At 41.9% G+C, this 230,686-nt stretch carries 181 protein-coding genes, 2 pseudogenes and 1 other annotated feature (1 of these 184 only partly in view); of the genes and pseudogenes, 91 read left to right on the top strand and 92 right to left on the bottom strand.

Annotated elements, in window-relative coordinates; all coding sequences use genetic code 11:
• Nucleotide 1 precedes the first annotated feature (1 nt).
• From hinT to OCV27_RS09575, 7 genes are all read left to right on the top strand, one after another.
• On the top strand, nucleotides 2-352 hold the full coding sequence (hinT, locus tag OCV27_RS09605; protein WP_125321145.1) for a purine nucleoside phosphoramidase: 351 nt from the start codon (nucleotides 2-4) through the stop codon (nucleotides 350-352).
• Nucleotides 353-456: 104 nt separating this feature from the next.
• Complete coding sequence (locus OCV27_RS09600; protein ID WP_125321147.1) at nucleotides 457-1,854, top strand: COG3014 family protein; 1,398 nt, start codon at nucleotides 457-459, stop codon at nucleotides 1,852-1,854.
• Nucleotides 1,851-2,240, top strand: coding sequence for a YcfL family putative periplasmic lipoprotein (locus OCV27_RS09595; protein WP_125321149.1), 390 nt, complete (start codon nucleotides 1,851-1,853; stop codon nucleotides 2,238-2,240). Before OCV27_RS09600 ends, OCV27_RS09595 begins: the two co-directional genes overlap by 4 nt.
• Nucleotides 2,241-2,309: 69 nt before the next feature.
• On the top strand, nucleotides 2,310-2,900 hold the full coding sequence (gene lpoB, locus OCV27_RS09590; RefSeq protein ID WP_125321151.1) for a penicillin-binding protein activator LpoB: 591 nt from the start codon (nucleotides 2,310-2,312) through the stop codon (nucleotides 2,898-2,900).
• 17 nt (nucleotides 2,901-2,917) lie between these two features.
• On the top strand, nucleotides 2,918-3,781 hold the full coding sequence (locus OCV27_RS09585) for a phosphotransferase (RefSeq protein ID WP_125321152.1): 864 nt from the start codon (nucleotides 2,918-2,920) through the stop codon (nucleotides 3,779-3,781).
• Between the two features lie 87 nt (nucleotides 3,782-3,868).
• The gene (ycfP, locus tag OCV27_RS09580) at nucleotides 3,869-4,417 is read left to right on the top strand and encodes an alpha/beta hydrolase YcfP (RefSeq protein ID WP_125321154.1); all 549 of its coding nucleotides are present in this window, start codon (nucleotides 3,869-3,871) and stop codon (nucleotides 4,415-4,417) included.
• A gap of 146 nt (nucleotides 4,418-4,563) precedes the next feature.
• A complete protein-coding gene (locus OCV27_RS09575; protein ID WP_125321155.1) occupies nucleotides 4,564-5,316 on the top strand; it encodes a hypothetical protein in 753 nt (250 codons plus the stop codon).
• Nucleotides 5,317-5,431: 115 nt separating this feature from the next.
• On the opposite strand, the gene OCV27_RS09570 is transcribed toward OCV27_RS09575, so the two are convergent.
• The 5 genes from OCV27_RS09570 to OCV27_RS09550 form a co-directional block, all read right to left on the bottom strand.
• On the bottom strand, nucleotides 5,432-5,614 hold the full coding sequence (locus tag OCV27_RS09570) for a YqaE/Pmp3 family membrane protein (RefSeq protein ID WP_125321157.1): 183 nt from the start codon (nucleotides 5,612-5,614) through the stop codon (nucleotides 5,432-5,434).
• Between the two features lie 222 nt (nucleotides 5,615-5,836).
• Nucleotides 5,837-7,327, bottom strand: coding sequence for a BCCT family transporter (locus OCV27_RS09565; RefSeq protein ID WP_245986729.1), 1,491 nt, complete (start codon nucleotides 7,325-7,327; stop codon nucleotides 5,837-5,839).
• A gap of 259 nt (nucleotides 7,328-7,586) precedes the next feature.
• On the bottom strand, nucleotides 7,587-8,711 hold the full coding sequence (locus tag OCV27_RS09560; protein WP_125321158.1) for an HDOD domain-containing protein: 1,125 nt from the start codon (nucleotides 8,709-8,711) through the stop codon (nucleotides 7,587-7,589).
• Complete coding sequence (locus OCV27_RS09555; protein ID WP_125321159.1) at nucleotides 8,689-10,737, bottom strand: MHYT domain-containing protein; 2,049 nt, start codon at nucleotides 10,735-10,737, stop codon at nucleotides 8,689-8,691. The genes OCV27_RS09560 and OCV27_RS09555 overlap by 23 nt, the downstream gene beginning before the upstream one ends.
• A 71-nt stretch (nucleotides 10,738-10,808) precedes the next feature.
• Nucleotides 10,809-11,969: an HD domain-containing phosphohydrolase gene (locus tag OCV27_RS09550; protein ID WP_125321161.1), complete on the bottom strand. Its 1,161-nt coding sequence runs from the start codon at nucleotides 11,967-11,969 to the stop codon at nucleotides 10,809-10,811.
• 461 nt (nucleotides 11,970-12,430) lie between these two features.
• On the opposite strand from OCV27_RS09550, the gene OCV27_RS09545 reads away from it, so the two are divergent.
• Nucleotides 12,431-13,720, top strand: coding sequence for an NAD(P)/FAD-dependent oxidoreductase (locus tag OCV27_RS09545; RefSeq protein ID WP_125321163.1), 1,290 nt, complete (start codon nucleotides 12,431-12,433; stop codon nucleotides 13,718-13,720).
• 115 nt (nucleotides 13,721-13,835) lie between these two features.
• Nucleotides 13,836-13,961 (top strand): annotated as a pseudogene (locus tag OCV27_RS09540) (IS3 family transposase); the annotation flags it as partial.
• Between the two features lie 257 nt (nucleotides 13,962-14,218).
• On the opposite strand, the gene OCV27_RS09535 reads toward OCV27_RS09540, so the two are convergent.
• A complete protein-coding gene (locus OCV27_RS09535; protein ID WP_125321165.1) occupies nucleotides 14,219-15,415 on the bottom strand; it encodes an endonuclease/exonuclease/phosphatase family protein in 1,197 nt (398 codons plus the stop codon).
• A gap of 357 nt (nucleotides 15,416-15,772) precedes the next feature.
• A complete protein-coding gene (locus OCV27_RS09530) occupies nucleotides 15,773-16,393 on the bottom strand; it encodes a dioxygenase family protein (protein WP_125321167.1) in 621 nt (206 codons plus the stop codon).
• 500 nt (nucleotides 16,394-16,893) lie between these two features.
• On the opposite strand from OCV27_RS09530, the gene OCV27_RS09525 reads away from it, so the two are divergent.
• A protein-coding gene (locus OCV27_RS09525) for an IS3 family transposase (protein ID WP_337969050.1) occupies nucleotides 16,894-18,041 on the top strand; the annotation gives its coding sequence in 2 pieces (ribosomal slippage) (nucleotides 16,894-17,170 and nucleotides 17,170-18,041; 1,149 coding nt in all).
• A gap of 221 nt (nucleotides 18,042-18,262) precedes the next feature.
• Here OCV27_RS09525 and OCV27_RS09520 read toward each other — a convergent pair.
• Genes OCV27_RS09520 through OCV27_RS09505 form a run of 4 tightly spaced genes read right to left on the bottom strand, consistent with a single transcriptional unit; the run spans nucleotide 18,263 to nucleotide 23,729 of the window.
• Nucleotides 18,263-18,808 carry a GNAT family N-acetyltransferase gene (locus OCV27_RS09520; protein ID WP_125320205.1) on the bottom strand — a complete coding sequence of 182 codons (546 nt, stop codon included), beginning with the start codon at nucleotides 18,806-18,808 and terminating at the stop codon, nucleotides 18,263-18,265.
• A gap of 59 nt (nucleotides 18,809-18,867) precedes the next feature.
• The gene (locus OCV27_RS09515) at nucleotides 18,868-19,638 is read right to left on the bottom strand and encodes a peptidoglycan binding protein CsiV (protein WP_125320204.1); all 771 of its coding nucleotides are present in this window, start codon (nucleotides 19,636-19,638) and stop codon (nucleotides 18,868-18,870) included.
• Between the two features lie 52 nt (nucleotides 19,639-19,690).
• Nucleotides 19,691-23,152 carry a transcription-repair coupling factor gene (gene mfd / locus OCV27_RS09510; RefSeq protein ID WP_125320203.1) on the bottom strand — a complete coding sequence of 1,154 codons (3,462 nt, stop codon included), beginning with the start codon at nucleotides 23,150-23,152 and terminating at the stop codon, nucleotides 19,691-19,693.
• 7 nt (nucleotides 23,153-23,159) lie between these two features.
• On the bottom strand, nucleotides 23,160-23,729 hold the full coding sequence (locus OCV27_RS09505; protein ID WP_125320202.1) for a PilZ domain-containing protein: 570 nt from the start codon (nucleotides 23,727-23,729) through the stop codon (nucleotides 23,160-23,162).
• Nucleotides 23,730-23,894: 165 nt separating this feature from the next.
• On the opposite strand from OCV27_RS09505, the gene lolC reads away from it, so the two are divergent.
• The 3 genes from lolC to lolE are packed head-to-tail and all read left to right on the top strand — an operon-like array spanning nucleotide 23,895 to nucleotide 27,028.
• Nucleotides 23,895-25,103: a lipoprotein-releasing ABC transporter permease subunit LolC gene (lolC, locus tag OCV27_RS09500; protein ID WP_125320201.1), complete on the top strand. Its 1,209-nt coding sequence runs from the start codon at nucleotides 23,895-23,897 to the stop codon at nucleotides 25,101-25,103.
• Complete coding sequence (gene lolD / locus OCV27_RS09495) at nucleotides 25,096-25,782, top strand: lipoprotein-releasing ABC transporter ATP-binding protein LolD (protein WP_125320200.1); 687 nt, start codon at nucleotides 25,096-25,098, stop codon at nucleotides 25,780-25,782. The genes lolC and lolD overlap by 8 nt, the downstream gene beginning before the upstream one ends.
• A 1-nt stretch (nucleotide 25,783) precedes the next feature.
• Nucleotides 25,784-27,028 carry a lipoprotein-releasing ABC transporter permease subunit LolE gene (lolE, locus tag OCV27_RS09490; RefSeq protein ID WP_125320199.1) on the top strand — a complete coding sequence of 415 codons (1,245 nt, stop codon included), beginning with the start codon at nucleotides 25,784-25,786 and terminating at the stop codon, nucleotides 27,026-27,028.
• Between the two features lie 75 nt (nucleotides 27,029-27,103).
• Here lolE and OCV27_RS09485 read toward each other — a convergent pair whose 3' ends face one another.
• Complete coding sequence (locus OCV27_RS09485; protein WP_125320198.1) at nucleotides 27,104-27,649, bottom strand: DUF2062 domain-containing protein; 546 nt, start codon at nucleotides 27,647-27,649, stop codon at nucleotides 27,104-27,106.
• Nucleotides 27,650-27,795: 146 nt separating this feature from the next.
• Here OCV27_RS09485 and OCV27_RS09480 point away from each other — a divergent pair, with 146 nt between their 5' ends.
• The 5 genes from OCV27_RS09480 to kdsB are packed head-to-tail and all read left to right on the top strand — an operon-like array spanning nucleotide 27,796 to nucleotide 33,597.
• Nucleotides 27,796-29,895 (top strand): DNA internalization-related competence protein ComEC/Rec2, encoded by a 2,100-nt coding sequence (locus OCV27_RS09480; protein WP_245986677.1) that lies wholly within the window; start codon nucleotides 27,796-27,798, stop codon nucleotides 29,893-29,895.
• Nucleotides 29,896-29,925: 30 nt separating this feature from the next.
• Nucleotides 29,926-31,674, top strand: coding sequence for a lipid A ABC transporter ATP-binding protein/permease MsbA (gene msbA, locus OCV27_RS09475; RefSeq protein ID WP_125320196.1), 1,749 nt, complete (start codon nucleotides 29,926-29,928; stop codon nucleotides 31,672-31,674).
• Between the two features lie 3 nt (nucleotides 31,675-31,677).
• Nucleotides 31,678-32,685, top strand: coding sequence for a tetraacyldisaccharide 4'-kinase (gene lpxK, locus OCV27_RS09470; RefSeq protein ID WP_125320195.1), 1,008 nt, complete (start codon nucleotides 31,678-31,680; stop codon nucleotides 32,683-32,685).
• Nucleotides 32,666-32,845 carry a Trm112 family protein gene (locus OCV27_RS09465; RefSeq protein ID WP_125320194.1) on the top strand — a complete coding sequence of 60 codons (180 nt, stop codon included), beginning with the start codon at nucleotides 32,666-32,668 and terminating at the stop codon, nucleotides 32,843-32,845. The genes lpxK and OCV27_RS09465 overlap by 20 nt, the downstream gene beginning before the upstream one ends.
• Complete coding sequence (gene kdsB, locus OCV27_RS09460; protein ID WP_125320193.1) at nucleotides 32,845-33,597, top strand: 3-deoxy-manno-octulosonate cytidylyltransferase; 753 nt, start codon at nucleotides 32,845-32,847, stop codon at nucleotides 33,595-33,597. The genes OCV27_RS09465 and kdsB overlap by 1 nt, the downstream gene beginning before the upstream one ends.
• Nucleotides 33,598-33,792: 195 nt before the next feature.
• Here the strand turns inward: kdsB and OCV27_RS09455 are convergent, their stop codons facing one another.
• From OCV27_RS09455 to pflA, 5 genes are all read right to left on the bottom strand, one after another.
• Complete coding sequence (locus OCV27_RS09455; protein WP_125320192.1) at nucleotides 33,793-35,331, bottom strand: SpoVR family protein; 1,539 nt, start codon at nucleotides 35,329-35,331, stop codon at nucleotides 33,793-33,795.
• 10 nt (nucleotides 35,332-35,341) lie between these two features.
• Nucleotides 35,342-36,610, bottom strand: a complete 1,269-nt coding sequence (locus tag OCV27_RS09450) for a YeaH/YhbH family protein (protein WP_125320191.1) — start codon at nucleotides 36,608-36,610, stop codon at nucleotides 35,342-35,344.
• Between the two features lie 134 nt (nucleotides 36,611-36,744).
• A complete protein-coding gene (locus OCV27_RS09445) occupies nucleotides 36,745-38,679 on the bottom strand; it encodes a PrkA family serine protein kinase (RefSeq protein WP_125320190.1) in 1,935 nt (644 codons plus the stop codon).
• Nucleotides 38,680-38,989: 310 nt separating this feature from the next.
• Nucleotides 38,990-39,487 carry a YfbU family protein gene (locus OCV27_RS09440; RefSeq protein WP_125320208.1) on the bottom strand — a complete coding sequence of 166 codons (498 nt, stop codon included), beginning with the start codon at nucleotides 39,485-39,487 and terminating at the stop codon, nucleotides 38,990-38,992.
• Nucleotides 39,488-39,726: 239 nt separating this feature from the next.
• Nucleotides 39,727-40,467, bottom strand: a complete 741-nt coding sequence (gene pflA, locus OCV27_RS09435) for a pyruvate formate lyase 1-activating protein (protein WP_125320189.1) — start codon at nucleotides 40,465-40,467, stop codon at nucleotides 39,727-39,729.
• A gap of 227 nt (nucleotides 40,468-40,694) precedes the next feature.
• On the opposite strand from pflA, the gene OCV27_RS09430 reads away from it, so the two are divergent.
• The gene (locus OCV27_RS09430; RefSeq protein ID WP_125320188.1) at nucleotides 40,695-42,575 is read left to right on the top strand and encodes a methyl-accepting chemotaxis protein; all 1,881 of its coding nucleotides are present in this window, start codon (nucleotides 40,695-40,697) and stop codon (nucleotides 42,573-42,575) included.
• Here the strand turns inward: OCV27_RS09430 and OCV27_RS09425 are convergent.
• From OCV27_RS09425 to OCV27_RS09415, 3 genes are all read right to left on the bottom strand, one after another.
• Complete coding sequence (locus tag OCV27_RS09425; RefSeq protein ID WP_245986676.1) at nucleotides 42,572-43,579, bottom strand: lipid A deacylase LpxR family protein; 1,008 nt, start codon at nucleotides 43,577-43,579, stop codon at nucleotides 42,572-42,574. The genes OCV27_RS09430 and OCV27_RS09425 overlap by 4 nt on opposite strands.
• A gap of 180 nt (nucleotides 43,580-43,759) precedes the next feature.
• A complete protein-coding gene (pflB, locus tag OCV27_RS09420; RefSeq protein WP_125320187.1) occupies nucleotides 43,760-46,036 on the bottom strand; it encodes a formate C-acetyltransferase in 2,277 nt (758 codons plus the stop codon).
• Nucleotides 46,037-46,325: 289 nt separating this feature from the next.
• Nucleotides 46,326-47,873, bottom strand: coding sequence for a DUF3360 family protein (locus OCV27_RS09415; protein WP_125320186.1), 1,548 nt, complete (start codon nucleotides 47,871-47,873; stop codon nucleotides 46,326-46,328).
• Nucleotides 47,874-48,479: 606 nt separating this feature from the next.
• Between OCV27_RS09415 and OCV27_RS09410 the strand changes: the two genes are divergently transcribed.
• The 4 genes from OCV27_RS09410 (at nucleotide 48,480) to OCV27_RS09395 (ending at nucleotide 51,649) form a co-directional block, all read left to right on the top strand.
• Nucleotides 48,480-49,250: an ABC transporter ATP-binding protein gene (locus OCV27_RS09410; RefSeq protein ID WP_125320206.1), complete on the top strand. Its 771-nt coding sequence runs from the start codon at nucleotides 48,480-48,482 to the stop codon at nucleotides 49,248-49,250.
• 63 nt (nucleotides 49,251-49,313) lie between these two features.
• The gene (locus OCV27_RS09405) at nucleotides 49,314-50,084 is read left to right on the top strand and encodes an ABC transporter substrate-binding protein (protein WP_125320185.1); all 771 of its coding nucleotides are present in this window, start codon (nucleotides 49,314-49,316) and stop codon (nucleotides 50,082-50,084) included.
• Between the two features lie 143 nt (nucleotides 50,085-50,227).
• Nucleotides 50,228-50,968 (top strand): ABC transporter permease, encoded by a 741-nt coding sequence (locus tag OCV27_RS09400; RefSeq protein WP_125320184.1) that lies wholly within the window; start codon nucleotides 50,228-50,230, stop codon nucleotides 50,966-50,968.
• Between the two features lie 3 nt (nucleotides 50,969-50,971).
• A complete protein-coding gene (locus tag OCV27_RS09395) occupies nucleotides 50,972-51,649 on the top strand; it encodes an ABC transporter permease (protein ID WP_125320183.1) in 678 nt (225 codons plus the stop codon).
• Between the two features lie 44 nt (nucleotides 51,650-51,693).
• Here the strand turns inward: OCV27_RS09395 and OCV27_RS09390 are convergent, their stop codons facing one another.
• The 8 genes from OCV27_RS09390 to OCV27_RS09355 form a co-directional block, all read right to left on the bottom strand.
• Nucleotides 51,694-53,376, bottom strand: a complete 1,683-nt coding sequence (locus tag OCV27_RS09390; protein WP_125320182.1) for an aspartate:alanine antiporter — start codon at nucleotides 53,374-53,376, stop codon at nucleotides 51,694-51,696.
• A gap of 180 nt (nucleotides 53,377-53,556) precedes the next feature.
• Nucleotides 53,557-53,823 (bottom strand): GrxA family glutaredoxin, encoded by a 267-nt coding sequence (locus tag OCV27_RS09385; protein WP_125320181.1) that lies wholly within the window; start codon nucleotides 53,821-53,823, stop codon nucleotides 53,557-53,559.
• A 146-nt stretch (nucleotides 53,824-53,969) separates the two neighbouring features.
• A complete protein-coding gene (locus OCV27_RS09380; protein WP_125320180.1) occupies nucleotides 53,970-54,305 on the bottom strand; it encodes a hypothetical protein in 336 nt (111 codons plus the stop codon).
• Between the two features lie 144 nt (nucleotides 54,306-54,449).
• On the bottom strand, nucleotides 54,450-55,304 hold the full coding sequence (locus OCV27_RS09375; RefSeq protein WP_125320179.1) for a MurR/RpiR family transcriptional regulator: 855 nt from the start codon (nucleotides 55,302-55,304) through the stop codon (nucleotides 54,450-54,452).
• A gap of 274 nt (nucleotides 55,305-55,578) precedes the next feature.
• A complete protein-coding gene (gene panP / locus OCV27_RS09370) occupies nucleotides 55,579-57,225 on the bottom strand; it encodes a pyridoxal-dependent aspartate 1-decarboxylase PanP (RefSeq protein WP_125320178.1) in 1,647 nt (548 codons plus the stop codon).
• Nucleotides 57,226-57,365: 140 nt separating this feature from the next.
• The gene (locus tag OCV27_RS09365; RefSeq protein WP_125320177.1) at nucleotides 57,366-57,881 is read right to left on the bottom strand and encodes a hypothetical protein; all 516 of its coding nucleotides are present in this window, start codon (nucleotides 57,879-57,881) and stop codon (nucleotides 57,366-57,368) included.
• Between the two features lie 101 nt (nucleotides 57,882-57,982).
• Nucleotides 57,983-58,897: a LysO family transporter gene (locus OCV27_RS09360; protein ID WP_125320176.1), complete on the bottom strand. Its 915-nt coding sequence runs from the start codon at nucleotides 58,895-58,897 to the stop codon at nucleotides 57,983-57,985.
• A 28-nt stretch (nucleotides 58,898-58,925) separates the two neighbouring features.
• Nucleotides 58,926-59,846 carry an HDOD domain-containing protein gene (locus OCV27_RS09355; RefSeq protein ID WP_125320175.1) on the bottom strand — a complete coding sequence of 307 codons (921 nt, stop codon included), beginning with the start codon at nucleotides 59,844-59,846 and terminating at the stop codon, nucleotides 58,926-58,928.
• 345 nt (nucleotides 59,847-60,191) lie between these two features.
• On the opposite strand from OCV27_RS09355, the gene OCV27_RS09350 reads away from it, so the two are divergent.
• The gene (locus OCV27_RS09350; protein ID WP_125320174.1) at nucleotides 60,192-60,779 is read left to right on the top strand and encodes a TfoX/Sxy family DNA transformation protein; all 588 of its coding nucleotides are present in this window, start codon (nucleotides 60,192-60,194) and stop codon (nucleotides 60,777-60,779) included.
• Nucleotides 60,780-60,850: 71 nt separating this feature from the next.
• On the opposite strand, the gene OCV27_RS09345 is transcribed toward OCV27_RS09350, so the two are convergent.
• On the bottom strand, nucleotides 60,851-61,405 hold the full coding sequence (locus OCV27_RS09345; RefSeq protein ID WP_125320173.1) for a hypothetical protein: 555 nt from the start codon (nucleotides 61,403-61,405) through the stop codon (nucleotides 60,851-60,853).
• A 446-nt stretch (nucleotides 61,406-61,851) separates the two neighbouring features.
• Here OCV27_RS09345 and OCV27_RS09340 point away from each other — a divergent pair, with 446 nt between their 5' ends.
• Entirely contained in the window at nucleotides 61,852-63,120 is a 1,269-nt protein-coding gene (locus OCV27_RS09340; RefSeq protein ID WP_125320172.1) for a DUF945 family protein, read from the top strand.
• Nucleotides 63,121-63,244: 124 nt separating this feature from the next.
• Nucleotides 63,245-64,327, top strand: coding sequence for a 3-phosphoserine/phosphohydroxythreonine transaminase (serC, locus tag OCV27_RS09335; protein ID WP_125320171.1), 1,083 nt, complete (start codon nucleotides 63,245-63,247; stop codon nucleotides 64,325-64,327).
• 71 nt (nucleotides 64,328-64,398) lie between these two features.
• On the opposite strand, the gene OCV27_RS09330 is transcribed toward serC, so the two are convergent.
• Nucleotides 64,399-66,660: a YgiQ family radical SAM protein gene (locus tag OCV27_RS09330; RefSeq protein ID WP_125320170.1), complete on the bottom strand. Its 2,262-nt coding sequence runs from the start codon at nucleotides 66,658-66,660 to the stop codon at nucleotides 64,399-64,401.
• 193 nt (nucleotides 66,661-66,853) lie between these two features.
• Between OCV27_RS09330 and OCV27_RS09325 the strand changes: the two genes are divergently transcribed.
• The 3 genes from OCV27_RS09325 to OCV27_RS09315 all read left to right on the top strand — a co-directional run bounded on the left by OCV27_RS09325 (nucleotide 66,854) and on the right by OCV27_RS09315 (nucleotide 70,412).
• Nucleotides 66,854-69,316 carry an EAL domain-containing protein gene (locus tag OCV27_RS09325; protein WP_125320169.1) on the top strand — a complete coding sequence of 821 codons (2,463 nt, stop codon included), beginning with the start codon at nucleotides 66,854-66,856 and terminating at the stop codon, nucleotides 69,314-69,316.
• 144 nt (nucleotides 69,317-69,460) lie between these two features.
• Entirely contained in the window at nucleotides 69,461-70,141 is a 681-nt protein-coding gene (locus OCV27_RS09320) for a hypothetical protein (RefSeq protein ID WP_125320168.1), read from the top strand.
• Nucleotides 70,142-70,211: 70 nt separating this feature from the next.
• Entirely contained in the window at nucleotides 70,212-70,412 is a 201-nt protein-coding gene (locus OCV27_RS09315; RefSeq protein WP_125320167.1) for a DUF4250 domain-containing protein, read from the top strand.
• Nucleotides 70,413-70,440: 28 nt separating this feature from the next.
• Here OCV27_RS09315 and metR read toward each other — a convergent pair whose 3' ends face one another.
• Nucleotides 70,441-71,352 carry an HTH-type transcriptional regulator MetR gene (metR, locus tag OCV27_RS09310; RefSeq protein ID WP_125320166.1) on the bottom strand — a complete coding sequence of 304 codons (912 nt, stop codon included), beginning with the start codon at nucleotides 71,350-71,352 and terminating at the stop codon, nucleotides 70,441-70,443.
• Nucleotides 71,353-71,678: 326 nt separating this feature from the next.
• Here metR and metE point away from each other — a divergent pair, with 326 nt between their 5' ends.
• From metE to OCV27_RS09270, 8 genes are all read left to right on the top strand, one after another.
• The gene (gene metE, locus OCV27_RS09305; RefSeq protein ID WP_125320165.1) at nucleotides 71,679-73,961 is read left to right on the top strand and encodes a 5-methyltetrahydropteroyltriglutamate--homocysteine S-methyltransferase; all 2,283 of its coding nucleotides are present in this window, start codon (nucleotides 71,679-71,681) and stop codon (nucleotides 73,959-73,961) included.
• Nucleotides 73,962-74,130: 169 nt separating this feature from the next.
• Complete coding sequence (gene ohrR / locus OCV27_RS09300; protein WP_125320164.1) at nucleotides 74,131-74,589, top strand: transcriptional regulator OhrR; 459 nt, start codon at nucleotides 74,131-74,133, stop codon at nucleotides 74,587-74,589.
• Nucleotides 74,590-74,810: 221 nt separating this feature from the next.
• The gene (locus OCV27_RS09295; RefSeq protein WP_125320163.1) at nucleotides 74,811-75,602 is read left to right on the top strand and encodes a general transcription factor IIH subunit 2 family protein; all 792 of its coding nucleotides are present in this window, start codon (nucleotides 74,811-74,813) and stop codon (nucleotides 75,600-75,602) included.
• A gap of 314 nt (nucleotides 75,603-75,916) precedes the next feature.
• Entirely contained in the window at nucleotides 75,917-76,240 is a 324-nt protein-coding gene (locus tag OCV27_RS09290; RefSeq protein WP_337969049.1) for a hypothetical protein, read from the top strand.
• Between the two features lie 121 nt (nucleotides 76,241-76,361).
• Nucleotides 76,362-77,720, top strand: coding sequence for a hypothetical protein (locus OCV27_RS09285; RefSeq protein WP_125323202.1), 1,359 nt, complete (start codon nucleotides 76,362-76,364; stop codon nucleotides 77,718-77,720).
• A 262-nt stretch (nucleotides 77,721-77,982) separates the two neighbouring features.
• Nucleotides 77,983-79,305 (top strand): hypothetical protein, encoded by a 1,323-nt coding sequence (locus OCV27_RS09280; protein WP_125323201.1) that lies wholly within the window; start codon nucleotides 77,983-77,985, stop codon nucleotides 79,303-79,305.
• Nucleotides 79,306-79,534: 229 nt separating this feature from the next.
• Nucleotides 79,535-80,590: a lipase family protein gene (locus tag OCV27_RS09275; RefSeq protein ID WP_125323200.1), complete on the top strand. Its 1,056-nt coding sequence runs from the start codon at nucleotides 79,535-79,537 to the stop codon at nucleotides 80,588-80,590.
• A 114-nt stretch (nucleotides 80,591-80,704) separates the two neighbouring features.
• Entirely contained in the window at nucleotides 80,705-81,646 is a 942-nt protein-coding gene (locus tag OCV27_RS09270) for a LysR family transcriptional regulator (protein ID WP_125323199.1), read from the top strand.
• Nucleotides 81,647-81,699: 53 nt separating this feature from the next.
• Here the strand turns inward: OCV27_RS09270 and OCV27_RS09265 are convergent, their stop codons facing one another.
• The gene (locus OCV27_RS09265) at nucleotides 81,700-82,299 is read right to left on the bottom strand and encodes a thiol:disulfide interchange protein DsbA/DsbL (RefSeq protein WP_125323198.1); all 600 of its coding nucleotides are present in this window, start codon (nucleotides 82,297-82,299) and stop codon (nucleotides 81,700-81,702) included.
• 925 nt (nucleotides 82,300-83,224) lie between these two features.
• On the opposite strand from OCV27_RS09265, the gene OCV27_RS09260 reads away from it, so the two are divergent.
• Nucleotides 83,225-83,533, top strand: coding sequence for a hypothetical protein (locus tag OCV27_RS09260; RefSeq protein WP_125323197.1), 309 nt, complete (start codon nucleotides 83,225-83,227; stop codon nucleotides 83,531-83,533).
• Nucleotides 83,534-83,641: 108 nt separating this feature from the next.
• Here the strand turns inward: OCV27_RS09260 and OCV27_RS09255 are convergent, their stop codons facing one another.
• Nucleotides 83,642-84,682: a hypothetical protein gene (locus tag OCV27_RS09255; protein ID WP_125323196.1), complete on the bottom strand. Its 1,041-nt coding sequence runs from the start codon at nucleotides 84,680-84,682 to the stop codon at nucleotides 83,642-83,644.
• A gap of 618 nt (nucleotides 84,683-85,300) precedes the next feature.
• On the opposite strand from OCV27_RS09255, the gene OCV27_RS09250 reads away from it, so the two are divergent.
• Nucleotides 85,301-87,553: a glycosyl hydrolase family 18 protein gene (locus tag OCV27_RS09250; RefSeq protein WP_337969048.1), complete on the top strand. Its 2,253-nt coding sequence runs from the start codon at nucleotides 85,301-85,303 to the stop codon at nucleotides 87,551-87,553.
• 505 nt (nucleotides 87,554-88,058) lie between these two features.
• Here the strand turns inward: OCV27_RS09250 and OCV27_RS09245 are convergent.
• From OCV27_RS09245 to OCV27_RS09225, 5 genes are all read right to left on the bottom strand, one after another.
• On the bottom strand, nucleotides 88,059-89,315 hold the full coding sequence (locus OCV27_RS09245) for a Y-family DNA polymerase (protein WP_125322701.1): 1,257 nt from the start codon (nucleotides 89,313-89,315) through the stop codon (nucleotides 88,059-88,061).
• 10 nt (nucleotides 89,316-89,325) lie between these two features.
• The gene (locus tag OCV27_RS09240) at nucleotides 89,326-89,727 is read right to left on the bottom strand and encodes a LexA family protein (RefSeq protein WP_125322700.1); all 402 of its coding nucleotides are present in this window, start codon (nucleotides 89,725-89,727) and stop codon (nucleotides 89,326-89,328) included.
• A 210-nt stretch (nucleotides 89,728-89,937) separates the two neighbouring features.
• On the bottom strand, nucleotides 89,938-92,745 hold the full coding sequence (locus tag OCV27_RS09235; protein ID WP_125322699.1) for an Hsp70 family protein: 2,808 nt from the start codon (nucleotides 92,743-92,745) through the stop codon (nucleotides 89,938-89,940).
• A gap of 51 nt (nucleotides 92,746-92,796) precedes the next feature.
• Nucleotides 92,797-94,722: an Hsp70 family protein gene (locus OCV27_RS09230; protein ID WP_125322698.1), complete on the bottom strand. Its 1,926-nt coding sequence runs from the start codon at nucleotides 94,720-94,722 to the stop codon at nucleotides 92,797-92,799.
• Nucleotides 94,722-95,354 carry a DUF2760 domain-containing protein gene (locus OCV27_RS09225; RefSeq protein ID WP_125322697.1) on the bottom strand — a complete coding sequence of 211 codons (633 nt, stop codon included), beginning with the start codon at nucleotides 95,352-95,354 and terminating at the stop codon, nucleotides 94,722-94,724. The genes OCV27_RS09230 and OCV27_RS09225 overlap by 1 nt, the downstream gene beginning before the upstream one ends.
• A 310-nt stretch (nucleotides 95,355-95,664) precedes the next feature.
• Here OCV27_RS09225 and OCV27_RS09220 point away from each other — a divergent pair, with 310 nt between their 5' ends.
• Nucleotides 95,665-96,195 (top strand): 3'-5' exonuclease, encoded by a 531-nt coding sequence (locus OCV27_RS09220; RefSeq protein WP_125322696.1) that lies wholly within the window; start codon nucleotides 95,665-95,667, stop codon nucleotides 96,193-96,195.
• Nucleotides 96,196-96,240: 45 nt separating this feature from the next.
• Here the strand turns inward: OCV27_RS09220 and OCV27_RS09215 are convergent, their stop codons facing one another.
• From OCV27_RS09215 to OCV27_RS09205, 3 genes are all read right to left on the bottom strand, one after another.
• Nucleotides 96,241-97,788, bottom strand: a complete 1,548-nt coding sequence (locus tag OCV27_RS09215; protein WP_125322695.1) for a methyl-accepting chemotaxis protein — start codon at nucleotides 97,786-97,788, stop codon at nucleotides 96,241-96,243.
• A 15-nt stretch (nucleotides 97,789-97,803) separates the two neighbouring features.
• Entirely contained in the window at nucleotides 97,804-98,367 is a 564-nt protein-coding gene (locus OCV27_RS09210; RefSeq protein WP_125322694.1) for a hypothetical protein, read from the bottom strand.
• Between the two features lie 375 nt (nucleotides 98,368-98,742).
• Complete coding sequence (locus OCV27_RS09205) at nucleotides 98,743-100,350, bottom strand: BCCT family transporter (protein ID WP_125322693.1); 1,608 nt, start codon at nucleotides 100,348-100,350, stop codon at nucleotides 98,743-98,745.
• A gap of 451 nt (nucleotides 100,351-100,801) precedes the next feature.
• On the opposite strand from OCV27_RS09205, the gene OCV27_RS09200 reads away from it, so the two are divergent.
• The 3 genes and pseudogenes from OCV27_RS09200 (at nucleotide 100,802) to OCV27_RS09190 (ending at nucleotide 102,236) form a co-directional block, all read left to right on the top strand.
• Nucleotides 100,802-101,203: a VF530 family protein gene (locus OCV27_RS09200; protein ID WP_125322692.1), complete on the top strand. Its 402-nt coding sequence runs from the start codon at nucleotides 100,802-100,804 to the stop codon at nucleotides 101,201-101,203.
• A gap of 105 nt (nucleotides 101,204-101,308) precedes the next feature.
• A pseudogene (locus tag OCV27_RS09195) lies at nucleotides 101,309-101,839 on the top strand (GNAT family N-acetyltransferase).
• Nucleotides 101,840-101,864: 25 nt separating this feature from the next.
• Nucleotides 101,865-102,236: a nuclear transport factor 2 family protein gene (locus OCV27_RS09190; RefSeq protein ID WP_125322691.1), complete on the top strand. Its 372-nt coding sequence runs from the start codon at nucleotides 101,865-101,867 to the stop codon at nucleotides 102,234-102,236.
• 142 nt (nucleotides 102,237-102,378) lie between these two features.
• On the opposite strand, the gene OCV27_RS09185 is transcribed toward OCV27_RS09190, so the two are convergent.
• The gene (locus tag OCV27_RS09185; protein WP_125322690.1) at nucleotides 102,379-103,260 is read right to left on the bottom strand and encodes a DMT family transporter; all 882 of its coding nucleotides are present in this window, start codon (nucleotides 103,258-103,260) and stop codon (nucleotides 102,379-102,381) included.
• A 441-nt stretch (nucleotides 103,261-103,701) separates the two neighbouring features.
• Between OCV27_RS09185 and OCV27_RS09180 the strand changes: the two genes are divergently transcribed.
• The gene (locus OCV27_RS09180) at nucleotides 103,702-104,652 is read left to right on the top strand and encodes an OmpA family protein (RefSeq protein WP_125322689.1); all 951 of its coding nucleotides are present in this window, start codon (nucleotides 103,702-103,704) and stop codon (nucleotides 104,650-104,652) included.
• A gap of 388 nt (nucleotides 104,653-105,040) precedes the next feature.
• Here OCV27_RS09180 and OCV27_RS09175 read toward each other — a convergent pair whose 3' ends face one another.
• From OCV27_RS09175 to OCV27_RS09165, 3 genes are all read right to left on the bottom strand, one after another.
• Nucleotides 105,041-105,379, bottom strand: a complete 339-nt coding sequence (locus tag OCV27_RS09175) for a HopJ type III effector protein (RefSeq protein WP_125322688.1) — start codon at nucleotides 105,377-105,379, stop codon at nucleotides 105,041-105,043.
• Between the two features lie 129 nt (nucleotides 105,380-105,508).
• Nucleotides 105,509-105,781, bottom strand: coding sequence for a hypothetical protein (locus OCV27_RS09170; protein WP_337969047.1), 273 nt, complete (start codon nucleotides 105,779-105,781; stop codon nucleotides 105,509-105,511).
• Nucleotides 105,782-105,942: 161 nt separating this feature from the next.
• A complete protein-coding gene (locus tag OCV27_RS09165; protein ID WP_125321949.1) occupies nucleotides 105,943-107,052 on the bottom strand; it encodes an FAD-dependent monooxygenase in 1,110 nt (369 codons plus the stop codon).
• 249 nt (nucleotides 107,053-107,301) lie between these two features.
• Here OCV27_RS09165 and OCV27_RS09160 point away from each other — a divergent pair, with 249 nt between their 5' ends.
• Nucleotides 107,302-108,213, top strand: a complete 912-nt coding sequence (locus OCV27_RS09160; RefSeq protein ID WP_125321951.1) for an N-acetylmuramoyl-L-alanine amidase — start codon at nucleotides 107,302-107,304, stop codon at nucleotides 108,211-108,213.
• Nucleotides 108,214-108,255: 42 nt separating this feature from the next.
• Here OCV27_RS09160 and OCV27_RS09155 read toward each other — a convergent pair whose 3' ends face one another.
• Genes OCV27_RS09155 through OCV27_RS09145 form a run of 3 tightly spaced genes read right to left on the bottom strand, consistent with a single transcriptional unit; the run spans nucleotide 108,256 to nucleotide 111,065 of the window.
• Nucleotides 108,256-108,711 carry a tellurite resistance TerB family protein gene (locus tag OCV27_RS09155; RefSeq protein ID WP_125321952.1) on the bottom strand — a complete coding sequence of 152 codons (456 nt, stop codon included), beginning with the start codon at nucleotides 108,709-108,711 and terminating at the stop codon, nucleotides 108,256-108,258.
• Nucleotides 108,712-108,753: 42 nt separating this feature from the next.
• Nucleotides 108,754-110,697, bottom strand: coding sequence for an alkaline phosphatase D family protein (locus OCV27_RS09150; RefSeq protein ID WP_125321954.1), 1,944 nt, complete (start codon nucleotides 110,695-110,697; stop codon nucleotides 108,754-108,756).
• Nucleotides 110,697-111,065 carry a VC1380 family protein gene (locus OCV27_RS09145; protein ID WP_125321956.1) on the bottom strand — a complete coding sequence of 123 codons (369 nt, stop codon included), beginning with the start codon at nucleotides 111,063-111,065 and terminating at the stop codon, nucleotides 110,697-110,699. Before OCV27_RS09145 ends, OCV27_RS09150 begins: the two co-directional genes overlap by 1 nt.
• Before the next feature lie 162 nt (nucleotides 111,066-111,227).
• On the opposite strand from OCV27_RS09145, the gene OCV27_RS09140 reads away from it, so the two are divergent.
• From OCV27_RS09140 to OCV27_RS09130, 3 genes are all read left to right on the top strand, one after another.
• Nucleotides 111,228-112,505 (top strand): MipA/OmpV family protein, encoded by a 1,278-nt coding sequence (locus OCV27_RS09140; RefSeq protein WP_125321994.1) that lies wholly within the window; start codon nucleotides 111,228-111,230, stop codon nucleotides 112,503-112,505.
• A 143-nt stretch (nucleotides 112,506-112,648) separates the two neighbouring features.
• Nucleotides 112,649-116,578 (top strand): ATP-dependent RNA helicase HrpA, encoded by a 3,930-nt coding sequence (hrpA, locus tag OCV27_RS09135; protein ID WP_125321958.1) that lies wholly within the window; start codon nucleotides 112,649-112,651, stop codon nucleotides 116,576-116,578.
• Nucleotides 116,579-116,709: 131 nt separating this feature from the next.
• Entirely contained in the window at nucleotides 116,710-117,210 is a 501-nt protein-coding gene (locus tag OCV27_RS09130; RefSeq protein ID WP_125321960.1) for an outer membrane beta-barrel protein, read from the top strand.
• 87 nt (nucleotides 117,211-117,297) lie between these two features.
• Here the strand turns inward: OCV27_RS09130 and trpA are convergent, their stop codons facing one another.
• From trpA to trpL2, 7 genes are all read right to left on the bottom strand, one after another.
• Nucleotides 117,298-118,104, bottom strand: coding sequence for a tryptophan synthase subunit alpha (trpA, locus tag OCV27_RS09125; RefSeq protein ID WP_125321962.1), 807 nt, complete (start codon nucleotides 118,102-118,104; stop codon nucleotides 117,298-117,300).
• Nucleotides 118,104-119,294, bottom strand: coding sequence for a tryptophan synthase subunit beta (gene trpB, locus OCV27_RS09120; RefSeq protein WP_125321964.1), 1,191 nt, complete (start codon nucleotides 119,292-119,294; stop codon nucleotides 118,104-118,106). The genes trpA and trpB overlap by 1 nt, the downstream gene beginning before the upstream one ends.
• A gap of 89 nt (nucleotides 119,295-119,383) precedes the next feature.
• Nucleotides 119,384-120,811, bottom strand: a complete 1,428-nt coding sequence (gene trpCF / locus OCV27_RS09115) for a bifunctional indole-3-glycerol-phosphate synthase TrpC/phosphoribosylanthranilate isomerase TrpF (RefSeq protein WP_125321966.1) — start codon at nucleotides 120,809-120,811, stop codon at nucleotides 119,384-119,386.
• 25 nt (nucleotides 120,812-120,836) lie between these two features.
• Nucleotides 120,837-121,835: an anthranilate phosphoribosyltransferase gene (trpD, locus tag OCV27_RS09110; RefSeq protein WP_125321968.1), complete on the bottom strand. Its 999-nt coding sequence runs from the start codon at nucleotides 121,833-121,835 to the stop codon at nucleotides 120,837-120,839.
• A gap of 10 nt (nucleotides 121,836-121,845) precedes the next feature.
• Nucleotides 121,846-122,451, bottom strand: a complete 606-nt coding sequence (locus OCV27_RS09105) for an aminodeoxychorismate/anthranilate synthase component II (RefSeq protein WP_125321970.1) — start codon at nucleotides 122,449-122,451, stop codon at nucleotides 121,846-121,848.
• Between the two features lie 3 nt (nucleotides 122,452-122,454).
• The gene (locus OCV27_RS09100; protein ID WP_125321972.1) at nucleotides 122,455-124,020 is read right to left on the bottom strand and encodes an anthranilate synthase component 1; all 1,566 of its coding nucleotides are present in this window, start codon (nucleotides 124,018-124,020) and stop codon (nucleotides 122,455-122,457) included.
• A gap of 129 nt (nucleotides 124,021-124,149) precedes the next feature.
• Nucleotides 124,150-124,252: a sequence feature (Trp leader region), on the bottom strand.
• Complete coding sequence (trpL2, locus tag OCV27_RS09095; protein ID WP_125321974.1) at nucleotides 124,199-124,324, bottom strand: tryptophan operon leader peptide; 126 nt, start codon at nucleotides 124,322-124,324, stop codon at nucleotides 124,199-124,201. It overlaps the preceding feature by 54 nt.
• Before the next feature lie 82 nt (nucleotides 124,325-124,406).
• On the opposite strand from trpL2, the gene rnm reads away from it, so the two are divergent.
• The 3 genes from rnm (at nucleotide 124,407) to rluB (ending at nucleotide 127,239) form a co-directional block, all read left to right on the top strand.
• On the top strand, nucleotides 124,407-125,258 hold the full coding sequence (rnm, locus tag OCV27_RS09090) for an RNase RNM (RefSeq protein ID WP_125321976.1): 852 nt from the start codon (nucleotides 124,407-124,409) through the stop codon (nucleotides 125,256-125,258).
• A 114-nt stretch (nucleotides 125,259-125,372) separates the two neighbouring features.
• Nucleotides 125,373-125,993 (top strand): L-threonylcarbamoyladenylate synthase, encoded by a 621-nt coding sequence (locus OCV27_RS09085; RefSeq protein ID WP_125321978.1) that lies wholly within the window; start codon nucleotides 125,373-125,375, stop codon nucleotides 125,991-125,993.
• Between the two features lie 304 nt (nucleotides 125,994-126,297).
• The gene (gene rluB, locus OCV27_RS09080; protein WP_125321980.1) at nucleotides 126,298-127,239 is read left to right on the top strand and encodes a 23S rRNA pseudouridine(2605) synthase RluB; all 942 of its coding nucleotides are present in this window, start codon (nucleotides 126,298-126,300) and stop codon (nucleotides 127,237-127,239) included.
• A gap of 76 nt (nucleotides 127,240-127,315) precedes the next feature.
• On the opposite strand, the gene cydC is transcribed toward rluB, so the two are convergent.
• The 3 genes from cydC to trxB all read right to left on the bottom strand — a co-directional run bounded on the left by cydC (nucleotide 127,316) and on the right by trxB (nucleotide 131,891).
• Nucleotides 127,316-129,037 carry a heme ABC transporter ATP-binding protein/permease CydC gene (cydC, locus tag OCV27_RS09075; protein ID WP_125321982.1) on the bottom strand — a complete coding sequence of 574 codons (1,722 nt, stop codon included), beginning with the start codon at nucleotides 129,035-129,037 and terminating at the stop codon, nucleotides 127,316-127,318.
• A complete protein-coding gene (gene cydD / locus OCV27_RS09070; protein WP_125321984.1) occupies nucleotides 129,030-130,817 on the bottom strand; it encodes a heme ABC transporter permease/ATP-binding protein CydD in 1,788 nt (595 codons plus the stop codon). The genes cydC and cydD overlap by 8 nt, the downstream gene beginning before the upstream one ends.
• Before the next feature lie 111 nt (nucleotides 130,818-130,928).
• Nucleotides 130,929-131,891 (bottom strand): thioredoxin-disulfide reductase, encoded by a 963-nt coding sequence (gene trxB, locus OCV27_RS09065; RefSeq protein ID WP_125321986.1) that lies wholly within the window; start codon nucleotides 131,889-131,891, stop codon nucleotides 130,929-130,931.
• A gap of 359 nt (nucleotides 131,892-132,250) precedes the next feature.
• Here trxB and OCV27_RS09060 point away from each other — a divergent pair, with 359 nt between their 5' ends.
• Complete coding sequence (locus tag OCV27_RS09060) at nucleotides 132,251-133,084, top strand: TauD/TfdA family dioxygenase (RefSeq protein WP_125321988.1); 834 nt, start codon at nucleotides 132,251-132,253, stop codon at nucleotides 133,082-133,084.
• Between the two features lie 27 nt (nucleotides 133,085-133,111).
• Here the strand turns inward: OCV27_RS09060 and OCV27_RS09055 are convergent, their stop codons facing one another.
• On the bottom strand, nucleotides 133,112-134,134 hold the full coding sequence (locus OCV27_RS09055; RefSeq protein WP_125321991.1) for a hypothetical protein: 1,023 nt from the start codon (nucleotides 134,132-134,134) through the stop codon (nucleotides 133,112-133,114).
• Between the two features lie 63 nt (nucleotides 134,135-134,197).
• On the bottom strand, nucleotides 134,198-134,935 hold the full coding sequence (locus OCV27_RS09050; protein WP_125321992.1) for an SGNH/GDSL hydrolase family protein: 738 nt from the start codon (nucleotides 134,933-134,935) through the stop codon (nucleotides 134,198-134,200).
• A gap of 218 nt (nucleotides 134,936-135,153) precedes the next feature.
• Between OCV27_RS09050 and OCV27_RS09045 the strand changes: the two genes are divergently transcribed.
• On the top strand, nucleotides 135,154-137,907 hold the full coding sequence (locus OCV27_RS09045) for a M16 family metallopeptidase (RefSeq protein ID WP_125319795.1): 2,754 nt from the start codon (nucleotides 135,154-135,156) through the stop codon (nucleotides 137,905-137,907).
• Nucleotides 137,908-137,989: 82 nt separating this feature from the next.
• On the opposite strand, the gene OCV27_RS09040 is transcribed toward OCV27_RS09045, so the two are convergent.
• The 4 genes from OCV27_RS09040 to OCV27_RS09025 all read right to left on the bottom strand — a co-directional run bounded on the left by OCV27_RS09040 (nucleotide 137,990) and on the right by OCV27_RS09025 (nucleotide 141,692).
• A complete protein-coding gene (locus OCV27_RS09040) occupies nucleotides 137,990-138,814 on the bottom strand; it encodes a DUF2797 domain-containing protein (protein WP_125319794.1) in 825 nt (274 codons plus the stop codon).
• An 86-nt stretch (nucleotides 138,815-138,900) separates the two neighbouring features.
• A complete protein-coding gene (locus OCV27_RS09035) occupies nucleotides 138,901-139,632 on the bottom strand; it encodes a SanA/YdcF family protein (RefSeq protein ID WP_245986651.1) in 732 nt (243 codons plus the stop codon).
• Entirely contained in the window at nucleotides 139,632-139,961 is a 330-nt protein-coding gene (locus tag OCV27_RS09030; protein ID WP_125319793.1) for a DUF3392 domain-containing protein, read from the bottom strand. Before OCV27_RS09030 ends, OCV27_RS09035 begins: the two co-directional genes overlap by 1 nt.
• Before the next feature lie 42 nt (nucleotides 139,962-140,003).
• A complete protein-coding gene (locus OCV27_RS09025) occupies nucleotides 140,004-141,692 on the bottom strand; it encodes an NAD-dependent malic enzyme (protein WP_125319792.1) in 1,689 nt (562 codons plus the stop codon).
• A gap of 144 nt (nucleotides 141,693-141,836) precedes the next feature.
• Here OCV27_RS09025 and OCV27_RS09020 point away from each other — a divergent pair, with 144 nt between their 5' ends.
• Nucleotides 141,837-144,182 carry a DEAD/DEAH box helicase gene (locus OCV27_RS09020; protein ID WP_125319791.1) on the top strand — a complete coding sequence of 782 codons (2,346 nt, stop codon included), beginning with the start codon at nucleotides 141,837-141,839 and terminating at the stop codon, nucleotides 144,180-144,182.
• A 156-nt stretch (nucleotides 144,183-144,338) separates the two neighbouring features.
• Complete coding sequence (locus OCV27_RS09015) at nucleotides 144,339-144,971, top strand: outer membrane beta-barrel protein (RefSeq protein WP_125319790.1); 633 nt, start codon at nucleotides 144,339-144,341, stop codon at nucleotides 144,969-144,971.
• 72 nt (nucleotides 144,972-145,043) lie between these two features.
• Here the strand turns inward: OCV27_RS09015 and OCV27_RS09010 are convergent, their stop codons facing one another.
• Both OCV27_RS09010 and OCV27_RS09005 read right to left on the bottom strand, forming a co-directional pair.
• Entirely contained in the window at nucleotides 145,044-146,234 is a 1,191-nt protein-coding gene (locus OCV27_RS09010; RefSeq protein ID WP_125319789.1) for an amino acid aminotransferase, read from the bottom strand.
• A gap of 195 nt (nucleotides 146,235-146,429) precedes the next feature.
• Nucleotides 146,430-147,923, bottom strand: a complete 1,494-nt coding sequence (locus tag OCV27_RS09005; protein WP_125319788.1) for an HD-GYP domain-containing protein — start codon at nucleotides 147,921-147,923, stop codon at nucleotides 146,430-146,432.
• A gap of 707 nt (nucleotides 147,924-148,630) precedes the next feature.
• On the opposite strand from OCV27_RS09005, the gene OCV27_RS09000 reads away from it, so the two are divergent.
• Nucleotides 148,631-148,909 (top strand): hypothetical protein, encoded by a 279-nt coding sequence (locus OCV27_RS09000; RefSeq protein WP_125319787.1) that lies wholly within the window; start codon nucleotides 148,631-148,633, stop codon nucleotides 148,907-148,909.
• A gap of 89 nt (nucleotides 148,910-148,998) precedes the next feature.
• Here the strand turns inward: OCV27_RS09000 and asnS are convergent, their stop codons facing one another.
• Nucleotides 148,999-150,399 carry an asparagine--tRNA ligase gene (gene asnS, locus OCV27_RS08995; protein WP_125319786.1) on the bottom strand — a complete coding sequence of 467 codons (1,401 nt, stop codon included), beginning with the start codon at nucleotides 150,397-150,399 and terminating at the stop codon, nucleotides 148,999-149,001.
• 305 nt (nucleotides 150,400-150,704) lie between these two features.
• On the opposite strand from asnS, the gene queD reads away from it, so the two are divergent.
• The 3 genes from queD (at nucleotide 150,705) to OCV27_RS08980 (ending at nucleotide 153,319) form a co-directional block, all read left to right on the top strand.
• Complete coding sequence (queD, locus tag OCV27_RS08990; protein ID WP_125319785.1) at nucleotides 150,705-151,067, top strand: 6-carboxytetrahydropterin synthase QueD; 363 nt, start codon at nucleotides 150,705-150,707, stop codon at nucleotides 151,065-151,067.
• Nucleotides 151,068-151,157: 90 nt separating this feature from the next.
• Nucleotides 151,158-151,796, top strand: a complete 639-nt coding sequence (locus tag OCV27_RS08985; protein WP_125319784.1) for a hypothetical protein — start codon at nucleotides 151,158-151,160, stop codon at nucleotides 151,794-151,796.
• A gap of 368 nt (nucleotides 151,797-152,164) precedes the next feature.
• On the top strand, nucleotides 152,165-153,319 hold the full coding sequence (locus OCV27_RS08980) for an amino acid permease (RefSeq protein WP_125319783.1): 1,155 nt from the start codon (nucleotides 152,165-152,167) through the stop codon (nucleotides 153,317-153,319).
• A gap of 239 nt (nucleotides 153,320-153,558) precedes the next feature.
• Here OCV27_RS08980 and OCV27_RS08975 read toward each other — a convergent pair whose 3' ends face one another.
• From OCV27_RS08975 to OCV27_RS08965, 3 genes are all read right to left on the bottom strand, one after another.
• Nucleotides 153,559-154,920, bottom strand: a complete 1,362-nt coding sequence (locus OCV27_RS08975; RefSeq protein ID WP_125319782.1) for an L-serine ammonia-lyase — start codon at nucleotides 154,918-154,920, stop codon at nucleotides 153,559-153,561.
• A gap of 92 nt (nucleotides 154,921-155,012) precedes the next feature.
• A complete protein-coding gene (locus OCV27_RS08970; protein ID WP_125319781.1) occupies nucleotides 155,013-156,266 on the bottom strand; it encodes an aromatic amino acid transport family protein in 1,254 nt (417 codons plus the stop codon).
• A 273-nt stretch (nucleotides 156,267-156,539) separates the two neighbouring features.
• Nucleotides 156,540-157,145, bottom strand: a complete 606-nt coding sequence (locus OCV27_RS08965) for a CoA pyrophosphatase (RefSeq protein WP_125319780.1) — start codon at nucleotides 157,143-157,145, stop codon at nucleotides 156,540-156,542.
• A gap of 84 nt (nucleotides 157,146-157,229) precedes the next feature.
• Between OCV27_RS08965 and OCV27_RS08960 the strand changes: the two genes are divergently transcribed.
• Together OCV27_RS08960 and OCV27_RS08955 are read left to right on the top strand one after the other, a co-directional pair.
• On the top strand, nucleotides 157,230-157,784 hold the full coding sequence (locus tag OCV27_RS08960) for a heme NO-binding domain-containing protein (protein ID WP_125319779.1): 555 nt from the start codon (nucleotides 157,230-157,232) through the stop codon (nucleotides 157,782-157,784).
• Nucleotides 157,777-159,471: an ATP-binding protein gene (locus OCV27_RS08955; RefSeq protein ID WP_125319778.1), complete on the top strand. Its 1,695-nt coding sequence runs from the start codon at nucleotides 157,777-157,779 to the stop codon at nucleotides 159,469-159,471. The genes OCV27_RS08960 and OCV27_RS08955 overlap by 8 nt, the downstream gene beginning before the upstream one ends.
• Nucleotides 159,472-159,485: 14 nt before the next feature.
• Here the strand turns inward: OCV27_RS08955 and pabB are convergent, their stop codons facing one another.
• The gene (gene pabB / locus OCV27_RS08950) at nucleotides 159,486-160,856 is read right to left on the bottom strand and encodes an aminodeoxychorismate synthase component I (protein ID WP_125319777.1); all 1,371 of its coding nucleotides are present in this window, start codon (nucleotides 160,854-160,856) and stop codon (nucleotides 159,486-159,488) included.
• A 204-nt stretch (nucleotides 160,857-161,060) separates the two neighbouring features.
• Between pabB and OCV27_RS08945 the strand changes: the two genes are divergently transcribed.
• The 8 genes from OCV27_RS08945 to OCV27_RS08910 all read left to right on the top strand — a co-directional run bounded on the left by OCV27_RS08945 (nucleotide 161,061) and on the right by OCV27_RS08910 (nucleotide 168,724).
• The gene (locus tag OCV27_RS08945; protein ID WP_125319776.1) at nucleotides 161,061-162,578 is read left to right on the top strand and encodes a fumarate hydratase; all 1,518 of its coding nucleotides are present in this window, start codon (nucleotides 161,061-161,063) and stop codon (nucleotides 162,576-162,578) included.
• Between the two features lie 109 nt (nucleotides 162,579-162,687).
• Nucleotides 162,688-162,873 carry a hypothetical protein gene (locus OCV27_RS08940; RefSeq protein WP_125319775.1) on the top strand — a complete coding sequence of 62 codons (186 nt, stop codon included), beginning with the start codon at nucleotides 162,688-162,690 and terminating at the stop codon, nucleotides 162,871-162,873.
• 133 nt (nucleotides 162,874-163,006) lie between these two features.
• On the top strand, nucleotides 163,007-164,383 hold the full coding sequence (locus tag OCV27_RS08935) for a YcjX family GTP-binding protein (protein WP_125319774.1): 1,377 nt from the start codon (nucleotides 163,007-163,009) through the stop codon (nucleotides 164,381-164,383).
• The gene (locus OCV27_RS08930) at nucleotides 164,380-165,429 is read left to right on the top strand and encodes a YcjF family protein (protein ID WP_125319773.1); all 1,050 of its coding nucleotides are present in this window, start codon (nucleotides 164,380-164,382) and stop codon (nucleotides 165,427-165,429) included. The genes OCV27_RS08935 and OCV27_RS08930 overlap by 4 nt, the downstream gene beginning before the upstream one ends.
• Before the next feature lie 102 nt (nucleotides 165,430-165,531).
• Entirely contained in the window at nucleotides 165,532-167,076 is a 1,545-nt protein-coding gene (tyrR, locus tag OCV27_RS08925) for a transcriptional regulator TyrR (RefSeq protein WP_125319772.1), read from the top strand.
• Nucleotides 167,076-167,651 (top strand): ribosomal protein S5-alanine N-acetyltransferase, encoded by a 576-nt coding sequence (gene rimJ, locus OCV27_RS08920; protein WP_125319771.1) that lies wholly within the window; start codon nucleotides 167,076-167,078, stop codon nucleotides 167,649-167,651. Before tyrR ends, rimJ begins: the two co-directional genes overlap by 1 nt.
• Complete coding sequence (locus tag OCV27_RS08915; protein WP_125319770.1) at nucleotides 167,651-168,238, top strand: HD domain-containing protein; 588 nt, start codon at nucleotides 167,651-167,653, stop codon at nucleotides 168,236-168,238. Before rimJ ends, OCV27_RS08915 begins: the two co-directional genes overlap by 1 nt.
• Before the next feature lie 12 nt (nucleotides 168,239-168,250).
• Complete coding sequence (locus tag OCV27_RS08910; RefSeq protein ID WP_125319769.1) at nucleotides 168,251-168,724, top strand: DUF2947 domain-containing protein; 474 nt, start codon at nucleotides 168,251-168,253, stop codon at nucleotides 168,722-168,724.
• A 68-nt stretch (nucleotides 168,725-168,792) separates the two neighbouring features.
• Here the strand turns inward: OCV27_RS08910 and OCV27_RS08905 are convergent, their stop codons facing one another.
• Nucleotides 168,793-170,958, bottom strand: a complete 2,166-nt coding sequence (locus tag OCV27_RS08905; RefSeq protein WP_125319768.1) for a S9 family peptidase — start codon at nucleotides 170,956-170,958, stop codon at nucleotides 168,793-168,795.
• Nucleotides 170,959-171,210: 252 nt separating this feature from the next.
• Between OCV27_RS08905 and OCV27_RS08900 the strand changes: the two genes are divergently transcribed.
• A complete protein-coding gene (locus tag OCV27_RS08900) occupies nucleotides 171,211-171,729 on the top strand; it encodes a hypothetical protein (protein ID WP_125319767.1) in 519 nt (172 codons plus the stop codon).
• A gap of 81 nt (nucleotides 171,730-171,810) precedes the next feature.
• Here the strand turns inward: OCV27_RS08900 and OCV27_RS08895 are convergent, their stop codons facing one another.
• From OCV27_RS08895 to OCV27_RS08860, 8 genes are all read right to left on the bottom strand, one after another.
• A complete protein-coding gene (locus tag OCV27_RS08895; RefSeq protein WP_125319766.1) occupies nucleotides 171,811-173,646 on the bottom strand; it encodes a hypothetical protein in 1,836 nt (611 codons plus the stop codon).
• Nucleotides 173,647-173,670: 24 nt separating this feature from the next.
• Nucleotides 173,671-174,594, bottom strand: coding sequence for a DUF7916 family protein (locus OCV27_RS08890; RefSeq protein WP_185759727.1), 924 nt, complete (start codon nucleotides 174,592-174,594; stop codon nucleotides 173,671-173,673).
• Between the two features lie 280 nt (nucleotides 174,595-174,874).
• Nucleotides 174,875-175,129, bottom strand: a complete 255-nt coding sequence (locus OCV27_RS08885) for a Rho-binding antiterminator (protein ID WP_125319764.1) — start codon at nucleotides 175,127-175,129, stop codon at nucleotides 174,875-174,877.
• Nucleotides 175,130-175,131: 2 nt separating this feature from the next.
• Complete coding sequence (locus tag OCV27_RS08880; protein WP_125319763.1) at nucleotides 175,132-175,446, bottom strand: cupin domain-containing protein; 315 nt, start codon at nucleotides 175,444-175,446, stop codon at nucleotides 175,132-175,134.
• Between the two features lie 4 nt (nucleotides 175,447-175,450).
• Complete coding sequence (locus OCV27_RS08875) at nucleotides 175,451-175,747, bottom strand: Dabb family protein (RefSeq protein ID WP_125319762.1); 297 nt, start codon at nucleotides 175,745-175,747, stop codon at nucleotides 175,451-175,453.
• A 235-nt stretch (nucleotides 175,748-175,982) separates the two neighbouring features.
• Nucleotides 175,983-176,657 (bottom strand): tail fiber domain-containing protein, encoded by a 675-nt coding sequence (locus tag OCV27_RS08870; protein WP_125319761.1) that lies wholly within the window; start codon nucleotides 176,655-176,657, stop codon nucleotides 175,983-175,985.
• A gap of 188 nt (nucleotides 176,658-176,845) precedes the next feature.
• Nucleotides 176,846-177,796: a hypothetical protein gene (locus tag OCV27_RS08865; RefSeq protein WP_125319760.1), complete on the bottom strand. Its 951-nt coding sequence runs from the start codon at nucleotides 177,794-177,796 to the stop codon at nucleotides 176,846-176,848.
• Nucleotides 177,797-178,061: 265 nt separating this feature from the next.
• Nucleotides 178,062-179,003, bottom strand: a complete 942-nt coding sequence (locus OCV27_RS08860) for a hypothetical protein (protein ID WP_125319759.1) — start codon at nucleotides 179,001-179,003, stop codon at nucleotides 178,062-178,064.
• Between the two features lie 451 nt (nucleotides 179,004-179,454).
• Here OCV27_RS08860 and OCV27_RS08855 point away from each other — a divergent pair, with 451 nt between their 5' ends.
• Entirely contained in the window at nucleotides 179,455-179,661 is a 207-nt protein-coding gene (locus OCV27_RS08855) for a MarR family transcriptional regulator (protein ID WP_338156069.1), read from the top strand.
• Nucleotides 179,662-179,690: 29 nt separating this feature from the next.
• Here the strand turns inward: OCV27_RS08855 and OCV27_RS08850 are convergent, their stop codons facing one another.
• Entirely contained in the window at nucleotides 179,691-180,368 is a 678-nt protein-coding gene (locus tag OCV27_RS08850) for a deoxycytidylate deaminase (RefSeq protein WP_221740604.1), read from the bottom strand.
• A 474-nt stretch (nucleotides 180,369-180,842) separates the two neighbouring features.
• Here OCV27_RS08850 and OCV27_RS08845 point away from each other — a divergent pair, with 474 nt between their 5' ends.
• The 5 genes from OCV27_RS08845 (at nucleotide 180,843) to OCV27_RS08825 (ending at nucleotide 187,822) form a co-directional block, all read left to right on the top strand.
• The gene (locus OCV27_RS08845) at nucleotides 180,843-181,436 is read left to right on the top strand and encodes a tyrosine-type recombinase/integrase (RefSeq protein ID WP_125319757.1); all 594 of its coding nucleotides are present in this window, start codon (nucleotides 180,843-180,845) and stop codon (nucleotides 181,434-181,436) included.
• 596 nt (nucleotides 181,437-182,032) lie between these two features.
• The gene (locus OCV27_RS08840) at nucleotides 182,033-184,345 is read left to right on the top strand and encodes a methyl-accepting chemotaxis protein (RefSeq protein ID WP_125319756.1); all 2,313 of its coding nucleotides are present in this window, start codon (nucleotides 182,033-182,035) and stop codon (nucleotides 184,343-184,345) included.
• A gap of 44 nt (nucleotides 184,346-184,389) precedes the next feature.
• Complete coding sequence (locus OCV27_RS08835; protein WP_245986649.1) at nucleotides 184,390-186,744, top strand: ATP-binding protein; 2,355 nt, start codon at nucleotides 184,390-184,392, stop codon at nucleotides 186,742-186,744.
• A 303-nt stretch (nucleotides 186,745-187,047) separates the two neighbouring features.
• Nucleotides 187,048-187,386: a hypothetical protein gene (locus tag OCV27_RS08830; protein WP_125319755.1), complete on the top strand. Its 339-nt coding sequence runs from the start codon at nucleotides 187,048-187,050 to the stop codon at nucleotides 187,384-187,386.
• Nucleotides 187,367-187,822 carry a hypothetical protein gene (locus OCV27_RS08825; protein ID WP_125319754.1) on the top strand — a complete coding sequence of 152 codons (456 nt, stop codon included), beginning with the start codon at nucleotides 187,367-187,369 and terminating at the stop codon, nucleotides 187,820-187,822. The genes OCV27_RS08830 and OCV27_RS08825 overlap by 20 nt, the downstream gene beginning before the upstream one ends.
• A gap of 542 nt (nucleotides 187,823-188,364) precedes the next feature.
• On the opposite strand, the gene rplY is transcribed toward OCV27_RS08825, so the two are convergent.
• The gene (gene rplY / locus OCV27_RS08820) at nucleotides 188,365-188,643 is read right to left on the bottom strand and encodes a 50S ribosomal protein L25 (RefSeq protein ID WP_125319753.1); all 279 of its coding nucleotides are present in this window, start codon (nucleotides 188,641-188,643) and stop codon (nucleotides 188,365-188,367) included.
• A 383-nt stretch (nucleotides 188,644-189,026) separates the two neighbouring features.
• Between rplY and OCV27_RS08815 the strand changes: the two genes are divergently transcribed.
• On the top strand, nucleotides 189,027-189,917 hold the full coding sequence (locus OCV27_RS08815) for a hypothetical protein (protein ID WP_125319752.1): 891 nt from the start codon (nucleotides 189,027-189,029) through the stop codon (nucleotides 189,915-189,917).
• A gap of 88 nt (nucleotides 189,918-190,005) precedes the next feature.
• Here OCV27_RS08815 and OCV27_RS08810 read toward each other — a convergent pair whose 3' ends face one another.
• Entirely contained in the window at nucleotides 190,006-190,842 is an 837-nt protein-coding gene (locus tag OCV27_RS08810) for an alpha/beta fold hydrolase (protein ID WP_125319751.1), read from the bottom strand.
• Between the two features lie 70 nt (nucleotides 190,843-190,912).
• On the opposite strand from OCV27_RS08810, the gene OCV27_RS08805 reads away from it, so the two are divergent.
• Nucleotides 190,913-191,104, top strand: coding sequence for a hypothetical protein (locus tag OCV27_RS08805; RefSeq protein ID WP_125319750.1), 192 nt, complete (start codon nucleotides 190,913-190,915; stop codon nucleotides 191,102-191,104).
• A 105-nt stretch (nucleotides 191,105-191,209) separates the two neighbouring features.
• Here OCV27_RS08805 and OCV27_RS08800 read toward each other — a convergent pair whose 3' ends face one another.
• Both OCV27_RS08800 and OCV27_RS08795 read right to left on the bottom strand, forming a co-directional pair.
• Nucleotides 191,210-191,656, bottom strand: coding sequence for a DUF417 family protein (locus OCV27_RS08800; RefSeq protein ID WP_125319749.1), 447 nt, complete (start codon nucleotides 191,654-191,656; stop codon nucleotides 191,210-191,212).
• A gap of 140 nt (nucleotides 191,657-191,796) precedes the next feature.
• Complete coding sequence (locus OCV27_RS08795; RefSeq protein WP_125319748.1) at nucleotides 191,797-193,335, bottom strand: hypothetical protein; 1,539 nt, start codon at nucleotides 193,333-193,335, stop codon at nucleotides 191,797-191,799.
• A 412-nt stretch (nucleotides 193,336-193,747) separates the two neighbouring features.
• Between OCV27_RS08795 and OCV27_RS08790 the strand changes: the two genes are divergently transcribed.
• The 4 genes from OCV27_RS08790 (at nucleotide 193,748) to OCV27_RS08775 (ending at nucleotide 196,147) form a co-directional block, all read left to right on the top strand.
• Nucleotides 193,748-194,404 carry a winged helix-turn-helix domain-containing protein gene (locus tag OCV27_RS08790; protein WP_125319747.1) on the top strand — a complete coding sequence of 219 codons (657 nt, stop codon included), beginning with the start codon at nucleotides 193,748-193,750 and terminating at the stop codon, nucleotides 194,402-194,404.
• Nucleotides 194,397-194,846, top strand: coding sequence for a hypothetical protein (locus OCV27_RS08785; RefSeq protein ID WP_125319746.1), 450 nt, complete (start codon nucleotides 194,397-194,399; stop codon nucleotides 194,844-194,846). The genes OCV27_RS08790 and OCV27_RS08785 overlap by 8 nt, the downstream gene beginning before the upstream one ends.
• 166 nt (nucleotides 194,847-195,012) lie before the next feature.
• On the top strand, nucleotides 195,013-195,702 hold the full coding sequence (locus tag OCV27_RS08780) for a winged helix-turn-helix domain-containing protein (protein WP_125319745.1): 690 nt from the start codon (nucleotides 195,013-195,015) through the stop codon (nucleotides 195,700-195,702).
• Entirely contained in the window at nucleotides 195,695-196,147 is a 453-nt protein-coding gene (locus tag OCV27_RS08775) for a hypothetical protein (RefSeq protein ID WP_125319744.1), read from the top strand. The genes OCV27_RS08780 and OCV27_RS08775 overlap by 8 nt, the downstream gene beginning before the upstream one ends.
• Nucleotides 196,148-196,149: 2 nt before the next feature.
• Here OCV27_RS08775 and OCV27_RS08770 read toward each other — a convergent pair whose 3' ends face one another.
• The 4 genes from OCV27_RS08770 to radD form a co-directional block, all read right to left on the bottom strand.
• Nucleotides 196,150-197,493, bottom strand: a complete 1,344-nt coding sequence (locus tag OCV27_RS08770; RefSeq protein WP_125319743.1) for an ATP-binding protein — start codon at nucleotides 197,491-197,493, stop codon at nucleotides 196,150-196,152.
• Nucleotides 197,483-198,142 carry a response regulator transcription factor gene (locus tag OCV27_RS08765; RefSeq protein WP_125319742.1) on the bottom strand — a complete coding sequence of 220 codons (660 nt, stop codon included), beginning with the start codon at nucleotides 198,140-198,142 and terminating at the stop codon, nucleotides 197,483-197,485. Before OCV27_RS08765 ends, OCV27_RS08770 begins: the two co-directional genes overlap by 11 nt.
• A gap of 11 nt (nucleotides 198,143-198,153) precedes the next feature.
• The gene (locus OCV27_RS08760) at nucleotides 198,154-198,507 is read right to left on the bottom strand and encodes a PepSY domain-containing protein (RefSeq protein ID WP_420919484.1); all 354 of its coding nucleotides are present in this window, start codon (nucleotides 198,505-198,507) and stop codon (nucleotides 198,154-198,156) included.
• A 146-nt stretch (nucleotides 198,508-198,653) separates the two neighbouring features.
• Nucleotides 198,654-200,390: a DNA repair helicase RadD gene (gene radD, locus OCV27_RS08755; protein WP_125319740.1), complete on the bottom strand. Its 1,737-nt coding sequence runs from the start codon at nucleotides 200,388-200,390 to the stop codon at nucleotides 198,654-198,656.
• 73 nt (nucleotides 200,391-200,463) lie between these two features.
• On the opposite strand from radD, the gene rsuA reads away from it, so the two are divergent.
• From rsuA to OCV27_RS08735, 4 genes are all read left to right on the top strand, one after another.
• On the top strand, nucleotides 200,464-201,165 hold the full coding sequence (gene rsuA / locus OCV27_RS08750) for a 16S rRNA pseudouridine(516) synthase RsuA (RefSeq protein ID WP_125319739.1): 702 nt from the start codon (nucleotides 200,464-200,466) through the stop codon (nucleotides 201,163-201,165).
• Nucleotides 201,166-201,323: 158 nt separating this feature from the next.
• Nucleotides 201,324-202,529: a Bcr/CflA family multidrug efflux MFS transporter gene (locus OCV27_RS08745; RefSeq protein WP_125319738.1), complete on the top strand. Its 1,206-nt coding sequence runs from the start codon at nucleotides 201,324-201,326 to the stop codon at nucleotides 202,527-202,529.
• Nucleotides 202,529-203,188, top strand: a complete 660-nt coding sequence (locus OCV27_RS08740) for a DUF2913 family protein (RefSeq protein ID WP_125319737.1) — start codon at nucleotides 202,529-202,531, stop codon at nucleotides 203,186-203,188. Before OCV27_RS08745 ends, OCV27_RS08740 begins: the two co-directional genes overlap by 1 nt.
• 117 nt (nucleotides 203,189-203,305) lie before the next feature.
• Complete coding sequence (locus OCV27_RS08735; RefSeq protein ID WP_337969046.1) at nucleotides 203,306-204,373, top strand: SGNH/GDSL hydrolase family protein; 1,068 nt, start codon at nucleotides 203,306-203,308, stop codon at nucleotides 204,371-204,373.
• Here the strand turns inward: OCV27_RS08735 and OCV27_RS08730 are convergent.
• Entirely contained in the window at nucleotides 204,354-205,790 is a 1,437-nt protein-coding gene (locus OCV27_RS08730) for a DUF2867 domain-containing protein (protein ID WP_125323133.1), read from the bottom strand. The genes OCV27_RS08735 and OCV27_RS08730 overlap by 20 nt on opposite strands.
• A 314-nt stretch (nucleotides 205,791-206,104) precedes the next feature.
• Between OCV27_RS08730 and OCV27_RS08725 the strand changes: the two genes are divergently transcribed.
• The 4 genes from OCV27_RS08725 to nhaA all read left to right on the top strand — a co-directional run bounded on the left by OCV27_RS08725 (nucleotide 206,105) and on the right by nhaA (nucleotide 211,737).
• On the top strand, nucleotides 206,105-206,776 hold the full coding sequence (locus OCV27_RS08725; protein WP_125323132.1) for an ABC transporter ATP-binding protein: 672 nt from the start codon (nucleotides 206,105-206,107) through the stop codon (nucleotides 206,774-206,776).
• Complete coding sequence (locus tag OCV27_RS08720) at nucleotides 206,757-209,210, top strand: ABC transporter permease (protein ID WP_125323131.1); 2,454 nt, start codon at nucleotides 206,757-206,759, stop codon at nucleotides 209,208-209,210. Before OCV27_RS08725 ends, OCV27_RS08720 begins: the two co-directional genes overlap by 20 nt.
• A gap of 1 nt (nucleotide 209,211) precedes the next feature.
• Nucleotides 209,212-210,324 carry a lipocalin-like domain-containing protein gene (locus tag OCV27_RS08715; RefSeq protein ID WP_125323130.1) on the top strand — a complete coding sequence of 371 codons (1,113 nt, stop codon included), beginning with the start codon at nucleotides 209,212-209,214 and terminating at the stop codon, nucleotides 210,322-210,324.
• A 240-nt stretch (nucleotides 210,325-210,564) separates the two neighbouring features.
• Nucleotides 210,565-211,737: a Na+/H+ antiporter NhaA gene (nhaA, locus tag OCV27_RS08710; protein WP_125323129.1), complete on the top strand. Its 1,173-nt coding sequence runs from the start codon at nucleotides 210,565-210,567 to the stop codon at nucleotides 211,735-211,737.
• Between the two features lie 68 nt (nucleotides 211,738-211,805).
• On the opposite strand, the gene OCV27_RS08705 is transcribed toward nhaA, so the two are convergent.
• Together OCV27_RS08705 and OCV27_RS08700 are read right to left on the bottom strand one after the other, a co-directional pair.
• Entirely contained in the window at nucleotides 211,806-212,423 is a 618-nt protein-coding gene (locus tag OCV27_RS08705) for an OmpA family protein (RefSeq protein ID WP_125323128.1), read from the bottom strand.
• A gap of 2 nt (nucleotides 212,424-212,425) precedes the next feature.
• Complete coding sequence (locus tag OCV27_RS08700; RefSeq protein WP_125323127.1) at nucleotides 212,426-213,736, bottom strand: TolC family outer membrane protein; 1,311 nt, start codon at nucleotides 213,734-213,736, stop codon at nucleotides 212,426-212,428.
• A 259-nt stretch (nucleotides 213,737-213,995) separates the two neighbouring features.
• On the opposite strand from OCV27_RS08700, the gene OCV27_RS08695 reads away from it, so the two are divergent.
• Nucleotides 213,996-230,686, top strand: the 5' portion of a protein-coding gene (locus OCV27_RS08695; protein ID WP_337969045.1) for a cadherin domain-containing protein. It continues 4,915 nt past the right edge of the window; 16,691 of the gene's 21,606 nt are visible here — the first part of the coding sequence; the start codon lies at nucleotides 213,996-213,998; its stop codon lies beyond the right edge, outside the window.

Below are 230,686 nucleotides of genomic sequence, written 5' to 3'. Positions count from 1 at the left end.
CATGGCTGAAGAAACCATATTCAGTAAAATAATTCGTCAAGAGATTCCCGCCGATGTGGTTTACCAAGATGATCTCGTTACGGCTTTTCGTGATATCAACCCGCGTGCACCAAGCCATATATTGATTATTCCAAATAAATTGATTCCAACAGTCAATGACATTGAGGATCAGGACGAGCTTGCCATGGGCAGAATGTTCACCGTTGCACGTAAGATAGCCAAGCAAGAAGGTATTGCTGAAGATGGTTATCGTTTGATAGTAAACTGTAACTCTCATGGGAAACAGGAAGTCTACCATATTCATATGCACTTGGTTGGCGGCCGTCCTCTAGGTTCAATGCTCGCCAGCTAACTCTGAGGTTAATATAAAAATAGTGGTGGTCATGCAAACTTTTTATGATTACTACTGTCAAACGCGTCGATCATAAAATTCTAATAACTCATTCGGAGCACGAAGTGCAAAAACACGTTCGACTCGCATTGGTGGTATTTAGCTCAACGATTCTTTCAGCCTGCGCTAATTTTTCAGCAGGCAATTTATTTAGCCATTACAGTGCACAAAATAGTGATTTATATCAGGCGGTAAAAGAAGGGCAGTATCAAGAAGCAGAACAAGCCTTACCTGAACAGGTGGCTGGCGATATTCTTGATAATATGGAAAAGGGTCGTGTTTATCTACTTAATCAGCAGTATGGTGAAAGTAAATCTGCCTTTGAAGCCAGTGATCAAGCAGTACGAGTTCAGCAAGATAAGGCAACAATATCTATTTCAGATACTGCGACAAGCATTGGTTCTTTGGCTGTCAATGATAATCTAGATATCTATAAACCCGCCGATTATGAACTTGGTTTTCTACATTTGTACCTTGGTTTAAATTACCTTAAAAACAATGATCTTGAAGGCGCGATTATAGAAATGCGACGTGCTAACCAGGTGCAAGAGCGAGCAAGAAAAGACAGAGAAAAAGAGCTCGAATCTGCACAGCAAGATATGCAATCTAAAGGGTTAACTCCAAATATTGGTAGTGTGTTATCTAACTACCCTGATGCTGGTAAGACGCTTCAAGCTGTACAAAATGGTTATCTACTCTATCTCTCAGCGCTGCTTTATGAAGCGGATAAATCGCTAAATGATGCCTATGTTGATTATCGGCGTGCTTTAGCTGTTATGCCAGAGAACACCGCGGTGATTGATGGCACGAAACGTGTCGCTAAACGTCTAGGTATGAATGAAGACTTGGTGCAGTTAGAGAAGCGATATGGCAAGAGCAATTTCCTTGATGACGATAAAGCTAGAGTCATTGTGATTGAAGAGCAAGGTGTTGTTGATGCGCTACAAGGGTGGAAGCAAACATTACCACTCTTTGATAGTAATGGTAATGTTGCGTTATATACCATTGCTTTACCTCATTATGGACAACACAATAATCAACTTTTCCCTGCGACTCAGTTTAACCAAATCAAGCTTAACAGTGATCTGATGACAGATGTGAATACTATGGCTCAGTTTGATCTGTCTGAGAGAATGCCAGCAATTATTATTCGCCAAGCACTGCGTGTTTGGGCTAAAGATGAGTTACGTAAGAATGCCACTAATGAAGACCAACTCGGCAACGCATTGGTCAATATCTGGAATACGCTAACCGAACAGCCAGATACCAGAAGCTGGATAACCCTTCCAGGCCAAATTCGCAGTAGTAGCGTGACTGTAGAACCAGGGCAACAGACGGTGTTGGTTGGCGCTCACCAAAAATATCAGTTTGAGGTTGAAGCAGGTCATACTGCTTTAGTTTGGGTCTCTCGTCAGGGAGGTAGTGCCATAATTTGGCATAAACAGTTAGGAAATATTAGATGAAAAATTGGCTTATTGTAGTAATTGCCGGATTAATCATGGTGGGTTGCTCGAGTAACACCGCAGGTTTACGTATTGATGGAGCATCGCAAACTGTGTTGTTTGGTGATAACGTATTGGCTGGTCGCCTGCATATAGATGATATCTCTACTGCTGATGTTGATGGTCGTGCCCGGGGCGTAGTACGAGTAATCAGCCAATACAAAGGTGATCAGCATATACAGTATCGATTCTATTGGTATGATGATAGTGGTCTAGAGGTTAACTCTAAGCTTGGGCCTTGGCGACAAACTGTCGTTCGAGGTATGGAAACCATCTCTATCTCTGAAGTTTCAGTGAATCCGAATGGAACACAGTTTCGTATTCAGATTCGTGAAAGTGACAACTAAGGGTTAAAATCTCGGTATTTTTCCCTACAACGACTAACACAAGATTATAGAAAAATTGAGGAACCAAGAATGAAAAAAAGCGTTATCGCGTTACTTGGCTTGGCAGTATTATTAGGTGGCTGTTCAAATAAAGTTAGCTATGGCGATGCACAAGCCGTTGAAACCACAACAATTGATTTCGGTTCAACCGATTTACAAAAGATTGCTGGAGAAATGGTTGATAGCATGATGATGTCTGGCTCTGTTGCGGCAATTACAAATAGTTCTCGCCCGATTGTCTTTGTTGAAAGAATTAAAAATAAGACCAGTGAACATATAGATACTGAATCAATCACAGATACTATTAGCACTAAGATGCTTAACTCAGGTAAATTCCGTTTTGTTGACATGGATCGGGTTGAAGCCGTTCGTGAACAACTTAACTTCCAGAACAATGATGAGCTGGTGAATCAAAGTACTGCTATTCAGTTCGGTCAGATGGTAGGTGCACAGTATATGCTGTATGGAAACCTATCCAGTATTGCCAAAACCGGCGGCAGTGATAAAGATGTATACTATAAGATGACGATGCGTCTAATGGACTTGAAAACGGGTTTGATTGAGTGGGCAGATGAAACAGAAATCCGTAAACAAGAGTCTAAGAGTTTCTTAGGTCTTTAACCTTATAGGAGTGATCGATGGCAATAATGGCTTGGCATGATGCATGTCAGCTTGATACTTCACTGAGATCATTAGATCACTTCTTTTCGCTTGCCCCGGAATATGCCCAGACATTAACCGGAGGCCTAACCAATCGCTGCTGGAAAGTGAAAGCTCAAAGTGGCGACTGTTTTGTTTGGCGTCCTAGTACACATATTACCAAGTCGCTGTCTATTTCTCGGTTTCACGAACAGCAAATTTTATCTCTCATACAAGATACTAATCTTGCCCCTAAACCTGTATACCTTCATGAGCATGGGTTGTTGGTTGAGTGGATTGAAGGCGAGCCGTTAACCCATGAGTTGCCTTTTGATTCGTTATTAAGGACACTTGCCAAGATCCACAGCTTAGATATCACTAAAGTTCCGATTGCTCCTTTTAACTATACTGCTAGGGTTGATCATTATTGGATGCTACTGCGTGAAAATCTGCAGCTAGATATTTATCGGGATTTGTATCAGCAATGGCGTAATGTTCCAAGCCTAGGTAATGTAGATACTTCACTATGCCATTTCGATTTGGCTGGTTACAATATGGTCAAACACGCTGAAGGTAATAAAGTTATTGACTGGGAATACGCTTGTATCTCTGATCCAAGGCTAGATCTTGCTATCACCATCTGTGTGACTGGAGAAAAGCCGCTCGAGTCGGTTTATCGTTACTGCCAACTTCGAGATATTGAAGATGTGAATGAATGGATTGAAGGTGTAATGGCTTGGAAGCCAAGAGCTGATGTGATGGCTATGCTTTGGTACTTATTAGCTTATCAGTTAAAAGGGCATGATAGATATTTAGTTGAAGCGCAGACCCTTGGTAATTTATTGACCTCTCAACCTACGTAAATCAACCTGTGAATACAATTTAGATTTACCTCTCCCTATACCCTTACTTTTTGTATTGAATTGGTGGGGTAAACGGAGAATATTAAAATGATTATATATTTACATGGGTTCGACTCCACCAGCCCAGGCAATCACGAGAAAGTCCTGCAACTACAATTTATTGATCAAGATGTTCGTTTTATTAACTACAGTACATTGCATCCCAAGCATGATATGCAGCATCTTCTCAAGGAAGTACACAAGGCGATTGAGCAATCCGGTGATCCTAACCCTATTATTTGTGGTGTCGGTTTAGGTGGGTACTGGTCTGAACGTATAGGTTTTTTATGTAGGATTAAACAAGTGATATTGAACCCTAACCTTCATCCTGAACTCACTATGCAAGGGCGTATCGATAGACCAGAGGAATATGAAGATATTGTCACCAAGTGTATTCCAGAGTTTCGTACCAAGAATAAGAATCATTGTTTAGTCGTTTTGTCGAAAAATGATGAAATCCACGATAATCTCAAAACCTCGGCGGAGTTAGAAAATTACTACGATATTATTTGGGATGAAGACCAATCTCATAAGTTTAAGAAAATCTCTCAGCATCTAAAGGCGATGCAAGCATTTAGAGTAAATGATAATAAATAGTTATACAGTGGATAAATTTATAGCTGGAAATGAAAATTTCATAAGAATGGTAGCTAAAACTATCAGGTGTTGACCGGATGTTAATCCGTAAGTTATTACTTTATAAATCCTCTAAGGCTTTATTAAAACATACCTTGGAGGTAGCCATGATAGAAAGAGTAGATTCCTTCGATTCACTTTCTGTAAACGATATTCCATCTGATATTACTCGTCCCCAAAACTTTACTAAGCACCCGGACTATACAAGTGGTACCGCAGATTGGCTGCACCTTTCGGCAGACTTTCAATCTAGTGCTAGTAAAGGGCTTGGTGTTGCGTTTGAGTTTATCTCACAATCATCGAACCCTAACAAAGTAACAGGTATGTTTAGCAATTTGCTATCATTTGTCAAAGATCAACAGATGGCTTTAAATCGAAATTGCACGTATTGCAGTAAAGCGGTGGATAGAAATTTAGATGCTTTAGCTCGAGAAGATTTTAATCACTACTATGTTGCTACTGAAACTGCTCAAGGTTCAATTAGTACAGACGTAGAAAATATACAGTCAAAAGTTTTATCTAGAGAACAGCCTTTAACGTGGGTACTAAGTGAGTTAGTTCCCAAGGGGGAAAGAGCAATTATTACTGTACCTGTCAAAGATAAAGGTTATTCGCACGCAATGAATTTTATCCATAACTCAAATGGTTGTGTTGTTATTGATGGACAATTTAATAAAGTCTATAACTTTAATCATGCACATGAACGCGAAAAATTTGACTCAAAGTATGGGGCAGGGGAAGGCTCTAAACCTGCAATAACTAGCGTCTGGAATACGGGCTCTTCTCCTGAATCTCGAGATGAACCTTTTGAAGTTATTGATAAAAAAGATGTTGAATATCAAGGGTGGCAATTAGTTTAAGATTGGAATTTTAATAATAAATGACACAAAATTAAGTATTTATCCATATGCGTCATTTATTATTTTTATGTATTATATTTTACATAGTTATCTAAGTGTGGGGATGTATATTATATTATCTACGCTTTCTATGTCTGCCTACTTCCATGGTTGAATAAAACGCATGGATGATGCCGGGCACAAAAAAGAACAACGTTAAAATAAAGCTAATAAAAAAATCTTTTCCTAATCCTCTATTGCAAACAACAGCAATGGGAGGTAAAAATAAGCATAAAATAATTAGTACAAATTTGTTCATAAAATAGTCCTAAAACTAGTCTAATTTCAATTGGTTGGAATATATATGCTCTTACTTATTAATGGTTCTGTCAATGGACATAATAATGATCGTTTATGCTGATTTAGCTAAGTATATGTTTAAATATTAGTAACTTACCATAACTGGTAAAATGTAATTGAAGAACACTATTGTACTAAAAACCTTTTTTGGTTGTCACGTATAGAACATTACCTTAAACCTCTAGCATTGCTTATTTCTTAGCATATCTTTCAGTAGAGCTAGGACTTGTAGGGCTATCACTAAAGTAAAAGGTATAGCCCCCGCGATAGCGACTTGTTTATTCAGCTCTACATCATTGCCATAGAGAAGTGCTGTTGAGAGTGACACCAGAATGGCGGCCCATAATATTTTTGTTTTATTGTTATCATTGTTGGTCAACATTGTACAAACCAATAAAGCTGAGTCAGCACTGGTGATGATGAAGGTAATTAATAAGATTAAAGCAGTAATTCCGAACATTTTGCTTACAGGAAATTGTTCAAAGAACGTAAACAATCCTTTGGTATAATCATTATTAACTGAGGCAACCACATTAGCACTGAAGGGGCTGTCTAGACTCGCGCCTCCAAAAGTACTAAACCAAATAATGGAAGCAAATGTTGGCACAAGTACTACACAGATTAGAAATTGTCTAATCGTTCTTCCTTTGCTGATCCTTGCGATAAAAGGTCCTACAAAGGGAGCCCATGCAATCCACCATACTAAGTAAGTGACAGTCCAGCCTAAACTCCAATCACGTGATTGTGGATCAATAGCAAAGGATACTTGTGGTAGTAATTCGATATATCTTATCGATGATGAGGCAATTCTTTCCAGTGTTTGCACTGGGTCGACCAGAACAAATACCGCGCCTACCATAGCGAGCATAATGATGGTGTTGAAAAGACTTAACCGCTTGATTCCTTTCTTCAAACCTAACAAGGATGAGGTAGTAAACAGGAATGCAATCATAATCAGCAAACTATAGCGAAACAAGAAGGAGTCTATAACAATTGAAAACGTTTGTTCCAAGCCTGTTTGAATAAGAGCAATAGCATTAGCAAAGGTGCCTGCAACACCAAACATTATTGCGATCACCGCCATCCAATCAAGGATAGAAAAAATGCCACGTTTAGGCTGTGAAGTAAACATTGACGATATATGCAGTGTGCGTTTCCGGTTGTAGCTAAACCACGCGATTGCAAGAGCGGCAATCGCGTATATCGACCAGGCATGCAGACCCCAGTGGAAGTATGTTAGGGCCAATGCCGTATCGGTATCATCTCCTAGGTTTTTAGCAAAGCTAGGTAGGTTAGATGCATGAAAAGAAGGTTCTGCAATTCCCCAAAAAATAAGGCCAGATCCCATTCCAGCAGTAAATAGCATTGCTAGCCAGCTTGATGTACTGAACTCTGGTTTACTCATATCACCGCCGAGGCGTATTTTTCCCAGAGGGCTTAAACTAATGCTAAAGGTGAGGAGCACCATTACACTAGAAAATAGCACGAAACTAAGACCAAATTGATCAATGGTATATTGAGTTAAACGGGCGATATAACTGATACTTATCTGGGGAAAGGCGACAACAAGAAACATAAGAGCTGTGATCGCAAGCGTGGTTGATATAGAACTATTAAGTCTAAAACCTTGCGTCAATCGTGACTTAATGATGGATATGCTATAAGAACTCACTTCTTACTCCGAAAGTTATTACTATGTATTGACCAAGAAAAAATCGACACTAAATTACAGTAAATAGACCTTAAAAGTCTAATCTTTTGGCCTTTAAATCAGGGCTGGCGAAAGTTTTCAAGGTATGTTCAATGTCTATTTAGATCAGCATGCCTAAACTCTTGGAGTTTACATAGATATTGAGTTGCGTTATATCTCATTGAAGGTACATTTATAATGGCTTATGTTGCAAAACAAATGGTTGATATTTAAACGATATTTATAATGGTTCTTTTTGCCACGTATTAAATTGATTTTCCAAACTACAGTGAGTTATCAATTGGCTATTGACTGGCTGATTATTAATGATACAACGAGCAATATAGACTGCGCTGGCGGCACCAAATGGTTTATTCAAAAGCGCCTCAGGTGAGTTTTGCATCACAACAGCATCAATGAGTTTTTTTGAAAACCCCCAGAACTTCAGGAGATATACAGCAAGCTGCTCTGAATCGGTTTTGAATATGTGAGTTTCAATATGAGATTTATCCTGCCCTTTTTTTTTGGGGTCGAGTAAAGAGTGCATTAAATCTGGGGTGATTTTGAGTCGGACGTATTCTCCAATTCTGTGAAAAAGGCCAACTAGATAAGTAAGATCTTTTTCTTCATCATGGACCATTTTTGAAGCGAGCAAAGCAATTTTATGACTATTAGTTTGCAGCTGATATAAAGGGGTTCTGGGAGCATTATTTGATATAGAAAAAATCTCAACCATATCCATAATACTTGATATAGCTTGTGTACCTAACCTTGAAACAGCTTCGTTAATACAAACAATATCTTCGTTGTTTCTGAATATGACATTATTTGAAATTTGTAAAACTTTCGCACTAATGGCTGGATCTTGACAAATTACTTCAGCCACTTGGCTTATTGATGAATTTGGAGACTCTATCACTCGTTTAGTTCGGTAAAAACATTCAGGGTCAGTAGGAAGTGAATTAATACCGCTGATTGCATGTTGAATTATCTTGTCTGGAAAGACATTTAAAAGATCAGAGATGTGGTAGATTTCTTTTTTTAATATCTTGGGATTACATGGCTTTGTGAATGCAAGATGTGAAAAGAAACCTCCCTTAATTGTTAGATCGCTGTCTGAATATCCTGACAAGGAAGCACGAATAACATTGGGATAAAGCATGCTCACCTTTTCAAGTAGCTGTGCACCATTCATTTTGGGCATCAGTATATCCGAGATGATAATATCTATGTTTACCTGTTCAAGGATTGATAATGCATCTTCCCCGCTCACCGCGAGAAATATCGACCATTTATCACCGAATAAAGCGCGTTTGAGAGCACGAAGGATCATTTCTTCATCATCAACTAACAGGATGTTCATCATGATGTTCCATTCTTATTTGTGCTCGTGAGACTGAAAGAGGTAACTTGATAGTGAACGTTGTTCCTTGTCCTACTTGTGTTTCAGTATGAATAACCCCTTTATGGTGCTCAACTATGCATGAATATGCCAGATTCAATCCTTGGCCTGTGCCCTTGCCAACATCTTTAGTGGTAAAAAATGGATCAAATATGTTATCAATAATATTGTCGGGTATACCAATACCGTTGTCTTCAATTTTGATTATGACATAATGTGTTTCAGGAAAAACGGATATTTTTATTGATCCTAGCTGGCTGTCTTGCCCCTTAAACTTTTCTTCAATAGCGTGCGCTGCATTGATAATAAAATTGAGAATAACTTGATTGAATTCGTCTCTTCTACATGGAATTTTAGGAGTAGATGGAGAAAAGTCAGTTTCAACATTGGCAACATACCGCCACTCACTTCTTGCAATCGTAATCGTTGATTCAATGGCTTCTAATATATCTACCTGTTGTACTTCACCATGCCCCGAATGAGTGAAGGATTTCATTGCGTGAACAATTTTACTAATCCTATTTAGCCCTTCTAAAGACTGATCGATAGCTAGTGGTATTTCCTCGGCAATAAAATCAAAGTCATGCTTTTCAAGAAGTTTATTTAAGTTTATCGCCTCTTGTTTTGGTTGCGATCTCGGATGTGTCTGATCAACTTGCTTTAATTCAGTGACTATATTCAAAAAAGTGCCAAAAGAACTTTTTAAAAAATTCGTATTATCTGAAACGTATTGTGTTGGAGTATTAATTTCATGTGCAATTCCAGCAGCAAGTTGACCCATAGACTCAAGTTTTTGTGATTGACGAATGACTTTCTCTTGTTCCAACCTACTGGTGATGTCTCTGACAATACAGCTAAAGTACTTAGAATCTTCATTAACTCCAGCTAATACTGACAAACTAACCTCAATCGGAAAAAGCTGATTGTTTTTCTTTTTACCTTTAAAAATTAAGCCACTGCGAAGTTCATGCTCTAGAGCTGATGTTTCTTCGACTGATTGTTTATCGAAAGAAGGCATTAAAATTTCAACAGGCACTCCTTTAATTTCTTCTCCTTCATAGCCAAACATCTGAATGCCCATCTTATTAATACTTTCGACCTTATTTTCTCCATCTATAATAATAAGGCCATCAGCTAGGCTGTTTATTATTTGCCTTTCTCTTTTGATGCTAGCTTGGACAGAAGACTCTGCTGATTGCAGGCGGATATCAATCATTGAAGTAAAAGCAGTTGCAACAAAAATGATAACAATGAATATGGTCACGGCAAATGCAATAAAATGTGTATCGGCCATACTGTGTATTGAGGGTTCGATAAACGGCTTTTCAACATAAAACTTAACTGCCAGCATTGCAGTATAATGCATCCCCGCAATTGCAACTCCCATAACCGCTGAAGCTAGTGTTCGATTTAAAAAGCCTCTATATAGTGGTTTTTTATCATTGTCGCGTTGAGTTTTGATGAGTAATATTGCTACAAACGCACAAGCAAAAGCGACGATCAGTGAAGTAAGAAACAGCGGCAAGTTATACACCATAGTTGCATCCGACTGCATCGCTTCCATTCCAAGAAAATGCATACTACCAATTCCTAGCGCTAAACTAAGTGCACTTAGCTGCATGTCTATTAAAGAGAACTTACGATTTTGAAGAATATGAAATGCAACTAAAGCACCAACAATAGGAGGCAGTAACGAGCTTATAGTAATAGGGATACTGTAGGTCATTGGCATAGGAATCATATAAGCTAGCATACCAGTAAAATGCATTGCCCAAACTCCTAGACCGTATATAGCCGCCCCAAAAAATTTCCAGAGAGTCGCAATTTTAGGGGAGTCGGAATACCATATGCGCTTCAATATTATCAAGCTTGCATATGCCGCCAAGCTTGATACAAAAATAGATAGCAAGACCAAATATAAGTTAAAATCAGCCTGAACTTCGGTATATAAAGTTGGGTCAATCGCTTTAAAACGCCACAAGTTGGTCATTATTCCAATATTCCTTAATGTTGGGTTTCTGGTCAATAATCATAGGCATTAAAAACCATCTAAATTCGGTGTTAAGTATTTCCTGTTTGTTCTATCTGCTCCGTGTTCAACATTGCGACCTGAACTGTTCCTGATATGGCTTTATTTTCTATACAATGGTGAATGATTTTCATCAGTGTATGAGTGACTCGCTGGCCTTTTTTAGCCACAAGCTGCCCTCGTCCAGTTGTTATTTCCTCTTCAACTATCATATTAGGATTAAGGTTGCATATATCTACAGACAATATTTTATTCGTTTTATCTAATGACGTTTTAAAAGCACTTAATAAGTCAGGGTCGTAAAAGTCAACCTGTTCATAAAGTGCAATAAGAGCTTCTGAATTTGTAAAGCCGTTTCTTTCAAGGGAACAAAAATCACAGACTATCTTTAGCATTCTTGCTCCGAGAGGGATATCTTTACCTTTAACTTCATCACTTGGTATCCCTTCTCCATTGAAGCATTTTTCTTGATAAAGTAATGTTCTAGCAATCGCTTCCATCCTTGGTATTTGTTTTAAAAGATCATATGCCAGTGATGGGTGTTGATCGAATAGTCTTTTATCTTCTTCCGAGATAAGTTTTCCATCCTTTATATTCTTTAAAGTGGTTTCAGGAAAGACAATGTACCCTAGTTGAGATAGCTTTATGATAGGCTCAAAGCTCCAATGTTTTTTGAGCTTGATTGCTTTAGCAAGATTGACCATATGCAAGTGAACTCTATGTGTATTGTCGGTTAAATCTGGTACGGCAATAGACATAACCTCACTCAATACATTAATCACACCTTTGAGAGTTTTATTCAACAATATACGTTCAGCGATTAGCAGATCGTATTGGCGAAGTCCTGCATCAATGTAGACGAGTAAGTCTTCCGAGGTGCAAGGTTTATTAATAAACTTAAATACATCAGCAAAGTTAACAGCGTCTACGGCTGTTTTTTGATCCGAGTTACCAGTGAACATCATTCTGACTGTTTCTGGTGACGTATCTTTTACCGCTTTCAAAAGCTCTAAACCACTCATTTCCGGCATTTGCATGTCAGAAACGACTACTGCATATTGCTTAGTAGAAATAAGCTGCAGCGCCTCTTTGCCACTTTTTGCCAAATCAATATCTATATGATGGCGAAGAGTACGCTTAAACGAGTTTAAGATGTTTATTTCATCATCTACCAAAAGCACAGTTTTATTCATCTCAATAAGATACCTAATGCATATTGACTTAGTGTAAGACACGTTATTGTGATTGTTCAAGGTATATAAATGCGTATTGAGCTGACGTTCATCCCCATAAGCAAAGGTATCCGTTATGCTTTCGTTTGTTTATCTAACAACTTTCGGCACCTTAAGACAATCTTTAGTTGCGCGGCATATCCTGCTCTATATAATGATATTTATCATAAGATTTTTGATAAATATCAAAAAATACAGAGCGAGTCAGAAACTTGCCCAAGTAACATCTGAGTGTCGATAAATAGGCGATAAACAGCGGCATTCTTGAAATAACGTGCCTTACTTAATGAACAAAACCTCTAAAGGCCCTTATTGCCATTAGACTCAGCGTAGGTTGAGCAGGCTGGCCAGAAATTATGCAAATTTTATCGAGGCGAGAGATCGACTCGACACCTATTTTATTTTTCTAGAGGATAGTTGCTGTGACTCGAATTATCGTAGTGGGCGGCGGTGCAGGCGGTTTAGAGCTTGTTACCAAACTTGGTCGGACGTTAGGCCGTAAAGGGCGTGCAAACGTGACATTGGTAGATCGTAAAGCCAGTCATTTATGGAAGCCTTTGTTGCATGAGGTGGCTACAGGTTCACTTGATGAAGGTGTCGATGCGCTAAGTTATCGAGCGCATGCCAAGAATCATCATTTTGACTTTCAAATGGGTAGCCTTAAAGATATTGATCGAACTCGTAAGATAATCACTTTAGGCGAGCTCAGAGATGAGCACGGTGAGCTTTTAATGCCTGGTCGAGAGTTAGAGTACGACATTCTTATAATGGCGTTAGGGTCTACCTCCAATGACTTTAATACACCTGGTGTGCGAGAGCATTGCATTTTCCTTGATAGTACCGATCAAGCTTCAAAATTTAGAACTGAAATGAACAACGAATTCCTTAAGCTACATGCTAAGCATGGTCATGGTACGGTGGATATTGCGATTGTTGGGGCTGGGGCCACGGGAGTTGAGTTGTCGGCTGAGCTTCACAACGCGGTTAAAGAGCTTCGCACATACGGCTTTGGTGATCTGGATTCTTCTAAGTTAAACGTTAGCTTGATTGAAGCTGGTGAGCGTATCTTACCCGCTTTACCAACTAGAATATCTTCGGCAGCGCATAATGAATTGACGAAGCTTGGAGTAAGTGTTCGTACGAAGACTATGGTTACGGAAGCCTATTCAGGTGGGCTTGTTACTAAAGATGGTGAAAAAATCCCTGCGCAGATCATGGTATGGGCTGCTGGGATTAAAGCGCCAGATTTTGTCAAAAATATTGCAGGCCTTGAAACAAACCGTATTAACCAGCTGGTCGTGAAAGATACTCTGCAAACGACTCATGATGATGATATTTTTGTTATTGGCGATCTAGCTCAGTGCACGCAAGCTGATGGTTCATTCGTACCACCTAGAGCCCAAGCTGCTCATCAGATGTCTAGCCGAGCTTTTTCAAACATTGTCGCAAAACTGAACGGAAGAGAATTAAAGCCTTATATATATAAAGATAAAGGTTCTTTGGTGTCTCTTAGCAAATTCTCTACCGTTGGGAGTTTAATGGGCAATTTGACCAAAGGCTCAATGATGATAGAAGGGCGTATAGCACGAGTGGTGTATATTTCTCTATATCGCTTGCACCAAATGGCGCTACATGGAGTATTCAAAACCGCTTTAATCATACTTATGGGCAGAATTAACCGAGTTCTACGCCCAAATTTAAAGCTTCACTAATAATCGGCTGCTGATACGCGAACATACTAGTATTGCAGTTAAAGACTTAATAGCGGTATACCTTTGGTATGCCGCTGTAGAATGGCTATAGAAATTTACAGAGACGTATCAATCAGTAACGGATTACCTGGTTGGCTATTATAACCAGCATCGTCTACACCAATACAATGGTGGATTAACACCAAATGAGTCAGAACGACAGCTCTGGTTCCCTTATAAAAATGTTGCTAGTTTTACTTGATCACTACGGCTGAGGCATCAGGAGCAATCTCTCAATATATTGTAGGTTATTACAATCGGTATCGGCCTCATCAGCACAACAATGGTCAATGCCCGATCATGAAAGAAAAGCAGTGCAGGGAAACTTATAACGAGGTGGCCAAAAAGTATGGACCACTACAATCGCTCATTGATGAAGAGCGCTACACCGAATGAGCGTTGCCTCGTATAAATCACCCACAAATTGCTGCAAAAATCATCTCGAAAGGTCAACAGACCCTAATTGATGTATTCAATGATCCAAGCGCCTTGGTTCACTGGTGTACCGGGACGCCACGTAAACACTCTGCGTCGATCTCTATCGAAAGGTTGGAAATCAGCAGCGTACAAGTATTCATTTTGATGGGTGTTTAAAATACGTACCTCACCATAGGCTATGTTTTCAATTTTCCATTGACCTTGAACGGGTGCATGACCTGGTCGCCATGTGAATACACGTCTTCTGTCTTGATCATAAGGTGCGAAGTCAGCGGCATAGAGGTATTCCTGTTGATGAATGTTAAATAGGCGGACCGTTCCATTCCCGATATCTTCTAACCGCCATTCTCCAGTTGTGACAGGTGTGCCCAGAATCCAGGTAAATACACGGCGACGATCGTCATCAAAAGGTGAAAAATCGGCTGCGTATAGATATTCCCCTTGCTGCTTATTGAAAATACGAACTTTAGGTCCTATTGCATTGGGAATATTTATGGTTGTATCTAATGTTGCCCATACTGCTTTGTGATCAGAAATAGGCTCTCCTGAATCATAGTTACCTTGATCTAAAACCTGAATCGAAGAACAGACGTAATCAACCCATTCATTCTTACACTCTAAAGATGGAAGTTCCTGTTCGGCATGATGGCGATACACATTAAAATCACCTGCAAGAATCACGTTTCTTGCACTCGATAAGTCCGAAGTATTGAGCCTGCTTTTCACCCAAGTAGCAAACTTGCGCATTCCGGTTCGCTCCCATTGGCTGCCATTCTTATGAAAATTAAACGTATTGTGATAGTGGAACAAATTTAAAGTGTTGCCGTCCCCGATATTAAGGACGACATGCTGAGCATTGCGTTCCCATTTATCCACTGCTGGATCCGTTTGGATCAGTTCACTGTAGGTCGACTTAAAAGGGACTTGAGACAAAACCATGATGCTGGCTGTTTTAACGTTAAAGGATGATGCCGTTGTTGAATTGGTTGTTGTATATACATAAGGGTAATCAGAGTATTGGTCACGAGTCTTCTGAATGTCATTGACCTCTTGTAGAACAACTACCTCCTCTCCACTTAAGAATTTTTTGAAGTCTGGAATTTTCTCTGTTCTCCCGTTCATATTGAATGACGCCACACGTAAATCAGCGTATGTTGAAGCGCTAAAAAAGAACAGTAATGTAAATAATAAATACCAAAAATTATTTGTATTTTTCATAGAAAATCTAAGCTCCACAATTAAAATAAATTGAATAGGCTTTCCAAGATGGATATATTCCAGTTTTATTCTATTTACATCAAAGAGGACTGGGAAAGCTAATATAACTTGGATTGCCCAATTCGATACTAGAGGTTAGAAGTAACTGAAAGAATAGATTTTTACTTAAAATAGATTATTGTTGATATAATTATTAATAGTAGATATTGGTTCAGGTAATTTCTGAGGAAATGAATTTAAATGGATGGTTGATTATTTTATTTCTATGATTTACGTGCCGGATAGGGTTAATTGTAATAAAAATTATTATACCCAAGTATCTCGAGACCACTTGGGTATAGAACCGTATTTCACCTATCACACTACGACATCAACGCAAGTTTCAACACTGTCGTTGTTTTGGTTAAATACCATAGAAACGCTATCGGCTTCTTGTTTCGACATACGGCGATAAAGACCATCAGACTTATTGCGATCATCACCAGAAATATAGAATTGTGTTGTCAGTAACTCGCGTTTCTGATCGAATACTTTTACATGAATATGGGGTGTTCTTCCTGGGTATACCGTGGGTTTTATGGTTCGGAAATGGTAGTTCCCGTCGGCATCGGTAATGTCGTGCCCAAATCCTTGAAATCCTGTATCGTACTTTACATCTCTATCATCACCGTTATGTAAGTACTTGCCATTCACATCACATTGCCATATTTCGATTCTGTGCCCCGCCAGTGGCTGCCCATCTTTCGACAGTATTTTTCCACTCAGATGAATGATCTCACCGCCAGCTTCTTTTATTGCGTTCGACACTTTGACCAAGTCGTTATCGATGTCTGGGAATCGCATGGATGATGGAGGGTAAAACGGTCCCTCTGTGGCACTGGGGGTAAACATTGCAGATACAGCACTTCGTGAATACATAGGCAGCGCAGCTAATGCTACGAGCCCTTTAACTATGCATCTTCGGCTTACAGATTTCATGATAGGGCATTTTCCTTACTTCAATACCAAAACTTATTTGGGTAGTTATAAAACGAATGGGTATACAACAAGAAGTGTAGTTGAGATCAAACACAAGACATCACGTGCACCATTACAGAAATCTGACATTGAAGATGAGAAAATAGTTCAGTAAAAAAGATTGAAGAAACGAATATTATGTAATTCTGCTATTCTAAATAACGAATATCCAATTTAATTATTGAAATTTTTCTAAATAAATAAAAACGAGTCGATAACTTGAAAAGTTTGACGAAATGATATGTTTCGCAAGGAGATTTATTAAAAAATAGAGATTCAAGATATTGCCTCCTGTCATTGAGTTGCATATTTAGGATTTGTCGCATTATTTGTCTTGTTGCACTGAAATACTATTTCAAAGTTGAATAATTAATAAGCACTCTAGTGCCTATGCAAGTTGATCTGCTTTAATCCAACAGGACACTTTAATAAAGGAATATAATCCTACTATTGAGGTGACTATGACAAAACGAAAAAACAGAAGTTATACCGATGAATTTCGGCGAGAAGCGGTGGCGTTGATCACTGAACAAGGCTACAGCGTTTCAAGGGCGGCTGTATCTTTGGGTGTCACAGACAAGCTTCTTTACAACTGGAAAGCGAAATTTGAAGCTGAGAAATCCGGTTCAACGCTCTCTTCTGATGAACGAGCAGAGTTAATGCGGCTACGCAAGGAAAACAAAGAGTTAAGGATGGAAAAGGACATCCTAAAAAAGGCCAGCGCCCTGTTGCTAAAGGAAACCAAGTAGCCTTTGAGACTATTAAACAACTGACTTCTGATTATCCTGTTACTCGTTTATGTAACAGCCTGAATGTGAGTCGCTCAGCCTATTATGTGTGGTTGAAAAGGCCACCTCAGCGAATAACACAAGAGCAGTTACATCTATATCGTAGAGCAAAGGTGATATTCAAAGAAAGTCGACGTAGCTTGGGTTATCGAGAGCTGCGAAAACGGTTATGCAATGAGGGCTTTAAAGTCAGTGACTATGGCACACAAAAGCTGATGAACCAACTGGGCCTTGTCGTCACACAACGTATGGCGTACAAAGTGACCACAAAACGCAAGCATAGTGATACGGTCGCCGATAATTTGCTTAACCAAAACTTTAATCCAGTGGCACCAAACCAAGTCTGGGCTGGCGATGTGACGTATTTAAAGACGGGCGAAGGTTGGATGTATCTAGCCATTATTATGGACTTATATTCACGGCGCATTGTGGGGTGGCACCTTGATAAACGCATGACCACGAACTTGGTGAGTAAAGCGATGATGAAAGCCTATAACCTACGCCAACCACGTAAAGGCTTGGTGTTTCACTCAGACAGAGGGTCGCAATATACCAGTAAACGATATCGTAATTTACTGGCTAACTATGGAATAAGAGCCAGCATGGGTGATGTTGGAGCGTGTTGGGATAATGCGGTAGTTGAACGGTTCTTTGGTAGTCTGAAGCATGACTGGTTACTAAAAGTACCGCAACCAACGCGAGAGAACATGAAAAATGATGTATCAGCTTATATGCGATATTACAATTTAGATCGGCTACATACGTCTAACGGCGATATGTCACCGATCGATTATGAAAAGTCCTTTAGAAAAGTGTCCTGAAAAAGTTGCGCAGAACAGTATGGTAGAACGAGGGAATGTGGACATTAGACTCACCTAACCGGAGAAGAGCCATTTGGCTTATGCGAAGAATTCAATTTTGGACATCAGCTCTAACTCAGAAATATGTCCATTTTCTATTTACATACCTATAAAAACTGGACGCCTCTAGAGTTGTTCTGGGCTTTAAGTACTTGAAGGGCATCAAATGGAGTAGAAAGAGTTTAAGACTCTGGTGGTAGGATGGAGTAAACCAAACCTTGTTTGGGCTCACCATTGTAAATATATCGGTTAGGTGAACTGACTTCAAATACTGCTCCACATGACTTGGCGAGCGCTTGACTTGGAATATTATCGGGGTCGCACACTACTTCGATACGAGTTACTTTCAAAATCGCAAAACAAAATTCAATCAATGCATTGACCGCTTCTTTTGCATAGCCTTGTTGTTGATAGTTATCGCCTAGCCAATAGCCAATACTAGCCATGTTGAAGGTATGGTATAGCTCATTTATCGCTACCATGCCGATTAAAGTATGCTCTTTACGTGTATAAAGACCGAACCCATATGCCTCAGATTTAATCCAGTTTAGGCGCGTTGCAAGAATAAACTTTTCTGCATCATCAAGAGAAAAGTCTTGATGACACCAGTCTATCCAACGATGTAAACCTGGAGACGTGATAACGCATTGAGCAAGCTGTTCGCCGTGTTCTTGAGGTATCAATTTTAAAACCAATCTAGGGGTAATAATCTGATAGTCTGGCTTCATAATGTACCTCAGTTTGACAAACAGCTCTTATAAGGAGCGACTTTAATTTTCAGTAATTATTATGGTACACGCCTTACTTGAATGATGATCCCGAGTAATGGGTGATCCAAAAAGTGGGTTTCAGTGCTGCGCATACGTCTTTTTTGGTCCATACGATAGCTCTTAAGAAATTGCTCTGTATGTACCTTTGGTGTTATGTCTTCCATTAGCCCAGCTTGTACTGTCTCTGTTTGCTCGGAATCACTGAGTTGAGTGAATATTAGAGGGGTATCTTCAAGCTTAACCTCATGAGTGCTAGGCGCTCTCATATCGAGTTGAACATCGGCATATAAATAATGTTCAACATAGATCTGTAATTTGCCATCTAATTCGTATAGCGGTCTGGAGATGCTTTCTTCGGTGACACCATCAATAATTTCTGTTCCTAAATTGGTTCCTTTAGGGCTACCATCAGAATTAAATTGCCCTGAGAAATTTCGCCCTGCTTTGATGCGAAAAGTTGGGGCAACGTAACGATTACCGTCACCTTGGCGCCAAGCCATATGTGAAAGAATTTTAAAACCAGCATGGCTTTTTAACTTCTGTACTTGTGGGTTTAGCTTGTAAGAAGAGCTAGGCAGCAAAGTGACACCTTTTCGGTTGCGATAATTAGTGTCATTGAGATAGCCAACTTTGTCCATCGATAGTTCAGGCAGGGAATCGGGCCAAGACTCAGCAGTCTGCTCTGGATTCAATGCGCGTTTAAAAATGATCACTTCTATATCGAATTGACGCTGGGCCCATGAAGGCATAGCAACAACGAGAAGTAGTAGTGGGATCAGTTTTTTCATTGCAACTCCGTAATAAGGTGAATTCACCTTGAATTAGTTAAGCCTGAGAATATCAGGCTTGTGGTAGAAGGTTATGGCGGAATTCTCCCAACATATCACCAACAAATTGAATCCTCTTGCGTCTATCCACTAATGGTACCGTAAACTTAAACTTAGTTGGGCCTTCCATAGCGAATTTTTGCGGTTGTGATTGCAGTAGTTTAACTAAATAGGTCGGGTTAATGTCAGCATCTGGATAGAACTCAATGAATCCACCTTTGTCATGAGCTTCTATTTTTTTCACTTTTAGGTTACCTGCTTCGAGCTTTACTTCAGAGACTGCGAGTAAATTCTTTGTTGCATCTGGCAGAAGACCAAAGCGGTCGATAAGTTCAATTTTTAAGTCTTCCAGCTCTACTTGGTCTGACACACTAGCAATTTGCTTGTACATGGATAGACGGGTATTGACGTCTGGTATGTAATCGTCAGGTAGCAGAGCCGGTAGGCGCATTTCGACTTCTGTTTGTTCACGAAGTAGCTCATCGAGAGAAGGTTCTTTACCCTCTTTGAGAGCTTCTACAGCCTGCTCGAGCATTTCCATATAAAGAGTAAAACCAACGGATTGAATTTGCCCACTTTGCTCATCACCAAGTAGTTCCCCAGCACCACGAATCTCTAGATCATGTGTTGCTAAAGTAAATCCAGCGCCTAAATCTTCGAGTGATGCTATAGCGTCTAAGCGTTTTATCGCATCTTTGGATATGGCTTTAGGTGGTGGAGTAAGTAGGTAGGCATATGCCTGGTGGTGAGAGCGCCCCACACGGCCACGTAGCTGATGTAACTGCGCAAGGCCTAGATTATCGGCTCTGTTCATTAGGATAGTATTGGCAGTAGGGACGTCAATACCGGTTTCAATAATGGTTGTACACACTAAAAGATTAAAACGCTGGTGATAGAAATCGTTCATGATCCTTTCAAGTTCACGCTCACGCATTTGTCCATGTGCAACGGTAACACGTGCCTCGGGAATCAATTTTTCCAGATCAGCGGCTACTTTTTCAATGGTGTCTACTTGATTGTGTAAAAAATAAACTTGTCCACCACGCATTATCTCACGCAGGGCTGCTTCTCTTATCACAGCGGTATCATACTGGCGAACGAAGGTCTTGATTGCTAAACGTCTAGCAGGAGGAGTGGCAATAATAGACAAATCACGCATTCCACTCATGGCCATATTTAAGGTACGAGGGATAGGTGTTGCCGTGAGAGTTAAAATGTCCACGTCTGCCCGCATCGCCTTCATTTTTTCTTTTTGACGAACACCGAAGCGGTGCTCTTCGTCAACAATAAGTAGCCCAAGATCGTTAAATTTGATGTCATCAGATAGGAGTTTATGAGTACCAACGACCAAATCTACTTTACCATTTTCAATATCTTTTAGTATTTGCTTTTGTTCTTTAGCTGTTTTAAATCGTGATAAGACTTCGACGCGAATTGGCAGGTTTGCAAAACGATCTCTGAAGTTCTCAAAGTGTTGCTGAGCAAGGAGTGTTGTTGGAACTAATACAGCCACTTGCTTTCCATTATCTGTTGAGACAAATGCAGCCCGCATGGCGACTTCTGTTTTACCAAAACCTACATCGCCACAGACTAGGCGGTCCATAGCCTTAGCTTGGCACATGTCAGACATGACCGCGTTGATTGCTGTGGATTGATCGTCAGTTTCTTCAAATGGGAAACCAGCTTTAAATGTTGCATATTGGTCGCGGTCTAAGGCGAATTTATAACCAGGTTTGAGTTCTCGTTTTGCGTATACATCCAGCAACTCGGCCGCGACATCACGTACTTTTTCCGCCGCTCTACGACGGGCTTTGATCCAGGCTTCGCCTCCTAACTTGTGCAGCGGTGCTGATTCTTCGGCGCCTCCTGAGTAACGACTGATTAAATTCAGTGATGCTACAGGCACGTAGAGCTTGGCTTCATTTTGATACTCTAAAGTAACATATTCGGTTTTTAGACCGCCCGCTTCGAGCGTTTGTAAACCAATATAGCGTCCGATGCCGTGGTCTATGTGGACAACAGGTTGACCTGATTTAAGCTCTGCAAGGTTACGAATTACCGCATCACTATTGGTTGTTTTGCGATCTTTACGGCGTCGTTGAATTACTCTATCGCCAAGCAGGTCACTTTCACATATGAATGCTAGTTGTTGGTCACCGTATAAAAAACCATGCTCAGCAGCGCCAAGCACTAAAGCGAATTTACTGTCTGCTTTAATTGCTGAAGAAAAGCTATCTAGCTCAACGGGTCGCAGCTTGATACGTTGCAACAGCTCCAATAGAGCTTCTCTTCGGCCTTCAGATTCGACTGAAAATACAATTTTTCCGGAAAATTTTTCACTGAATTGACGCAGTGCTGCCATTGGCTCTTTATTCTGATGTTGAGCTGAGAGATCAGGTAAAGGATGAATGGTTGGATTGACTCTGCCTTGTTTTTCAACGATCGCATCTGTTGATAAATGGATTTGAGGCAATGCTTTGAAGTGACTAAACAGCTCATCTTTTTTTAGCCAAAGTTCTTCAGGTGGCAATAGAGGTCGCAGTGGATCAATTTTTCGCTGCTCATAGCGAGATTCAGCATCTGAGAGAAAATGGTCAATGGCGTCTTCAAGGTTGCCGACAGTAATTAATTGGCTATCATCTGCTATATAGTCAAACAGTGTTTCTGAATGTTCAAAGAATAAAGGGTGCCAGTACTCGATTCCTGCGGGCCATATTCCCTTTGATACTTGAACATATATAGATTCTGGCTCTCTTCTTGTCTCAAATCTTTGGCGCCAGCGGATGCGAAAATCTTCAATTGCTCCTTCCGAAGTTGGGAATTCGTGCGCAGGAAGCAAACAAATTTCTTTAACATCTTCTATTGAACGTTGATTCTCTGGGTCAAAAGTTCGTATTGTGTCTATCTCATCATCGAAAAAGTCAATTCGAAACGGATCACTAGAGCCCATTGGGTAAAGGTCAATAATCGATCCTCTACTAGCATATTCACCCGGGCCAAAGACTTGTTCTACATGACGATAACCAGATTTTTCGAGTTGAATACGGAGTTTTTCAAGAGAATACAGGTCACCAATTTTCACCATCAGGCTATGTTGCAATAGGAAGTCTCTAGGGGACTGCCTTTGCAATAATGTGCTGACTGGAATTATGGTAATTCCATGCTTTTGAGTAGGTAGCTTGTATAAACGAGCAATACGATCGGAAATGATTTCTTGATGAGGGGAAAAACTGTCGTAAGGCAGCGTTTCCCAATCAGGAAATAGAGACACTTCTTGATCTGTAAATTGCTCTACTTCCTGTAAAAGCTTTAGAGCAGTTTGTGGGTCGGCGACGGCTAATAAAGTATGGCTGTCATGCTGGTTAGCGAGTTCAGCAACCGCAAGTGCTAGGCTGGCACCCTGCAAATTACCGACCTGTTTTTTATCTCCGGCTCCAGTTGAACTGGCCAGATTGAAGAGTAATGTAATAGGCATAATAAGATTATTTTTTGTCGCGATCCTTGGAGCGCTGACGGAGTAATTTTTGTTGTTGATAAAGTGCCGCTTTAATTAAGAGATCTTCATCCTGATCGCGTAGTAAATCATATTTTATAGTGATTAGGAAATCATCGCCATCTTGTTCACAGGTTTCTACATGTCCATAGCAGTAGACAGCTGTAGCAGGATGCTCAATAAACATTTTCACAAGAACTTTAGTTGCTATTTCAAGTGCACTTTCCGCGCTATAACAGAATTTACTCGCACCAAAAGAGTGAGTTTGATGGCGATACTGAGCTTCGTCTTGCTGTGAGAGCATAAAAGTCAATAATAAGTTGAGCTTAGAATTTTGTGCATCGAGTAGATCAATTACATGTTTGAAATCATTATTTTTCAGCTCAATTCGAGCTTGGTCATTTAGAATATCTAGATGACTGAATTCACTTGCGACCAGAAAAGGAGCTGGAATTTCTTTTTCGAACTGATCATAGCTTGGTAGAATCTGGCTTGTAGGCAAAGGCTCAACGTTAACGGACATGTTGTGATGAACGGTAAAATATTCTTGATCAGACATAGGCAAATTCCTTGAAACTATGTGTTGATTATCGCCATAAGCAGCAACTAATCAAGGTATGTCATTGTTTAGCACTTAAATTGACGTCATTTTGTCTATTAAAGGCTACAATCGGAGGTGATAAATCGTTACAGTAGCGTTTATCAAACGTTTTTGGTTATAACTATGTTCCATCCTGTATCTGCCTTCATTGGCTTTCGTTATTTACGAGGTCGCTCTGGTGATAGGTTCAGCCGTTTTGTTTCATATATGTCGACAGCTGGTATTACAATCGGTGTGATGTCCTTAGTCACGGTTCTTTCAGTGATGAACGGTTTTGAAGCACAGCTTAAAGGGCGAATTCTCGGTGTTTTACCTCAGGCTATAGTGTCTAAATCTGATGGACAAACTCCTTATACTTCGCCACCACCTGAATTTGCTAGCCAGTTGTCTACTGCAGCGAACCCTGAGCCTATCGTTCAGAGTGAAGCTGTCATTCAGAGTGCTGACAATCTATCGGCTGGTTTATTAATTGGTATTAAACCAACTGATCATGACCCGATAGAATCATTTTTAGTCTCTGGCAGACTTTCTTCTCTGCAGCCAAAGCAATATCAAGTATTTATCGGCCTTAATTTGGCCAGAGCAATGAAGGTATCACTTGGTGATAAAGTACGCCTTATGGTGACTAGTGCGAGCCAGTTTACACCGCTTGGGCGTATTCCCAGTCAGAGAATTTTTACTGTGGCAGGTATCTACAACACAGGTTCTGATGTTGATGCTCAATTGATGCTGACTCATATTGATGATGCCGCACGTTTGCTGAAATTACCAAGCGATAGGATAACTGGGTGGCGGCTATTTTTTGATGATCCTTTTGTTGTTAGTCAATTAGGGAAACAGCCATTACCAGAAGGATGGCGTTGGCAAGATTGGCGTGATCAACGCGGAGAATTGTTTCAGGCAGTTCGTATGGAAAAAAACATGATGGGTCTTATGCTTGGCCTCATCGTGGGGGTCGCTGCATTTAATATTATTTCTGCTCTGATTATGGTGGTTATGGAAAAACAGTCAGAAGTCGCCATTTTGAAAACTCAGGGGATGACAGATAGACAGTTACTTGCTGTTTTTATGGTCCAAGGCGCAAGCAGTGGAGTCATTGGTTCTTTGTTTGGTGGAACACTCGGTGTGTTGCTGGCAAGTAATCTTAATACTTTGCTTGACAGTGCAGGTGTTGCTTTGTTTTCTGTTGGTGGGCAGCTGCCAGTTTTAATTAACCCTGTCCAAATTGGTACTGTGATTGTTATGGCTATTCTACTTAGTTTGTTGGCAACACTTTTCCCTTCCTATCGTGCATCTTCTGTTAAACCTGCTGAGGCTTTGAGATATGAATAATCTCCTTCAATGTCATAATATTTGTAAAACATATCGTGAAGGTTCACATGATACTCAAGTACTCAAAGGAGTGAGTTTCGAGCTCCAAAGAGGTGAGCTGGTTTCTATTATGGGTTCTTCAGGATCTGGCAAGAGCACCTTACTCCATATTCTCGGTGCACTTGATGATGCAACACAAGGAGAGGTTAATATTCTTGGTCAAGAGATTGCGAAGTTAAGCTCGAATAAACAGGCTAAACTTCGCAATCAGCATCTTGGTTTTGTCTATCAATTTCACCACCTTTTGGCCGATTTCAGCGCATTAGAAAATGTGGCAATGCCACTGTTGATTGGCGGAGAAAAACCGGCCCAAGCAAAACAGTCTGCCAGAGCATTATTGGATAAAGTAGGGCTAACTCATCGGATTGAACATCGACCTTCTGAGCTTTCAGGAGGAGAACGCCAACGTGTTGCAATTGCACGAGCATTAGTGAATAACCCTTCTTTAGTTCTTGCCGATGAGCCAACAGGTAATTTGGATTACCAGACTGCCTTATCTATTTACGATTTAATGAGAGAGCTCAATCAACAATCCGGTACTGCTTTCTTAGTGGTTACCCATGATGGCGAACTGGCTACAAAAATGGACAAGAAGTTACATATGCAAGATGGCTTATTACTTGGTATTGAGGAGGCATAACTTGTTTTCTTCATTATCCTTGTTTATTGGCGGGCGTTTTAGCCGTGCTAAGCAACGCAACAAAATGGTGTCATTTATTTCCCTGTCTTCAACTATAGGAATTGCTGTCGGTGTTGCTGTGATCATTATTGGTCTGTCGGCAATGAATGGTTTTGAAAGAGAGTTGAAAGATCGCGTTCTATCTGTTGTTGCTCATGGAGAGTTCGAAGGTGTGCGTGGCCCAATATCGGAATGGGAATCGGTGATGAAGCAAGCCGAGAAGCATCCAAAAATCGAAGCAACGGCTCCTTATGTGGCCATTACAGCTTTAGCTGAAAAGGGTCAAAAAGTGAAAGCTCTAGAAGTTCGCGGAGTTGAGCCAAATATGGAAGAAAAAGTGTCTAATATCAACGACTATATTGATGGGCAGACATGGAAAGAGTTTGTTGCTGGTGAGCAACAAGTGATCCTTGGACAGGGGGTGGCAAAATTTTTAGCTGTGTCAGAAGGAGATTATATTACTTTGATGATCCCAACCTCTGGCTCAACAACTCAAGTACAAGCGCCAAAGCGAGTTCGAGTAAAAGTAACCGGACTGCTTAAGCTAAATGGCCAGATTGATCATACCCTTGCTTTAGTTCCGCTGAAAGATGCCCAAAAGTATGCGCAACTAGATAATGCTGTAACAGGTGTTTCGTTAAAAGTATCTGATGTGTTAAATGCAACACAAATTGTACGCGAGGCAGGGAACACTTTAAACGTTTATGTCTACCTGAGAAGTTGGCAGCAAGAATATGGTTTCCTGTATCGTGACATACAACTGGTGAGGACCATTATGTATTTAGTTATGGTTCTTGTGATAGGTGTTGCGAGTTTTAATATCGTCTCTACTTTGATGATGGCAGTGAAAGATCGTGCAGGTGAAATAGCCATCTTGAGAACAATGGGTGCTACTGATGGTCTGATTAAACGTATTTTTATCTGGCAAGGTGTTTTTTCTGGGGTACTAGGTAGTTTAATTGGCAGTATAATTGGTGTATTAGTGGCAGCTAATTTAACTTATTTGATAAATGTTCTGGAAAAAGCGATTGACCACCAATTTCTTTCTGGGGATATATATTTTGTTGATTTTCTTCCATCGCAAATTATTTGGACGGACATATTTCTCGTGTCTGGGACAGCGCTGATTTTGAGCCTACTCGCTACTTGGTATCCAGCTTCTCGTGCATCTAAACTTAATCCTGCTTCGGTATTGAGCTCAAAATAGAATATAGGACCTTTACGGTCCTATCATCTTCACACAACATATCAGTTGCAAAAACCCTACAACTCCATCGCAAGGTTAGGGTTTGCGCTTTCCTTTTTTAAGCAATCTACCTAATCTAATTTTTCGTTGTTGCCAACTTCTTACAACAGAATAACGCCAAAGTGCTTTAATACCAAAATATCCAGCCATGGCTGAAAAAATACCACAAATCATACAACCAAGTATAAATGGAGGACCAATGGTGCTCATTTGTTGCATGATAAAGTCCCAAGACAGTTCAAAATGAAAAGCTTGGGGAGGAGTATGCATGATCCAAGCACCAATTTTGTATGCGAAGTAAAACATTACAGGCATGGTAATAGGGTTGCTTACCCAGACAAGAGCCACAGACAGGGGTAAATTTACACCACATAAAATGGCTAAGCCAGCGGACATAATCATTTGACTTGGCAGGGGTACAAAAGCCATGAATAGCCCAACAGCAAATGCGCCAGATGCAGAACGGCGATTCAGGCACCAGAGATTAGGGTTATAGAGCACATTACCAAAGATTTTTAGTGCTTTCTGGCGCTTTATTACCTCGTGGTCGGGCATAAAACGTTTTATGAGTTTTCTTGGCATAGGGAAATATGACTCTCTCTTTAAATTACTGGACACTCATTTCGTTTTGCTTCCTTATTTCCAGCATCTCGTCATGGTGGTATATACCATCATGGAAATGGCTGTTTCCCTGTATCTTGATTCTGATATTCAGTATAAGGTTAAAATTGCTAAGATGGGGCTTAGGATCCGTGGTTGCATGCCTGATATTAGTAATACACAGCAACTTTTTACGCCATCAGCAAGGAATACTTTTCCAAGCTGGGCAGAATATTACCATAAATGCGGAGGTTGACAGCTTTTTTAAGCAAGTAAGTCATGGTTTTCAGGGTGAAGTGACAGTGACTTCCATTAATGGAAAACAAATTCTGGCACTATTTAGGCCACGTATCTGGTTAGTGTCTCCGACGCTTCTGACTCCTAATGATGAAATTAGAGCTCAAATAAAGGTAAAGCCGATCGTAGGGCTACTTAATGATGTGGGTTTTGATGCTGAAAAGTATGCGCTGCAAAAACGTATTGTCGGCCGAGCTCATTTGTTAGCCAATCGCAGTTATTGGGTTCGGGATGTGGCATCTTTGCGTTATGAATGGTTTAAAAAAATTGCGAGCTCGGTGGATGAATTACCCAGTAAAGGAATTATATTTGCCTTAACATTTGGCATGCGAGATGAGTTATTAAGAGAGGTAAAACAGAGGCTTAAGTCGAGTGGTTTGAGTCATATTATCGCTATATCAGGGCTGCATATTGGCATCGTTTTTTCTATTGGCTGGTTTATAGGTAAGGCTTTTTTTCGAGTTTTTCATAGTTGGGGTACTGCTCCGATACTGATTGCTGTTTTGCTGAGTGGTTGTTACGCTTGGTTAGCGGGATTTTCTATTCCAACTCAAAGAGCAATGTGGGCATGTTGTCTAATGTCCATATTACTGACTTCACTAAAAAGAATACCATCAAGTTATCAATGGTTAATAATTCTCTCTTGGTTGCTATTGATAGACCCTTTTTCCTCGGTATCAGCCAGTTTATGGCTAACAATGTGGGCAGTAGCCATTATTTTGCTATTTATGTCCCTGCAACCCTCCTATCGCTCATATTGGAAGAAGGCATTAGTACTTCAATTCTCATTGGTCGTTGGGATGATGCCCGCCATTGCAATGCTCTTCTATGGTGTGAGTTTAAGTAGCTTTCTATACAATATCCTATTCGTCTCATGGTTTAGTCTGGTTGTGGTGCCTTCGGCTTTACTGGCACTTTTGCTTGATCTTGGATTTGATATAACCTTTTTATGGATCTGGGTCGATTGGACAATACAACCTGTATTTTACGCAATTACTTTTGCAGAAAAAAGTTGGCTCTCATTAGCGAATCAGCAAGTAATGTGGTTATGCTCTTTGATAGCATTATGTGCTATAGCCCCCTTTTTTAGTTGGAGGGGAAAGGGTCTATTACTCACATGTTTATTGACGGTTTTAATTGATTGGAGATCTAGGCCTATTTGGCAAGCTTTTGTGCTTGATGTAGGTCATGGACTGGCGGTAGTCATTAAGCAAGGGCAAAGTGCCATCATCTATGACACAGGTATGGCTTGGCAGGAGAGTAGTATTGCAGAGCGGATTATAACCCCCTTTCTCCATTATCATGGTATTAAGGAAGTGGATATTTTAATTTTATCACATGCAGATAATGATCATGCTGGTGGAATGGAGACGATTATAGAAAGTTGGAACCCAAAAAATATAGTAAGCAGCCAGAAATCGATAAACGGGCGAAAGTGTATAGCTGGCAAGAAAATGGTTTGGGGGGTGCTTGACATAGAGTTTATATGGCCAAATCAGTCAGTATTTAGAGCCTATAACCCTCATTCGTGTGTAGTAAAAGTTATTCATCAAGATACAAGTAATACACTCCTTTTACCTGGAGATATTGACGCTGTAGTCGAATGGATGTTGGTTAGACATCCTAAGTTATTAAGTAGTGATATTTTAGTTGTACCTCACCATGGTAGTCGGACTTCTTCAATTAATCAGTTTATAAAAGTGGTTGGTCCAGATCTGGCAATTGCGTCAACGGCTAAAACAGGAAAATGGTCACTTCCAGACCAAAAAGTTGTTAAACGTTATGCTGAAGCTAACGTGGACTGGCTAGATACAGGGACGTCTGGTCAAATAAGTATCAGCTTTTATCGCTCGCACTGGAGTGTAGGTGTATTAAGGGAAGGGAAAGGGCAGTCTTGGTATAGGCAGATGCTACGTAAGGGAGTAGAATAAGCGTCATATTGTAAAAAAATAAGCTCTTCTATGTCTCTTAATCAAGATGAAACGACCTGGCAAACTTTTAAACGCCTGTGGACATACATTCGCCTATATAAAGCGGGGCTCTCTGTAGCTATTGTTGCTTTAGTTATTAATGCGGTAGCTGATACCTACATGGTGTCATTATTGAAGCCACTTCTTGATGAAGGTTTCGGTGATGCAGAGTCCAACTTTCTGCGTATTCTGCCTTTTATTATATTTGGAATGATGCTTCTGAGGGGAGTGAGTGGTTTTGTTTCTTCATATTGTTTGAGTTGGGTATCGGGCAATGTGGTGATGCTAATGCGCCGTGGGATTTTTAGACAATTCATGCACATGCCAGTCGCTTACTTTGATAAAGAATCTACCGGAGGTTTATTATCTCGCATTACGTATGATTCTGAGCAGGTTGCTGGTGCAACGAGTCGCGCCTTAGTAAGTATTGTCCGTGAGGGTGCAAGCATCATTGGCTTTCTGGTATTGATGTTTTGGTATAGCTGGCAGCTTTCTCTTGTACTATTTATTGTGGCTCCTATTGTTGCTTGGGGGATCGGTGTCGTGTCAAAGCGCTTTCGTAAAATCTCTAAGAATATGCAAGACACAATGGGGCACGTTACTGCATCAGCAGAGCAAATGCTTAAGGGGCACAAAGTTGTATTGAGCTACGGTGGTCAAGAAGTAGAACGCAAACGTTTTGATGCAGTGAGTAACCAGATGCGCCAGCAGTCAATGAAGCTTGTTGCTGCTCAGTCTATTGCCAATCCAGTTATTCAGACAATTGCATCTATTGCTTTAGTTGTCGTGCTTTTCCTAGCAAGCGTAGATTCCATTAAGGAGCAACTCACGCCGGGTACTTTTACTGTAGTATTTTCTGCCATGTTTGCTTTGATGAGACCACTTAAAGCATTGACTAACGTGACCTCCGAGTTTCAACGTGGTATGGCTGCTAGTCAGACTTTGTTTGAATTAATGGATCTAGACACAGAGAGAGATGAGGGTTCATATAATACCGCTAAAGCCAATGGAGAAGTTAGCGTTAAGGATGTTACTTTTACCTACCAAGGGAAAGATGCTCCCGCTCTGCGAAGTGTCAGCTTTGATATACCTCTTGGTAAAACGGTAGCACTTGTTGGCCGCTCTGGATCGGGCAAGAGTACTATTGCGAACCTGTTCACACGTTTTTATGATGTCGACTCCGGTAGCATTGAACTTGATGGCCATGATGTTCGTGATTACAAATTGACAAATCTGCGCAGTCACTTTGCTTTAGTATCGCAAAACGTATATTTATTCAACGATACTATAGCTAATAATATTGCCTATGCAGCAACTGAAGAATATAGCCGTGAGCAGATAGAAAAAGCAGCTCGCCTAGCATATGCAATGGATTTTATTGAAAGCATGGAGCAAGGTTTAGATACGGTGATTGGCGAAAATGGTGCTAGCCTATCTGGAGGTCAGCGTCAGCGTATTGCCATTGCTCGTGCCTTATTACGCGATGCTCCTGTATTGATTTTGGACGAGGCTACATCTGCCTTGGATACAGAATCGGAAAAGGCTATTCAATCAGCGTTGGATGAATTGCAAAAAAACAAAACGGTACTGGTCATCGCTCATCGACTATCGACAATTGAAAATGCAGATGAAATCTTAGTTGTAGATGAAGGCGAAATCATAGAACGTGGTCATCATTTGAGCCTATTGGAAAAAGATGGTGCTTATGCTCAGTTGCACAGAATTCAGTTTGGTGCTTAAACCATGATTGAAAAAGTCTGGTTTGAGAAATCTGTTCTTTTTTATATATTGTGGCCACTTTTGTGGCCGTTAAGTCACCTGTTTGGGATATTGAGCCGCCGGCGTCGTAAGGCTTTTTTGTCTGGGAAACGGCCAAGCTACCGTCCACCCGTCCCCGTTATTGTCGTGGGCAACATTACAGTTGGTGGAAATGGTAAAACTCCTGTTGTTATTTGGCTGATTGAGCAATTACAGGCACAAGGTTATAAACCCGGTGTTGTATCGCGTGGTTACGGAGCGAAGGCGCATAATTATCCGTTGATCGTTGAAGAGCAAACTTCAGCTAAGCATTGTGGTGATGAACCAAAGCTTATTTTCAAGCGAACTGGTGCTCCAGTCGTTGTATCGCCAAAGCGCAGCGATGCGGTAAAGGCGCTACTTCCTTTGGGTGTCGATATTGTTATTGCTGATGATGGTCTCCAGCATTATGCTTTAGAGAGAGATATAGAGCTGGTTGTAGTTGATGGCCAGCGCCGCTTTGGCAATGAGCATCTCATGCCTCTAGGGCCTCTGCGAGAGTCTACTTCCCGATTATCAGAGGTTAACTTTATTGTGACCAATGGTGGTGAATCCCAATCTGGCGAAATGGCGATGAATCTAACACCAAGTCTAGCGGTTAATTTAAAAAATAACCTAAAGGCACCTGTTAGCCAATTGGAATCACTTGTTGCGATTGCGGGGATAGGTCACCCACCTCGCTTTTTTGATACGCTTGAAAGCTTAGGTGCCCAGCCTGTATTAACCAAAGGATTTTCCGATCATCAAGACTTCGAACCTTCAGAATTACTCGCTTTAGCTGCTCAAGGGCAACACATTATTATGACGGAAAAAGATGCGGTAAAGTGCGGTCATTATGCTGAAGAAAATTGGTGGTATCTCCCCGTAACGGCTACATTCAGCCACCAAGATGAAACGCGTATTTTAAGTAAGATTAAAGAGGTTAAGGAACAGTATGGATCATCGCCTGCTTGAGATAGTTGCATGTCCAGTTTGTAAAGGAAAACTGACATTCGATAAAGATAAACAAGAATTGATTTGTAAGTTAGATCGCTTGGCTTACCCAATTAAAGAAGGTATCCCCGTATTATTAGAGCCTGAAGCGCGCAGTATGAGTATGGAAGAGGGAAGGTAATGGCTTTTACGGTTATCATTCCAGCTCGATATGAGTCAACACGTTTACCAGGCAAACCACTCGCCGACATCGCCGGAAAGCCCATGATACAGTGGGTTTACGAGCAATCGATTCAAGCTGGTGCTGATGAGGTTATCGTTGCGACCGATGATAAACGAGTAGAAAGTGCGGTTAAAGCTTTTGGGGGCAAAGCGTGTATGACCTCTTCTAAACATCAGTCAGGGACAGAGCGTTTAGCGGAAGTTGTTCAAACCATGGGAATCTCTGATGATCAAGTGATTGTGAATGTTCAGGGGGATGAGCCGTTAATCCCGCCAGTCACTATCGCTCAGGTCGCGAATAACCTCATGAATAATCAAGCGCCAATGGCTACTCTTGCGGCCGAAATCTCCCATCAAGATGAAGTTTTTAACACAAATGCAGTTAAAGTGGTCACGGATAGCAACGGCTATGCGTTATATTTTAGTCGTGCAACAATTCCTTGGGATCGTGATAACTTTGCAGGTAGTGAACAGCTTGTTGTGCAGCCTTTAATGAGACACATCGGTATTTATGCTTACCGAGCAGGGTTTATTAAAACTTATGTCAATTGGATGCCCACTGCCTTAGAGAAAATTGAAAGCTTGGAGCAGCTTCGAGTGCTCTGGTATGGTGAAAAAATTCACGTAGAGGTAGCTAAAAAAATACCTCCTGTAGGTGTTGATTCACAAGAAGATCTTGACGCCGTTAGACGTATTGTCAGCAGTATGTAGCTTCAAGAATACAGGCTATATTGCATTAGTAAGGCCTGTAATAAATAATTGATATTACTGCTCTCACATTCAGTATTTGACGGTGAATTAAAGCAAAATAAGGCTGGTGTCTATTGACTATGGATGTTAGTTAAAACCGAAAAATGGAGGTCACCATAAGTGAGCTCCATTTCAGATTAGATTTTGCTTCCAAGTTTAAATTTGACCGTCATAATCATTTCTCTTGGGGCAGGTCGTGAGGATCTCCCGTCGTCCTGATTCCTTAACTTCTTCGAGAATGATATCAAATCCCCAGAGACGGTATAAATGTTTCAAGACTTCTTCATAGCTGTCATCGAGAGGGATCCTGTCATGAGGTACATATTGAAGTGTGAGTGACCGGTCACCCCGCACATCAACGTTAAATACTTGTATATTAGGTTCTAGGCTACTTAGGTTGTACTGGGCAGCTAGCTTTTCCCTTATATCTCGATAGCCTAGATGATCGTGTATAGCAGAGACTTCAATGTGATTTTTTCGGTCGTCATCGGTGATAGCAAAAAGTTTAAATTCACGCATGAGCTTAGGTGACAAATACTGGCTAATAAAGCTTTCATCCTTGAAGTTTTTCATGGCGAAATGTACTGCTTCAAGCCAATCGGTATCGACAAGCTCTGGAAACCACTCTCTATCTTCATCCGTAGGTTCTTCACATATTCTGCGTATATCGCGAAACATAGCAAAGCCGAGAGCATATGGGTTAATGCCGTTAAAGTAGGGACTATTATAAGCCGGTTGTGCGACGACACTGGTATGGCTGTGAAGAAACTCTAGAATGAAGCGGTCGGTCACTAGGCCATCATCGTACAAATGATTGAGAATAGTGTAATGCCAGAATGTTGCCCAGCCTTCATTCATAACTTGAGTTTGTTTTTGTGGGTAAAAATATTGACTAATTTTACGCACAATACGAACAGTTTCACGTTGCCAAGATTCTAGAAGTGGAGCATGTTTTTCAATGAAATAGAGGATGTTTTCCTGTGGTTCAGAAGGAAAACGGACCTTGAGTTCCTCTTGTGCGACCTTACCTTTTGGTACTGTACGCCAGAGGTCATTAACTTGAGATTGAAGATAAGCCTCGCGTTCTTCCTGCCGCATTGTTTCTTCTGCAATAGAGATTTTTTCTGGTCGTTTATAGCGGTCGACTCCGAAATTCATCAAGGCATGACAAGAATCAAGCAATTCTTCAACTTCTTTTACGCCATATTTTTGCTCGCATTCAATGATATAGTTTTTGGCAAACAGAAGGTAATCAATAATAGAGCTTGCGTCTGTCCATGTTTGAAATAAATAGTTGCCTTTAAAGAAAGAGTTATGCCCATAACAAGCATGAGCCATGACCAAAGCTTGCATAGTGACGGTATTTTCTTCCATCAGATAAGCGATACAAGGGTCTGAATTAATGACTATCTCATAGGCTAACCCCATTTGCCCATGCTTGTAGCCCTGTTCTGTTTGGATGAATTTCTTTCCGAATGACCAATGATTATAATTGATTGGCATGCCGATACTAGAGTAGGCATCCATCATTTGTTCAGACGTGATAACCTCTATTTGATTAGGATAGGTATCTAACCGGTAGTGATCTGCTACGCGCTTGATTTCTACATGATAGCGTTCGAGTAAATCAAAGGTCCAATCTGGCCCATCTGGCAGAGTTTTTTTCTTGGTCACTTTTTTAGTTTTTGTTGCCATGTTAGCCTCCCTAAGCCGTTTCTTTTCTGAATAGCTCTCGGAATACAGGGAAAATATCCTCAACACTGCGAATATTTTTCATCGCGAAGTTGTCGAAAGCATCTTCCAATTTCTCATATTCATGCCACAGGGTTTGATGGGAACGACGAGTAATTTCTATATACGAATAATACTGGCAATTAGGCAGTAAATTTTTTGTAAGTAGCTCACGACAGCGTGGTGAGTCATCAGCCCAGTTGTCTCCATCCGATGCTTGAGCTGAATAAATGTTCCATTCTGCTATCGGATAGCGCTCCGCAACAATCTCTTTCATTAATTTCAATGCACTAGAAACAATGGTCCCCCCAGTTTCCTGTGAATAGAAAAACTCATGCTCATCGACTTCTTTCGCTTGGGTATGATGTCGAATAAACACGACTTCTACATTTTCATAAGTCCTTGTTAAAAAAAGATATAGCAAAACATAAAAACGTTTAGCAATATCTTTTGTTGCTTGGTCCATTGAGCCTGATACATCCATTAAGCAAAACATTACCGCTTGGCTAGAAGGTATGGGTCTGCGTTCGTAGTTTTTAAACCTTAGGTCAAAGGTATCGATAAAGGGGATGGAATCAATACGTTTGCGAAGCGCTTTAATTTCCTTTTTAAGCCGCTTTTCTTCAAGTAGTTGAGCAGGTTCACTCATTTTAACCTTATCCAGCTCTTCTTCGAGCTCTCGGATCATGCGTTTTTTACCCGCTGTCATAGCGGTTCTGCGTGCGAGAGATTGTTGCAATGATTTGACGATTGCGATGTTGGCTGGAACTCCTGCTGTTTGATAGCCAGATCTGTGAGTTTTCCACTCTGTGATCTTGTTGATTTGATTTTTTTCTAAGTTTGGCAGCTCAAGATCTTCAAATAAAATATCTAAGTATTCATCTTTTGAAATCTGAAATACAAACTCATCTTGACCTTCTCCATCTGGGCTAGCGTCACCTTCTCCAGAACCGCCTTGGCCTCCACCTTTAGGTCGCTCTATTTTATCCCCTGTAATGAATTGATCGTTACCTGGATGCACGCGTTCCTTAACCCCACCTTTCCCTTGATGAAAAATAGGTTCTTTAATATCCTTGTGAGGAATTGCAACGTCTTCGCCAGTTTCTGTATTAGTAATTGAACGGCGATTGACTGCGTCTGCAACGGATTCTTTGATTTTTTCTTTATGACGACGTAAAAATCGCTGGCGGTTTACCGCGCTTTTATTTTTGCCGTTCAGTCGTCGGTCAATAAATTGCGCCATGAGTCATCCCTCGTTTCATACATGCTTTACCCAAAACATGTTGTCGCTTCCAATACACAGCCAGATGTTTAAGTCTGGCTGCTACGCCATTGGTATATTCCTCTGTTAAGCTAAAAGGAATATTTTCTTAGCTATTATGATGATTTACGTACCCGTAAATACCATTCCGATAGTAAACGTACTTGTTTCTCGGTATAGCCTTTCTCCATCATACGAGCGACGAAATCGTCGTGTTTTTTCTGATCTTCAGAAGACGTCTTCGCATTAAAGGAGATAACAGGTAGTAACTCCTCTGTATTTGAGAACATCTTTTTCTCAATGACTGTGCGAAGTTTTTCGTAGCTCGTCCAAACAGGGTTCTGCCCACTGTTACCTGCACGTGCCCGAAGAACAAAATTGACAATCTCGTTACGAAAATCTTTGGGGTTGCTAATTCCAGCTGTCTTCTCGATCTTTTCTAGCTCGTTGTTAAGCGCTGAACGGTCGAATAGCTGACCGGTTTCCGGATCTCTGTACTCTTGGTCTTGAATCCAGAAATCAGCATAGGTCACGTATCTATCGAAGATGTTTTGCCCGTACTCTGAATAAGATTCTAGGTAGGCTGTTTGAATTTCTTTACCAATAAATTCAACGTAACGCGGTACTAAATAGCCTTTGAGAAACTCTAAATATTTTTCAGCCGTTTCTTGTGGGAACTGTTCACGTTCAATTTGCTGTTCAATAACGTAGAAGAGATGAACAGGGTTTGCAGCTACCTCAGTCTGGTCAAAGTTAAATACACGAGAAAGTATTTTAAATGCAAAACGTGTCGACAGGCCTGACATGCCCTCATCTACACCAGCAAAGTCTCTGTATTCTTGATAACTTTTCGCTTTTGGATCGGTATCTTTTAATGTCTCACCGTCATACACTCGCATTTTTGAAAAAACCGATGAGTTTTCGGGGTCTTTGAGCCTAGACAAGATACTGAATTGTGATAACAACTCTAGCGTGCTAGGGGAGCAAGGTGCTTTGGATAGTTCCGAGTGATCAAGCAGTTTTTGGTATATCTTGATTTCTTCTGATACTCGCAAACAATATGGGACTTTAACAATGTAAACGCGATCGAGGAAGGCTTCGTTGTTTTTGTTGTTACGAAATGTTTGCCACTCCGACTCGTTCGAGTGCGCTAGAATCATCCCATCAAATGGTAGAGCTGATAGCCCTTCCGTTCCATTATAATTACCTTCTTGAGTTGCAGTAAGGAGAGGGTGAAGCACTTTAATCGGTGCTTTAAACATCTCAACAAATTCCATAACCCCTTGGTTAGCACGGCATAGTGCACCTGAATAGCTGTAAGCGTCAGGGTCATCTTGTGAAAAATGTTCTAACTGACGAATATCAACTTTACCTACCAATGAAGAGATGTCTTGATTGTTTTCATCTCCAGGCTCGGTTTTAGCAATCGCAACTTGATCTAAAATAGATGGGCGTACTTTTACGACTTTGAATTTAGTGATATCACCACCAAACTCATGTAAACGTTTTACTGCCCAAGGAGACATGATAGAGCGAATGTAGCGCTTTTCTATGTCATATTCTCGCTTTAGAAGATCTCCGTCCTCTGCAACATCGAATAAGCAGAAAGGGTGATCATTAACTGGGCTTCTTTCACCATTCGCTGAGAGAACATAGATAGGAACTTGTTGCATTAATGCTTTGAGCTTTTCTGCTAACGAAGATTTACCGCCACCCACAGGGCCAAGCAAATAAATGATCTGTTTTCTTTCTTCAAGTCCCTGTGAGGCATGCTTTAGGTAGGATACAATTTGTTCTATCGCTTCCTCCATACCGTAAAAATCTTTAAACGTTTCATACTGAGATATCACCCGATTAGAAAAAATTCGGCTTAGGCAAGGATCTTGCGCAGTATCAATTAATTTTGGTTCTCCAATAGCCATCAGAAGACGCTCTGCGGCATTCGCATAAGCACTTTTATCATCTTTACAAAGCGCCAAGAATTCTTGTAAAGACAATTCTTCATCCTTGGCCGCCTCGTAGCGTGCTTGGTAATGGTCGAAAATACTCATAATGACTTCCCCTCTGAACCTGCCTTTATAGACAATCAACCCGCATAGAAAAAAACAAATCCCTTCATAGTAAAGGTTAGTCGATTTTTAGAATTTTACTTAAAAAATATGTATTTATTTGCAAATTGTGATGTTTGACCACTTGTCTCTGGATAGGTAGTTAATACCGATAAAAAGGTAGTATGTTGATCATGAATGGGTTAATAAATATATTAAATCTTGAAGGGTTACGTTGGGTCGAGGTAACTGGTTACTTAATAGCTTGATGATTAGAAAAATGGAGAGCTGCCGATAATCAGCTCTCGTCTGTTTATGCGTTGAGTATCTGCTTGATTTCGTTATTGCATAAATGGTATTGACGTGGACAATTATGCCAAACTTTCAACATGCGGCGATATTTGTTCAACATTGGTATTTGTGCATTGAACCGGTGAGTTTGGTCAAAACTAGGATATGCACCTTCAGAATCCGCTAAAAAACGCACATAATGGACATATTTTGATTCGGTATTGATGTCAAAACCAAGAAATGTGAGTTGTCTTGGCTCTATATTACTGTTGATAGTCGGAGCCAGCATTTTATGGGATTCTTGAACAGCGTGAAACATTTCCATTATATTGATGATTTCCTTGCACTCTGTATCAGTTAGATAACCAAAGTTTTTGTCAAGTTCATGCATCTGAAGTTCGTAGCCACGTTCGACTATGTTCTGAAGCCTAATGTATTTCTCTTTGTTCTCTGGGTTCAATTGTGACATTAAGAAGTATTGGTTTGATAGAATCAAACGCTGAGCATTTGTCATTTCCATAACATATCCACCAAAAATCATGTATTTCATTTAATGTTCAGTTTATCTATTCCCCTGAGAGATAAACATGATCTCAACACATGTTTATTATGGAAAAAGTAAAGAAACTGTAGTGGTTTTACATACTCTGGAGTCTGATTATTAAAGTAATGATTATATGTACGTTTCCAGAGAAGGGATTGTTGAAAACACCAGCTCAGGTTTGCTGGTGTTGTTTATGAAGTGATAGCGTTATAGGATCAGTATTTTACATTAGAGTGGTATTTTTCAAGGATTGAAACAATATTATCCATAGTTTTCTTAGATGGCGGTTCAACGCCCTCCAGAGGGTAGTCTAAGCCCAATGCTTCCCATTTATGAGCACCTAATTTGTGGTATGGTAAAAGCTCAACTTTTTCTATATTATTCATGTCCTTAATGAACTCACCTAGTAGGTGAGCGTCCCTGTCATTGTCAGTGTAACCAGGAACGATAACGTAACGAATCCACGTTTTTTGGCCCACTTTTTGAAGGTAACGGGCGAAATCTAAAGTACGTTTGTTGGAAACACCAATGAAATCATGGTGGATATCATCATTGATGTGCTTTATATCTAGCATAACTAGATCGGTCACTTCCAGTACTTCGTCAATGACTTCGCTATGTTTACGAATGTATCCGTTTGTATCAAGGCAGGTATGAATACCTTCAGCTTTGGCTGCACGGAAAAAATCACGTACAAACTCCGGCTGTAACATAGCCTCACCACCAGAACAGGTGATACCACCACCAGATGCATTCATAAAATGACGATAACTTTTGGCTTCGTTAATGATTTCTTCAACGGTAATTTCCTTGCCCTCATGGGTATTCCATGTGTCCCTATTATGACAATACATACACCGCATTAAGCATCCTTGCATAAAAACGATGAATCGAATCCCAGGCCCATCGACTGTTCCACAAGATTCAAAAGAATGGATACGACCGATAGTTGACATATGCACTTCTCTACTGATTAATTTTTACGTCATTTTATTACAAAAAGTAGGGTTTATATAGGATTTTCGGGAAGTAAGGCTCGGTTTTTATTGGTTAATAAAAAAAATATTATTTAGGCTAAAATGTATGTAAGGAAAATGCCATTTAAAAAGCAACTTTAAAACTATTAATATATAAGTAGGCTAGGCAAGTTTGAGATACATCATACTGGTGTAAAGGATACTCTATGAATACACTTGCGCTTTCACAGAAACAAAAAGTCACTTTGTTTCTGGTTGTACTGACAATAGGATTTATTACCCTAGCAGTATTTACTTCTTCACGATTAGCTTATTTAAGTGAACAGTATAATCATAGTGGTGATATTTCCACCGGATCTATTTCAATTTATAAAACTCAAAGTAAAATTCTGACCTTAAGTAGCGAATTAGATAACTTGCAAGGATCCCAAGTATCAAAAGCAAAAGAGGATATTGGCAGTATCGTTGCTGCAGTAAACAAGGATCTTTCCTTTTTAAGTACGCTGGGCTTGCAGAGCTATGCGGATGAACTAGGAAAAAGTATCGGTGATTTTGAAGCTGCGGTAAACCCATGGCTGGCCCTAAGGCAAGAGTTGGGGTTTAATATCGATGAGGGTAAGTTGGGTGAACTTAAAAAACTCGCCAGTATCATTGAACAGAAAATTGCTGAGACGGGAATGGTGACTCTCAATTCTGATTTTCAAGCTATGGTTAAATCGCAACAAAATTACCTGCTTCAACCCAATGAAAAAAACCTTAAACTTTTTAATCGATCTATGGGTGCATTTGAAAGCATGTCCAACGTGTACGCAATGCTCGATTTATACGAAAAAGAAATAGAACAGTATAAAGCAACATTCAAACGGGTTAGTGAGCTTTCAAAACAGCTTGGTAGTGTTGAGCAACAATTGATATCAACCAAAATGCAGCTCAAAACATTAATTGTTTCTGTGACTGGTGAGCTTGGGGCCATCAGCGCTAAATTTCAATCTTCTGCAGAGAAGTCTTCTGGACAGACAGTTTGGTCGATTTTGGTGGCGTGTATCGTTCTGGCAGTATTTACTATCACCATATTTATCATGCAAAGTAGCTCGCTTTCTCGTTCATTAGTTAAGACGCGAAAGGTACTCCATAACTTATCAGAAGGTGATTTATCTAAACGTATAGTACTTACTAAAAACCCCAATGATGAATTTAACCGATTGGCTGTAAACATTAATGAAAGTTGTGAAAACTTAGGGGAGCTTGTTTCCGGAGTACAAGAAAGTAGTGAAGCTTTGTCAGGCAATGTAGCTGAGTTAAATAAGGGATTAGACCTGCTGGCACATCATCAATCAGAAGTACTTGGGCAGACGGAGCTTCTTGCATCGGCGACCGAAGAAGTCAGTGTTACAACCCAAGAAGTTTCAGGATCTTTGGAGCTTGTTGCGGAAATTAGCCGTAATTCTACCCAAGCTGCTGAAAATGGTGCTCGAATAATAGGCATAGCTATTGGCTCTTTAGAAGAAGTCGGTACGATATTAACTTCTGCAGCAGGTCATATTCAACAATTAGAGGAGGCGTCATCTAAAGTTGATTCTGTAATGGATATAATTAATGCTATTGCTGAGCAGACAAACTTGCTTGCATTAAATGCAGCTATAGAAGCAGCAAGAGCAGGAGAGCAAGGAAGAGGCTTTGCCGTTGTGGCTGATGAAGTTAGGAGCCTTGCTGTAAGAACTGTTGATGCAGTAGCAGAAATTTCTGAAACAATTGATACTATGAAAAAGGAGAGCGCTGAGGTCATTCAATATATAGGTCAATCGGAAACATCAATGAAAACTGGGCAAGAAAAAGGTCATGAGGCTATGAAGGCGATGCATACCATTACTGAGAAAGCAGATGATACATCCCATCAGACTGATCTGATTTTTTCTTCTATCAAGGAATTGGTAACGACCAGTCAGTCGATGGCTGATAGTATGACTCAAATTTCTAGTGCGATGAAAGAACTAGAGCAAAATAATGAGCAGCTACGCTCTGTAAGTCAAGTGGTTGAGCAAAGGGCCGGCAGTCTAAATAGCGACTGCCAAAGATTTACGATTTAGAAAAATGCGTATAAGGCTAAACCCCCAGAAGTGTAGATAGACTTTTTAGCTTCATCATAATCTGGAGTTTTGGCAGAGGCTGTTACTGTCGCTCCAAAATGGTCATTGTACCATGCAAGCCCTGCTACCGCTGTAGCTTGCTTTTCCTCTAAGGTGACCGAATAAATACTTGGATTTTCCCCGTTTTGAATAGCGTATTTATTTACGCCAGAGCGATCGCCTTCGATAGTAATGTCATTAAATCTGTATCGCGCTTCAATACCACCAAATAGAAACCAACCTGTTTTGGAAGCTCCAAGCATACTTGCTCTGAATGGATTCTCGTTATCTATGTTTGCAGCCCCCATACTACCAGCAAGATCGGTACCCCAGCGAAACATCAAACCAGTAGATAGATCACTGCGAAAATTACCTACATTGACCTCTGAAATATTGGATAATTCCCAATCTGTATTGGCTAGTGCGTTATTTCGCCACAGATTAAAGTGAGTTAGGTAGCCAACACTTCCAACTATTTTGTCATCAACTTGGTAAGCCCAGCCTCTGGGTTCATCTGAGCCAATAATACCATGAACGATATCTTGAGCATCTTCCGCTAATGAGTCTTCGCCAGTAGTGCCGATGGTAAAATTGAACCTCTGCGCTTGTTCAGGATGTATGCTTATATAGTTAAACTCGCTATGTAAGTAACCAGCATATGGGCGATCATTAATTTGTGGTGTGGTGGCCTCAATATCTGATGGAGTGTACATCTTATGGCCAAGAAGAAATTCAAATTTATCTAATGATGTGCCGCCCCAGTACGAAAGACTTAACGGGCTAAATAAAGAGTAGGGTGTGATTGCACCTGTTGCGTAGCTCAAAAAAAGACCATTTGTATAGTCTTGATCGACACCAAAAATACCATCATTGTCAATAGAAAAAACGATAGTAGACTTTTCTGAAGCTAGGCAGAATGCCGAGCTGAATACTAAAGGCAAAATAAGAATACTTTTAAATTTCACAGGTTTGCTCGCAACTCAATCATAATTTAGATAGTACAGGATAGATTGAATTAATCGATGGGAATTTACACGTGAATACAAGCATTTGTGCAGTATCTCTCTCATTTGTTTATCAAAGAGAGGTAATTAAAAAGCCCTGAATAAATCAGGGCATTAAATTAGAGTGTTATGAGTGGGTTATTATATAGACTCGGTAAATGTACGAGTAATGACATCTTGCTGTTGCTCTGCTGTTAGAGAGTTAAACCGAACAGCGTAGCCAGAGACACGGATAGTCAGTTGAGGATACTTATCAGGATTTTTTACTGCGTCCTCAAGTGTATCTCGATTAAGGACATTAATATTCAGATGCTGCCCTCCTTCAATACCGGATTCATGGTGGAAATAGCCATCCATTAGTCCAGCGAGGTTAGCTCGTTGTGAGTCTTCTTCTTTACCTAGTGCGTTGGGTACGATTGAGAAGGTGTAAGATATACCATCTTTAGCATGGGCGAATGGTAGTTTTCCTACTGATGTTAAGGAAGCGACTGCTCCTTTTTCATCTCGCCCGTGCATGGGGTTGGCTCCTGGAGCAAATGGTGCTCCGGCACGACGTCCATCTGGTGTATTACCTGTTTTTTTACCATATACAACGTTAGATGTGATGGTAAGGATGGATTGCGTTGGGGTGGCATTGCGATAAGTTTTCAGTGAGCGGATTTTGTTCATAAAGACTTCTACTAACTCACAAGCGATATCATCAACGCGAGAATCGTTGTTACCAAATTTTGGATAATCCCCTTCGATTTCGAAGTCGATGGCAACACCATCTTCATCACGAACTGGTTTTACTTGAGCGTATTTGATAGCAGATAACGAGTCCGCTGCCACTGATAAACCAGCGATACCACAGGCCATAGTGCGGTGAACGTCGCGGTCATGAAGTGCCATAAGTGCAGCTTCATAACTATACTTATCATGCATGAAATGGATACTATTTAGTGCAGTTACGTATTGTTTTGCAAGCCAATCCATGAATAGATCTAATTTGCCCCAGATATCATCGAAGTTAAGCACTTCATCAGTAACCTTAGGCATTTCAGGGCCGACTTGAATTTTGAACTTCTCATCAACGCCACCATTGATAACATACAGCAGTGTCTTCGCAAGGTTTGCGCGAGCGCCAAAGAATTGCATGTGTTTACCAATAACCATAGGAGAAACACAACAGGCGATAGCATAATCATCTGATGCAAAATCCGGACGCATCAAGTCATCATTTTCGTACTGGATAGAAGACGTATCAATTGAGACTTTCGCACAGAACTTCTTAAAACCAGTAGGTAGTTGTTCTGACCAAAGTACAGTAATGTTAGGCTCTGGAGAAGGGCCCATGGTGTATAGGCTGTTTAGGAAACGGAAGTTGGAACGTGTAACGAGAGTACGGCCGTCAAGCCCCATACCACCCATGGATTCGGTTGCCCAGATAGGATCACCGGAGAATAGGTCGTCATATTCAGGCGTACGTAGGAATCGCACCATACGCAGCTTCATTACGAAGTGATCAATCATTTCTTGAGCTTTAACTTCATCGATTTTTCCTGCTGAAATATCACGTTCAATATAGATATCTAGGAAGGTAGAAGTTCGGCCAAGAGACATCGCGGCGCCATTTTGAGATTTAACGGCCGCTAAGTACCCAAAGTATGTCCATTGAATTGCTTCTTGAGCCGTTTCTGCTGGGCGAGAGATGTCAAAGCCATAAGATGTCGCCATTTCTTTCATTTGGCCCAAAGCTTTGTGCTGCTCAGCAATCTCTTCGCGAAGCTGCATTGTCATCTGTAGATCTTCGCCATTTTCGAAGCGTTCTTGCAGTGAAGAAAATTGGGCCAATTTATCTTTCATTAGGTAATCGATACCGTAAAGTGCTACTCGACGATAATCACCAATAATACGACCACGACCATAAGCATCAGGAAGGCCAGTTAGAACACCTGACTTACGGCATTTTAATATATCAGGGGTGTATATATCAAAGACACCTGCGTTGTGCGTTTTACGGTACTCAGTGAATATTTTTTTCACTTGGGGATCTAATTCGCGATCGTATGCTTTACATGAACCTTCAACCATTCGGATACCACCATTGGGAATGATGGCACGTTTAAGAGGAGCTTCAGTTTGCAGGCCAACAATAGTTTCTAAATCCTTGTTGATATAGCCAGCTTGGTGAGAAGTAATAGTTGAAATGACTGATGTATCAAAGTCGACAGGAGCGTGAGTCGCATTTTCCTGTTTAATCCCTTCCATCACTTTTGCCCAGAGGACGTTAGTGGATTCTGTGCCTTCAGAAACTAGAAAAGATTCATCGCCTTCATAAGGTGTATAGTTGTTTTGAATGAAATTACGAACATTGACTTCATTTTGCCAATCGCCCTCAACAAAATTTTCCCAAGCTTTAGCAAATTGCTCTGCCATGACATACCTACCTTATTTATTTAAAAGAGTACTTTATGGCTGTTGTGCCAGTCAGTGTTCCAATCAAAAGAACAGCACTCTATTTATGAATAACAATATGTATAGTTGAACTAGTGTGTTCGGATAACTTGTCGACCATACATATTGTTACTGGCTAATAAACTTTTTTTGTCTTCGATAGATACAATAAATTAAAAAAAACCTGCAAACCTTAAACTAAATCAATAAAAGCTAAAATTTTGGAATAAAAAATAGGGCGATAATTACATCGCCCAGGCAAAATTTTGTCTTATAGCCAAGCTTGAATGCCGTATTGGTCTTCAAGCATTCCTACGGCGAGCATAGCCGTTAAACAGATGGCTAAAACACTAATAGGAATAATAACTTTGTCGATAAAGGATAAGCGTACAGCACGTTCTTTATCTCCAATTAAACCATTGTTATCTAACAGCATAGTTAGTGCCCAAGCTAGCACAGGATTAACGATTGCAGAACCAAAAATACAGATACCAGCCGCTTGAGAGTCTTTGGAATCTTTGACCATTTGCATACCTGCCTCTAGTAATGGGAGGGATACGCCTACCAGCAAAGCGACCCGCATTACGGGAGGCCATACAGCTACATCCATTGGGAAACCAAGAACAGCGATTAACATGACGAGTAGGCCAAGAAGAATAGATCCTGCTGGTATAGGGCGTTTGGCAATGGCCGCGGGAATCATGTATGTTCCCCAAGACGATGTAATATTGCCGCCACCTATTGCAGTGCCGACCATCTGGCGAACGGAGCACATGGTCATAGTATCATCTACGTCCATAAGAACTTTTTCGGTTTTCTTGGGGTAGTTTAATTCTTGGAATATACGGTGGCCGAGAAAGTCAGGTGACCACATAGCAACAGCTAAAATAGCAAAGGGCAAGGAAGCAATAAAGTGCTCTGCGTTTGGTAGGCCAAGCATCCAGCCTTCTTCAGTACTTCCCCACCAGTAAACAGGATTTAGGTTTGGTAAGCCTGTTTCAGTGACAAATTGAATATCAAAGCCAGCGCCTAAGGTTAGAGCAATTACCAAGCTTGTAAAAGCACACACAGGTATCGCGAGCCAACGCTTGTTTAGTTTTGCTAACAAAGCGTATAAGGCTATAGTAACGGCCAACACAATTAAGCCGACATACCCCATACTGCCTAGTGAAATAGATTCAGATTGTAGCCCTACAGCCCAATCTTGAATTGAGTTAATCTGACTCATTGTTCCGGTTAAGCCAAGAAAAATGAGCAAGCCTCCAGCCGTTCCCTCTGAAGTTAGGTTAACCAGTTTAGAACCACCTTTTAAAAAACTGAGTAGTAGCCCAAAAATGCCTATCAGAATAGCGAGAGCTAGAGGGTGTGCACCAGCTAGTGCAATGGTTCCGATTAAAGGTATCATGGGTCCATGGTTACCCGCTAAGTTTGCTTTTGGGTTCAGTATTCCGGAAGCTAATACACAAAATAAAAGTGCAGGGATTAGCATCTCAACCCGTGAGACTTCTATTGCAAACTCTTTACCTAAGTTAACGTGGTCCCAGGCTGCTGTCAGGCCTTCTGCCCAAGACATCATCACAGCAGAATACATGGCGATGATGCCTAAAGTTCCAGCTAATGCAGGTACAAGATCTTCCAGTTCGAATCTGAAATCTCGTAGCGGTAGGTTTAAACCAAATCGGCGAGGCTTCATGATTTTCAGTTCATGATCTAAGTAGTCCGATCGACATTCAAACTGAGAAGCGGGACGGTGCAGATCGCGATAGCTTTTAGCTTCGATATCTGAATCAGAGTGCGGTATTTTGACTGCGTCTGACATAGATTCCTCATATTTAATCTAAAGAGTGGTTGTGGCAAGGGGGTTGTGACTAAATAAGTGTGCCTTACCACTTTACTGAGGCCGGTATACGTTGAATGGCCAGCACTGAGAAAGATATATCCCCTATTGAGAGTTTTATCTTTTGTATGAGTTTAAACGGCAATATAAAGGGGGGAATTGATTTAGATCACCTTATAAATAGATATGAAAGTTAACTACATTCCGCTTACTTTAGGCGATAAAGTTCAAAAATATGAAAGCGACTTTCATAGGAATAAGGCTGATCAAATATTCAATAGTGTAACGAATAATACTATTGATTAAATTATTGAGATGGTTCCGGTTTTTTATAGAAATGTTAATTTCTAGTGGTTTGTTGAGAAGTGTTTTTTATTTTACCTTATGCGCAAAAAAGGATTAAAGCGATTCATATTTGATTTTTAATGTGAATATATTGACTTTAAATGCAAATTTCAATGGTTAATGACTTGTTGCATGTTAAGCGGTGCAGTGCTAGTTTGTAGCGAGATAAGGCATGATTCGAGCCTTTCAGTGCCAAGCTTCTTTGTTTGGGTAAGAGATAATGAAACAGGGAGTAATGAGCGCATGAATGATGCAGCAGCGCTAGATATAAGGGAACTGCATAAGACATTTGGTCACAACGAAGTGCTCAAGGGGATTTCTCTTCAAGCAAATAAAGGCGATGTTATTTCTATCATAGGCTCGTCTGGCTCAGGTAAAAGTACTTTCCTAAGATGCATTAATCTTTTAGAAACGCCGACCAAAGGTGAGATATGGGTCAATGGTGAATTGATTCAGATGAAAACCGGCCGTCAAGGCGAAGCCATGCCTGCAAACGAGAAGCAAGTCCAACGGATACGTTCAAGATTGGCAATGGTATTTCAAGGTTTCAACTTATGGTCTCACATGACCGTTCTTGAAAATGTTATTGAAGCCCCCGTCCATGTATTAGGTGTTCCCAAGGCTCAAGCCAAAGAGGATGCAGAGCGATTGCTAAAAAAAGTTGGCCTTTACGAGCGAAAGGATTATTACCCTGGTCACCTTTCTGGAGGACAACAACAACGAGCAGCCATTGCTAGGGCGCTGGCTGTTGACCCTGAAGTAATGCTGTTTGATGAACCTACTTCTGCTCTTGATCCTGAATTAGTCGGTGAGGTGCTAGGAGTAATGCGAGATCTTGCTGAAGAAGGCAGAACGATGTTGGTTGTAACACATGAAATGGCATTTGCACGCGATGTTTCTAATCATGTCATGTTCTTACACCAAGGCTTAGTGGAAGAGCAGGGTAACCCTGCTAAGCTCTTCACTAATCCAGACTCAGAGCGTTTACAGCAGTTTATCTCATCTATTTATTGAGCTTGTGGTCAACGTTACAACAGATTCTGCGAATACTAAAAATCATGACGAAAGGAGTATCAAATGAAAAATTGGTTAGTTGTTGCAGCTTTAGCTGCGACTGTAATGACAGGCGTCGTTCAAGCTAAAGATTGGAAAACGGTTCGTTTTGGCATAGAAGGGGCTTATCCACCATTTAGTTGGACTGAAGCCGATGGCTCATTAAAGGGCTTTGATGTTGATATGGCCAACGCTCTTTGTAATGAAATGCAAGTGAAGTGTAAAATTGTTGCTCAAGACTGGGATGGAATTATTCCATCACTTCTAGCTCGAAAATACGATGCGATTATCGCTGCTATGTCTATCACTGAGGAGCGTAAAAAGAAGGTAGACTTTACCGGCAAGTATGCACTCATCCCGAATAAATTCATAGCAAAGAAAGGTGCTAACCTAGATTTTGATAACTTGGATGGACAAAAAATCGCAGTGCAAAGAGCGACTACTCATGATAAATACTTGACCGATAATTACGGTGATAAAGTTGAAATTGTTCGTTACGGCTCTTTTGATGAAGCTTACCTAGATTTGGCTAATGGGCGAGTGGTAGCAGTACTTGGAGATGCTTCAGCACTTGAGGAAGGGATGTTAAATAAAGCTGGTGGTGATGCTTACGAGTTTGTTGGACCATCACTCACTGATCCGAAGTGGTTTGGTGATGGTTTTGGTATTGCGGTGCGCAAACAGGATAAAGATCTAACTCAAAAATTGGATAAAGCGATTATGTCACTTCGTGAGAAAGGTGAGTATCAGAAGATTGCTGCCAAATACTTTGACTACGATGTATATGGGCAATAGATCTTAGTATCATAGCTGCTGATTTATGTTCCTAGGGTAGATCAGCGGCTTCACTAATTTTGGTGGTTGATTGTTGAAGCTGTTTTATTTATGGCTGAGAAAGTACTTTCTAACCACATTCCTTAGGGCTTAGGAACTCGCCTATGTTGGATTTACAAGGATACGAAGCTTCTATATTTAAAGGGGCTATCGTCACTATAGAAGTTGCATTACTTTCTTTACTACTTGCGATGGTTTTGGGAATGTTGGGGGCATTGGCAAAGATGGCCCCTTACCGCTGGGCGCGAGCGATCGCAACTCTTTATACCACAGTGATTCGTGGTATCCCTGATCTCGTTCTAATGATGCTAATATTCTTCGGTGGACAGATTCTACTCAATAACAGTTTATATTCAGTTAATGAATGGTTAAATGAGTGGTTTGCTGCGAGTGATCCAACTCATGAGTGGACATCGTACCTTCCTGATTATGTCGACGTTAGCCCCTTCATTGCAGGAGTACTTACAATAGGGTTTATATTTGGCGCTTATATGACAGAAACATTTCGAGGAGCTATTATGGCTGTCGATAGAGGAGAGCTAGAGGCAGCGAAAGCCTACGGTATGAGCTCATCTCTTGCTTTCCGTCGTATATTATTACCGCAAATGATCCGCCATGCATTGCCTGGCTTTGGGAATAATTGGTTAGTACTACTTAAGACAACGGCGCTGGTGTCTATAATTGGTCTTGAAGATATGGTTCGTATTAGTGCATTGGCAGCAGGCTCGACCAAAATGCCATTTACCTTTTATATGACAGTAGCAGCTATATTTCTTGTCTTCACTAGCGTATCGACCGGTTTACTCAAGCTTGTAGAGCGCAAATTTAGTATCCATGCGAGGTAAAAGATGGACTTCTCACTGATCATCGAAAGCTTGCCAATCTATCTCGGGGGGTTATGGACTACAACCTGGTTAGTCGCACTTTCACTGATTATTGGTCTTCTTGTAGCGATTCCGTTAGGAATAGCTCGTAATAGTATCCATTATGTGGTGAAGGGACCTAGCTGGGCATTTATCTATTTTTTCCGCGGTACACCACTCTTAGTTCAACTGTACCTTATTTATTATGGTATGGATCAATTTTTCCCAGTTAAAGATACTTTGTGGGAAAATGCGTGGTTTTGCGCGCTTGTGGCTTTTGTGCTTAACACTTCCGCTTATACTGCAGAAATTATCCGAGGTGCGATAAACGGATTACCTAAAGGTGAGGTTGAAGCTGCAAAGGCATATGGTATGAGCACTTTCATGACCTATCGCCGTATTATTCTTCCAAGTGCTTTACGCCGTGCTTTGCCTGCATACAGTAATGAAGTTATTTTTATGCTCCATGGAAGTGCAGTTGCAGGCATTGTAACTATAGTGGATTTAACTGGCGCGGCTCGCTTAGTTAACTCCCGTTACTATGCGCCATTTGAGTCATTCTTGACTGCGGGGCTGTTCTATATGTCTCTAACTTTCATTATTATTTGGTGCTTCAAACAGGCAGAAAAACGTTTTTTGGCCTACCTAAGACCACTAAGCTAGTTCAAAAAAGGTTTCCCAAGAGAAGCCTTTTTTGTCGGATAGATTCAACTCAAAATAATGAGTAGAGTGCCTGCTAAGGTCATCAGTATATTTGCGATAGCATAAGTACCTGCGTAGCCAAGAGCTGGGATAGTCGACTTGGTATAGTCATTAACAATATCCATTGCAGGGGCGCAAGTTCGGGCACCAATAATTGCGCCAAACAATAGCGCTCGATTCATTTTAAGTATGTAGGCACCGACGAGATATGCGAGTGCGACAGGAACGACGCTGACCAAGAAAGAAAGCCCAATCACCTGTGGCCCAAATTCTGCGAGGTGTTCAAACATTTTTCCACCAGCACTTAGGCCAATACCCACCATGAAAAACATCAAACCTAAGTCTTTGACCATGTTTAAGGCACCTTGAGGTACGTAACCAAAAGTTGGGTGATTAGCACGTAAAAAGCCTAACAAAATTCCAGACACCAATAAGCCTACAGCATTACCTAAGCCAAACGAAACCTGACCAAAAGTCATGGTGATAAGGCCGAACATAATCCCGAGAATAAAGAAGCTACAAAATGCTAGCAGATCGGCCATTTGGCTATGAATGGATATAAACCCGATCTTTTTTGCCAATCCATGTACACGACTTTTCTCACCACTAACCTGAAGAACGTCACCTTTAGCGAGTACAATATCGAGATCCATTGGCATTTCTATTTGCGCTCGAACTACTCGATTAAGAAAACAACCGTATTCGGATAAATTCAGATCAGATAGACGTTTGCCTGCCATGGCATCACTTTTTACTACGATTTCTTCTTCTACGATTCGTAAATCAAGTAGGTTGCGATCGAATACTTCTTTACCATTACGAAAACTAGGATCTAGCCGAGCGTGGCTATCGGGAAAGCCAAGCAGTGCAATTTCATCACCCTGTTGTAAAATAGCGTCACCATCCGGATGGGCAAGGATTCCGTTACGACGAATACGCTCGATATAGCAACCTGTTTGGCGGTAAATACCTAGCTCGCGGAGATTTTTGCCATCTATCCAATCGATGAGTTCTTGTCCAACCCGGTAAGCACGAATGATTGGCAAATAAACTTTACGTTGGCCGTTACTCCCTAATCCTCGTTCTTGCGCTATCTGCTGAGCGGAGTCAGATAAGTTTTGCTTTTGAAGTTTGGGTAATAATTTAGCAAAAGCAATCATACTTATTAAGCCGACGAGGTAGGCCATGGCGTACCCGACAGATAAATTTTCAATCACTTCGGAAAAGTCCATAGCATGTGGTGTTGTCGCAAGGCCAGAATTGAGTGCGTCTTGAGCACCTACTAAAACAGGCGTAGCGGTTAAGGCGCCTGCCATCATTCCAGCAGATAATCCGAAGTCAAGACCTAGGTTGTGACTGGCAAAATATGTAATAAAGATAGCACTGGATAATACCACCATACTCAGGATGAAGTAGTGTTTACCATCTCTAAAAAAGATACCGAAAAAGTTGGGGCCAGCCTCTATGCCCACACAATAGATAAACAGCATAAAGCCAACAGTCAATGCGTCTGCATTAAATGTAAACCCTAGGTGACCCATAACTAATGAAGTAAGCAAGACGCCGATTGAATTGCCAAGTTGGAAGTTGCCGAATCGAATTTTTCCGATGGCTAAGCCAATCGCAAGGGCAACAAAAATTAATAGGATAGGGTTTTGCTCTAGCAGGTTTAAAACGTTGATGTTCACGGGGCAGCTCTTACTTCAGTGCCATAGAATAAGTGAGCAAATTGTAACTTAATGTAGGGAAATGATAAGTGCTAAATTATATAATTGACGATTTACTGACTTGTGCCATATATTTTTCAATGCGATTAAATAACAGGCACAAAAAAGCCGCTATGAGTAGCGGCTCAAACAATCTGGTTATTATGCGTCAAAAAGGCTCAAATGCTCTTTTGCATATGCTTCAAATTCATCACAGCCACCGATATGATTCTCATCAATGAAAATTTGTGGAACCGTTTCTACAGGTTTACCAACAGTTTTTTCCAGATCAGCTTTTGAAATGCCTTCTGCATGAATATCCACATAACGGTAGTTGAAGTCATCACGCTTGGCTTTTAATGTTTCAGCGTGTTCTTTTGCACGAACACAGTAAGGGCAAGCTGGACGACCAAAGATAACTACGAACATATTGTCATTCTCCTTTATTCTGATTGTCGCCACTATGCCCGAATCACGCAGGAAAATAAAGTGGCATTTACCTGTTGCTTTAATAGCTCAAATCTATCCTTTAAATATAATACTTAAGCAAGTGGCTCCTTGTATCTTTTGGCCTTTTACAAGGGATAAGAAATAGAATAAAGCTTGCAATAAAAGCCACGGCTTCCATCCCATTTCTGGTTTGTTAATCCAGCTGCTCTAATGGGAGTTTTTGCATGGTATGCAGCGATTAACATGCTTAAGGTCGGTTCAAAGCCAACGTCTTTCTTATTGAGCCAATATCCATCAGGACAACGAATATCAGGTGTTGACAGTTTGAAAACTACGTCACCCATACCATACTGGTTATGGCTACCCATAAAGGATATGGTTGCAGGTACGCTCTGCATGTAATCATCTGCATAAGCGTAAACAGAAGTTAGCCAAGTGATTAAAAATATAATCTTTTTCAAAGATATTTGCTCCAATATTTGACTTTTAGATTAGTGCAAATTGTATCAATTAATTTTATGATTTTGAATCGATTTATCAGGCTTTCCTCGTGATAAACTTTGGGCTGTGATTTATATAAAAAAGAGCGCTGATGCGCTCTTAGGTTAGAATTGAGAAAGTTTATCGTAGCGCGAATCTTTAAGCGCTTCTTTTACTCGTTTGAGATTGTCTCTAAAACCTGAACCACGTCTTAAGGTAAAGCCTGTGGCCAAAACATCAATCACAGTCATTTGTACGACACGACTTGCCATAGGCATATACACATCAGTGTCTTCCGGCACGTCTAAAGAGATAGAAAGCGAACTGGCTTGATCTAGAGGAGAGTCTTTTGCTGTAATAGCAATGACAGTTGCCCCATTTTCACGAGCAAGATTGGCAATTTCAACTAAACTTTTTGTCCGGCCAGTATGAGATATCAGCACAATAACATCATTGTCTGTACAGTTTATACAGCTCATGCGCTGCATTACAATATCATCAAAACAAGTGATAGGAATGTTAAAGCGAATAAACTTATTTTGCGCATCACGTGCAACTGCTGATGATGCGCCTAGACCGAAGAACGAAATGCGTTTAGCTTGGGTAAGCAGATCAACGGCTCGATTAATTTGCATAGAATCCAAGCTATTTTTCGCAACATCCAAGCACGCCATAGTAGACTCAAAAATCTTATGTGTGTACGCGTCCGGGCCATCATCTTCCTCAACATTGCGATTCACATAAGGTGTACCATTGGCAAGGCTTTGTGCTAGATGAAGTTTAAAATCAGGGAAGCCTTTAGTGTCTAATCGACGACAGAAACGGTTAACGGTTGGTTCACTGACATCTGCCATTTTAGCCAGCGTTGCGATACTAGAATGAATGGCAGTCTGAGGTGACGCCATAATGACTTCAGCTACTTTACGCTCAGATTTGCTGAAATTTTCTAGATTTTTTTGGACTTTTTCTAATGTATTCATAGTGTTCACAAAGGTATAGAGAACAACTCGCTGGATAGACCTGCTCGTTGATAGGCCATAGCCACTTAAGGGTAATCCCTATCCAGCGCCATGGGCTCCAGTATAAACCCAAGCCAAAGGTTTATTGTAATATTTACACCTTTCGAGAGGTGTAAACATGACAAGCCTCAAACTAAATCGGACCAAAGCATCTTTCGCGATAGTTTTTGGCAAAGATTCGTTCGATTTGAGGCGGTTAATGGTAGGCAAATTACAAGTGTATAGAAAGAAATTTTCAACTGTCTAAGATGCTGTGCGTTGTGGCCAGTATTTTTGCCATCAAATTAGGTGCTTGGCCAGCGATCGCTCTTTGCTCTTCTATTACTGAGCTTAGAATATCGTGCCCAGTTAAAGGGTTAGCAAGTACAACACGAAAGACAATAGTATCGAGTCTGTCCCATTGCTGAGGGTTAAGGCGTGTTCTAGAAACAAAAGACTTGCCCGTTTCGCGTTGGCGCTTTTGAATAAACTGGGTCAATTCATTAATTAGCTCATTGAGGTGCACTTTTTGTTCATGGTCAGCAATGTCTAGCGCTTTACGGACTTTTCCGGGAATATAACGATAAGTTAGTAGGCAAAGCTCTGGTTCAGATACCAGCTCAAAGTCGTCTTGTTGCTTAATCAATTCGGCGAAATACTTGGTTTTTTCAATACTTTGATCAATAAGTAATTCATAACCTGGGCGACTAATGATGTGCATTGCAGCATACACCAGCATTGCCATACCTGAACGTGATCCTTCTAAGGTGTGGCTACCCAGATCTTTTGAGCCTTTACGCAGGATATATTGAGCATGATGCTCTATCGATTTCATTGCCTCAGGGCTTTTGAAGAGGACCATACCCGCACCCATTGGAACATAGAGCTGTTTGTGAGCATCGATGGTAACTGAATCTGCTTTTTCTATGCCATTCAATAGGTAACGGTAGTTATTTGACATTAACGTAGCGCCACCCCAAGCAGCATCAACATGAAAATGGCAGTCGTGTTCGATACATATTTCTGCCATTTCTAAGAGTGGGTCGACGGAGCCCGTTTCTGTTGTGCCAGCAACACCCACAACTGCAAAGGGCTTGATGTTTTTCTGTTTGAGTTCAATGATTTTTTCGCTTAATGCTTGAGGGCAAATACGGTTGTTTGAATCAGTTTTCACCGCCACCAACCCTTGCTGCCCTAACCCAAGAATGTCGGCGGTTTTTGTCAACGAATAATGCCCTCTCTCTGAAACAAGAATGGCTAAACCTTGATAGCCATAGTGTTGCATTGCTTGGAAAAGCCCTTCTTTTTCAACACCTTTAAACTGGCCTTGTGCTTTTAAGGCACTGTTTCTTGCTACCCATAAAGCGGTAATGTTTGCAATCGTCCCACCAGAGCAAAAAGCGCCTAATGAATGCTGCGCACTGTGCATCCATTTTGAATAGAAATGGTCGTCTTGTGTGTATACCAATCGGTGTAACATACCCAATACTTGGCGCTCTAACGGGGTAAAAGCTTTGGAAGTTTCAATTTTCACCAAGTTTTGATTTAGTGCAATCATGATTTTTGATAGCGGCATTAAAAAGTAGGGTAGTGCAGATGTCATGTGGCCGATAAAGCTTGGTGCAGAGGTATGAACAGAATGAGAAACCAAGGTATCGAGAAGATGCTGTGTATGTTCAGAGACAAACTCAGGTATTTCTGGAATGGATGCAGATGAGAAGTCCTTTTCAATCTCTTTGAGCGGTTTTTCTTCCGCAACAATATGCTCACGCAAAAACTGGTTAAGGTTTTGTGAGAGACTTTCTTCAATTTTTGTAAGTGTGGAGTCTGGTCCTTCCGGGACGGTAAATATTCGCAGTAGGGTGTCGAAGCTTACATCAGCCTTTTTGTGTGTGGTTATCATACAACTACTTTGCTCTAATCATTGTTGTTGCAGCGCGTAAATCTAAACGAAAACGGGCGCAAAGTCCCGTTTAATTTTTCGATAGTTGATATCCATGTGTGGGCGATCACTACTGAGAAAAAATCTCAATAGTGATTGGATTAGGTCTCACATGATAGGCTTTCTAGATCTTTGATTGCTGTATTATAACGTTTAAGCGCATCATCTATTTTGGTTGGATGACTAAGCAAGTCCGCAAATGCTGAGCGAAGATCGTAATTTTTGTCATGTGGTTTGGATTGGCGGTCGCTAAAAGTTATTTGTGCGAGCCGGCCTAATTCATCACTGCGAGTGGATAAGGTTTTAATATCTTTTTGTTCAAGTTGAAGCCAAGCTTCAACGGGCTGATTTGTGGCGATCTTTGAAGGATCGTTTTCTAGATAGTATTGGACTGCCGCTCGATTCAGCTCAAAATGATTTTTTCGACCTTTCAAAAACCACTCACTAACTTCCTTTAGGTCTGGATACTGTTCAGAAGTGAGTTTGGCTAAATCTTCATACCAATGAAGAGAAGCATCGATATAAGCATTATATTTCTTGGACAAACAAGCATTGTCAGCGGCAGTAACCATAGTGGAGGTTGCGCTTAACAGCAATGCAATCAGTAGACGTGTCATAATGATTCCTTTGAAGAACATTTATTATAAAGCCACTCAATATGAATTCTTAAATTGTATAACATGGCTGAGCTATTAATATAATGAACTGAAATATAAAATCATGCGATCTGCTCAGCAAGAGAGACAAAGACCAACATCAATATGGGTACCAAAAGGCTTAATATGAATCCGCTGACTATGGCAATTGGTACGCAACGGACACCACCAGTGCTTTGAATGACTGGAAGTGTAAAATCCATTGCGGTCGCTCCAGCATATCCAATAGCCACGCTGGGTCTTGAATGTATAATCAGAGGAATCATAGTTAAGGCAACTAGTTCTCTAACTAGTTCAATCATAAATGATGCTCCGCCAAAAATGGGTCCAAAGGCATCACCCATAAGAATTCCAGAAAGAGAATACCAACCAAAACCACAAGACATTGCGATAGCTTGGTAAAGATTAATATCGAGAATTGTGGCTGCAATAACCCCTCCGATTAAGGAAGTAATAATGATGGTTGTAGCGATTACCATACCGTGCTTGTTGAGTAATATTTGGCGTAATGACAAGCCACTGTTACGCAGTTGTATGCCGATAAGGAACAATAATATAATTAAAACGGACTCACTGGCTATATCAACCCAATTGAGTTCTACCGGTAGTTGTGTACCAGCTAATAACCCGATACCAACGAATAAAATAAGCTTCATCGATTCAAACGCCATACTAGATAGGGGAAGTTTGGTACGTTTGCCATCAACCTCAATCGGGAACAATTTATCTATGAATGAAAGAGCCCCTAAGTTACTGATACTAATGCAAGTTGAGAATACGACGACATACTTAAGTATAAGTTGTAGGTTTTGACCAAGGTTATCAAGTGCAGCAAGGCTTAACCCCATTAAGGTTAAGATAACGTATATAAGATACGAGGTGGTTTTGTTAATTTTGGAAAGAATGGATGGGTTCGTACTAGGAATCAGATACCCCACCAAAAGCGGGGCAATAATAAAAAGCATTCCGGAAAACATGATACTCCTGAGTCATAATTTGTATTCGTTAGAGCCCGCTGGCGCTAATGAGCTGATTGATTTTTGTGTTGAACTCAATATCACTCAAATTACTCAGTTTGTACAGTATGTCAGCTCCTGCTACGTCAAATTCGACAGTATGTTCATCTATTTTATCATCTTGACGACGGAACAATAAAATATGATTTGCTATACGTGCGATATCAAGATAGCTGACATTCACATCCTTTGATTGGATTGCTTGGTTACTTGCGACTTCAAGAAAATCATGATCAAAGCCCCATTGTTTTAACACTAGCTCACTAGCACTGGTACATAAGTTATCAAATATCTGAAATGCTATTTCTTCGTTTAAGTAGTTACCTTTTTCCAGATAAGCATGATACTCACTAACGATACAAAATAAACCAATGTCAGCTAACAGGCCAGTCAGCAAAGCCTTATCAGTCTCGAGGTTGTCATATCTTGCAGGATCAATTTCTTTGAAACCTTTTACCACCATAACCATAGTTGCGGCTAGTTCTCTGGAAGTATGGGCACTATTTATTAGAATTTGGTTACAGCCACGACTTAAATTCACAGAATGTTTAAGCTGTTCAATCGCTTGAGCTGTAACAATATCACGAACCCTTAAGATACCGAGGCGGGAAACGGCGGTAACTATGTCTGTGCAAGTGATATTACGGCGGTTAAATATCACTGAGTTTGCTACCCTAATCACGATGGCGGCAAGGCTTGGATCCTCAAATAAGCAGTCAGCAATATTAAATACTGTAGTGCAATCTCGAGTACAGAGCCGTTGTATCTTCAATACGACATCAGGAATTGGTGGTAAGGTGATTTTACCTGATGTTATTGCGTGTGTGATTAAAACACTAAATTCAGATTCAATGCCTTTAACTAGGAGATCATTGTTTTCTGGAAGCCAGAAAAAAGATAGATGGTTCATTCTTGTTTAGCTATATGTAATACCCAATATATTTTACCTGCCTTAGTAATCAATATGCAAATCATTGATATAACATATGGATTGGCATATGTGTATATTGGTGTTGACTTAGTATGGAATGTGATTTTATGTGATTTCAATCGCGCTTTGGGACGAATATAAGCTGATTAATATAAGCTGTGCATAGATTTATTTTTTATCGTTAACTACCATTTATTGACTTGAGGTCAGTGTGCAAAACAAATCATAATTTATAGTGGTACTGACGCAGGTTATATTTTTCGCTTACAGCTGCTGCTATCTGGTGATCGTCAATAATCGGGGTTTTCTGGGTTAGAAGGATCAATGGATATGACAGAGAAAAAATTTATCTCGTACGTTAATAAGTTTGGTAGTTTCCAAAAGCGCTCAATGTTTGGGGGGCTAGGTCTTTTCAAACATGATGCAATGTTTGCCTTGATAAGTTCTGGGCAGGTGTTTATTCGAGGCGGTGAGGAACTCGACAGGCAACTCACGCAACTAGGTTGTACCAAATATCGCCATATAAAGAAGCATACGACAGCAACAGTAAACTATTATGATGTCACGCGTCTTTTTGTTTCGCGTAATGCAATGCTTGACGATATTGTGCAGCAATCAATTCAATTCTCGGTGTCTCAGCGCGATCATAAAAAGTCGTCGGCAAGCCGTCGTCTGCGTGACCTACCGAACATGCAGCTCACACTGGAGCGTATGGTTAAAAAATCCGGTATTGGTGATGTAGATACTTTTGTTGAACTAGGTGCTCCGAAAGTATTCTCAAAAGTAAAGGCAACATATGGCAACGATGTTGACGTCAAGCTGCTATGGAAGTTTGCAGGTGCAATAGACGGCGTGCATTGGAAGTTAATTCAAGAACCACGTAAGCGTCAGTTGCTTGCAAGTTGTATATAAATTGATCGGACTAACTACAAGCCGAGTTTGCACTCGGCTTGTTATGGTCTGTTGACCTTTTTAGCTAATAATTAGAATTTAAAACGTGTTGTGAACATTAGCTGGTCACCATAGAAATCGTTGACTCTGACCTCGCCCCCGATAGAAAAGAGTTCTGTTGCATGGAAACGAGCATATGCAGAGCCAATCCAATCGTCATTGTCATCAATGTTCACATAGCCAGCTTTACCACCAACCTCGAGCTGAGGCCCTAACCATTGACGAACTCCTAGATTCAATTCCATTCCAGTGTCGGTACCTTTGCCATCTTTGCCATCAAAATCCACTACGCGGAAAAGCATTTCACCAGTGAAATCTGCCCAGTTGTTTATTGGAGCATGGAAGCCAAAGCCTGCTGCAGCATCGTAATCACCTTCAAATTCAGAATCAATGCGGCCGATGACATGAGCATTTGGGTGGATAGACTTACTTACAGCTGTACCGAAAGTCACAGGGCTTGCACCGATACGAGCTTCTAAGTAATCGTAGCTAAAGTTACTCATTACGGCGGGGCTATTTGGGTCTGTCTCTGCAAGAGCTTGACCAGATGCTAGCACTATGGCAGCAGCTAAGATTGTATTACGCATATGAAAGAAAAACCTTTTCTTGTTAATTTCCTCGGTCTATTGCGACTGAGCACTGTCATGCCATAACATCATAATGCATTCTTGTAGTGTGGCACCACTAAAATGTCATTGTTTTGTCGCTATTTCTGTCAACATGCAAAACTCACACCAAAATCAATTCTAAAAAGAGACCTATTACACATATTAATACTCACTTGAGTTTTGAATTACTAGGGAGCCGGAAAACGATAACAACGTAATTTATGTCGATTTGATTGTTCATTGATTAGTCAATCGGTAAAAACCTTGCTTCGAATTGACCAAGCATTCGTTAATTTGCACTAGACTGGTATGATTGATGCCAAAAAAGGTTATGAAGCTTTTAATTTGGCTTAAAGCCAATACTCTGATTTAACAGAGTGTTTTTTGGTGTAAACTGCAATAAATACTTGAGTAAAGATAAAAACATGCATCAGTTGAAAAAATATGGCGCTATTGGTGGCGCGATTGTATTAGCATTATGTTGGCCTTTGGCAGTTGGTCAAATTGGGCAAAATGTGATTATGGATGGGGTTGCTCATTTAAATAATGAATCTGTCAAATCCGAGGTTGTTTCATATGATCGAGGTTATTTGTCTTCTGAAGTGACAACTCGTTACACGGTGCAAGATCCCATTCTAGCAAAGGAGTTAGAACTGGATGGTTTTCCAACAGAGTTCGTAGTAAATAGTCACGTTACTCATGGACTATTGAGTTTACAGGCTAAATCGACATTAGAGGATAAAGAACGTTTTCCGTTAGCGCTGACTACTGTTACTCAGCTTAATGGCAACACGGACTATTCACTTGAATTGGCTAATTGGCATCAATCTTCTGAGGGAGATGACGCTGCGATGATATCTGTCACTTCCTCAACTCTCAAAGGGCATCTGACTGTGCTCGGGGAAGTAAGCTATGACTTAAGTATCCCCTCAATTGAAATCGACTTTAACTCTGGTGAGAAAATGTTGATATCAGAAGTTGAAGGTGCGGGAAGTGGCCGAAAGCAGGATAACTTTTGGTTAGGAGAGCAAGAAGTAAGCATTTCTGACATAAAAATCTCTGATGCTCAGCAGTCGTCTTTGTTTGCCATGGAAGATGCTAAGTATCAGTTTTCTTCATCACTTGATGATGCATCTTCGCGTATTGACAGTCAGCATGCAGTAAGTATTTCCAAACTACAAATGCCGGAAGGGAAAGTAGAGAATGTGGAGCTTGATCTGGAGTTTGGCGGTTTCGATAGTAGTTCATTTAACCACCTAATTAGTCTGTATCAGAATAGCCCTGTGTTAGCACCCGAAGATATTCAAGAAGCAATGCCTTATGTAGATACCCTGTTTGATAAAGGGTTCTACCTTTCATTAAATAAGATGACTTTGACATTGGGTGACAACGGTGAGTTTAATAGTGTTGGAAAAGTTACGGTTCCAGCAGGAACAAGTGATATTACTAAAAACCCTACTAATCTTTTGCCTGCTTTAACTGGTGATCTTGATACCTTCTTTTCTGATGGGCTTGTGGAACAATATCCATTTATTAAGCAGGGAGTTGATGAAGCATTGGTTCAAGAATTTATCTTTCAGAAAGAGGAAGGGTATCAACTTAAAGCCCAGTTGAAAGATGGCAATATAGTGTTTGAGAGCGGTCAAAAAATTCCATTAATAGCTTTATTGTTCCCAGCAGTAACTCAGCCTTAATCATCTAGTTTTTGTTGTTTCATGAGAAAAGAGGTTTTAAGACCTCTTTTCTTGCTTTTTATACATCGAAAAACATGGTATTAATCCCTTAAACCTTTTTGAAGTATAAGCAAGGAATTTGGGAATGGAGAATGTGTATAACTTTAGTGCTGGGCCTGCAGCTCTGCCTAGAGAAGTGATGCAAAAAGCGCAAGCAGAATTCGTTGAATGGAATGGGCTTGGAACTTCAGTGATGGAAATTAGTCACCGAAGTAAAGAATTTATCAAAGTGGCTGAGGAAGCAGAGCAGGATCTTCGGGACTTACTTTGTATACCAGACAACTACAAAGTTCTGTTCTGCCAAGGTGGCGCTCGTGCTCAATTTGCTGCTGTTCCTCTCAACTTGCTTGGAAATTCAAATAAAGCGACCTACATAGATGCAGGTTATTGGGCTCAGAGTGCGGTAAAAGAAGCTAGAAAATACTGCGCGGTGGACGTGTTTGATGCGAAAACAACAAAAGACGGTAACTTGGCTGCTATTAATGTATCGGATTGGAATATCGATCCTCAGTCTGCCTATGTCCATTTCTGCCCAAATGAAACGATTGATGGAATTGAAATATCGGACCTTCCTGACACACACCTCCCCATTGTGGCTGATATGTCTTCTAACATACTTTCGCGTAAAATAGATGTTTCACAATATGGTGTCATTTACGCTGGTGCTCAAAAAAATATAGGCCCAGCGGGGATTTGTATTGCTATTGTTCGTGATGATTTGCTTGATTTAGCCCATGATCTGTTACCAAGTTTTATTAGCTACAAGGTTTTAGCGGAAAAGGACTCAATGTTTAATACTCCACCAACTTTTGCTTGGTATCTGTCAGGCTTAGTATTCAAGTGGCTGAAAGAGCAGGGTGGGATCGATGTTATTGAGAAAAGAAACGCTGAGAAAGCGAGAATCTTGTATGATTATATCGATAGTTCTGAATTTTACTCAAATGGTGTGCATACTCAGAACCGTTCCAGCATGAATGTTCCTTTCCAGCTTGCGAAACCTGAACTAGATGAACTTTTCCTCATTCAAGCATCAGAAAGAGGTCTCGTTTCGCTCAAAGGTCATAGGGCAGTAGGAGGAATGCGTGCATCAATTTATAATGCGATGCCGATAGAGGGAGTTAAAGCGCTGGTAGAATTTATGCAAGAATTTTCTGCTGACTACGCTTAAGTTCTCTGCCTATGAAAAAGAGCACTAGATTGTTGTATCAAGTGCTCTTTAATGTATAGGTACCTATATTTTTAGTGGTATTTCTTGCTGCGTTTTGCCTGGTGATTGCCCTTGGCGTTAGCATCAGACTTGGTGTTTGCATTGTTGTTACTAGATTTATTGGTGCTTTTAGTACCAAGTTTGCGCTTAACATTACTCTCTTTACCATGCATTTTTTCAAAACCAGGTTGGCTTTTTGTATGTTTGGTAGCGAATCGGTTTGCGCCATGCCTGCCAGATTTTCTTCGCTGAGCTGGAGTTAATGCCTGTACGTCTTCTTCGGGGACGAGGCAGCTAGTTTTATCACCAATCAAGTGCTTCTTACCCATGTGAATGAGTGCTTCACGGATGATGGGCCAATTTGCTGGATCATGGTAGCGCAGTAAAGCTTTGTGTAAACGACGTTGGCGCTCACCTTTCGCGACAGGAACGTCCTCACGTTGTTTGTATTTTACTCGTTTGAGTGGGTTTGTTTCTGAGTAATACATAGATGTTGCATTACACATAGGCGATGGATAAAAGTTTTGTACCTGATCGCACTCAAAGTCATTTTTCTTAAGCCATAGAGCTAGATTAAGCATATCTTCATCTTCAGTGCCTGGATGCGCTGAAATAAAGTAAGGGATAAGATATTGTTTTTTCCCTGCTTCTGCGCTGTATTTTTCAAACATCTCTTTGAACTTGTCATAAGTGCCCATCCCAGGCTTCATCATTAAATTAAGTGGTCCTTTCTCTGTATGCTCTGGAGCGATTTTAAGGTATCCCCCGACATGATGGGTCACAAGCTCTTTGACATATTCAGGAGACTCGATCGCCAAGTCATAGCGAACACCAGACGCAATCATCACCTTCTTAATACCTTTGACTTTACGAGCTGCACGATAAAGGTCGATAGTATGTTGGTGATCAGTGTTGAGTTTGTTACAAATTCCGGGGAAGACACAAGATGGTCGTCGACAATTCGCCTCAGCTTTAGGGTCACTACAACCTAGGCGGTACATGTTCGCTGTTGGACCGCCAAGATCTGAAATTGTGCCAGTAAAGCCAGGTACTTTATCTCTGATTTGTTCCAACTCATTGAGGATGGACTCTTGTGAGCGATTTTGAATTATGCGCCCTTCATGTTCAGTAATTGAGCAAAAAGAACAGCCCCCAAAACAGCCACGCATGATATTTACGGATGTTTTTATCATATCGTATGCAGGAATTTTCGCTTTTCCGTACTGAGGGTGAGGGGTTCTTGCGTAAGGAAGGCCAAATACATAATCCATTTCTGCCGTTGAGAGAGGAATAGGTGCTTGATTTACCCACAATTCACGATCGCCATGACGCTGTATTAAAGCGCGGCCAGAATAAGGGTTAGTTTCTAAGTGCATAATACGACTGGCATGAGCATAGAGAATCCGATCGTTATTCAACTTCTCAAAATTTGGAATGCGGACGGCTGTAGTTGCTGCATCATGGCGTGAAGGCCGGATCGTGATTGGTTTTGCTTGTTGGTTTTGTTCTTTAGCTTTGGTTTCGCATTGCTCTTCCACCACATAGGGATTTGGTGGAACAAATGCTTCTTTGCGAGGTTTTTCAATGCGTGAAGAATCAATGATCTTATAGTCTTCAGGTTCAGAAGGTAAGCTGATAACCGTACCACGTATATTGGTCATGCTAGCAATACTCTCACCGCCTGCGAGCTTGTGTGCAACGTCGACTAATGCTCTCTCAGCGTTTCCAAATAGCAAAATATCCGCTTTGGCATCAAATAAAATTGAACGGCGAACTTTGTCTGACCAATAATCATAATGAGCAAGACGACGTAAGCTAGCTTCAATGCCACCAAGTACAATTGGAACCCCTTTATAAGCTTCACGACAGCGCTGAGAATAAACAAGAGTGGCTCGATCTGGTCTTTTACCGCCTTCATTATTTGGCGTATAAGCATCATCATGACGCAATTTTCGATCAGCGGTGTAGCGGTTGATCATTGAGTCCATATTGCCAGCGGTGATGCCAAAAAATAGATTGGGTTGCCCCAATTGTGTGAAAGCATCTTTGTTGTGCCATTCAGGTTGTGCGATGATTCCGACTCTAAAACCTTGAGCTTCAAGTAATCGGCCTATGACAGCCATACCAAAGCTTGGGTGGTCAACATAAGCATCTCCCGTGACTATGATTATGTCACAGCTATCCCATCCAAGAGCTTCCATCTCCTTGCGACTGGTCGGTAGGAATGGAGCAGTACCGTAGCATTCCGCCCAGTATTTTTTGTATTCATGGATAGGGGTTGTTTTACCGTACATATGATCATCTCTACTTCAAGGAGCGCGAATTATAGCGACTTGTCTGTTTGCTATCTACCCCAATAAAACGTTGAAGTAAAATGCTTGAAATGGGTAAAAAATATTCAAGCTGCAAAGCGCTTAACGAAAATCCTGCCAATATGCGGCTAACATCATATTATCATTAGGTATCAGAAAAGTAGGACAAGTCAATATGGAGAAAAGTCATTCAGACGTGGTTATACCTGGATCTATTCAATCATCTCGTTGGCATAAATACAAAAGTTATGTTTGGCAGCTTGATCTGGTTAAGCAGGAGTTTAGTTGTGACCCCGAAGCGATGAGTTCACTTTTTGGGTACTCGCAATCGTCGATTGCAGCTAAGAAATTGCTAAAATTATTACCTAAGGCTCAGAGGTGCAAAGCTCGTGCTGTGTTCAAATCTGTCATTGCTTCACATAAACCGCGCTATTTCCACTGCTGTGTAATGACGCCTAACAGTCTTTTTAGCTATGTAGAATTTAGAATTACAGCAGAAAGCCAATCATTGTTAAAAGGCACGGTGTTACCTTGTTTAGTTATCCCTTCTGGTGTTGTTGCAGCAGAATTATTTTACTCGATGTTCGAGAACCAACACCATGGCATGTTAGTGACTGATAATAAAACGCGTATATTAGCCTGCAATCGTCATTTTGAAAAAACTACGGGGTATGTGTTGGAAGATCTCATTGGTTTAAAAACCAGTGTTTTTAATGCTAAAAAGTTGCATGAAAATTTCTATCAGACTCTATGGGATAATATCGAGACTGATGGCCACTGGAATGGGGTTATTCTCACTAAAAAAGCGGATGGCACAACATTTCCTCAAGAATTGACCATTCATAGAGTTTCCCCAGGCAATGGAGAATCTTATTTTTTAGGTTTATCAACTGACTTATCTAATCAGTTGCAACGTATCGATGGGCGAGAAGCTGGTGGGGTTGATTTACTGACTCAGCTGCCTGATGCCGAAAATTTTATTAGAAAAATGGAAAGGGAGAATGAAGAAACAGGTGAAAATAGTGTTCAGATTATGCTTGCTCTCCAGCCACAGTTTCCGGTTATAAATGGGCCTGAAGTAAAACGCCAGTTCGCGAGTTATATTATGGAAAACAAGCTGGTATCCTTTGCAAGCTATGTTGGAGAGGGACGTTTTGCGGTTGTCTTGCGCGCAAATATTACCCAAGAGTATGAAAATATTCGCATCATCAGGCAATCAATTAATGCATTTTTCCACAGCTTTAAACATGCTCAAATACCGGTTGCATTGGCTTTAAAGCACGGTTTAACAGGAGTATCATTGAGTGACTCTAAAGCAGTGGTACCAAAGAAATTACTGTCCCATGCATTACAAGCATTATTAGAACTTCACTTGGAGGAGAATAAACGAGTCGCGTTTTATGACCGAAATCTTCATGCACAAGTAGAACGTAAGAAAAAATTGGAGGTGTGGGCTAATGACGTAATATCAAATGGATTGGTTGAGGTTTTTTTTCAGCCTATAGTCGATATTAAGAAAGGTCTGATTGATAAATTTGAGGCGCTTTGCCGTTTTCCTCAACACCCAGAGATAAAGGTTTCTACACAAGAAATCATTAGCATTGTTGAAGATATTGATAAAGTCGTTGAGCTTGATGATATTGTTAATCTCAAAGCCATTTCTACCCTAGCAGAATTACAGAGTCTATTTGGTGAGCATGCCGGCTTGTCGGTTAATCGTTCATTTAATTCCACGCAAGACATTAGCACAATATTGAGCCACTCCATTGAACTTATTGAAAAAACAGGTGTGTCAATGGATAGTATGACGATTGAATTTACCGAAAGTGCTTATTTTGAGGGTGATAGATATCAGGAAGCGTTACTCTCCTCAATACGTAAAGCTGGGGTATCAATTGCAGTTGATGATTTTGGTACTGGCTTTGCCTCGTTTGATTATCTAAATAAAAACTATTTTGATGTGCTTAAAATTGATCAGAGCCTAATTAAAGGGATTGGCGTTAAAAACAGACAGTATCATGTGGTTAATACGATTGTTCAGTTGGCACAAAAACTCAAACTTAAAGTGGTTGTCGAAGGGGTAGAAACACAAAATGAATATATGACGTTGCGGGATTTAGGTGTCGATTGTATCCAAGGGTACTTTTTTTCAAAACCATTGCCTATTGATGAACTCCGAACGGTGAGTAATTATTGTGAACTACCTGTTATAGAAGGCAGTATACAAGGAAATTGTGGAACAATTTCAGAACTGGCTACACCAAATTTGCCGCGTGTTGACCCAGGAGAATCGCTGTCTTTGATTTACAATTATTTTGGTGCACAAGAGCTTAATGTATTACCCGTAGTTGAATCTAACCAGTGTGTTGGCTTAATTGATAGGGGTGCGATGAACTTACATATGACACCCAGTATGGGAACTGACCATGAGACCAATAAAGAACAGAGCATTTGGCAAAAAGCTGCACATCGCATGATGTCTGCTCATCATTCTACTCTAGATTGGCAATTACCTCTTTGTGAAGTTAAGACCTTACTAAGCATGCATCCATTACCATGGGTACTTGTCGATAGCGATTCTCGATTCAAAGGAGTGGTTGAGCAGCGGTTTATTATTGGGCATTTAATCGCTACTTAGCCTAGCAACCCAATTTTATCACATATAGATAGAAAAGGTTTACGTATGTACTTTTCTAAAGCGTGAGGAGTATGGCAGTAGCCGTTGGAGTCATATGTTTGCTATTATCCGTTTCCACATACCTCAACTACAACTTTGGCAGTGATGATTCAGCCTATTATATCCTTTTTTCCACCTATGCTTTTAGGTGCTCAATTAGTATCAACTCTTATTTTGGTGAAAGGGGATATCTGTCCTGGTCAAAGAGGGCGGATTCATAAAGTTTTGCCCGCAATTGCCTTGATGTGGCTTGCCGTCACATCACTGAAAATCGAAGCTATGATGGTTGTATTTGCCATCGCGTATTTCTACTCTCAAGTTCAAACGGGAAAAACGCGGGTACAGGGACCATTGTGGGTTATGCATCTCGCTAATGGCTTAGCCTTCTCTTACGTGTGTATAGTGATAAGCGAACAATCTGATATTGCGACTGCTGCTAGGGTGATTATTGAGATATTGTTGCTTGGCGCGCTGTTTTCTCATCTCCTACTCACTGTAGCAAAGACTCGTTTACAAGCCTTTCACCGCATTTTGCCTGTTACTGGAGTAGTATCAGTGATGTTGCTCAGCTTGGTTGTTCTGGTGAAAAGTACCCAGATAGACCAGCAAGTGTTAGTTGATAATACTCACGCTCTACTGAGCGGTTTTGCATTATTGATTACTTCGGTTCTTATCTGGTGCTGGCATCTTGTGTTTTCTAAGGCAGTACATAAAGTTCAGCTTTGGGTGGCACTTTTTACCCTGTTCTCAGCTATGTTTTTCGTTCAGCGGCTATTTTTTCTTTAGAGCACACTTTCTTCTAATTCTGGCAATTGACGCTACGCTTAATAGATAGGGTCAATACGGGGATGTAGGTATGGACTTAAGTGATGTTACGAGATTGGATAGCAATATCCTACTTGGTATTGTCAACGAGAAGCTAAGGCTCGAATGTGGTAGTTTTGAGGAGCTGGTGGTCATGTATGAAATGGATACAGCCGTGGTGACTAACAAGCTTGATAATCTTGGCTATCACTATGATCCCTTAACCAATCAGTTCAAATCTTACGATAGATAATACAGGTTAGGCACTTTTTTAGCGGTTATTAAACCATTTTTATCCCTTCTAAGTGGTTCTTAGATTGTTGTTTGGCAGTGCCATAAAATGCCTGTAAGTAGCGTTTATTTTTTTCACATTGGCGAGTCGCAGCAAACAATCGACGCCATAAGCCCTTGCCCAAAGGTAGACTACTGATCAAACCTTGACGGGAAAATTCGTGAATAGCCCAATTTGGTAAAGCAGCAACCCCAAGCCCTGCTGAGACCATTTGCACAAGCATCAAAGTATTGTCGGCTTGCTTCCATTTGGCTGGTTCAACTCCAGCAGGTTGAAGGAAGTGTTTGACCACATCGAGGCGATTTTTTTGTACTGGATACGAAAGTAAAGTTTCGTTTTTCAGATCAGCTGGTTGAATTTGTTTCTGGCTTGCCATCGGATGGTTGATAGCGGTAACAAGGCGCATTTCAAAATCAAATAAAGGCTCATAGTGGACCTCTGATCTTGGTTGGATATCTGATGTGATGACCAAATCCAGTTCACCGTTAAGTAATGCCGGAAGTGGCTCAAAACCAAACCCTGATGAAAAATCGAGTGTTACGCTCGGCCATGCCTGTTGGTAATCTCTTAATGCTGGCATTAGCCACTGGAAACAGGAGTGACATTCAATCGCCATATGCAATCGCCCATTAACATCTTCATTAAGGCCAGCCAGGTCATTTTCAGCTTTAATTAAGCGTGGCAAAATTTGATTGGCTAGATCAAGCAGGATTTCTCCTTCAGAGGTGAATTTGACGGGTTTTGTTTTACGTAGAAAGAGTTGTCCCCCAATCCGAGCTTCAAGATCTTTTATCTGATGAGAAAGTGCGGACTGAGTAAGATGTAACGTGGTCGCAGTCGCGGTTAATGATCCCGTATCTCTCAGTGTTGCGATTGTTTTCAGATGTTTAAACTCTATCATTAGCCTTGTTCAACTACGTAAGTTAAAGATGAATATCACTAATCTACTCTCAAAAAAAAGATGTGTAAACATCTAGACGTCTATTTTTGCATGTTATTTGTAACCGTAAGCAGATACCAAGTTTTTGGTTCCACATGAAATTTTCTAATAAACAAGTTGAATGATTGGAGATTGTTTCTTCAACAGATTAGCGAGATAGTTTAGCCATCTAGACGCCTTTTGGTGTTCTGTATAAAACAGGCTAGGGTCGAAACTTTACCGATTGAGTAGTGATAAACAGTATCGCGCTCTAGCAAAAAAATTCAAAACTAAGAAGGATTGGTAACATGGCGACGACAACTCATATTTTAGGTTATCCAAGAATTGGTGAACAACGTGAGCTCAAATTTGCGCTTGAACAATACTGGCGTGGTGATATTGATCAACAGGGACTGAAATCGGTTGGTTCTGCACTAAGACATAAAAATTGGCAAACGCAGTCTGATGCTGAGTTAAGTTATGTGACAGCAGGTGACTTTGCATGGTATGACCATGTGTTAACAACCTCCCTATTGCTTGGCCATGTACCAAAACGCCACCGTGATGGCTTGCCAGATTTAGATACTCTATTTAGGGTAGGGCGAGGACAATCTCAAATTAATTGTGATTGCAGTGGCTCGGCTGCATCCGATATGACTAAGTGGTTTAACACCAACTATCACTATATTGTCCCTGAGTTTAGTCAAGATGATAGATTTGAAATCAGTTGGCCTCAATTATTTGAAGAGGTTAATGAGGCAATTAAAGCAGGTCATAAGGTAAAACCGGTATTACTTGGGCCTGTGAGTTATCTGTATTTGGGCAAAGAAGTAGAGGAAGGATTTGATCGCTTGACATTATTGCCGCGTCTTCTCAAAGCTTACCAAACCATTTTGTCTAAGTTAGCAGAGCAAGGAGTGGAGTGGGTTCAGATAGACGAGCCGATTTTATCGCTTGAGCTCGAAGCGCCTTGGTTAGAATCTTTTAAACTGGCTTATCAAGTGATTCGTAGTGATGTAAAAGTCCTTCTAACAACTTACTTTGACTCATTGGAAGACTCACTAGAAAATGTTATTGAACTTGATATTGACGGCCTACATATTGATTTATCTGCAGCGCCACAACAGCTCAATAAGTTAGTGTCTAAGCTTCCTCAAGGCTGGGCATTGTCAGTGGGAGTTGTGAATGGGCGTAACGTTTGGCGGGCTGATCTCTCAGCGCAATTAGAATTGTTGAAGCCAGTGAAAGATAAATTAGGTGATAGATTGTGGGTAGCAAGTTCTTGCTCTTTGCTCCACAGTCCTGTTGATCTTGATGTAGAGTCTCAACTTTCTGAAGAAGTTCGCAGCTGGTTTGCATTTGCGAAGCAGAAAGTATCTGAAGTGGCGTTATTGGGTAAAGCACTAGATGGCGATCAACAAGCAATCGAGGCCTGTGAAATCTATAGTGTTCCAGTTAAAGCGCGAAAAACTGCCGCACATGTTAACAAACCTCAGGTTCAAAAACGGCTTAGCCAAGTAACCAAAGCGCAAGCTGAGCGAAGTGCTCCTTATGAACAACGTGCGCTTGCCCAAAGTAAGTCACTCGACTTGCCGCTGTTTCCAACTACAACCATAGGATCTTTCCCTCAAACAAGTGAAATCCGAGTACAGCGAAATGCTTATCGTATTGGTCAACTTTCTGAATCAGATTACACGCTTGCGTTACGAGGTCACATAGAAGATGCAGTTAAGCGGCAAGAAGAGTTAGATTTGGATGTATTGGTTCATGGTGAAGCTGAGCGAAATGATATGGTTGAATATTTCGCGGAAAATTTAGCTGGCTTTCAAACCACAAAGTTTGGTTGGGTGCAAAGTTATGGCTCACGTTGCGTTAAACCGGCAATTGTAGTGGCTGATATCGAACGAGAAAAGCCGATTACCGTTGAGTGGTCCAAATACGCTCAGTCACTAACGTCTAAGCAGATGAAAGGTATGTTAACAGGACCAGTCACTATCTTGTGCTGGACTTTCCCACGAGAAGACATTAGCCGTAAAGAGATTACTAACCAATTAGCGTTGGCGCTTCGTGATGAAGTGTCAGACTTACAGGATGCAGGTATCAATATTATTCAGATTGATGAGCCGGCTATTCGTGAAGGTTTACCCCTTAAAAAAAGTGATCATGCTGAATATTTGGATTGGGCGGTGGATGCGTTTAAGATTTCTGCAGCTGGAGCGGACCCAGAAACTCAGATTCATACTCACATGTGTTATTCCGAGTTTAACGAAATAATTGGATCTGTCGCGGCGTTAGATGCGGATGTCATTACTATAGAAACTTCCCGTTCTAATATGGAACTACTTAAAGCGTTTGAAGACTTTAACTACCCCAATGAGATAGGACCAGGTGTATACGACATTCACTCACCTAATATCCCTAGTGAAGAATGGATAGAAGGTCTTATCAACAAAGCGGCAGAGAAGATCCCAGCTAAACGTTTATGGGTCAACCCTGATTGTGGCCTTAAGACCAGAAACTGGGCTGAAACCGAAGCGTCATTGAGTAACATGGTGTCAGCGGCGAAGAAGCTACGTGTGGAATATTCATAAAGTTTAATCAGTCGATTAGACTAAATGCCGGCCAGAAGGTCGGCATTTGACGTTTAGGAAACGCAATGACATTTTTAAGTTAGCAATTTAATTACTTGCAACCCTACATCGAAGATTTATTATAATACAATTATATTGTGCGCAATTTAACAAATGTAAAAGAGCCGTTATGAATAACACTCAAAAATCCATACAACAGGCGGAAAACCCTATGCTTCTTCTTAGTGATCAGGTTTGCTTTCCACTGTATAGCGCAGCAAATTCAGTCACTCGTGCCTATCGCCCTTTGCTGGAAAGCTTAGATCTGACGTATTCACAGTACTTGGTGATGTTGCTGTTGTGGGAAAAGGACGGTGCCAGTGTTAAAGATCTCGGCACTCGACTGTATCTTGACTCTGGGACATTAACGCCATTATTGAAAAGGCTAGAAAGCAAAGGATTTGTTGTTAGGCAGAGAAGTGAAGAAGATGAAAGAGTGCGAGTTCTTAGTCTGACAGAGCAGGGCCGAGCTCTTCAACAAGCAGCGAAATCAGTCCCTAGTAATATGTTGTGCAAGATTGATCTTGAAGCTGATGAACTAATTTCACTAAAACGCTTGTGTGAGAAAGTGTTATCTAACCTCACATAAATTAAACCTAGTTATCCCCTCTGGTTTGAGAATGCCCTGCTTTTAGTGATGAAGCATAAGGGGCAGTCTCCCTCTATGCCTTTTGTGCTTCGCCATATAAGCTGAGTTGCTCTAGTATTATTCATAGAATACTGGATTCTAGTACTGAAGACTGATCAACCTCATTTAATTCAGCATAACGGTTTCTTTACTATGATCTCATTGATATTACGAGAGATTTAATGCAAGAGAAATTACATTATATGCACTTGGACGAGAATTATTTCGACCAAAATATACTGGAAAAAATGGGTAAATCCTTTGATTCAATCCATATTGGTTTACTCAGAGGAGATTGCTTGGTCAGAGTGGTCGATATGGACGGTTGGAGCCATGACAAATTAAAGCACTTCAATAGAAGTCTAAAGCAAACCGTAGGTGAGTTTCCTTACATTATCAAAAATGCACTAGATAATAAGCGGCCAAATTTACGACCCTACTCTTGGTATACCGAAGAGGATTGCTTGAAGTCAGCTCTAGTGATGAGCGGCAGTGAAGTTAAATTAAGCAACCATAATTACCTTTACCATCTCGTTCATCATAAAGCATTACCTTTAATTGAGTCGATCTTATATCAGGCTATTCCTGAGATAACATCTGTCAAAAACTCAGGTTCATTTATTTACCCGCCAGACGAAGGAATGATGTCTTGGCACACCAACGAAAGTTTATCACCGACGCCAGTTAGAGTTTACTTCGTCTATTCACCCGAAGACCGTAAATCGTATTTTCGTTATATCGGTTTAGATGGAAGAGTGTATACATCTTGGGATAGAAAAGGTTGGAATATCAGAGCGTTTCATTGTGGTAGTTTGCAAGTAGATGGGTACCGATTATGGCATTGTGTTATGTCTAACACACATAGATTCTCATTTGGTTTTAGATTGACTGGCATTGCAATGGACCAGCTTGGTTTTATGGCAAAGGAATTTGATGCTGGGTACATGAACATTGAAGGCTGGAGGGCTTGGTGAGAATAAACCTTAGTGCCTGAGGAAAATGTTTTACTTAGGCGCTAACTAGTCGATTACCAGATGACTAGCTTCACAATCACAATGAAATCACTATATATCAATTGTTATCTTCTTATTTCATAAAAATAATTTCGTAAAGTTAAAATATCATATGATGACCCAAGCACAATAAATCCAAATCAAAGATATATCTAACGTCGGTTAGTCCGACTATAACTACCGTGACAATGAATTCATCATTGGATTAAAATCCTCATTACTGGCTTTAAAGCCAAGCTAAAAAGATTAAATATGAAAAAAATAGGAAATATTTTATGCTAAGCGATCTATTTCCGAATTTGGAGAGAAAATCACTAATACTCTGTATTTCACTCCAGATGGTTTTATTTTCTATAACGGAATTAAGTTCATATTACTTAGCCTCTAATGCCTCTGAGCTGTATGCGTATTATATGGTGAGTGATTTTTTATCTAATATTGAAGATGAGGATTTAATTTCTGAAATAAAAAATATCATTAATGAAAACGATCAATCTAAAATATCATCGTTATCAGTTCTGTGTGATGTAGATAGAGAGAAGTTATTTAGATTGATCGGTGAAGATACCACCATAGAAATATGCCGAATGGTTGGGTGAATAGAGTTTACTTATAGTTACTGAAATAATCTTTTTCAGGAAGAAATATTAACCTGAAGAAGAGTTATATATGAATCATTAAATAATGATCGCACTAGAGAAAACATAAGAGGAAAAATACATGACGACTAAAATCGATTTATACCGAGGAAATGAAGGATTGGAAGCGAGTCGAGCTCTGCTTTATCCAATCGTTTACGCAATGAACCCACAAGATGATGGGGCTGCTACAAAGGGGGTAGTGACTGGAGCGGTGAAAGCAGGTATCGGCTTGACATCGGCTGTGGTAGGTTTGGCTGGAAAAATTTTAGGTAAAAATCAAGAAGTGGATGAAGAATCACCTCAGGAAATGTCTATTCGGGTAAATAACTACAGTAACTGCTCACTACTTGCAACCCTTTATCCTCACTACCACGATTTTTCCAGTGGACCAGTAAATACACAGCACCAAGTAATTGCACCATTTGAATCATGCACGCTAAGCCTATACTCAGACGGGAAAAATTTAGAACTGCCAACCGATAAACCTCATAGAATCCGATTGGAGGCAGAACCATATGGGCTAGAAATGTTGAACACTGAAACGCGATGGGTAGACATAGAGTTTGTCCAATTACGACAAGGTGCATACCAGATGGGCAATTCTGTATTTAAGCCCGTTAGTGTTAGAGGTAAAAACTTTAATGACGACGAAGTCGAAGCCACTGGTTTAGCTTTACAAGAAGGCTATGACGTTACTGAAAAATGTGGTTCAGTTGCGATCAGTGTGAAGACAACGGATAAGCCAGATGGTGAATGCCAACTGGTAGGATTCCATAGCCCGAATTCAATTTCAGCATCTAAAAATAACCTTGGCTCGGATGAGGCTGTTTGGACTAGTGCTCCACAGTGTATGACATTGGACTATTGTCTTGTCCCCACAGATATCCATGAATACAACGCGGACGGCAACACGATAGGGGATCCAGACAGCCCGGAGGCCCCTGAGAGGCGATACCCATCCTGGACCAACTTAAGTGAACGCCCGGAGGAGACACATACGATTGTCTTCGTAAATAACGGGTCACATACACTGCACTATGGCATAGATTATGTTGATCATGATGATGAAGATAATCTTGATCTACCCCCAGGTGAAAAAATTGTATTTACAGTGAAAAAGAATGGATCCAATTACGAAGTGTACTATCAAAAACAAAGAGTGAAATATCTGGACCTAAATGATGGCAGTAAGAGCGACGACTTACTGATGCCTGGTTATGGTGATTACGGTGAAGGTGGTGCAATACAATATGATGCAGGCAACGGCGACCAATACAATATTCTCTTGGACTTATTCAGGGGAGAAGGCGGTACTGTCCACGATACTGACGGAATCGACGGAGACACAACAAATGAGTACCTGTATGCATGGTATGTACTTGATGATGTAGCGCTGATCTCAGTTGGTGACAGTAGCCCAGAAAATGCGCCTACCTAAGAGTGGTGTAACAAAGAGCTGATCTGATGTTGAGCTGTCTGAAGCAGTCGTTAAGGCGTATGAAGAGGCTAAATTGAAAGGCCTCAGCTCATTAAAATTGGAACAAACATCAAGATAAAAACGGGAATAACGGAGGCGCTGGCGTAAGACTTTAGCCTAGGCGAGCAGCCTCTCCTTTGGAGAGGCTTGCCCATTGTATGGGAAAGCCCTCCACGAAAGGCTCAAATCGAGCTTCAGCAACGAATTAACAAGGATACATGAAATGACAACTTACAAACTTCTAACAGACGATAGTGCCTCAAAAGCACTACTCTCAAACACTAATATTTATAATTGGGAAACCCGAACTGACGCCGAAATTGATACGGAAAACCCGGAAAGCCGGGCTGTTAGTGATGATACGATTAAACAAGGAACTGGGTATGTTGATACTTTATCCTCAACTATCGGGCTTATTTCGAACATTATAGGTTTTACACGCAAGGAGGCTCCGGAAGAAAATACATTCCATGCTATGCCTATAACGTTTGTCAATAACACCAAGAGCGTCATAATGACTTCGATTACAGGGACAGGTGATACAGATAACACGGTAACGTCAGATCGGCCAGGAGTCATTCTACCTAAGGGTAAGGCTGATGTTGTGATAGAGAGCGCTCTTGATACGAACAGCGAAGGTGACTCGACGAATAAGACGGTAATGTATATCGATGTTTGGGGTGTAAAAACTGATACTAGCCTAACCACAAGTGGTCAGGTTGACTGGGGCTGGAGGATAGAGGTTGAGCGAAGCGCATATTCAACTAAGCGTGCACGATCTACGCTGAGAGTAACTAAAGTTGTGAGACTGAGAAACGACGGCACAATTGGTCAAGCGGAATCTGATGGTAAATATGTTTATGATGAATCGACGACGGGACAATTTAATATTTTTGGTGTAGATGAGCCTAGGGAAGATGGCTTACCTTTGGTTGCATTTTACTGTCCAGAGCATATGTCAGAGCATAACCGAGGCGAGTTTGTTATCACGTTGCTTGAACATAGTATCCCTCTGAGTACGAGTGAACAGCCGCCAAGTTTACCAGCAGGTGCTACATGGGATAACCCCGCAGCTGACCCAAGTAAGACAAAAGAAATCGTGATACATAACGATACTCCAAACAACCTTCCAATTGTCTTTCGTCTTACGCGTGACGAGGATAATTACGGAGGTGCCTCTAGTCTTGGGCTATATCCGGGTGAAAGATATATATTAAGTGTTGACGAAAGCTACCGTGTATGGGCTCCACATATAGGAAATCAGATAGGGTATATAGAATTCACTGATGACGTAGATGTCAATTCACCTCTGACACAGAATAATAGGATTATCCTCTCTACGCCGGACGGGGAGACGTCAGGACTACTCAAGTATGGATATGATGAGGAAGGCTATAAGCCGATGGTAGATTTAAACACTGGGTCTAGCCATCGTGTTGTGAAAGATGAGAACGGGATAGCTGGAAATGATGTTTATAATTACCTGTGGACGTGGTACGAGAAAGATAATGTGGTGACAATAACGATAGGTGATAAAACCCCATAGGATGGGACGCTAAGAACTACCGTATTTTAGGCCAGCTTCCCTAGTTGGCCTTTTTTATGATTTCACAAATTTCGCACTGTTATATTTAAACTTATGTTTGGTCTTATTTCATTGTAGACAGTTGAAAATGGAAAAGCTTGATAATTATGTTGAGTAATACGATTTCTCCTGTTTCCTAGATGGTAAAAATTCAAATTAAACCCAATATTTCAATTATAGGTAAAGCGTAATGAAGGATCTTTATCAGCAAGGAACAAAAGAGCTCCTTGAGAAACCAATACCCATCTATCACCAAGCGTATAATGACAGCACCGCTTGGCTAATGTCGTGCCTATCTGAGCTGGCTTATAAACGTTTTAATGAGTTTATATTGGGTAATCGCGTACAACAATTTATTGACAATAAGCTGTCGAAACTTGTTGTTGATAACTCAATGGGGCAACTAGAAACCTTTGTTTCTGTGGTGGAGGGGCTCGCGTATGATCATGAACAAGAGTTTAAGGAGCTCAATCAAAGCTTAGCCTATCTTAATGCAGAGCTAATCGACACATTTGATAAGCAGGGTACACAAGCCATTTTGGTAGAAACCGAGCAATACTATGTTCTAGCGTTTCGAGGGACGGAAGCCACGAGTATTCGAGATATAAAGTCAGATACGAATGCTAAGTTGACAAGGTGCGAGACACAAGGTCTAGTACATTCTGGGTTTAAGCATGCTTATGAACAAGTGGCGAGCGATATTACCTTAGCACTATCTAGCCTCACAGACGAAAATAAACCTCTGCTAGTAACCGGCCACAGTTTGGGTGGCGCTATTGCGGTTATTGCGGCTAAAAGATTAATGTTCAAAAATGGTATTGCGGCATGTTATACATTTGGCGCCCCTAGAGTCGGCGATCATGAGTGGGCTTCGCATATAACGACACCAATATATCGAATTGTCAATGCAGCAGATTGTGTTCCCATGTTCCCACCTAAAAGTGGTGTATTGAGCTTGGTTTCTACGCTGCTTTCTTTGCTACCAAGTATCGGCCTTAAACTAAAGGATGGGTTGTCAGCTAACTTTAGAGGTTACGCACACGTCGGTGATATGCGTTATTTGTCTCATTGCAATCCAGAAAAATATGATAATGTCAAACGACTTTACCACGTTTCGCTTCTCTTTCGCCTTAAAGCTATTTGGGTTAAAACTATCGCGCCAAATCGCTTAATAAAAGACCACTCAGTTAATGTATATCGTAAAAAGCTCAAGTGTATTGCAGAAAAAAGTTGGCTTAGTGATTGAAACCTATACTACCCCCTCATAGTCATATACCTTAATATGCATTATGTGGTAATGATATCTGGTGCTAATATTATACGGACATAATAATTGAAATATGTCATTGGGCGAATAATTATGCACCTACCACTAAATATCAATCAGTTAGAAGCTTTTGTTCTTACGGCCCAACACGGTTCATTTTCTAAAGCGGCAAAGGTTCTTAACAAAGGCAGAACGACTTTAAGTGAGCATGTCAATAACTTAGAAATTGAACTCAATATTGAATTGTTCGATCGCAACACGCGTAACCCTTTACTGCTAACCGATGGAGGGAAAAGGCTGTTGCACCATGCAAGCTTGATGTTAAAGATGGCAGAACAGTTAAATGTGGTCAGCCAATCAATATCAAACCAAGAAGAAGCCGAATTGACCCTCTCTGTGGCCAGCGTTATTCCTAATTGCTTAGTATTAGAAATTATTAAGAACATTAGCAAAAAATTTCCCAACACATCGCTGTGTGTGTTATCTCAAGATAAGGGGCTTGTACACGATAGCCTCTTAAATAAAACTACAGATGTAGCGATTACTGTTACCAAGCGAAATCAAAAAATCATACCGCCCCCAAATATTAGGGGGGCGTTTTTGTGCGATTTGCCGATGAAGTTTTATACCAGTCCAGACTCTGCCCTACAACTCAAATCATATATTTCTCACAGCGACCTAATAATGGAGCCATGTTATTTATTAAGGTGTTTAGGAGATGTAGGTTTCCGTGAGAATAGTCCCTCAACAGTCCTCAGTACATTTGGTAGTATAGATCTTATAGTCAAGATGTTGGGCACGAAAGGTTGGACAATATTACCAGAATATTGTCTCTCACATAACTTATACCCGAATAAATTAAAGGATCTTAATACTGACTTTAAGGTTATGAGCCCTAGTGTATCGATTGGGATGGCATATTCGCCATTACCAATGGGGCCGGTGAAGCTTGCGTTGACGGAAGAGATTATATCATGTTTTAGGCGCTTTTTTAGTGCGTGGCCAAGTAAGTCATTTGATGTTGTTTCAAGTTAAGAAACGACAAGGCTAGCTGAGTGTTGACTAGCCTTGTTTATCTTTAGGTCAATTTATAAAGTCAGTAGATAATTAATCAACTGGCTGTATTCTTCCATCGATTTAATTTTTTCTGATTTGACTATGTACTTGTCGTTGACTAGAACACCAGGGACGCCTGTTAAGGTGCTTTTTTCAAATTGTTTATCAAAGCTTTTTTGCATAGAGTTAACCACGAAGCTGTTGTAAGTGGCGTCAAACTTTTTAGCATCTACACCATTATCGATAAAAATTTGTCTAAGCGCTTTTTCATCTTTTGGTGCACTGCGCAGCTGATGAATTTGCTTAAACATGGTCGGAACCATGGTTTTTTCTACACCTAGTGTCACCATAGTGGCGTAAGACTTTGCCATAGGTATTGCCATATCACTGCCCATAAATGCCACGTGAACTTTTTCAAACTGTGCGCCTTTAGGTAGTGAAGTTTTGACTTGATTGATCACAGATTCAAAGTTGTAACAGTGCGGACAATAAAACGAGAAAAACTCAGTGACTTTTGGTGTGGCTGATTTTTTTGTGTCGAGCACATCATAATAAGTCCCTTGCTCAAATTTTGCGGCGTGCGCACTGAGTGAAATAACAATAGTTGTAAACAAAGCAAATAGTTTTTTCATTAAATAATTCCTAATAAATACAATTGACTCCGACTAGTGTAGTCGGTAATAACTGAGTAAAAGATTAAGAACTAAGCTATCGGAGGTCGAAACAAGGTTTGAATGCGAGCCACTGCTTTTTCTGATTGGTCTTGTTTAATTAAAGCCAGTGAACTTTGACTAACATGCGCCAAGTTCAGCTCAGATAAATAAGAGACTTTTAGTGTACAAAAAGAAGCGCAGCAATGATGTGCAGAACTATTTTTTTTGTGATTTTCAGTTGGGCATTTAATCTCAAGAGCTAACGAGCTCTTGGGTATTGACATTAAAGCTTTTTGACTACCGTTCACAAGGCTAACGCAAACCAGTGCGAAGCAAAGAAAGGCAACAATATATGATGAAAATCGAGTCAGCAAAGCTATAAATCCCTAGAAGTCGTAGCCCTAGCTTAACGTATTTATTTTCAATGATAAATGGGTAAAGTTAATCTTCGATAGTTACATTCACTGCTTGTATTTTTTAGTTTAATCAATATCATAATACCAGCCATATACGGTGAATCTAAACTCCAGTGGTTAAGCCGTATCAGTGAATTACCTACGTTTGATCAATCAATGAAGTAGGTACAATAGCCCTGCTTCATTGTGCCTCTGTTTTCTATACTGGCTTGGACTCATTTCAGTCACACGAGCAAACTCACGATTAAAATTGGATTTGGTTTGAAAACTACTATTTCAACCACTAAGTATCAGGCTTTACAGGGGGAGGGTGTAAAGATCAATCGCCCGCCTCGATAGCAACTACAATTACATCTGTATCAATTAATACTTAAGTCACTAGCGAGTACGTTCGCACTGTTTAAAGCGCAATCGTAACTTGTCTGATAGCCATCGTTTATAAGTGGTTGATGGTTTTGCGTGACGATTAGAATGGTAAGGTGATAAATATGTGTAAACGTCTCAAGGTCGTCATTGTAGGCTTGTGTATTCCATATAGTGCAATAGCCGGTATTAATATGTCGGAAGTCAATGCGTATGCTTATGAAGGGCTTGCGAATATATGTGCTACTTCTAGGAAAATATCTGGCGCTCAAGCACAAGAGATGAAAGCTATCCATGTCGAAAAAAGACACATCCGGCAAAAGAAAGCCCCTTCTGATAACAGTTTTTCCTATTATGCTGCCAAGCAATTGTGGGGAATCCAAAGAGGTGACAGCCCATCTTATGAAGAGTGCGCGTCCCTTTTGAAAAAATAGTTATTGTTAAGCGATGCTGCTTGGAGTTATTTTTTAAACGGTATCCTTAGTCGGTCAAAACAAACTTATTAATCGTTTAGATGGTGATAAGGAAGCTAAAATAGCTTCCTATAAAAAGTAATCCAAAGGAGCAATCTCTTTAAAAACAATATTGTATAAACGACCACTTCTTTTTGGCTTCATCTGCAATGCTTTTATACTAGGATAGGAATTTAACAGCTCCTTACTTAATGGTTTCATTTTTGCTCTGAATTCAGGTTTTACATTGAGCCCGAAGTAGGTTTCGTAAAGATATAATAGCTCTCCAAACCCTTGTTTTCTTCGTTCCGCTTGCTTACACCATGAACTATAAATCAATGAATTAAGTTCTATTGAGTCAGCACTTTGCCTCCACTTTCTTGCATTCTCATAAGTATGTATCACCTTGTCGGTATGCAAGAGTAGAGATGGGACTGGTACTCTTCCCGCGAGATAAAAATTTCCTCTGGTATTGAGGAGGTGTTCCATATGTCTGGGGGTGACACCTCTAGGATCGGAACCAAAGCATGTCTTGCCATATATCGCAACGGATGCAGACTCGTATGCTGCAACAGCGAGCTGTGAACAAAACATATCAGGGATAATGTTAGTACCACCATAAACAAACCTGAGTATGTCCTCGATATACTCGTTCGTTGATGCATGAAATGTTCTTTTACTATACAGAGATTTGGCCGCACCCACCATGTCGTAGCGACCTCCTTCTGCTGGAAGGCCCTTTGGTCTTATATCAACCGTAAGTCTGCATAACGCTTTAGTTATAGTTACCGCTGCTTTGGCCAATTCTTTGTCAGTGCATTTATACACAATCGCTGCTGTATTAGGTATATCATCTTTCCCATGAATTTCTGCAGCTGCTTCAGCGAGCTCAGTTGCTGATAAGCCAATAGCGACGTGTTCAGAAGCCGCAGCGCCTTGTAGTTTCATACCTGCTTTTTCGTCAGGTGACTTCCAATGGAAGTATTTTTGTGCTTTGGTAATCGAAGACGCAATTTTGTCATGAGCCCATCCCGGAAAGACTTTAACGATGAGTACATCTCCTGGTTCAACCTCAACTTCCTTCAAATTATTATATTGTCTAAGGCTTGCAATAACATCACTATCAGACACTGGTAACTCCTACTAGAAATGATTTTTAGTCGTGCCCCTCCGAGCAGGTTGCAGCTCACAGCTCACTACAAGGGCTTTTATGTCTCCGCTCTTTTTTCGGAATTTCAGGGCATATTAATCATAATGATATTAATAAAATCATGAATCCGCCATTTTAGATTGTTAGCTCAAATAGTATCACTACCTTTAAAAGGTGAAGTATTATGAGTACTCTAAAATCTGTGGTGTTTAACTCAGTGTTCGGGTGAGTCAAGTAGATCATCTCTTAGGTTACAACTTAAAAAATCATGTGATGTACTTCGGACGAGTATTCGGCAGTAAAATTATTAACTAAAACCAATTGAATTTATAACAAATAATTATAAATAAAATTAGTTTTCAATCAGATGACATATATGTCATTAATTTGACAATATCTCTTTTATTATCTTGTTAGGCTTCTCGGTTTATCTCTGGCGGTGCCAGAGAAGGCGGCAGAGTTGATTTATTTATGCTGCTCCAAGTCTAATTATCGTTTGTATTGACAGCCAAATTACAATAAGCATGTAATGAGCTGCTCTTTTGCTCTCGATAAGATAATAACTTGCCATAATATGTCGAAAGAGAAACTGATAACTGATGAAAAAATTAGTGATTTTTCTAGCCTCAGTGGTTGGAGTAACAACGCTTAGTGTGCAGTCAACAACTCAGGAAAAAGATAAAATAGAGCCCGAGCACGCCATTGTATATGCTATTAATCGAGCTCATTACTCAAACCATTATAAAAAAGACCGAGAAAAGCCCTTGCTCACTGCATACTTATCTGCAGGACAAGACTTCTCCCTAGCAGAACAGGTGGAGCTGAATGAGCTGGCCAAATATGATGTAGTAATGTTGCCTTTTGATATCTCTACAAAAACAGCAATAATTCCTGTGCAAAAAAAATCTCTTGCCAAAGAGAAGATGGATTCTCTTGCCGAAGAGGAGATGGTTTCTCTTGCTTACATAAAGATGCAAGAAAAAAAAGAAAAAGAGTCATATTCACTGCAGCTATTAAAAAAACTGCATAAAATTAACGGCACAGAAGTAGGTATAATAATTCGGAGCAAGAATATTTTTAAAGGTAAAGAAGAAAGAATTATTAATATTATTGATGATACATTACTTTACAATGATTTTATTAAATGGGTAAGTATCGATTATACAGATTCACCTTTCAATAAGCTAGATTCAGAAAGTTCGAAGAAGAGTATTTCTCAGCTACGTAATAAATTGAGTGCACACAATATCAGGATTAATATTGCCTCTAATGTACCAAGAAATGAAAAAGAAGCGAAAATAGTAAAAGAGCTACTTGACCTAAACAAAGTAGATAAATGGTACTTTAGTGCGCAAAGCAACGATAGAGCACCCAAGCATCACTCAAACTTATTCACAAAACAATCTATCGATTGGTCAGTGGCCCAAGCCATAACGTTTCTGCTTGATTCAGGTATTGAACCTAATCGTTTGGAGCTGGAGTATTCAAATACAATCCATCCACATAGCTCTGGTCAGAACCTTACAACTCACGACATGCTTGATACTATGTTAGAAGTTAGCCAGAGTGAGTCAGTGACTGGTAAAAACGGATACTATCTTAAGACAGAGCCTGATAACAATGTCGATTTTATTTGTAAAGATAATGATGTAGGTAAGGCAGACTGTTTTTCAGTAGAAACTCCTCGAATGATAGCTGTTAAAGCGCAGTTTGTACTTGATAAAGGCTTAGGTGGCTTATTTACCCGAAATGTTTTTGCTGATGCCGGTCTTAACCTAAATGCTGCTCGCGAAGGCCTGGGATACGAAGTAACACACCAAACATTTGCGATGGACCCATTAATAACCAAAAGTGAAGATAGAAATGATGTAGAGCATAGTAACCTGCAGAAAGCACACTATGACAAATTAAATAGTCTTGTTGTGGCTAAGTACAATAAATTAGCCAAAGGAAATACTTATTCTACCCTACAAAAAGACACGCTTTTAGCGGATGATATCAATGGATTTTTGGAGCATCTAGTCAGAAATTATCCAATGCCGTTAACCTACAATGATGCGGTAACACTAAAGCATACCTATGACAGATTAGGTAAAGAAGAAGTACACGGTTATCTAGAAACACTTACAGAGGTTAAAAATAGATTAGGCGGAGATATTGAAAGAGTGGAACCTGCAATTTACGCACAAGACATATTTGATCCTGAGAACCAGAATCTCAACTTAGCCTGTAACAAAATAGCTGAGTTTAGAGCTTTAGCTACAAAAAAAGGTAAATGGAAAGAATTTCTCCGATCCGAAAAAGATACAACCAATGAATGCCATCAATCCGAAATTGATATTCAACTTGCAAAGAATCCAAAAGGGCTGTTAGCAACTGATTGGATATATCTTGAGTTACAGTGTCTAGACCCAGTTATTGATGAATCGATTGCTAAAGCATTTGATGAGGTAAAGCGCCTAGAAGGAAATCACTATGCAGGAGTAAAATCAGAGATGTTTAAACAGCATATATCAAATTATATCAACAGAAAAATAGATAATATCTACCAAACTAAAGTCTATAAATATAAGGATAAATTTGATATCGAAAATTCACAGAATCTTGATGACGCTGTACTTGAATTTAAGAAAAATGAAGGTACTGAAAGTGTTCAGTCATTTCTTCTTCAAACAAGTCAAAGTATATTGAATACAACCGAAAAAGAACAATTAGAACAATTAGAACGTTTACTTAATTTTCGTCTCAGTCAGAAGATATTATTAGGAGAGTTGGACTTTGATTTGCTTTCTCCGTATCAAATAGATTCTATGGTCGAAAACATAATATCACAGCATTTCCCACTATTGTAGAGTAAACGTGTTTGTCTCAAGTTGATGTTTTTAAGCACCGAAGTGGCACAATTTTTAATTAAAAATGTACTAAATTAACTTAGTAATAAAGACCCCAAATGCTTGAGCCAACCAGTTAGTCTGATTGGCTCTATTTTTGATAGTGTTTAAAAATCTTTGTCGTTTCAGTAGTATATACAAAACAGGAATGACATAAGAATTGCCGCTAGTCTGGTACCTAAATACTGTACTCTGGCATGATTTTCCTTACTTTAATCTGAGTTCTTTTCACATCAGTAGAACGATTTCCTCATGATTCACTGCTTCACAATACCCCCTCTTTAGGCGTATTACCGCGCATTTTTGCCGTATTGACAATTAAATTTTTGATATATATGTAATTTATGTAGCATATTGCAGTATACAAATGGCTATGCTGTTGCTGCTGAATCTGAAGAAAAGTAATCGAAGTATTACCAGCACTTCGGATGTTAACCAACCAATGGCCACATTCAATTCAAGATGTTCAGCACAGGATTTTAGGTATGTCTCCCCAACACGTAGTATATTGAGGTGTTAAAAATTGGCGTCTCATTTGCCATTTAGGCTCTATCCCTTGTGCACCTAAGAAAATCGTATTCTGACCATAGCGTTGATTCAATTGATCAAACACTGACATCAGCTCCATATTGTTTGGTGTTGGGTTAAACAAATCCGGTTGTTCTTGATGGTTGTCCACTAAGTCTAATAAGCCTACACCCACTTTATAAAATCGCACACCGTCAGCAAATAACTGCTCGGTCAGTTCAGACACCACTTTAGTCACTTGGGTTACATCTGAGGTCGGAAAAGGGAAGCGGTGAATCGCTCGTTGGCTATAAGCAATGTCATCGAATGGTGAACTTGAGGCAAAACACATTAGTACCTTACATAAAGAGTGTTGCTTCCTGGCTTTATGGGAAGCAATCGCAGCATGATGACACAGTGCTTGGCATAGTGATTTAGCATCCTCGATACGCTCACCAAAACTACGAGTAGAAAATATTTGCTTTTTGTCTGCCCTAGCTTCATCCCACTGTTTGCAGACTTGCCCATTAAGTTCACGTACTGTTCGCTCTAACTCCACACTAAACATTTTACGTGCAAGTGGGGCGGGGTATTTAGCCAATTGTAGGGCAGTGGTGATGCCTGACTGCTTTAAATGCATGGTTAGCCGTTTACCGACTCCCCACACATCACTCACAGATAACTGAGCGAGCACCCGATCTCTTTCTGCTGTAGTATCGAGTATGCATACTCCATTAAATCCTTGTACCTTTTTTGCTGCATGGTTCGCAATTTTAGCTATGGTTAATGTTGGCCCGATACCAACGCATACAGGCATCCGACACTCTTTCCAAACGGATTTTCTCAGCGTATGAGCATGAGTTTGTAAACAAGGTATCGCTGATACAGTGTGTTTGAATGAGAGAAAGGACTCATCAATTGAGTAGACGTGCTGATCTGGCGCAAACCGTCCGATGACTTCCATCATTTTGCTTGATAAATCGGCATAAAGCTCGTAGTTAGAAGACAGTACAATAACCCCGTGCTGCTTACACAGCCCCTCCATCTGAAAGTAGGGTTTGAATTTCTGTATACCGCATTCTCTGGCTTGGCGGTTGGCAGCGACAATACAGCCATCATTATTCGAAAGCACTACCAAAGGCATACCACGCCACTCAGGCCTAAAAACTTGCTCTGCACTACAATAAAACGCGTTGGCATCGACTAAGGCAAACATGGGTAAGTTGTTATTCTAAAAGATGGCTAGAGCGATGACAGCGTATTGAACGTATTACCACACCCTCGATAGTAAAGGTATCACACTCTTGCACCAGAACTGGTGCGTGAATAGGGTTTGCAGAAATCAGCTGGCGATATTTTATATCAAGCAATTTACAAACAAACTCACCATTTAGGTTAGCAACGATCACATCCATGTTATTGAGTGAAACATGGCGATCCACGATTAAGATATCGCCATCGAAAATGCCCACGCCCTGCATAGAATCACCATAGGCACACCCTAAAAAGGTGGCATTTGGGTGGTCAATTAGTAGCTCATCAAGATCGAGTGAAAGCTGACGGTATTCAGCCGCGGGTGACTCAAAACCAGTAATGCCAGCACGAGCAGTAATCGGGATCACTTTCATAAAATAACACTGTTTATATACACAGTGTTATTTTGGTGGAAAACGGTTCATTTGGCAAGGGGAAAAGATTTTACGCTGTACGTGGTGGCCTATATATAAGGCTTTTATCGATGATTAAGGTAAAAATGGAGAAACCTAAACCTCAGATCTATTTGATAAAAGTTGCCAATTAACCACAATAGGCAACTTTTTTATTTGTTAAAAAATCACTTATCGAGTGATCAGTGATAAGCCTGCTGGAATGGTATCACCAAAGGCGCGTTTGGATTCGGTATAAGAGAGCTCTTTGACTTCAGCAACTAAATCCACCCAAATATCGGGTACTTTGCTTTGTTTGAGTTTAGCCAAAACTTGCTGGCGAAAGTCATCAGAGATATCAAATAAACGATCGCCAGTTTTGCGACATATCAGTACGGTAGCAAACGCAATCATAGTCTCTTTTTGCCAGTTCTGTTCAAGCAGTTTAGGAAGCCATTGTTCAGCTTGTTCACGAGGAATAACATTATGTTGACTGCCATAAAGTGGCGTGCGTGCAGCTAAGCGGCCTAGTGCCCACCAATGCGCTTGTCCAAATTGATTGTGGTTAATGGCTTTACTTAAAAACCAACTGGATAATAGGACTTTATCTTCAACTTCCAAATGCTCTAATGAAGCGGCTAGTCGCACCATAGACTCATAACCCATATCGTGGGCGTTCTTAGCTGACTGAGGGTTTTTCATTGTACCTGGGTGGAGATATTTGGCGATATCGGCAAGTATGGTCTCTTGCTGCTCTTGATTGAGCCCACCTGCAATACGGCGCCAAAACACCCACCAGTCAGTCCAGCTTTGGTGGTTTTTAAATTGAATACCTTGCTGATATAAGCTCCATACTTGTTCTAATCGCCACGAATCTGTCGCATCACCAAACCCCGGGCGCATCGAAAAGCCAGCTAAACGAAGCCAGTTCTTTTCGTGAGCTTCAGAGCGGCGCCGACGCTTTCGTCCTTGGGCAAAGGCATCAAATAGTTGGCGTAGAGTGATGAAATCCCAATCATCACGTTGACCGAGTTTTTTTTCTAAATTTTTAGCCAGTGTTTTGATTTGTTTTGAATCGGCACTCTTTTTATTGCCGCTATAAAGGCTGGTGATAAGCTCTTTGCACTCAGTTAAACGTGGATGAAGCTTTGTTGACTCAGATTGATCGGATTGCTGATTGCGAACTTCAAACTCCAATGCCCAACGTTTGTTGTCATCATCGACGTTAACGCATTCTAATTTTAACGTGCCGACTTCGGTAAGTTGACACGCCAACTGGACTTCTACGCGCTCTTTTTGATTGGCTTGAAGTGCAATGCCTTCGCCTTCTAAGGTCGAGATATAAGGGGGCAGGGGAGCGAATATATCAGGGTCCACATCTACCATAACGCCGTTTTGGCTCGCAGTACCTTGAGTTAGAGTATCGTGAGTTGATGTTAGCAAGTTAAAGCGTACTGGTTCTCCCAATGTGAGAGAAAAACGTCGGCCACTTAAGCGGATTTCTTGGCTTTCTTCGGTTCCCTTTGCGAGTAAACATAGTGCTTTACCCAGCTTGTTTTTTTCTTGCAAATGCAGAAAATAGGAACGCGCTGCACCACCACCAATTTTTAGTTGGGCCCCTCGTCTTGCTTTACCGTAGGCAACTGCGCCAAATGCCACGGACCAATCTGGATGAGGATTATCAAGCACAGTAATCGGCGTGCCACGCCAATTCTCAAGCAGCTTGGTTATACGCTCTGTGATCAGCTCACTGTTAAATACGCCGCCGTTAAGCAGTAAGCCAACAGGTATTGCAGGTTTAGTGCTATCTTGTTGTTCGAGAGCGGAGCAAGACACTTGTTGATGCTGGTGGAGAAATTCGGCGAGGTGTTTACTGACCGCAGGATCTGCCACATAAGGTAATCCGAACTCAACCATAGCACTGCGGCGCTTACTTGGAGTATCAGAAAAATCAGATAACGGGAAAAACCCATCTAAAGCAATGTGGTGCACTTCTTGTTTGCTAAGGCTTATGCTTTTTGTACCACCAAGCAGTTTTGAACCACTACCAAGCATGGTGATTTTAATTTCTTCAGGGGCATTAAGAGACAGAAGAGTTTCTTTTGCTTGTCTTGTTTGCTGAATAAGTTTGGTGAGGTTGGCAGCGTTGAGCTTTTTACCTTGATTAAAGCGGCTTTCGGCAAGATGGGCTAAAGCTAAATCTAGGTTGTCGCCTCCTAGCATTAAGTGTTCACCCACGCCAATTCTATCCAGTGCCAGTTCCTCAGTATTGTATTTGGCTTCAAGCAAGCTTAAATCCGTGGTGCCACCTCCTACATCACACACCAAGATAAGTGGTAGTTGCTTAAGTTCTTCGCTCGCGGTTTTCTGATGGCGGGCATACCAGTCGTAGCATACCGCTTGTGGTTCTTCGAGAAGAACAATCTTGTCTAAGCCAGCCAGTGAAGCGGCTTCTAATGTTAGCTTGCGTGCCGTTTCATCAAAGGACGCTGGTACAGTGATGACGACATCTTGATTTTCAAGCTTATTGCTTGGATGGCGATAGTTCCATGCTTGTTTTATATGGTTGAGATAGCTGGCACTAGCCACCACAGGAGAGACTTTGTCTACATCACCTATTGATGCCCATGGGAGGATGTCAGAATTACGGTCGACCGCTTGGTGAGATAACCAGCTTTTCGCACTTGATACTTGACGACCCTCTACTTTGGCGCCCAGTTCTCTTGCCCATTCACCAATAATGACATTGGTGATATCGCTAGCAACCAGTTGTGATCCCCACGGTAAAGTGAGATCAGCCGATGATACTTGCTCCATAGCAGGATGGTAGCGAAAAGATGGCAAAAGAGGCTTGCGAACGACTTCTCCCGGTCCAATAAGTTGGTCGATATCAAAAAGAGCGACGTTTGAGCGCTCTAGGTTGTCAGTGATTTCACAAAAGGCAACAACGGTGTTAGTTGTGCCTAAGTCTATGCCAACAAGAAAGCTAGGAGATGCCATACATAACCTTGAAAATAAGAAGTAACGGCACCGATTAGGTGCCGTTAAACATTAAGCAAGCTCGTTTTGAGGTGAGTCTTTGCTTGCGTCTTCGCGAACGTCGAACTCAACGTGCCATTTTTGGCCATTATCGGCGGCAATGGCTTCTAGGTAGAGTGTACCAAGTTCAGTTACCCGAGAAGCTAAAGTCACAGGAACCACTTCACCTTCTCGGCGGCCTTCAGAAATCGGTAAGGTAACTTGAATTTCGGGTAGTTCTTCCAGTTCATCTGGGCCCCAATGATCTAGATGAATCCCTGCGAGATCATCGCGGCGCACGTTTGAGCCAAAGAATTGAAAACTCACGGGTTGGCCAATAATTAGGCCAAACTCTTGGCTCGGTACTTCCACCGACGATCCTTCTTCCATGCCAAATGGCGCAACACACAAGGCTTCAAGTGGAGGTGCCATCCCCGGGATCGCTGGCATGGCACTTTCGATACCCACATAATAGCTAGAGGCTATACCACCACGGATACGAACACCTTGACCGAGGCGAACAGCGCCATAATAAGATGCGCCGCTGGCAACTGCGAGATCCAGATCAACGCCAGTAAGGCGCTGCGCTATTTCGCAATCTGAGTGGATTAACCAGTTGTTAAGAGTATCTTCTAATCGAGTTGCAAGCAGCTCTGATTTTAACACACCGCCATTAAACAGGATGGCAGTTGGTTTGATAAAGTCAGCATTAGATGTTTGGGTACCGCCCATACCTGGCATTGAAGCAAAGGGGTTGTAATCAGTTTGTGCAGTCTCACCATCTTGGGCATTAGCTTGCTTGGTTAGGAAAGCAGCAATGTGACGTGTGATACCAGCATCTTGAGCGTACGGTAAGCCCATCTGAGTTAACGCGCCGCGATTACGTTGCACCGGGTGTTCAGTGACAGGAATTTTTGGAAAGAAGCCATCAACCAAGGTTTGTTGAACTTCTTCTTGCGTTAGCTCGGTTTTAAGTGTGGAACCAAGGAGCTTTGAACCTCTACTTGGCACTACGATTGGAACAGATTCAAGCTGAATGTCATTAAGGAGCGCTTCTTTGGCATCACGACAAGCATGGGTCATTGTCTGAACTTGCCATGGTTGAAGCTCTTTTCCATCTTGTGCCAACTTCACTTTAAGACGATAAGCGAGCGCTAAATCCATATTGTCACCGCCAAGCAAAATATGCTCACCGACCGCGATGCGATTTAATGCTAGATTACCTTCGTGTTCGGTGACTTCAACCAAAGAAAGGTCTGTTGTACCGCCACCGATATCCACAACCAGCACAATGTCGCCAACCGATACTTGCTCTCGCCATTTGTCATTGCTGTTATCAATCCAGTTATACAGCGCCGCTTGAGGCTCTTCTAATAGGGTTAGGTGCCCCAGCCCAACATTTTTGGCCGCTTCAGCGGTTAAATCGCGAGCCGCAGGGTCAAAAGAGGCAGGGACAGTAATGGTAACATCTTGCTCCGTAAGTGGAGAATTTGAGTGAGTGTGGTTCCAAGCATCTTTAAGATGCTCTAGGTAGAGCTCTGTGGCCCGAAGTGGGGATATTTTTTCTACTTCTTCAGGGCTGCCCGCAGGAAGAAACGCATCACGGCGATTAACTCCGGCATGGCAAAGCCAAGATTTAGCACTGGCGATAAGGCGAATTGGGGTTTTAGCCCCCAGGTTACGTGCAATAGCACCAACCAGAGCATTGGGTTCTGATGACCAAGGCAGTACTCGTGATGCTGGGTTCATCTCATGTTCGTGAGGCTGATAAAGAAACGAGCCAAGCTGGTTTCTTGTTTCAACTGTACCAGGCGCGGTTAATTGAGCAATCGGCATGACCTCAACCTTGGCTTGCTCGTTCGAGGTATCAAGGTATGACAGTACGCAATGCGTCGTACCCAAGTCAATGCCAACACTGTATTTGGGCGCTTTAGCTTGGTCTGGGGTATGATTTTCCATTACAGCTCTACCTCGGCAGGGGCAATAATTGAAGCATCGTAGTTTTCGGCTAATTTAGGTAGATTCATATCACTGGCTTTCCAGCCTTTATGAATGAGAGTCCCACTAAAAGGCGCATTGCCTGTTACATTACCTGTTAGGCGGATCTGTTGTGAGTTAAAGCCTTCTTCGATAGTGATACGTGTCTCTTCGTCTTCGCTGCGAATAGCTTCTAGCGTAACGTAATCGCTCAGTACTTTTTGTCCACCAGTATGAATAACTCTTGCAGCTGCACCCACATCTTCATCAGAAAATGAAGTCAGGTCTTCTTTTAAGAAGTCAATCAGGCGAGACTCTTGCTGCATAATCGACAGTAGCTGCATGGCAGAGTCGGTAGAAGCCGTAGCGAGTTTGGATTCGACTTCGACTACTTTCTCAATCACTTTTTCGACTTCGACCACTTTTTCAACTTCAACGATTTTTTCAACTAGCTTTTCCACTTCGACAATTTTTTCTACTGGTTTCTCAACTACTTTTTCGACGACTTGGGATTTGCGTGATACGGCAATAAGAAGCAAAAAGATGCTTGATACGGTAAGGCCTGCGTGCAGCATATCGAACGTTTGAGGGATCATCTGTAAATCGAACGTCATGACATTTCTCTTAATCAATGGGGTAAATAGCAGCCATAGCAGACTGCTATTGTCGTTATTATTAGGTTAAATTGGGGCAAATATTATCACATTCAACCAGCTAGGCCTTTAGAAAAGGAGTCGTGGTTGCCTGAATGTCTTTTTTTTAGTCACTTTAGCGTCTTGTGAAAGAAATGGGCAGGTTTCGCACTGGGGGGTGAAGAGCATAATTGCAGCAGTTTTGTGCAATTGATTCGTTGTCAGTCGAGTTTTGAGCTTAACTAAGATAGACTTTGGCGCTTTGTTAGAAACGTAAAACAATAGGCGAGTAATGAACCATAACCGTATAGTTTGTTTCGATTTGGAAATGTGCTGCTGGAATGAAAACGGCGTCGGAACAACGGGTGAAATTATAGAAATTGGGCTAGCAGAAATTGATCTTGCAAAAGGCGAGATTGTAAAGCGTGCCCAATACTATGTGAAGCCAGAACAGGATGAAGTCTCACTGTTTTGTGCTGAACTTACGGGCATTACTCCAAGAAAAATTGAAAAACAAGGCCGTCCACTCCCTGAGGTGATGAAGTCAATGGTTAAAAACTTTGGCGGAACGAATAAGATCTATGCTTCTTGGGGGCGAGATGATCTTATTTTGGCCAAAGAATGTATGGCTAAGAGTCTAGAGATGCCAATTAGAGAATGCATTAACTTAGCAACATTATACCGGGTTAAGTACCGTTTAAAAGACAAACGTATTGGTCATAAGGCGGCTCAGGAAGCACAACAAATTGAGTGGGAAGGCCGACAGCATTCTGGTTATGTTGATGCCTATAACCTTGCCAAACTAGCCTTAGCTATGTTGTGATTTTTAAAAGGGTTTTATCAACTAATAAAACCCTTTATCTCAGTATTACACCGCTAGATTGTAGCTAGATAGGTGTTGACTGGTGTTACTCGCCTGTGAAAAAAGTTTGGCGCTATTGGTTTCGATGTGTTGTGAATCCTCGACCAAGCTATCGATTTGTTGGTCGACACTGAGTAGTCGCTCGACTAGTTCTGACATGGCGTTAATTTGTGATTCCGATGAATTTGCAATGGTTGAACACATTCGATCAGCCTGAGAGACATCTTCGAGTGCTTTTTCGATGTCTTTTACTGCGTTTTCAATCGAGCCTAAGCTTGCCTCACTGGTACTGCTTCCTTCTTCGGTAATTTTTATCAAGGAATTGGATACATTGGCCAGATTGGTCAATATCTCTTCAACTTGATTCGTTGAATTAGATGTCTTTTCAGCTAAACCGCGAACTTCATCGGCCACCACGGCAAAACCGCGGCCTTCTTCACCAGCTCTAGCAGCTTCTATAGCAGCATTAAGGGCAAGGAGATTGGTCTGTTCGGCGATATTACGGATGATTCCTAAAATTTCAGTGACCTTCATAACTTGCCGATTGACCTCATTCGCCGCTGTGTACAAATGCGTACTTTTCTCAGACATTGAACGATTGTCTCTTAACGCACTAAGCAAGCACTTCTGTCCACCCTTGGCACTTTTTACCGCGCGGTTGAGAGAATCTAAAGTATCGAAGGTATTGTTTTTCACTACTGAGAACGATTGTTGTGCTTGCTCGCTAAACTGCACTGTTGTCTTGATTGCATCTCTTTGGCGAGTAATTTTATTACCTATTGAGGCCAAATAATGATCAAGATCTTTAGAAATCGATGTAACAGAATCTGCTCCTTGGTGGATGGGGATTAAGGTCTGTTCCATCTTTTCGATAAAGTGGTTCATACTGCAAGCTAGCATGCCCAGCTCATTTTGACGTTTGAACTCAAGGCGTTTGCTTAAATCGCATTCACCAGAGCTTAGTTTATCACAAAGACTGATGAGCTTTTGCAGCGGTTTAACCCAAAGCGTATTAAGTAATGCGAGCAAAATGGTCACACAAGCAGCAACAGAGATTAAAGCAATAATACACGACTGGATACTGAGTTGATTCCCAAGCCCTTTTGCTTGAGTGAAATTCCAGTCTGCAACTAGGTAACCAACCAATGTCTTTTTCTTGCCTGCGTATAAGGGAACCCCTATTTGATGCAGGTTGGAATTGTCTATTAGTACGGTTTTTTCCTGCAAAATACCGTTCAATGCTGATTCCGTTACTTCATTACTGCTGTAGAGCAAAGACAAATTAGGTCGATAAATTTGTATTGCGTTTAAACTTCCATTTTGACTTTGAAGTGCGACCTCGACTTTCTCCTTTATATTGGTGATTTTTTTAAACCTGACAGGGGTAGCAAGTTGTTCACCCAAGGCATGACTCGATTGCATATAAGACGATTTGTTTAATTGGTAGATAGCATCAACACTACTGCTCCAATTGAAATAAGAAATCGTCGCCATAGCGATAATGGTTAGCATCGAGGCGCTGGCAACAACGAGCTTACTAATAGTAACTCGCATACTTAGCTCCAGTCGTTATAGTTCTTCCACGTTGACGCCAACAGTAACTGCACCGATGACTTGTCCAGACGTTGGATCAGATATGGCATAGCTCACTTGAGACTGAAACACCTGTGTGGACTCATCTTCTTCAATTTCGCCAATATGATATGCATTAGGACCAACTAAATAAGTTTGTTGCCATTTGTCTTCATCACCTTGCCAATAATCTGAAGTCACAGCACTTTGGGCAACGTTGAGGCCTTTATTATCCATAACAAAAATTTCAGTGATAACACCTTGGCTATTTTCCTGCATCGCAGCAAGCTTTTTGGACAGTTCACTACTTAACTTATTACTTATAAGTGGTGCATTTTCTTGTCCAACTTGGCTGCGCCAATCTTTGTCTAGTGAAGTGATTTGGTTTTGATCTAGCTGACTGCTGTGCTGATTTTGTGCTTTGATTTGTGAAACGACATCCGCATCAGCCGCAATGCTTTTGACATCCTTAATTGCAAACTCTTTAAGAGCTGCTTCGAACTCGTTAGCAAACGTTGTGAGTGGGAGTAAAAGAGGGATTACGATATAAAGCCTTTTCATTATTAAGTCCTTTTTAGTCTGACGCTGTTCAATAAAAGCGTAGATGAAAAAACTAAATATGATACAAGGCGCTTATTGTTTTTCTACAGATGAGGAATGAACTCTGATGTACCTGGTACATGATGCGTAATACGGTACAAAATCATTCGGGAAAAGTGTGATGTGATCCGGTATAAGGGGCCTTAGCGATTAAGCTTCGAAGATTGGAATATAGCGATACTTCGGCGCGCAAAAAAAGCTGATTACTAATGTTGGTTTTGATCTTTATTGATAAGGGCCTTTATTGATAAGGGCGAACCATAATATTAGTTCGCCCTTCATTCTCTTAGGTACCGGCTCTATTTAAAATCCAATAACGGTATATTTTGCATTGAATCAATGCTGGTTTACGATAAGCCCTTGTTCACGAGCCATTTGATAAGCAATACGGGGTGCTTGCCATAAACAAGGGAGTAAAATGAACGAAACCGGTACAGCGGTCACTACGATGAAAGACTGCAATGCAGAGATACCACCTGAACCCATAGAGATAAGCGCTATGGCAACCACTCCCATGATCACACCCCAGAAAGCTCGTACTAACGGGTTTGGTTCGGTTGAACCCGTCATAACTACGCTAATGGTGTAGGTCATTGAGTCACCAGTGGTAACGATAAAGGTAGTGGTTAGAATTAAAAACAGAACTGCGATTAATAGCGGTGCTGGTAGTTGATTGGTGATAGCCAGCAAGACCGCAGGTAGATTAAAACCTTCGAATGCCGTAGTGATGCTACCAGGGTTGGCAAGTTCAAGTGCCAAACCACTGCCACCGACCACACTGAACCAGAAGCAAGTGATCAGAGGTGCAACCACGCTAATGGCTAAAATTAGCTGGCGAATACTACGGCCACGCGAGATTCGAGCAATGAAAATCGCCATCATTGGGCCATAACCAATGAACCAACCCCAGAAGAACACAGTCCAAGAACCTAACCAGCCGGTATCTTGACGGAACAAAGCTAATGACGCAAAGTTATTCACCATTCCACCTACACCCTGTAAGTAGCCATCAATGATGAAACTGGTTGGGCCAAACAGTAGAATAAAACCAATCAAACCAACCGCGAATATGATGTTATACCGGCTGATAATTTGAATGCCTTTGTTGACACCACTCAATGCAGAAAGCGTGTACATGACAATGGCTAATACGATGACTATGGTTTGAGATAATAAATTATTATCAATGCCAAATAAGTCATTAAGTGCATAACTAAGTTGCAGACCCAGAAAACCGATTGGGCCTATCGTACCAGCCGCTACGGCAATAATGCTGCAAGCATCGACAACATTCCCAAGCCAACCATTAATTGCTTTATCGCCAAGTAGAGGGTAAAGCAGAGTTCTTGGTTTAAGTGGTAAGCCTTTATCGTAATGTAAGTGCATCAAAACAATGGATGACAAACCACCAAGAATCGCCCATGCAAGAAAACCCCAGTGTAGGAATGACTGAGACAAAGCATTTACTGCCATGTCTTCTATATTGGTCTCACCATAAAATGGTGGGGGAGAAACAAAGTGCGCAATAGGTTCAGCTGCGGCCCAAAATACACCACCGCCAGCAAGTAAGGTACATAATACAATCGACATCCATTTAAAGGTGTCAATTTCAGGTACATTCAACCCGCCTAGTTTTACATCACCTGTCCGGCTTATAGCTAAAAATAGACCAACAACAAAATTTAGCAGTAGTAATACTTGCCAGAAAGCGCCAAACCATTTTGTTGCGTATGTGAAGCTAGTGGAGACGATGGAGGAAAGCAAATCAGTATTGACTATTGCAAGTAACACAAACAACATCAAAAAACTGCCGCTGAGCCAAAAAACTGGATTATTGAATTCTAATTTCTGACTAAAAGAATGAGACGTTAGAGGGCTAGGTTGAGCAGAGTCTTTCGATGAAACTTCTAATGAGTTTTCTACTATATGTGTCATATCTGACATAAATCGTTCACTATTTTGGGTAATGATGGCTGATGCATAAATTTACACAGAACTAAAAGTGTGAGGTACATCAAAAAAAGGCCGGCTACAATACCACAAAAATCGTGTGCAAAGCTAAAAATTACAAAATAGTTACTTAATAAATAGGAATAGATGTAAAGCACAAGGGAATAAATGGTTATACAGGCCTATGGAAGGTGATGATATTTTTGGGGGCATCATATGCTTTGTATGATCTCTGAAGCTAATGAAACTAACATTCATTGTTATGCTGGCTTGGCTTTGTTTTACCTCCTTTATTTTACCTCAAAGGTGACTCAAATTAGGGAAAGAAGGAGAACTCTGCTAGAATCCGCGGCTTTGCTTTCTTGATAACGCAATATATCGCCTTATTGAGAGCGTAAACCACACCAGCCAGGACCTCGGTTCGTTAGATATTTGGAAACTCGTTATGATGACGGATGAAGAAAGAATTGAATTACAGCAAAATAATCCTTTGCACGGTCTTAAGTTAGACACCATGATCCAAGAGCTGGTCGATTTTTATGGCTGGGACATTCTCGATACGGCCATGCGTTTTAACTGTTTTCATATCAACCCATCGGTAGCGAGCAGCGTTAAGTATCTCAAAAAGACTGATTGGGCGAGAGAAAAGCTCGAGAATTTTTACCTATATCGCTTTAAGCGCATGCCTCGCGCCTCTAGTGAAGAGTTTGACTTACCGCCCCGAGCGCGAACTTTTCCACATGATCTTAAACCCAAAGAACCAATGGTATTGACGGTGGACTCAATTTTAGCATCACAAGCAAAAGCAGCATCGTCGCACAAAGAGCGTTCATCTCGCCGTCGTTAATACCTGAGCCACGTTTGTTCTGAAAAACGTGGCATTTAACGATTGCTGGTATCACTGCCAGCAATCAAATCAATAATAAGTAACTCATCGGGTACAGAGTAATAAATGGAAGTAGTAGAAGCGGAAAAACGGATTTAGAACCATTCTTTATTTATCTTGAAAATCAGCTGTCTGAAAATGGCAATGGAGAAATTCCTTTTTTCCAGCCGATGTCCAGAGAGCAAAAAAAATTCCAGAGCCAACAAAAGAAAAATTTATCCAAGGGTTTGCTCATCAGTTCGGAGGAAACTTTGGGTCGTTAAAAATAAATTTGGCAATATCAAAGGTCATATTGATCTTCGTCACCACAATGTTGAAAGCCGTTCTCACAGAGTTTTACTTGGTATGGGCGTAGATGCTTCTTGTCGTAAGCAAGGCCTTGGTCAAAGACTCATTGATGTCGTTATAGATTTCTGCCAAGAAAAAGTAGAAATTGATTGGCTTGATCTTTGTGTGTTGTCAGGCAATATTCCAGCAAAGAATCTCTACCTTAAAACAGGGTTCAGCTTCGTGGGGGAGTTCAAAGATCAATATAGAATCGATGGTCTATCAGTTTCAGAGATAGCTATGACAAAGTACGTTAAAAAACACTCATAGCAAGGCGTTATATATTGGAGCAATTATGGACGTTCTCATTGAACAGGAAATCGCTTTACACCAATACGAAACTAGGCAAAACCTTGATGAAGTAGCAAGGTTACTTCATCCGAGTTTTAATGAAGTCGGTCGTTCTGGGCGCAGTTTTAATTATGCTTCTATTGTAGAAATAATGCAAAGTGAAAAGCCATCTTTGGGGTATATTCACTCACAGGGATACGATTGTATCCAGCTAGCTCCTTCTGTTCAGTTACTTTTGTATAAATCCGCTTGGGTTTCAGATACGGGTGAAATCAACACTTTTTCAAAGCGTTCTTCTATCTGGGTATTTACTGGGCAAGGTTGGCAAATGAAATACCACCAAGGTACCCCATGTTCCGAGTTCGAACTTATATAGTTGAATGCTAGAACAAATAAAGGGACTGGCTTACCTAACAGTAATTTAAAGGACATGTATAGTCACCTCGAATTAATCTGCTGTATGTCCTGAATTAATTACACCAAGGCAGGCGAAAACCGCTCCCGAACAGCGCTTCAACCTATTGCCACACGACGAGGATGGCAGCAATTGAAAGTAAGATAAGTGCAGCAATATCTTTACGAGCAAGCTTTTGGCCTAACCAGAAATACGATATCAAAATCATAAAGACGACTTCTATCTGACCTAATGTTTTGACGTAAGGTACAGCTTGAAGTGACATAGCGCTAAACCAGCCAAGAGAACCAATCACACTCGATAGGCTGGTCATGATCACCAGTTTCGATTTGCTTAACATTTGTCGAAATGTGTTTCGCTCTCGAAAGAAAATAAAGACAGAGATAATCAATGTCTGAAGTGTGATGACTAAGAATAACACCCAAGCAGCACTGTGAGGAAAAGGCAGCCCTATATTCAAGCTGGCTTCACGTACCCAAAGAGAGGTCAACGCAAATGCGGTACTGCAGGCCATGCCTAAGAAAAAAATCGTGGGAGATAGGCTTCGCCAACCAGCAGAACTGCTCATGACTAGCACGCCCAATGTCCCAATAAGCACACCTATCCAACCCGTCGCAGACAAGACTGAGCCAAAAAACAACACAGCAAGAACCGCTGAAACGGGCGCTTCACATTTCGCAAGTCCCGCCCCGATTGCGTAGTTTTCCCGCTTAAATAAAACGACCATCAATCCGGTCGCAATGATCTGCATAATGGCCGCTGCAATAATGTATACAGTAAACACACCGGAAAAGTCCGGGGTTTTGACGGGCTGCCACTGATAGAGTACATAAAGATATAGAGCGGCGATGGGGCCTGCCCAAATAAAACGAGCGAGTGTGACGCCTGCCACACTCATTGTGCCACTTAGTTGGCTTTGAAAGGCATTACGCCAAGATTGGCTGAAGGCGGCAAGCACGGTAAAAGCTATCCAGAGAAAAGACATAATTCTTCTATAAACAATATAAATTACTGACTATTATAACGAAATTCCATCTATAAAAATATTTGAGTTTCCTATAAGTATTGGGATACGTTATTGAGTGGTTGTCCAACACAGGCGTGTCGAATACGTCCAATTAAACGAAATAGCGCTGAATTATGTACAACACATCCGTGCAAACGCCAGCACTCTTATAGATTGAGACTTAGGTAGGAATCGCTTAGAAATGTGGTTCAGTGTCAAGGTCGAGAAATAAGAGAGGAGACATACCTAAAGTACGAAAAACTATCCTGTTGAATGTTTAAATCTTTGCTAGTTCAAACAAAATTTAGATATAAATTTCTCCAAGTCACTCTTACTTCGATGTAATCAGTTTATTTTATGCAATTAAGTTACTATTATGTCGTTGCCTATTTTTTGAAATGAAAGATAAAAGGAATGAACATGAGAAAACTCGCAGTGACAATTTCAACGTCACTTATTGTCTTGAGCAATACCGTAAATGCTTTGCCCTATGTGGGGGCAAAAGTTGGATATACTTGGATTGATGATGAATGTCAGGTTGGATACCTATGTGATGACGATAAGTCAGGATCTGTGGGCATATATGGAGGTTATACATTTAATAACTTTTTAGCGATAGAAGCGGGTTATGACTACCTTGGGAAGTTTACGGGCGCAGGTTTATCAGATGATAGTATTGATGCTTTTACCTTAGCACCCAAGCTTACTTTTGGTATTAATGATGCGGTCAATGTCTATGGAAAGCTTGGTGGGGCTTATGTTAATTACGGTGATAAAAGTGATGAGTCTTTTTTGGGCGCGCTAGGTTTAGAGTTTGATGTAATAGAAAACGGTTCTATAAGAGTAGAATATCAATCATTGACGGATATTAACAATGACATTGTTCGGGCAAAGGCTAATACTGCCTATATCGGGTTTTCTTACCGTTTTGGAGGGAATAAGCAGGAAGCTGCCGCTAGTGAATATAAGGAGGAAGTTGAGAAAAACACTCTTGCCACACCACTTCCAACCAAAACCTTTCAAGCCACGTTATTGAGTAATACTTTTGAGTCCAGTAGTAGTCAGCTAAAGTCAGAGAGTTTGAGTCAGCTTGATGAACTTGTAGAATTTCTCGAAAAATATCCACAGGCTCAAGTCAACATAACGGGTTATACAGACTCATCCGGAGCAGAAAGTTCCAACCAAGTATTATCTGAGAAGCGTGCTAAAGCTGTTGCTAAAGTCCTGACTGATCGCGGTATTAGCCCAGACAGATTGACGGCTACAGGTAAAGGTGAAAGTGGACCTATAGCTAGTAATGATACACTAGAAGGTCGAGCCAAAAATCGTCGTGTAGAAATTTCAGTGCCTGAATTTGAATATCAGCAGTGAGTGGCAAATGTAAAGTGACGGTATCGTATTGATGACATGATCATCAATACGATACCTATATTTTCAAATGCTTAAAAAATAACACTGAAAAGGACAAGCACTTTCAGCTTTCTTTTCTGTCCTGCCCTTGTTTTAGCGTATTCCATGTTCTTGATCAATTTTCTCAATAAAAAAAAGGCATCTGACTGCATATTTATTGGCGTTTTTATAATCACTTAGTTTTATATTTTTGCAACTTAATCGGACTGAAGTGCCTGTCATGGTATGTTTTACATTGTGCTAGTTGAAGATGAGCGCCCAGAAATGGGCGTTCGAGTTAGCCTTAGTTTATATTCTTCGAGTATGCTCGTACTGTATGCTAGTCATTATTGGCTTTATATTCAATTGTTCACTTTTCAGTTAATGCAACACCGTCAAAGTGAATACCTGCCCAGCCGTGTTGGATAAAATTACGGATGTTAGCGTGATCGCAACCATTTGGATTATTTAAAACATCATCACGATAGAACTGGCCGAAGCAAGCTAAGGTTGATGACTCATCCAAACCTTGCATTTGCGCGAAAGCAAAAATCTTACAAGAGCCATTGTTTTTTCCTGCTTGATTTTGAGTTACTCCGTTTACAAAGTTAACTGGGTGAAAGTCAAAATGCTCGTCTATCAATTGTATTGACTGCTCAAACATAACGTCATTAGGTGCTGTGGTCAGTCGTTTTAGAAACTTATCCATTTATCTTTTTCCTTACCGTTGAATAGACTAACTACTATATCACTAGGCAAAGAGGAAGTTAGGCTACAAGTGGCAAAAAGCACCATTTGTGGATATATGACTTTGCGAGTTGAGCAGAACACAGCTCTCTTACTTTATTCTAAGTTCTTTTCGCATCATGGCAACAATGTCCGTATGGTTTAAGGCTTTATCATGTTCCATGGATTTTATTGCTTGGTAGATATCATGAGAGGCGGTTAAAGCAGCATAATCAGAGGCTTTTTTAACCTCACCCGCATTTAATAGAGACAAAATTTCTAAATAATTTTGCAGTTTTTCTTGATGTTTATCTTTGAGCAATGGGAATAAAATCCGCAAAAAATATCCCATTAACAGCATTGAAAGAAAAGATATAATTGACATGAATATCATCATAAGTTTTTAGCCTATTGGTTTTTCATAAATAATTTTTTCTGGGCTATGAGCTTCTGTGTTTGACAAGCAAAGAAGCTGTCGTAGATGAAGAAAACCAAGCACACAGAGTGTGTGAACGTATCAACTGGGCCCAGTGTGCTGTGGTTATTCTAAAACGGTGAACGGCTGTTAACTTCAGTAAACTGATGGTACAACTGGGCAACTTCTGCTGGGTTAAATGCCTCTGTATAGGTCAGCTCACTCAAGCGATGGGTGATGTTTTGTAATTCATGGGCGCGTTGCTGGGCTCTATGTTGGTAGCGTACTAATGCTTGAGGAATATCGAAGAAGTTTGAAGCCAGGCTCTGGGCAAGGATGAACGCATTTTCGATACCAAGGCTAAAACCAATCCCCATCGTTGGGAGAACCGCGCAGCAGGCATCGCCAAGTAGGACTACATTATCACGTGACCATTGTTCAAATGGTGCAATATCAACCAGTGAAGATGGTAAAATTTGCTCCTCTGGTGTTTGCTTAATCATCTCCAGCAAGTAAGGGGAGTAATGGGCAAACTGGTCGAGTATTTTTTGCTTATCTAATGTCTCACCTGATTCTACTTTACAGGCTGCAAACCAATATTTTCCTTGGGTCTCTCGGTTATAGGTGTAGGTCACAATGCGTGACTGCATGCCAGCAAAAACATAGCATTCGTCATCGCTCAAGGCTGGGTTGTGGTAGTCAACCATGCCGCGGCAGCAATAAACGTTGGGTTGGCGAAGAGTGACGTCAGGAGCAACATATGTTCTTACCTGAGAAAATACACCATCAACACCGACAATGACATCGGCAACCAGTGGTTGACCATTGATTAGTATGGTGTCACTTTCAACGGTGCAGTGCTGGCTAGTGATAATATTATCCGCCCCATAGGCGTCAAGCAGTAATTGGTAGAGATCGCGACGATGGAATAAACCCACATCCGCATTGACTTTGCTACCTGTTTGGCGCATAGAAAGCTGGTTCAAGATATCGGAATTAAACGTTGCTGTGGTGATGAGATCAACTGTGTTACCTATGGCTTTTACTTTCGCGGCATCGGTGAGTGCGGCGAGGACCTGCATTCCTTCCGGCCACATAATGATGCCAGTGCCATCAATCCGAGGCTTATTTGATTTTTCATAAACGGTCGCTTCGATGCCGAACATGCGCAGAGATAGTGCGAGGGCAAGGCCATTTAAACCCGCTCCGACGATTGCGACATTCAGAGATTTCTTATCCATTGGTTACTTTTTATTGTTTATACTGCTTGAAAGGTAACAGGATCCAGAGAGACTTAATAGGTAAGGGGATGTTTTTTCTTATGATTCAATGCAAAGTTAATCTTTAAGAGAATGTGTGTGGTTTTATTTAATGATATTTATACTTTTTAGAGAGTTTGATAAGCCGATCGTTTATAAGAAATACTACGTTTGGAACGGATAGGGTGAGAAATAAAATGCTTTGTCTGGTGCTAATGAGAAAGATGGATAATGATGAAAAAAACAATCAGTAATATAGGTAAGGCTTCTTTTTTAGCTGTGGCATTAATGGGCACCTCAGCTTGCTCGTCTTTTATTAATATGGATACTCCCAACAAAAATGATAGAGTTCAATCGGTCGTGATTCATTATACCCAAGAGAACACAGCGAAAACTCTAAAGTTATTTAGTACTCCAGAAGCCAGTGTCAGTGCGCATTTTGTGGTGACGGAAGAAAAGGTCTACCAACTTGCCGACTTAAACGAGCGAGCATGGCATGCAGGAAAAAGCTATTGGCGCGGTAAAAGTGCTCTTAATGATACATCAATTGGTATTGAGTTAGTGTATGAAGTAGATTGTAATGACGTGGATAATATTGGTTACGCTGCTGAGAAAATGACTTGCTTGTATCCTGATTATCCACCCGCTCTTGTGGTGAACCTTATTAAAGTTTTAGATAAGATTTATCAGGCTTATCCAAATATAAACCCGGTTAATATTGTTGCTCATCAGGATATTGCACCAACAAGAAAAAGCGATCCTGGGCCTAAATTTCCTTGGCAGTATGTATATAGTCAAGGCTATGGAGCCTGGTATAACAGTGACGATTACTTAATAGAGTACAGTAAGCTTGAGTCGCAAGAACTAAGTAGTGATATTTTCTATAAGGCGCTTGAGTTTTATGGTTATCAGCCAGCACAGACTTCAAACCATACAGACATTATTAAAGCATTTCAAACTCACTTTACGCCGTGGTTAATCAGTGGAGAAGTAAGCAAAGAAAGTATGGCTGCTGTTCTGGCACTATTAAAGAAATATCAACCAGATCAATATCTTGAGTTAACGTCAGAAATGGATGGATTTATGTTACTTGAGCCTGATAACACTCAGTGCCCCTCTCAATCCGAGGAATGCAGCCAATAACATAATAAAATTGTGATTTGGTGATAATACCTAGCCTTCGAACTAAGTATTATCACCTTCTATAACCTGGAGTTTTGCGCGAATGAACTCACTATGATCAACATAAATCAGTTCTGCTGTTTTTCGAATTACAGCGTCTTCTAGTGGATCAATTTCACCATCGGCATTAGCGACTTCCCACATAGACTTAACTAAGTCAAAACGCGTATCTTGGCTTAATTCGCGAAGTTGAGAAGTAAACTCATATAAAGAGGCAGACTGACGGCTTTTGGTTTTGGCATGAGATAATAGCTCAGCCGCTTCTTCGCTGTTTATCTTCAGCAGTCGTGCTAAGAGTGTATTCTGAGCCTGATTTTCAGCGTCGTTAGTTTTATGATCTGCATTGGCGACTTCGCAGAGTAAGCACGCTATCGCTAAGTTTGGATTTGTACTTTCATGCTTGCCGAGATCGTGGCCTTCGACTAACTGCTTAAAAAGAGTCGATATAGAGTTCAACATGTAATATACCTCAAAATATTGTGTTATTTCTATAAATAGTGACTATTCTCGGCGAGCACAAGTACTTTGACAAAAAGATGACGTTTCATTGAGCGGAGGAAAGTCGATTTCTTTTCCATCCCCAGTCAAAATGGAGATGCGTTTTGGTTTACCATGTTCATCAAGCTTTAACTCCCCAACCGCACTGGCATTAACCAAATAACGAGAACTCTGTGTGCTTGGTTGACGCTTTTTAACCTTGAGTCGCTTACGTTTAGTAAAAAAATTGAGTGGTGAGCCCGGTGAGTAAAGTACTCTATCTAAGTGATCGCAATAGCCCAGTAAAGGTTCAGGAAACTGGTTTTTAAAACCACTAGAGGTTATCTGATAAATATTTGGGCTAGAACGTCGAAAACGCAGCTTAATATCATAGGCAAAAGAGTAATGCACATCACCGGAGAGTATGACAAAATTACTTGGCGTTTTGGTATGTGTGAAGATACTCAGCAAGGTGTTAGCACTTCCTCTATGGGCCATCCAGTTTTCAGCATCGATGACTAAAGGTTGCCCCATCATTGTCATGCCCTTTTGTAGAGCTTCAATAAACTTAACACCAAACATGGGGGCAGGGGATACGACAATCACTTTGTCTTGATACATCAACTCTTGTTGAAACTCGATCAGTGCTTCCCAGTCCATTAAGCCAGAGGGCTTATTCATTCGAGATTCAGATCGCCAGCGCCGAGTTCGTGTATCGAGCACAACGACCTTAGGGGAGGTATCAATAGTAAAATGCCAACGTTCAAAACTGTACAAATAACGAATTAGGTCGCGGTGGTGCTGTTCACTCGGTTGTTTGAAATAGCCCAAGGCAAGAGATAAAAACTCTTGGTTAAAGTTATCTGGCTGATTTCCCCAGCCTTGGCACAGCCAGTACGCAATTAAAGCATTACCGATGATTTGATGCGAAAAGGGGTTAGTGTAGGCCGCTTTTTCCCAACCTATGGTTAAGTTCCAGTCGTCTGTCACGTCATGATCGTCGAAAATCATGTAGGTTGGAATATGAGCCAATAGCCGCTGAACTTGTGGTAAGCCTTCAATAAAGCCTGCTATTCGTTCGCTCTCTCCTTGCCATTTTTGCTGATAACGGGCAGAGATTGTCTTGCCATTGGGAGCAAACCCTTTGTCTTGGAGACGTGTTCGATTTAAATATGGCCAAAGTGTTGGTGACCAAACCAGTAAATACATCGCGAAATATTCTGCAAAGGTGATGAGGTGGTTTTCACTCTCACGCGCACTAAATACCGGAATATGTCTTTTGGGTAATAATTTTCTTATCCATGTTTCCTCACCAAAGTGATGAGGTAATATTTTATCTCGGCCGTAAAAGCAATCTGGATGTTGATATAGGTCTGTAGATGAAGCTATAGGGCCTTCAGCAAAAGTTTCGTTAGGTAAGCCTAAGAGATCTATTGTTTGCAATACAGCATCAAGCATAGGCCCTGAAACGTGGTCAGCATAGATCTGATCTCCACCCATCACCAGCATGTCAGGTCTTTCACTTAGCGGTTGCTTTTCCAGCTTGGTGTCTATCGACACCAAAGCATCTTTACTAGGATGATCAGGATTGCGGCAAGAGCCATGCAAAATATAATCAGCTTTGGTTGAAATTTTAAACGTTAATGCAGTTTCATCATCATGCAGTAAGTGCGGGTATAGTTGACTAAGTGGCCCTTCTTGGGTATTGAATTCGTAACTCAGTGCTACGTTTGTCGGGAAATTATATTTGAATTGCGCCAAAGTCACGTAGCAATGAGTGCCAACCTGGACTTGATGACACTGATTAAGAAGTTGCTCAAATATAATACCTTGATCAGGCTCATGATTAAGGAAGAATTGCCCTTCAAGTGGGCGGCTAGTGACTAACCAGAAAACCAACTCCTTGGCAGAGGATTTTCTTAATATGGGGCCAGCTAATAGGAAAGGGAGTTCAGGTTCTATCTTCATTAAATATCTGTTGGATCCTTTGGTACTTCTGGGTCTTCTAATATCTCTATGATTTCTGAGCTCGACATTTCATGACCCATGAGAAATAACGCCAGCATAGCATCAGCTTTGGTTTTTGTGTCAGAACTTTCATCGAGAATGAACTCAAACTTTTTGCGAATCATCTCTATCTCGTGTTCAACAAAACCACGGCCTTCTTCGTCCCCTTGCATTTCTTCAGGCGCATTATCGAATTCAAGGAACAGCATTTCTTGGTCGAGGTGAGTGTTGACCAAGCGTTCTGGCAACCAAATGTCCCCGGTTACAATTTCAGGGTCCTGAGTTTCATCAATTGAGTCGAATATTTTCTTTAAGTCTGATGCTTTCACGATTTTTTTAAATTAAGTCAACATATACTCTTATATTAACGGTGAATTGCACTTAGCGATAAGTAAAAACGCATTTAGTTTTATCGGTTAAGTGTAATTTTGTGTGTCCTGCTATTTTTAGGCATAAAAATGAACAGCATACAGACATATTCAGTGCTGATGATGTTAATAACAACTCCTACCAGCTTTTTTTTTGCAAAAGCGCAAGAGCAAACGTGGGGAATAGCTGCGGTTTATCGGACTGCATCCATTCCATTTGAAACTGCCGACAACGATCAGGTTGTCGGAACTTTTGTACCCATGATGTTCTTTGAAAATGAGCAGGTATTTATTGATGGATTAGAAGGAGGGCTTCACCTCTACCAATCGCAAGATGATAGTGTGGAGTTCAACGTATTGACTCGATTGAGGTTCGTCGATATCCCCTCTTCCGCGCAAAATACCAATGGAGGCGATACCGTCGATTTTGGGGGTCAACTGAGTTATTCCTTAGCAGGTGAGTGGCAAGTGAATACCGAGCTAATGACAGACGATGAGTTTCGATTTCATGCTAATTTGAGTTTGGAAGGTGAGTATGAACATGGAGATTGGCAACTCAGCCCTTTTGCAGAACTTAGGTATAAGGATGCTGATTTTAATACACATTATTATACCTTTTCAGATTCGGCAGACGAAAAAATTGGAGCAGGTATGGACTTTAGAATTGGTCTAGATGCTCGTTATCATGTCTATTCCAATCTTTATTTGCTCGGTTCTACCAGTGTGCGCCGTCTAGATACTAATGCTTATCGATCTTCAACTGTCGAAGATCGATATCAAGGCGAGGTGTTTGTTGGTTTTGGTTTATTTAATGATAAATCTAATCCGTCTGATTCAAATTTGACGAACGCAAGATATATACGCATAGGCCATGGGTGGGCGACACCTTCAAATATTGGTGACATTCTAACGCTCGATGTGGAGTCAGATAGCTATAACAATCAAATGACATCATTTTTCTATGGTTACCCACTCACCGACCAGTTGTTTGGGGTACCAATCGATCTTTACTTTACCCCTGGCATCGCACATCACTGGTCTTCAGCAGTGCAATCAGCTAGCACGGAGTATGTGGCAGCAATTAAAGCATATTATACGATAGAGTGGCCTTTTGAATGGAGAGTTGGCTTTGCAGAAGGCATTTCTTTTATCGACAGTATTACTTATATCGAGCAAGCAGAAATGGACGAGAAAGGGTACAATGCGAGTAATCTTCTCAACTACCTAGATTTATCTATTGATGTGAATATCGGACATTTGTTTGACTATTCTGAGCTAAACAATATGTGGTTTGGCTATTCAATACACCACAGAAGCGCGATATTTGAGCAGGCCTCTCAATATGGCCGAATCAAAGGGGGGAGTAACTACAACACACTTTACCTGCAGTTCGAGTTTTAGCCCTAGTTTCATTTTAGTCTTGGTTTCAAAGTAGTTTAAGTTATTATTTCAACCTCTTTAAAGTCATTGGATTAGAGATATTTTTACTGTCTGTTGTGATACAATGTTCGCAGTTTTATGGAGTAAAAAGAATAGGTAATGCTTTGACGTCGTCACAGCCCAAAACACATCCCAATGCTGAGTCTAAAGCCCAAGCAAATTCAGCATCTTCTTTGCGTCACGCTTTAAGTCATTGCATGTTTAAAGATAGGTTTCGTCTGAGTAAGCGTATCTCTGGTGCAAATAAGATTAAAAAAGAGCAATCACGCCATGCGGTATTTGATGAAATCGCACTAGATATTGCCAAATCTATGCTTGAAGTTGAGCAAAGAACCAACTTCAAGCCGACGATTGATTATCCCGAAATATTGCCTGTTAGCCAAAAAAGAAGTGATATTGCGCAAGCGATAGAAGCAAATCAGGTGGTTATTGTTGCCGGAGAAACGGGCTCAGGAAAAACGACCCAGTTACCTAAAATTTGTGCAGAGCTTGGTCGTGGACAGTATGGCCTGATTGGGCATACTCAACCGAGACGTCTTGCAGCGCGATCGGTTGCTAGCCGTATTGCCGAAGAGATGGAGACAAAACTTGGTGACTTTGTTGGTTATAAAGTTCGGTTTAATGACCAGATTTCTGATCAAACACAGATTAAGTTGATGACCGATGGTATCTTGCTGGCTGAAATTCAGCATGATCGTTTTTTAAGTCAGTATGACACCATCATTATCGATGAAGCGCACGAACGAAGCCTGAATATTGATTTTATTATGGGTTATCTTAAAGAGCTTTTGCCGCGCCGCCCTGAACTGAAAGTTATTATCACCTCTGCGACAATCGATCCGCAGCGTTTTTCTAAGCACTTTAATGATGCCCCTATCATTGAAGTTTCTGGGCGTACTTACCCTGTCGAAACACGTTATCGTCCTTTGTATGGAGAGGACGATGTTGAACGCGACCAGCTAGAAGGTATCTTTGAAGCGGTTGATGAGCTGTGTGATGAAGGATTAGGCGACATTCTCATTTTTATGAATGGTGAGCGTGAAATTCGCGATACTGCTGATGCACTTGGTAAAAGAAATTTAAAGAGTACTGAAATAGTTCCTCTTTATGCTCGACTCTCAGCAGGTGAGCAGAACAAGATTTTTCAACCACATGCAGGTCGCCGGATTGTACTTGCTACAAATGTAGCTGAAACATCTTTGACTGTACCGGGGATTAAATATGTTATTGATCCCGGAACCGCTCGTATTAGCCGCTATAGTTACCGTACCAAGGTACAGAGACTACCTATTGAGCCTATTTCACAGGCCAGTGCAAATCAACGTAAAGGACGTTGTGGCCGGGTAGAGGAAGGCATTTGTATTCGCTTGTATTCAGAACAAGATTTTGAGTTACGCCCAGAGTTTACCGACCCTGAAATACTGCGCACCAATCTTGCTTCAGTCATATTGCAGATGACGGCACTTGGTCTTGGAGATATCCAAGCTTTTCCGTTTGTTGAAGCTCCGGATAAGCGCAACATTCAAGATGGTGTACGCCTTTTGGAAGAACTGGGTGCTATCAATGAGAATGCTAAGGATCCGAAGAAGTCGCTTACTCCTATGGGTAGGCAGCTTGCTCGTGTGCCGATTGATCCTCGTTTAGCGCGTATGGTGCTTGAAGCACCAAAATATGGCGCGCTAAAAGAAGTGATGATCATTGTTTCTGCCTTGTCGATTCAGGACCCCAGAGAAAGACCAAGCGATAAACAGCAGTCTTCTGATGATAAACACAAACGCTTTGTCCATGAAGAGTCGGATTTCCTGACCTTTGTCAATCTTTGGGACTATGTTCAGAAGCAGCAAAAAGCTCTGTCGGGTAATCAATTCCGTAAGCAGTGTAAGCAAGATTTTCTTAATTATCTCAGGGTTCGAGAATGGCAGGATGTGTACTTTCAGATCCACCAATCGATGCGTGAGATGGAATACAAACTTAATGATGAACCTAGCAGCTATGAAAAAGTACATAGCGCCATTCTAGTTGGGCTTCTTTCTCATATTGGTGTGAAGGACCAAGAGAAGAATGAATACCAGGGTGCACGTAATGCTCGCTTCCATATTTTCCCAGCTTCAGGCTTGTTCAAAAAGCAGCCCAAGTGGATAGTGTCGGCTGAGTTGGTTGAGACGTCCAAATTATGGGGCAGGATTATTGCGAAGGTCCAACCTGAATGGGTTGAACCGCTTGCCAAGCATTTGATTAAAAGAAGTTATAGCGAACCTCATTGGTCGAAGAAACGCGCCGCTGTGATGGCACATGAAAAAGTCATGCTCTACGGAGTACCTATCGTTCCTAAACGCTTGGTGAACTACGGAAATATCGACGCCACGGTAAGCCGAGAGTTATTTATTCGTAGCGCTTTGGTTGAGGGGGAGTGGGAAACTAAGCATGCTTTCTTTAAGACAAATCGTAAGCTACTACAGGAAGTGGAACAACTTGAGCATAAATCGCGTCGTCGAGATATTTTGGTCGATGATGATGAATTATTTGACTTCTACGATCAACGTATTGGAACCGAGGTTGTATCCGGCAGTCACTTTGATTCTTGGTGGAAGAATGCGTCTCAGGACAATAGTGAGCTTCTCAACTTTGAAAAAGAGATGCTTGTTAAGGGGGATGCTAGCCATGTTACAGATTTGGACTATCCCAATTTTTGGCATCAGAACGGCTTAAAGTTAAAACTCAGCTATCAGTTCGAGCCTGGTGAAGATAATGACGGTGTTACGGTTCATATTCCTCTGCCGGTTCTCAATCAGGTTGAGCCGTTTGGTTTTGACTGGCAAATCCCAGGTTTGAGGCATGAGCTGGTGGTGAGTCTCATTAAGTCACTGCCAAAAACAATTCGTAAGAACTTCGTACCTGCACCAAATTATGCCGATGCATTTCTTGCTCGTGCGACGCCTGTTGAAAGCTCAATTTTAGATTCGTTAGAGAAAGAGCTTCGTCGTATGACAGGTTTTGAGGTATTACGTCAAGACTGGAATCTCGCACAGTTGCCTGACCATCTTAAAGTGACGTTCCGTGCTGTTGACCATAGGAACCGAAAGTTAAAAGAAAATCGCGATCTCTATCTTTTGAAAGAGAGTCTAAAAGATAAGGTTCAGGAAACACTGTCAAAGGTCGCTGATGATGACATAGAGCAGAGAGATCTAAAAAGCTGGAGCTTTGGTGAGCTGCCTAAAGTCTATCAACAGAAACGTGGTGGCTATGAGGTTAAAGCTTATCCGGCAATTGTCGATTCAAAAGATAGTGTTGAAATTAAGCTGTTTGAAACCGCAGATGAACAGAATTTAGCTATGCAATCAGGACAACGTCGTCTGATTTTACTTAATGTTCCATCTCCGATTAAATATTTGCATGGCCATTTACCGAATAAATCTAAACTTGGTCTTTACTTTAATCCGTACGGCAAAGTGTTGGATCTCATTGACGATTGTATTGCTTGTGGCGTTGATAAGTTAATTGAAGAAAAAGGTGGGCTAGTTTGGCAACCAGAAGAGTTCGAGCAACTTAAAGAACATGTTCGTGCTGAGTTGGATGACACAGTTGTTGAGATTGCTAAACAAGTTGAAGTAATTTTGACGACAGCCTTCAATATTAACAAAAAATTGAAAGGTAAGATTGATTTCTCTATGGCATTCGCCTTATCTGATATAAAAGCACAAATTGAAGGACTGATCTTCAAAGGTTTTGCGACAGAGTGCGGTTGGAAGCGTTTACCTGATATACTTCGTTATCTGCAAGCGATTGAAAAACGAATGGAAAAATTGCCAATCGATCCTAACAAGGATCGCCTGCACATGCTTAAAATTGAATCTGTTGCCAACAATTATCAAGAGCTACTGAATAAAATCCCTAAAGGGTTAATGATTCCGGAGAAAGTGAAAGAGGTTCGGTGGATGCTTGAAGAGCTGCGGGTCAGCTATTTTGCTCAGCAGTTGGGTACACCTTATCCGGTTTCGGATAAAAGAATCAAAAACACGATTGATGATTGTTAGCATAGTTTAAAGTTGGAAAATCGCCTTGGGTACGTAATTTGCTTTATTGTAAAAAATAGTAAACTTTTTGACTGGGATAGGCAGAGGATTGCCGTAGCAGTTTCTGTCATGGAAAATAGAGAAGGCTAAATATGAAAAAATCACTACTCGCGCTGGCATTGCTTAGTGCTTCAGCAACTGTATCGGCAGACTCGTTGATTTACGGCGGGGCTAGCGTTGGACAAACAGACTTAAATGGTGAGTCAACGACATCTTATAATGTTCACGTTGGGACAGGTATTCTACCTTTCATTGGTCTTGAAGCGGGCTATCAAGACCTCGGTAAGTTTGATCGCGTAGATTATAACGGTATCAAAACCAACCTAACGGGCAGTGCTATTTATTTTGCTGCAAAACCAAGCATTGATTTTGGTCCACTGCATGTCTACGCAAAAGCTGGATTGCATTCTTACAATTTGAAAGCAGATGGTGGGTTTGATGAAGATGAAATTGACGTGACTTACGGCGTGGGTGCCGAGTATTTTGCTGCAGGTCCTGTCCCGATTTCATTTGGTGTAAGTTACAATGTATTTGGCATGAAAGAAGACGATATTACCAACTTTTCGCTTAATGCGACTATCCACTTCTTATAAAGTGTCTTGTCATGTTTAACAAAAAAGCTTGGCTGTTGTAAGCCAAGCTTTTTTTGTTATGTTGTACTATGTGCATAGACACATCAGTTACTTCTGTGTTGCCGCTTTCATCGGTGAAACAAACTTAGATAGCTGCACCAGCATTTCTTCTGGTTCATCTGTGTGTGTTTCTATGATTTTAACAACCGCTGACCCTGAAATCGCTCCTGCTGCACCCGCATCAATAGCCTGTTTTACTTGCTCTGGTGTTGAGATACCAAAGCCGAGTAAGGCGGGTGGGGCATCGTATTGATTGAGCCTGTCGAGTAAGTCACTTACTGGCATATTGGCTTTTGTTTCTGCACCTGTAACACCAGAGCGAGAGAGAAGGTAGGTGTACCCGCCGCCTAATTCTGCTACTGATTTTAATGTATCGTCGGATGCTGTAGGTGGCGCAATAAAAATAGGTTCAACGCCATGTTTTTTTGCCGATGCCACAAACTCAGCACTTTCATTTGTTGGGGCATCTGCAATCAACACGGAATCAATACCAGCGTCTGAGCAGCTCTGATAAAAACTATCAATACCTCGTGCGTAGACCAAGTTAGCATACATCAATAAGCCTATTGGTAGTTCAGGGTGTTTTTCCCGAATTTTTGCTATTAATTCAAAGCAGATGCTGGGTGTTGCCCCCGCTTCTAGAGCTCGGATATTGGCACCTTGAATTGTTGGACCATCAGCCAATGGGTCGGAAAAAGGAATACCGAGCTCGAGCGCATCTGCACCAGCTTCGACTAGCGTTTCCATTATTTTTAAGGACTGATCTGGGTTAGGGTCGCAAACGGTGACAAAAGGAACAAATGCGCCTTGGTTTTGCCCGTTTAAGCGTGCAAACATAGATTCATAACGGCTCATTAGATCACCCCTTTTTCTTCTAGAATGGCATGTACGGTGAAGATATCTTTGTCTCCGCGTCCTGATAGGTTGACAACCAGTAACTGTTCTTTCTCTGGGTTATCACGAGCCATACGGAGGGCGTGAGCAAGAGCGTGTGAAGACTCAAGGGCTGGAATGATACCTTCACTGCGAGCTAACTCCTGAAAGGCGTCTAAGGCTTCATCATCGGTAACATTGTCATATTCGGCGCGACCAATCGCATTTAAATGCGCGTGCTGCGGCCCTACAGATGGGAAGTCTAAGCCTGCAGAAACAGAATAAGACTCTTCGACTTGGCCATTGCTATCTTGCATCAGTGGTGCTTTCATACCAAAGAAGATGCCAGTTTTGCCATGTTTTAGTGGAGCGCCATGTTGGTCGGTGTCAATGCCTTTACCAGCAGGTTCAACCCCAATCAGACGAACATCTTCTTCCTCGATAAAGTCTGCAAACATACCAATAGCATTAGAGCCTCCACCGACACAGGCAATAATTGCATCTGGAAGGCGTCCTTCACGAGCTAAGATTTGGTTCTTTGTTTCTTCACCAATCATACGCTGAAATTCACGCACTATGGTTGGAAATGGGTGTGGTCCAGCCGCTGTGCCCAGTAGGTAATGGGCTTGCTCATAGGTTGCTGACCAATCGCGAAGGGCTTCGTTACAAGCATCTTTTAGCGTGGCCGAACCTGAGTGAACAGGGATCACTTCTGCCCCCATCAACTTCATTCGAAACACATTAGGGCTTTGACGCTCTACGTCTTTAGCGCCCATGTACACTCGACATTTCAAACCTAATAAAGCGCAGGCTAGGGCAGCTGCTACGCCATGTTGGCCCGCTCCGGTTTCGGCTATGATTTCGTTTTTGCCCATACGCTTAGCAAGCAATGCTTGGCCAAGTACTTGGTTGGTTTTGTGTGCACCGCCATGGAGAAGATCTTCTCGCTTTAAGTAAAGTTTAGTGTTTGTCCCTTTTGTTAAATTGCGTGTTAGGGTCAAAGCGGTAGGGCGACCAGCATATTCTTGTAGTAAGCCCATAAACTCACTACGAAAATTGGGATCGTCTTGAGCATCGATGAAAGCTTGCTCAAGCTGTTCAAGTGCTGGAACGAGAATTTGTGGCACGTACTGACCACCATATTCGCCAAAGTAGGCATCAAGTTTTGCCATTGTTTTATTCCTTTAATTCTAGGTGGAGTAGTTCATTGAGGCTCCACCAACATCTTCTTATCTAAAGCCTTCTACTGTTATTTTGTTTATCAGTAGTTACGGATGGCGTCGAATGCTTGTTGTAATTTTTGGCTATCTTTTTTACCAGGAGACAATTCAACACCTGAGTTCAGATCTAGTCCTAAACAACCTTGTTGAGCAGCTTTTTGAGCGTTAAAAGGTGAAATACCACCAGCAAGCATAACTTGTTTGGTGTCTTCGATTAGTGACCAGTCGAATACTAAGCCAGTCCCCCCTGTTTGAGACCCTACTTTGGTATCTAGGATATGGCGATCTACTGGTGCACCGAGTAGACTTGGCAATGAGTTCTTCACTCCGTATGCTTTCCAAATCTCAACGCTTTCGCTTAATTGAGAATGTAGAGATTTGACATAGCTTTGATCTTCGTCGCCGTGTAATTGGACAGCACTTAGTCCAAGTTGGTTAGCCGTTTCAGCGACAGTTTCGACATCATGGTTTTGAAATACGCCGACATACTTAAGGGGAGCACCTGACATTGTTAGACGAGCAGATTCAACATCAACACAACGTTTTGACTTCGCAACGAAAATAAGGCCACCAAATACAGCGCCAGCTTGGTACGCTTTTGCCGCGTCATCTGCTTGAGTGAGACCACACACTTTGTTTTCGCCCAGTATTACTTTACGTACAGCTAACTCAAGGTTGTCTTCTGCCATTAACGAGCTTCCAATCAGAAACCCATCAGCAAACTCAGACAACTCACGAACCTGCTGATGTGTATTTATGCCAGATTCTGAAATGATTGTTGCTTGTGGAGCCAGCTCACGGATGTGAGGTGACAGTTCTTTAGTGCGGTTAAGATCGGTCGTTAAATCTCGTAGATTACGGTTGTTGATACCAATAACTTTGGCGTCAAGTGCCACTGCACGATGTAGTTCTTGCTCGTTACTGACTTCGGTTAAAATACCCATATTAAGTGAATGAGCCGCTGTTGCGAGTTCTTGGTATTTATCGTCATCAAGTACAGATAACATGAGGAGAATCGCATCTGCTGAGTAATGGCGAGCAAGATAAATTTGATAACTATCTACAATGAAGTCTTTACATAAAATAGGCTGAGTTACATGGCGCCTTACTTGTGGTAAAAATTCAAAGTTACCTTGAAAATATTTTTCATCGGTTAATACCGAGATCGCATCAGCATGGTTGTTATATACGGATGCAATGTAGTCAAGGTCAAAATCTTCCCGAATCAGTCCTTTGGAAGGCGAAGCTTTCTTACACTCAGTAATGAAGGCTGTTTTATTTCCACCGACAGCTTTATAGAAGCTGCGATCAGACTGAGTCAGCGTATCTTTGAACTCAGATAGAGGTAGATATGACTGGCGATCTTTTAGCCATAAGTATTTGTCACGTACAATTTTTGCTAATACTTCCGCCATTTTTGCTTCTTTAGCGGAAATGTGTTCGGAAAGTTTATCTTGTGCCTGAGTCATGTATTTTTACCTTGTTCGGGAGCAATTATGTATGTGCTGATAGTTGTTTTATTAGTTCAAAAGCTTGGCCTGAATTCATAATATCAATGGCATGCTTGGTATTTTCTTTGAGATCGTCACGATCAAAAAGTTTCATCAGCAGAGCAACATTGACAGCCACAGCACCGAGCTGAGCGTCTGTGCCTTTACCTGTTAGGATATTGGTAATGATCGCTTTGTTTTCTTCTGGAGTACCACCTTTGATTGCTTCAAGTGGATGAGCAGCCAAGCCAAAATCCTCTGGGTGTAATGTGTACTCTGTGATGTTTCCATCTTTAATCTCTGCTACTTTGGTCTCGCCATGAATAGCAACTTCATCAAGACCGCTACCATGAACAACCGCAGCACGCTTCATGCCCATTTTAAGCATAGTTTCGGCAATGGGTCTGACGAGCTCTTCACTGTAAACCCCCATAAGCTCGATATTTGGTCGAGCCGGGTTAATGAGTGGACCAAGAATATTGAATATAGTTCGCGTTTTCATCGTTTGACGGACAGGCATCGCATGTCGAACCCCGCTGTGATATTGGGGAGCGAAGAGAAAAGTAACGCCTAACTTGTCCATTGCAGTACGGCTAGTATCGGCATCCATCGCGAGATCTATACCGAATGAGTCCAATAAATCTGAGGACCCTGACTTACTTGAAACACCGCGGTTACCATGTTTGGCGATTTTTAGGCCGCAAGCCGCCGCCACAAATGCAGCCGTTGTTGAAATATTTATTGTATTATGCCCATCACCACCAGTACCGACAATGTCTGCAAAGTCATAATCAGGGCTAGGAAATGGATTCGCATTCGCAAGTAGTGCTTTAGCAGCCCCTGCAATCTCATCTGGTGTTTCACCTTTAAGTTTGAGAGCTGTAAGTGCTGAAGCCATCAAAATTGGGTCTAGCTCGCCGCGAATAATCACGTCAAAAAGCTGCTGACTTTCTTCTTGGGTAAGAGAATCTTGTTGATATAGTTTATTGATTATTTGATTCATGTTCTCTTCCTTAATGCTGTACTGCGTTTTTTACGGGTTTCTCGAGGGCCCACGTGATGGCATTAGCTAGTAATATCGCACCTTGCGTCGTCATAATCGATTCGGGGTGGAACTGAAACCCGCAGACTTTATCTTGTTCTTGAACCACTGACATGACAAGCCCATCAACTTCTGCTGTCACCGTTAATGTCTCTGGGACAACAGTGGCTACAAGAGAATGGTAACGTGCAATTGCTAGTGGAGAAGGCAAATTGGCATAAATGGTATGATTGAGATGATCCATCATAGAGACTTTTCCGTGGACAATGTCATTAGCTCCAGCCACAGTGCCGCCATATGCTTCGACGATTGCTTGATGTCCAAGACAGATACCAATAATGGGTACTTTTCCCTTGAGGTTATTTATTACTTCAGGCATCGAACCCGCTTCAGATGGTGCTCCTGGGCCTGGTGAGAGAAGGACTACAGGGCTATCTAGCTCTTTGATAGCAGCCTCTATTGTTGATGCCGCTATATTATTACGGTAGATAGTTACCTCGTGACCGAGAGAGCGAAATTGATCCACTAAGTTGTATGTAAAAGAATCAAAGTTATCAATAAATACTATGCTAGCCATCTATTACTGCTCCTTATGTGCTGATTGAATTGCAGAAATGACGGCTTGTGCCTTGCTACGAGTTTCGTCAGCTTCGGCTTGGGGGTCTGAATCAAACACGACACCAGCCCCTGCTTGAACTTGTGCAATACCATTTTCGACATAGGCAGAACGAATCACGATACAGGTATCCAATGTACCCTCGCCAGTGAGGTAACCTACCGCACCACCGTAACTGCCACGGCGAGTTCTTTCTACATCTCGAATAAGCTGCATAGCACGAATTTTTGGTGCACCCGTCAGAGTACCCATATTCATACATGCTTGATAGGCATGAAGAGCGTCCAAATCCTGACGAAGTTGGCCGACTACTCTAGATACTAAATGCATCACATGGCTGTATCTGTCTACTTGGAGGAGATCCGCAACATGTCGAGAGCCAGCTTGTGAAATTCGGGCAACATCGTTACGCGCGAGGTCAACCAGCATCATGTGCTCTGCATTTTCTTTTTTATCCGTGCGGAGTTCTAGTTCGATACGGCTATCTAAGTCAAAATCAATTTGACCGTTAGGCAGCTTGCCTCGATGACGAGTGCCTGCAATAGGGTAAATCTCAACCTGATTGGTTTCGGTTTCATACTTTAGTGCACTTTCTGGCGATGCGCCAAATAAGGTAAACAGTTCGTCTTGCATGTAGAACATATACGGACTTGGATTACTCAGTTTTAGTTCTTTATATGCAATGAGTGGCGAAGGGCATGGTAGGGTAAAGCGGCGAGAAGGGACAACTTGAAAAATATCACCTTTAACAACATATTGTTTAAGATCACGTACGATTTGGCAAAAATCTTCGTCGCTCACGCTTGGCTGAGGTGATAAGTTGTTTAGCTTGCTTGCGATTGGTAGGTGTTTCAAATTAGCACACTGAGACTGGATATATTGTATGCGCGCTTCTAGTTTGGCTTTTTCGGCACATCCCGCAAATAGGGTCGCTTGAACATCACATGTTTCACGTTGATGATCGACGACAAGTAGAGTTTCTGCGACATAAAACACATAGTCCGGGCATTGATTTGAGGTTTCTACTTCTCCCAAAGGTTCAAAGTTTGCCACCATGTCATAGGCGAACAACCCACCGAGAAAGAGAGCATGTTTTTCATGCTCACTAATGTCGAAGCTATGTTGGATTAGCCGAAGGGCATCGAAGGAAGACGCTTCGCGCAGCCGTGAATCTTCATCTAACTTGTTGCAAGGTTTCTCAAATTCTAGAGTTAGCGTGTTATTGTCAAAAGAGTGAGCGATATTGCGATGAATATTGCGAGTCAAATGGGTAAGCAGGCATTGCCCGTTATTGGTTAGAGCATGCAGAGTCACGGTATGGCCGTAGCAAACTATACGTACAGCGGAATCGACAATCAGCAAGCTTTTTAGGTTCCGCTTGGAACTGATTTCTGCGGATTCCAATAATAAACTGTCTGTTTTATTTTCACATAGAGTGTGGAACAGACGCGTTGGATCTAGCGTGTAAGGAGCTGTTGTTTGAATGACTTCCAGCTCGCCCAGCATTTTCATTTCAATGGCCTTGTTCACAAGACCTCCTTTCATTTTATAGCTTTTTACTTTCTGCCATACATAGTCGCATAAACAAAACATTCACCCAATGTGGAATGTGATCTAATCGATGCTTATATGACCAGTTAAATGCAGTATATCCGACAAAACAAAAGGCCCGCTTTAATAGCGGGCCTGATTACATTAATTGAGTCAATTAAAAGTACCTGTCAGCCCACCTAGAACTTGTCCAAGTACGCCAGCAAGCAATATTTTCAGAAACGGCATATTGACCGTTAACTGCAAGATTCGCTTTTTGGTTTGAGTTAAACTCTTGTAACATGGTAACCCCTAAATGAAACACTTTGTATTTGTGTACTAGTAAACTAGTTCATTGGTAAAAAGTCAACTAAAAAAGTAAGTTTATGAAGATTGATTTACATAGCCATACTACTGCTTCTGATGGACGGCTATCAGTTACTCAGCTGATAGATAGGGCAGTCGACTTTAATGTCGATGTGTTAGCCATCACAGATCATGACACTATCGATGGCCTGCACCATGCACATCACTATGTTGAGTCAAATAAGCTGCCGATAACGGTCATAGATGGCATTGAAATTTCCACAGTCTGGCAAAATAAAGATATCCATATTGTCGGTCTCGATATTGATCCTAAATCAAGTGAACTTAAAGAGTTGATAGAGAAACAGCAGGCACATCGTCAGGTGCGTGCTGAATTAATTGCCCAGCGTCTTGCAAAAGCAACACGAGAAGGTGTATTTGAGGAAGTAAAAACCATTGCAGGTGAAGCGCCGATAACTCGTGCACATTTCGCTAAATGGTTAGTCGATAATGGTTACGCAAAAACTATGCAGCAAGTGTTTAAGAAATACCTAACACGCGATAACCCTGGTTATGTCCCTCCAAGTTGGTGCTCTATGAAAGAGGCCGTTGATGCAATACATTCTGCAGGCGGCTTGGCAGTTCTGGCTCACCCCGGACGTTATAAGTTAACCGCAAAATGGTTGAAAAGGCTTCTTGGTGCATTTGTTGATGCCGGTGGGGATGCTATGGAAGTTGCTCAACCACAGCAAGGGCAACAAGAAAGACGTAATCTGGCAGATTATGCGATACAATACAAACTATTGGCGTCTCAAGGAAGTGACTTTCATTATCCTTCTCCTTGGACAGAGCTAGGTAGGAATCTGTGGCTTCCATCAGGCGTCGAACCAGTCTGGAAAGATATAATAATTCCCCCTGCACAATCAAACTAGATTTAGACTTTGGGGTCGATTTATCTCTATACGAAAGCTGTTAGCTAACAAGGTCATGAGACCAGAGAATTAATACATTTATAGAGTCGAGAGACTCAATGATGAGGAATTAAAATGAGCCAGTTCTTTTATGTGCATCCAGAAAATCCACAGGCTCGCTTGATCAATCAAGCTGTGGCCATCATTCGTAGTGGTGGTGTTGTTATTTATCCTACCGATTCTGGATATGCTTTAGGGTGTCAGTTGGAGAATAAACAGGCACTGGAAAGAATCTGTCAGATTCGAAAATTGGATGAAAAACATAATTTTACTCTTTTATGTCGTGACTTATCTGAGTTGTCTATATATGCACGTGTAGATAACGGGGCTTTTCGCCTCTTGAAAAATAACACACCAGGCCCTTATACCTTTATTTTTAAGGGTACTAAGGAAGTGCCGCGTCGTTTGATGAACAGTAAACGCAAAACAATAGGCATTCGAGTTCCAGATAACCGTATTGCGCTTGACTTGCTCGAAGCGTTAGGTGAACCGTTAATGTCAACGTCACTGATATTGCCTGGTAGTAATGTCACGGAATCTGATCCAGAAGATATTAGAGATAAACTTGAACATGCAGTAGATTGTATTCTTAATGGTGGTTACCTCGGAGAGCAACCAACGACAGTGGTTGATTTCAGTGAAGATGAACCAGTTATAGCCCGCATTGGTTCAGGTGATCCATCAGCATTTGAGTGATGTAAATTAATAAAGATGATGGTTAAGGCATTTATAGTCAATGACCTTAGATGCTTTGAGGTGGAGATTATTGAGTGCTAAGTAGTCGATGTTTAAAAGTATTATTGAATAACTCTCGCGGTATCTAAATTCCATTTATCGTCAATGAAAGCTAACTATGAAAGGTCAATTTATCCTAATATGTTAACTGTCAAAAGAAAAAATAAAGCATGCGTTTCTTACAAGAGTTTGCGATAATACGCGACCGCGATTTTAGGTCGCAAAGTAGAATTGACGTCTGAGAAGACGACACAAAGGTAGAACAATGAACGAAAAATTACAGAAGGTATTAGCGCGAGCAGGCCATGGCTCACGACGCGAACTAGAAGCTCTAATTAAAGCGGGGCGCGTAAGTGTTAATGGTATTGTTGCTAAGCTTGGTGAGCGGCTAGAAGATGAGAATGCTGTCGTTCGTATCGACGGGCATATTGTTTCTGCTAAGGCGCAGGAAGAAGTGGTTTGTCGCGTATTGGTGTATTACAAACCTGAGGGTGAGCTTTGTACTCGTAATGATCCTGAAGGTCGCCGAACTGTATTTGACCGTTTGCCAAAAATGCGTGGTTCTCGTTGGATTTCTGTTGGTCGCTTAGATGCAAATACTTCAGGATTACTTCTTTTTACTACTGACGGTGAGTTGGCAAATCGGCTTATGCACCCGAGTCGCCAAGTTGAACGTGAATATTTAGTTCGTGTTTTCGGTGAAATCGATGAGAAGAAGGTACGTAACCTTGTCAGTGGTGTTGAGCTAGATGATGGCGTAGCGCGTTTTGAAGATGTTGTTCATGCAGGAGGTGATGGTATGAACCATACCTTCTATGTTGTCATCAATGAAGGCCGTAACAGAGAAGTACGCCGCTTATGGGAGTCTCAAGATTGTACGGTGAGCCGTTTAAAGCGTGTTCGTTACGGTGATATATTCTTGGATAAGAAACTTCCACGTGGTGGATGGATGGAACTTGACCTCAAAGAAGTGAACTACTTGCGTGAATTGGTAGAGCTAGGGCCAGAAAAAGAAACACTACTTGAGGAAAATAAAGCCAATACTTCACGTAAGCGTGAACGTTCTCGAAGCCAGAAAATTCGTCGCGCAGTTAAGCGTCATGAAGAACGAGTGAGCAGTGGTGGAGGCGGCCGTAGCAACAACCCGGCGCGAAGAAAGACACGTAGAAGTGCTGGAGAGCAAGGCAGTCGAAATAAACATCGTTAATTAATTATGAAAAAAGCAGCATTAAGCTGCTTTTTTTGATTTAAACAATGTGCGCCTTGAAATGAATCTGCTTTCGCTAAAGAGATTGGTTTAGCTCGAAATAGCGCCCTTTTTCTGCCATAAGCGCTTCGTGTGTACCATATTCGACGACTTTGCCTTGTTCAATAAGACAAATAGCGTCCATTTTACTTAGTTCGACAAGCCTATGAGTAATGAATATTACGGTTTTATTCTCGAAATACTGGTTAAACAACTGCATGATTTGACGTTCAGTTTGCTTATCCAAACCTTCAGTGGGTTCATCAAGCAATAGAATTGGGCCATTATGTAACAGTGCTCTAGCTATACCAATTCGACGCTTTTCTCCTCCCGATAACTGCCTACCGCCATCTCCAAGCCACTTATCTAACCCTTGGTCGTGTATAAGTTTAGATAAACCTACCTTGGATAATGCTTCATGCAATTGTTCATCGGTTGCTTTAGAAGACGCCATGAGTAGATTATCTCGCAAAGTTCCATTGAGTATATCGACTCGCTGGCTGACAACTGTTGTTACTTGGCGAAGTTGGCTTTCACTCCATAGAGCTATGGGTTGCCCTGCGATGTTGATATTTCCTTTTTGTACATCCCAGTATCGATTAAGTAACTGCAATAAAGTGGATTTCCCAGAACCTGTCTGACCAAGGATAGCGATTCGTTGCCCTGCTGATATTGTGAGGTTTACATTGCTTAGAGCGTTTATTTCACCATCAGGGTAGTGGAAGCTGACATCTTGGTACTCAATTGAGTAAGACTGATCGTGCTTGATAGGTTTACTTGGGAACAGAACATCCGGTGTAGACAAAGTAATATCGTTGAGTCGACGCGCTGAGGAAATGGTTTGTCCAAGGTGCTGAAATGCGCCTGCAATCGGCATGAGGATTTCGACACTTGCCATGGTTGCGAAGACTACTAGAGCTATCATTGGGTTGGGTAATTGTCCACCTACTCCGTCAGCAGCAAGCCATAACATGAGCACAATTGTCCAGCCGTTCACAAGAATAAGTAGTGCTTGAGCAATTCCAGCAAAGTGAGCATTAAAACGTTGATTATTAAGTAGGCGTTGCTGAATATCAAAAATTACATTTCGGTAGCGTTCTTCTGCACCAAAAATCGTAAGCTCGCTATAGCCTTGCAGCCAATCTAGAGTAGCAATTCTTAAGTTGGCTTTGTTATTTGTCAACTCAGCCCCATTATGTTTGCCCAGTTTATAAAACAGAATAGGCCACAGTATAAGTATAGTGAGCAAGATTGCCCCCAGAGTTAGGCCGAGTTTTGTATCAAACCAACTGAGAAGAACTGTAAGGCCAACAATACCAAGAGAACCGACAACCATTGGGCTGATGAGACGCAGGTAAACATGGTCCATTGCACTTATATCCGCAACTAAGCGATTGAGAATGTCTGCATCTCTAAGGTTGGACACCCTGCCCGGAATTAGGGGAGCAAGTTTGGAGAAGAAAAATATTCGCAGGTCTGTCAGTAGCTTAAAAGTAGCGTTGTGACTGACTACTCGTTCACCCCAGCGACCAGCGGTTCGACCCATAGCAAAACCACGAACAAACGCGCCAGGTAACATATAGTTGAAAGTTTCCCGAGCAATAGTTAATCCAGCAATGGCTGCCGCCGATAGAAACCAACCAGAGAGAGTCAGTAATCCAATAGAGGCAAGCATCGTCAATAACGCTAAGAACATGCCGAGTGAAAGACCGAACCAGTGTTTTTTATAAAGTTTCAAGTAGGGAATTAAATCACGCATCGAGATTCCCCTTATTTATCTGGGAAAGCGTTTGATTGGCTAGTAACATCTTTTGGAACAAACCATCTTGACGACTAAGTTGGTTATAGTCGCCTTGTTGGACAATCATACCACTCTCCATTACGAGTATCTGAGAGACATTTTTTAGGGGAAGAAGTTGATGAGTGACCATTAATGATGTTTTGCTTTCAATTTGATTTGCAAGGCCTTCCATAACTAGTTTTTCGCTACGTGCATCTAAACTCGCAGTTGGTTCGTCAAGGAGCCAAAAATGTCCGTTTTGTATCATGGCCCTCGCCAGAGCAATACGCTGAGCTTGTCCAACGGAAAGCCCACCGGAACGATCTGAAATCTGGTAATCTAGTCCATGTTGCGCGACAAACTCTGATGAAAAAGACTCTTTCAGAGCGGTATCAATGATACTCTCTGTGACATCTTCTTTACCTAAAGTAATATTGTTGCGAATTGTTCCGTGCACCAACAGAGGGTTTTGACTGATCCAACTGATGTTTTCGCGCCAGTCGTTAAGATTAATTTGTGTACGCTCAATACCATTAATGGTTAATGAGCCTTCATAGGGTAGAAACCCTAATATGGCATTAACTAGACTTGTTTTTCCTGCGCCACTAGGGCCAACCAGTGCAGTATGTTGATTCGCTTTGATTTCAAAACTTATCGGGCCGAGTAACTTGGCACCTTGCGGCGAAAATACTTCCAAATTTTGGGCACAAATACTAATGCCTGATGTTACATCTAATGTTCGATTTCCGGAAATCACGGCTGTTGCATCTGTCTCTAGAAACTCGACAATGCTATCGGCAGCTCCAACGGCTTGCTGCTTGGCGTGGTAAAAAGTACCTAAATCTCGTAGTGGTTGATAAAATTCAGGCGCAAGAATAAGAATAAACAAACCAGCCATAAGTGTTACCCCTAGGCCATAATCACCAATATTGATTTCTCCGATAAAAGCAAATCCAAAGTATACCGCTGTGAGGGCGATGGAAATTGATGTGAAAAATTCGAGTATGGCAGAAGATAAGAATGCGATCTTAAGCACATCCATGGTACGAGAGCGGAAGACTTCGGATGCGGCGCGCATAACTTCTGTTTCGGCCTTAGTGCGGTCAAATAAACGAATGGTGGTCATCGATTGTAAGCGGTCATAAAAATGGCCGGACAAACGTTGTAGAGCTTTAAAATTTTTGCGGTTTGCATCTGCTGCTTTCATACCCACAAGAGCCATAAATAATGGTACTAGTGGTGCAGTGACCAAAAAGATTAGACCTGCTATCCAGTTAATTGGAAAAACAACTGCAAGAATCACAATGGGAACCAGCACCGCAAGCGACATCTGTGGCAGATAACGGGCGAAGAAATCATGCATATCTTCGACTTGTTCCAATAACAAAGTTGCCCAAGCTCCTGCAGGCTTACCTTTGATATAAGCAGGGCCTAATTCACGTAACTTATCAAGAATTAATTGTCTTATGTAAAGACGAACTTTTTCTCCGCAACGATATCCAGCTAGTTCTCGACCCCAAGAGCATAAGGCCCGCATAGCGATAATTACACCCAGAGCTAAAAAGTAGGGAATAAGCTGCTGTTTCGGAGCTTGTTCAATGATCAGCTGCTGAAGAATAGTCGCAAGTAATGCGGCCTGAGCCAGTAAAAATAGGCTTGCAATAATACCAAGACCAATAGCAGCCATCAGCCAGCGTTTCGCTAACTTACCCTGCTGCTTGAGCCATTTGTTCAAGTTGCGCTGTTTATTTTTATCCATTATGAGGCTTATTGATAAGTACTTTGGTGACCCTAAGCAGGAGATTATACAAAAGAAAACCTCATGGTAATACCACGAGGCTTTCAGGATTTGACTCAAAAGTGAAAAATATTATTTACCGTTTGCAAGTGCATCTAGATAACGTTCAGCATCAAGTGCTGCCATACAACCTGTACCAGCGGAGGTTATAGCTTGGCGATAGGTGTGATCCATGACATCTCCTGCAGCAAAAATGCCAGGAATACTGGTTTGAGTAGCGTTACCATTAAGCCCAGATTGAACAATAATATAACCATCTTTCATATCCAGTTGGCCTTCAAAAATACCTGTATTTGGCTGATGGCCGATAGCAATAAAGGCACCCATGACGTCAAGTCCATCTACCTTGTTTGTCTTGGTATCCTTTATTCGAACACCAGTAACACCCATGTCGTCACCAACGATCTCTTCGAGAACTTTATCTGTGTGGAGGGTAATATTGCCACTTTCAACTTTCTCCATCAGTCGACGGACGAGGATTTTTTCCGCACGAAAACTATCACGCCTATGTATGAGGTGAACTTCAGAAGCAATGTTAGATAGGTATAGTGCTTCTTCAACGGCAGTATTCCCCCCGCCTATAACAGCAACCTTTTGGCTTCTATAGAAAAAGCCGTCACAGGTGGCACAAGCAGACACACCTCGTCCTTTAAATGTCTCTTCAGATTCCAAACCTAGGTATTTGGCTGAGGCACCAGTAGAAATAATGAGAGCATCGCAACTGTATTCGTTACTGTCACCTTTTAATATGAACGGTCGCTTACTGAAATCAACATGGTTGATATGGTCAAAAATAATCTGTGTTTCAAAGCGCTCAGCGTGCTCTTTCATTCGTTCCATAAGAGCTGGACCAGTTAGGCCCTCAGGGTCACCTGGCCAGTTTTCAACATCTGTTGTTGTTGTTAACTGCCCACCCTGTTGCATCCCTGTTACAAGGACAGGATGTAGATTCGCTCTCGCGGCGTACACGGCTGCCGTGTATCCCGCTGGGCCAGAACCAAGAATAAGAAGCTTACTGTGTTTGATTTCGCTCATTTGCGCTCCGTTGATAAATACCCACTACAATATTTTTTGATTGTATGGAATATGTGATTGTATTGAAAGCGCCATTCGACTATTCAAGTGTAAGTAATGTTTATAGCTTAGAGCGTAAACTATATTGAAATGGGTTAACTTAGGGGAGATATTGGTGCTTCTTTCTAGCAATATGTTGTAAACAGTGGCGATCATTCTCTTTAAATAAGGGTATAAGCCTTACAATATTAACTTTTTTAGTAGAGTATTGAATCTACATGTTATTTCAATAAAGTTAAACGAAAGAACTTTTGCTAATGTGCAATAGTTTTGGCTGTTGAATGGTCTGTGTTTGTTAGCCGATAAAACGAGGATGAACTGTGAATATAACCCCTTTATCACCAAAGATTGGTGCGCTTGTCGAAGATGTAGATCTTTCCAAGTTGCTTGATGCTGAATTTCAAACTATTTACCAAGCTTATCTTGACTATAAGGTGCTATTTTTTCATAACCAATTGATGACGCCGCAGCAGCACATGTCTCTTGCAAAACGTTTTGGTGAACTTGAGCCTGTTCACCCGTTTTTTCCACATTTAGAGGATGAAGATCAAGTGGTGGTGATTGAAACATCGCCTGGTAACCCACCAAGTAAAAGCTATTGGCATACCGATTTGACATGGCAAAAAACACCTTGTCGTTGTTCCATACTACATGCCCAGTTATGCCCTGATAGGGGGGGAGATACCATATGGACATCCATGGAAGCAGTTTGGTTGAGTCTAACAGTTGATGAGCAAAGGTTGTTAAGAGAATTAACGGCTACTCATGCTCTACATGCATTTGAAGGCAGTCGTTATGATTCTCTGGTAGAGGGTGGGCAGAGTTACGTTGCCAAAGTTTCAATCAATTACCCTCCGGTAAAACATCCTCTTGTAGTTCGTCATCCTGAAACCGGCAACCCAACTGTGTTTGTTAACGAGCAGTTCACCCATAAAGTTAATGAATTACAAGGGATAGAAAGTGATGCACTTCTTAAAAGATTGTATCAACTTGCTAGACGACCTGAGTTTCAGGTCCGGTTTAAATGGCAGCCAAATTCTTTAGCAATATGGGATAATATACCAACTCAACACTTTGCGGTAAGCGATTACGGTGACCTGCCACGTCGATTACATCGTGTCACCGTGAGGGGAGAGGATTTACAATCATACTAGTATGCTCTTAGCTGCTTAAAGGGAAGTTTAATTTCTGCCATAAACACGTGGGCGTTTAAATCGATAAAATCCTTGTTGTTCTTCTTTTTCGAGTGTCGATGCCTCATCCCCAAAATAACTGATCCTCAGATGTTTGAGTTCATTGCTTAATTCTTCGTCGGTGAGGCTACTTAATAATGCCTGTCTTTCAGCCATATATTGATAGCCTACTTGCCATCGGAGCTCATTTTGTTCATCTTTGAGTGCTGCTTTTTCAACTTGTCTTTCACTAAAGCCTAAATCTCTACGTATATTTGCAAGTTGCAGTGAACGTTCATAAGGGGACATTTTCTCTAAATCGTGTTGTACAGAGTCAAGGCTAAAGAAAGTACTGGCTAACATAGATGGGCTTAATATTTTGCCACCTACTTGCTCAGAGAAGTTTGTCTCAATAGTTGTTTTAAGTGCATAGAGGCGTTGATCAATCTCCATGTCATAAGCTTGGTTCAATAACTCGATAGATTTTTTCGTATTAGCCATTTTTTGTTCTCGTTCGTCCAATTCTGCTGACCAGAGAATATCGGCATCCGAGGCAAATAGTTCACGACGTTTTGCCCAAATGGCAACTTGCTTTCCTTCAAAAGTCATGCCTAGAAAAGACTTCATTTCAGCAAGCAGCCAATTCTCATATTTTTCCATTTGTGAGAGATTAGAAAAAATAGATTCAGCGTAGCTGGGAAACGCATGGTTGATAACAGAATTAAATAGACTGTCTGTCTTATCCTGATATTTTTCACGTAGATATTGGCGAAAATCTACCAGCCCAACTTGAATCTCAACATGGTGGATACTTTCGCCTAGCTCTTTACGCAATTGCTGTGCTAGCTCTTCCACGAGTTCAGAATTATCAGTTTTATTCGCAAAGGAAATTTTCGTTTGCTGAACATCTAAAGGTGGATCTTCAACTTTTTCGAGTGAAGGGGGCGTAGAGGTGGATAAAGTTAAGGGTAGGAACCAAATACCTAAACCAGCAATAGTACAAACCGTGTAAACCCATACCCATTTGCTCATTATTTTCTCCTCGTATACTTATGACTAACCCATGGTATACCATGGGTTAGTGGGCAGACTTATTTATAATATAGCTTCAAGATAAGGCCAGATAAGATGAGCTAACTTTTGAGATCCTGATGTGTTTGGATGGATATTGTCAGACAGTACGTCATCTGGCGTAATTCCAAGTCTAGGGTCAACAAATTGGCATGATACTGTAGTGTTGCTACAGGCATCAGTGAGTCGGTTGTCACCATAGTCAATTGCTTGGTGGAGGTTAGTTTTGTCACCAGTGGTGTAGTAGTAGCCTAAGTAAATGACCTGCTGAACATTGTTTTGCTTCATTTCATTAAGAAGGTCTACAGTGTCGACATAAATGTCATTTACTAAACTAGTACATTTCTCGCTAAGTTCAGTGCGGTACCAAGTCGTTTTGCATTCATAAGGGTCAAATATCATTGCTGGTAGTAAAATATCATTACCACCACCATCCATGACTACGATATTAATGTTTGGGTCGTCAGCTTTAGCATCTTGGTATTGTTCAATAACTGGCTTGGCAACAATCCCCCCACTGAGTTTTGCACCACTTAAGGTGTAATCGCGAAATGTTGTGTTGGCCATTTCTGGACTTTCCAGAAATTGCTGAAGTTCACCTGAAAGGTCAAATATAGAATCGCCAAGTGTAATTACATCGTTGCGCTCTGCGTTTCGTACATAAGGATTGCCAGCACAAGCGATAAGAGTACTGCAAATTGTGATTGTAACACTTGATTTTAGCAAAGAGGAAAAGTCAATTTTGTTGTTATTTATAGACATTATGTTTCTACTCACTGATTAATTATATTGAAGCACACTGATAGTGCATTACTTAATTTAGTTGGCGTTTTGATTATTTTCAAAGCATTGAAATTATTAATAATTTAATCATAAACGGGTTGGGTATATTTTAGTTACATATGTTCAATTATTAGCACTAGACATTGATAGATTTAAAGGTATATTTCTTTTGAATATAAAAACAAAGAAGTATCACAATGAAAAAACTTTTTGCACTATGCTGGCTATTACTTGTCGGATGTGCTCAAAACACACCATCTTCTCCTGTTCCTATACAACTTAATACTAATTGGTCTTCAGGCACTTTAAAAAATGGGCTGAAGTACCACCTCTACCCGATGGATTCTAAGGAGGTATCGATTCGCCTTTTGGTTCATGTGGGTTCAACGGCCGAAGAATCATCCCAGTTAGGTTACGCTCATTATGTTGAGCATCTTGCATTTGAGGGCAGTGAAAACTTTACGCCCAAAGAGGTAGAGCGGTTAATGGAAACGACGGGGGCGAAAAAGTGGCACGGTGTTAATGCTACAACGTCATACGACAATACGACTTATAAATTCAATCTCCCGAACCTAGAAGCGTTTGATAAGGCTATGCTATGGCTTCGAGATGTAGCAAGTGGCATCACTTTTTCACCGGAAGAAATTGAACAGGAAAAGAGTATTTTATTGTCTGAAAATCAGTACAGAAGACCTGAACAACAGTCCTTCTCTGATAAATATTATGATTATGCGATAAAGGGAACTATTTATGCTCAACGGTCGCCTTTAGGGACAACTGATGCCATTCTGTCAGCAACTCCTGAATCTCTAAAGGCTTTTTATAACAAGTGGTATCAGCCACAAAACGCTGAGCTGATTATTGCAGGTAATATTGATCGAGCCCAAGCGAAAGTCATGATCGAGAAACTGTTTTCAGATTGGGCAGCCACTAACACAGAGTATGCTCCAGAACTACCATTGTTGACAGCGAAGAATGATGACTTCATCGCTAAAGTCGCTGATGATGAACATGCTATTTTAGGTCTTAGGTTTGACCGAGGTGACAGTCTAGTATCAACGCAAGAACATTTACTGAACAGTGAGCTTGATTATATTGCAGCACAATTAATTAGGTTACGCTTGAGAACTATTCTTGATGAGCAGTCTATTCCGTATCAGTGGCTGTATTCAGACGTTTCCTCATTCCGTAACCTCAGTATCTATGAAGTATCATTCGCATTTTCAGAACCTGAAAGAAACCTTGTTCAGCCGATATTTTTGAAAACATTAGCTTCTTTGAGAGATCATGGTGTTAGTGAATCTGAATTAGATATAATTATGGCTGATTATATAAGTTGGCGTAAACATGCTGATGAAGACTGGGAAACAAGCAAACCAGAGTACTTTATTAATGAGAAAATAACACAATTAATAACAGGCGCACCAACTCAATCACGCAAAGGTTATAAACTCAGTCTTGACAATGCTATTCGCAGTTCTGACATCAATACAGTCAATCAACACCTAAACAATATGCTATCTTCTCATTATGGAATGTTCGTTGGTGTAGGTGCTACTGAATCCATTGAACATATTAAGCAAGCACTACCAGAGTGGAAAAACATGTATAAAATCACAGGAGTTGTGGACAACAAAATTAACTTTGATGTTAACGGCTTGGTGGAAGTCAAGTCTTCTAGTCCATTGCCAGATTCAGTGGTGTACGAGAATGGTGAAGAACTTTGGACACTAGGTAATGGTGTCGAAGTACTGTTAGACCCTGATGTTAATAGTGATTTTGTAAATCTAGTCTATATGTCTGCTGGTGGTAAAGCAGCGTTAGATAGAGATTTATTGCCTGCCGCTCAAATCTTGTTCCCTGTCATTGCTCGAAGTGGGACCGGAAACTTTAACGGCTCGCAAATGAAGGCTTATGTTCGTAAAAACTCAATTGAAATGCAGGGCTTTATTGATGATACTGAACATGGTTTTGAAATGAGTGTGCCGCGGGAGCATTTTAATCAAGCACTTCAGTTTATGCACACCAGCCTCGTTTATCCTAAGTTTGACCCACGTCAGGTGGATGTCATAAAACAAGAGTTTGCAGAGCAGGCTATGTCATACCTCAAATCACCTCTCGGGCAATGGTATGATGCGATGGATACTAATACATACGCTTCAAGTAGTGCTTATTTCCCAAATTATGCGCGAGATTTTAATAAGGTAACGGTAGATCAAGTCCAGCAAGCATTCGAACAATTGTTCAGACAATCAAGAAATAATAAGCTGGTGATTGTTGCTGATGTTAAATCTTCAGACATTACTGACGCGTTAAATGACTATGTGTCGACCTTACCACTACAACAAGCAAGTGTGCCATCTTACCAAATCGATTATAACCCAAGACCTGATGCCAAGATTAACCTTGCAATTAATAATGAGCAAAAAGGTCGATTTATCCTCAGAACACACAATAAAAACGCTCAGGTTCAAGATGTCAGACGTGAGCTTATAGACCAAATCATAGAAAATATACTTGCCAATCGCTTAGATAATTATGTACGCGAAGATCTTAGTCTAGATTATTCTCCAGCTAGCTATTCAGCTATGAGCTATAACCAAACTATAACAGATTGGGTAATTGAATCTCAGGTTGCTGTGAGTGATTTAACTAAGGTTGAGCAGGCCGTCGACAAAGTTGTGAATGATTTGCAAACAGTAATAACAGAGGGTGAGTTGTCAGTTGCAAAAAAACGACTTGATCTTTATTTAGAAGATGTTGTGAGTAACGCTGATAGTAGCGCTTGGGTAAGAAGCATGTATATGGTTAATGGTTTTGGTAAAAACGTATTGACTGACGCTCAGGGAATTATCTTTGATATTTCTATCGATGAGGTGAAGGAGCGTATCGATGAGTCTTTTGGGAAAGGAACAGAAAGCTATAAATACATTCTTAGCCCTCTAGACTGAGCAGTATACATTCTCGTAACATGGTAAAGTTTTAGTTGATAAAGCCCTTATTTTTAAGGGCTTTTTATTTCAACGTAGTTACTTAATTACTAATTTCCACTTCGTATGAAGTGAACTTTCGAATATTAATAACACCAGTATCAAAAATCATATATTGCCCTTTGATACCTTGTAAAGTTCCAGTCACTTCAGGGTGCTTATCGAAGTTGTGTGACGTGATTTTACTTGGATGCTGTTGTACAGGATAACCAATTTGGGTTATGGCGTTATCAAGTAACTCAATCGCGTCTTCACCGAACTGTTGTTTAATTTCCTCAACCTTGGGTTCGATAAGAGGTAGTAACTCAGTAAATTTTTGTTTGAGTGCTAAAGGTGCGCCATCTTGTTTGAGTAAAGTTCTCCAGTTGGTCTTGTCTGCTATGTGTTTTGCTAGCTCTACCTCAATAAGACCCGAAATGTATCGTGTTCGGACTTTAAATATAGGCAAACCTTGAGTAGCACCTTGATCTATCCAACGTGTGGGAATTTGAGTGTGTCGTGTAATTCCGACTTTAACACCAGAGGTATTTGAGAGGTAGACATAGTGGTCTACCATACAGTTTTCTTCCCCCCAAGACGGTTCTCGACAAGTACCTTGATCATAATGGCATGTTTCAGGCTTCATAATACACATGTCGCAACTGGCAAGCTTTTTCATGCAGACGAAGCAATGGCCCTGTGAATAGCTTTTTTTAGTCCTTTTACCACATGAGCAACAAAAGATATTACCAGTGTGGATAAAAGTGAGTGTCTGGCCAATAAATGGTTTAAGATCGATTAGTTGTTCTCCAACAGGAAGTTGATATTGAACCTGTGTATCTAGTGAGGCCCGCATTTTTTGTAACGTTCCTTTGGTTATGAAAGGCATAGACATTGCTCTTTATTTTTGGTTTTAAGTGTATCAGATAAGATAATTAGCGTAATCTAATGGGGTAAGCAATAGAATTACAGGGTTTAGGGAGTACCCTTATCCATGTTTGTGGTATTTTGGGTGACCTCTTCTTTATGTATAGGTTCTTTAGGGCCAAGAAATTTGGGTTTTTCACGCATTATGTAGAGATCAAGTACAGCCTTTGCTCTAGCAAACACTTCACGCAATCGAACTTGGTATCCTGAATGTGCGCTAGGCCCGGGAACGGCAAAGCACTTAGCTTTGATGTGATGAAAGTTAGCAATAAATAATGCCCGCTCACAGTGAAATTTCTGAGTAATGATCAGGAAATTATCTGTTTCGAATATTTCTTTTGCTCTAACAATGGAGTCAAGCGTCCTAAAACCAGCATAATCTAGGAAGATATGCTCCTCAGGTATTTCTGCTTTAAGAAGATCACGCTTCATTGTCCAGGGCTCATTATATGAACGATGGGCATTATCACCACTTAGAAGAAAATTTTCGACCTTTTCTCTACGATATAAGCTTATGGCTGCGTTAATTCGATTACTGTAGTAGTCATTGAGGATTTTACCTAAATACTTACTTGTACCAAGTACAACAGCAACATCAAATTTACCAATTTCTTCTGACTCACTGTAAACTTGATCTTTCGTTTGGTAAGAAACCCAGCGGTCAATAACGAATAATACAGCCGAACCGCAAATTAAAATAAGCGGCAAACACCTAAGAATCTTTAGCAGGTATGCTAAATAATGATCAGAGGGTTTAGGTTGATGGAAAAGCCTTCTCACTAAATTTGTTGATTCCGTTGTGCCCATGAGCCGATAAATATAAAGCATACAACAACTATTGAGAACATGATGCCTGCATCTAGGCTATGTAATGTCCGAGTTAGGTAAGGTGTCGCTTTTACGATTATTAACCCGTAGCCAAATGCGTTGATTAAAATAAATATTATTGTTCTGACCAGGAAGTGTCGATTACGGACAAATTTTCTTAGTAATTTATTTATTTCACCGCCAAAAATGACCAGTAAACAGGCAATAAGGGCAATTGATATTTCATTTAAATATGGCAGGAGGTATTTTCCTGCTGGTGTGAGGAATTCAAAAATCATCATATACAAAGGCCCCTGTTACCAGGGGCTTAAACCATTAAAAAATTAGAAAGAAGTACGTTTATATTTACGATAAACAGGTTGCCAGAAGTGATGCTCAATAGATTCTTCCAGAGCATCATCAGGAATCTCCAATGCTACACCTACCTCGATTGCTTTCTTTGCTACAGCAAAGGCAATTTTTTTAGACACTGAATGGATTGCTTCTAAAGGTGGAAGCAATGCACCTTGGCCGTTAACTGCCATAGGAGAGCATGTTGCCAGAGCACGGCTAGATTCCATTAGCATTTCATCTGTGACTCGTTTAGCTTGAACTGAGAGTACGCCTAGTCCGATACCAGGGAAGATATAGCTGTTGTTACATTGTGCAATTGGGTAAGTCTTGCCATTATGCACGACAGGATCGAACGGGCTTCCTGTTGCAACCAATGCTTCTCCGTTGGTCCATTCAATAATGTCATGAGGTGTGGCTTCAACTCGACTAGTTGGGTTGGATAGGGGGAACACTATTGGGCGTGGACAGTGTTTATGCATTTCCTTTATCACATCTTCGCTGAACAAACCGGGAGCACCTGAAACCCCAATCAAGACGGTAGGTTTTGCATTGCTCATTACATCGAGTAAGGAAAAGCCAGTTCCTTCGGCTTCCCAACTGCCTGTGGCACTGTGCTTTTGGACCAGTCTTTGCTGAAAGTCAAGCAAGTTAGGCATACCTTCTTGCAATAGCCCCCAGCGGTCAACCATGTATACCTGAGATCTGGCTTTTTGGTCAGTAATACCTTCGGAGATCATTTGTGAAATTATGGCTTCAGCTATACCACAGCCAGCTGAGCCTGCCCCGAGGAAGGTAATACGCTGTTCTGACAGCATAGTTCCTGCTGCTTCGCACGCTGCCAATAATGAACCGACCGTTACTGCGGCAGTGCCTTGAATGTCATCGTTAAAGCAACAAATACGATCCTTGTATCGCTCAAGTAGAGGCATGGCATTTTTCTGAGCGAAATCTTCAAATTGAATTAATGCTTCTGGCCAACGGTGATGAACAGCTTGGATGAAGTCTTCGACAAAAGCGTCGTACTCTGTGCCTGTAATACGGGGATGACGCCAGCCCATGTACATTGGATCTGCAAGGCGCTGAGGGTTATTTGTACCTACGTCCAGAACGATAGGTAATGTATATGCTGGACTGATCCCCCCACAGGCGGTATAAAGTGCTAGCTTACCTATCGGGATCCCCATACCACCAATGCCTTGGTCACCAAGACCTAAAATTCGTTCACCATCTGTTACTACGATTACTTTAACGTTATGGTTTGACGCGTTATTTAATAGATCATCAATTCGGTCTCGATTAGCGAATGAAATAAATAGTCCACGGCCTCGACGATAAATATTTGAGAAGTTTTCGCATGCTGCCCCCACTGTCGGAGTATATATAATGGGCATCATTTCGGAGACGTGGTTTTGTACCAATCGATAGAACAAGGTCTCATTAGTATCTTGAATGTTACGGAGATAGATATGTTTATCCATATCACTTTCGAAGCTTTGATACTGTTGGTATGCACGTTCCACTTGTTCCTGAATGGTTTCAGTTGTCTCTGGCAACAATCCTTCTAAGTTGAATGAAGCTCTTTCCTTAGCAGAAAATGCGCTGCCTTTATTGAGAAGAGGCGTACTAAGAAGCGCTGGACCTGCGTAGGGAATATATAAGGGGCGTTTATCGTTATTCATCACTTGCCTATAAATGTAGGGTCTTAAGGAACGGGAACCAGAAAATAATAGGGATTAGTGGCCATGTTGTAAACCGAATATTCCTGCATTCTGGACCAGATTAAGTATATACTTTGCACCTTTTCCAAGATCTGGATGCGCACTATGTTCAGCTTACCCATAGATACCCTTAAATCTGACTTTCTCAACCGTTTATCTAGTCACAATATGATAGTAGAAGCCGAAACTGGCTCCGGCAAATCGACAAGGTTACCAATTTGGGCGCAAGAAAGGGGAAAAGTACTAGTTATAGAGCCAAGACGTATAGCTTGTACTTCACTTGCTCAATTTCTTGCGGAGCAAAAAAACGAACATGTGGGGCAGTCGGTTGGATACTCGATTAAGTTGCAAAATTGCTGTACAGACGATACTCAGATTACCTTCGTTACTCCCGGCGTCGCTTTACGCTGGTTTGCTGAAAATGAGCTTGCAGGATTTAAAACCGTTATCGTAGATGAATTTCATGAGCGCCGCTGGGATACCGATATACTGGTTGCCTTGCTCAAAGAGTCGAATCTGCATCGCTTAGTGATTACTTCAGCAACGATAGAAGGACAAAAACTGGCTCTATATACTGGTGCCGAGCGATTACAATCTAAAGGGCGGAGTTATCATGTAGCAATCGCACATTGTGCTGGAGATTCTCATCAACTGCCAGATAGCCGTAATCTTGAATCTAGAATAAAAAAAGAGGTTGAAGCGCTACTGGACCTTGATGGTGATATTTTAGTTTTTTTACCTGGTAGAAAGGAGATCAGTCAATGTCAAAGCATGCTTTCACATTTACCAGATATGATAGTAGTACCGCTTCATGCATCAGTTACTGATCTGCAAAGAACCATAGCTTTAACACCTCAGAGTCAAAAGAAAATTGTTCTGGCAACCAATGTTGCTGAGACATCGCTGACCATACCAAATGTCGTGGCGGTAATAGATTCCGGTTTGGAGCGTCGAACTGAACAGCGAAATGGTAAAACAACCTTATGCCTTAAACATATTTCTAAAGCAAGTGCCAGCCAAAGGAGCGGTCGAGCTGGAAGAGTAATGGATGGGATATGTGTAAGATTGTATGGTGAGTTTGCTGCATTATCTGAAATTACTCCACCAGAACTTCACCGAGAAGCGTTAAGTGAAGCAATGCTTGCAGCAGCATGTTGTGGATATAAGTTATCAGATTTGAGTTTTCTTGAACCTTTACCAGAGAAATCTTTACACCAAGCAACCATGATGCTCAATCAAATGGGGGCGATAGATCAAGAAGGTCGAGCGACGTTACATGGACAAGGTATCTACCCCTTACCGATAGATGCTCTATATGCAGATCTTGTGATCCGTATGCCAACTCGTAGCTTACAAGAGGCTATGGTTGATCTCACATCGGTATTGACTACACCAGCAGCCATATGCCGCATATCCTCTTGCGATGAATTACAAGAGCAGCTTAACCGTGAAGAGTTACTAGGCTGCGATGGTGAACTGATGATCCGAGTTCTAAGGGGGAAAGCGTTCTCAGGTGTAACAGTGGATAGAGAAGCGCTGAAAGAAGCCCAATTGCTTTCAAACCAAATGCGCTTGGTATTTGAGTTACCTCAGTTGAGTGTTGCTTCTCGTTATACACACGAGGAGTTAGTAGAAGCTATTGCTTTGTTACATCCTGAACTCTTATTTGTCCGGCGAGAAAAACGTCGAAGTGCATTCGGCAATGGCCAAATGGAGGCGACTTTGGGACGTAACAGTCGTTTGCCTGATAAGGCTGAAGCTGCTCTGGTTATGGATACACACAGCCTGCAAGGAAGAGGGGTAAAACAAACGCTAAATCTGGCCACTTTTACTATGCCAGTAAAACTTACGCTGTTTGAAAAACTTAGTATTGGAGAGTGGGTTGAAGGAGAAGGCGTACTTGTCAATGATATCCCTCATATTGACATGGCTTTGATGTACTCTGGGCGTAAAGTAGCGGCCAAAATGCAATTAGCTCAGGGAGGTTTGGCAAGTAAGCTATTACTTGAATCTATAAAGAAAGAAGAAGCTCTCCCTGGCTTTGCCAAGCTGCGTCATCAGCAGATAGAGCATTTTAAGCTATATAGAATCCTAGAAAAAGTATCATCAACGATAGAGTTGGAGAACCTAAGTTTTGATTCTTGGTTTATTAAACAGTTAGATGAATTAGAGATAACCGAGTTATCTGATTTAGACATATTCACAGCCGATGATTTTCCTTTTGATGGAATACCTTCATGGGAATATGAAGATTTTGCCACTAGATATCCATTTCAGCTCTATATTGGTGACTTGAATTTGAGTGTTGAATATATGCCTAAGAAGAAGTTGGTTTATGTTGTTTATCAGTCAGGCCTTCGCAAAGGCGACCCGAAAAGGTGGGAGTTACCAAGGTGGTCAGGATGGAGAATTCAATACAAGAAAGCAAGTAGGATCGTAAATATCAGTTAGTGCATAACCGTCTTCCTATCAATATGTCATTCAGGTAAGCCTTTTATAAAACCTATGTAACTAGACTATACTCTTGTAATAGATATCGTCCGCCGTTTTTCTTTTGAGGATATTTTCCTTTACATGGCTTGATTGGCCTGTGTTATAGAGGTGCTCATGGATGTCAACCCACCTTACATCTTACTTTCTTTGACGCTTTTGTGTGTGTTACCTGTATCCATCGCCAATGCCAGTAATAACTTCAATTATAATTATCTTTATGCGGATTTAAGTGCGGGTTCATTTGATGATGATTTGGGTACCAATAGTAACGTGACCTCCCTAGCAGTAGGGGGAAAGAAGCGACTTGATAAAAAAACCCTTGCCACAATTGATTATGAAGCAAGATTTATTCATCCAAACGATAACACAACAACTGAAAACTATACTCTGCTGCCTGGCGTTGCATTTTATTACTCTCTTGAAGATAAATGGGACCTTATGGTTGGAGCGAAAACTGGTTATGTCTGGTCGTCTTCAACTAATGATATTACGGATGAGAAACTTTTTAGCGATGGAAAGTTTATGTGGGTTGGTAATGTCACCTTAAAGCATGAGCTAACCCAACACTGGCAAGTATCATTCACTGGTGAGCTTCGACGCAGTGATATTTTAGATGAAGATATCTTTAATATGCGTGCAGGTTATCAGGTTACTGATAAGATTGTGGTCGCTGGTTTCTACACTCATAGAAATAATGGCAAAACCACCACCAACGAAGGTGGTATCAGTGTGAAGTATTTGTATTAGTTGATGAATATTTTTATCGCTTTAACTATGAAAAGAGAGCCAGCGATAACTGGCTCTTTTACGATTCTTTACTTAAAGGACAGCGGCTAAAGCTTTACAAAGTGGAAGCATGTTAGAACGAGTCATACCAGCAACACTAATACGACCTGATCCGACGATGTAAATTCCAAACTCATCTTTAAGGCGAGTCACCTGATCTTTTGTCAAGCCAGAGAAAGAGAACATACCATTTTGGCGCTCAATAAAGCTAAAATCAGCATTAACACCTTGCTCTTTGAGCGTTGCCACAAATAGTGCACGCATGTCTTGAATGCGGTCGCGCATTTCTTTAACTTCTGCTTCCCACTCGTTGCGCAGTTGCACATTGTTAAGAATGTGTGTAACGATTGCACTACCGTGAGCGGGAGGATTAGAATAGATTGAACGTATGATCGCTTTGACTTGAGAGAAGGCTGTCGTTGCCGTTTGTTCTGATTCTGCAACCAGAGTAAAGGCACCAACCCGTTCATTATAAAGTCCGAAATTCTTTGAGAATGAACTTGCAACTAGAATCTCTTTGTTATGCTGAGAGAAGAGGCGTAAGCCAGAGGCATCTTCTTCCACACCTTTTGCAAAGCCTTGATAGGCAAAGTCAAATAGCGCTAAGAGCTGCTTTGATGCAACTAGTTTTGCAAGTGTTTCCCATTCCGCTGTCGTAGGATCAATACCGGTAGGGTTATGGCAGCAGCCATGTAAAAGAACAATATCGCCTTTATCAGCGCGTTCAAGATCTGCTAACATCCCTGCGAAGTCTTTGTTTTTTGTTTGTGCATCGTAATAGCTATATTGAGCAGTCTCTAAACCAGCAGCAGCAAAAACACTGTTGTGATTAGCCCAAGTAGGATTACTAATCCAAACTTTAACATCTCCTAGCTGACGTTTAATGAACTCGGCAGCAACACGTAGAGCACCAGTGCCACCTGGGGCTTGAGCTGTTTTGGCCAATTTATTTTTTACTATGTCAGCATTAGCACCAAATAAAATCTTTTGTACGGCTAAGCCATACTCCGCAGTGCCTTCGATAGTGAGGTATGATTTGGTTTTTTCACTTTCAATCAGAGCGGCTTCCGCTTTTTTTACAGTTGCTAGTACAGGGGTTTGACCTTGCTCATTTTTGTAAATGCCTACACCAAGATTTATTTTGTCTGTGCGAGGATCTTTTTTGAATTCTTCTGTCAGGCCAAGAATAGGATCGGCGGGTGCAGTAGTGACTTTTTCAAACATAATTGTCATCCGTGTTAATCGAAGGAGGAGATATAAATATTGTACTTATTTATACCTTATCTAGGCTTGTGGAGACAACATTGACAGGCAATAAAATGCATAATTCGGTGAACTTATTTTGATAAACCGTCACTTTACGTATAACAAAATATATCTTCAGAATTTAGAGCAGAGAATACTATGTATGCCTATAACTTAAGCTTGGGCTTGCAACTCTTCCTCGGCTTGAGCATTTTCTTCTCTCTCAAGGCGGCGATATTTTTCAGCAATATCGATGAACTCCTGCTCAATGGCCAAAAATGCATCGACCACTTTGGGGTCAAAGTGAGTCCCGTGACCTTCTAGAATGATGGCTTTGGCTTTTTCATGAGAGAACGCTTTTTTATAAACACGCTCGCAAATTAGGGCATCGTAGACATCAGCAATAGCCATTAATCGACCAGATAAAGGTATATCTTCGCCGACAAGCGCTTTCGGATAACCACTACCATCCCATTTTTCGTGGTGAGTGAGAGAGATTTCTTTAGCAAGACGCAAGAATGAATTACTACCCAGATGTTTCTCGGCAATGGAAAGTGCGTTTGACCCTATTTCCGGGTGGCGTTTCATCACCTCAAATTCTTCCTCTGTTAATTTACCAGGTTTAAGAAGAATGTTATCTGGTATACCAACTTTTCCTACATCATGTAAGGGGGCTGATTTATAGAGAAGTTCTATATAACTTGGTGTTAGCAACTTTTTATATTGCTCGAATTGGCTTAGATAAGTTGCGAGTGCTCTAACATACTCTTGAGTTCGCATAATATGAGCTCCCGTTTCGTTATCACGGGATTCTGCTAATGCAGATAATGAAACAATAGCGACATCTCGGGTTGTTTTTACTTCATCTTGGCTCGATTGCAAACTATCGAGCATTTGGTTTGTTAAAGAGGCCATTGCACCAAGTTCATCGTGCTCAAAAATAGGCAAACGTTTTGCTATGTTACCTTGTGTCACTTCTAATAAAGAAGATTCCTGAGACAAAAGAACCTTACGCACTAACTTAGCCCAAAGTAGAAGTATGGTTACAACGTAACATCCGGTCACAAGTGAGATGTACAAAAATTCTTTTAGTACACTGGTAGCTCCACTACCATCAAGTAAACGCTCAGGGTTGTGCTCTAGCCAAAAGATATCTTTTACCGCAACCATACTTAATAAAATAGTCAATGTAATTAACAGCATACATATCATAACCGTCATTTGATTAACGATAGATTGACGCTCTCCGCTTAGCTCGAAATAATTGTGCTCTTTATCATAACCAAAACGTTGGATTTTAGAAGATAATTGAAGAATCAAGCCTGATAAAAAACCAAATAATGTCATGCCGAATAACACCTTAACATTACTCTCTAAGCCAAAGTTATAATAAACGTTGTAGAATAGGGCGAGAGGTATACTCGCCATAAAAAACAAGGTAGAGTCGAGTTTTGCTTGCCGCTGCTGATTTATCAGTGGATGGTCTTTTAATAACAAATGCCTGACGAGTAAAAGTAGTGAGAAAGTTACTCCGATGTGCAAAAAAATTTCACCTGGAGTGAGTGTTTCTAAAAAGGGGCAAACTCTGCCACCGTAGAGTGCGAAGATAACTGCGGCGATAGCATATAACTTAAATGTTAGTTGTGCATCATAGTTTGAATTTACCATACTCAGCCCTTTTATTTCTGCCATGTATCCGGTTAGGGGTACTCGTAGAACCCCTGTTTATATATGACCTGTAGTTATGATGATTTATTTCAGACTGTAGAGGCCAATCCGTAAGACTAAGCATATTGCATATAGATTTTAATCTATATATGTAAATTATAATGCTAGTCAATGGAATGATACTTGGCTTTTTATGATGAATATCTACAAAATCATATGATTAAATGAGTTGATTTAACATGGTGAGGGGAGCATGCCCAGTTACAAGCAACTACCCAAGTCGACTCTGAAAATCAACACATAAAGTAAGAAGTTTGGCCTGTCATGGGCTCTCAATATTCTATTGGCTGATGTTTAACTAAGGCTAATTGGACGCAGTATTGTTTGTAGATCCATTGTTCTATTTATATGTTATCTATGCATATATTCTATAGGTGACATATAAATTGAGGTTATGATCTTTTCTGAACATTTATTTTATTTTATTTTATTAATTGTAACTTTATATTAACAGTGTTAGCTTTTGGCTCACTAAGGTTAAACATTCTACCGCTCAACGCAGACACCTCTCCTAGTTTTAATCGGTAAATGTCACTATTGAAGTTGGAATAGTGCTGATGTGAATCTTGTTTAACGCGTAATGAATTATCTATCTAAATTAACCGAGGCTGCGCTTAAACGTAGCTTGTATTAATGTAAGAAGCATAATGTTAAAGATTACAAAAAAAAGCAGAACAGGTCGGCTTTTGGATAAGGAAGTTTATTACTACGCAGGAGAAGTATTAGCCGCTAAATCCTCTTATGATCCTTTCTTTGCGAAAGGAGCAAGTGAAAATTATGTACTCGAATGGTATCTAGGTGGTTTTGCCCGCAAGCAAGTTGGAGCACTGGATCATGATCATGCTGAAGCTAAGTTTGATCATCGGTTGCAACTGTGGACGGAGCGTATTTCACATGATGCTGCAATAGTAAGGCCTGTGAAATAAGAACTTCTTGGCTTTAATTACGTCTGAGTACTTTTATAAGAGTTAAAAAACCTCCCGCGGGAGGTTTTTTCGTTTAAATCAGCTGCTATTTAGAAGCTTGCAGAACGTGGTGTACGCGGGAACGGAATAACATCGCGAACATTCCCCATACCCGTTACATAGGACACTAAACGTTCAAAGCCTAAACCAAAACCAGCATGAGGTACTGTCCCGTAACGGCGCAAATCACGATACCAGCCCATATGCTCTGGATCGATTCCCATGTCACGCATGCGGGAGTCTAGAACTTCCAGACGCTCTTCACGTTGCGAACCTCCAATAATTTCGCCAATGCCAGGAGCGAGTACATCCATAGCCGCTACTGTTTTTCCATCTTCGTTTAAACGCATGTAGAAAGCTTTGATATCTTTTGGATAGTTTTTCACTATAACAGGCGCTTTAAAGTGCTCTTCTGCTAAATAACGTTCGTGCTCGGAAGACATATCTATGCCCCATTCAACAGGAAACTCAAAATGACGGTCTGAGTCTAAAAGGATTTGAATCGCATCAGTGTAGTCTACTTGTGCAAAGTCAGATTCAACAAAGGCCTCTAGACGAGTTATTGCTTCCTTATCGATACGTTGTGCAAAGAATTCAAGATCATCTCGACGTTCTTCTAGTACGGCTTTAAATACGTATTTCAGCATACTTTCTGAAAGATTGGCGATATCATCAAGATCCGCAAATGCTACTTCCGGTTCAACCATCCAAAATTCAGCAAGGTGACGACTGGTGTTCGAGTTTTCTGCTCGGAAGGTGGGACCGAATGTGTACACTTTGCTCAGTGCACAAGCATAGGCTTCAGCATTGAGTTGACCAGATACGGTTAAAAAAGTCTCTTTGCCGAAGAAGTCTTCGTTATAGTCTACTTTACCTTCTTCAGTACGAGGGAGATTTTCCATATCGAGGGTAGAAATACGGAACATTTCACCCGCTCCTTCTGCATCTGAGGAAGTGATAAGAGGAGCAGAAACCCAGTAGTAACCTTGTTCATGATAAAAGCGGTGTATCGCTTGAGAAAGGCAGTTACGTACACGAGCAACAGCACCGATGACATTGGTACGTGGACGCAGATGTGCCACTTCACGCAAATATTCTATTGAGTGACGAGTTTTGGCCATTGGGTAGGTATCAGCATCCTCTACCCAGCCAACAATTTTTACTGCTGTTGCGGCAAGTTCAAAATCTTGCCCTTTTGCTGGAGATTCGGTAATCGTTCCTGTTACTTCAACTGAGCACCCAGTGGTCAGCTTTAGGACTTCTTCGGTATAATTATTTATATTACTAGGGACCACGGCCTGAATCGGGTCGAAACAAGAGCCGTCGTAAATGGCAAGAAAAGAGATCCCAGCTTTGGAATCACGACGCGAACGAATCCAGCCACGGACAGTCACTTCACTGCCAACAGCCAGCTTACCGCGTAATACGTCAGATACAGGCGCGTAAGTCATGTTGTAAATATTCTCCATTGAGTAAAAAATCAATCCAGTACTTTGAAAGCCGAATGTGGTTAAACAATAGGCGGCACTTTATTGCAAATGTTCAGAGTGACATATTACCTTTCAATTTCGAGGCTTCAACCTTTATTCGTCGTAAGTGAAGTAAAAAACGCATAAATTACTTCAACTCTTTAATATATGTTGGAGTTTGAGCAATCATTATTGAAGAAATAATCCCATAAATATGCCAGTGAAACTTGTCACTACTATACTATTTCCTTAGTATTGCGTGTCTTTTTTAATGCCCGAGAACCAAAATGAAAACTGAATTATACAAAGAGTTTATGTTTGAGGCGGCGCACCACCTTCCGAATGTTCCGGAAGGGCATAAGTGTGGCCGCTTACATGGCCACTCTTTTTTAGTTCGTCTATACGTAGAAGGCGAGGTTGACCCACATACGGGATGGTTGATTGATTTCGCAGAGCTTAAAGCTGCATTTAAGCCTATATATGAGCAGCTTGACCATTACTATTTGAATGATATCGAAGGGTTGGAAAATCCAACTAGTGAAGTGTTAGCAAGGTGGATATGGCTAAAGTTAAAACCGACATTACCGCTTCTCAGTAAAGTTGAAATCAAAGAGACCTGCACCGCAGGATGCATATACGCAGGCGGCTAACATAGTTAAGACGAAGCCTAAAGTTTCGCTTTCTCGCTCTCAATGTACGTTTATATCGATTAAGTCCTCGCTTGAATTAGGGAGAAAAACATGCCTGCACGTATCGCAACGATAGTACAATTCGTTTTAGCCTTGTCGATTTTTTATCTAGGTTATACCATTCATCAAATGACGAATAAGGTGAGTGGTATTGTTGAAACCTACCCTGAGATGATAGCGGATATTGAGTCATTAGCGAAAATCTTACAGGTAGACGAATGGCTAAAAGTTATCAAAGCGACTGAGCAATTGGTGCCTGATGTAGTAAGAAGTATTGATGAGGTTTCTAAAAGTGTTGTTGCTGTAAACTACACAGCGGCATCTATAGACGCTAAGTTGCCAGCCGCGTTAGAAGAATTGGCTCGTTATCGCTTAGATGTATTTCCTACTGTTATGAGTGAGGCGGCAAGTTATCGTAGGGATGTGGTTCCTTTTGTTTTGGTGGAGAGTGAAGGTTACAGACAGACTACAATCCCAATGTTGGTAAAAGAAAGCACTAACTTGCGTAGTGATATACCTTTGATGTTAGCGAAAGCTGATGAAATTGTTGAGCAAAGCCAACAGCTTGCTGAGCAGGCAACGTCAGGCGCAGTTAAAGGTGTGATAATGTCGCCAATTAATATTATTAAGGATGCTGGTTCTCAACTCAAAGGGAAGATCATTTTGGAAGAGACACCGCAGACCGAGTAATCAGCATTTAGTATGTTTTATTGGATCAATATGTGTCATTTTTTAGTTGTGAGCGTTGCAATCTGACTGCTAATGATTAAGATGGTTACTTCCTTCATACCTGTTTGGAAGGCCGTAGAAGGAATACGGTATTAACCAAAGGATTGTTTGTTCACGTCGGATTCTTACATGATCTTAAAAATTACAACCCCAATTATAGAGCCTACTGAAGGCTCACCGCACACTTGGCTTAAAGTACTTGGCCCACTTCATTTTTCTTCATCGTATTTCTACTCTAAAGCTCGCTATTTGTTTCGCTTCTGATTGTTAGCCATCGCGCTAGGCAAGCGCATTATTTCCTTCTTTTACAATAACTAGATACGAAACTTATGAATACTAAACTTTTAGGGAGCTCCCTGATAATCTCTGGTACTGCATTGGGTGCTGGTATGCTTGCAATTCCTATGGTCCTAGCCCAATTTGGACTTTGGTATGGCACTTTACTAATGACTTTTATTTGCTTTGGAACAACTTACGCGGCTTTGTTGTTACTTGAGGCGACGTTAAAGACTGGAGGTGGATTAGGACTTAACTCTATTGCTAGACAGACGCTGGGCAAGTTTGGCCAAGTTGTCACTAACCTACTTTTATATGCTCTACTTATTTGTTTGTTAATGGCGTATATTCTTGGTGCCGCGGATTTACTTGACCAGTTAAGCTCGATGATTGGGCTTGGTATATCTGCTCAACACAGCCAAGTCGTTTTTACTTTAGTTTCAGGGATTATAATTGCTTGTGGTACAGGGGCTGTCGATAAGCTTAATCGTGTATTGTTCTTTATTATGATCGTAAGTCTAGCGGTGAGTTTGCTAATATTATTTCCAGACTTTAGATTTGCTAACATTACTCAGATTATTAGTAGTGACAAGATAGAGTTAATTAAAACCAGCGCTGTTCTTTTTACAAGTTTCGGCTTTATGGTGGTGATCCCTTCGCTGGTGGCATACAACCATGAAGCAAATGACACCCAACTGAGAAACATGGTTATTATTGGCTCTGTTATTCCGCTGATATGTTATCTATGTTGGTTATTTGCAGTAGTTGGCAATTTGAAACCAGAGCAATTAGGCCAGTTTTCAAATGTATCTGAGCTTATCCTTGTTTTTGAAGACCATTCTAAGTGGATTGGGACAATTCTCTCAATCTTTACGGGGCTTGCACTTTTGACATCATTTTTCGGAGTCGCGATGTCCCTATATAACCAAAATAGAGATATGTTTGGTCAAAATAAGATGGTTACTTACGTACTTACCTTTATCTTGCCTTTAATAGGTGCGCTTTTGGCAGCAGATAAGTTCCTTGCTGTACTCAGCTATGCGGGGATTATATTGGTATTCTTGGCGGTATTTGTCCCTGTAGCTATGGTTTATGTGATTCGCCAAAGAGGTGCTGAACCGAAGCGATATCAGGCTGAGGGTGGTAGCACTATGTTACTATTTTCATTAGGATTTGGTTTATTTTTAATTGCATCACAATTTATCTAGCGTTGTACATTATTAAGTAAACCTAGGCCTCTAGATAGAGGTCTTTTTAATACCTTTGTTTCAATAGCAATACCATCGCTTAATAATAGTATTAGCCTTCTGGTGGCTGTAAATGTTACGTAAAAGTAGAGGTTAGCGGCTGTTAAACATTCGCTATTATGGAGTGAAGGCTAGGATTGAGAAAGAATGAGGCTGTTTCAAGTAGCTACCGCCTCATTCATATTATTGGTGGAAGTGTTTTAACAAATAACTTTTACGGCTAAGCCACCTTGCGATGTCTCGCGGTATTTAGCATTCATGTCTTTACCTGTTTCAAGCATAGTTTCTATGACTTTATCTAAAGATACTGTAGGTGCTGAAGAGCGACGCAATGCCATTCGTGTTGAATTAATAGCTTTAACTGCTGCGATGCCATTACGTTCAATACAAGGTACCTGAACTTGACCTGCAACTGGATCACACGTTAAGCCTAAATTGTGCTCCATTGCGATTTCTGCTGCCATACACACTTGTTCTGGGCTAGCACCCATAAGTTCAGCTAAGCCTGCTGCTGCCATAGAGCATGCAACGCCGACTTCACCTTGACAGCCTACCTCAGCACCCGATATTGAAGCATTCCGCTTGTAAAGCCCACCAATAGCACCGGAAGCAGCAAAGTAACGAAGGTAATCTTTTTCAGTGACGGTCTGAATGAATTTATCGTAGTAGGCGAGTACTGATGGAATAATACCACATGCACCATTGGTTGGGGCTGTGACGACACGACCACCTGCTGCATTTTCTTCGTTAACAGCAAAGGCAAACATATTGACCCAGTCTACGACTGACATTGGGTCATTAGTGGTTTTTTCAGAAGTAAGCAGCAGTTGACGAAGGGCTGCTGCGCGGCGAGGAACTCGTAATGGGCCCGGAAGAATACCTTCAGTATTCATACCACGTTCCATACATTCACGCATCGTTTTCCATATGTTGGCAAAGTAGGTACGGGTTTCTTCTTCTGAGTGTAATACTGCTTGGTTTTTCATCACTAAGGTGCTGATTGAAAGCCCACTTTCTTTACATTGATTGACCAATTCTTCGGCGGTAGTAAATTCGAAAGGAGCCTTAATGGCATTCTGATTTTCTTTACCAAAGCTTTCTTCATCAACAATAAAGCCGCCACCGATAGAGTAGTAGGTTTTAGAGTAGATTTTTTCATCTTCCACCCAAGCATGGATTTGCATACCATTTTCATGCAGCTCAAGATTGGTTTTATGGAAGGTCATTCCCCCATCTTTAGGAAATGAAACAGTGTGACAATGCATACCTACAGGAAGGCGTTCTGTCTCCTCGACCCTTGAAATGAAGCTAGGAATAGAATCAATATCGACTTTTTCGGGAGTATTACCAGCAAGACCCATGATAATGGCGATATCAGTATGGTGACCTTTCCCTGTCAGTGATAGCGAACCATAAACGTCAACGGTGACTTTAGTAATGTCGCGCAATTTTCCCATTGAGCGTAAATCATCAATAAACTCTTTACCCGCTTTCATTGGGCCAACAGTGTGTGAACTGGAAGGACCAACACCGATTTTATAGATGTCGAAAACACTAATCATATCGATTTCCTCAAAACAAAACCTCCCAGATAGAATGGGAGGTTTATTATTATCATTATATTTTTTACTCAACCACTTATAAAGTGAAGTGGTTAAAACGCGCCGTAGATTACCGAAGTAATGGCTGCAAAGCCACATATAGCTGTGAAAATCTGTACTGACACAGAAGTTTTGTATCTTTTCATTGCTGGTACAGTTTGCATAGCAATAACAGGCAATAGAAACAAAATAGCTGCGATCATAGGTGCTCCTATGGTCTCAATCATGTCAAGGATACTTGGGTTAACGATAGCGACGATCCAAGTTGTAATGACGATAAAGAGTAAAGAGCTTTTTTCTACAAGGCTTCTTGGTGCTTTTGAACGGGACTTGATTAGACCGACAAGGCCTTCATGTGCGCCAAGAAAATGACCGAAGTAGCTTGATGTGATCGCTGCAAACGCAACTAGCGGGCCTAAGTATGAAATAAGTGGTGACTCATGTGCGTTCGCAAGATATGACAATACCGATATGTTTTGTTCTTTTGCCATAGCCAACTGTTCTGGTGAAAGTGACAATACAACAGAGAATACGAAAAACATGACGAAACCCATTAGCATCATTGCTGCGCCACCAGTTATGGTGTCTGTTTTTCTTACCGCGTCATCACCATGTCGTAATCGCTGCTCTTTAGCAAACTGAGAAATGATTGGGCTGTGATTAAATGAGAATACAATAATTGGAATTGCTAGCCATACAACGACAGGCATAGCAGACCAATCAGGTGCAATTTCAATCATAGAGCTGTTCCAATCTGGAATGAGATAGAAGGATAGGGCGAGTAGAATGAAAACCAGAGGATAAACCATCGCTGATGTTGCTCTTAGCATCAATTCTTTACCAAATACTACACCAGCTGTCATTGAAGTAATAAGTGCGCCAGAAAGTAGCCATCTGGGTATAGACTCCATGCCAATTTGATTAACTAGAAATGAATCTACCGTATTGGTAATACCGACACCATAGATGAGAACGATGGGATATATGGCGAAAAAGTAGGCGAAAGTGATAAGGTTTGCGCCAGTTTTACCAAAATGCTCTTCTACAGTGTCAGTGATATCTGCATCGGGGTTTTTAGCAGAAAGTACAAAGCGTGCCAGCGATTTATGAGCAAACCAAGTCATTGGAGCTGCAATGAGTGCAAGGATAACTAATGGCCAAAAGCCACCGGCTCCAGCTTTTATTGGTAAAAAAAGCACACCAGCTCCAACAGCAGTACCAAACAGTGATAGGCACCATGTGAAGTCTTTGTAAGTAAACTTACTAGACGATTGTACGGCAGAAGCCGCAGAATTTGTAGGATTCATTTTATAATACTCATTTTGGGAACAGGAAATAAGTTGCGTGCAATTTTGCACAAAATATTGCACAAAAAATAGATCTAAATCATGAATTGATACGAGTGATAATATCATATGTTAAAAACAAGAATCTGTTCACGAAATTTATGTATTTATTATGATTTTTGCTAATGAATTGAATAAGAAAAACTAATGACTTCTGATGTTAGCTGGTATGGCAGCAAATAATTCACTGGTTGATACGAATTTTGACTAGCTAAAGAAAACGCTAAATGTTAGCTATGTATGCATTATATGTTTTTGCATAGCGTGGATAATTTGAGCTGTCATTCCCCAAATAAAATGCTTCTCGTAAGATAGGCCAAATATTCGGTGAGAGTGATTTTGTACATGGAAGCGTTCACTGTGAAGATGCTGTCTATCTAACACAATAGATACAGGAACTTCGAATACTTCATCGACTTCATTTATATCGATATTAGTCTGATAGTTTGGTGAAACGAAGGCAAGGAATGGAGTGACAGTAAAATGGCTGATGGTGATTAGTTCCGGCATTTGGCCGAAAATAGTGATTTCATTTACTGGTATTCCTATCTCTTCGTAAGTTTCTCGCAGGGCAGTATCGGCAAGGGAAGTATCACTGGTTTCATATTTTCCTCCTGGAAAGCTTATCTGCCCAGGGTGGTGTTTAAGGTGTTGTGCTCGTTTAGTAAATATAATGTTTAGGCCAGCTCCGCGTTCTACAAACCCAATTAATACTGAAGCCTTGCGTAATGAATTGCGTGGGACGTGAGCAACACGTCTCAAGGTTTCTTGATGATAGCTAACAGTTTGCTGTAACTGAAACTTCTGAATGATCTGATTTTTATTGAGCTCTGACAACACTTTAGCTCGCTCTCCTTATTTGAAAAACTTAACTTTATGATACATGCTTGATAGACCTCCATATTACTAAGGATAGCTCATTCTATGAAAGGTATTATCTTCACAGAGTTTATGGATTTGGTCGAGGAGAAATTTGGCTTAGATGCTCTTGATCAACTACTTTCTGATGCTGGTGATGAAGGCGTCTACACAGCAGTTGGCAGCTATGATCATAAAGATTTGGTACGCTTAATTGTACAACTCAGTAAGCAAACGGGTATAGATGCAGAAGAATTGCAGCGAGTGTTTGGTCAATCTGTGTTTGAGAATCTTTATCAATCCTTACCGGAAAGAAGCAGTTTACAAAGTTGTAAAAATTCACTCCAATTTATTCGTTTAGTTGAGGACTATATTCATGTTGAGGTGAAAAAGCTTTACCAAGAAGCTAAACCGCCGCGATTTGAATTTATTTCTGAAAGCGAAACAGAAATGGTTTTTGATTACAAAAGTGCTCGTTGTATGTCTCATGTTTGTCTTGGACTGATTGAAGGCTGCGCGAAACATTTTGGTGAAGTTGTCGATATCGTATTACATAACAATGATAAAAGTGGTAATGATGTGAGATTTAAAGTCGCAGTTTTAGGGAAAATAGATGAGTAGCCAAGGTGCTATTGAACGAAAACTTATCAGAGAAATTGCCTCGCGAAAGCAAGCTGAGCTGCTGTTAGAACAAAAAAGTCTTGAGCTATATGAGGCTAATCAGCAGCTACATCTTGTTCTGGGAGAACTTCAACGACAAACACACATTGATTTGCATAAACTTCAGTTTGAAGAACAGATCAATGAAACACTTCTTTACTTTGGTCGGGCATTTCTAAGCCGAACATTAGACGATGGATTGTTGGCTAGTTTGCTAGAGCGTTTGGATACATCGTCAGCATTGTGTAGTTCAGGAGTTTTCCTTACTTTAGACACAGTATCGACTGTAAAAGCTAGTCAATTCGGCTGTAGTCAAACCGAAAACGTTGAGTCAATTAAGCCCTTTGCTGAATGGAAGGAGGATCAACTTTCTATTCCATTAGAAGTTGAACACGAAGTAGTTGGTGAAATATCGGTTTTAGTTGTTGATAAAGATATTGAAGCTGATTTTATTGTTAGTCAAATACGTCTAATTGCCGACATTTTGTGCAGTGCCATTAACAGGCAAATTATATTGACCAGTAATCAACAGGCAAGGACACGAGCAGAGGAGTCTGAAAGAGCAACTAAAGAATTTGTTGCTATGATAAACCATGAACTAAGAACACCACTTAATGGTCTTTTAGGTAGTGCTGAACTGCTTTCAGATACGACTTTGGATGAAGAGCAGCGTACTTTTCTTACCAATCTTTCTCATTCGGGAGAATTGCTGCGTCATATCATCAACGATATTCTTGATTTCAGTAAGATGAATGCAGGAATGATGGAGCTTATCCCCTCTCAGTTTGCTAAAGCAGATCTGATAGGAATGTTAGAAAGTGTATTTACGAATAGGGCGCTTGATAAGGGAATTGGATTTATAGTTGATTGCCCTACAACTGTGCCAGCATATTTAATTGGTGACTTCGAACGTATATGTCAGGTTTTAATCAATGTGATTGGTAATGCTATTAAATTTACCATAGAGGGCAGTGTTAACATTGATATCAAGTGGAAAGATGACAAACTTGCTGTGCAGGTTAAAGATACTGGACTAGGCATTCCAGAGGAAGCTCAAGCGCTTCTGTTCGATCCTTTTGTACAAGCTGATTTAACTGCAAAGCGTAAGTTTGAAGGAACAGGATTAGGTTTGGCAATTTGCAAAAACTTAATCGCTTTAATGGGTGGGGACATTAGCTTTACCAGCCACCTTGGTGTAGGAACCCAGTTTGATATTATGATTCCTCTTAAAGGTGCAGCCGATCTAGAAATGAAACCAGAGTACCATGCCAGAGGATCCGCAAGACAGTTGGATACGCTTTCGATTCTGGTCGTAGATGATATTCGAATGAACCAAGTAATATTCAACCAAATGATGCGTAAAATTTCGATTGTTCCAGACATTGCTTCTAATGGTTTAGAGGCGATAAAATTAGTATCAGAGCGAGATTACGATATTATTTTTATGGATTGTAGAATGCCTGAAATGGATGGATTTGAAGCGACAGAATACTTGCGTGGACAAAAATACAGTAAGCCAATTGTCGCGCTGACTGCCGGTACGACTCTTGAAGAGCGTGAAAAGTGTATCCAGAGCGGTATGGATGACATATTGAGTAAGCCATATACCGCTAAAGAGCTAAAGTTAGTGATTGAAAAATGGGCTTAAACTCACAACCAACCCTAATTTTCTTCCAATACAGGTAAAATACGACAAAGTTTATCGAGCGTTTCTTGGTATTCAGCGCAGCTTTTGCTATCGGCAACGAGTCCCCCCCCTGCCCATACATAAAGGTGATTAGCTTCTGCAATGAGTGTTCGTATTGTGATACTCGTATCCATAACACCATGTCTGCTGATGTAGCCAATGCTGCCACAATAGGCACTTCGACGATGCGGCTCTAGCTCCTCAATGATTTCCATAGCTCTAATCTTGGGAGCCCCTGTAATTGATCCACCAGGAAAGCTTGCACGAAGCAAATCTGTCGGTGAATAGCGTTCATCCAACTCTGCGCGAATCGTGCTCACTAGGTGATGGACAGCGGGAAAGCTCTCAATATCAAAAAGCTTAGGAACATGAACGGTTCCGGGTTTGGCAACTCGACCGATATCGTTTCGTAGAAGGTCTACAATCATGAGGTTTTCGGCATGATCTTTTTCCGCATTAGCTAGCTCATGTGCATGTGCTGAGTCGATATCAATGCATGTGTGTCTTGGTCGTGTTCCCTTTATTGGCTTAGCTTCTATGTGGCGGTTGTTGACTTGTAAAAATCGTTCAGGTGACACACTTAGAATTACGCTATTGTCAGTTCTAATAAAGGCTGAGAATGGACCTTGATTGAACTCATCAAGCTTTTTGTATGCTTGCCATTCGCAGCCAACGAATTGCGCTTTAAATCTCTGAGCAAGGTTGATCTGATAGCAGTCCCCAGCATTCAAATAGTCTTTAACTTTAGAAAAGCGATCAACATATTCCTGTTTGGTCATGTTGGACTGCCATTCGGTTGCCAAAGCAAAATTGAGGGTAGGTTCTGAAGTTTGGTTCATCAACCAGTCATAATGAGTGCTAGTATCTTTTCCGACGACATATGCTGTTTTCTTATGATGATCGACAACAATGGCCCATTGGTAAAGCCCAACCGCCATATCCGGTGTGGCTAAATCCTGCTGTGCTATTTTTGGTAATAATTCAACTCTTCTCCCTAAATCATAGGAAAAATAGCCTAGTGCACCACCAATAAAGGGGAGTTCGCCTTGGTAGTCTAGCTTTGGTAACCATTTCTCTTGCAGTTTTTCTAGCAGATGAAAAGGATCTTCAGATGACTCGATTTGCCCATCGGGGGTGATAACTTGTGTTGTTTGGCCAGACGTTATCAATTTGATCAGAGGAGCGGCGACCAATATATCGAAACGGCTGTCAATGTGTGCTTGTGACGCTGAGCGCAGCAGCATAGCCCAAGGCTTGGATGCGATCTTACTAAAAAGCTGTATTGATAACTCTGGGTGATAGTTAATAGGCTTGATTTCTAAGCAATTTGACGTCTTTTGATTCATTTGTTTTTTTTGTGACAAAGAGATGGTTGACTACATAGCAAGAGAAGTGAAGCAAGAGTATCATATTGAGACCTATCGCCGCTACAATGACGTTTATAATAACAAGATAGTCTCAGCTCATCTAAACTTGTGATTATACGCAAGAGTATAAGCTTAGCTATACAAAGCGGTATAAAAGGCAGCATAACTATAACGAGGCATGCAATGACGGTAATTCGCAAGCAAGATGTGATCAGCAGTGTGGCTGATGCACTTCAATATATTTCTTACTATCACCCTCTAGACTTTGTTCAAGCCCTTGAAAAAGCCTACCACAAAGAGGAGAGTCAAGCGGCCAAAGATGCCATTGCTCAGATCCTAATTAACTCTCGCATGTCTGCAGAAGGCCACCGGCCAATTTGCCAAGATACGGGTATTGTGACCTGTTTTGTCAATATCGGGATGGGCGTCAAATGGGATAGTACAGATATGACGGTACAACAGATGGTCGATGAAGGTGTTCGACAAGCATACACTAATCCTGATAACCCACTGAGAGCATCTATTTTGCTCGATCCTGCTGGAAAACGAATCAACACCAAAGATAACACCCCAGCAGTGGTTCATATTTCTATGGTTCCGGGCAATGAAGTCGAAATACAGATTGCGGCAAAAGGTGGAGGCTCTGAGAACAAGACTAAGATGGTTATGCTTAACCCATCTGATGATATTGCTGAATGGGTTGAGAAAACCCTGCCAACCATGGGCGCTGGTTGGTGCCCACCTGGCATGTTGGGTATAGGTATTGGTGGTACTGCCGAAAAAGCGGCAGTTTTAGCTAAAGAGTCCTTGATGGGACATATCGATATCCAAGAACTTATCGATCGTGGACCGCAAAATGCAGAAGAAGAGCTTCGTCTTGATATCTTTAATCGAGTCAACAAGCTTGGTATCGGTGCTCAAGGCTTGGGTGGTTTGACGACAGTAGTTGACGTTAAAATCAACACAGCTCCAACTCATGCAGCCTCAAAACCAGTTTGCCTTATCCCTAATTGTGCAGCGACTCGCCATGTACATTTCACACTTGATGGAACAGGTCCTGCAGAGCTAATACCCCCTAAATTGGAAGATTGGCCAAAAATCACTTGGGAAGCCGGTACAAATACACGTCGTGTTAATTTAGACACAGTCACCAAAGCAGATGTTGAGCAATGGAAAACAGGTGAAACGGTCCTACTATCGGGTAAGATTTTGACGGGCCGCGATGCAGCCCATAAACGTATCCAAGGAATGATCGCAAGCGGTGAAGGTTTACCTAAAGGCATTGATCTTAAGGGTAAGTTTATCTATTACGTTGGTCCTGTCGATGCAGTAGGAGACGAAGCGGTTGGCCCAGCGGGCCCAACAACTTCTACTCGTATGGATAAATTTACCGATATGATGCTTGAAGAGGTAGGCATCATGGGTATGATTGGTAAAGCTGAGCGTGGACCTGCTACCGTTGAGTCAATTAAAAAGCACAAAGCTGTGTATTTGATGGCAGTTGGTGGCGCTGCTTATCTGGTTGCTAAAGCGGTTAAAAAAGCCAAAGTGGTCGCATTTGAAGATCTGGGTATGGAAGCGATTTATGAGTTTGAAGTCGAAGACATGCCAGTGACTGTTGCTGTGGATTCTAATGGTACGAATGTTCATCAAATTGGTCCAGACACTTGGAAGGTTAAGATTCAGGAAATGGAATCGTAATAAGGCTTGTCTTTGTACGCACTGTCAATAATATAGGTATACAAAGGTTATAGGGTGTAGCTTAGCTGCACCTTTTTTAATTTGAAGGTATATGATTTCAGGAGTATTTATGCCGCGATTTATTCGGACTTTGCAAACTATTATTGCTGTTTTTATAGGGTTTTTTGTTGGCTATGACATGATTTTTTATGGTGTGAGTGTATTTGATCAAAAATACGTGCGCTTAACTTTAGTTCTGTTTGTTCTTTTAGAACTTGCCTTGTTCGTGATCTATAAACTTATCGAGGATGATTAAAAACGAGCTAAAGCCATTTATTATAGTCACCCCAAAAATAGCTTCGACACTTCTATTCACATTAGGAGTTATTCATCTTTGATTAAGGTTATTGTAGCTAGAATAAGTGAGAGTTTAAATGAAGAGACCCTCAATGAAGAGTTTTCCTCGAGAATTGAATGAATTGATTAGCCGCAGTGTTGATTCACATGTTCGCGTTGCTGTTACAGGTTTGTCCCGCGCAGGAAAAACTGCGTTTATTAGCTCACTAGTTAATCAGCTACTTCATACATCGACCCATGATAATTTACCTTTACTTACTTCAGCGAGAGAGCGTCGCTTAGTTGGTGCCAAGCGAGAGCCTCAGATGGATATGATGGTGCCACGTTTTGGATATGATGAAGCAATGAGCCAGGTATTCTCAGTACCTCCTACATGGCCTGAGCCGACGCGTGACGTGAGTGAGATTCGTCTTGCACTGAAATACAAGCCGACCAAGAAAATCAAGAAGTTATTTGGCAACTCTTCAGTACTGCATCTTGATATTGTTGATTATCCTGGTGAGTGGTTATTGGACTTACCTTTATTGAACATGGATTTCCATCAGTGGTCACAAACTCAATTTGCAGCACTAAAAGGTCAACGTGGTGAACTGGCGCAAGATTGGCTTGATAGACTGAATCAGTTGCCTTTAGCTTCTCAAGTCGACGAAAAATCACTTGAGGCTACAGCAAAAGCGTATACTCAATACCTCCATGAATGTAAAAATTCAGGTTTGCATTGGGTACAGCCTGGTCGCTTTGTTTTACCGGGAGAGCTGGAAGGGGCACCAGTTTTGCAGTTTTTTCCTTGCCAATATGACCAAGAGGCAAAAATACCTAAGGGCTCAAACTTGGCGATGTTGATTGCTCGTTATCAAGAATACCAGCAGAAAGTAGTGAAAGCTTTTTACAAACACCACTTTTCTACCTTTGACCGCCAAATTGTATTAGTTGATTGTTTACAACCTCTTAATTCAGGCAGTGAATCGTTTTTCGATATGCGGCATGCCATCGAACAAATTATGCATAGCTTTCGATATGGAAGGAGTAACATACTCAAAAGGTTATTTGCTCCTCGAATTGACAAGATACTTTTTGCTGCAACTAAGGCCGATCACGTTACCCCTGATCAGCATCCTAATTTAGTATCTTTACTCCAACAGATGGTACATCCAGCTTGGCAAACTGCAGCTTATGACAATATTGAAATGAGTTGTATGAGTATTGCTTCAATTCAAGCAACACAAAGCGGTTTTATTAATCAAGCTAGTGATACTATTTCGGCTATTCAGGGAATAACCACACAGGGAGAAACATTCACTATATTCCCAGGAGAATTACCCAAAAAGCTACCACAGCCGGACTTTTGGATAAATCATGAGTTTAACTTTTATTCTTTTCGACCTTTGCCGAAATCTGAAGATGAGCCTTTACCTCATATACGCATGGATAAAGCAATAGAGTATTTAATTGGAGATAAACTCAAATGAATGACTCTAAGGATAACCAATTAAAAGCGCAGAAAATTTATACGCAAACGTTAGAAGATAAACCAAGAATGCATACTAGTGAACTGACAATACAACGGCAGTTTGATGATAAAGACACATTTATCACGGCAAAAGAGCAAGTTGATGAAGCAAATGTCGATATTGAAAAAAATCTCGAAAGGATAATTCAACCTCCTAAAAGAAAACGTTTTCTTGCCGGCGGCTTGTTAAGTGTTTTCACCGTTTTAATCGCTTGGCAATCGATAGATAGTCTATATACCTCGATTCAAATGGACGATTGGTTATCTGTTGGATGGGCTGGATTTGTTGCGATACTTGCTTCGTTGGGCGTTATTGCGATTGGTAAAGAGTTATGGTTACTTAAAAGGTTACGTCAACAACTTAGCACACAAGATAAAGCTGAATGTTTAATCACAAACAATAGTGTCGGGGAGGGCAAAGTTTTTTGCCAGTCGTTAGCTAAGCGGGCAAGGGTTGCGCCTACATCACCAAGTTATGTACGTTGGCAACAAGCGCTAAATGAATCGCACAGTGATAGTGAAATCATTGAAATGTATGATGCTATCGTTGTTGGCGAACAAGATAAAGAAGCGACTAAAATAGTGACTCAATATTCTACAGAATCTGCGGCACTGGTAGCGATAAGCCCTCTTGCAGTTGCCGACATGCTATTGGTTGCTTGGCGAAGCTTCAAAATGATTGATAGCTTGGCAGAAATCTATGGTGTTGAGCTTGGATATTTATCTAGACTGAAACTGTTTAAGTCAATTCTAATTAATATGGCATTAGTAGGAGTAAGTGAGCTTGCAATCGATGCAAGTGTGGATCTGTTGTCAATGGATCTTGCTGGGAAAATATCTGCTAGAGCAGGGCAAGGCTTGGGCGTTGGTATACTCACTGCAAGACTTGGACTAAAAGCTATGGCTTTACTTCGGCCGACTACTTGGCATTCTGAAAGGCAAGTCAAACTTGGCGCCATTCGTAAGCGTATCGTAGAAAAGATCGCCGCTTTAACAATCAAATAGCGCTATTGTGAAGCTGGTAATGTTGCTTTACTTGACGAGGATTTTCGCTTGGGGGAAACTACTGTCAACTTTTCCTGACACCTCAGACTAGGGATTTCCTCAGTGAGATTAGAAGTAATATGTGAAGACAGACTCGGGCTTACACGTGAGCTACTGGATATTCTGGCTTCTAGGAATATTGATTTACGAGGCATCGAAATTGATACCACGGGTATTATCTATCTTAATTGTCCAGATATTGACTTTGATACTTTCAGTGAGTTAATGGCCGAGATACGACGTATCACTGGTGTGAAGGATGTGCGTAAAATTCAGTTTATGCCGATGGAGAGGCATAATACCGAGCTTATTTCGCTGCTTAATAGCTTACCAGAACCGGTACTTGCGATTGATATGAAAGGTCATGTTGATATGGCCAACCATGCAGCCTTGAGTTTGTTCAATAGTGAACAAGAAGACATGATCGGGCATCCGATTACTAGTTTGTTACCAAACTTCAATTTTTCGAGTTGGACAGATGGTAAAGTAACGCGTCATCGTGAGGATGTAGTGATTGGTGGGTTAGATTATTCGATGGAAGTGATGCCAGTATATATTATTGCAGAATCCAACGAATCAATTTTGGCAAGTACAGTGATGATTATTCGCCCGAGCCAAGAAAAACCAATCTTAGTTGATTCTCTTCCCGCCCATAACAATCTTGGCTTTGAACATTTTGTAGGTGTCTCAAACCGACATAAGGCATTGATGGGACAGGCTAAAAAGCTTTGTGTGTTAGATCAGCCGTTGTTGGTTCAAGGAGAGACTGGAACTGGCAAAGAAATGCTTGCGAGGGCTTGCCATAACCGATCACACAGAGCAGCGGCGCCATTTTTGGTTTTGAGCTGTGCTTCTATGCCAGATGATGTCGCGGAGACAGAATTATTTGGTCATGCACCTGGCTCGTTTAATCATGAGCAAGGACACAAGGGAATATTTGAGCAAGCGGATGGTGGTACAGTATTTCTCGATGAAATCGGCGAGATGAGCCCACATTTACAAATCAAACTGCTCAGATTACTTCAAGATGGTACTTTTCGAAGAGTCGGTGCGGAGCAAGAGATTCATGTAGATGTGCGTGTGATTGCTTCTACTCGACATAACTTAGGTGAATTGGCTGAGTCTAGGTCATTTCGTGAAGATTTATTCTACCGCTTAAATGTTCTGACATTAAACATTCCTTCGTTACGTGAACGACCCAATGATATTGCGCCATTACTGGACTTATTTGTGTCTAAATATGTCAAGCAATTGGGAGTTAAAAAGCCCGAACTTAGTGAAGATCTAGTTGATCAACTCATTAATTACCAATGGCCTGGTAACATGCGTCAGCTAGAGAATATGGTTCTTAGAGCGCTAACAGAATTAGATTCAGCGACAATAACGGTAGATTTATTCCACCTTCCTCAATTAGAAAGCGCTACAGCGAGTGGCCCAGCAATTAATTTAGATGGGTCGCTAGATGAAATTATGAAGGATTATGAGTCCCAGGTTTTAGAGCGTTTGTATCAGTCTTTCCCTTCAAGTCGTAAGCTTGCGAAAAGACTGAATGTCTCTCATACCTCAGTTGCAAATAAGTTACGTGAATACGGAATAAGAAAGAACTAATGGAACGAGTAAGTACGTCGAAAAATGTTTATGAACAAGATGAGAACATCATCTTACGAACTGCTGAGCCGACCGATGGTAAATTGATTTCTGACTACTTTGTTGCTAACAAAGATTTTCTTAAGCCTTGGGAGCCCCGCAGAGAAGAAGCTTTTTACTCAGAGGCTGGTTGGACTCAAAGACTGATTAAGCTTCACGAGCTTCACCGAATGGGACTGGGATACTATTTGATTATTTTAGATAGTGACTCAGGAAATATGATGGGAACGGTATCTTTTAGCAATGTATCACGTTTCCCATTTCATGCTTGTAACCTAGGGTACTCTTTGGCAGAGAATGTCCAGGGTAAAGGGGCTATGACTAGAGCGATGAGATTGGCAATTAAATATATGTTTAATATACAAAATGTGCATCGAATAATGGCGGCCTATCTTCCACGTAATCATCGTAGTGAAGCAACCTTGATGCGCCTTGGATTTAAAAAAGAAGGAATCGCAACAGACTACTTGCTTATTGATGATGTGTGGGAAGACCATATTTTGAGTTCATTAGTCAATGAAAACTGGAAGGCTTGATGAGTCGCATAGAAAAACAGTTGTCCTTGCTCATGGAGTTAGATCAACTTAAGTCGGTTTTACGAAGAGCTAGAGTGAAAAGTGCCGATAATCGGCTGGAAAATAGTGCTGAACATAGTTGGCATGTAGCCATTATGGCTATTTTGCTCGAAGAACATGCCAATGAGTCGATAGATATTACTCGAGTGGTAAAAATGCTATTGCTGCACGATATCGTTGAAATAGATGCAGGTGACACTTTTGCCTACGATACCCAAGCTATCGAATCTCAAAAAGACAAGGAGTTGTCAGCTGCTAAGCGACTATTTTCCATGTTGCCTTGTGATCAGCAAGAGGAACTATTCAGCCTCTGGTGTGAATTTGAGGGTGCAGATTCAGCCGATGCTAAGTTTGCCAAAGCGCTCGATAGGCTTATTCCTATGCTGTTGAACTATCACAATGGTGGACAAGGCTGGTTAGAGCATGGGGTGACTTGTGATCAAGCGCTGGCTGTCAACCGAAAAATTGAAGATGGCTCTCAAGTACTGTGGGATCAAGCCAAAAAAATGATTGAAGATGTCAGCCATCAAGGATGGCTTAAAGCCTAATGAGGAAAATGAATGTCGTATCTCACTTTGGACGAATACCAAAGAAAATGGATTTTTACTCATCACTCTATGCCTGTTGCAGAGCATGATCTAGAGTTAATAAAACCCATGACTCAGGCCCGTTCTTCTCAGTTTTGGAAAGAAAATATTAGTACTCATAGCCCTGATGCTGATCGTTTAAGTTCGACTGACTGGCCGATGAAAACGTCCAATTGGGAGGAGAGTTTAGATTGGATGGTATCTTGGGAGTCAGATGATGAGGCTCTACCTCCTGGGGTAGATGAATTTCTCAGTTGGCAGGATGATGTTACAGTCTATTTTTGTTATGAAAAGTATAATATTGTTGAAACCAAGTGGTCCATCTTTAAGCGTTATTGGAAAAATTTTCTGTTTTATGATGATGGCCCGATCTTGATTGCTCGCCGACGCAAAGAAGCTTTGTGGTTTGATTCTAAAGGTAATATTAGAGTTGGGTACAGACAGTAAAGCTTGTTAATCAGGAATGTTGTTTATGTAACAAAGCCCGCAGTAAGCGGGCTTTGTTACTTGAAGAATCATTGTTCATTTAATAAGTCGAGGAAAAATGCATATTCAAGGGCGTCTTCTTTTAAGCGCTTAAAGCGACCAGACGCGCCGCCGTGACCTGCTTCCATGTCCGTTTTAAATAGTAATGCATTATTACCCGTCTTTATTTCCCGCAGCTTTGCCACCCACTTCATGGGTTCAAAATACTGAACTTGAGAGTCGTGTAATCCCGTTGTTACTAACATATTTGGATAGGTTTGAGCACTGATGTTGTCATAGGGCGAATAGCTCAACATATACTCATAGTAAGTCTTTTCTCCAGGGTTACCCCATTCATCATACTCGTTAGTCGTTAGGGGAATAGATTCGTCAAGCATAGTCGTAACTACGTCAACAAATGGAACATGAGCAGCGACACCTCGGTATAGTTCAGGCGCTTGATTTATCACGGCACCCATCAGCAGGCCTCCTGCTGAGCCTCCTACAGAAAATACCTTATCTTTTGAACCGTAACCCGAATCGGTGAGCGATTTCGTTACATCTATAAAGTCATTAAAGGTATTTTGCTTAGTAAGTTTTTTACCGTCTTCATACCATGGTCTTCCTAGCATTTCTGAGCCTCTGATATGCGCGATTGCATACACAAAGCCACGATCTAATAAGCTAAGACGCGCTGAGCTAAATGACGGGTTAATGGTATGCCCATATGATCCATAGCCATATTGGTATATCGGATTTGTGCCATCTTTTTTGAACTTGTCCTTACGGTATACCAAAGACACAGGTATCTGTTTGCCATCTCTAGCAGAGACCATAATGCGTTCTGATTGATAATTGTTGGCATCGAAATCACCTAGTACAGGTGTCTGCTTCATAACTTCGGGCTTACCCGTTACAAGATCAAAATCATAGTAGGTACCGGGGGTGGTTAAGCTACTGTAATAAACTCGTACCATTGAGTTATCAAGCTCATAGTTACCGGTAAAGTAGGCAGAAAAAGCACTATCGTTGAACTCTAATGGGAACTCTTTATCTGTTGATAGTTGACGGATTGTGACTGTTGATAGGCCGCCTTTACGCTGTTCGTAGACTAAGTGATCTTCAAATAAGGTAAAATCAACGAGTAAGGTGTCGTTGTCGGCAGCGATAACATCTTGCCATTTGCTACGGTCATGGATGTTATTTTGCTCTACTTTCATCAGACGAAAGTTCACTGCCTGGTAGTTGGTGTAGATGTAGTACCAATCATTAAGTTTAGCTATGCTATATTCGACTCCTTCTTCTCGTGGGTAGAAGGCTTTGGCGTTAGGCTGTGGATTATTAGCGTCAATAACCGACACGCTACTGGTTTCTGTACTTGAGTGGAAAATATAGACTTGCTCCCCGTCTTTACTCTTACCGAGGGAGGTATAATAAGCATCGTCTAATTCTTCGTAAATTAAGGTGTCGCTACTTTGTGGTGTGCCTAGAATGTGGTGATAGACTTGAAAACCTAGCAGAGTTTGTGGATCTTTCTTGATGTAATAAAACGCTTTATTGTCGTTTTGCCAAGCAATATCACTCTCAGCTCCTTCCACTTTATCAGCTAAGTAGGTACCGGTGTCTAAATCTTTGACACGAATGGTATAGACTCGCCGACTTAAAGTATCTTCTCCATAGGCCAAAAGTGACTCATTTGGGCTAACGTAAAGTCCCCCGATATTAAAAAATTCGTGCTCTTTTGCTAGTTCGTTAGCATCTATTAATAGCTCGGAGTTTGTGCCTGCAAAGTCTTTGGCACGTCGATATATTGCGTACTCATTATCCCCCAACACCTGACTAGAATAAAAGTAGTTACCTTCTTTAACTGGCACCGAATTGTCGTCTTTAGCAATGCGACCTTTTATCTCCTCAAAAAGCTGCTCTTGTAATCTTTCCGTGTGTTTTAAAACAGTATCAGCATATTGATTCTCTTGTTCAAGGTGCTGCAAAATTTTTGTGTCTTTCCGTTTATCATCACGCATCCAATAATAGTTATCGATACGAGTTTCACCATGGCTTTCTAGAACATGGGGAACTTTCTTCGCCACAGGCGCTTGAGTTTGTTGAGCAGTTAGCTCGACTTGAGAAGGTTGAGTCACGGTTTGAATTCCTTGGTTGCTGCAGCCAGAGATCAATGTCGCTGATACAGCCAATGTAATGAGGGAGAAACGCATAAAGCTCCTTAAAAATACGTTCAAAGTGGCAATAAGGTATTACTTCTTGTAATGCCATTAATATTCAATAGCTTGTGCGCAATTATATGCTTGGCTTTTAGTTACGCTAGCAGACATAAAGAAGTGGATCAAATATTATCACCAAGAATGTTTTTTACCGTTTGTTATTCATAATAGTTAGAAAATTGATAGACAAATCATTTCGAGTAAGTTAGAAAGGTATACGCTATCTTGCTGACGAGGAAACTATCTATGAGAAAAACCTATATTGCTTCATCTCTAATTGCATCACTTTTAGCACTTAATGTTTATGCTTCGCCAATTACTCCTGAAGAAGTGGAAGCAGCCCAAAAGGGTTGGGGTGAAGGCATCATTGCAATTGGTAAAGCAAAAGATGCTCGCAGTGCTGCGACTAAACACATTAATAAGTTTTATGCTTATGACTTAGGCACAGTGCTTTTCAAGCCTACATTGGCGGTAGAAGATCAATTTAGGCATTCAAAATCAGAAGCGCTTTCTTACTTTGTTGGTGGAGAAATTGCTGAAGATAACGGTTTTGCTTTAGCTCCATATACCAATGTTCGTTGGGAAAATGAAGGCGTTATTACTGACAAGAATTCAGATATGGCGATGGCGATGGGAAATTATTTCTTCACTAGAACTGATGGCCAAGAAGTGAAAGTAGAATATACCTTTGGTTATATCAAAGACGATGCAGGAAATGTGAGAATAAATCTACATCATTCATCTCTACCATACAGCCCGAAGTAACACTAATAGTTACTTAAGCTCAATTAGCATATTAATTTAACAGCCCGCTAGTGAAAATATAGCGGGCTTTTTTATTAAGGACTAAAATCCTGTATAGGGTGATTGATACAATTTTTCAGTTACTTTAGCTCTTTCTTCAGCATTTATATTTTTTTGAAAAATAGCCCGTATTTTTTCTAACATAGGTAGTGACTGAGCTGTATTCTGATCCGTTTCTAAAAAAAGCGCGAGTGATGTTGTGTCCATTAGTTTATCCAGAGCTTCTTGTTGTGAAATCGCCTGATGGCTTGTAGTTAGCTTAATACCTTGAGGTACTTCTCTTCCTATATTGTCATCCAGCTGACCAACAAGTTTAAAGAATCTTCGATGAACAGTCAGGTGATGATTACGTCGCATACCTTGCTCCCGAAGAGCAAACTTACGCGATTGTTCACTTGGTGAAGCATCACCAAATAAAGTATCACAAGCTTGTTTTACGTAAGTCTCTTCATTCTGGACTGCTGAAAATAGTGAACGCATATTTCGTGCACTTGTGGCTAAAGGGCGTTTAAAAAAATTATCTAGTGTGTTGGGTAAATTTTTATTTAGCCCTGATGTTATGTACTTAGCCATAATCGAATGCTTCTGTAGATATAAAGCGTTGGCTTCTTGCTCATTGTGTTCTTCAATTGGTAAAACTAAGAGGTTGGAGGTTGAACTACCGGTATTATGTAAATACACCGATTCGCCAGTAGTGCCGGCTCCAGCCGTTGTGATTCCATCAGCATCAGCGATGTAGCTTAAGTGAAGCGCATTGTATTTTGGGAGCGCATTTGCCCCACAGATCATAAAGAGATGATCTTTAAACCCGGGCTTGCCGTGGTTTATACCATCAATAATATATTGAATAATGATATCGTTTTTTTTATGTGCGTAGACATAGGTCATTCTTTTGATTTGAGTATGATTAACCGATTTGTCGGCAGTAATTACGCCTGTGAATTCAATAGGGCTAGTTATTTCGATAGGTGTTTGAGCATGATTTAGAGCGACTTTGTATACTGCTTGCCTTGCTTCATCAAGGCTATTTTGTTGAGTGATTTTGAGCTTAGCTAACGATTTAGCTACATCCTGAAGTGTGTTTTTTTCTCCAAGGCCAATGTGAGATATTTGCTCTCCAGTACCTCCTAAAACCTTAGTAAGTAATGCATTTTTAGGGTTATGATCATGTTGATCGTTTGGCTGGAGCATAATGGCGTGATTTTGCTGGTCCACTCTATGGGTTGACATAATATTGTGCTTCCCCGCCGCTTTTTGTAGATCTGGAGCCATGTCAGTTAAGACGTAGATTTTTTCTTCTGCTATCAATCTTTTAGACTTTTCACCTACAATATAAGAGAAAATATTTTTTGCTGTAATGGTTGGTAGTGATTGATAGGATACGTCGCTATTATTTGGGTGGAATAGCTTCGCATCTGCTAGCGTTTTGTTGCTAACTTCTCTTTGAGGATATGATGCGAGACGACGCATAATGTTAGTATCATCTGAGCCGCCACTCTTTGTAAGGTAGCCGTAAATAGGTTTATCAGATTGCGTCAGTATAACATTGACTTTGTTTGCTGACAGTAATCGACATAAGTCTGATAGTGGCTTTCCAAATGCACTTTTACCTTTGTTGGTGTCAGGCCAAGCGGGTGGAACATGAAAAATGACACTGCTCCCATGGGGAAGTTTGTTTTTTTCTAATGCCATCTTAACGATATTAAGTGTTCTACCTGTGTGTCCACCTCCGGTTGGTGAATAACCCACGATAAGGCATTTCGCATTTTCAATTTGAGCTGTTTGGCGAAGAGAATCAGATATTGTTTTCTGACGATTTGTTGTCGTTGATGGAATAGAGTTCTCTGATGCGGGGAAAAGGGGGACATTAATCAACATGTTTGTTTCCGCTATTATTAGATTTTATCGTAATATCGAGCGAGCCATGCGAGAATAGGTGTGGCGCACACCTCGAATTGCGATACTGTAGTTACGTATATTTTCTGGGAGTGCGATTCCGGTATAACCTGTGTCGCCAATATGATGTAAGTCAGCTCCTGCCATTTTACTCATCAAGGCAATGCGCCTAATGGTTTCACTGTCAGCGCCTTCTTGAGACGTTCCTATCGTTGTCATAGCGAGGACATTGTGGCTGTGGGCTTTCTCTATTAATGATGATACATAAGACTCAGACATGCCTGGTACGGTTCCTGGTGCAGGCAATAAAACTACATCTGCACCGCAGCTAGCAAACTGTGATATGTCTAGGCTGGTAACGAGTGTTTTACTACCTTCTGAAATGACGCCAGCTCCATGCATTTTTCCTGCAATGATCAATATATCGTTCTTCAGCTGTGCCCTAATCTGCTTGAGTGATTCGGTAATGGCTCGATTAGAGACCCCATTACTCGGATTACCAGTAAGAACGATAAAATCGCATTCCATATTGATTAATGTATTTACATTATCGGCGGTTGCTGCTCTTCCTGAGCACATTGCCCACAGTTCATTATGTTTCTGGGCAAATTCAGGATCGACAGCTTCTAAGTTGACACCAACTGGGCGTCCTGTCAGCTGTTTCAATGTAGCAATAACACTTTTAGGATGAGTCCCTTTTGGTAGGCCTATTACATCTGGGTTGTTGACGTCAAACATATTGAGCAGGAGTAAATCTGCTCCTTGTGAAGCAGCCAATTCAGCATTGGTTATGCCCATTAACATAGGTTGTACTTTAGAAATCGTTTCACTCAGTAGCACTCGACCTTCACTTGCTTTTATCGCATGTATCAAGTCCGACTTGGTCATATTGTTAAAGTCAGAGGCACTGCAGTCTAATAATCTTTTCATTATCGCTTCTTTAAATTTGGCGGGGGAGAGGGTGCTGACCTTTCTGTTTGGTTTTTGTTTAGTTTGTGAAAGGTCAACACAGCCTAGCTATTAACAGGTGGGTATGTTTTCAAAATTTTTGAGTCAAGAAAAGGGTAAATCTAGGATTATTTATTTCCCTTTTTAAAGGTTTTTAACAATCTAGCGTTAATTAGCATCAGGAGATTGTATGTTATCGTTAATTGGTGAGTAATATATGAAGTAATACCCAATGTAGTAATATTATTTTTAAGGGTAGTTTTTAGCTTAATTGCTGAAAGACAATTTCTCTAAAGTGAGGGTTATTGATCAGGGCCGTCATTGACACTAGAGTTTCAGTTGGTATTTGTATATCACCACATAGCGTTTCGATGACAATGCACTCTCTGCGATGATCGTCATAGTTGGTTGTTTTAGCTTTTCCTTCAAAGACTTGAGCGGACTCAGTGACTAAGCGAATAGGAATTTGGTAAAGACAGGCTATTTCTATATAATCGTATTCGCTACAGGAAATCATCTTCAATCCTTATAAAACAGTGCCAACCAAATAGTTTCCACACTGGGTGTGGTATAAGTTACTCTGTGTTTAGTATGGGCCGGAATATTAAGGTTATCACCTGCTTTTAGCTCGATTTCTTCCCCAGTCTGGTATTGGATTTTTGCATGACCCGTTAATACTACAACCCATTCATGTTCATCCTGATCGTACCAAAAGTCTGGTTCGGAGCATTGACCTTTAGAGACAATACGTTCTAGGCGAAATTGATGCCTACAAATCAGAGTATCAAAGACTTCGTTGGTTAAATCGTTAGGTAGTGATGACAGAATATTCATAAAACTAAACGGTGTAATCAAAGACGATAATATCTTCAAGGATCGGTCTGAAGATATTCTTTAATACATCATGTGCGGGGTGAGGCAAGTAGCGTTGACGACCAGCTTCATCAGAAAATGTCATCATTACGCAATGCGTATAGTGTTTATTCTTGCCTTCAGAGCTATCATTTAAGCCCCATTCGACGTACTCCACGCCATCAATAATATTGGGCATGGATAAAAAAGATTGTTTTAATTCTTCTACCTGTGGTGGAGTAGCATCATCTTTAAATTGAATAAGGAGAATGTGTCGTATCATGCTATGGCCTATTTTTTTCTTTGGCAATTGGTTAGTAATCAATACTACAGCTTTGAAACAACAGTGCAAATTGTAATAGATGCTTTCTTGGGGTGAGTTTTAGGTACTTAGGTATGTCACTTTGATTGTATACGGTATTCGAATCTTAAGAGTTCCTGATATTGGATTAAAGTAATAAAAATTTTTAGGACTCTATGGTCCATTGCTGTATTTGCCACAATGGACCACTCTATAGTTATTGCTGTGATTCTAGTGTTTCAACCCTTGTTTTTAGTTCTTTGATAGATTCTAGTAGTACGGGAATAAAGCCGATATAATCAACTCTCAGAGTGTATGGGTCATATTGTTCAACTAGCTCCGGTAACTCAGATTGTACTTCTTGTGCTATAATACCGTATTCGTATTGGCCAGCTAAGTGGCCTTGGATGCTATCTGGACGCCAAGAGTAGCTATAGCCATTAAGGCGGCTTAGCTTATCTAAGCTATTTTGTAAGGGTTGAATATCTAGCTTTAAATTTATATCACTTATTCTAGGCATGCTATTTGTCGGAGGGATATACCCAGCAGCAATAGAATAAGTATTGGTCTCCTCATCATAAAGCATAAACTTATACCATGAACTCAAAGAGTTTTTAGCTGGTTGAGCAAGATATTGACTGCCAAATTCGGTTTTGCATTGTTGATTAACGTCAAGATAACTAGACCTTATAACCAGAAAATAGTCCCCACGATACTCTTCTCTTTCTACCCATGAACCATCAATGACGACCTGCTCTTCATTATCATTTTCTAGCCAATCCCAATGACTTCCATCAGGTTTAGAACAGAACACATTTGACTCATCCGCGAGTGTATGACTCGATAATATGACAGAGAAACTCACACTTAATATCAAATTAAATAATTTCACTACTTCCCTTTAATATCAATGCAAAAAACATGGGTATTGTATTGATATTGGTCATGAATGCAACTGATTGCATTTTTTAATGCATGGTTTTGCAACTTTTATAGTTGTATGGTGTTTTTTGAGGGATAGATTGGGTTGCAAACTCAAATATACTGAGGCGAGTAGTGACTCGCCTCAGTAACTTAAATTTATTGATTTTTCATTTCGTAGCGGACTTGTTTATTGACTTTTAACTGGGGAATGGAGACATTAAGTTCCAAACTATCCGGCAAGTTATCATTGTCGTTATTTTGATATTGATACGTGTAAGTTGTTTCAATATTGTCGACAGTTTGCTTCAATGTTTTAATTGGCTTAAATGCAAGGCCGAAGAAGTCCATATCAACTTTCCACTCCTTAACAGGGTCAACATAGTAAACGCCATATATTGAAGCATCATCAAGGTAGGTCATTTCTATGGTCTTTTTCCCTTGAGAGAAAATCTTCTGAGTTACTTTTTTTATTTCACCATTTGGATGATACCGAAGTAATAACGTGCTTTTCTCTCTAGGTGATGACATTTTTACTTCACGAATCTTTCTCAGCTTTCCGTCGTCATGATAAGTGTAATGAAAATTTGTGACCGACATGTCATCACCCGATAGTGGTGTTTGTATGCGTTGGGTGAGTTTATTGTTCTCGTTATAGACATATTCAATACTATAGGTTGCGATAGGTGTGCCGTTTAGATCGGCTGCATCTTGGTGAAAAACTTTCTTCGTTTCTAAAGTGACCTGACCTTGCTCGTTGTATGTATACAAAGAAATAAAGTTTTGTTTGGTATGTCTGACGTAGCTATTAATTTCGCCTTGTTTCATTAGCGCTTTAGCCGACTCTAGCCAGCCGTCACTATTGTAGATGTAATCGAAAGTACTATCGGCGTAATCACGTTGTGTGACTCGACCTAAACCATCGTATGAATATGAAGAAGCAATGGTAGTTTGGTTATTATCGGTTTTGAAAATTTGCGTGAGGCGAGATGTATTGGCTTGAACTGTGTTCAAGTCAACATAGTCTTCAAAGACTGAGTAGTGTTGGTATGCATTAGTACTAAATGCAGTAAAAATCGCTAGGGCTGCAAAACTTGTTTTTATATTCATATGTAAAGCCTGTTAGTTATAGTTTTTGTTATCGTTGAAGGAATAATTATCCATCAAAATATTCCTTTCCAATTGATGAATTGGAAGGAGATATGAAACTATCAGTTATGCTTGCAATTGTTAATCATATTGTATTTATGAGCTTAATTTAATATTAAGAAAATGTTTCAAAAGGCTTAAAGATATGATGTGTATGGCGAAAGGTGGGACCGTAGCTTTTTTTCTGAAAAGTAAAAAAGGCGAGTATAAACTCGCCTTAACGGTTTTATTGATTTGTCATTTCATAGCTAATTTGTTTGCTGAAATAAGGCGATGAAATAGTCAGCTGTAAACTATCTGCTAAGTTATCATTATCGTCATTTTGATATTGATAGCTGTAAGTGGTCTCAACACCGCCGACAGTTTGCTTGAGAGTTTCAATAGGTTTAAAGGTAAGGCCAAAGAAATCCATATCAACTTTCCATTCTTTAACAGGATCTGAGTAGTAAGGGCCGTATATAGAAGCGTCGTCAAGATATGTCATTTCTATGGTTTTACTTCCCTGAGCAAAAAGGTTTTGGGTTGCTGTTTGAATTTCACCATTGGGGTAGTATTGGAACGATAGGGTACTTGTTTCTGTCGGAGTTGATAGTTTTATCTCTTGTATTTGTTGTAACTTTCCGTCGCTATGATAGGTGTAGTTGAAGTTTTTGACAGACATATCTTCACCCGACTGTGGCGTCTGTACGCGTTGGGTGAGTTTATTGTTCTCATAGACATATTGGATACTATAGGTCGCTATTGGTGTGCCGTTTAGATCGGCAGCCTCTTGGTGAAAAATTTGCTTGGTTTCTAAAGTAACCTGCCCTTGTTCATTGTAGTTATATAAAGAAATAAAGTTTTCTTTGGTATGCCTAATGTAGCTATTAATTTCACCGTGTTTCATTAAGGCACGAGCTGAAGCTAACAAGCCGTCGCTGTTGTAGGCGTAATTAAGGGTACTGTCAGCGTAATCACGCTGTGTTACTTGGCCCAAATCATTATAAAGATAGGAGGCCGCAATGGTAGTTTGGTTATTATCAGTTTTTGAGATTTGAGTGATACGAGATGTATTCGCTTGAACAGATCCTAGGTCAGCATAATCTTCAAATACTGCATAGTGTTGATACGAATGAGCGTTAAATGCAGCAAGAAGAGCTAGGGTTGTTAAGCTTGTTTTTATAGTCATAGTTTGAAGCCTGTTAGTTATTATTTTTGTAATTAATAGGGAAATACTTTTTCCCATTTATTTCCCTTTCAAATAGATTACTTGAAAGGGAATATAAAACTAACAGCTTATATTCATGGTGTTAATACCTAGAATTGATATGTGCTTGGTTTAATATTAACAAAATGTTTCTGAAAGAAGCTGAGCCAAGCTTAGATATACTGCTAGGTGGAGTTGCAAAAGCTGTCGCGCTTAACCACTATTCATTGCTAAAAATTGCTGGCGAAGCTGCTCTAGGTCTGGTTTTCGATAAACATTTCATTCTAAATTGATCATTCAGATCAATAGTTAAACTCAATTTCAATTCTTAATTACAGGGGGTAATCCTGTTATGTCGTTTTTATGCCAAAATACACCGATAAACGAGGCTCTTATAACTGCTGCGCGCAATTGTCCTCACCAGGTGGTGCGCGTGAAGCCAACCAAAACTCAGCTTAAAGTGCTCGATGCGATCAAAGCAGGAGAAAGCGTGACAGCATCACAAATTGCTGGGCGATGTGATTTGTCGTCACGCTTCACGAGTACTCTGTTAAAAGGGCTTGTTGAAAAAGGCTATCTCTTTAGGAGGGGAGACAGCCGTTCGTTTGGTGGGGTGGAGTTTAGTTACTCACTAGTTTAATCTGAACTAACTGAGAAATCGCTGTATTGCTAACTACCGTCATTCAGCTCTTTATAGAAAATACATTCTACACCTGCTTCACGGAGCATTGTAATAGCAAGCCGACCTATTTCATGCCAATCAGTATGGCCTTCTTCAACTTTCGGCGCTTCAAGTTCTGATAGTGGTTCTTCAGCAAAAATTCGTTTAATTCCAGATTGGATAATTGGCCCAGCACATCTTGCACATATTGGTTTCCCAACAACATATAGATGACCATCAGCAGCTCTCGAACCAGCAGCTACAATAGCATTTACTTCTGCATGTACGATGATGTTCAGCTTTGTTTTCTTCTCGTCATACCGTTCATCATCTTTGACACCGAACGGGAAACCATTGTAACCAAGGGTTATATCTCCCCCCTTTTTAGAAACCAATACAGCACCTACTTTTGATTTATCCTTAGACCATTCAGAAACATGTTTTGCGAGATTAATCATTCTGTCTCGCCATTTAGTTTTTGTGATCTTTTCTTCTTCGTAAAGTTCGTTGATTACATGTTCAATGTGATTGTGGAGGTGATCGTCGATTAGTTCAGGCCTACCAGTATTTTCAATTAACTTTTTCACTACTTTTAATGTAACTAGACCATCTAGGCTTTTTTTATTGGCTAACTCTAGAACATGGTATTCGTTATCTAATAGCTCGCGGAGGATTTTTACGTCCATGATTTTCTCTTTATGTATTTAGTTGCGCATAGGCTACATGATTGTTATTTCCTCATTAAGCGTGTGGTTTTATATTTGTGATCTATTTTAGCCCGGACTTTGTAAGAAAATAATACGTAATGTTCTGCCAAATAGGTTCTTTGTACATGATTTGCAGGTCAAACGAGGGTGACCCTCGTGAAATAAAAATTTTTCGGTTACATAAGTCACCACCACCAAGGTTCGGATTACTAAACAATCTGACTTATGAAAGCCCGGCGTGATGCGTAACGCTACACTTGTAATGTTTAGTTTGTATACCATTATTTTATGAGCTAACTAAGATTTGCCCCAAAGTTGGCTAGATCAAATACTCTAACTCATTCAAACAGCTAACCCTTTTTGTCTCTAAACCGCATAAGTATTCAATATATCGTTTCTAAACTCTAACTAAAATTCATAGGGCCACTTCTCAAATTATATTGGAGGTCAACTATGTGGACGAAGAAAGGTCACCTAACTGGGCAGAAAAAGCCCTTTAAGCTTGAGGATATCTGGCGGATTCGTACTAGGATCGAAATCGAAGGTAACATCATGGAGCTAGCGTTGCTCAACCTAGCGATCGATTGTAAGTTACGCTCTTGCGACTTGCTCAGGATGAAAGTAAGAGATATCTCTTCTGGCGGCGTCATTCAAAATCGTGTGCTTTACAGCCAAAGCAAAACTGGCCGAAAGGTACAGTTTGAAATCACTTCCCGTACAGCACAGTCCTTGAGTCATTGGTTGATACACAGTCAACTTTCTGCGCCAGACTATCTTTTCCCAAGCCCTCGCAAACAAGGGAAACCTATAAACTATAGTTACTATGCCACCATTATTCACCGTTGGGCAGCTGAACTTGGCTACGATCCTTATCTTTATGGTACGCACTCAATGCGTCGAACAAAGGCGACGTTAATTTATGCTCGGACCAAAAACATTAGGGCTGTTCAACTATTACTGGGACATGTGAAACTGGATAATACAATTCGGTATTTGGGGGTCGAGATAGAGGATGCGCTGAATATCTCGGAAAGGATAGACTCATAGTAAAGCTAAACAATAATTTTGAATTAATGTTATCTTTATTTTTCATTATAGGTTCGTCTGCTCATGCTAGTTGTTGAAAATTAAGGGGGCATCTAGCATGAATAGAGCTATAGGAAAAGCCTGACTGAATGGTAACAACTACTGAGGTAGGCTGTCCCTAAAACACATTCTGAACAAAAGATAGCATGATCGTAGTCTTCAAGTTATCTTGCTATTTGAATCGCTCATCCCAGAGTGTCTTAACTGTCGTTCTTCTATTCCTTATTTACTGTTTTTCAAACCACTTGGCCTCATGAGTTTCTCGTATATAGAGACCTGTCTTACCATGGGACTTGTTTTGGAAGTCGCTGTAGATACAGAAAACCATGGTTTTACCCGTGGATGCCCAAGGGAATTTTCCTCAGTCAAGGTTTCTGATTAGAGCAGAACAATCACTTAAAATCATATCCGAAAATTTGGAGCCACTTCTCCACGACACGCTATAGGCAAAACGTATTTGCAAAAACACCACTAATGACACTACTGTTATTAATGCAGTTCGATGCATTCTAGGTGCACTCGGCAGAAAGAAAATAGCGGAGCAAGGATCGACCAAAATGAAAATTGCCACAAAAATAGTCATAGCTTCTGCACTGATGTGTAGTTTAGCCATCACCTCAGCTGGAGTATTTATTGGTTGGGAATCAGCATCACTGGCAGAGGAAGCACTATATAAACGTTCCTTAAACCAACTTACCTCCGTAAGAGAAATTAAAAAAAATGAAATCGAAAACTACTTTATGACCATAAAAGGTCAGTTAACTTCAATGGCCAGTTCATATGGTACTCAACAGGCCATGCTAGAGTTTTCTTCAGCCTTTTCACAATACCCTATAGAGCAAGTTCACGCTAAAGACATAGAGAAATTAAAGCGGTATTACACATCCAGCTTTGCATCTAACTACAAAGCATCAAATGGTGGAAACCCAGCAAACGAGTTAGGGAAGCTTAAAGCACTTTCACCAACAGCAACTGCGTTACAAGCAAGGTATATAGGTGCTAACCAAAACCCTCTCGGAGAAAAACACTTATTAAACGCAGACTCACTAGACACCCAATATGACAGAGTACATAAGATACATCACCCTAGCCTCAGACGCTTTTTACAAGAATTTGGTTATTACGATATTTTCTTGGTTGATGTAAATGGTAATGTGGTTTACTCCGTATTCAAGGAACTCGACTACGCAACCAACTTAATATCAGGCCCTTATTCAAGTACTGGATTAGCAAAAGCCTATAAACAAGCTAAAAATCAAAGTGAGTCACAATATTATCTTGAAGATTTTGCACCTTATTTCCCTTCCTATGAAGCACCAGCTTCATTCATGGCAAGTCCTATTGTTATCGATGGAAAAAATGAAGGTGTGATCATATTCCAAATGCCCATCGATAAAATAAATGGCATCATGACTTTTGAAGGAAATTGGAGTAATGCGGGACTCGGAGTCTCTGGGGAGAGTTATCTTGCTGGACCTGACATGATACTACGAAGCGAGTCTAGATTTTTGTTGGAATCTCCCAAGGAGTACTTTGAAACTCTGAAAAATGTAAATATTTCAGCCGAAACTATCGAACAAATAAAAGGCAAATCATCCGCTATCGGCCAGCAAGCTGTGGCCACAGACAGTGTCAAAGCGGCTTTGAAAGGAGACAGTGGTTCAGATCTTATCAAAGACTACCGTGGGGTTGAAGTGTTATCGACCTACTCACCCATTGATGCCGCAGGATTAAAATGGGCAATCGTAACAGAAATCGATAAAAGTGAAGCGTTAGAGGATTTAACTACGCTGATGCGATCTAATGTCATAACGGTCACAATTATGATCGCCATCGGTACAATGTGTGCAATTATCATCTCCTTTTTTGTCGGTAACGGTATTGCAAAACCCATTAAAGCCGCGAGTGAGAAAATTCAACTGATCAGTAAAAACAATGATCTAACCGCAAGACTAAACGCTGAAGGCAAAGATGAAATGGGCGATCTTGCGAAGGCCCTAAACGAGCTGTTTTCACAGCTACAAAGCATTATTGTTACGTTTGCTCAAACCTCAGATAGCCTCAATGTGAATACAAAAAACATGTCGGATAGTATGAATACGACAAGGATAACAGTTGAGGAGCAAAGTCAAAGAGCTGAATCTGTAGCCACTGCCGTTAACCAAATGAGTGCCTCGATTAGCGAGGTAGCCAGTTTTGCAGCAAGAGCAGCTGAATTTGTCAAAGACGGCAATAAAACAGGTAACAAAGCTTCAAATGTCGGACAAAATTTGGGTACAGAGATTTTGCGTCTTAATACAGAAATGCAAACAGCCGTTGAAGCAATCGGTCGACTCCACACTGAAAGCAAGTCGATTGCCGAAGTGCTGGATGTTATTCAAGGAATAGCAGAGCAAACCAACCTACTTGCACTCAACGCCGCCATCGAAGCGGCCCGTGCAGGTGAGCAAGGGAGAGGGTTCGCTGTCGTTGCAGATGAAGTACGCTCGTTAGCAGGAAGAACGCAAACATCCACAGAAGAAATTAGAGAGAAAATCGAGTCACTACAAAGAGAAACCGACAGCGTTTCATCATGCATAGGTTCAGCCGATAAATCAGTCTCAGCGGGCGTTGAAACATGTGATGCCAATTCCAAAATGCTTGAGCAAATAGTTGATATGCTGAATGATTTAAATGAAATGAATATCCAGATAGCAGCGGCAACAGAAGAACAGCAAGCCGTAACAAATGATATTAGCAGCAGTATTACTTCTATTGCGGATTCGTCGTCTGAAGTCTCTCAACAAGTGATTGATGTGGACAGCGTTCTTAAGAATTTATCTTCTCAGTCAGAGCAACTAAATTTCGAAATTTCGAAATTTATTTACTAGCCCAAATTTATACAGCTAGTAAAGCTAGCGCTCGGTGACGTTTTATGGACAGCAAAATAGGGGCTATCCTTGTTATGAATGGCGATGAGCCTTCTCTAATCTGGTTAATTGTCTGCACCTGCATTGCTTTTTTTATGCAGGTGGGATTCACACTGGTTGAAACAGGCAGCGTCCGAGCAAAAAATTCCGTTAATGTCGCCATGAAAAACTTGGCTGACTTTGTTGTAGTATCTTTTGTATATCTATTTTTGGGGTTCCACCTTGCCAACGGCAGCTCGTTTTTCTCGTTTGACACTTTTCCGTTAACAGCGGAATACTATGGTATGGCGATGTTTAGTATTATGTTCGTCACCACCGCTGCGACCATTGTGTCTGGTTGTGTAGCTGAAAGAATGAGCTTTCGTGGTTATCTATATGCTTCAGCATTTATCGGTATTTTGACTTATCCCGTGGTAAGTTATTGGGCATGGAACCCTAACTCTTGGCTCGCTTTGTTAGGTTTTCACGATTTTGCTGGTGGAGCGGCCGTACATATCGTAGGGGGGCTCTTTGGTCTAATTGGTACCATATTGATTGGCCCTCGGCACGATAGATTTTCGGAGATAAGTGAAACCATTGAAATTCCATCCTATAACCATACACTTGTCACTATAGGTGTCTTTATGATGGTGTTTGGCTGGCTAGGGTTTAACGGAGGAAGCTTTTACGAATTCAACAACGATGTCCCCAAAGTGTTACTCAATACCCTACTGGGAGGAGTGACTTCTGGATTTTTTGCACTACTATTTCTTCAGCATAAACCCCATATCCCGGTTTTTCTGATACTTAACTGTATCCTCGGTGGCCTAGTTATCGTGACGGCTGGTGCAGATGTTCTCAATATTTACCAAGTCGTTGTGCTAGGAGCAATTGCTGCGTTAACCATTTTTTATGGCGAAAAGTTACTCATTTATCTTAAGATTGACGATCCAGTAGGTGCCGTTCCCGTCCACCTATTCTGCGGTATATTAGGGGTGCTATTTACTGGCTATGCTGCGAACAGCAACAGCAGTGGCTGGCCAATGTATATAGGAATTCAGTTATTAGGAATTATTGTTATTGTTGCTTGGGTGGCCGTAAATGCTTATGTGTTATTTCTTTTTCTAAAGTTCTTAGACTTGCACAGAGTGTCACTCGACAAAGAAAAAATGGGTTTAAATGTGGCAGAACATGGCGTTAAAATGAGCTGGCTTGAAACGGTGAAATCCATTGAAGAGATAAGTACTAGTGGGGACTACACCAAAAGGGCGCCGATCGAATATGGTACCGAAGCCGGCGATGTTGCCATAGCATTTAATTACTTAATGGGGGATTTGGAAAAAAACATTGAGGCATTACACCATGTAGCAAAAGGAAACCTCGATGAGGTTGTTGTCTTCCCGAGAAGCGATAAGGACATTTTGGCAAGATCATTGCAGTCTATGCTTGTTAGCTTACGGTCGTTACTTGCAGAAGTAGAAGATGAGATCACCACTCAAAACGAGCAGCTTCAATCTAGCGAAAACTCCATTAAAACTCTGATTGAAAACTTCAAACACACTCAAGACCAGTTAATGGAAGCTGAGAAAATGTCTGCACTGACAGGTATGGTTGTTGGTGTTGCCCACGAGCTTAATACTCCCCTAGGTATTTCAGTCACCAGCCTCTCTTTACTGCGTGAGCAATTCTTAGGGCTTGAGAAAAAATTTACCGAACAAACCATTACAACCACAGATCTTACCCACTTTCTCAACATTTCTAATGACTGCATCAAAATGATTTCAGACAATATTGAACGTTCTGTCACTTTGGTCAACAAGCTTAAGCAAGTGGATAAAAAGATGTCTTTAGAGCAGCCTGCAAATATTAATATCAGGATGTTGCTTGAAGAGTCAGTGATGTTATTGAAATATGTCCTAGCACAACAGGATATTGCGGTTGAGATTCATTGTGAAGATACCCTTGAGTTGTTCGTGCCTAAGATGTCTCTCCAATATGTCATCGAAGAATTGCTTAACAATTGTGCCCTACATGGCTTTCAAAATAGAGATCAAGAGAAAAGCAATTCCATCATAATTACAGCTAAATCAGTAAATAGTCATGTTGAGATCGTCATTGAAGACAATGGGGTGGGTATAAGTCCAGACAATCTTAAAAAAGTATTCCAACCTTTTTACACCACTCTTAGAGCACGAGGTGGTACAGGTCTTGGTATGCATATGGTTTACAATATTTGTACCCGCAAGCTATCAGGAAATATAAATGTTAAGAGTGAAATAGGAAAAGGAACCCAATTCACTATAACTATAAATAAGCACGTTGATAAGTCACCTCATAACGAGAGCGGAGAGACTACGTCAGTGTCTCCTCAAATAAGTTAATTTATTTCAAATGTGCGTTTATATCTCATAGGAGGATGTTTTCGCATGGACTTACTCATTGCATTTCCATGCATATTATTCTAATAAAAACCATACGAGTATTAAGGCGGCTTTCGAAGTAACTTTTTATGGCTAACTGATAATTGTCCATTTTCTTGCTAGCGAGACTTAATCCAACCCATTATTTGATATATTTTTTATTAAATGTGAACCACGATATGACTTTAATTCTAAATATTAAAATTTTTATTATAAGTTATTAATACTTCGATATAATATCTGTTTTCATCAGGAGTAAAGCCTGTGGGTGTTCTCTCTTATTGCAAAATTGACGATATGGTTATCAGTCGTAATATGCAAAACTATTTAAATGAAATTGAATCAAAGGTCGCACTTGGTAATTTGTTGGCTACGTCGGTCGCAGCATCACAATTTATTCAAATTTTTTCAGGTCGTATGAGTGCGGGGAAAAGATTGAATACAATATATGAGCACGACTGGGAAAAATTCGGTCAAGCCATGGCAGGTACACACGTGGTAACTAAAGAGCTAGTTAATCGTATTGCTGATAGAGCGAGGTTAACCTCAAACGGTAAAGAGCTAAAATTTTGGAAATGTGTATATGATGCGACTCGCTACTAGTTTATTTTTGCTGTCTTCGAGCGCGATTGCCAACGTGCAAACTTCCTACGATGAGCTGAACGATAAGTTTGCCGAGTGTTCAGTCATTCAACCAATAAATGGTGATATGCGCGATGAGTGGCTAATAAAGCAATCTGAACCTGTCATTAAGACAATGCTTTTAACATTGAAACATCGCGCTTTTCAGCGGTGCATAGAAAAGGCTGACAAAGAGCATTTGTACCAATCTTTCCTTGTATATATCAACACGGGCAATCGAGAGCCGTTAGATTTGTATCTTGCATTGAGGGAAAATGATCTTTTAAGCAGTCAAAAACAGTATATAGACTCAGAATTTCTAGAAAATGCCGACAGGCTAACCAAGTTGAGTTCATTTTCAGAAAACTTTGATACCTTACAAGCATTCGAAATATTTAAGAAACAAATCAATAAATAGCCGCTTATTCTAGCGGTTTTCTTTAGACACAGCATATTTGGCTAGTGGGATCATCAATACTTGAAATAATCAATTGATTGCTAATTTAGCAAAATCATTAGCAAATTTGTGTCACTACACAATCTACATTGGCATTTTAGCTACAGAGGTTTAGGATGCTCACAAAGCTATATTGTATCAGCAACTGGTTCAGTTACTTTTTGGTCGAGGCCAACTCACCACTCGAAGCAATTGCAAAAAAATATTCTCGCGAATATCGCTATCTTGATAATGAGTTTGTGGGCACTCTCAGAGTGTCATTTCTATGAAGAAAACAAGCTAAATTTGGTATTGGAAAAATACTGTATAACGGCACCCATAAAATCTATGGTTAATCTAAGTATCTGATCTTTTATAATCAACTCGTTTTTTTAGGCTTCAGAAACGGTGAAACCCCGATGTTGGTAGCATCGGGGTTTCGAATTTTAGAAGTCTCGGATGGTAAGGCCGATATTCTTTATGCAAAAGGCTGGATTTTATCCAACAAATTCCTTGGTGGGGAATTAGATACGGATGAAGTCCATGTGCTCAACTTTTGGCTTAAAAGCGTGACGTTGAACGTCTTGTGGCTTAACTTTCACTTCAGCGCCGTCGATCACAAGAACAAGACCCTCGTAGAACTCAGGCTTATCCATTTGGTTAACGATCTCGTCGTGGTTAAGAACGATAGATACAGGTGCAGCTTCGCCACCGTATACGATAGCAGGGAATTGACCAACATGACGTAGGCGGCGGCTCGCACCTTTACCTAGTTCAGTACGTACTACTGCTTCAAATTTCATAGTATTTACTCTCAAAATTAATAATGAACTTCACACCCAGCAATGCGACCTCGCCGTGATGTGGTATATCGCCAAAGGAGAAATTGGTAGTAACTCCCCAGCGAGCGCGGATACTATCATTCTCTTGATTTTCTCGCAATAGAAAAGCTCACTATGGCGTAATATAGGCTGGTGTTTTCGACTTTATATAAGAAAGTTTGAGCATTTATTGTTGTGCTATGTATTAGCGGTTGTTGGGTAAAGAATGATATTAGTTCAAAAGTGAAACCCAGCATGAATTGTCATCGTTTTGATTTTGAATAAGCAATTAAATTCTTTTGTTATTTCACACTAAACACTACATCATAGATATATAATGTAGTGTTTAGTGTTTGAAAAGAAATATGAGTAACAAGCAAAACGCTATGATTGTTTCAGATGAACGGATCCATATGCTGGATTCGCTTTTCAGCACTATAGATACTGACATGGCAATATCGATGTCCTTTGTACGACGTGCACAAAAGACGTCGCTAGTTGAACTTGGGGAGAAGATTAGTGGCCTCAACACTTCAACTCTAAGACGCTATATGCAGCAGAGCTACCCTTGTATGCGGCCAATCCATGTGGTGGCGGCTATGTCTTGGGTCTTGATGGTACCGATGACAAGCTTTTATTATGCTTTGAAAGTAAGAGAGCACTATAGAGGAATGGATGATAAAGCGATTGAAGCGCTATATTGTGTTGGTCGTCTGCCGGAAGAACAGTTTTATCTTTACCTCAAAATGGTTAGTAATTTAATGGGTAGTGAAGCAAGAGCACATTTTGATGTTTTCCAAGCTGAGCTTCTATCTGAAACAACACCGTCATCTTGTTATGATGACTTGCTTCCACCTAAAGTACTTGATATCAACTCATTTGCTATCGATTATTATCGTTCTATAGCCATTACTTTGAGGCGATTTCGGCAAGACAACAATATCCCTATTGATGTGATTGCCCGTGTTCTTGGTTTGACGGAACACCAATATGTGGTACTTGAAGATACGAATAAAATCAGAGATTTTTCTGTAGCTATTGGGTTTAGAGTAAAAGTAGGCTTCGAGCTATATTCACACGTCAATTTTACCTCAGAAATGCAACAATTCCCTCAGTTTCACCAACTACGCCAGCATCAGCACATCCGAGATTCATTAATTGTTGAGTCTTTTCGTCTTCTGAATACTAAGTCTAAAAGTTGTGCCTCGGATTTGTTGTCTGTTTTATCAAAAGTGTATATCAAAAATGAGACATAAGGCTGGGCAGTGAACATAATCAACCTAAAATACGCATTCACTCAGGTTGATTATGTTTATTAAAAAAATCAGAATACTAGTGAACTGTTTAGTTAAAGCTTTCTAAATTGTTTAGTAGTGTTTGCTGTGTTTCAGCTTGTGCTAACATGATCGCTGCTACTTTTTTAGGGTGTTGTAAGTGCACCAGATGATCAGCATTTTTTATTACCACTAAGTGGCTATGTTTGAGTTGGTTTGCAAAATTTTGTGCTGTTTGCATTGTCACATAAGGGTCAAATTCGCCCACACAGATCGTACAGGGTACAGTGATACTATGGATATTACTTGGTGTATGAACGAGCAAACGTACTGAGTTTTCAAAGAACATGTCGATTCTATCCTGAGACATCGCTGCAATGTTACGCTTTGTCGCTCGGATTATAGCTTCATTTTTAGGGATATCACTATTGCGAACGGTAAGAGACTCAGTAAATGACGTTGCAAAAGTTTTTGATGTATCCATGGATGCTGCAATCATTTTCTTGGTTGCTAGTCTTCCTGATGTTGGGATGCCAGGAACACCGCCACAAATTGACATAGATTGCACATTTGGCCAAATGTCACAAAGTTCAACAGCAATAGCTGTTGCATAAGAGAAGCCTGCTAAGTGAGCAGTACTGATATCTAAATGGTTTATAAAGTTGTGCAACATCTTTGCTTGTTCCCTGATGCTTGTTGTTGATGCAAGATTTTGAGTATTCCCTGTACCAGGAACCTCAACGGTGAGGCAATTAATTTTAGTTGCAAAGTGTGTGGAAAATGATTGTACACTTTCAATATCCTGTAGGGCACCAAGCAAAAAAATAAGAGTTTGCTTTGAATCTCTACATGGGTAAAAGGAGTAGCGATAGTGGTTACCATCTAAGATCGTTTGAATAACTTTCATTATATTTTCTCTTCGTGGATAAAATTGAAGAGGCTATTGATGATATAAAATTAAGATTGTGGCTAGAGAAATGAAAAATTGTTTTTTGGAAAATCGTTTAGCTGAAGCTGAACAACCAGTTAAAAACTTTATGGCAGATTTAATCGAGGAACTGGGTAGGAAAGTATCTGTATCTCAAGACCCTAAGCTGTCTTTACGCTACTTTGGTGTTCAACTAGAAATAAAGCTGGTTTCTTTCGACGGCGATGATCAAGCAAAATGATATGGTGATAAATTTGATCTAGAGCGTAGTTTTAGTTTCTATTTAAGCCAACGTTAAAGAAGAGGAGCCGTATCTTAAGTAATACCTGTAACGGCCCCGCATTGATTAGTAGTTAGGTTTGTTTCTTTCGATAATGGTTATGGATATTGCGAAAAACAGAATATCTTTCACTAGAAAAAAGTTAGTTATCAACACACCGTCAGATAATTTCCAAGTGTTGGGTGTGGTGATTAAAAAACTCAAAGTTGTGATAAAAATGGCAGCTGCCGCTATGCCAGAATAAAAGGCAACTTTCTGATGTTTAATACCCACGATAAGCCCAATGGCGACAATGATTTCTGCTGTACCGATGATATTGGATACTGCTTGAACAGAAAAGAGGTCATACAACCAATTCATAGCGAAATGATTTTCGACTAGGGGTAGAATAAGTTTGGCTTCGGTTGGTGTGAATTTATAAATACCAATCCAAATTAGTGCCAAGGAAACACCGAAAACGCCGATAAGGTAGCCAATGTTGTCTTTTCTTGTATTGTTTTCTACTGCATGCATAAAGTCATCTTCCTCTCAGTTATTATGAAGAAAAAGACCTTATAGGTTCTGAAAAAATTTCAGTGAGAACTGTTACCTAACAAAAGTTTAGAGTGTTATATTTCATTTTTATTTTATTGCTCTGTTAGTTCATACTGTCTCTATTTTTCAAGTTGAAATAATGCATTCCAAGTTATCTTAACGAACTCGCTTATATACTTATCTGCTCCATTACCACTGATCTTGTCTTCAAGTGGGTGCTCACCCACAACATCGGAGACAAACATCCCTGGTACTATTGTAATCGGGTGAATGCTATCATTAACAGCTCTGAATATATGCGCGGTTTCGACATCGACAGAGCCTACATTGGCTTCTTGTTGTTGTGATAGCCACTGCTTTGTTTCTACAAGAGGTGAGTCTACCGTTGTATTAGTACAAGATGCAGTATTTATATGTGAAAAATCATTTGGAATTATGATGTTAGTGTTACTGCTTATGTTTACATTTGAATCTTTGTAAGATGAATGAGTTAGGTAGATATAGTCTCCCATTTGTGCGTCACCTATAATTCTTCCACCAGCTCCGCACATAATTATTTTTGTAAAACCTGAATCGGCAAACGTTTTTACTGCATCATAAGAAAGTTCACCATTGGGCATTCTTAAAGCTGCTACAGCTATGGATTTACCTCGTTTATTTAGCTTCGCTGAATCGAAAATAAATGGACCTATTTTATGGTTGGCTGGGTTAAGTTTTTTATATCCTTCTCCTTCATTATCTCCGGAAAGTTCGAACTCTTGATTAGCGATAGATTCCATCACTTTCCATCGAGCGCCGATATAGAGAATCTTATCCTCAGCTTGAATTAGATCTAATTGGGATTTTAATATTGTCAGTGATGAGGTTTTTAAGTCATCAATGTTGCCAATTGAGGTAAGCTTTTTAGCCACATCGACACCGGCAAAATGGAACTGAAGAATTTGGTGCTCAAGTCTTGTATGAGAACCAATTCCGGAGACTACAATCTTGTCTTCATTTGTTTGGTGATTTTTTACAACATAGAAACGAGTTGATGTAGGAGAAGATATTTTGTAACACTTATCAAATCCTGTGTTTTTATAGTGAGCGGCAATGTCTTGATCACTTGAATTAAAAAGAAAAAACTCGGCACCAGACTTATTGATCAGATCAACCAATCCTGATGGGAGTCTGTTAGCAAGATAAGCGCTCACATTCATTGTATGATCTATCGAGTTGTCCGGTAAGTTTATGGCTGTACCTTTAAGCACAGGTTTGGCCTCCAAATACTCTCCAATATTTGATGCAATAGATGTGGGTATTTCTCGTAAAGTTAACTGGCCCAAGCTATGCATTTTTCCCGAGCCTATTCTTTTCTGGTTACTAACAGAGATATACCTTGAAGGGGCTTGAGAAGTGGTGAGTGACCGTACTATCTGGGAGCATTGATTATTCTCATATGGGTCCTTCCCTGAAAAACCAGCCCTTATTGCATGCATTCGATCTCCAGATTGTCGAATTTCTATCTTTAATAATGTTGGCATATGATGCTTTTTAAAGTGATTCTGTTTATCGAGAGGGAGATTACGGATACGTTTTATATTCAAATGAGAAGCTGTATTTGGTGTGTGTTGTTGTGCGAGTAATGCAGAACAAGAGCCTGTAGTTGATAACTTCATTATAATTTGTGGTTTTGTGGTAGGTGTAATGCTATCACCTAGAATTATGGTGTTATGAGATAAATGCCTTATAAATGAGATATGAGATTGAATACATCTTTAGGTGTTAATTTTATTTTTGCTGTGAAACTTTGAGGTGTTTGTATTCGTTGGAGGTAAATGTGGATGGAAGCACGATGAATATCGTTCTTTAAATTTGCAAATTCAAAAAGCCCTTTTGCATAATTTGATTAGTGTATAGATTCTAATAGTTATGTTTGTGGCGTTTATTTATACAAATTTACAATTTAGCTGCAACGCAGATAACAAATCGCTGATGAAACCGTGAGACAGGCCCACAAAGTTTTTGTTTTTCATACGTTTTGCGATATTGTATAGACACATATCTTAGTACCTTTATTCAGTTTATTCGATGCTGATAATTAATGAATACCTTATTTTAAATTTACTGGCGGGTTCAGTAGAAGACTTAACCACTGGTCGTAAAACTATGTTAGGTGGTAATGAAGTGGCAATGCTCAAATTCATGATAGAGCATCCCAATGTACCATTAACTAAATCTACTCTTCTTGAACAGGTCTGGCATAAAAAAGGCGTGATTGTTGAAGAAAGCAGTTTACTCCATTGCATTTCCAGTTGCCGTAAAGCTTTACGTGACAAAGATGCTGAAATTATTAGTACTGTTCGCGGAGTGGGTTATAGGTTTAATGGTGAAATAGAGAACTATCAACCTAAACTTGTTGTTCCCAAAACAAAAGCCCAGCCTAGTACTGATACTCGTCAAGCTGAAACAAACTGGTTTATCTTAAATAAGCAGCGCAGTGTTTATTTGGTTACGTTTGCGTTAAGTGCTTTTGTAAGTCACTGGACGGTGCTTTCTTGGAACTCACCTTGGGTTGAAGCAGACTATACTGAAACCTTTTATGCGCAATGTACATTGTCGACTATATCTCCTGTGATACTTAATCAAGTACGTGCGTTTGAGACGGGTAATCAGGTGATTTTGGTTAAAGAAGATGGATCGTCTGTTAGTTATCGCCCTAAAGATGTGGAAGTGGTGTGTGAATAAAAAACTTATTGTTGTCAGTATCGTGGCAGGCTGTTTTATGGGTGGTATTTCCGCATATATGAATTCACCAACGATAAACCGAAGTTTTGAAAGTAAGACTGAGATTGTTGTCCCGACACCGCAAGGAAGCAAACATGTGGGCTTGCTGGCTCAACTTAATTTTAAGAGATCGGGTCATTATGAGATGTATTTTTTGACTGACGATCTTGTTGGTTTTAATGTTTCGGGTAAGTATGGTTTTAGTTCTTTTGGGTTGTCTCTTATGCCAACTGATGCAGAGCGTATTATTCCTCAAGATAAGAAGCTCTCCATTGTAGAAACCATGTTTAGTCAGCATGGCATGCACTCTATGGAGGAGTTAAAAATCATTAGCTTGGATGATGATAGAACCATATTGGTCGCACCAAGATACTCATATTTGTATACAAGTGTCTATATCTAGTGACTAAAAGCTAGCGTGGAAATATTTATTTTTTGATAAAAATCAACAGTTTGATGTTTATTAATTATGGTTCATATTGAATCATCATCAAGCTGACAGTCCTCTAACTTTAGAGAAGAAATCTTAGGTATAAAAAGAACCAACAATTTTCAACCTAAGAGACCCCATGTTAATCATCAATGACAATTTGGTTTTCGATTCAGAACAAGGTTATATCCAAAATCTAAGCAGTAATGTGCGTTATCCGATAGGCATCAATGAGATTGCGTTGCTCAATTTTATGATTGAGCATATTGGAGAAACTTTAACTAAAGATGAGCTTATGTATCATGTTTGGAAAAAGCGCGGTATTGTTGTTGAAATGAGCAGTTTGATGCACTGTATCTCCAGTTGCCGACGAGCACTTGAAGACCGTTCAGGCGAAGCGATTAAAACCGTACGTGGTTCAGGCTACAGGTTTGTAGGCAATGTAGAAAGCTATCAGTCGAATTGTGAGCCTATTGAAGTGAATATGAGCCTCGCTGAGGTTGAACCTATTGGTGTAAACGCAAGTGAACCAACGGCTAACAAAAAACTTAATCGACAAGGCCGGACGATATTGATGGCTGCTGGGCTGTTTTTTTGTTCTGCATTAACGAGCTACTTAATTGTTGAGAACATGCGTTCGCCTCTTTCCGATATATCTTTTGAACAAAAGCATTTTAGCGCATGTTGGTTTGCTCCAGACAGCAGTGGTATCAAAGTGCGCTATCAAGACGTTAACTTGTATGACTTTGGTGAATTAACTTTATTGGTTGATAAAGGTGGGCGTTCCTTGAGCTTTCGGCCAAAAAGTGGAGTGTTGAGCTGTGAGTAAGTTAGTTGCTGTTTTGCTTATTTTAGTCGGTACAATATTGGGTGTGCTCACTTCTTACTTCAACAATAATAGTATTAATAGAGATATGAGTAGCCACACTGCTGCTTATATATCATCTGTCGATCCAGATAATAACTTTGGTATTACACTGCCCCTAAGAGTTGATATTACGCTCAAAGAAAATAGTACCTACGGTGTATATGCTTTGTTGCCCAAAAGTAGAGTCGGTTATGCTAGTTCTGGGTGGTATGAATTAGATAGTGATGGAATATTTTTCACAATGAGGAAACACAGGCGATTAAATATAGATCCACTGCGAAATGGTGTTATCGAACAGCTTTTTGTTAGGTCAGGTGTATTTGATGGCCATATGAAGTTAGTCAAACTTGATGAGCATAGTGCTGCACTAGTAGGAAGCAAAGTGGCACTGCACATGAACTATTAAATTTATTGAACCAGCTTCATTGACAAAATTACCTTGAGTCCTCCGAGTGAGCTTCGGTCCAGTGTTAACTTACCTCGGTAGCTATGGGCCATTTCACTTACAATATTAAGGCCAAGTCCTGTTCCTGGTATGGTTTCATCTAAGCGAACGCCGCGGTGGATAACTTGTGCCATTTTTTGCTCTGGTATGCCGACACCATCATCTTCTATGATGACATCAATGATCTCAGGATTTTCACTATTTTGAAGAGAGTGAACACGAATAATACTTTCAGACCATTTGTATGCATTTTCAATAATGTTACCTAGCATTTCATTAAGATCGGTTTGCTCCACAGCTACATTTAAATCGCTATCGAGTTCATTAATAAGACTGATACCACGATCTGCATAGACTTTATCAAACGCCCTAGAAATTGCATCGACTCGCTTTGATGGGCAGGAACTGACGGACAAGATATTTTTTGCCCCAGCCATTCTTGCTCTGGCTAAGTGATAATCAATTTGGTTTTGTATTTGTTCTAGAGAAGGGCGCAATTGCTCCTGAATCACGGCATCTTTTGTCGCGACTTCGTTTTTTAATACAGAAAGCGGAGTTTTTAGTGCGTGAGATAGGTTACCAGCATGATGGCGAGCTCGTTCAAGCAGCTCTTGATAATGGAAAACAAGCGCGTTTAAGTCTGAAACGACAGGCGCTACTTCCTTTGGGTACTCTTGATCTAACTGAGTTTTTTTCCCCGAACGGAGCTGAGAAAGTTCCTTATGCATTTTACTCAATGGACTTAAAGACCATTGAACTTGAATAGTTATCAAGGTTAAAACACCAATATAAAGTAAAGCGAGAATAAACCATAGTTGCCCCATCAGATTACGAACAGTATCTTCTATGGGTTGTTGATCCATACCGATAGTGACTTCAATGGGGCCAGAATAATTAGGGTAATATAAGGTTGAGTCGATATAGATAAGTTTTTCATCTCGCGCACCCAGCAAGTCATGTTCACTCTTGGAAGTTAAAGTCTTGTCCCAAAGCGAACGCGAGCGAAGCAGAGCTTTGCTGGTTTTGGCAGACCAATAAAATCCGCTGTAAGGTCGAGTAAAACGTGGATCGGAGAGAGGAGAGGTTAACTTAAGATTACCCTTTTCATCGGCTTCAAGAGCAGCGGCAATTTCATCCATATAAATGGCAAGCTGCTGTTTAGTATCTTCTTGCATGTAGAGGTAAACTTGAGAAGGCATCATGATGCCAGCAGCAATAATCATTGCGGTCAACCAAACAACCGCAGCAAGGACAAGGCGGCTTTTAAGGCTAAGCCGTTTGAGTAATCGTATTTTACTAATCGGCATTAAGCTGGTATCCCAAACCTCTCACCGTTTTGATAACTTTAGGTGAGATTTTTTTCCGGATACGACCAATAAAAACTTCGATAGTATTGGAATCGCGGTCAAAATCCTGTTTGTAAATGTGTTCGACTAGTTCACCGCGCGATATGACTTTTTCAGGGTTATGCATAAAGTAAGCAACGACTTTATACTCCAAGGCTGTTAAGTCGATTGCTTGGCCTTGCCACATGACTTTGGAGGTACGTGTGTCTAGACTCAGGTAGCCCATCTGCATCACAGGAGAGGCGTTTCCAGAAGCACGCCGAAGTTGAGCACGAATGCGAGCAATTAGCTCAACCATTTCAAAAGGTTTGGTTTGGTAGTCATCTGCACCGGCGTTAAGGCCTTCTACCCGTTGTGTGAGGCCGTCTCGTGCACTAAGGATGATGACCGGAGTATTAATATTTTCGTCACGGATGCCCTTTAAAACGGTTAATCCGTCCAATTTTGGTAAGCCTAAGTCGAGAATAATTACATCCCATTGTTCTGACGTTGCACGATAGAGAGCATCTATTCCATCGATTGAAAGCTCAGGAACCCAACCATTTTTCTCCAAAGATTCGATAATTTGCTCACCTAGGCGAGGCTCGTCTTCCACTACAAGTATTTTCATTGCGCTGTCTTTTAGTTTCTTAAGGCTTGTTTGAAGTTATGACCTTCAATTAGAATCATTTCTAAGGTCTGAGCATTGTATTCAACTTTAATGATGCTGTTATTGTAATTGAGCTTAAGTTCATATATCCAAATGTCATCATCTTCATCCAACTCAACTTTGATGATACGACCGTGTAGATCTTTCTCAACAGCAGCATAAAGTTCTGAGAATGGACGAATATAGCCTTGACGCACTGCATCATAGACTTCATCTTGATCTTCTTCGATCTTAATTTGTGTCCCTGCATGTTGAATATCCTGTACCAAAGCATGTCCATCTTTATTTGGGTTGTTTTTGGCGAAAACAGGGGCATTGATAAGCATACAGAGCGTGCTAATAAGTAAGCCAATTAACTGCTTATGAAACATCGCGTTATCTTGTTAGAAGTTCTATGAGTGAGTATAACGAATCTTTTCTGAATACAAAGTGAATATTGGTCAGTGTTTTTCGTTAAGTTTGATTAGCTAGCTTATTTTAGCTCGTCTGAAAATATCTTGTCGCGTATTTTCCAAAATCGCCCCGACTTTCTGGCTATCACAAATTGCGGTGGTCTAAATCGATGCTGGTTGTTGACGACCTTGTTTGGAGATAACTCATTAAAAGGCATATGTTTATCTGCAAGATGAGCCCTTACAAACATACTTTTAAAGTTTTGTTTCTGTTTCGGCGTAGTTAATGACCAAAACTCATGCACTTGAGCTTGGTTTTCACCAAAGTAAGATACTTTGAGACTGTTTTTGCCTTTATCGTTTTTGTGTAGTGTTAGGTCCATAGATAAACACTCAAACACCAGAGCATCTTTAAGTTTTAATGCCTCTTTAAGCTTTTTGTCAGGATCAACTAATGTGGCATCACATTCATGACATATCCGCGCTGCTATGTCGTTATCTGCACCACATTCATTGCAATATTTTGCTCTGAATCGGTAATTACAGTGTTCTCGTTCTTGGGTAGCCTCGTCTTCGAAATAACCTTGGCACTTGCGACCATAATGCTCGACTAAAAATCCGTTATTATCTAACTTTCCCCAAAAATTATTGTTGAAACCACATGCAGGGCAAGGGATGGTAATAATTTCGCTATCAGGTGTTGGTTTAGTATCTCCAACTTCAGGTTGATAGAGGTCATAGCTGTTTCCTGCATAGTCGAGCACTAAGCATTCTTCTTTTCCCGGAGATAAACGTAGACCTCGGCCAACGATTTGTTGGTATAAGCTAATGGATTCAGTCGGTCGCATAATTGCAATAAGATCGACATGTGGTGCATCAAAACCAGTAGTTAACACAGAAACATTAACTAAATATTTAATGTTTTGTTGTTTAAATTTTTCGATAATAGAGCCACGCTCAGTGGCTGAAGTGTCGCCAATTACAAGTGCTGATTCCGTTTTAGGAAGTAAAGATAAGATTTCTTGTGCGTGTCTTACAGTAGAGGCAAAGATCATTACACCTTGCTTGCTATGAGCAAGGTGTATGATTTGCAGGACGATTTGAGGTGTGGCACGTTTATCTTGGTCTATGACCATATCAAGCTCGGCTTCCTTATATCTGCCAGTATTTGATGGCTTTAACTGAGAAAAATCATAACTGAGTATGGGGGTGTCCATCATGCGGGCTGGGGTGAGAAAGTTTTCATCTAGCAAGTAACGAATTGGCAGCTCAAAAATACAATCCCGAAAGAATCTAGGTTCTTCTGTTCTGACCAGCCCACGAGTGTGGTATTGATAAATCCAGCCCATACCTAGTCTATAAGGAGTAGCGGTGAGACCAAGCACCTTAATACCTTGGTTTAACTTTCGCAAATGGCTGATGACCTTTTGGTAGCTGGTGTCTTTATTATCTGCAACCCTATGACATTCATCTATAACCAAAAGAGAAAACTGGTTTTTAAAATCATCCAGATTTCGCACTACAGATTGAACAGAGGCAAATACCACCTGCTGTTCTGTTTCTTTTCTACCTAAGCCAGCGGAGTATATCGCTCCTTCGAGTTTATAGCCTTCATACTTGGCATGATTTTGTTCAACCAGTTCTTTAACATGAGCTAAAACCAATACTTTGCCTTTCGCCAGCCTTGCAAGCTCAGCGATCACTAAACTCTTACCAGCACCAGTTGGCAGGACTAATACCGCTGGACTCGAGTGTTTACGAAAATAGTGGATTACGGCTTTCACCGAATCTGCTTGATAGGGTCTTAATGTATACATAAATCGTGTGAAATCATTCAACTATTTCAGCAAGGCATTCTATAATACCTCACTTGATGTAGATGAGGTAATCATGCGTTTAGATAAATATTTATGTGATGCGCTCGGTGCAACGCGAAAAGAAGCAACTAAAATCATCAAAAATGGTGATGTTACAGTTAACAATATGGTGCAGAAAAGTGGTTCGGCTAAATTAACTGATGCTTGCGTTGTCGAGTGGCAGGGCCGAGAGATACACAAGGCGGGACCTCGTTATATCATGTTATTCAAACCTGAAGGTTTTGTTTGTTCTCATGAAGATGGATTTAATCAGACTGCCTTCATGCTATTGGATGAAGTTAAAATGGAAGATCTTCATTTTGCGGGCCGTTTAGATGTGGATACGACAGGTTTAGTGCTTATCACTGATGATGGCCAATGGTCTCATCGTATTACTTCGCCAAAACACAAGTGTGCAAAGACTTATCGTGTGTGGCTTGCTGACCCTATTGGTTCCAATTATGTTGAAAAGTTTTCTGAGGGTATAGAGTTGCGTAATGAGAAATCGGCAACTTTACCCGCTAAACTGGAGATTGTTGACCAAGATGAAAATGAAGTGCTACTAAGCATCACGGAAGGCAAGTATCATCAAGTGAAACGAATGTTTGCGGCTCTTGGGAATAAAGTAGAGCACTTACATCGAGAGCGTATTGGCCAGATAGAGTTGGATAATGATTTAGAACCTGGCGAGTACCGTTGCCTAACTCAAGAAGAAATCGACTCAGTTTGGAATTAGTACCTTAAAATTGGAAATAGTTTAGTTCCAAATAGGAAGTAGTTTTTTATATATTGTTGGCTCAATATAATGCAGCTAAATAGGATATCTGTATTTAGCTGCTTTCTGTTTGGCTCTATTGTAGATGGTTAGCAGTCCCAAAAACTATATGGAGGCTTATGTCTAATCACGCTCTAACCTCAACACCTTCTCAAAAAATAACGTTTTTACTTTTTTGCGTGCTGGGAGCTGTCGGAGCTCTAACGCCTCTTGCTATTGATATGTACCTACCGGCTATGCCGAACCTTGCTCGTGATCTGGGAGTTTCTGAAGGGGCAGTGCAGATTACTTTGACAATTTACACGGCGGGTTTTGCGATAGGGCAATTAATTCATGGTCCTTTGGCTGACAGCTTTGGTCGTAGGCCAATTCTGATTCTGGGAGTGATTTTATTTGCAATTGCATCGGTCATCAGTGCGACAACAAACGGAATTGAGGCCTTGATATGGATTCGTGGGATCCAAGGTTTTTCAGGTGCTGCCGCCGCAGTGGTTATCCAGGCCATTGTTCGAGATATGTTTGATCGTGAAGATTTTACTCGTGCAATGTCTTTTGTCACTTTAGTTATTACCATCGCACCTTTGGTAGCGCCAATGTTAGGTGGGCATATTGCAATATGGTTTGGCTGGCGTGGTATTTTCTGGGCATTGGCAATATTTTCTGTGGTTGTGATTGCGCTGGTGTTATGGAAAATACCAGAGACATTGAGTGACGAGAATAGGCAGCCTCTTCGTTTTGCTTCAACATTAAGAAATTACCTAAGTTTATGCCGTAATCCCGTCGGTGTGGGGCTAATACTCTCTGGTGCGTTCTCTTTTGCTGGTATGTTCTCCTTTCTTACCGCAGGTTCCTTTGTCTATATTGATATTTACAATGTTAAGACCAACGAATTTGGCTATCTATTTGCGTTGAACATTATCGCGATGATAATTATGACTATGATAAATGGGCGTTTTGTTAAGAGAGTAGGCTCACATGCAATGCTTAGGTTTGCACTAACCATTCAACTGTTTGCTGGAATTGGGTTATTTATTGGATGGGTGCTTGACCTAGGTCTATGGGGCGCTGTACCTTTCGTGGTCCTCTTCATCGGTACAACGGCCACTATCGGTAGTAATACTATGGGGCTGCTGTTAAGTGGTTATTCAACCATGGCCGGAACCGCTTCTTCACTTGCGGGTACACTCCGCTTTGGAATAGGCTCGGTGATGGGTGGGGTCATTGCTTTAATGCCTGATGGTGTTGTTTGGCCAATGATTAGTGTTATGACGGCGTGTTCAATATTATCCGCGACGTTTTACTGGATACTTGGAAGAAAGGCGTAATGTCTCAGTATACAATTGAAATTCAAAACTTAGTTAATTGTGCATTGCAGGAACTAGCAAATGAGCACAAATCAGGGAAAGCTGTTGATGCGCCTGTTTCTAACAATCATTATTTGGTGCGTTGGGTGACAAGGGCCCTAAAGTCTCAGCGCTTTCAACGTTGTGTCATGGAAGACTTGACTCGGTGGCAGAAAGAAGGGCGCTCTAAAGGCAATGATGCAGCGTTGATGAATACATTTCAGCGTATTTCTAAATTTTATGCGAATTTTTTCCCAGCCTCTGCTCTTGAACGTAAGATAAAAGACAGTGAAATTAATAATTTTTTGGACTACGTGGAAGAGCAAGGTTGGGAAGTCTCGACTTCAGAGCCACTTCTTAATTGCGGTAAAGTTCAGATTTTTACGGAAGGCCCCAACTCATTTGCTCTTTGTGCTAATCAATGTGATGACTGTTTTGATGGAGAAGAGCTAGTAAAACCCATGAACTGGTTTGTACGTGGAAATCATGCTCAATTTATAGAAATGGCAGCAAATGCTGGCTTTATGCTGCACAAAATCACGGACTATAAGTCTAATGTAAAATACCATGGTGAATACTTGGTTTATCCCGCGAATCAAGGAGAACGACTGGCTGAAATACCGATTGGGTATCAAATTTAGACTTATATTAGTGAAGTGACTCTTCACAATACTGATTGAAAGTGTCTGAGCTTGATGTGTACCCCAACATCAAGTGTACAAAGTCATACACTATAAATATTAGAATAGAGTCACTACATGAAAATATTAACCTTTCTCACAATGCTGTGCCCAATGTATTTGTTCGCAAGTGACTTTACCCAAATGTCCGTTTTTGGCGATAGTCTTTCAGATTGTGGAAATAAGTTTGCAGTTTCCCATGAGCTTAGTTCAGCAACCGAAGGGGCACTGCTTGCATCAACTACAGAACCAAACTGGCAAGGTAGGGCAAGTAATGGCTGGGTATGGACAGAGTATCTTGCTCAGTTCTTAGAGCTTCCGCCGATATCTCCTGCTCGAATTGAAATCAATACTGATATTCATGTTGAAAGGTTAAGTGAAAAAAGCACATATTTTATTCAATTAAAGTCTCAGAAAGGGAATAACTGGTCGGCTGGTGGGGCGATGGCTTTACCTGGTAATTTCAATAACCTTAGTAAAGGTGAAGGAGTACTTTCTTTTACTGGTGGTAATATCCTACCTAATTCAGCTAGTCAGATAGCAAATCGTATTAATGAAAAAGGCTTTTTCGATCAGGGAACCATAGTTACCTATATGTTAGGTACCAATAATATGTGGTACAGCTTGTATGGAGATTTGGGGCAAACAGGCTCTCAAGCTGCGAAGTTAGCCGCTACTGATATCAATAACCTTATCCAATATCATGCTGAAACAATAGTTATTTCCAATATACCCGACTTGTCTGGTGCTCCATGGTTAAGGGGGAAATCGAATAAGGCTGATGAATTTATTAGCAGCTTCAATGGTATACTCAAAGAGAGGGTGAGGCGAATTGAACAGGCAAACCCAAGCACGAATATTATTTATGTTGATGCTTATGCTTTCTACAAAAAGATAAAAAATGAAGTATTAGCTTCAGGAGTTTATGAAGATAAGGAACTTAATATAAAAATAACCAATATTTCAGATGCTTCATTTCAAGTAGAAAAGGGAAAGGTTATTGGTAATCCAGAGCAATTTCTATATTGGGATGGGATTCACCCAACAACCAATATGCACAAGCTTTATGCCAAGTATGTTGCCAATGCTATTAAAAATAGATATCGCGATGAAGGGTCAAGTTATCCTACTGGGAACTCTGTTTAGCTTTTTTAACGATAGCTTTTACCATCCCTTTGAAGATAAATATATGAGCAGGCATCATAGCGAACCAATATAGAAGCCCTCTAAGCCCTTGAGGGTGCCACAATGCAGTTACTTCAAGTCTGCGGATGCTACCTAAGTCTTGCAATGAAAATTCTAGACGGCCTAAACCAGGGGCTTTCATACCAAATAATAAAGACAGAAATTTATTGTCCTCACAACGAATGACTTTCCATGAGTCAATATAATCGCCTACTTTAAGCTGAGGACCTAATGGAGAGCGCCTAACCGGGAAGCCACCACCAAATAGAATATCGAGCCATTCTCTGGTGCGCCAAAGTGGATTAGCATAAAAGTAACCTTCTTGAGGGCTGCCAATCTTTTGGATCACTTTCCAAAGATCTTCAATAGTAATTTGTGTATCTATGCATGCTCCTGTTTGTTTCGCGTAGTATCCGTAGCCCGGTTGCCAGCGTGTAAATGCTGTATGGTCGAACCCCCAAACCTCACTGTTAATAAAGTTACTTTCTTCTGCGATACTTTTGCGAATCATTTCCTCAAAACCGATTAAGTTTTGCGGATAACATTGATTGATGGGTTGCCAATCTGCTATGAAGTCATGTTTTAATCCAGAGAGTAGTGCAGTTCCAATAGATGTTGGAACTGAAGTTACTATACCAAGCCAGAGTGAGGCAAATTTAGGTGTAAGTAAATTAGTAGAAAAAATCCGAATAGGATTATTGATCACTTGACTGATTATTTTGAATTGCTCTCTATAGCTGAGAATATCAGGACCACCAATTTCAAATAGATTATGCGTTGTCGGTGACTCTTTTAGCAGTTCAACTAAGTAGTGATTAAGATTATCTAGATCGATAGGGTTGGCTTTAGAATCAATCCATTTTGGGGTTAGCAGCAAAGGCATGTTAAAGATAAAATCTCGCATGATTTCAAATGCAGCTGAACCAGGACCTATGATCACTCCGGCTCTGAGTTCAGTGACGGGTTGGCCAGCTTGACGAATAATATCTCCCGTCATACGCCTTGCTTTAAGATGTTCCGAATTACCTGTTAAAGGCTGAAGAGAACTGAGATAAATGACATGTTTCACCTTGCTGACTTTAAGTGCTGCTTTAAAGTTAGCGGCAAGAGATAGTTCATAATGAAGAAAATCATGGCCATGAGCCATTCCATGGACAAGAAAATAGACAACCTCAAACTGTGCGACAATATTTATTGTTTCTTGTTGATTAGCCAAATCGAGATAAATAAGGTCAAGATTTTTGTGATTCTCGACTCGAGCCCGAAGATAGTCAATTTGTCGTGCTGCAGCAGTGACATGATAACCACTGGCGCATAGTATCGGTAGTAGTTGAGAACCAACGTAACCAGATGCTCCCAGTACCAATATTTTTTTCATGACATACCCTGTAGATGAAAGCTCTTTATTTTCAGGCTTAGTTGTATTGCAGGAAAAGTTATTTTTAACACACTCTATTATACTTATTAGTATGAAAAAACTAGTAACGATGGTCGAATAAATGATGGTAGCAATGCAAGTTTAATATTGATTTAGTTGAAATATTTTGGACAAAATCTGGATATGCACCAGACTTGCACTGTTGAGCTAATGAAAGTTAGAGCATATCCTGTGATCCACTATCCAAATTACTTTCTCAAAGCAGTGTTTTAGTGTAGATTCACAGTCCAATTTTAAGAATTGTGAGAACTTTAATGTTGCAACTAACAGACCTTTGTAAAGGTTATGTGGATGGTGGAGAGTTTCACCCTGTCCTACAAGGTGCTGAGTTGTCATTAGAACAAGGTGAGCAGATAGCTCTCATGGGGGAGAGTGGTTCTGGCAAGAGTACACTACTTAATCTGATAGCTGGGTTAGATATAGTAGATTCCGGTGAAATTCAATTTCCTAACTTTTCGATGCATCAAATTGGTGAAAATCAGCGTACAGCTTATCGGCGAAACAATATTGGGCTGATATTCCAGCAGTTTAATTTAATCCCTACTCTAAATATTGCTGATAATATTCGTTTCTGTCGTCAATTAAAGGGTTTATCGGAAGATGTAGCGTTATGGCGTCAGATCCTCTCTTCGTTAGATCTTATGCCGCTTCTAGGTCGATATCCTGAAGAAGCTTCTGGTGGACAACAGCAGCGAGCTGCCATAGCTCGCGCTTTGTATATGGAGCCTAAATTGTTGCTTGCGGATGAGCCTACTGGCAGTTTGGATGAGAGAAATGCTGAGGCTGTAATGCGCCTGTTGACTAGCCTAACCCGTCAACTCAAATGTACGCTGTTGTTGGTTACTCACAGTGAGCGTGTTGCTGCTCATATGGAAGGGAGGGTGCGCCTCCAAGGAGGGCTGCTTCATGTTATGGCCCGTAGCTAAAGCACTTCTGGGCCATTACAGACGTTATCCTTTTCAAATCCTTCTTGTCTGGCTTGGTCTTACCTTAGGTGTCTCACTTCTTGTTGGGGTGACTTCGATTAATGACCATGCAAAAAAAAGCTATCAGCATGGTGAAAAACTTTTTTCTAATCCTCTTCCTTATCGTATTCGACCCAAGCATGTATCAAACAAAATTCCACAGGGTTTTTACGTCCAACTTCGCCGTGATGGTTTTAATCAATGCGCACCTTTTGAGCAATTAAGACTAAATATTAATAACGGCTCAGAGTTAATTTTAATTGGTTTGGATCCCGTTGCTATGTGGCAATTCCACCATGCACTAAATTTAAAAGATTTCCTATCGCTTCCATTGATGACTCCCCCGCATCCAGTAATGGTAAGTGCTGATCTTGCTAGTTATATGGACTGGCAAGATGGGGATAATATAACTTTGAATGACGGTAGTACGCTTGGGCCTATTATTGTAGACCAGCGTGATTTGATCCAAGGGACCCGAATAATTGCAGATATTTCACTAACAAGGATGCTAGAGCGTCGTTCTGGTATTTCAGTTATTGCGTGTGGTGAAATGCCGGCTGAAAAACTTACCCGCCTTAAAAATTACTTGCCTGACGGAATGAGTATAACGAGAAACTCTCGTGCAGAGTTAGAGTCTTTAACCAAAGCATTCCATATGAACTTAAGCGCGATGGGAATGTTGGCATTTTTAGTCGGATTATTTATTTTTTATCAGGCGATGTCTTTGTCTTTAACTCAAAGGCAGCCTCTTGTTGGTATTATGCGTCAGACAGGGGTTTCTGGTAGGCAGCTAGCATTAGCGCTCTGTTTTGAACTTTTATTGTTAATTTTGGCAAGCTGGTTGTGTGGCAACATTTTGGGGATAGTTCTAGCTAACCAATTAATCCCCGCAGTTTCAGAGAGTTTGCGTGATCTTTATGATGCAAATGTAGGGCTTTTAGTTTCTTGGAGTTGGTCGTCGGCTTTATATAGCTTACTCATGTCTTTATTAGGAGCGTGCCTGACATGTATATGGCCTATAGTGCGCTTATTGCGCACCCAGCCGATTCGACTTACTGCTCGACTTTCATTAGTTCGTTTTGCTGGAATAGAGTTTTCTCTCCAAGCTGTATTGGCATGTGTACTGTGTGTTGTGGCCATAGCAATTTATCAAGCCCCCCAGACACAAGAGTCTGGTTTCATTATTATTGCGTTAATGTTGGTGAGCGTCGCATTATTTACCCCATATTTTATTTGGAAACTTTTTGACAGCCTTTCATATTTACTCAAATGGCCAAGGGTTCGTTGGTTTTTTTCTGACGCAGCTGCGAGCATGAGTTATAGGGGGGTTGCAACAATGGCTTTTATGCTCGCTATGGCTGGTAATATTGGTGTCGAGACTATGGTGGGGAGCTTTCGTGATACGACGGATAAATGGCTCAGCCAGCGTTTAGCTGCCGATCTATATATATATCCCAGTAGCAGTTCAGCTACTAGGATGAGTAGTTGGTTATCTGATCAACCTGAGATTGAATCGGTTTGGTGGCGTTGGGAGCAGCAAACAAACTCGGAAGATGAAGCAATTGAGGTTGTCAGTACTGGTCACTCGGATGGAGAATGGGATTCACTTACCGTTAAAATCGGTATTCCAAATTATTGGTATCATTTGCACCATTCAAAAGGACTGATGATCAGTGAATCAATGGCTATTAAGCGTGGCATTCGTCCAGGAGACTATATCTATTTATTTGGTCAACTGGACAAAGGTTGGCAAGTTGTTGGTGTGTATTATGACTACGGTAATCCATACAATCAGATAATGTTGTCACATCCTAACTGGCTAAAAGTATTTAAAGATAGCGGTGCCGTTACTTTAGGTGTGATACTAGAAGAGGGTGTTAATGTGGCTGGCCTTAAAAGCCGTTTAGAGTCAGCATTTCGTGTGGGCGCAGAGCGAATCTATGACAATACCCATATACATAAGAAAGCAATGAAAGTATTTGATAGAACCTTCTCTATTGCAGATACTCTCGGCAATATTACGCTTGTCATTGCAATATGCGGTATCTTCTTCGCTAGCCTTGCTGGAGAAATTTCCCGCCAAAGGCATATTTCACTTTTAAGGTGTTTAGGCGTGTCCGGTAAAGAATTAGTCATGATGGGTAGTTTGCAACTTTTTGTTTTTGGGGTGGTTTCAGTAATAATTGCATTACCATTAGGTTTAGCTCTGGCTAGTTTGATAGTGGATATTGTAATGAAACAGTCACTCGGATGGACACTTGAACTCCAATTTATGTCTGGAGAATATTTTCAGACCAGTTTGTTGGCAATGTGTTCTCTCATTTTGGCCGGAGCCCTACCTACTTTGCGAATGATTCGACATACACCAATGAAGTTTGTACGGAACTCTTTATAAAATGGGAAAAACTGTAATCCAGCTACGAGCATTGTTGTTTTTCATCGTGATCGTTGTTTTTACCGCAGTGGTTGTTGGTTTTATATATCAAGGTTATTTTGAACAAAATAGTATTTCACAACGATACTACCCTTCTCAGACTCAAAGTGTATTTGAACCTGTATTGCCTAATGCTCCAGTAAAACTCCCTGATGATTTTCGTTTTCATAATCAATATCAGCATGAACGCTGGCATTATTTTGCAAATTTGGAAGATCAAAATGGTGAGCATTATAGTGTTCAATGGACCTATACTAGGGTCGCGACAGATGACAGAGAAGGCGGAGGTTGGCAAAACCCCCACCTATATATTTCTTATGTGGTGGTATCAAGTGATAAACAAGTATGGAAAGAGCAACGCCTTGCTAGAGGTGGTATTGGCCAAGCTGGCTTAACCCATCAACCCTTTCGCCTATGGATTGACAATTGGCAGTTGTATTCATCTGGTAGAACGCCATTTCCCGGAGTCCTTAGTCTTGCCAGTGATAGTTTTAATATACAGCTAAAAATAAAAGCTGAAGCTCCCTGTGTATTACCGGGAGAAAAGGGATACGTAGAAAAATACCCTTTACTATCTGTTGCATCCTATAATTTTGCTTGTCCATTTCTTAAGGTAGAAGGGGACTTGAAGCTTGATAAAAACGAGCTAAAGATTGTACAAGGTCAAGGATGGATGAGCAAAGAATGGGGAACAGGCTTATTTAGAGGGATCAATAATAATTTGGACTGGTTTACATTTCATCTTGATTCAGAAACCGTACTCTCAGTAAGTCGCTATCGTCAATCACAAACTACAGCTTATTGGAGAGGTGAACTGTTCCGTAGCAGTGGTCAAGTGACTAATTTATTACCGAAAGATATTTTAATACAACCTACGGAGTTCTCTTACCTCACTAACGGGAAACGGATACCGGTAGCATGGAAGATTGAAGTGAAAAAACTTGATATCAGTTTGACTGCACATATGAGCAATACCGAACTTTGGTTGCCCTTTGTTATCCCATATTGGCAAGGTTCAATCAGGGCATCGGGCTCCCATAATGCATCGGGTTTTATGTTGCTTATGGGTTACTGAGTCTAAAAGCCACTATAGTTTCTATATTTCTCACAAGAGTGGTTGTTTGCATTGGTAATTCTCTGAATTTACCTATAATTAAGGCAGGAATTAACGTGGAACGTGGTATTACATTTTTTTTATCGGAAATTTCGAAGTGTTACATCCAAACAAGCGATTTTTCCTTAGGGGTATCTATGCGTAAACTCAACTCTATTGTTTGTTCATCTTTATTAACATAATAATTAAAGGGACAATATCATGAATGATATTATTCGCCATTTTTTCAAAATGGAGTCGGCTGGGGGAATACTTCTCGTTATTGCAGCAGCAGTTGCAATGGCCATTGCTAATACACCGCTCAATGATGTATACCAAACAGTATTGCATTCTTATGTGTTGGGTATGTCTGTTTCGCATTGGATAAATGACGGATTAATGGCGATATTCTTCTTTCTCATTGGTCTTGAAGTAAAGCGAGAGTTGCTTGAGGGAGCTCTCAAATCTCGAGAAACCGCTATTTTTCCTGCAATAGCTGCCGTTGGTGGGATGTTGGCTCCAGCATTGGTTTATGTTGCATTTAACTACAGTGATGCTGAAGCTGTTCGAGGTTGGGCAATTCCAGCCGCCACCGATATTGCTTTTGCGCTAGGGATTATGGCGCTGCTTGGGAATCGTGTACCTGTCAGTCTTAAGGTCTTTTTACTTGCATTGGCCATTATTGATGATCTTGGGGTAGTCGTCATTATTGCACTTTTTTACACTGGGGATTTGTCTACAACGGCATTAGGTGTTGGCTTTGCGATGACAGCTGCACTATTTATTCTTAATTCCAAGAAAGTCACCAAATTAACTCCATATATGATAGTAGGAGCAATACTCTGGTTTGCTGTACTTAAGTCTGGGGTGCATGCGACATTAGCTGGTGTAGTGATTGGTTTTGCGATACCTCTGAATGGTAATAAGGGAGAGAAGTCTCCACTCAAGAGAATGGAGCATGGGCTCCACCCTTATGTTGCTTTTGGTATTCTACCTATGTTTGCGTTTGCTAATGCAGGTATCTCTCTCTCGGGTATTTCTATAGATGGACTGACGTCAATGCTTCCACTAGGAATAGCACTAGGTTTATTGATTGGTAAACCAATTGGCATCTATAGTTTCAGCTGGATTGCAGTGAAAACAGGTGTTGCCAAATTACCCGAGGGTATTAACTTTATTCATATATTCGCTGTATCAGTACTGTGTGGTATTGGTTTTACAATGTCTATATTCATATCGTCGTTGGCATTTGGGCAAGTTAACCCAGAGTATGATACTTATGCAAGGCTGGGAATTTTAATGGGATCGACTACTGCTGCGATTATTGGTTACATCCTCTTGAGCGTATCATTACCAAAAAAGGCCAAGCTGGCGGATAAGCCAGCGAGTCTATAAACCAGTTAAATTGGTAGCAAAAAAGCGCATCTCATGTGAGGTGCGCTTTTTTTAGTTTATTAATGTGGTTATTTTTCAATAATGCTGAATATACTCCACTCTTCGACAACCTTTTCACTTAGTCCAACCACAGTTGCAGTAACTCTTCGATTGGTCGCATGGGCAACTTCGTCGTCACCTTGATCCTCTAGCCGGTCTTCACCAAAGCCCACTATATTTACACGCTCTGGCGCTATACCGTAATACAAAAGCTCACCTTGTACGGCATTTGCTCTTTGCTCGGATAGCGAATAATTGTACGCTTCTGGCCCAACTTTACTTGTGTGTCCCTGAACTTGAATTGAAGCAGACGTATACTTGTCTAAAAAATCCGCCATCGTTTGTATCTGGTCTGAAAATACAGGATTAATCTCATATGAGTCGTGAGCGAAGAGGACTCTCAAAGCAAGCTCTTCTTCTTCTTTGAACAAGTTAGCGCAGCCATCATTATTAATTTCAGCACCTTCAAGAGTATCCGGGCATAAATCCCTAGCATTTATAACCCCATCTCGATCATCATCTAATAAGTCAGCCACTTGGTTCGCTTTAGGGGGGGGGATATATTCATATTCATCCTCATTAGCTAATAATGTGTTAGATAGTGCTATGCTAATGGCGGTAAGTGTACATAAGCTTTTATTCATCATGATCAATACTCCACCTTCTGAACCCACTCGGATGGTACGTCGACTAATAAAGAGTCCAGTAAATTACCAGTAGTGTTCATCACACGATATTTTGCATATTGCTCAGCATAATGAGCATCAAGATAGTCTTTTCGTGCTTCAAACAATTCGTTTTCTGTATTAAGCAGATCAAGTAATGTTCTCTGACCGATTTGATATTGTTTTTTGTAGGCAATTACAGTTTCCGAAGCGGAATCGACGTGGTCAGCAAGAAAGTTTTTTTGTTGTAGAGTTAGATCTAGCGCACTCCATGAAAGCCTCAGGCTCTCTTCCACCTGCCGATACGCATCATCACGTAAATCTTTAGCCCTATTTAATTGGTAAGCAGAACGTTCAGCGAGATCCTTATCTGAACCACCATTATATAGGTTATAGCTTAGCCTGAGCATGGCTAGAGATTCATCACTACTCCCAACGTTTCCTCCAGCATCATCTCTCCATGTTTGGCTAGCTTCAACAGATACGGTCGGGAAATAAGAGCCTTTAGATTGTTTATATTGGAAGCGTGCAGATTCAACATCAGCCTGTGAGATTTTAATAACAGGATGATTATTAAATGCTGTATCTAACGCTTCTTCAAGTGTGATAGGAAGTTTAGACTGATCTGCTCTTGGATATATTAAACCGAGAGGACGACGGCCAACTAATCTCCTGAACTGAGTATGAGTATCGACAAGGTTATTCTGTGCCGCGAGTAAATTACCATGTGCTTTAGCAATACGTGCTTCAACTTGAGTCACATCGGCAGTAGAACCAATTCCAGAATCCGCTCGCTTTTTTATATCCCTATAAATTTCTTTGTGGACTGCTAGGTTGCTCTCAGAAAGAGCGAGTACTTCATTAGACTTGACGGCGTTAAGGTAAACCTCAGTAACCTGTAGGGCTAAATCGGAAGCATCTGCCCAAATTTGTAACCGAGATGACTCAGCTTGAGCTGCCGTCCGATCCATATCATTTAATGTTGCGTTGCCATCCCAGAGAAGTTGGGTAAGTATGATAGACGCTTCTTTTCTTGTTAAATCTGTATCAGAGCGGCCAGAAGACCTTGCTGGACTAATACTTTCACGTCCTAAGCCAGCGTCTAGGTCGATACTAGGTAAATATGCACCCCCTGAAGCATCTACATCTTTCAATGCGCTTTTGTACAAATTGAAAGTACTTTTTAGCTCAGGGCTAGTTGCAAGAGTTATGGATACAGCCTGTTCAAGCGTTTGGCTGTTGCTGGTAAAACCAACCAAAATGATACTGGCCAGAATCACTTGTTTCCAGTTCAAGAGAGCCTCCTTTCTGTTTAACTTCCATAAAGCAAAAAAAAAATATTTTATAATGATGCAGATATGAGTAATTACAAACTACATCAAATTTTAGTACAACTAGTTGAAACATAGGAATCTTTTTCTTAAAAATGCTGGTTTTCTACGAAAAAACTTCAAAGTTTTAACTAACAGTTAGCTATTGAGTTGGCACAATATAAGTGATGAGTCTAGAGTTAATATTATCCATAGCTGCGCTCTTAAGAAAGGTAGGTTCTTAATGACAGTTGTTATCGACGCTAATGGTCAGCTCAGGGAACTCACTCCTGGTGAAGCTCCGAGAGCTGGTGAAGTTATTGTTGACTTTGGGCAGAGTACGCCTGCTGCGACTGATCTTGAGGCGCAGTTAGTTACTGATGATGGTGAAGCATTTGATGTAGATTTAGATAGTGAAATAGCATCGATATTCGAACAAATAGAACAAGGTGTTGACCCAACGCAAAATGAAGACTTCGCAACAGCAGCGGGTGGTCAAAACGGTTCAAGTCCTACTGGTACTGGAGATGTCGACAGAACTGCCATACAAACTAGAGCAAGCACTGATTTTGATACAGTAGGCCTCGAGTCCCAGGGGTTATCTGAAACTCAGAGCTTAGCGCTTCTAGATCTGGTAACCGAAGCTATCATTGCAGATAATTTACTTGTTGCAGATACTTTGCTTGTTGATGATAACTCGCCAGTATTTACGCCCAACGATGGTATCAATTACAGCTTTAGTTACAACGAGAACTCAGCGGACAGCGATGTGCTGGGCACGGTGTCAGCCAGTGACGCCGATGGCGAAAACGTCACCTACAGCATCAGCACCAATGTCAGCAGTGGCGGCAACGCGCTGTTTGAAATTAACCCCACCAGTGGCGCCATCAGCTTAACCGCCGCGGGGGTCTCGGCCTTTGCTAACGACTTTGAGCTTAACCCCAATGTGCACAACTTGGTGGTGACAGCGACTGAAGACGCCGGCCTTGGCAGCGTGCAAACCGCCACCGTCAATGTGGCGCTGACTGAATTGAACCTCGACGATAACGCGCCCGAGTTTGGGCAAGCGAGCTACGCCTTTAGCTATAACGAAAACCGCGTTGACAGTGATGTACTGGGTACGGTGTCCGCCAGTGACGCCGATGGCGAAAACGTCACCTACAGCATCAGCACCAATGTTAGCAGCGGCGGCAACGCGCTGTTTGAAATTAACCCCACCAGTGGCGCCATCAGCTTAACCGCCGCGGGGGTCTCGGCCTTTGCTAACGACTTTGAGCTTAACCCCAATGTGCACAACTTAGTGGTGACCGCCACTGAAGACGCGGGCCTTGGCAGCGTGCAAACCGCCACCGTCAATGTGGCGTTGACCGAGTTGAACCTCGACGATAACGCGCCAGAGTTTGGGCAAGCGAGTTACGCCTTTAGCTATAACGAAAACCGCGTTGACAGCGATGTGCTGGGCTCTGTCTCAGCCAGTGACGCCGATGGCGAAAACGTCACCTACAGCATCAGCACCAACGTCAGCAGCGGCGGCAACGATCTGTTTGAGATTGATGAAAATTCGGGTGACATCAGTTTAACCGCCGCGGGGGTCTCGGCCTTTGCTAATGACTTTGAGCTTAACCCCAATGTGCACAATTTGGTGGTGACCGCGACTGAAGACGCGGGCCTTGGCAGTGTGCAAACCGCCACCGTCAATGTGGCGTTGACTGAACTCAATTTGGACGACAACGCGCCCGAGTTTGGGCAAGCCAGCTACGCCTTTAGTTACAATGAAAATTCAACCGACTCGGCGGTGATTGGTACCATTTCAGCCAGTGACGCCGATGGCGAAAACGTCACCTACAGCATCAGCACCAACGTCAGCAGTGGCGGCAACGATCTGTTTGAGATTGATGAAAATTCGGGTGACATCAGCTTAACCGCCGCGGGGGTCTCGGCCTTTGCTAACGACTTTGAGCTTAACCCCAACGTGCACAACTTGGTGGTGACCGCGACTGAAGACGCCGGCCTTGGCAGCGTGCAAACCGCCACCGTCAATGTGGCGCTGACTGAATTGAACCTCGATGATAACGCGCCCGAGTTTGGGCAAGCCAGCTACGCCTTTAGCTACAACGAAAACCGCGTTGACAGTGATGTACTGGGTACGGTGTCCGCCAGTGACGCCGATGGCGAAAACGTCACCTACAGCATCAGCACCAACGTCAGCAGCGGCGGCAACGATCTGTTTGAAATCGATGCAACCTCAGGCGCCATCAGTCTCACCGCGGCTGGCGTGAGCGCCTTTGCCAACGACTTTGAGCTTAACCCCAACGTGCACAACTTAGTCGTCACGGCCACTGAAGACGCGGGCCTTGGCAGCGTGCAAACCGCCACCGTCAATGTGGCGTTGACCGAGTTGAACCTCGACGATAACGCGCCCGAGTTTGGGCAAGCGAGTTACGCCTTTAGCTATAACGAAAACCGCGTTGACAACGATGTGCTGGGCACGGTGTCCGCCAGTGACGCCGATGGCGAGAATGTCACCTACAGCATCAGCACCAATGTTAGCAGCGGCGGCAACGCGCTGTTTGAAATTAACCCCACCAGTGGCGCCATCAGTTTAACCGCCGCGGGGGTCTCGGCCTTTGCTAACGACTTTGAGCTTAACCCCAACGTGCACAACTTAGTGGTGACCGCGACTGAAGACGCGGGCCTTGGCAGCGTGCAAACCGCCACCGTCAATGTGGCGCTGACCGAATTGAACCTCGACGACAACGCGCCCGAGTTTAATCAGGCGAGCTACGCTTTTAGTTACAATGAAAACCGCGCAGCTACCGATGTGCTGGGCACGGTGTCCGCCAGTGACGCCGATGGCGAGAATGTTACTTACAGCATCAGCACCAATGTCAGCAGTGGCGGCAACGCGCTGTTTGAAATTAACCCCATCAGTGGCGCCATCAGTTTAACCGCCGCGGGGGTCTCGGCCTTTGCTAACGACTTTGAGCTCAACCCCAACGTGCACAACTTAGTGGTGACCGCGACTGAAGATGCGGGCCTTGGCAGCGTGCAAACCGCCACCGTCAATGTGGCGCTGACCGAGTTGAACCTCGACGACAACGCGCCCGAGTTTGGGCAAGCGAGCTACGCCTTTAGTTACAACGAAAACCGCGTTGACAGTGATGTGCTGGGCACGGTGTCCGCCAGTGACGCCGATGGCGAAAACGTCACCTACAGCATCAGCACCAACGTCAGCAGCGGCGGCAACGCGCTGTTTGAGATTGATGAAAATTCGGGTGACATCAGTTTAACCGCGGCTGGCGTGAGCGCCTTTGCCAACGACTTTGAGCTTAACCCCAACGTGCACAACTTAGTGGTGACCGCGACTGAAGACGCGGGCCTTGGCAGCGTGCAAACCGCCACCGTCAATGTGGCGCTGACCGAGTTGAACCTCGATGACAACGCGCCCGAGTTTGGGCAAGCGAGCTACGCCTTTAGTTACAACGAAAACCGCGTTGACAGTGATGTGCTGGGCACGGTGTCCGCCAGTGACGCCGATGGCGAAAACGTCACCTACAGCATCAGCACCAACGTCAGCAGCGGCGGCAACGATCTGTTTGAAATCGATGCAACCTCAGGCGCCATCAGTTTAACCGCGGCTGGCGTGAGCGCCTTTGCCAACGACTTTGAGCTTAACCCCAACGTGCACAACTTAGTGGTGACCGCCACTGAAGACGCGGGCCTTGGCAGCGTGCAAACCGCCACCGTCAATGTGGCGTTGACCGAATTGAACCTCGACGATAACGCGCCCGAGTTTGCTCAGGCGAACTACGCCTTTAGTTACAACGAGAACCGCGTTGACAGTGATGTGCTGGGCACGGTGTCCGCCAGTGACGCCGATGGCGAAAACGTCACCTACAGCATCAGCACCAACGTCAGCAGCGGCGGCAACGCGCTGTTTGAGATTGATGAAAATTCGGGTGACATCAGTTTAACCGCGGCTGGCGTGAGCGCCTTTGCCAACGACTTTGAGCTTAACCCCAACGTGCACAACTTAGTCGTCACGGCCACTGAAGACGCGGGCCTTGGCAGCGTGCAAACCGCCACCGTCAATGTGGCGTTGACCGAATTGAACCTCGACGATAACGCGCCCGAGTTTGCTCAGGCGAACTACGCCTTTAGTTACAACGAGAACCGCGTTGACAGCGATGTGCTGGGCACGGTGTCCGCCAGTGACGCCGATGGTGAAAACGTCACTTACAGCATCAGCACCAATGTTAGCAGCGGCGGCAACGCGCTGTTTGAAATTAACCCCACCAGTGGCGCCATCAGTTTAACCGCCGTGGGGGTCTCGGCCTTTGCTAATGACTTTGAGCTTAACCCCAATGTGCACAACTTAGTCGTCACGGCCACTGAAGACGCGGGCCTTGACAGCGTGCAAACCGCCACCGTCAATGTGGCGCTGACTGAATTGAACCTCGACGACAACGCGCCCGAGTTTGGGCAAGCGAACTACGCCTTTAGTTACAATGAAAATTCAACCGACTCGGCGGTGATTGGTACCGTCTCGGCCAGTGACGCCGATGGCGAAAATGTCACCTACAGCATCAGCACCAACGTCAGCAGTGGCGGCAACGCGCTGTTTGAAATTAACCCCACCAGTGGCGCCATCAGTTTAACCGCCGCGGGGGTCTCGGCTTTTGCTAATGACTTTGAGCTTAACCCCAATGTGCACAATTTAGTGGTGACGGCCACTGAAGACGCCGGCCTTGGCAGCGTGAAAACCGCCACCGTCAGTGTGGCGCTGACCGAATTGAACCTCGATGACAACGCGCCCGAGTTTGGGCAAGCGAACTACGCCTTTAGCTACAACGAAAACCGCGTTGACAGTGATGTGCTGGGCACGGTGTCCGCCAGTGACGCCGATGGCGAAAATGTCACCTACAGCATCAGCACCAACGTCAGCAGCGGCGGCAACGATCTGTTTGAAATCGATGCAACCTCAGGCGCCATCAGTCTCACCGCGGCTGGCGTGAGCGCCTTTGCTAATGACTTTGAACTTAACCCCAATGTGCACAACTTGGTGGTGACCGCGACTGAAGACGCGGGCCTTGGCAGCGTGCAAACCGCCACCGTCAATGTGGCGCTGACCGAGTTGAACCTCGATGATAACGCACCCGAGTTTGGGCAAGCGAGTTACGCCTTTAGCTACAACGAGAACCGCGTTGACAGTGATGTGCTGGGCTCAGTCTCAGCCAGTGACGCCGATGGCGAAAACGTCACTTACAGCATCAGCACCAATGTTAGCAGTGGCGGCAACGCGCTGTTTGAGATTGATGAAAATTCGGGCGACATCAGCTTAACCGCTGCGGGGGTGAGCGCCTTTGCTAACGACTTTGAGCTTAACCCCAACGTGCACAACTTAGTCGTCACGGCCACTGAAAACGCGGGCCTTGGCAGCATGCAAACCGCCACCGTCAATGTGGCGCTGACTGAATTGAACCTCGATGATAACGCACCCGAGTTTGGGCAAGCGAGTTACGCCTTTAGCTACAACGAGAACCGCGTTGACAGTGATGTGCTGGGCACGGTGTCCGCCAGTGACGCCGATGGCGAAAACGTCACCTACAGCATCAGCACCAATATCAGCAGCGGCGGCAACGATCTGTTTGAAATCGATGCAACCTCAGGCGCCATCAGTTTAACCGCGGCTGGCGTGAGCGCCTTTGCCAACGACTTTGAGCTTAACCCCAACGTGCACAACTTGGTGGTAACCGCGACTGAAGACGCGGGCCTTGGCAGCGTGCAAACCGCCACCGTCAATGTGGCGCTGACCGAGTTGAACCTCGATGACAACGCACCCGAGTTTGGGCAAGCGAGTTACGCCTTTAGCTACAACGAGAACCGCGTTGACAGTGATGTGCTGGGCTCTGTCTCAGCCAGTGACGCCGATGGCGAAAACGTCACTTACAGCATCAGCACCAATGTTAGCAGCGGCGGTAACGCGCTGTTTGAGATTGATGAAAATTCGGGCGCCATCAGCTTAACCGCCGCGGGGGTCTCGGCCTTTGCTAACGACTTTGAGCTTAACCCCAATGTGCACAACTTAGTGGTGACCGCCACTGAAGACGCGGGCCTTGGCAGCGTGCAAACCGCCACCGTCAATGTGGCGTTGACCGAGTTGAACCTCGACGATAACGCGCCAGAGTTTGGGCAAGCGAGTTACGCCTTTAGCTATAACGAAAACCGCGTTGACAGCGATGTGCTGGGCTCTGTCTCAGCCAGTGACGCCGATGGCGAAAACGTCACCTACAGCATCAGCACCAACGTCAGCAGCGGCGGCAACGATCTGTTTGAGATTGATGAAAATTCGGGTGACATCAGCTTAACCGCCGCGGGGGTCTCGGCCTTTGCTAACGACTTTGAGCTTAACCCCAACGTGCACAACTTGGTGGTGACCGCGACTGAAGACGCGGGCCTTGGCAGCGTGCAAACCGCCACCGTCAATGTGGCGCTGACCGAGTTGAACCTCGATGACAACGCACCCGAATTTGGGCAAGCGAGTTACGCCTTTAGCTACAACGAGAACCGCGTTGACAGTGATGTGCTGGGCTCTGTCTCAGCCAGTGACGCCGATGGCGAAAACGTCACTTACAGCATCAGCACCAATGTTAGCAGCGGCGGTAACGCGCTGTTTGAGATTGATGAAAATTCGGGCGCCATCAGCTTAACCGCCGCGGGGGTCTCGGCCTTTGCTAACGACTTTGAGCTTAACCCCAATGTGCACAACTTAGTGGTGACCGCCACTGAAGACGCGGGCCTTGGCAGCGTGCAAACCGCCACCGTCAATGTGGCGTTGACCGAGTTGAACCTCGACGATAACGCGCCAGAGTTTGGGCAAGCGAGTTACGCCTTTAGCTATAACGAAAACCGCGTTGACAGCGATGTGCTGGGCTCTGTCTCAGCCAGTGACGCCGATGGCGAAAACGTCACCTACAGCATCAGCACCAACGTCAGCAGCGGCGGCAACGATCTGTTTGAGATTGATGAAAATTCGGGTGACATCAGTTTAACCGCCGCGGGGGTCTCGGCCTTTGCTAATGACTTTGAGCTTAACCCCAATGTGCACAATTTGGTGGTGACCGCGACTGAAGACGCGGGCCTTGGCAGTGTGCAAACCGCCACCGTCAATGTGGCGTTGACTGAACTCAATTTGGACGACAACGCGCCCGAGTTTGGGCAAGCCAGCTACGCCTTTAGTTACAATGAAAATTCAACCGACTCGGCGGTGATTGGTACCATTTCAGCCAGTGACGCCGATGGCGAAAACGTCACCTACAGCATCAGCACCAACGTCAGCAGTGGCGGCAACGATCTGTTTGAGATTGATGAAAATTCGGGTGACATCAGCTTAACCGCCGCGGGGGTCTCGGCCTTTGCTAACGACTTTGAGCTTAACCCCAACGTGCACAACTTGGTGGTGACCGCGACTGAAGACGCCGGCCTTGGCAGCGTGCAAACCGCCACCGTCAATGTGGCGCTGACTGAATTGAACCTCGATGATAACGCGCCCGAGTTTGGGCAAGCCAGCTACGCCTTTAGCTACAACGAAAACCGCGTTGACAGTGATGTACTGGGTACGGTGTCCGCCAGTGACGCCGATGGCGAAAACGTCACCTACAGCATCAGCACCAACGTCAGCAGCGGCGGCAACGATCTGTTTGAAATCGATGCAACCTCAGGCGCCATCAGTCTCACCGCGGCTGGCGTGAGCGCCTTTGCTAATGACTTTGAGCTTAACCCCAACGTGCACAACTTAGTCGTCACGGCCACTGAAGACGCGGGCCTTGGCAGCGTGCAAACCGCCACCGTCAATGTGGCGTTGACCGAGTTGAACCTCGACGATAACGCGCCCGAGTTTGGGCAAGCGAGTTACGCCTTTAGCTATAACGAAAACCGCGTTGACAACGATGTGCTGGGCACGGTGTCCGCCAGTGACGCCGATGGCGAGAATGTTACTTACAGCATCAGCACCAACGTCAGCAGTGGCGGCAACGATCTGTTTGAGATTGATGAAAATTCGGGTGACATCAGCTTAACCGCCGCGGGGGTCTCGGCCTTTGCTAACGACTTTGAGCTTAACCCCAACGTGCACAACTTGGTGGTGACCGCGACTGAAGACGCCGGCCTTGGCAGCGTGCAAACCGCCACCGTCAATGTGGCGCTGACCGAATTGAACCTCGATGATAACGCGCCCGAGTTTGGGCAAGCGAGCTACGCCTTTAGCTACAACGAAAACCGCGTTGACAGTGATGTGCTGGGCACGGTGTCCGCCAGTGACGCCGATGGCGAAAACGTCACCTACAGCATCAGCACCAACGTCAGCAGCGGCGGCAACGATCTGTTTGAAATCGATGCAACCTCAGGCGCCATCAGTCTCACCGCGGCTGGCGTGAGCGCCTTTGCTAATGACTTTGAGCTTAACCCCAACGTGCACAACTTAGTCGTCACGGCCACTGAAGACGCGGGCCTTGGCAGCGTGCAAACCGCCACCGTCAATGTGGCGTTGACCGAGTTGAACCTCGACGATAACGCGCCCGAGTTTGGGCAAGCGAGTTACGCCTTTAGCTATAACGAAAACCGCGTTGACAACGATGTGCTGGGCACGGTGTCCGCCAGTGACGCCGATGGCGAGAATGTTACTTACAGCATCAGCACCAACGTCAGCAGCGGCGGCAACGCGCTGTTTGAAATTAACCCCACCAGTGGCGCCATCAGCTTAACCGCCGCGGGGGTCTCGGCCTTTGCTAATGACTTTGAGCTTAACCCCAACGTGCACAACTTAGTCGTCACCGCGACTGAAGACGCGGGCCTTGGCAGCATGCAAACCGCCACCGTCAATGTGGCGCTGACCGAGTTGAACCTCGATAACAACGCACCCGAGTTTGGGCAAGCGAGTTACGCCTTTAGCTACAACGAGAACCGCGTTGACAGTGATGTGCTGGGCACGGTGTCCGCCAGTGACGCCGATGGCGAGAATGTTACTTACAGCATCAGCACCAACGTCAGCAGCGGCGGCAACGCGCTGTTTGAAATTAACCCCACCAGTGGCGCCATCAGCTTAACCGCCGCGGGGGTCTCGGCCTTTGCTAATGACTTTGAGCTTAACCCCAACGTGCACAACTTGGTGGTGACCGCGACTGAAGACGCCGGCCTTGGCAGCGTGCAAACCGCCACCGTCAATGTGGCGCTGACCGAATTAAACCTCGACGATAACGCGCCCGAGTTTGGGCAAGCGAGTTACGCCTTTAGTTACAATGAAAATTCAACCGACTCGGCGGTGATTGGTACCGTCTCAGCCAGTGACGCCGATGGTGAAAACGTCACCTACAGCATCAGCACCAACGTCAGCAGCGGCGGCAACGATCTGTTTGAAATCGATGCAACCTCAGGCGCCATCAGTCTCACCGCGGCTGGCGTGAGCGCCTTTGCCAACGACTTTGAGCTCAACCCCAACGTGCACAACTTAGTCGTCACCGCGACTGAAGACGCGGGCCTTGGCAGTGTGCAAACCGCCACCGTCAATGTGGCGTTGACCGAGTTGAACCTCGACGACAACGCGCCCGAGTTTGGGCAAGCGAGCTACGCCTTTAGTTACAATGAAAATTCAACCGACTCGGCGGTGATTGGTACCGTCTCAGCCAGTGACGCCGATGGCGAGAATGTCACCTACAGCATCAGCACCAATGTTAGCAGCGGCGGCAACGCGCTGTTTGAAATTAACCCCACCAGTGGCGCCATCAGTTTAACCGCCGCGGGGGTCTCGGCCTTTGCTAACGACTTTGAGCTTAACCCCAACGTGCACAACTTAGTGGTGACCGCGACTGAAGACGCGGGCCTTGGCAGCGTGCAAACCGCCACCGTCAATGTGGCGCTGACCGAATTGAACCTCGACGACAACGCGCCCGAGTTTAATCAGGCGAGCTACGCTTTTAGTTACAATGAAAACCGCGCAGCTACCGATGTGCTGGGCACGGTGTCCGCCAGTGACGCCGATGGCGAGAATGTTACTTACAGCATCAGCACCAATGTCAGCAGTGGCGGCAACGCGCTGTTTGAAATTAACCCCATCAGTGGCGCCATCAGTTTAACCGCCGCGGGGGTCTCGGCCTTTGCTAACGACTTTGAGCTTAACCCCAATGTGCACAACTTGGTGGTGACCGCGACTGAAGACGCGGGCCTTGGCAGCGTGCAAACCGCCACCGTCAATGTGGCGCTGATCGAATTGAATCTCGATGATAACGCGCCCGAGTTTGGGCAAGCGAGTTACGCCTTTAGTTACAACGAAAACCGCGTTGACAGTGATGTGCTGGGCACGGTGTCCGCCAGTGACGCCGATGGCGAAAACGTTACCTACAGCATCAGCACCAACGTCAGCAGCGGCGGCAACGATCTGTTTGAAATCGATGCAACCTCAGGCGCCATCAGTCTCACCGCGGCTGGCGTGAGCGCCTTTGCTAATGACTTTGAACTTAACCCCAATGTGCACAACTTGGTGGTGACCGCGACTGAAGACGCGGGCCTTGGCAGTGTGCAAACCGCCACCGTCAATGTGGCGCTGACCGAGTTGAACCTCGACGATAACGCGCCCGAGTTTGGGCAAGCGAGTTACGCCTTTAGTTACAATGAAAATTCAACCGACTCGGCGGTGATTGGTACCGTCTCGGCCAGTGACGCCGATGGCGAAAACGTCACTTACAGCATCAGCACCAACGTCAGCAGCGGCGGCAACGATCTGTTTGAAATCGATGCAACCTCAGGCGCCATCAGTCTCACCGCCGCGGGGGTCTCGGCCTTTGCTAACGACTTTGAGCTCAACCCCAACGTGCACAACTTAGTCGTCACGGCCACTGAAGACGCCGGCCTTGGCAGCGTGCAAACCGCCACCGTCAATGTGGCGCTGACTGAATTGAACCTCGACGACAACGCGCCCGAGTTTGGGCAAGCGAGCTACGCCTTTAGCTACAACGAAAACCGCGTTGACAGTGATGTGCTGGGCACGGTGTCCGCCAGTGACGCCGATGGCGAAAATGTCACCTACAGCATCAGCACCAACGTCAGCAGCGGCGGCAACGATCTGTTTGAAATCGATGCAACCTCAGGCGCCATCAGTCTCACCGCGGCTGGCGTGAGCGCCTTTGCTAATGACTTTGAACTTAACCCCAATGTGCACAACTTGGTGGTGACCGCGACTGAAGACGCGGGCCTTGGCAGCGTGCAAACCGCCACCGTCAATGTGGCGCTGACCGAATTAAACCTCGACGACAACGCGCCCGAGTTTGGGCAAGCGAGTTACGCCTTTAGCTACAACGAAAACCGCGTTGACAGCGATGTGCTGGGCACGGTGTCCGCCAGTGACGCCGATGGCGAGAATGTTACTTACAGCATCAGCACCAACGTCAGCAGCGGCGGCAACGCGCTGTTTGAAATTAACCCCACCAGTGGCGCCATCAGCTTAACCGCCGCGGGGGTCTCGGCCTTTGCTAATGACTTTGAGCTTAACCCCAACGTGCACAACTTGGTGGTGACCGCGACTGAAGACGCCGGCCTTGGCAGCGTGCAAACCGCCACCGTCAATGTGGCGCTGACCGAATTAAACCTCGACGACAACGCGCCCGAGTTTGGGCAAGCGAGCTACGCCTTTAGTTACAACGAAAACCGCGTTGACAGCGATGTGCTGGGCTCTGTCTCAGCCAGTGACGCCGATGGCGAAAACGTCACCTACAGCATCAGCACCAACGTCAGCAGCGGCGGCAACGATCTGTTTGAAATCGATGCAACCTCAGGCGCCATCAGTCTCACCGCGGCTGGCGTGAGCGCCTTTGCTAATGACTTTGAGCTTAACCCCAATGTGCACAACTTAGTCGTCACGGCCACTGAAGACGCGGGCCTTGACAGCGTGCAAACCGCCACCGTCAATGTGGCGCTGACTGAATTGAACCTCGACGACAACGCGCCCGAGTTTGGGCAAGCGAACTACGCCTTTAGTTACAATGAAAATTCAACCGACTCGGCGGTGATTGGTACCGTCTCGGCCAGTGACGCCGATGGCGAAAATGTCACCTACAGCATCAGCACCAACGTCAGCAGTGGCGGCAACGCGCTGTTTGAAATTAACCCCACCAGTGGCGCCATCAGTTTAACCGCCGCGGGGGTCTCGGCCTTTGCTAACGACTTTGAGCTTAACCCCAACGTGCACAACTTAGTGGTGACCGCGACTGAAGACGCGGGCCTTGGCAGCGTGCAAACCGCCACCGTCAATGTGGCGCTGACCGAATTGAACCTCGACGACAACGCGCCCGAGTTTAATCAGGCGAGCTACGCTTTTAGTTACAATGAAAACCGCGCAGCTACCGATGTGCTGGGCACGGTGTCCGCCAGTGACGCCGATGGCGAGAATGTTACTTACAGCATCAGCACCAATGTCAGCAGTGGCGGCAACGCGCTGTTTGAAATTAACCCCATCAGTGGCGCCATCAGTTTAACCGCCGCGGGGGTCTCGGCCTTTGCTAACGACTTTGAGCTCAACCCCAACGTGCACAACTTAGTGGTGACCGCGACTGAAGATGCGGGCCTTGGCAGCGTGCAAACCGCCACCGTCAATGTGGCGCTGACCGAGTTGAACCTCGACGACAACGCGCCCGAGTTTGGGCAAGCGAGCTACGCCTTTAGTTACAACGAAAACCGCGTTGACAGTGATGTGCTGGGCACGGTGTCCGCCAGTGACGCCGATGGCGAAAACGTCACCTACAGCATCAGCACCAACGTCAGCAGCGGCGGCAACGCGCTGTTTGAGATTGATGAAAATTCGGGTGACATCAGTTTAACCGCGGCTGGCGTGAGCGCCTTTGCCAACGACTTTGAGCTTAACCCCAACGTGCACAACTTAGTCGTCACGGCCACTGAAGACGCGGGCCTTGGCAGCGTGCAAACCGCCACCGTCAATGTGGCGTTGACCGAATTGAACCTCGACGATAACGCGCCCGAGTTTGCTCAGGCGAACTACGCCTTTAGTTACAACGAGAACCGCGTTGACAGCGATGTGCTGGGCACGGTGTCCGCCAGTGACGCCGATGGTGAAAACGTCACTTACAGCATCAGCACCAATGTTAGCAGCGGCGGCAACGCGCTGTTTGAAATTAACCCCACCAGTGGCGCCATCAGTTTAACCGCCGTGGGGGTCTCGGCCTTTGCTAATGACTTTGAGCTTAACCCCAATGTGCACAACTTAGTCGTCACGGCCACTGAAGACGCGGGCCTTGACAGCGTGCAAACCGCCACCGTCAATGTGGCGCTGACTGAATTGAACCTCGACGACAACGCGCCCGAGTTTGGGCAAGCGAACTACGCCTTTAGTTACAATGAAAATTCAACCGACTCGGCGGTGATTGGTACCGTCTCGGCCAGTGACGCCGATGGCGAAAATGTCACCTACAGCATCAGCACCAACGTCAGCAGTGGCGGCAACGCGCTGTTTGAAATTAACCCCACCAGTGGCGCCATCAGTTTAACCGCCGCGGGGGTCTCGGCCTTTGCTAACGACTTTGAGCTTAACCCCAACGTGCACAACTTAGTGGTGACCGCGACTGAAGACGCGGGCCTTGGCAGCGTGCAAACCGCCACCGTCAATGTGGCGCTGACCGAATTGAACCTCGACGACAACGCGCCCGAGTTTAATCAGGCGAGCTACGCTTTTAGTTACAATGAAAACCGCGCAGCTACCGATGTGCTGGGCACGGTGTCCGCCAGTGACGCCGATGGCGAGAATGTTACTTACAGCATCAGCACCAATGTCAGCAGTGGCGGCAACGCGCTGTTTGAAATTAACCCCATCAGTGGCGCCATCAGTTTAACCGCCGCGGGGGTCTCGGCCTTTGCTAACGACTTTGAGCTCAACCCCAACGTGCACAACTTAGTGGTGACCGCGACTGAAGATGCGGGCCTTGGCAGCGTGCAAACCGCCACCGTCAATGTGGCGCTGACCGAGTTGAACCTCGACGACAACGCGCCCGAGTTTGGGCAAGCGAGCTACGCCTTTAGTTACAACGAAAACCGCGTTGACAGTGATGTGCTGGGCACGGTGTCCGCCAGTGACGCCGATGGCGAAAACGTCACCTACAGCATCAGCACCAACGTCAGCAGCGGCGGCAACGATCTGTTTGAAATCGATGCAACCTCAGGCGCCATCAGTTTAACCGCGGCTGGCGTGAGCGCCTTTGCCAACGACTTTGAGCTTAACCCCAACGTGCACAACTTAGTGGTGACCGCGACTGAAGACGCGGGCCTTGGCAGCATGCAAACCGCCACCGTCAATGTGGCGCTGACCGAGTTGAACCTCGATGACAACGCGCCCGAGTTTGGGCAAGCGAGTTACGCCTTTAGCTACAACGAGAACCGCGTTGACAGTGATGTGCTGGGCACGGTGTCCGCCAGTGACGCCGATGGCGAAAACGTCACCTACAGCATCAGCACCAACGTCAGCAGCGGCGGCAACGCGCTGTTTGAGATTGATGAAAATTCGGGTGACATCAGTTTAACCGCGGCTGGCGTGAGCGCCTTTGCCAACGACTTTGAGCTTAACCCCAACGTGCACAACTTAGTGGTGACCGCGACTGAAGACGCGGGCCTTGGCAGCGTGCAAACCGCCACCGTCAATGTGGCGCTGACCGAGTTGAACCTCGATGACAACGCGCCCGAGTTTGGGCAAGCGAGCTACGCCTTTAGTTACAACGAAAACCGCGTTGACAGTGATGTGCTGGGCACGGTGTCCGCCAGTGACGCCGATGGCGAAAACGTCACCTACAGCATCAGCACCAACGTCAGCAGCGGCGGCAACGATCTGTTTGAAATCGATGCAACCTCAGGCGCCATCAGTTTAACCGCGGCTGGCGTGAGCGCCTTTGCCAACGACTTTGAGCTTAACCCCAACGTGCACAACTTAGTGGTGACCGCGACTGAAGACGCGGGCCTTGGCAGCATGCAAACCGCCACCGTCAATGTGGCGCTGACCGAGTTGAACCTCGATGACAACGCGCCCGAGTTTGGGCAAGCGAGCTACGCCTTTAGTTACAATGAAAATTCAACCGACTCGGCGGTGATTGGTACCGTCTCAGCCAGTGACGCCGATGGCGAGAATGTCACCTACAGCATCAGCACCAATGTTAGCAGCGGCGGCAACGCGCTGTTTGAAATTAACCCCACCAGTGGCGCCATCAGTTTAACCGCCGCGGGGGTCTCGGCCTTTGCTAACGACTTTGAGCTTAACCCCAACGTGCACAACTTAGTGGTGACCGCGACTGAAGACGCGGGCCTTGGCAGCGTGCAAACCGCCACCGTCAATGTGGCGCTGACCGAATTGAACCTCGACGACAACGCGCCCGAGTTTAATCAGGCGAGCTACGCTTTTAGTTACAATGAAAACCGCGCAGCTACCGATGTGCTGGGCACGGTGTCCGCCAGTGACGCCGATGGCGAGAATGTTACTTACAGCATCAGCACCAATGTCAGCAGTGGCGGCAACGCGCTGTTTGAAATTAACCCCATCAGTGGCGCCATCAGTTTAACCGCCGCGGGGGTCTCGGCCTTTGCTAACGACTTTGAGCTTAACCCCAATGTGCACAACTTGGTGGTGACCGCGACTGAAGACGCGGGCCTTGGCAGCGTGCAAACCGCCACCGTCAATGTGGCGCTGATCGAATTGAATCTCGATGATAACGCGCCCGAGTTTGGGCAAGCGAGTTACGCCTTTAGTTACAACGAAAACCGCGTTGACAGTGATGTGCTGGGCACGGTGTCCGCCAGTGACGCCGATGGCGAAAACGTTACCTACAGCATCAGCACCAACGTCAGCAGCGGCGGCAACGATCTGTTTGAAATCGATGCAACCTCAGGCGCCATCAGTCTCACCGCGGCTGGCGTGAGCGCCTTTGCTAATGACTTTGAACTTAACCCCAATGTGCACAACTTGGTGGTGACCGCGACTGAAGACGCGGGCCTTGGCAGTGTGCAAACCGCCACCGTCAATGTGGCGCTGACCGAGTTGAACCTCGACGATAACGCGCCCGAGTTTGGGCAAGCGAGTTACGCCTTTAGTTACAATGAAAATTCAACCGACTCGGCGGTGATTGGTACCGTCTCGGCCAGTGACGCCGATGGCGAAAACGTCACTTACAGCATCAGCACCAACGTCAGCAGCGGCGGCAACGATCTGTTTGAAATCGATGCAACCTCAGGCGCCATCAGTCTCACCGCCGCGGGGGTCTCGGCCTTTGCTAACGACTTTGAGCTCAACCCCAACGTGCACAACTTAGTCGTCACGGCCACTGAAGACGCCGGCCTTGGCAGCGTGCAAACCGCCACCGTCAATGTGGCGCTGACTGAATTGAACCTCGACGACAACGCGCCCGAGTTTGGGCAAGCGAGCTACGCCTTTAGCTACAACGAAAACCGCGTTGACAGTGATGTGCTGGGCACGGTGTCCGCCAGTGACGCCGATGGCGAAAATGTCACCTACAGCATCAGCACCAACGTCAGCAGCGGCGGCAACGATCTGTTTGAAATCGATGCAACCTCAGGCGCCATCAGTCTCACCGCGGCTGGCGTGAGCGCCTTTGCTAATGACTTTGAACTTAACCCCAATGTGCACAACTTGGTGGTGACCGCGACTGAAGACGCGGGCCTTGGCAGCGTGCAAACCGCCACCGTCAATGTGGCGCTGACCGAATTAAACCTCGACGACAACGCGCCCGAGTTTGGGCAAGCGAGTTACGCCTTTAGCTACAACGAAAACCGCGTTGACAGCGATGTGCTGGGCACGGTGTCCGCCAGTGACGCCGATGGCGAGAATGTTACTTACAGCATCAGCACCAACGTCAGCAGCGGCGGCAACGCGCTGTT

Source organism: Vibrio pectenicida (genome assembly GCA_024347015.1).
Classification (GTDB): Bacteria; Pseudomonadota; Gammaproteobacteria; order Enterobacterales; family Vibrionaceae; genus Vibrio; species Vibrio pectenicida.
This window is presented reverse-complemented; position numbering and strand designations above follow the sequence as displayed.

What these genes read in the sequence shown, in the direction of transcription:
- hinT (WP_125321145.1), top strand. Translation starts at nt 2, where the DNA reads ATGGCTGAAGAAACCATATTCAGTAAAATAATTCGTCAAGAGATTCCC.
- OCV27_RS09595 (WP_125321149.1), top strand. Translation starts at nt 1,851, where the DNA reads ATGAAAAATTGGCTTATTGTAGTAATTGCCGGATTAATCATGGTGGGT.
- lpoB (WP_125321151.1), top strand. Translation starts at nt 2,310, where the DNA reads ATGAAAAAAAGCGTTATCGCGTTACTTGGCTTGGCAGTATTATTAGGT.
- OCV27_RS09585 (WP_125321152.1), top strand. Translation starts at nt 2,918, where the DNA reads ATGGCAATAATGGCTTGGCATGATGCATGTCAGCTTGATACTTCACTG.
- ycfP (WP_125321154.1), top strand. Translation starts at nt 3,869, where the DNA reads ATGATTATATATTTACATGGGTTCGACTCCACCAGCCCAGGCAATCAC.
- OCV27_RS09575 (WP_125321155.1), top strand. Translation starts at nt 4,564, where the DNA reads ATGATAGAAAGAGTAGATTCCTTCGATTCACTTTCTGTAAACGATATT.
- OCV27_RS09570 (WP_125321157.1), bottom strand. Translation starts at nt 5,614, where the DNA reads ATGAACAAATTTGTACTAATTATTTTATGCTTATTTTTACCTCCCATT.
- OCV27_RS09560 (WP_125321158.1), bottom strand. Translation starts at nt 8,711, where the DNA reads ATGATGAACATCCTGTTAGTTGATGATGAAGAAATGATCCTTCGTGCT.
- OCV27_RS09555 (WP_125321159.1), bottom strand. Translation starts at nt 10,737, where the DNA reads ATGACCAACTTGTGGCGTTTTAAAGCGATTGACCCAACTTTATATACC.
- OCV27_RS09550 (WP_125321161.1), bottom strand. Translation starts at nt 11,969, where the DNA reads ATGAATAAAACTGTGCTTTTGGTAGATGATGAAATAAACATCTTAAAC.
- OCV27_RS09535 (WP_125321165.1), bottom strand. Translation starts at nt 15,415, where the DNA reads ATGAAAAATACAAATAATTTTTGGTATTTATTATTTACATTACTGTTC.
- OCV27_RS09530 (WP_125321167.1), bottom strand. Translation starts at nt 16,393, where the DNA reads ATGAAATCTGTAAGCCGAAGATGCATAGTTAAAGGGCTCGTAGCATTA.
- OCV27_RS09520 (WP_125320205.1), bottom strand. Translation starts at nt 18,808, where the DNA reads ATGAAGCCAGACTATCAGATTATTACCCCTAGATTGGTTTTAAAATTG.
- OCV27_RS09515 (WP_125320204.1), bottom strand. Translation starts at nt 19,638, where the DNA reads ATGAAAAAACTGATCCCACTACTACTTCTCGTTGTTGCTATGCCTTCA.
- mfd (WP_125320203.1), bottom strand. Translation starts at nt 23,152, where the DNA reads ATGCCTATTACATTACTCTTCAATCTGGCCAGTTCAACTGGAGCCGGA.
- OCV27_RS09505 (WP_125320202.1), bottom strand. Translation starts at nt 23,729, where the DNA reads ATGTCTGATCAAGAATATTTTACCGTTCATCACAACATGTCCGTTAAC.
- lolC (WP_125320201.1), top strand. Translation starts at nt 23,895, where the DNA reads ATGTTCCATCCTGTATCTGCCTTCATTGGCTTTCGTTATTTACGAGGT.
- lolD (WP_125320200.1), top strand. Translation starts at nt 25,096, where the DNA reads ATGAATAATCTCCTTCAATGTCATAATATTTGTAAAACATATCGTGAA.
- OCV27_RS09485 (WP_125320198.1), bottom strand. Translation starts at nt 27,649, where the DNA reads ATGCCAAGAAAACTCATAAAACGTTTTATGCCCGACCACGAGGTAATA.
- msbA (WP_125320196.1), top strand. Translation starts at nt 29,926, where the DNA reads ATGTCTCTTAATCAAGATGAAACGACCTGGCAAACTTTTAAACGCCTG.
- lpxK (WP_125320195.1), top strand. Translation starts at nt 31,678, where the DNA reads ATGATTGAAAAAGTCTGGTTTGAGAAATCTGTTCTTTTTTATATATTG.
- OCV27_RS09465 (WP_125320194.1), top strand. Translation starts at nt 32,666, where the DNA reads ATGGATCATCGCCTGCTTGAGATAGTTGCATGTCCAGTTTGTAAAGGA.
- kdsB (WP_125320193.1), top strand. Translation starts at nt 32,845, where the DNA reads ATGGCTTTTACGGTTATCATTCCAGCTCGATATGAGTCAACACGTTTA.
- OCV27_RS09455 (WP_125320192.1), bottom strand. Translation starts at nt 35,331, where the DNA reads ATGGCAACAAAAACTAAAAAAGTGACCAAGAAAAAAACTCTGCCAGAT.
- OCV27_RS09450 (WP_125320191.1), bottom strand. Translation starts at nt 36,610, where the DNA reads ATGGCGCAATTTATTGACCGACGACTGAACGGCAAAAATAAAAGCGCG.
- OCV27_RS09445 (WP_125320190.1), bottom strand. Translation starts at nt 38,679, where the DNA reads ATGAGTATTTTCGACCATTACCAAGCACGCTACGAGGCGGCCAAGGAT.
- OCV27_RS09440 (WP_125320208.1), bottom strand. Translation starts at nt 39,487, where the DNA reads ATGGAAATGACAAATGCTCAGCGTTTGATTCTATCAAACCAATACTTC.
- pflA (WP_125320189.1), bottom strand. Translation starts at nt 40,467, where the DNA reads ATGTCAACTATCGGTCGTATCCATTCTTTTGAATCTTGTGGAACAGTC.
- OCV27_RS09430 (WP_125320188.1), top strand. Translation starts at nt 40,695, where the DNA reads ATGAATACACTTGCGCTTTCACAGAAACAAAAAGTCACTTTGTTTCTG.
- pflB (WP_125320187.1), bottom strand. Translation starts at nt 46,036, where the DNA reads ATGGCAGAGCAATTTGCTAAAGCTTGGGAAAATTTTGTTGAGGGCGAT.
- OCV27_RS09415 (WP_125320186.1), bottom strand. Translation starts at nt 47,873, where the DNA reads ATGTCAGACGCAGTCAAAATACCGCACTCTGATTCAGATATCGAAGCT.
- OCV27_RS09410 (WP_125320206.1), top strand. Translation starts at nt 48,480, where the DNA reads ATGAATGATGCAGCAGCGCTAGATATAAGGGAACTGCATAAGACATTT.
- OCV27_RS09405 (WP_125320185.1), top strand. Translation starts at nt 49,314, where the DNA reads ATGAAAAATTGGTTAGTTGTTGCAGCTTTAGCTGCGACTGTAATGACA.
- OCV27_RS09400 (WP_125320184.1), top strand. Translation starts at nt 50,228, where the DNA reads ATGTTGGATTTACAAGGATACGAAGCTTCTATATTTAAAGGGGCTATC.
- OCV27_RS09395 (WP_125320183.1), top strand. Translation starts at nt 50,972, where the DNA reads ATGGACTTCTCACTGATCATCGAAAGCTTGCCAATCTATCTCGGGGGG.
- OCV27_RS09385 (WP_125320181.1), bottom strand. Translation starts at nt 53,823, where the DNA reads ATGTTCGTAGTTATCTTTGGTCGTCCAGCTTGCCCTTACTGTGTTCGT.
- OCV27_RS09375 (WP_125320179.1), bottom strand. Translation starts at nt 55,304, where the DNA reads ATGAATACATTAGAAAAAGTCCAAAAAAATCTAGAAAATTTCAGCAAA.
- panP (WP_125320178.1), bottom strand. Translation starts at nt 57,225, where the DNA reads ATGATAACCACACACAAAAAGGCTGATGTAAGCTTCGACACCCTACTG.
- OCV27_RS09365 (WP_125320177.1), bottom strand. Translation starts at nt 57,881, where the DNA reads ATGACACGTCTACTGATTGCATTGCTGTTAAGCGCAACCTCCACTATG.
- OCV27_RS09360 (WP_125320176.1), bottom strand. Translation starts at nt 58,897, where the DNA reads ATGTTTTCCGGAATGCTTTTTATTATTGCCCCGCTTTTGGTGGGGTAT.
- OCV27_RS09355 (WP_125320175.1), bottom strand. Translation starts at nt 59,846, where the DNA reads ATGAACCATCTATCTTTTTTCTGGCTTCCAGAAAACAATGATCTCCTA.
- OCV27_RS09350 (WP_125320174.1), top strand. Translation starts at nt 60,192, where the DNA reads ATGGATATGACAGAGAAAAAATTTATCTCGTACGTTAATAAGTTTGGT.
- OCV27_RS09345 (WP_125320173.1), bottom strand. Translation starts at nt 61,405, where the DNA reads ATGCGTAATACAATCTTAGCTGCTGCCATAGTGCTAGCATCTGGTCAA.
- OCV27_RS09340 (WP_125320172.1), top strand. Translation starts at nt 61,852, where the DNA reads ATGCATCAGTTGAAAAAATATGGCGCTATTGGTGGCGCGATTGTATTA.
- serC (WP_125320171.1), top strand. Translation starts at nt 63,245, where the DNA reads ATGGAGAATGTGTATAACTTTAGTGCTGGGCCTGCAGCTCTGCCTAGA.
- OCV27_RS09330 (WP_125320170.1), bottom strand. Translation starts at nt 66,660, where the DNA reads ATGTACGGTAAAACAACCCCTATCCATGAATACAAAAAATACTGGGCG.
- OCV27_RS09325 (WP_125320169.1), top strand. Translation starts at nt 66,854, where the DNA reads ATGGAGAAAAGTCATTCAGACGTGGTTATACCTGGATCTATTCAATCA.
- OCV27_RS09320 (WP_125320168.1), top strand. Translation starts at nt 69,461, where the DNA reads ATGATTCAGCCTATTATATCCTTTTTTCCACCTATGCTTTTAGGTGCT.
- OCV27_RS09315 (WP_125320167.1), top strand. Translation starts at nt 70,212, where the DNA reads ATGGACTTAAGTGATGTTACGAGATTGGATAGCAATATCCTACTTGGT.
- metR (WP_125320166.1), bottom strand. Translation starts at nt 71,352, where the DNA reads ATGATAGAGTTTAAACATCTGAAAACAATCGCAACACTGAGAGATACG.
- metE (WP_125320165.1), top strand. Translation starts at nt 71,679, where the DNA reads ATGGCGACGACAACTCATATTTTAGGTTATCCAAGAATTGGTGAACAA.
- ohrR (WP_125320164.1), top strand. Translation starts at nt 74,131, where the DNA reads ATGAATAACACTCAAAAATCCATACAACAGGCGGAAAACCCTATGCTT.
- OCV27_RS09295 (WP_125320163.1), top strand. Translation starts at nt 74,811, where the DNA reads ATGCAAGAGAAATTACATTATATGCACTTGGACGAGAATTATTTCGAC.
- OCV27_RS09290 (WP_337969049.1), top strand. Translation starts at nt 75,917, where the DNA reads ATGCTAAGCGATCTATTTCCGAATTTGGAGAGAAAATCACTAATACTC.
- OCV27_RS09285 (WP_125323202.1), top strand. Translation starts at nt 76,362, where the DNA reads ATGACGACTAAAATCGATTTATACCGAGGAAATGAAGGATTGGAAGCG.
- OCV27_RS09280 (WP_125323201.1), top strand. Translation starts at nt 77,983, where the DNA reads ATGACAACTTACAAACTTCTAACAGACGATAGTGCCTCAAAAGCACTA.
- OCV27_RS09275 (WP_125323200.1), top strand. Translation starts at nt 79,535, where the DNA reads ATGAAGGATCTTTATCAGCAAGGAACAAAAGAGCTCCTTGAGAAACCA.
- OCV27_RS09270 (WP_125323199.1), top strand. Translation starts at nt 80,705, where the DNA reads ATGCACCTACCACTAAATATCAATCAGTTAGAAGCTTTTGTTCTTACG.
- OCV27_RS09265 (WP_125323198.1), bottom strand. Translation starts at nt 82,299, where the DNA reads ATGAAAAAACTATTTGCTTTGTTTACAACTATTGTTATTTCACTCAGT.
- OCV27_RS09260 (WP_125323197.1), top strand. Translation starts at nt 83,225, where the DNA reads ATGTGTAAACGTCTCAAGGTCGTCATTGTAGGCTTGTGTATTCCATAT.
- OCV27_RS09250 (WP_337969048.1), top strand. Translation starts at nt 85,301, where the DNA reads ATGAAAAAATTAGTGATTTTTCTAGCCTCAGTGGTTGGAGTAACAACG.
- OCV27_RS09245 (WP_125322701.1), bottom strand. Translation starts at nt 89,315, where the DNA reads ATGTTTGCCTTAGTCGATGCCAACGCGTTTTATTGTAGTGCAGAGCAA.
- OCV27_RS09240 (WP_125322700.1), bottom strand. Translation starts at nt 89,727, where the DNA reads ATGAAAGTGATCCCGATTACTGCTCGTGCTGGCATTACTGGTTTTGAG.
- OCV27_RS09235 (WP_125322699.1), bottom strand. Translation starts at nt 92,745, where the DNA reads ATGGCATCTCCTAGCTTTCTTGTTGGCATAGACTTAGGCACAACTAAC.
- OCV27_RS09230 (WP_125322698.1), bottom strand. Translation starts at nt 94,722, where the DNA reads ATGGAAAATCATACCCCAGACCAAGCTAAAGCGCCCAAATACAGTGTT.
- OCV27_RS09225 (WP_125322697.1), bottom strand. Translation starts at nt 95,354, where the DNA reads ATGACGTTCGATTTACAGATGATCCCTCAAACGTTCGATATGCTGCAC.
- OCV27_RS09220 (WP_125322696.1), top strand. Translation starts at nt 95,665, where the DNA reads ATGAACCATAACCGTATAGTTTGTTTCGATTTGGAAATGTGCTGCTGG.
- OCV27_RS09215 (WP_125322695.1), bottom strand. Translation starts at nt 97,788, where the DNA reads ATGCGAGTTACTATTAGTAAGCTCGTTGTTGCCAGCGCCTCGATGCTA.
- OCV27_RS09210 (WP_125322694.1), bottom strand. Translation starts at nt 98,367, where the DNA reads ATGAAAAGGCTTTATATCGTAATCCCTCTTTTACTCCCACTCACAACG.
- OCV27_RS09205 (WP_125322693.1), bottom strand. Translation starts at nt 100,350, where the DNA reads ATGTCAGATATGACACATATAGTAGAAAACTCATTAGAAGTTTCATCG.
- OCV27_RS09200 (WP_125322692.1), top strand. Translation starts at nt 100,802, where the DNA reads ATGATGACGGATGAAGAAAGAATTGAATTACAGCAAAATAATCCTTTG.
- OCV27_RS09190 (WP_125322691.1), top strand. Translation starts at nt 101,865, where the DNA reads ATGGACGTTCTCATTGAACAGGAAATCGCTTTACACCAATACGAAACT.
- OCV27_RS09185 (WP_125322690.1), bottom strand. Translation starts at nt 103,260, where the DNA reads ATGTCTTTTCTCTGGATAGCTTTTACCGTGCTTGCCGCCTTCAGCCAA.
- OCV27_RS09180 (WP_125322689.1), top strand. Translation starts at nt 103,702, where the DNA reads ATGAGAAAACTCGCAGTGACAATTTCAACGTCACTTATTGTCTTGAGC.
- OCV27_RS09175 (WP_125322688.1), bottom strand. Translation starts at nt 105,379, where the DNA reads ATGGATAAGTTTCTAAAACGACTGACCACAGCACCTAATGACGTTATG.
- OCV27_RS09170 (WP_337969047.1), bottom strand. Translation starts at nt 105,781, where the DNA reads ATGTCAATTATATCTTTTCTTTCAATGCTGTTAATGGGATATTTTTTG.
- OCV27_RS09165 (WP_125321949.1), bottom strand. Translation starts at nt 107,052, where the DNA reads ATGGATAAGAAATCTCTGAATGTCGCAATCGTCGGAGCGGGTTTAAAT.
- OCV27_RS09160 (WP_125321951.1), top strand. Translation starts at nt 107,302, where the DNA reads ATGATGAAAAAAACAATCAGTAATATAGGTAAGGCTTCTTTTTTAGCT.
- OCV27_RS09155 (WP_125321952.1), bottom strand. Translation starts at nt 108,711, where the DNA reads ATGTTGAACTCTATATCGACTCTTTTTAAGCAGTTAGTCGAAGGCCAC.
- OCV27_RS09150 (WP_125321954.1), bottom strand. Translation starts at nt 110,697, where the DNA reads ATGAAGATAGAACCTGAACTCCCTTTCCTATTAGCTGGCCCCATATTA.
- OCV27_RS09140 (WP_125321994.1), top strand. Translation starts at nt 111,228, where the DNA reads ATGTTAATAACAACTCCTACCAGCTTTTTTTTTGCAAAAGCGCAAGAG.
- OCV27_RS09130 (WP_125321960.1), top strand. Translation starts at nt 116,710, where the DNA reads ATGAAAAAATCACTACTCGCGCTGGCATTGCTTAGTGCTTCAGCAACT.
- trpA (WP_125321962.1), bottom strand. Translation starts at nt 118,104, where the DNA reads ATGAGCCGTTATGAATCTATGTTTGCACGCTTAAACGGGCAAAACCAA.
- trpB (WP_125321964.1), bottom strand. Translation starts at nt 119,294, where the DNA reads ATGGCAAAACTTGATGCCTACTTTGGCGAATATGGTGGTCAGTACGTG.
- trpCF (WP_125321966.1), bottom strand. Translation starts at nt 120,811, where the DNA reads ATGACTCAGGCACAAGATAAACTTTCCGAACACATTTCCGCTAAAGAA.
- trpD (WP_125321968.1), bottom strand. Translation starts at nt 121,835, where the DNA reads ATGAATCAAATAATCAATAAACTATATCAACAAGATTCTCTTACCCAA.
- OCV27_RS09105 (WP_125321970.1), bottom strand. Translation starts at nt 122,451, where the DNA reads ATGGCTAGCATAGTATTTATTGATAACTTTGATTCTTTTACATACAAC.
- trpL2 (WP_125321974.1), bottom strand. Translation starts at nt 124,324, where the DNA reads ATGTTACAAGAGTTTAACTCAAACCAAAAAGCGAATCTTGCAGTTAAC.
- rnm (WP_125321976.1), top strand. Translation starts at nt 124,407, where the DNA reads ATGAAGATTGATTTACATAGCCATACTACTGCTTCTGATGGACGGCTA.
- OCV27_RS09085 (WP_125321978.1), top strand. Translation starts at nt 125,373, where the DNA reads ATGAGCCAGTTCTTTTATGTGCATCCAGAAAATCCACAGGCTCGCTTG.
- rluB (WP_125321980.1), top strand. Translation starts at nt 126,298, where the DNA reads ATGAACGAAAAATTACAGAAGGTATTAGCGCGAGCAGGCCATGGCTCA.
- cydC (WP_125321982.1), bottom strand. Translation starts at nt 129,037, where the DNA reads ATGCGTGATTTAATTCCCTACTTGAAACTTTATAAAAAACACTGGTTC.
- cydD (WP_125321984.1), bottom strand. Translation starts at nt 130,817, where the DNA reads ATGGATAAAAATAAACAGCGCAACTTGAACAAATGGCTCAAGCAGCAG.
- trxB (WP_125321986.1), bottom strand. Translation starts at nt 131,891, where the DNA reads ATGAGCGAAATCAAACACAGTAAGCTTCTTATTCTTGGTTCTGGCCCA.
- OCV27_RS09055 (WP_125321991.1), bottom strand. Translation starts at nt 134,134, where the DNA reads ATGAGCAAATGGGTATGGGTTTACACGGTTTGTACTATTGCTGGTTTA.
- OCV27_RS09050 (WP_125321992.1), bottom strand. Translation starts at nt 134,935, where the DNA reads ATGTCTATAAATAACAACAAAATTGACTTTTCCTCTTTGCTAAAATCA.
- OCV27_RS09045 (WP_125319795.1), top strand. Translation starts at nt 135,154, where the DNA reads ATGAAAAAACTTTTTGCACTATGCTGGCTATTACTTGTCGGATGTGCT.
- OCV27_RS09040 (WP_125319794.1), bottom strand. Translation starts at nt 138,814, where the DNA reads ATGCCTTTCATAACCAAAGGAACGTTACAAAAAATGCGGGCCTCACTA.
- OCV27_RS09030 (WP_125319793.1), bottom strand. Translation starts at nt 139,961, where the DNA reads ATGATGATTTTTGAATTCCTCACACCAGCAGGAAAATACCTCCTGCCA.
- OCV27_RS09025 (WP_125319792.1), bottom strand. Translation starts at nt 141,692, where the DNA reads ATGAATAACGATAAACGCCCCTTATATATTCCCTACGCAGGTCCAGCG.
- OCV27_RS09020 (WP_125319791.1), top strand. Translation starts at nt 141,837, where the DNA reads ATGTTCAGCTTACCCATAGATACCCTTAAATCTGACTTTCTCAACCGT.
- OCV27_RS09015 (WP_125319790.1), top strand. Translation starts at nt 144,339, where the DNA reads ATGGATGTCAACCCACCTTACATCTTACTTTCTTTGACGCTTTTGTGT.
- OCV27_RS09010 (WP_125319789.1), bottom strand. Translation starts at nt 146,234, where the DNA reads ATGTTTGAAAAAGTCACTACTGCACCCGCCGATCCTATTCTTGGCCTG.
- OCV27_RS09005 (WP_125319788.1), bottom strand. Translation starts at nt 147,923, where the DNA reads ATGGTAAATTCAAACTATGATGCACAACTAACATTTAAGTTATATGCT.
- OCV27_RS09000 (WP_125319787.1), top strand. Translation starts at nt 148,631, where the DNA reads ATGTTAAAGATTACAAAAAAAAGCAGAACAGGTCGGCTTTTGGATAAG.
- asnS (WP_125319786.1), bottom strand. Translation starts at nt 150,399, where the DNA reads ATGACTTACGCGCCTGTATCTGACGTATTACGCGGTAAGCTGGCTGTT.
- queD (WP_125319785.1), top strand. Translation starts at nt 150,705, where the DNA reads ATGAAAACTGAATTATACAAAGAGTTTATGTTTGAGGCGGCGCACCAC.
- OCV27_RS08985 (WP_125319784.1), top strand. Translation starts at nt 151,158, where the DNA reads ATGCCTGCACGTATCGCAACGATAGTACAATTCGTTTTAGCCTTGTCG.
- OCV27_RS08980 (WP_125319783.1), top strand. Translation starts at nt 152,165, where the DNA reads ATGAATACTAAACTTTTAGGGAGCTCCCTGATAATCTCTGGTACTGCA.
- OCV27_RS08975 (WP_125319782.1), bottom strand. Translation starts at nt 154,920, where the DNA reads ATGATTAGTGTTTTCGACATCTATAAAATCGGTGTTGGTCCTTCCAGT.
- OCV27_RS08970 (WP_125319781.1), bottom strand. Translation starts at nt 156,266, where the DNA reads ATGAATCCTACAAATTCTGCGGCTTCTGCCGTACAATCGTCTAGTAAG.
- OCV27_RS08960 (WP_125319779.1), top strand. Translation starts at nt 157,230, where the DNA reads ATGAAAGGTATTATCTTCACAGAGTTTATGGATTTGGTCGAGGAGAAA.
- OCV27_RS08955 (WP_125319778.1), top strand. Translation starts at nt 157,777, where the DNA reads ATGAGTAGCCAAGGTGCTATTGAACGAAAACTTATCAGAGAAATTGCC.
- pabB (WP_125319777.1), bottom strand. Translation starts at nt 160,856, where the DNA reads ATGAATCAAAAGACGTCAAATTGCTTAGAAATCAAGCCTATTAACTAT.
- OCV27_RS08945 (WP_125319776.1), top strand. Translation starts at nt 161,061, where the DNA reads ATGACGGTAATTCGCAAGCAAGATGTGATCAGCAGTGTGGCTGATGCA.
- OCV27_RS08940 (WP_125319775.1), top strand. Translation starts at nt 162,688, where the DNA reads ATGCCGCGATTTATTCGGACTTTGCAAACTATTATTGCTGTTTTTATA.
- OCV27_RS08935 (WP_125319774.1), top strand. Translation starts at nt 163,007, where the DNA reads ATGAAGAGTTTTCCTCGAGAATTGAATGAATTGATTAGCCGCAGTGTT.
- OCV27_RS08930 (WP_125319773.1), top strand. Translation starts at nt 164,380, where the DNA reads ATGAATGACTCTAAGGATAACCAATTAAAAGCGCAGAAAATTTATACG.
- rimJ (WP_125319771.1), top strand. Translation starts at nt 167,076, where the DNA reads ATGGAACGAGTAAGTACGTCGAAAAATGTTTATGAACAAGATGAGAAC.
- OCV27_RS08915 (WP_125319770.1), top strand. Translation starts at nt 167,651, where the DNA reads ATGAGTCGCATAGAAAAACAGTTGTCCTTGCTCATGGAGTTAGATCAA.
- OCV27_RS08910 (WP_125319769.1), top strand. Translation starts at nt 168,251, where the DNA reads ATGTCGTATCTCACTTTGGACGAATACCAAAGAAAATGGATTTTTACT.
- OCV27_RS08905 (WP_125319768.1), bottom strand. Translation starts at nt 170,958, where the DNA reads ATGCGTTTCTCCCTCATTACATTGGCTGTATCAGCGACATTGATCTCT.
- OCV27_RS08900 (WP_125319767.1), top strand. Translation starts at nt 171,211, where the DNA reads ATGAGAAAAACCTATATTGCTTCATCTCTAATTGCATCACTTTTAGCA.
- OCV27_RS08895 (WP_125319766.1), bottom strand. Translation starts at nt 173,646, where the DNA reads ATGTTGATTAATGTCCCCCTTTTCCCCGCATCAGAGAACTCTATTCCA.
- OCV27_RS08890 (WP_185759727.1), bottom strand. Translation starts at nt 174,594, where the DNA reads ATGAAAAGATTATTAGACTGCAGTGCCTCTGACTTTAACAATATGACC.
- OCV27_RS08885 (WP_125319764.1), bottom strand. Translation starts at nt 175,129, where the DNA reads ATGATTTCCTGTAGCGAATACGATTATATAGAAATAGCCTGTCTTTAC.
- OCV27_RS08880 (WP_125319763.1), bottom strand. Translation starts at nt 175,446, where the DNA reads ATGAATATTCTGTCATCACTACCTAACGATTTAACCAACGAAGTCTTT.
- OCV27_RS08875 (WP_125319762.1), bottom strand. Translation starts at nt 175,747, where the DNA reads ATGATACGACACATTCTCCTTATTCAATTTAAAGATGATGCTACTCCA.
- OCV27_RS08865 (WP_125319760.1), bottom strand. Translation starts at nt 177,796, where the DNA reads ATGAATATAAAAACAAGTTTTGCAGCCCTAGCGATTTTTACTGCATTT.
- OCV27_RS08860 (WP_125319759.1), bottom strand. Translation starts at nt 179,003, where the DNA reads ATGACTATAAAAACAAGCTTAACAACCCTAGCTCTTCTTGCTGCATTT.
- OCV27_RS08850 (WP_221740604.1), bottom strand. Translation starts at nt 180,368, where the DNA reads ATGGACGTAAAAATCCTCCGCGAGCTATTAGATAACGAATACCATGTT.
- OCV27_RS08845 (WP_125319757.1), top strand. Translation starts at nt 180,843, where the DNA reads ATGTGGACGAAGAAAGGTCACCTAACTGGGCAGAAAAAGCCCTTTAAG.
- OCV27_RS08840 (WP_125319756.1), top strand. Translation starts at nt 182,033, where the DNA reads ATGAAAATTGCCACAAAAATAGTCATAGCTTCTGCACTGATGTGTAGT.
- OCV27_RS08835 (WP_245986649.1), top strand. Translation starts at nt 184,390, where the DNA reads ATGGACAGCAAAATAGGGGCTATCCTTGTTATGAATGGCGATGAGCCT.
- OCV27_RS08825 (WP_125319754.1), top strand. Translation starts at nt 187,367, where the DNA reads ATGATGCGACTCGCTACTAGTTTATTTTTGCTGTCTTCGAGCGCGATT.
- rplY (WP_125319753.1), bottom strand. Translation starts at nt 188,643, where the DNA reads ATGAAATTTGAAGCAGTAGTACGTACTGAACTAGGTAAAGGTGCGAGC.
- OCV27_RS08815 (WP_125319752.1), top strand. Translation starts at nt 189,027, where the DNA reads ATGAGTAACAAGCAAAACGCTATGATTGTTTCAGATGAACGGATCCAT.
- OCV27_RS08810 (WP_125319751.1), bottom strand. Translation starts at nt 190,842, where the DNA reads ATGAAAGTTATTCAAACGATCTTAGATGGTAACCACTATCGCTACTCC.
- OCV27_RS08805 (WP_125319750.1), top strand. Translation starts at nt 190,913, where the DNA reads ATGAAAAATTGTTTTTTGGAAAATCGTTTAGCTGAAGCTGAACAACCA.
- OCV27_RS08800 (WP_125319749.1), bottom strand. Translation starts at nt 191,656, where the DNA reads ATGCATGCAGTAGAAAACAATACAAGAAAAGACAACATTGGCTACCTT.
- OCV27_RS08795 (WP_125319748.1), bottom strand. Translation starts at nt 193,335, where the DNA reads ATGAAGTTATCAACTACAGGCTCTTGTTCTGCATTACTCGCACAACAA.
- OCV27_RS08790 (WP_125319747.1), top strand. Translation starts at nt 193,748, where the DNA reads ATGCTGATAATTAATGAATACCTTATTTTAAATTTACTGGCGGGTTCA.
- OCV27_RS08780 (WP_125319745.1), top strand. Translation starts at nt 195,013, where the DNA reads ATGTTAATCATCAATGACAATTTGGTTTTCGATTCAGAACAAGGTTAT.
- OCV27_RS08770 (WP_125319743.1), bottom strand. Translation starts at nt 197,493, where the DNA reads ATGCCGATTAGTAAAATACGATTACTCAAACGGCTTAGCCTTAAAAGC.
- OCV27_RS08765 (WP_125319742.1), bottom strand. Translation starts at nt 198,142, where the DNA reads ATGAAAATACTTGTAGTGGAAGACGAGCCTCGCCTAGGTGAGCAAATT.
- OCV27_RS08760 (WP_420919484.1), bottom strand. Translation starts at nt 198,507, where the DNA reads ATGCTTATCAATGCCCCTGTTTTCGCCAAAAACAACCCAAATAAAGAT.
- radD (WP_125319740.1), bottom strand. Translation starts at nt 200,390, where the DNA reads ATGTATACATTAAGACCCTATCAAGCAGATTCGGTGAAAGCCGTAATC.
- rsuA (WP_125319739.1), top strand. Translation starts at nt 200,464, where the DNA reads ATGCGTTTAGATAAATATTTATGTGATGCGCTCGGTGCAACGCGAAAA.
- OCV27_RS08745 (WP_125319738.1), top strand. Translation starts at nt 201,324, where the DNA reads ATGTCTAATCACGCTCTAACCTCAACACCTTCTCAAAAAATAACGTTT.
- OCV27_RS08740 (WP_125319737.1), top strand. Translation starts at nt 202,529, where the DNA reads ATGTCTCAGTATACAATTGAAATTCAAAACTTAGTTAATTGTGCATTG.
- OCV27_RS08735 (WP_337969046.1), top strand. Translation starts at nt 203,306, where the DNA reads ATGAAAATATTAACCTTTCTCACAATGCTGTGCCCAATGTATTTGTTC.
- OCV27_RS08730 (WP_125323133.1), bottom strand. Translation starts at nt 205,790, where the DNA reads ATGAAAAAAATATTGGTACTGGGAGCATCTGGTTACGTTGGTTCTCAA.
- OCV27_RS08725 (WP_125323132.1), top strand. Translation starts at nt 206,105, where the DNA reads ATGTTGCAACTAACAGACCTTTGTAAAGGTTATGTGGATGGTGGAGAG.
- OCV27_RS08720 (WP_125323131.1), top strand. Translation starts at nt 206,757, where the DNA reads ATGTTATGGCCCGTAGCTAAAGCACTTCTGGGCCATTACAGACGTTAT.
- OCV27_RS08715 (WP_125323130.1), top strand. Translation starts at nt 209,212, where the DNA reads ATGGGAAAAACTGTAATCCAGCTACGAGCATTGTTGTTTTTCATCGTG.
- nhaA (WP_125323129.1), top strand. Translation starts at nt 210,565, where the DNA reads ATGAATGATATTATTCGCCATTTTTTCAAAATGGAGTCGGCTGGGGGA.
- OCV27_RS08705 (WP_125323128.1), bottom strand. Translation starts at nt 212,423, where the DNA reads ATGATGAATAAAAGCTTATGTACACTTACCGCCATTAGCATAGCACTA.